The following is a 225481-nucleotide window of genomic DNA, read 5'->3' as shown; positions in this document are numbered from 1 at the left end:
ATCTCCAACTCGACCGACCGCTCGCGCTCGGGCTCCAACAATCTTGGCCTGCCGCAGCTTTTCGGCATCCCGCAGCGCATCAACCGCCGCTTGCCCGAAGGGGCGGGGCTGGACAATGCCGTGTCGGTCGACAGTTCGTCCTCGCATTCCGGCGACGGCTCGGTCAGCCGCAACGAACAGCTGACCCTGCGGGTCGCGGCGACGGTGGTCGACGTGCTGCCCAACGGGGTTCTGGCCATCGCCGGCAACCAGGAGGTGCGGGTGAATTTCGAGCTACGGGAGTTGCTGGTGTCAGGCTATGTCCGCCCCGAGGATATCTCGCGCCAGAACGAGATCACCTATGACAAGATCGCCTCGGCCCGGGTCAGCTATGGCGGCCGGGGTCAGATCTCTGACATGCAGCAACCGCGGATCGGCCAGCAACTGCTGGACCGACTGCTGCCGTTCTGAGGGGCGCCGATGAAGAAACTTCTGCCCATCCTGTTGATCGTTCTGGGAATCGGCGGCGGCGCCGGGGCCGGGCTGATGCTGCGTCCCGCACCCGAGATGCCGATGGCGCCGGTCGAAGGGGCCGAAGAGGGCGCGATGGAAGAGGCCAAGACGCCGGAAGACCCCGCAGAGGAAGAGCTGTCGGATCGGGAATATGTCAAGATGAACAACCAGTTCATCATCCCGGTCATCACCGAGGAAAAGATCGGCGCCCTGGTGGTGATGTCGATCAGCCTTGAGATGGAAGTGGGCGGGCAAGAGCTGGTCTACGCCCGCGAGCCGAAGCTACGCGACGCCTTTTTGCAGGTGATGTTCGACCATGCCAATGTGGGCGGCTTCGACGGGGCCTTCACCAATTCCAACAACCTCGACATCCTGCGCGCGGCGCTCTTCGGCGTAGCGCGGCGGGTCCTGGGCGAGACGGTGTCGGACGTGCTGATCACCGATATCGCCCGCCAGGACGCCTGATATTTGCTGCGTCTTTGGCTTTCCGGGCTGGCGTGAAAAGTGCCTGTCTCCTGCGCTGTGCAGGTCCGTCTCGGCAGGGGGACTTGCCTGACCGGGGATGCTGATGGCGAAAGCTCTGGTCCGAAGCACTCTTTTAAGACATTTGCTTTTGCGGGGGGCTGAAGCACCCACTCAAGAGGCTTGTGGCTCTTGTCCGCACCGGCGAAATTTGGAGCTGCATCGGCGCCTGGTGCCCGATGCGGAGTTTGGCGAGAGGGGCGCAGCAATGGGCGGCGATGCTGCGTCGCAGCGCAATGGATACTATAGCGTATGCTGCGCCGCAGCTTTGCCGCTCTGTGCGCAGCGAAAACGCGAGAGGGCATCGCCGGGCGCCGGGCTTTCCCCGCATCGACGATCTGACGAACAAGACACAGCGGCAGCCCGCCAGCGTGCTGGCGGGCCGCAGCGTCAGTTCGGGCGCTGTGTCGCCGCGCGGCCCTTCAGCATCACGGCGAGATCCTGAAGGGCCGCCAGCTCTCGCGCCAGAGCGGCGCGGCGGTCGGCGCTTTGGCTGGCGCCATGCAGACGTGCGGCGATGTCACGGCGACCCAGGGCGCGGGTCAGCTGGCCCATGCGCTCGCTTTTGTCGGCCAGCACCAGGGCCAGTTCCGCCTGAAGGTTGTTGCGCCGGGTCGAGACCCAGTCGCGCCAGACGCGATCCTGACCGTCGGCAAAGGTCAGATCCGTCCCCTCTGCCCCGTCGATCTGATCGAGGAAGCGGTCCGAGGCACGTTTGTCCAACGCCTCCAGCGACAGGCGCAGCTGGCGTTCGCGGGCGGCGATGCGGCGCAGCTGCATCAGTTCGGTCTCGAAGACCATCGAGGTTACCTCGGCCACCGGTTCTAGGGCCTTGGTCTTGCGGGAGAGAGACATCAGATCGTTCCTTTCGCTTTGCGCCGCATCTGGTCCGCGAAACGGATCGCGGCCGCGACGGCGCGGTAATCGGCGGGGGCAATCTGCGCCCCGACCTCGGTTTCGGCATGAAGACGGCGGGCGGTCGGCGGGTCGCTGTGGATCGGCACGCCCGCCTCGGTGGCGATCCGGCGGATGGTCAGGGCGACCTCGTCTACGCCCTTGGCGACGCAGACCGGGGCGCTGCCCGGGTGGCGATCCCAGGCCAGGGCGACGGCGTAGTGGCTGGGGTTGACGATGACCACATCGGCGCGCGGCACCTCGGCCATCATCTGCGCCCGGGCGATCTGTTGCCCGCGGGCGCGGCGCTGCTGCTTGATATAGGGGTCGCCCTCGGACTCCTTCACCTCATCGCGGATTTCCTTGTCGGTCATGCGGTTCTTGCGCAGATGCTCGGCCCGCTGCCACAGCAGGTCGATCCCGCCCAGCACCAGGGCGATGACGAAGACCAGGCTGAGGAATTCGACGCAAAGCCGGGCCAGCGTGGTGACTGCCAGGCCGGGGTCGAGGAGCAGGATCTGGGCCATTTCCGTCAGGTTGGCCGAGACGAAGAGGAAGAGGACCAGCGAGTAGATCAGCAGCTTGGTGAAGCTCTTGAAGAATTCGAAGAGGCCCGCCCGGCCGAACTTGTTGCCGGCGTTCTTCAGGATCGAGATACGAGAGAGTTTCGGGCGCAGTTTCTCGCCCGAGACGACGAAGGCCTGTTGCGCCAGGATGGTGGCCAGCGCCGCCCCGGCGGGCACCAGGAAGAAGGGCAGGATGGCCAGCAGCACGGCGCCGATCAGCCCGCCGGCAATGGTCGCGCCTGGCCCGTCGAAGACCAGCGGCGCCAGGGCCTCGGGTCGGTCGATCAGGGTCTGCATCACCGCGCCCAGCCGGGGCAGGGCCTCGGGGCCCAGGGCCAGGGCGGCGAGGCACAGCCCGCCATAGGCCGCCGCCGTGGTCAGGTCGGCCGAGCGCGCCACCTCGCCCTTTTCGCGGGCACGGTCCAGTTTGCGCTGTGTCGGCTCATGCGGTTTCTCGCCGCTTTGCTGTTCGGTTTCCGCCATCGCCGCCCCCTAGAACGGGGCCAGGAGGAAGCCGAAGACCCCCTCGGACCAGGTGGTCAGGATCTGCCCCGCCAGCAGAAACAGCAGGGCGATGCCGCCGAAGGTGATCACCGGGGCGCCGACGAAGGCGACCATCAACTGCGGCATGGCGCGGTTGATGACGCCGAGGGTCAGGTTGTAGATCACCGAGATCACGATGAAGGGTGCGGCCAGGGTGAAGGCCAGGCGGAAGACCTGCGCCACCAGGGCGATCCCCCATTGTGCCAGGTCCGCCGCGCCGGGCCAGCTGCCCGCCGGGATCGCCTCGTAAGAGATCAGCAGGTAGAGCACCGCGTGCACATGCAGCCCGAGGATCATTGCCAGGGCCAGGCCGCCGACCACCAGGATATTGCCGATGGCGGGCATGGGTTCGATGACGATCGGGCCCAGGATCTGGCTAAGCGAGGTGGCCTGCGCGATCATCGAGCCGGTGGTTTGCAGCGCCAGCAGGAACAGGCGCAGGCCCACCCCCAGGGCCAGGCCGGTGACGGTTTCGGTGCCCAGGAAATGGGCCAGCGCCCCCAGGCTGGGCTGGCTTGCAGGCAGCGCTGGTTGTGCCGCCAGGACGATGGCGGTCAGCGACAGCGCCACCACCATCTTGATCCGCATCGGCACCGATTGTTCGCCGAAGCCCGGCAGTAAAGAGGTGACGGCGGCGACCCGCAAAAAGACGATCAGCGCCGCCCAGCCTTCGGCGCGGATCACGGCCAGGAGCTGGGCGGCGGGTTCATTCATCGGCGGGCACCACGGAAATCAGCGCGGGCCGGGCCTCGACCCCGATTTCCTCGAAGGACAGAACGGGGTTGGGGATGCCGCGCGCGGTCAGCGCCATGCGCAGGAAACGCCGCCGCTGGGTCGAGGTGATCAGCGCCGCGTGAATCCCCTGTTCCGAGGCGGCGCTGAGGGCGGTGGAAATCGCGCCGACCAGGCGGTGGAAAATGTCGGGGGGCAGGGCCACGTCGACCACGCCGCGGTCGCGTTCCATCTGGTAGGTGGCAAAGATCTCTTCCCATTCCGGGGCCAGCTGGATCAGCGGCACGGTGCCATCCTCGCGCCGCAGCTCGGCGATCAGCTGGAACCCCAGGCGGTGGCGGACGTGTTCGCAGATCGCCTCGGGGGCCTGGGTGACCTGGCGCAGCTCGCCCACAGATTCCAGGATCAGCGGCAGGTTGCGGATCGACACCTGTTCGCCGACCAGCAGGCGCAGCACCTGGTGCAGCAGATCCAGCGGCACCTTGTCGGGGATCATCTCGTCCAGCAGTTTGCGGTTCGCCTCGGCCCGGCGGCTGTCGGTCAGGTTGGTCATTTCCTCCAGCAGGCGGCGCAGGGATTTCATCGTCAGCAGGCGGGGGAAATTGCGCTTGATGGTTTCCAGAAGATGGGTCGCCAGCACCTCGGTCGGGGTCACCAGGGTCAGCCCCGACAGGGCCGCGTCGTCCTGGGCCGACTGGTCGATCCAGCGGGCCGGGGCGCCATAGACCGGTTCCTTCACCTCTTCGCCCGGCGGGCCGCCGCGCCCGTCGGTCAGCGCCAGCACCCGCGAGGGGCGCAGGATGGCGCGGGCCTGTTCGACCCCCTGAATGCGAATGACATAGCTGCCCGAGGGCAGGGCCGGGTCGTCGGTCAGCCGGATCTCGGGCAGGATCAGCCCGTAGGTTTCGGCCACATGCAGGCGCATGTTTTCGATCCGGGCGTCCAGCCCGGTGCCCGGGTCAAGCACCATGTTGACCAGGTCGGGGGCGAATTCCACGTGGATATCGTCGAGGTCGAGCGTATCGCCCAGGGATTTGCTGCGCGGCTTGGGCGCGGCCTCCTCCGTGCCGTCCTCGGCCGCGTCGGCCCGGGCGCGGGCCTGGCGCACCGCCACCGCCGCCCCGGCCAGGACCAGCCCGCCGAAGACGAAGGGGACGAAGGGCAGGCCGGGGACGAAGCCGAAGAGCAGCATCAGCACCGCCACCGTGGCCAGGGCCGCCGGGTGGCGGCCCAGCTGGCCGACCAGCGCCATGTCGGTGGCGCCGATCGCCCCGCCGCGCGCCAGCAGCAGGGCCGAGGCGATCGAGATGATCACCGCCGGAATCTGCGTGACCAGCCCGTCGCCCACGGTCAGAATCGCATAGGTTTCAAAGGCATCACCTAGGGGCATGTCATGGACGATTACCCCCATCATCAGGCCGACGACCAGGTTCAGCAGGGTGATCAGCAGGCCTGCCACCGCATCGCCCTTGACGAATTTCGACGCCCCGTCGAGCGAGCCGAAGAAGGTCGTTTCCAGCTGCTCCCGCTCGCGCCGTTCCTTGGCCTGCATATGGTCGATGGCGCCCGCCGACATGTCGCTGTCGATGGCAAGTTGCTTACCCGGCATCCCGTCCAGGGCGAAGCGCGCGCCGACCTCGGCCATGCGGGCGGCGCCCTTGGTGATGACCATGAAGTTGACGATCAGCAGCACGCCGAAGACCACCAGGCCCAGGAAGACCGAGCCCGACATGACGAAATCGGCGAAGCCCTGGATCACGTCGCCCGCCGCATTCGTGCCCGTATGTCCTTCGCCGATGATCAGCTTGGTGGACGAGACGTTCAGCGACAGGCGCAGCATCAGAGAGGCCAGAAGCACCGTCGGGAAGGCCGAGAAATCCAGCGGCTTCTCGACAAAGAGGGTGACGGTGAAGATCAGGATCGCCAGGGCGAAACTGGCCGCCAGCCCGACATCCAGCACGAAGGCCGGGACGGGCAGGATCATCATCACGATGATCGCCATCAGCGCCAGGGCCAGCAGGATTGTTGGCTGGAACAGCGGGCGGGGCTGAGAGACGGCAGCGGTCATTCGGACCTGTTTCCTTCGGGGGCATCCCCCGGCCATTCTGGCAAGCGTTACAGGGTCCGTTATTCCGGGAAATGGTTGAGGCTTCGCAAAGATCCGAGGGGTTGGGGGCGCAGCTTGCCGCAAGGGGGATCAGGACTGCGCGCGGCGGCAGGAAATGCGGCGTGTCGCGCGTGCAGTGCATCGCGCGCGGCCCCCCTTTGGGGGTCACGCGGCCTCAGAAGTACGATGGCGTATGTATTCTACGGCTCGTTTTCCGGGGCGACCTGCATCGTCGACAGCAGATCGCGCAGCGCATCGCGGGTTGCGCCGCTTTGACCAAGTACCTCGCGGCTGGCGGCCAGGGTGGGCGGGCCAAGGGCGGGCAGATCGACCGGCGCCTGTTGCACCACCTCGGCCAGGCGAGCCTTTTCGGCGGCGGCCTCTGCCTCGGCCAGGCTTTGCCAGTCGCGGGCCAGCCAGGCGGCCTCGGCGGCAGCCTCGGGCGCGCCGGCGGCGGTGAACAGCGCGCTGGCCCCGGCGTAATCCTCGCGCGCCAGGCGGGCGTCGGCGCGCAGCCGGTCGGCCTCGGGGGTGGCGATCCCCTCCAGCTCGGCCTCGGCCTTGCGCGGCAGGTTCATCGCCAGGGCGGCGCGGGCGTGCAGCAGCTGCCGCGCCTCGGCCTCGGCGCCGCGGGCGGGGGCGGCGTCGGCCAGAAGCGCCTCGGCGGTTTCGGGCAGGCCCAGAGCGAGCAGCCGGTCGGCCAGACCGTTGACCGCCTGGGCGCTGGATTGCGCCGCCAGATCAGGGCCTTGGGTGAAATAGAGCCGGGTAAAGATCGTGTCGCTGGCCCCCTCGGCCAGGGCGCGGGTCAGGGCATCGCTCAGCTCGGCCTGGGTTTCGGGGGCGAAGCGGGCGCGCTCGGCCGCGTAAAGGGCAAAGGCCGCAGGGAAATTCGACGCGGCGGCATGGGCCAGCACCTCGGCCCGGGCCAGGTCGGTGGCCATGGGGCTGTTGCGGTACTGGCTGCGGTAGCCCTCCAGCAGGCCGATGATTTCCGCGTCGACCTGGCCACCATGGGCCAGGGTTTCGTTGGTGTAGTGCAGCAGGGCCTCGGGCGAGACCTCGTTGTTGCTGGCGATCAGCGCAGCGAAATCGGCCCGGTCGGGCGGACCGTCGGCATTGGCCAGCTTGGCGGCGGCCAGGGCCTGTCGGGGCGAGCTGTCCAGCAGGTTGCGTTCCACGATGCGCAGGATGTCACGGGCGAAATCTGCCTCTTTCGCGGCGGTGAAACGGTTCGCCAGCAGCGGCCCGATCACCGCCTTCAGCGCGTCGGGCATGGCCATCAGGCTGCGCTTGATCGCCGCGCCGTCATAGGCGCTGCCCGGCGGGATCGTGGCGGGGGCCAGCGCCGCCCAAAGTGCGGCGTCGGTGTCGCAGGTCAGGCGACCGGCAAAGGGGCTGTCCTCGGGGTCGTGGCCATATTCCAGGATGCGCGCGACCGAGAGCATTTCGGCGGTTTCCAGCGGCGGTTGTGGCACGGCGTCCAGCACGCGGGCGGCCTCGGCGCCGAAGCCATGGGCCAGGTAGAGCAGCGCCAGGGCGTGGTAGGCGGCGACATCGTCGCGGTCGAACTCGCCGGTCAGGGCGGCGCGCAGGCGGCCCAATTCGCGCAGGAAATCCAGATCCTCGACCGCGACCAGGGGGGGCATGTGCAGGGCGCAGGGGTTGCCCGACAGGATGATGCGATTGTCGCCGCGCGGATCGCCGGGGCCGAAAGTGCTGGGCGTAGCAGCCAGGCCCGGATCGGGACGGACGCCATCGGAAGGGGTGCCGCTGACCTGGCGCTGCGCCTCAGTCAGTTCGGCGGCCTGTCGGGCATCGGGGGCCAGCAGGCCCTCGGTCGCGGCGCTGCCGATGGCGGCCAGCAGGCTTTCCTCCAACTCGCGGGTCAGGCGGGCCTCTTGCTCGGTCAGGGTCGGTGGACCCGGCAGAGTCTCCAGCTGTTCGGTCATCTGATCGCGCAGGCCGGGGACGCCGGGCAGGGTCACGGGGGGCAGGGGCGGCAGGGCCTCGGACGCGGGCTTTGGCACCGTTGCCTCGGGCGCGTCGGCGGGGGGCGGCGGCAGGGCCATGCCGGGCACCCGGGCCGAGGCGACGCGCGGTGCTGCCGGGGCGGCCAGGGGCACCGGCCCGGGGGCCGTGGGATCCGCCGGGGGCAGACCGAAGCCCAGGGGCGGCGGGCCGGTGGGGGCCGGTGGCGTGTCGGTGGCGACGGGCGCGGGAGCCTCTGCGGCTGGCAAAGCGCCTAGAACGGGCCCGTCAAGGATGTCGAGGATCATCAGGTTGCCGGCGGTGACCGAGGTCTCGACCGGGCAGTCGCAGGCCAGCGAGAGGGTGAGCGAGGGTCCGTCGCCGACGCGGATGTCGGTCAGGCGCTGGCGGGTGATGCGGTCGAAGACGCGGCTAGCGTCGATGGCGGGCACCGGGCCATCGAAGCGCAGGGTGGCCGTGCCCGGCGCGGTGTCAAGCAGCGGTTCCGTGCCCGCGGGCAGGGGCAGGGTGAGCCGGGTGAAGTCGCTGTGATCGCCGGACCGCAGGATCGCCTGGGCCTGGGTGCCCCCGGGCACCAGGCAAAGCGCGATCAGCAGCGCCAGCAGGGGCACCAAGAACCCGCGTCCGAACCGCCGCGCGCCACGCCTTTGGGGGGCGATCCCGCCGGGGCCCGGGGGCGGAGGGGATCCTGCCTGTGCCCTCATGCGGCCCCGCTGCTTTTGACGTCCTTCAGCGCCTCTTCCAGTTCGGAGAAGCTGGGGCGGCAGTGCGAGGGCGTGTTCTGGCGCCCCACCTCGATGCAGATATTGGTGGCGTGATTGTGCAGGTTGGCCACCAGCACCTCGCGGATCAGCTGGTAGAAATGGCTGTCCTCGTCGATCACCGTCTTCAGCTTGCCGGCGAAGGGGCCGACGAAGCCATAGGCCAGGAAGACCCCGAGGAAGGTGCCCACCAGGGCGCCGCCGATCATGCCGCCCAGCACCTCGGGCGGCTGGTCGATGGCGGCCATGGTCTTGATCACCCCCAGCACCGCCGCGACGATGCCAAGGGCGGGCAGGGCGTCGGCCATGGCCTGAAGCGCGTGGCTGGAGTGCTGGGCGTGATGGGCGTTCGCCTCCATCCGCTTTTCCAGCACCTCTTCCACCTGGTGGGGATCGTCGTAGTTCATCGAGGCCGAGCGCATGGTGTCGCAGATCAGCGCGATCGCCTCCTTGTCGCTGAGAATGCGGGGGTATTTCGAGAAGATCGACGAATTCTCGGGGTCTTCGATATGTTCCTCGATCGCCACCGGGTTCTGCCGCGCCAGGCGGATCAGTTCGAAGAGCAGGCACAGCAGGTCACGGTAGTCGTCATGTTTCCACTTCGGACCCTTGAAGACCTTGCCGACATCCTTCAGCGTATGTTTCACCGCCGCCATGTCGTTGGAGATCAGGAAGGCGCCCACGGCGGCGCCGCCGATCATCATCATCTCGAAGGGAAGCGACTTGATGATGATGCCCATCTTGCCGCCGGCCAGGATGTAGCCGCCGAAAACCATCGCGAAGATGACACCGATGCCGACGAAACCGATCATATCTGCTGCCCCGAATCCACTAATCGGCCCTCACGCTAGGGCTCATTCCTTTGGAACAGATGAATTCCGCCCCGCCAGGATGACGCTGATCGCATAGGCGGTTTCCGAGGACAGGCCCGCCATCACCGCCGCCGCCGCCGCCGGTTGCATCCGCCCCAGGAACCCGGCCGAGAATTGCGGATCCATGGTTTCGAAGAGCGCGGCGGCCTGTTTCGGCTTCATGCTTTCATAGACGGCGGTCAGCTGGCCCAGATCGTTCTCGGCGGCGCTGTCGGCCAGGGCCAGCGTCTCCTTCAGCGCGGCCTCGGCGGCCTCGAGCTGGGCCAGCTTCTTCTCGATCTCTTCATCGGCCACGGCCAGGGCGGTCATCCGGTCGCGCAGCTGCGCCTCGCGCTGCTCCAGCCGGGCCTCGCGCGCGGCGAAGGCTTCGAGCATCGCCTCGACCTCGGGTGGTTGTTCGCAGCCCGCGGCGGCCACCGCCTCGCCATGGGTCGTCTCGGCGCCGGGGGCGCCCATGCCGGGGCCCTCCAGCGCCATCACCTCGCCGGAATGCAGGGCGACGCGGACCGCGGCAGAGCCGAGCAGCAGCCCCGCGATCAGCGCCAGCGTGCCGCGCCGGGGCCGGGCGCCACGCCGCCTGCGTGGGGCCAGCTTGCGCCCCTTGTCCTGCGCCGCCTTGCCGGCGGCCTGTTTGCGCGCTTTGGCCATGGCGCCCTCAATGGGTCTCGTTGTGGCGGGCGAAGACCGCCGGGGCCTCCTCTTGCGCCTGTTTCTGCGCCGCGACTTCCAGGTCGTGCATCGAGGCGACCAGTAGCTCCAGCCGCTTGGCCACCCCCTCGGCGCGTTCGGTCAGCTGCTGCAACGAGGCGCTGGACTCGCCCGCCGTGCCCTGGGCGGCCTGCAAGGTCTTCGACAGGTCGTCGACCTGCGCCGACAGCACCGCCACCGCACCGCCCATGCCGTTTTCCAGGTCGTTGAACCGCGACAGGCGGCGCGCCAGGATATAGCAGTAGAACCCCGCACCCAGGGCGCCCGCGACCAGCAGGATATCGGCGATCAGTTCCATTGCGTCAGCTCCATTCCCGTCCTCTTCTTGCACCGGCCCCGGGGGGCCGCCGTTCTGCGCCGGTCAGTTCAGCACGAATTCCACGATCAACAGGTCGCTGACCGCATCCGGCCCGGTGATCACCTGGATCCGCCGCAGCATCTGGGCGCGGATGCGCACCAGGGTCGCCGGATCCTCAAGGTCTTCCATCCGCAGGGCGCGCAGATAGCCGTTCAGCACGTCGATGATGCGCGGCAGAACCTTGGTCACATTGGCCTCCTGGTTGCTTGGCACCTCGATATTGGCGGTGAACCGCAGGTGCCGCCCGTCAGAGGCGCGGCCCAGCGAGATGGTCATCGGGTCCAGCGGGATGAAGGCCACATCGGGGGCCATGAACGGCTCGGGCGCCGGGGCGCCCCCCTCCATCGCGGCTTCATCCGGGCCCAGGATCATCCCGCTGTAGATGGCGAAGAAGGCCCCGCCGCCGCCCACAAGCGCCAGCACCAGCCCAAGGATCAGCGGCAGTTTCGACGCCTTCTTCGGCGCCTCTTCCTCGATCTCTGTTGCGGCCTCGGCCATGGGTCGCCACCCCCTCCGTGGGAAATCATCTCGGGGCCGTTTTAGCGCTCAGGCACTAACCGATTATTAAGCCCGTTCGGCCCATTAAGGGGGGACACCGGCAGAAAGTCGGTTGGACGGGAGAGAATGTTTGCAACAGCTTCTGACGCTTTGGAGCAACCTTGACATGCGACGCCGCGTGACGGCGGTGCTGGCGGCGCTGGCCATGTTCGCGGCTGTGCTGGGCCTGGCGAATCTGGCCTCCAAACCCTCGTTGTCGCTGCTCTACTCAGGCCTCGAAAACGGCCAGGCGGGCGAGATCGTGCGCGCCCTGGACCAGCGTGGGGTGATCTACGAGGTGCAGGGCGGTTCGATTTATGTCGAGGGCGCGCGGCGGGACGAGCTGCGCATGACACTGGCCTCGGAGGGGCTGCCGCGCAATTCCTCGCAGGGGTACGAACTGCTGGATAACCTGTCGGGATTCGGTACCACCAGTCAGATGTTCGACGCCGCCTATTGGCGCGCGAAAGAGGGGGAGCTGGCGCGCACCATCGCCGCCTCGCCGCAGATCTCGGCGGCGCGGGTGCATATCGCCCATCAGGGCGCTACGCCGTTTCAACGCGACCTGAAACCGACCGCCTCGGTGGCGCTGACCGCCTCGGGCGAAATCTCGGCGGCCCAGGCGCGGGCGCTGCGCTATCTGGTGGCCTCGGCGGTGGCCGGGCTGAACTCCGACGACGTGGCGGTAATCGACGATTCCGGCGAGTTGGTCGGGCTTGCGGATGAAAACACCGGCGCCAGCACCGCCCAGGACCGCGCCGAAGAGCTGAAACAGAAGGTGCAACGCCTGCTGGAGGCGCGGGTGGGTCTGGGAAACGCGGTGGTCGAGGTCGCGGTCGAGACCGACAACGAAAGCGAATCGATCCGCGAGCGGCGCTTTGACCCGCAGGAACGGGTGGCGATTTCGACCGAAACCGAAGAGGCCAGCAACTCGGCACAGAACTCGGGCAGCGGTGATGTGACCGTGGCCTCGAACCTGCCCGATGGCGACGGGGCGGGGGGCGGCAATTCCACCTCGCAGCAAAGCGAAACGCGCGAGCGGGTGAACTACGAGGTTTCCGAGGTCAACCGCGAGGTGGTGCGCGCCGCGGGGGCGATCCGCCGCCTGACCGTGGCGGTGCTGGTCAATGGCACCGAGGCCGAGGGGGCCGATGGCACGCCGGTCTTCGAGGACCGCCCCGAGGCCGAGCTGACCGCGCTGCGCGACCTGGTGGCCTCGGCCGTGGGGTTCGACGAGGCGCGCGGCGACGTGATCACCATCAAGTCGATGCAGTTCGAACCGGTGGCCGAGCTGGGCACCTTGGCCGCGCCGGGCTTTCTTGATCAGATCCATATCGACGTGATGTCGCTGATCCAGATGGCGGTTCTGGCGGTTGTGGCGCTGATCCTGGGGCTGTTCGTGGTGCGCCCTCTGCTGGCGGGCGGCGCCGAGGTACCGCTTCTGACCGCCGAGGGGGGCGGGGCCCTGGATGGCGAGATCGACGAGGATTACGACCTGCCGGACCTGCCGGGCCTGGGCGGCTTTGGCGGCGATGGTGACGGCGGCGGTTTCCCGATGATGGCCGATTTCGACGGTGGTGGCGGGGATGCGGACGATCCGGTGGCCAAGTTGCAGGCGCTGATCGAGGATCGCCGCGACGAGACGATGGAAATCCTGCGCTCCTGGCTGGAAGAGGATGAGGAGCGGGCATGAAACCCATCGTCCGCCTGCTTGAGGATTTCGGCCGGCCCGAGGCCGTCGCCGCCCCCGGCCTGTCGGAGGATGAGCTGGAGACGCTGCGGCTGGAGGCCTTCGAGAACGGCTACAAGGCCGGGTGGGACGATGCCGCCAAGGCGAGCCAAGAGGAACAGGCCCATATCGGTGCCGACCTGGCGCGCAACCTTCAGGATCTGTCCTTCACCTATCACGAGGCCCATTCGCACATGCTGTCTTCGGTGAAGACCCTGCTGGAAGAGATCGTGGGCAAGATCCTGCCCGAGACCGCGCGCGACACCCTGGGCCCAAGGGTCGCCGAACAGCTCGAGACGCTGGCGCGGCAACGCACGGCCCCGGCGGTGGAAATCTCGGTGGCGCCCAGCAATCGCGGCGTGATCGACGGGCTGGCCGAGCAGGACTTCGGCTTCCCCGTGCGGGTCGAAAGCGATGACACCCTGTCGGACGGTCAGGTCTTTTTGCGCTTCGGCGAGGAAGAGACCGAGATCGATCTGGGTGAGGTGACCGATGGGATCCGCGATGCCCTGGCCGGGTTCTTCGCGGAACAGGAAAGGATGGAAAGCCATGGATGACAGCGCCGACCCGCAAAGCCGGGGCAACCCCTTCACCGTGGTCCCGATCGAGATCACCATTTCCGTGGGCAAGGCCCGGCCGCTGATCCGCGACCTGCTGAAGCTGACCCGCGATTCCGTCCTGCCGCTGGACCGCCGGGTCGAGGATCCGGTCGAGCTTTATGTCGGCGACCGGCTGATCGCGCGGGGCGAGCTGGAAGAGATGGAGGGCGAGAACGCCGGGCAGCTGGCCGTGCGCCTGACTGAGGTGTCGGACCTGTCGGGGGAGCTTTAGGCCATGGCGCCGGGGCGCAGAAAGCGCCGCTTTCCCCCCCGCGCCGCGCCGGGGCGCCCGTCCGGTGGCGCTTTGCGGTCGCTGCCGGTCCCGGTGTCGTGGACACGGGCCTCGGGCGGGCAGGGGTTGTCCTGCCGCTTGCGGGACGTGGGTGGGGTGGTATCGCGCCCGGGCCGCCGCCCCTCGCTGCCCTGTGCATCGCTTTTCCTGCACCGAGGAGCGCCAGTGACCTGTCCCGGAGGCGCACGCCACAGGTTGCTGGCGCCCCTCCTCGCGGGGCTCTTTCTGCTGCTCGCGCTCCTGCTTCTGGCCGGCCCGGCCAGCGCGCAGGACCTGACGCTGGACCTGGGCGAGGGCAGCTCGCTTTCGGCGCGCGGGATCCAGATGATCCTGCTGATCACCGTGCTGAGCCTGGCGCCGGGGATCCTGATCACCGTCACCTGCTTTCCCTTCCTGGTGACCGTCCTGTCGATCCTGCGCCAGGCCCTGGGCCTGCAACAGGCACCGCCCAACATGCTGATCGTCTCGCTGGCGCTGTTCCTGACCTGGTTCATCATGGCCCCGGTGATGACCGAAAGCTGGGACAGCGGCATCTCGCCCCTGATCGAGGAAGAACTGACCGTGGAAGAGGCGCTGCCGCGCGCCATCGCCCCCTTCCGGGGCTTCATGGCCAACCGCATGGATGTGGAAACCTTCGAGGCGATGGCCGCCCTGCGCCCCGATGCGGCCGAGATCGAAACCGGCCCCGAGGCGCCGCTGTCGGTGCTGATCCCCTCTTTCATGCTGTCCGAGATCGCCCGCGCCTTCCAGATCGGCTTTCTGCTCTTCCTGCCCTTCCTGATCATCGACCTGGTGGTGGCGGCGGTGCTGATGTCGATGGGGATGATGATGGTGCCCCCGGCCATCGTGTCGCTGCCGTTCAAGCTGTCCTTCTTTGTCATCGCCGACGGCTGGACGCTGCTGGCCTCCAGTCTGGTGCGCAGCTACGGCTGAGGGGCGGTGGCTGCGTGCAAGGCAAGGGAAGACAGCTTTGTCTCTCGGAGCTTCTTTGGCCCGGGCTATCGGGGGTGCGGATTGTAAAGTGTGGGGCGCGGGGGGACAGGTACTGGAAGCCTGGCGCGCTACTTGCTCTGGGCCATGAGGGAATTGCGCCATTCAGTCAGTAGCGGCAGGAGTTTCTCCAGGGACAATGCCTCCACCGGTTGCAATTGAGACAGTACGTCCGCACATGGGTAAGATCCAGGCAGCGCCATTTTATCGAGGGCACGTAGCGTGATTGCGGATTGCCCCTTCGCGCGGGGATCGATTCCCTGTTGCTCTGCTTCATCCCAATCTGCGAAGTGCTTCCAATAGTTGGATATCGTATTGATCGCTTGCGCCACAGTGATCGGCGCCCGGAACAGCGGAGGATGTTCGTAGGCCTCCGCCTTGGACAGCCCGAAGTCAACTCGGGTCGCATTCAGGTATCGCTGTGCAGCGATAAAACCGCTCCCTATCAGAAACTCCCCTAAATCGCAGAGACCATCACTTTCCGGGTCGGGAGAGGAACGCATTGCGGTCGTGGTTCGAAGCAATTCCACATCTAGCAAGGCCAAAATACGCGTCAGAAGACCGAACTCATAGTCCGCACTCGAGCCGCCTGAATGAATTAAGACCATGTTCTATCGCACCCGGATCTAGGAGAGCAAAATATAGCACCCGACGAGCCTTGATGCACAGAAACGGCACGGTTTCAGGAGCAAGTCGATCCGCTTCAATCTCTGGTCCGGCATTAAGGTTGATCGCGACACAGGCGATCTGGGCGCACAAATGTGTGAAGGGGAGCGTCTGGAAGGTACCCCGGCAACGGTCGTCAGTCGTCCAGCTCGGTCAGGTGCTTCTCGCCGCGCGCCCTGGCCAGGGCGATCTGCTTTTGCCGCTCGCGGAACCGCGCCTTGTCGGCCTCGGTCGTCTCGTCGATGCACAGATGGCAGGACACGCCCTCTTCGTAGTCGGGGCGGGCGCGGTCCTCGGGCAGGATCGGGCGGCGGCAGGCATGGCACAGGATATGCGGCCCCTCGGTCAGCCCGTGGCCGACGGACACGCGCCGGTCGAAGACGAAACATTCGCCCTGCCAGGTGCTGTCCTCGGCGGGCACCTCTTCGAGGTATTTCAGGATGCCACCCTTCAGGTGATACACATCCTCAACCCCCTGACCCATAAGGAAATTCGTCGACTTCTCACAGCGGATGCCGCCGGTGCAGAACATGGCGATCCGCTTGTTGTGAAAGCGGTCCTTGTTGGCCTCCCACCAGGCGGGAAACTCGCGGAAACTGACGGTTTGCGGATCGACGGCGCCTTCGAAGGTGCCGATGGCCACCTCGTAATCGTTGCGGGTGTCGATCAGCGCCACATCGGGGCTGCGGATCAGGTCGTTCCAATCGGCGGGATCGACATAATGGCCCACGGCGGCCAGCGGATCGACATCCGGCTGGCCCATGGTGACGATCTCTTTCTTCAGGCGTACCTTCGTTCGGGCAAAGGGGCGCTCGCTGGCGGTGGACAGCTTCCACTCCAGATCGGCACAGCCGGGCAGGGCGCGGATATGGGCCAGCACCGCCTCGATCCCGGCGGCAGGGCCGGCGATGGTGCCATTGATCCCTTCCCGCGCCAGCAGCAGCGAGCCGCAGATCTTCTCGCGCTCGCAGAGCGCCAGCAGCGGGCCGCGGATCGCGGCTGGATCGTCGAAACGGGTGAAGTGGTAGAGGGCGCAAACGGTGAACATGAGGCGCGGAGTAGCGCCCCGGCGCCTGTCGGGCAAGGCCCGTCGGCGCCCTGCGGCAATAGCGCCCGTTTCGCGGGCAGCGCGGGGGGCGGGCGGTGGCCTGCCGCGCGTGTCGCGGGATCCGGGCGATTGACCCCCGGGCGCCGGGCGGCGAAGCTCGGCCCGACCGCGCGGAGCCCCCGCGCCCAGACCACGCCCCGAAGGAGACGACCCATGACCCAGGCCCTGATTGTGATCGACGTGCAAAAGGATTTCTGCCCGGGCGGCGCCCTGGCCGTGGCCGAGGGCGATCAGATCGTGCCCGGCATCAACGCGCTGATGGCCGACAGCTCGGTGGTGGTGCTGACCCAGGACTGGCACCCGGCGGGCCATTCCTCTTTCGCCTCGTCCCATCCCGGGGCCGCGGTGATGAGTGTGACGGAAATGCCCTATGGCCCGCAGGTGCTCTGGCCCGACCATTGCATCCAGGGCTCGGACGGGGCCGCCTTTCACCCCGACCTGACCACCGACCGCGCCGATCTGATTATCCGTAAGGGGTTCAACCCGGCGATCGACAGCTATTCGGCCTTTTTCGAGAATGACCACACCACCGCCACCGGGCTGGAGGGCTATCTGCGCACCCGTGGCATCACCGATCTGGTGATGGTCGGGCTGGCGACGGATTTCTGCGTCAATTACAGCGCGGTGGATGCGGCGAAACTGGGGTTCCGGGTCACCCTGCGGCGGGATCTGTGCCGCGGGATCGACTTGGACGGCTCGCTTGCCGCGGCCGAAACGACCATGGCAGAGGCAGGCGTCATCCTCGCCTGATCCCGCGGCTCCGCGCCACCCTCCCCGTTCGCACGGGGGTCCCAATAGGGCGGCCTGCGGGTCTCGGTGGGGCCGCCCGTCTAAAACCCGACAGGGCCGCCCGTGATGCGGGTCATGGCGCGGGCCAGTTCGATGCCCAGGCCGTTGTCCATCACATGCCAGATGGTCAGCGCCAGCAGCCAGGCGACGATCACCACGCCCAGGGCGCAGACCTTCTGAAGCGGGCTGAGATCCAGGAAACGGGACGCGGCGTGCAGCGGGCTGCGGCGCCAGTTGCCCCGGTGGCGGCGGCGCAGCCGGGCGCGGGCGCGCCGGGCCAGCATCTCGGGCGAGGCCAGTTCGGCCGACACATCGGGATCGGCGCCATCGTCGCGATCCCGGGCCAGCAGGCCCATGGGTTGCGGCAGCGCATCGGCATTCAGATAGCTGTTGGTGAAATCACTGATCGAGAAACCGCCCCAATTGGCCTTGCGCAGCCGCCCGCGCGAGGCGCGCAGGTTGGCGGCAAAGCGCGAGATCGCCTCGGTGCGGGCCTCTTCGTCGATGGCGCGGAATCGCCCCTGGGGCAGGTCGCTGACCCAGCTGGTCAGGCCAAAGCCGGATTCCAGGAACAACTCCTGCACCTCACGGTCCGCCGCGCGCAGGGCATCCGCCACCTTGGGGTCGCGGAAAAGGGCGATCTGTTGTCCCGACAGATCGCCCTTTCGGCCCTCGGAGCGGGCCTTCCTCTGCGCGGCCAGCGGCAGAACTGAATGCATGTCAAAGTCGTAATTCATCGGGTTGTCCCTCGGCCCCTGGCCGCTCCCGTTCCTGTCTAGAACCACCGACAATCATATCTGCTTAACTATGTTTCCCTTCTCGGGCCGAAATGCGGCAGGCCCGGGACGCGACCGGGGCCGGTGCGGGGCCGTTTGGCGGCCCTTCGGCGGCGTCTTTCGGGCGCGGCTGCGGCGGGCATCGGGCCGGTTGCGGGCCGGGGCCGGGCAGAAATCCGGCGGGAATGGGGCGGGTGTTGAAACGGTTGAATAAATTCGCCCGGGCAGAGGTCAGGCGGAGGGACGCGCGCCGCGCCGTTCGCGCCCCTGGCTGCCACAATGCGCGCCAAGGCCCGGGCCGGGATGCGCGCAGGGCGGTCGGTTCAGCGCAGATCCTGCCCGCGCGCCTCACGCGGGGCATGGCCAAAGAGGCGGCGAAAGTCGCGGCTGAACTGCGTCGGGCTTTCATAGCCGACGCGCAGGGCGGCCTGGGTCACGCCGCTGCCGGTCTCGCGCAGCAGGCGGCGCGCCTCGATCAGACGCAGGCGCTTTTGATATTGCAGCGGCGTGGTGCCGGTGATGGCGCGGAAATGGCGGTGAAAGCGGGTGGCGCTCATCCCGCTTTCCCGGGCCAGGGTCTCGATGCTGAGGGGGCGGGTGGCTTGGCCCCGGATCAGGCGCAGCGCCCGGGCTACCTGGGCCTCGGGGGCATCGGGCCGGGTCAGGCGGCGCAGCATGGCGCCCTCGGGGGCGGCCAGCAACAGCGCGTGCAGCTCGCGCAGGTACAATTCGGCCAGAACCTCGGTCGGGCCGTCGGCCTCCAGCAGGCCCAGCAGGCGGCCCATCACATCCACCACCGCCGGGGTCAGGGGCGCCGCGCTGAGCGCCCGGGCCGGTTCCTGCCCGCTGACCCGGGGCGCCAGGTCGCGCAACAGGCCCGGGTCCAGCGTCACCGCCGCTGCCAGATAGGGCGCCTGGGGCGTGGCCTCGACGACGCGGTTCACCCCGGGCAACTCGTGGCTGACGATCACCCCGTGACCGGCGCGGAACATCACCGCCTCGCGGTCGAAATGCACCGATTTGGCCCCCTGCACCACCATGCAGAAGATCGGGTCATAGACGCTGTGGGTGATCTCGCCGGGCTGCTGCGCCCGCATCAGGCCGAGGCCCGGCACCGACAGGGGCACCGGGGTTGCCCCCAGATCCATTTGCCGCGCCAGCCGGTCGGCCTGGGCCCTGACCTTGTCCAATTGTCTCATGGGATCAGCTTTCGCCTGCCCCGCTGCCCCTGGCAAGCCCGGGGCCGGGCCGCCGTGGCGATGCGGCAGGAACGGGCAGGCCTGCGGCAGGATCGGGCAGGCGCGCGGGCCGCGCCGCTGCCATCTGTGCCCTGTGACGGGGCGCCCCGCCCCGCCCCTGCAAAGCTGACCCGAAAGGATATCCCATGACGACCCCTGTCTTTCTCATCACCGGCGGCAACCGTGGCCTGGGCCGCGCCATGGCCACGCATCTGGCCCGGGGCGGCGCCGATGTGATCGTGACCACCCGCAGCGATGCCTCTGACGTGGTTGCGGCGCTGTCGACCCACGGCACCCGGATCCGCGCCCTGACCCTGGACACGACCGAGCACGCGGCTTTCCCCGCCTTCGCCGAAACCCTGGCCGCGACCCTGGCCGAGATGGGCCATGACGCCCTGACCGGGCTGGTCAACAACGCGGGCATCGGCCTTTACGGCCCCCTGGCCGAGACCGAGGCCGAGACCTACGACCGTCTCTATGCTCTGCATGTGAAGGGCCCCGCCCTGCTGACCGCCGCCCTGCTGCCGCAGCTCGCCGATGGCGGGCGGCTGCTGTTCCTGTCGTCGGGCCTGGCGCGGTTCTCGCTGCCGGGCTACGGCGCCTATGCGGCGATGAAGGGCGCGGTCGAGGTGCTGTCGCGCTACTGGGCGAAGGAACTTGGCCCTCGCGGCATCTCTTCCAACGTGCTGGCCCCAGGCGCGATCGAGACCGATTTCGGCGGCGGACGCACCCGCGACGACGCGGGCGTCAACGCCATGGTCGCCAGCCTCACCGCCATGGGGCGCGCGGGTCTGCCCGATGACGTGGGCGCGGCGGCGGCCTCGCTGCTGCTGTCGGATGGCAACTGGGTGACCGGCCAGCGGATCGAGGCCTCGGGCGGCATGTTCCTGTAACGGAGGTTGGTCTGGGGGCGGCGCGCCGCCCTCGGATCGCCCACCCCTTTCCCCCACAACCCTTGCATTCCCACCCCCTTAGCGGCTTTATCGCAACGATAAGTGAGGAGCCTGCCCCCATGGTCGACATCGCCACCCGTGTCCATAATCACAAATGGAAGATCGACCCGATCGTCCGCTCGCTGATCGACACGGATTTCTACAAGCTGCTGATGTGCCAGTCGGTCTTCCGCAACAAGCCCGACACCACGGTCACCTTCTCGCTGATCAACCGCTCGGCCCATGTGCCCCTGGCCAAGATGATCGACGAGGGCGAGCTGCGCGAACAGCTGGACCACGTCCGGTCCCTGTCGCTGACCCGCGGCGAAAGTACCTGGCTGCGCGGCAACACCTTCTACGGCAAGCGCCAGATGTTCCGCCCCGATTTCATGGAGTGGTTCGAGGGGCTGCGCCTGCCGCCCTACACCCTGGAACGGCGCGGCGACCAGTACGAGCTGACCTTCGAGGGCCGCTGGCACGAGGTCATGCTGTGGGAGATCCCGGCGCTCGCCATCCTGATGGAGCTGCGCGGCCGCGCCGTGCTGCACCAGATGGGCAAGTTCGAGCTGGAGGTTCTCTACGCCCGCGCCATGGCCAAGCTCTGGGAAAAGATCGAACGGCTGCGCGTCCTGCCCGACCTGAAGATCGCCGATTTCGGCACCCGTCGGCGGCACAGCTACCTCTGGCAGGACTGGTGCGTGCAGGCGATGACCGAAGGCCTGGGCGAGGCCTTCATCGGCACCTCCAACTGCCTGATCGCGATGAAGCGCGACCTTGAGGCCGTGGGCACCAACGCCCACGAGCTGCCCATGGTCTATTCGGCCCTCGCCCCCGATGACGCGGCGCTTGCCCGGGCCCCCTATGACGTGCTGGCCGACTGGCACGAAGAGCATTCGGGCAACCTGCGGATCATCCTGCCCGACACCTACGGAACGGCGGGTTTCCTGAAGAACGCCCCCGACTGGCTGGCCGGCTGGACCGGCATCCGCATCGACAGCGGCGACCCGGCGACGGGGGCCGAGACGGCCATCGACTGGTGGAAAAGCCGCGGCGAGGATCCGACCGAGAAGCTGGTCATCTTCTCAGACGGTCTGGACGTGGAGAAGATCGAAGAGCTGTCGCACCAGTTCCACGGCCGCGTGAAGGCCAGCTTCGGCTGGGGGACGCTGCTGACCAACGATTTCCGCGGGCTGGCCCAGGACGACGCCCTGGCGCCGTTTTCGTTGGTCTGCAAGGCGATTGCGGCGGACGGCCACCCGACGGTCAAGCTGTCGGACAATCCCGAGAAGGCCATGGGCCCGGAGAGCGAGATTGCCCGGTACAAGCGGGTGTTCGGGGTTGGGGAGCAGGAGCGGTTTGAGGTGGTGGTTTAGTCTATGCTTGAAGCGGCCAGCCGCAAGTTCCGAGCTCTCCGTATGTCCGAACTCGTCATGAGTTTCGAACGTTTGACGGCTTCTTCATAGGTGAATCGGGACTCGCAGTCATCAAGACCGAGCTTCAGCATCAACTGCTCAAGCTCTTCCTTGCTGAGTTGTGAACGCCCCTCCCGAATGCTCACGTCTGACATTTTGCCCACCTAACTAACCTTGTCGCGTGAAGTAGCGACTATTTATCTCTGCGTCGAAGTAGTGCTTTCTTCGGATCCAGACAAGGCCTTCGCTACGTGTGATGGCTGCGACATCGACTGGACCGCCGACAGTTTCCGAAGGTTTCGTGACTTTTTCCTTAAGCGACTGCAGGTTGATCAGAGTCTCTGCCAGTTCAGCCATTTCGTCAACAGGTAGCACGCCGAGTACCCTGCGAAGAGGTCCGTTGTGGTCATCTCTTGTGTAGTCGAACATCTTTGATGTGAAGCTATCGATGCGAGATCTCAGAAGAAGCCCGAGTTCGTCGTCATTCGGGAGCGCGGCTTTTCTATCTTGAAGCTCGCGAATAAGTAGGCCGAATTCTTCAGCGATAATTCGCTGTAAGCTCGCGAACACCTCAAAGCTAATGCCGAGTGTAAACGTGTCTACCATAGAGGTTTGTGCAAAGCCCTCGATGACGGCAGGAACCTCTCTGCTAACATTGATGTCTTCTTCTTCGGATACGAGAAACCTCTCGCCGACGATCCTGCATCGTTTAAGAGATGTCATCTCCGGAAAGACAGAGTGTTCGCCAAAGCCAGCGAACACGAACCCGGTGTAGTTATCATCAGCGCATTGAGTGTGCAGTGCGCCTCGAAAAATAAGATTGGCAAGACTATTCTTGTCGCACTCCCTTTTAAATCCTAAATTTGCGGTCCACTCCTCGATGAGATGCAGCACCATGTCTTCACTCCGCTGCCAGAGGTCGTCAAGGTAGTTGCGGTCGAGTGGAAGATTCTCATCGCTGGGGAGATCTGCAAAGTACTCATTGATCACGTCATCATCGATTGTGATCTCACCAACATCACCTTCTCTTAGCGAGACGAGGAGTGCGATAATCTGGTCGATGAGCGCCTCGTCAAAGGCCTTCTTGCGTTCATCTAGCGGAAAGAACGTTGTGCTGCCTTCCACAAAGCTTATGAACTCTTCGGCGTATTGCCTCACGGAATTGAAGGATCTATCCCCAAGGTCTTTTCTAAACTCCTTAACAATCACCTCCCAAGGGACCCTGAGAAGGCTTGCGGTGTTGTACAGCATGAGTCCAACGGGCTGATGCTTCGAAAGTTGAAAAATCTTATTTGCACCCTTGAAGTAGCGGCGCTCTTGTCCGTTCTTTCCGTTGTACTCAACTGTTGTCGCGCTATCGGCCGCTAGAACTACGGCTAGGCTGTTCATCAAGCAGATTTCAGAAGTCATAATTTTTCCAATGCGGACGTTTCTCTTATCCTAGTTGGTTCTCAGGAGATCGCAAAATGGAAATATTTCGGCGACCGATAGAATTCATTTTCCTTCCGGCGACCTTCGTATTCGGAGCTAAGTAAGATCGTGAGATCTGCATGGGGAATATCTTCGGTCCGCGTTCTGTTTGCCAAGCTCTCTGAATGAATGTGCTCAATTGTGCACCAAAGGCGGATTTCATCCACCCTACGCGCCACCTTGCCCTCACGAGGGGACAACCTACCTCTCCCACCCCCGCCCTTCCTTCACCTCGCTTCGCGCCTTCTTCGCCTCCACCCGCTTCCGCTTCTGGTTCTTCGACACCTTCGTCGGGATCCGCCGCTTCGGCGCCACTGTCGCTTTCCGCACCAGTTCCGCCAGCCGCTCCCGGGCCACCTCGCGGTTGCGGGCCTGGCTGCGCTCCTCCGAGACCTGCAACACCACCGCCCCGTCCTTGGTCCAGCGCCGTCCGGCCAGGCGCCGCAGTCGCCGCTTCACCGCCTCGGGCAGGTTGGGGGATCGCTCCGCCTCGAAGCGCAGCTCGACCGCAGAGGAGACCTTGTTCACGTTCTGCCCGCCAGGGCCCGAGGCGCGGATGAATTGCTCCACCAGCTCCCAGTCCTCGATCGCGATCTGATCCGTGATCCGCAGCATGGCCAAACCCCTTTCGCGCCCCGATGGCGCCCCGCTTTCATATGGCACGATCCGGCCAAAGCTCAAACCGGCGCCCCTCCCCATTCGATGGCCGAAAATACTCTGGGGGGAATTGGGCCGGCACGGCCCAAGGGGGGCAAGGCCCCCGACCGCCGCCCCCAAACCGCAACAGAAAAGGGCCGCTCCTTCGGCAGGAACGGCCCTCTCGAGATCAGGAGGTGGTTCGGTTAGGCGAACCAACCCGGAGTGTTGACGCCCAAGGGCTGCCTCAGACGGTCACCCTCCAGACTGTTCCGAATCCTTTCTCCAATACCTCAATAGACACTAGAGCACCTCCTTTCTGCTTGTTTCCGATGCCTTCAGGCTGGCACGGAAGTGTTTACGCGCAAAGAAGATTATGCAGGCCGCGCGGAAAATTTACCCGTCAGCGCCCGGAAAGGCAGCAGGGCGATCAGCGCCAGGGCCATCTTCACCCCCCAGTCCGCCACCGCCAGCGAGATCCACAGCGGCACGGCGGGACCGACCAGCATGAAGGGCACGGCCTCCCAGGCCCAGGAAATCTCGGCATCGGCATTTTCGCCAAAGAAAGCAATGAATTGCGCGAATCCGACGGTAAAGAAGATGGCCGTGTCCAGGGCCGATCCGACGATCGAGCTGACCAGGGGCGCGCGCCACCAGCGGCCCTGCCGCAGGCGGTCGAAAAGGGCCACATCGACCAGTTGCGCGACCAGAAAGGCCAGGGCCGAGCCCACGGCCACCCGCAGCGCCACGGCGGCATAGGTGAACCCGTCGCCTTGCAGCAGGATTTGCGTGCCGATCAGCGAACACAGGATCCCGGTCACGAACCCGGCGAAGATCACCCGCCGGGCGGGGCCGGGGCCATAGAGGCGGTTCATCACATCGGTGACGAGGAAGGCGAAAGGATAGGTGAAGGCGCCCCAGGTCAGGAGGCCGTCGAGGATCAGGAACTGAACCAGGATGTTAGAGGCCACCACAACGGCGGCCATGGCAAGAATGCCAGGAAGAAAGCGTATCATGTCGTTTTCCGTTTTTTAGACAAGGTCGCGGCGACTTGTTGCCCCGGGCGCGGGCGCGCTCCGGGATTGGCGGGCTTTAGCCCCTGTCCGGGACCTCGGCAAGGGAAAACTCCAGCAATTGCTGGCGCAGAAGGGGGGTGAAGTTGTCGTCCGACACCAGGGTCAGGCGCAGCGCCCCGGCGCTGTCGGTCCAGACCGACAGGCCCTCGTAATTGGCGCGCCGGTCGCGGGGCAGGGGGGCGACCAGCTCGGGCGCCCGGCCCGGGCGGGCCAGGTCCAGCCGCCGGATGCGCCCCGAAAAGCCCAGGCCGAAGGCGCGTTCCAGCACGTAAAGCTGGCCATCGGGGCCGACATCGGCGCCGACCGGCAGAAAGCCCGCCTCGCGCGGCCAGTCCGCCAGCCGCTGCCAGCCGTCGGCCTCCAGCCGCCAGACGGGGTGGCGCGGCCCGCCCCCGGCGGGGCGTTCGGGGATCACGATCAGCCGCCCCGAGGCATCCACCGCCGCCGCCTCATAGGCGGAGTTGCCGCCCAGAAGGGGCGCATCCGGTGGCGGGGTCAGGGGGACGGGGCGGGGCAGGGCGCGGCCCTGGTCTAGGCCCAGAGCGCCGTCATAGATCCAGGGGTCGGTGAAATGTTCGAAGGTGACCAGCAGGCGGCCCCCGGGCAGCAGGGCCAGCCCCTCGGGGTCGGTCTGCTTGACGGCCATCTGCGCGCCCTCGGGGTCCGTCAGCGGGTGGCGCGCGGTGATCCGGGCCCCGGTCAGCCGCCCGGCGGCGTCGCGGTCCAGCCGCCCTTCGACCAGCGCCCCGGCGTCGGACAGGGCGACGAACCACCGCCCGCCGTCGAGGATCTCGATCGCCGAGAGGCCGCCCAGGGCGGGGGCGTCGTTGCGCAAGGAAACAACTGTGGCAAGGGCCGGGGGCGGGGCCGCCTCGGGCTCTGCCCCGCAGGACAGCAGGGACAGCGCCAGAAGGGCGGCGCCTATCCCCCCTGCAAGACGGTGACGCATTGGCGGGGCAGGTCGGCCATGGTCAGCTGACGGCGCGGTTTCGGCGGTGGCGCATTGGGATCGGGCGGCGGCGGGTTCAGGATGTCATCGACCCAGTCCTGCGCCGCGTCACAGCCGTCGCCCGCGGGCGGCGGCGCCTGGTCGACACAGCCCTTCATGCCGCGCGGACAGGCCAGGCGGACGTGGAAATGGTAGTGATGCCCCCACCAGGGCCGGATCTTGCGCAGCCAGGCGCGGTTGCCCGTCTCCTGCTGGCACATCCAGACCTTGGCGCCGGGAAAGACAAAGATCCGCGCCACCCGGCGGTCCTGGGCGGCGGCCTTCAGCAGGGCCATGTGCTGCGGCGTCCAGGCGTCGTTCACATAGGCGCCCCCGGCGCGGCGCATCGAGATGGACGACAGGTTTTCGCGCGCCGTGCGCGACAGGCGCAGGTCCTGCGCGGGCAGCATCCAGATATCCGCGTCCAGGCCGATCTGATGGCTGGCATGGCCGCTGGTCATCGGGCCGCCGCGCGGTTGCGACATGTCGCCGATATAGATCCCGTCCCAACCGCGCAGGCGGGCGGCCTTCTTCGACAGGTCTTGCAGGAAATCGACCAGCTCGGGGGTGCCCCAGTTGCGGTTCCGGCTCAGCCGCATGGCCTGCCAGGTGGGGCCGGTCTCGGGCAGCTGGACGGCGCCGGCGACACAGCCCTTGGCGTAGGATCCGAAGGCATCGGCGCGATGCGGCGAGCCCGCCCTGGCCGCGCCGAACAGTGCCCGCGCCTCGACGCCTTGCATGTTCGCCGGAATTTCCTGCGCCGTCAGCGGGTTGGCCAGGGTGGCAAGGCAGGCGAACAGGGCAAGCAGGCGCATCAGGGGGTCGGATCTCCGTCGGGTTTGACCCAGCGTAGCAGCGCCGCGCCGACCAGGAAAAGGAAAACCAGCGGCAGGATCCCGATCTGCTGGGATCCGCTCAGGGTGGTGACCACGCCAATGGTGGTGGGCGCGATGAAAGAGGTCGCCTTGCCCGCCAGCGCGTAAAGGCCGAACCCCTCGGCCATGCGCCCGGGGCGGGCCTGGCGGACCATCATGGTGCGGCTGGCCGACTGGATCACGCCCCCCGCCGCGCCGATCACCGCGCCCAGGATGAAGAAGGCGATGTCGGGCAGGGCGCTGTCCGGCGTGACCGCCATGCCCAGGACAGAGCTGCGCGAGATCGACACCGCCACCAGCGTCACCGCCGTCAGGGCCAGGATGCAGGTGGTGATGACCGGCTTGGGCCCGAAACGCTCATCCGCACGGCCGCCGATCACCGCAAAGATCGCGCCCGAGATGATGGCGATGATGCCGAAGATCCCGATCTGGGTCACCGACCAGTCCAGCACCCCCGCCGCATAGATGCCGCCGAAGAAATAGATCCCGTTCAGCGCGTCGCGATAGCACAGCGACGAGACCAGATAGGCGAACAGCGACGGGGTGGCGCGCAGCCCGTGCACCGTCTGGCGCAGATTGCGCAGCGCGGCCCGGGCCGCGCCCTTGGGCGCGCGCGGCATCTTGGGGTCGCGCACATAAAGGAAGAAGGGCACCATGAAGACGGCATACCAGATCGCCGTCAGCGGCCCGACCGCCCGGGTGCCCTCGCGCGCCGTGGCGTCCAGCCCCAGGATCGGGTCCAGCCCGATCAGCGTCTTGCCGCTGTCGGCATTCTCGGCCAGCAGGGTCAGCATGATCACCAGCGACACCAGGCCACCGAGATAGCCGAAGGCCCAGCCGTTGCCGGAAATGCGCCCGATCTCTTCCTTGCTGCCCAGATCCGGCAGCATGGAGTTGGTGAAGATCGTCGCGAACTCCATCCCGATCATGCCGATGGCAAAGAAGAACAGCGTGGTCAGCAGGTTGAAATCGCCCGGCGCGGCGTACCACAGCATCCAGGCGCCCAGCACGTAAAGGAGGGAGAACCCCCAGATCCAGCGCAGCCGGTTGCCCGACACGTCCGAAATGGCCCCCAGGATCGGCGCCAGCAGGGCGATGATGATCCCCGCCGCCCCGATGCCGAAGCCCCAGGCCGATTGCGCGGCGGTGCCGTCGCCCATCAACTCTTTCACATAGGGGCCGAAGATGAAGGTGATCAGCAGGGTGTTGTAGGGCTGGCTGGCCCAGTCGAAGAAGAACCACCCCCAGATGCGCTTGCGCAATGTCGCCGTCATGCCCCGCCCTGTCCCCGTATGTTTGGCCCGTGTCATTGGCCCGTGCCTTTGGAATGGGGCGATATGATCCGCGCCGCGCAGGCAGGGCAAGCCAATCCTTCATGACAAATTGCCCGCAGGCCCAGAAAGGCGGCGCGCGTGTTCCCGCTGCGTCAGGTGCCCTGCACGTCAACCGGCCCTTGCGGGCCGCGCTGCCTACATCTCGGGCGGCCAGGGGCGCTCGTTCTCGGCGATGAAGAGCTTTGACGCCCAGTCGGGCAGGCTGGGCAGGGTCACGTCGGGGCCCATGGCGCGGGCCACCTCCTCGACGGGCACCAGGCGGCGGTCGCGGATGACCCCGGTGCGCAGGGTGGCGTGGTTGGCGCATTCGCCCCCCACCCACATGCTTTGCTCCATGTAGAGGAACCGCGCGTCGACCCCCATCAGGCGGGTGCGCATCTCGACCCGTGTAAAGGCGGTCAGCCGCTTGCGGTAACGGATCGCGGTTCCGGCCACGGTCAGGCCCCAGCCCTTGGCCTTCATCACCTCGAACAGCCCGCTGCGGGTCGCATAGGGGATGCGGCCCAGGTCAAAGATGGTCAGGGTGCGGCCGTTGTTCAGCTCCATCCAGGGGTCGATGTCCCAGGGCCAGATGATGTGATGCGACACATGCACCTCGCCCGGACGCAGCCGGGGCGCGCGGCGGAACTTCAGGTATTCCTTGGCAAGACGGATGTAGGGATACATGGGGAGGGCTCCTTCTTCGCGTCTTTGCTGCGGTGCCGCGAAGGGCGCGTCAACCGCGACCTCGCGTCTGAGCTTGTTCTTTGGGCCCGGTCTGCTTACCTGTGTGCGGTCCTGCAACCCGGAGAATGCCCATGCAATCCCTGCTGATGATCCTCGACCTCGTCCTGAGCGTCGTCTGGTTCTTCATCATCGCCCATGTCATCATGTCCTGGCTGATTTCCTTCCAGGTGCTGAACGTGCGCCAGCAATTCGTGGGCCAGGTCTGGTACGGGCTAAACCGCATCCTGGAGCCGATGTACGCGCCGATCCGCCGCATCCTGCCGCCCATGGGCGGCCTCGACCTGGCGCCGCTGGTGGCCCTTCTGGCGATCATGGCGATCCGCATCGTGGTGTCCAACAACATCGGGTATATGTACTGACCCCGACCGCCCCATCTGGCCCCTGATCCGGGCCGGATCGCGGGCCGCCGCCTTGTCCCCCCAGGGCGAATATGGGATGGTGTCCCTTGCTTTCACCAACGGGGACAGGACATGGCCGAGGCAGAGGCGCTGCTGCGCGAGGTATTCGGGTTCGACGCCTTCCGCCCCGGTCAGGGCGAGATCGTGGAGGCCGTGGCCTCGGGCCAGAACACCCTCGCCATCATGCCCACGGGCGGCGGCAAATCCCTGTGTTACCAGCTGCCCGCCCTGATCCGCCACGGGGTCACCCTGGTGATCTCGCCACTGATCGCCCTGATGCGCGACCAGGTCCGCGCCCTGCGCGAGGCCGGGGTCGAGGCGGGCGCGCTGACCTCCGGCAATACCGAGGAAGAGACAGAGGCCGTCTGGACCGCCCTGCAAGAGGGGCGGCTGAAGCTGCTCTACCTGGCGCCCGAACGCCTGGCCTCGGCGGGCGCGCGCGACATGCTGCACCGCATCAATGTCTCGCTGATCGCCGTGGATGAGGCCCATTGCGTCAGCCAGTGGGGCCATGACTTCCGCCCCGATTACCTGCGCATCGGCGAGCTGCGCCAGGCGCTGGATGTGCCCCTGGCCGCCTTCACCGCCACTGCGGATGAGGAAACCCGGGCCGAGATCGTCCGCCGCCTGTTCGACGGTCATCCGCCGCAGACCTTCCTGCGCGGCTTCGACCGCCCCAATATCCACCTGGCCTTCGCCGCCAAGAACTCGCCTCGCCGCCAGATCCTGGACTTCGCCACCGCCCGGCGCGGCCAGTCCGGCATCGTCTATTGTGGCACCCGCGCCCGCACCGAAAGCATCGCCGGTGCCCTGAGCGAGGCGGGCCTGTCGGCCATCCACTATCACGGCGGGATGGAGCCTGACGCCCGCCGCGCCGCCGAGTTGCAGTTCCAGCAGGAAGACGGGCTGATCGTCGTCGCCACGGTGGCCTTCGGCATGGGGGTCGACAAGCCCGACATCCGCTGGGTGGCCCATTCCGACCTGCCGAAGTCGATCGAGGCCTATTACCAGGAGATCGGCCGCGCCGGGCGCGACGGGGCGCCGGCCGAGACCCTGACCCTCTTCGGCGCCGATGACATCCGCCTGCGCCGCGCCCAGATCGACGAGGGCCTGGCGCCCCCGGAACGCCGCGCCGCCGATCATGCGCGCCTCAACGCCCTGCTGGGCCTGGCCGAGGCGCTGGAGTGCCGTCGCGCGACGCTGCTGAAATACTTCGGGGAAGAGTGCCAGCACTGCGGCAACTGCGACCTCTGCGATCGCCCGCCCGAGACCTTCGACGGCACCGAGGCGGTGCGCAAGGCGCTGTCGGCCATTCTGCGGACCGAGGAATGGTTCGGCGCGGGCCATCTGATCGACATCCTGACCGGCACGGAAACCGACAAGGTGCGCGAACGCGGCCATGACAGCCTGCCCACCTTCGGCGTGGGGACAGAGTTCAAGAAGGCCGAATGGCAGGCGATCTTCCGGCAGATGCAGGGCCATGACCTGATCCGCCCCAATGGTGAGCGCCACGGCGCGCTGTTCATGACCGAGGCGGCGCGCCCCATCCTGCGCGGCGAGGAAACGATCCGCCTGCGCCGCGACAGCATCGCCGCCGCCAAGGCCAACCGCCGCCCGGCGGCGAAAACCCTTGTTTCGGAAGAAGATGAGCCGCTTCTGTCGGCGCTGAAGGCCAAGCGCCGGGCGCTGGCCGAAGAGGCCCGCGTGCCCGCCTATGTCATCTTCAACGACCGCACCCTGATCGAGATGGCCGAAGCCAAACCCGCCACGCTGGACGACATGGCAGGCATCACCGGGGTCGGCGCGAAAAAGCTCTCGGCCTATGGCGCGACCTTCCTCGAGGTGATCACCGGCGCCGTCGAACAGCTGCATCCGCAGCGCGCCCGCCTGGCGGGCCGCACCTCGGGCGGGCTTTACGACCGGCTGATGCAGGTGCAGGCGGATCTGGCGCGCGGGGTGGACGGGACCGAGAAACCGCTCTCCTGCTCGGCCTCGTTGATCGCCAAGGTGGCCGAAACCCGCCCCCGCGACGCGGCCCAGCTGACGCGCCTTCTGGGCGAACGTCGGGCCGAACGTTTCGGCGCCGCCTTCCTCGACGCGCTGGCCGAAGAGGCCTGATCGCCGCAGGGGGCTGGACCTCGGCCCCGGATCGCTTATCTGGGACCGGCAGACAGAAGGGGAAGAATATGCTGATCGTCGTCTCACCGGCCAAGAAACTGGACTGGACCGCCCGCGCGGCGGAACTGACCCCGCTGCCCTTCCCCGACGACAGCGCCGAATTGATCGGCGTGATGCGCGAAAAGTCGGTGGGCGAGATCGCCAAGCTGATGCATCTGTCCGACAGCCTGGCCAAGCTGAACTACGACCGCTACCGCGACTATGCGACGGACCCCGCCCCCGAGGCCCTGCGCCCGGCGATCCATGCCTTCGCGGGCGACACCTACCAGGGGCTGGACGCCGCCTCGCTCGACCCCGAAGAGCTGGCCTTCGCCCAGGAACACCTGCGCATCCTGTCGGGCCTATACGGTGTGCTGCGCCCCTTCGACGGGATGCAGCCCTACCGGCTGGAAATGGGCACCCGGCTGAAGACCGAGCGGGGCACCAACCTCTATCAGTTCTGGGGCGACAAGATCGCCCGCGCGCTGAAGGACCAGGCCAGGACGCTGGGCACCGACACGCTGATCAACTGCGCCAGCCAGGAATATTTCGGCGCGGTGGATCTGGACGCCCTGGGGTTGACGGTCATCACGCCGACCTTCCTCGATGTGAAGAACGGCGCCGAAAAGGTGATCTCCTTCAACGCCAAACGGGCGCGCGGCGCCATGGCGCGCTTCGTCATCACCCGCCGCCTGACCGACCCCGCGGGCCTGACCGAGTTCGACAGCGGCGGCTATCTCTACCAGCCCGACCGCTCGACCCCGACCGCCCCGGTCTTCCTGCGCGACGCCGAAGCCCAGGCCGCCTGACCCCGCAGGCGCCCCCCGTTGACCTCCGTCTCAGCCGGGGCGCCACCGGGGCTTCGAGGTCCAAGGCCGCCCCCTCACCCGCCCCCCTCTCTTCTCATTGCCAAAAATATCCCGGGGGGAATTGAGCCCGTCAGGGCTCAAGGGGGGCAGAGCCTCCCTTTCTTTCTTCTATTTGTCGCCTTCCAGCGACCGGGGGGGGGGGGGCAGAGCCCCCACGTCCTGTCCATAAGTCGCCCTCCGGCGACGGGGGCCAGATCCCCCACCCGATCCCCTAACCCGCTTCCGAACTTTCCTCGGCCTCACGCCGTGTCCAGCTTTCGTCCTCCGCCTCCGGCAGAGGCGGTGCCCAGGGGGCCTCGCCCGGTCCCTCTGGGGTCGGTCCCGCCTCGGTCTGCGCCGGATCGGGCGGGGCGTGGAAGGGCGGGCGCAGCTCCGCCGGGGTCAGCTGCGCCAGCATGTCCAGCACATCAGCCTTGCGCAGCGGCTTCGACAGGTAGTGATCCAGCCCCTCGGCCAGGAAACGCGCCGCGTCGCCGTCCAGCGCATGGGCGGTCATGGCGACGATCGGCACCGGCGGGCTACCCGCCTTTGCCTCGGCGGCACGGATCTGCCGGGTGGCCTCGATCCCGTCCATCTGCGGCATGGAAATATCCATGAAGATCAGATCGGGGGCGAAGGTGGCATGAAGCGCCACCGCCTCGGCGCCGTTCTCGGCAAAGCGCAGCTCGATATCCGCCTGGGCCAGCAGTTTGCCAAAGACCAGGCGGTTGGTCTTGTTGTCCTCGGCCGCCAGCACCCGCGCCGCGCGCCGGGCGGGGCTGGGCCGGGGGGGCACAGGCAGAGCCGGGTCGCCGCCGGGCGCCTCGGCACTGTCGGGGGCGCCCGCGCCCGCGTCCCGGCCCAGCCCGCGCAGCACGGCGAAGAAATCGTCGCGCAGGCAGGGGCTTTGCAGCACGGCGTGCAGATGGCGCCGGGCCGGGTCCAGCTCGGCGAAATGCACGGCGGGGGTGAAGAGGATGATCGGCACCTGGGATCCCGCGTCGCGGATCGCCTCGGCCAGCTCCATCCCGTCCATCTCGGCCATGTTGTGATCGGTCACCACCAGATCGGCCCCCTCCAGCCGCGCCAGCGCCTCGGCCCCGCTGGTGCAGCTGACCACCTGAGCCCCCAGCACCGACAGCTGTTTCTCCAGGATGTCACGCTGCAACTCGTTGTCGTCCACCAGCAGGACCCGGCCCAGATCGGGCACCGGGGCGGGGCCCTCGCGCGCCGCCGTCCCCTCGGCCAGGGGCAGGGCGATACGGAACCCGAAGGCCGAGCCCTCGCCCAGGGCGCTGTCGACCCAGATCCGCCCGTCCATTAGCGTCACCAGCTTTTCCGAGATCGCCAGGCCCAGCCCCGTCCCCTCGAACTGGCGGGCGGTGTCGCTGTCGATCTGGTTGAACTCGCCAAAGATCATCCCCGCCTTCTCGGGGGCAATGCCGATGCCGGTATCCTCGACCGTGACGGTCACGTCGCAGCGCCCGTCGCCTGCGGGCAGGCCCACCACCCGGATCAGCACATGGCCATGGGCCGTGAACTTGACCGCATTGCCCACCAGATTGGTCAGCACCTGGCGGATCCGCCCGGGATCGCCGACAAAGCCCGTGGGGGTGAAAAGGTCGTAGTCGATGACCAGCGACAGCCCCTTTTCGCGCGCATGGGGCCGCATCAGCAGGGCCACCTCATGGATGCAGCGTTCCAGGTCGAAAGGTTCGGGATGCAGCACCAGCCGCTCGGCCTCGATCTTGGAATAATCCAGCACGTCGTTGATGATCACCAGCAGGGCCTCGCCGGAATTGCGGATCGTGTCGACGTAGAGGCGCTGTTCCTCGCTCAGCTCGGTATCGGCCAGCAGGTCGGCCATGCCGACGACGCCGTTCATCGGCGTCCGGATCTCGTGGGACATATTGGCCAGGAAGGTGGATTTGGCGCGATTGGCCGCCTCGGCGCGCTGACGCGCCTCGCGCAGGCGCCGTTCATAGCGCACGGTCGAGGTGATGTTCAGCGCCAGGGTCACCACGTCGCCTTCGTGCCCGCGCTGATCCAGCAGTTTGACGTATTGGCCGTTCCACAGCCGGATCACCCGCGGCTCCGGCGCCGGGGCCTGCCAGCGCATCATCATCTGGTGGCGCCAGTCCACCGGGGCGGTGTCGCCGATGTCGATCACCCCTTCCTCGGTGGCCAGTTGCAGGGTCCGCATATAGCTGATGCCCGGGGCCACCTCTTCCAGCCCGTCGAAGACCATGCACCAGGCGCGGTTGGCGGCGATCATCGTCCCTTCGGCATCCCAGAAGGCGAAGCCGTCGGGAATGGTCTCGATCGACAGCCACAGCCGCCGCTCGGCCACGGCAATGCGCTGATGCGCCACGTCGAGGTCGGATTGGACCTTCTGGTGGGCGCCCAGCACGGCCTCGACCTCGGCGCGTTTCTCGTGGATCTGGTCCGACAGCAGCTTGGCGTGTCGTCCCAGTTTGCGGTTGGCGGCATGAAGCTCTGCCTGCTTCAGCTCAAGCAGGCGTTCCGCCGCAAGGCGCGCGCGACGCTCCTCCGCCAGTTTGCTTGCTAGGCTCATTGCCGGTTCTCCGCTTGGGGTTGGGTCTCCGCTTGGGGCCGGTTCTGGAATTGGGCCGGGTCTCGGATCGGGGCCCTCTGGGGGCCTTGGCAGACTGCGACCGGGGTATGAAAAAACCGTTTAGCTTTGTCGGCATCGGCACAGAATCCTTGCCTGTGCGGGCCCGGAGGGGCAGGTTCGGGCCCATATTGGCAGGAGATTTTCGATGAAACGCGTTCTGGCCGCCCTGTTTACGGGCCTTACCCTTCTTGGTTCCGCCCAGGCACAAGAGGGGCCATTGCCGGACAAGCGGATGCTGGTCTTCGCGAATACCGATTTCGCGGGCCGCGACCTGGGGCAGCTCTTTGATACCACGGTGCAGGCCTGCCGCACCGCCTGCCTGGAGGATGACCAATGTACCGCCGTCACCTTCAACAGCCGCAACAATTCGTGCTTTCCCAAGGCCAGCGTTACCGGCCAGGCGCCCTATGACGGGGCCTATTCCGCCAAGGTGATCCCGGTCGAGGCCCGCGCCCAGGATCTGGGGCGGATGCGCGCCGCCGAGCTGCCCGAGATCGCCACCGAGGCCCGCCTGGCCGAGGCGCGCGACCTGGCGCTGCGGATCTCGTGGTTCCATACGGCGGGCGATCTGGACGCGGCCACGCTGCGCGACACCGCCAACAGCGCGGCGCGCGAGGGCGATTTCCTGCGCGCCCTGCGCTATGCGGGGGCGGCCGCGGCCAATAGTGACGCCAGCGCCGACTGGGCGCTTTATTCCGACATGCTGCGCCAGGTTGCGCTAGAGGATGCGGGGCAGACCCGCACCTATCACCGCCGCGCCGTCCCGGCGGCCCTGAACGCCTATCTGCGCGCCGGGCCCGACGCGGTGCGCGCCCAGGCGCTGTACCTGCTGGCCCAGGCGTTTGAGGAAACCGACACCGGCACCGCCATGGTGCCCGTGCTGCGCCTGGCCAGCCGCCTGTCGAACCGCAGCGACATCGCCGAGCTGCTGGAGCGCGCGGCCTCTCTCTATGGTTTCCGGGTCGAGGATTACGCGGTCGAGGCCGAGGCCGCCCTGCCGCGCGTCTGCATGAATTTCACCGATCCCCTGGCCAAGACCGGGGTCGATTATGCCGACTACGTGCAGCTGCCCGAGGCCACGATGGCGGTCGAGGTGGCGGGCCCGCGCCTGTGCATCATCGGCGGCGCCCATGGGCAAAGCTACAGCTACACCCTGCGCGCGGGCCTGCCGTCGCGCGCGGGCGAGGGGCTGGCCGCCGATGCCACCTTCCGCGTGGCCATCCCCGACCGCGACCCGGCGCTGCGCTTTCCGGGGCGGGGTTATGTCCTGGCCAGGGGGGCAGGGGCCGCGCTGCCCATCGACACGGTCAACCTCGACCGGGTGGATCTGCGCCTGTTCAAGGTCACCGACCGGGGCCTGATCCGCACCATCCAGGCCCAGCTGTTCAACCGCCAGATCGGCGAATGGGAGGTCGAGGAATTCGCCGAAGAGCTGGCGACCGAGATCTGGTCGGGCCAGGGCGAGGTGCGCAAGGCGCGCAACACCGATGTCACCACCCGCCTGCCGCTGGACACGGCGCTGGCGGGGCAGGCGCCCGGCGTCTATGCCCTGCGCGCCCGGGCGCCGGGGCGCGATGAATATGAAACCCCCGCCGCCACCCAGTGGTTCGTGCTGACCGATCTGGGCCTGACCAGCTGGACCGGGGCCGACGGGCTGCACGCGGTGGTGCGCGGCCTGGGCGATGCGGGGCCGAAACCCGAGGTCACCCTGACCCTGCTGTCCAACGCCAATGCGGTGCTGGGCGAGGCGGTGACTGATGCCCAGGGCGTGGCCCACTTTGCCCCCGGCCTTCTGCGCGGCACCGGCGGCGCGGCGCCCGCGCTTCTGCTGGCGCAGGCGGGCGAGGACGACATGTCCTTCCTGTCGCTGAAGGATCCGGCCTTTGACCTGACCGACCGGGGCGTGGCGGGCCGCGAACCGGCGGGCGCCATCGACGTCTTCCTGACCACCGACCGCGGCGCCTATCGCGCGGGCGAGACGATCCATGTCACCGCCCTGGCCCGCGACGGCACCGCCCGCGCCCTGGACGGGCTGCCGGTGACCGCCATCCTGACCCGCCCCGACGGGGTGGAATACGCCCGCCAGGCCCGGGCCGAGGGCCAGGCGGGGGGCTATGTCTTTGCCTTCCCGGTGGGTGCCACGGTGCCGCGCGGCAGCTGGACCCTGGCGCTGAAATCCGATCTAGAGGCCCCGGCCCTGGCCCAGACCCGCGTCCTGGTCGAGGATTTCCTGCCCGAACGCATCGACGCCACCCTGGCGCTGGCAGGCGAGGGGCCGATGCCCCTGGACGGCAGCCGCGACCTGTCGGTCGAGGCGCGCTATCTCTTCGGGGCGCCTGCCGCCGATCTGACCGTCTCGGGCAGCACCGTCCTGGCGACCAGTGACCGGCTAGAGGCCTTCCCCGGCTACCGCTTCGGCCGCCATGACGCCGAAACCCGGCGCGAGCGGTTCTATTTCGACAGCACCACCACCGATGCGGCGGGCCGCGCCACCCTGCCGGTGGCCTTCGACGGCTTCGAGGCGGAAACGCCCATGCCCGCCCAGGCCACGATCTATGCCACGGTCACCGAAGGCTCGGGCCGCCCGATCGAGCGCCGCCTGACCCAGCTGGTCCTGCCCGCCGAGCCCTTCCTGGGCATCCGCCCCGCCTTTGACGACACCCTGCCCGAGGGCACCGAGGCCGCCTTTGACCTGATCGCCCTGACCCAGGATCTGACCCCCGCGGGGATGGAGGTCACCTGGCGGCTGAACCGGGTCACCACCCGCTATCAGTGGTACAACCAGTACGGATCCTGGGAATGGGAAAGCTTCACCACCCGGACCGAGGTCACCTCGGGCAGTGCCACCCTGGGCGCCGATCCGGTCGAGGTGACCGCGCCGGTGGACTGGGGCCGTTACGAGCTGGTGGTGGAAAGTGCCGCCGACGACCGCACCGCCGCCTCGGTCGATTTCTACGCGGGCTGGTACGTGCCCGCCGACACCACCACCACGCCCGACACGCTGGAGCTGTCGCTGGACGCCGAAAGCTACGCCCCCGGCGAGGAGGCCCGGTTGCGGCTGGTGCCGCGTGACGCGGGCACGGCCCTTGTGGCGGTGATGGCCAACCGGCTGATCGACCTGAAGGTGGTCGAGGTCACGGCGGGCGAAAACCTGATCCCGCTGGCGGTGACCGAAGACTGGGGCGCGGGGGCCTATGTCACCGCCACCCTGCTGCGGCCCATGGAGGGCGGGCAGGGGCACAGCCCGGCCCGCGCCCTGGGCCTGGATTACGCCCCGGTGGCGCCGGGCGACAAGGCGCTGACCGTCCGCTTTATCTCGCCGCCCGAGGCCGACCCGCGCGGCCGCTATACCGCGCAGATGCAGGTGGCGGGCGTGGCGCCGGGCGATCAGGCCTATGTGACCCTGGCCGCCGTCGATCTGGGCATCCTCAACCTGACCGGCTTCGACAGCCCCGATCCGCAGGGCCATTACTTCGGCCAGCGCCGCCTGGGGATGGAGATCCGCGACCTTTACGGGCGGCTGATCGACCCCGGCCAGGGCGAGATGGGCCGTATCCGCTCGGGCGGGGACGCGGCGGGCGGCTCGCGCTTTGCCTCGCCGCCGCCGACCGAGGATCTGGTCACCTGGTTCTCGGGGCCGCTGGCCGTGGGGGCCGATGGCAGCGTCGAGGCCAGCTTCGACATTCCCGCCTTCAACGGCACCCTGCGGCTGATGGCCGTGGCCTGGTCGCAGGCGGGGGTGGGCGCGGCAGAGCAGGATCTGCTGGTGCGCGACCCGGTGGTGGTCACCACCTCGACCCCCAACTTCCTGGCGCCGGGCGATACCTCTTCGCTGCTGCTGGAGCTGGTCCATGCCACCGGCCCCACGGGGCAGATGGCCCTGTCGGTCGCCGCCGCCCCGGGTCTGGCCCTGGGGGCCGCGCCCGCCACGGTGACCCTGGGCACGGGCGAGAAACAGGCCTACCGCCTGCCGATCTCGGCGGCGGCCGAGGGCGACTATCCGATCACCGTCTCGCTGACCACGCCCGATGGGCGGCGGCTGGAGAAGACCCTGACCCTGCCGGTGCGGCGCAACACGCCCGAGGTCTCGCGCACGCAACGCTTTGCCCTGGCGCCGGGGGCGACCTTTACCCTGAACGCCGACGCCTTCGCGGGCTTCGACGTGGACACGGCCCATGCGGTGCTGTCCGCCGGGCCGCTGGCGCGGCTGGATGTGCCTGGGGTGCTGGCGCTGTTGGATCAATACCCCTACGGCTGCACCGAACAGGTGACGTCGAAGGCGCTACCGTTGCTGTCCCTGGCCCCGGTGGCCGACCTGCTGGGCCTGGCCACCCAGACCCGCGTTGACGAACGGATCTCGGGCGCCATCGACAGGGTCCTGTCGCGCCAGACCGGCAGCGGGTCGTTCCGCCTCTGGGCGGGGTCCGACGGCACCTCCTGGCTGGACGCCTATGTGACCGACTTCCTGTCGCGCGCCCGGCTGGCGGGCCATGCGGTGCCCGAGGCGGCCTTCGACCGGGCTCTGGCCAACCTGCGCAACCTGGTGAACTTCGCCCCCGATTTCGAGGCCGACACCAACGGCGGCGGCGAGGCGCTGGCCTATCAGCTGATGGTGCTGGCCCGCGAGGGCGAGGCGGCCATGGGCGATCTGCGCTATTACGCCGATGTGAAGGGGGCCGAGTTCGCCACGCCCCTGGCCGCCGCGCAACTGGGTGCGGCCCTGGCGATGTATGGCGACCAGCCCCGCGCCGATGCCATGTTCGCCCGCGCCCAGGCCAAGATCGCCCCGCGTGGCACGGCAGAGGTGATCCGCATCCGCAACGACTTTGGCACGCAGATGCGCGACATCTCGGGGCTGCTGACCCTGGCGGCCGAGGCAGGATCCCAGGTGGTGGACCGCCAGGCCCTGCTGGACCGGCTGGCGGCGGTCGAGGGGCCGCTGTCGACCCAGGAAAGCGCCTGGACCCTGATGGCGGCTTCGGCCCTCTTGGACGATCCGGCGGGGCCTGCCCTGTCGGTGGATGGCGCGCCGCTGTCGGGCCCGCTGGTGCGCAGACTGCCGGGCAGCGCGCCGGTGCCGGTGGCGATCCGCAACGAGGGGGCGGCGGCGACCGATCTGACCCTGACCACCCTGGGCGTGCCCGAGGGGCCGCTGGCGGCGGGCGGCTATGGCTACCGGATCGAGCGGGCCTACTACACGCCCGAAGGCGACCGGGTCTCGCCCGAGACCCTGGCCAGCGGCACCCGCCTGGTGGTGGTGCTGACGGTGACGCCCTTCGAGGATACGGGCGCCCGGCTGATGGTTAACGACCCGCTGCCCGCAGGCTTCGAGATCGACAACCCGCGCCTCTTGCGCTCGGGCGATATCGAGGCGCTGGAGTGGTTGCAGGTGGCCGGCACCGAGATGACCGAGTTCCGCTCGGATCGCTTCCTGGCGGCGCTGGACTGGCGCGGGGACAAGCCCTTTACCCTGGCCTATATGGTGCGCGCGGTCAGCCCGGGCGACTACCTGCTGCCCGCCGCCTCGGTCGAGGATATGTACCGCCCCCGCTACCGCGCCAATACCGGCGAGACGCGGATCACGGTCACCCCATGATCCGGGGCGACCGGTCCGCCGCTGCCGGGGGGCGGGAGAAATCCCGCCCCCGCCATCGCGCCCTGGCGCTGCTGGCCCTGGCGGGGCTGCTTTGGACCGGCGCCCTGGCCCGCGACCGGGCCGAGGCCTGGATCGAGGCGACCGAGCTTCCCACGCTCGCCCCCCAGCTCTCGGTCGAGATGCGCGCCGCCGGGGGCGATTTGCTGCGCGCCTATACGGTGGACGAGGGCCGCTGGCGCATGGGGTTGCGTCCCGATCAGGTGGATCCGCTCTACCTCGCCATGCTGCGCGCCTATGAGGACCGCCGGTTCGACCGCCACGCCGGGGTAGACCCCCGGGCGGTGCTGCGCGCCGCCTGGCAGGCGCTGCGGGCGGGGCAGGTGGTGTCGGGCGGCTCGACCCTGACCATGCAGGTGGCGCGGCTGCTGGAGCACTCGGGCACCGGGCACTGGGCGGGCAAGCTGCGCCAGGCGCGGCTGGCCCTGGCCCTGGAACGGCAGTTGTCAAAGGATCAGATCCTGTCGCTGTACCTCACCCTGGCGCCCATGGGCGGCAATCTGGAGGGGGTGCGCGCCGCCAGCCTGGCCTATTTCGGCAAGGAACCCACCCGGCTGACCCCGGCCCAGGCGGCGCTGCTGGTGGCGCTGCCCCAGGCCCCCGAGGCGCGCCGCCCCGACCGCGACCCCTGGGCGGCTGAGGCAGCCCGCGACCGGGTGCTGGCGCGGATGACCGCCGCGGGCGTGATCGACGCCGAGACAGAGCGCGCCGCGCAGGGCGATCCCATGCCCCGCACCCGCCAGCCCTTCCCGCAACTGGCCGCCCATCTGACCGACCGCGCCCGCGCCGCCCAGCCCGACCTGACCCGCCACGACCTGACGCTAGAGGTGCCCCTGCAAGCGGCACTGGAACGGCTGGCGGCCAGCGCCCTGCAAGGGATGCAACCCGACCTGTCGGTGGCCCTTCTGGTGGCCGATCACCGCGACGGGCGGATCCTGGCCTCGGTCGGCTCGCGTGGCTTCGCGGCGCAGGGGCAGGGCTTCGTCGACATGACCCGAGCCACACGCTCGCCCGGCTCGACCCTGAAACCGCTGATCTATGCCATGGCCTTTGACGCGGGGCTCGCCTATCCCGAAACCCTGATCGACGACGTGCCCACGGATTTCTCGGGCTACAGGCCGGTCAATTTCGACGGCGCCTTCCGCGGCCCGGTGCCGGTGCGCGAGGCGTTGCAACTGTCGCTGAACCTGCCGGTGGTGGCCCTGACCGAGGCCTTGGGCCCGGCCCGGGTGATGGCCGCGCTGCGCCGCGCGGGTGTGGCGGCGGAGCTGCCCGGCGGCGCGCCGGGGCTGGCCATCTCGCTGGGGGGGCTGGGGGTCTCGCTGGAGGATCTGGTGACGCTTTATGCCGGGTTGGCGGCGGGAGGCACGGCGCGCCCACTGCACTGGCGACAGGGCGAGGGCGAGGGGCCGGGGGCGCAGGTCACCTCGGCGGTGGCGGCCTGGCAGGTGGGCCATATCCTGGCAGACCTCCTCCCCCCTGACGGGGGGCCTCGGGGGCGGATCGCCTGGAAGACCGGCACGTCCTACGGGCACCGCGACGCCTGGGCGCTTGGCTGGGATGGGGCCCATGTGGTGGGGGTCTGGATCGGGCGGCCTGACGGCACGCCGGTGCCCGGGGCCTTCGGCGCCGACCTGGCCGCGCCGCTGCTGTTCCGCGCCTTCCAGCATCTGGCGCCCGAACCCACCGAGCTGGCCGCCCCGCCGCGCGGCACGCTGCTGTTGCCAAACGATGCCCTGCCGGTGCCGCTGCGCCACTTCCGCCGCCGGGGCGCGGCGGCCCCCGATGCCCAGGCCCCGCGCCTGGCCTTCCCGCCCGACGGCGCCACGCTGGACCTGGCGGGCGCCAGCCTGCCGGTGCGGGTCGAGCGCGGCACGCCGCCCTTCACCTGGCTGGTCAACGGAGCCCCGGTCCTGACCGGCCAGCGTCGGGCCGAGGCCTTCCTGCCCCGCCTGGGCACCGGCTTTGCCGATGTCACGGTGATCGACGCCACGGGCCGCTCGTCCCGCGCTTCGATTCGCCTCAACTGACCGCCATCCGCGCGGCCCACCTCGCCGCGCCGCGCCACACCCCTGCTTTCTCATTGCCGAAAATATACCGGGGGAGTCGCCCGCCGGGCGACGGGGGCAGCGCCCCCCTCAGGGCCGGGCCGCGCCCTCGTGGCGGGGCCCGGCGCTCCTCCCCCAGAGGCACAAACGAAAACCCCCCGGCCGTTTCCGACCGGGGGGCTCTCAACTCATCCTCAAGCGAGGGATCAGGCCTTGGCCTTCGCCTTGGCTTTCACCGGCTTCCAGATCCGCTTGTTGGTCAGGTACAGAAGCGAGCTCAGCAGCACCAGGAAGATCACCGCGACAAAGCCGGTGTGCTTGCGCGCCATCATCTTGGGCTCTGCGGTCCACATCAGGAAGGCCGCGACATCCTCGGCCTCGTGGTGCAGCGAGTTGGAGTGACCGTCATCGAATTCCACGTCCTCGCCGTAAAGCGGCGGGGCCATGGCGATCCAGCCGCCGTCGAAGGCGGTGTTCTCGTAATATGTCACGCCAGCCTGCACACGTTCCTCGCCGGTGTAGCCGGTCAGGATGTTGTAGATGTGCTCGGGGCCGCCGATGCCCTTGAAGAACTGGTTGATGCCGGTGCCCGCGGGGCCGTGGAACGCGGCGCGGGCCTTGGCCATCAGGCTCAGGTCCGGGGCGTTCTGGCTGTTGTTGGCCGGGAAGAAGTCGTTCTCGGTCAGCTGGCGGGCGGCGCCCTCGTCGTAGTCGTAGAGGTGCATGTTGGAGGCCTCGTCGGCCACCATGAACTCGGCCGCATAGGCGCGGACCTCGTCCTCGGGCATGTGCGGGCCACCTTCATCCGCCAGGGTGCGGATCGGCACGAACTTCAACCCGTGGCAGGACGAGCAGACCTGGGTGTAGATCTTCAACCCGCGTTGCAGCTGGTTCTCGTCGTATTTGCCGAAGGGCCCCTCGAAGGAGAAGGCGACATCTTCGTGATGCGCGCCACCTTCGGCTGCCAGGGCGGCGCTGCCCATGGCCCCGGCGCCGAGCGACAGGGCTGCCAGGGCAGAGATAGAGAGTTTCTTGAACATGGTCTCTGTCCTTTCGCTTACTCGGCCGGTTCTGCCGGTTTGCCGTAATGGGCGTCGAAGTCTTCCTCGATCGTGGCCGGCAGGTTCTTCGGTGCCGGTTCGATCACGCCCAGCAGGGGCAGGATGACGAAGAAGTAGGCGAACCAGTAGGTGGCCCCGATCAGCGAGATCGTGGAGTAGGGCGGTTCGGCGGGCATGGCGCCGGCCCACATCAGCACGATGAAGTCGATGCACAGTAGGGCGAACCACCACTTGAACATCGGACGGTAGCGGCCCGAGCGGACGCGGCTGGTGTCCAGCCAGGGCACCAGGGCCATGGCGATGATGGCGCCGAACATGGCCAGCACGCCGAAGAACTTGGCGTCGACGATGCCACCGGTGATCCAGCTGGCGAACATCACCACCCAGACGTCCGAGGTGAAGGCGCGCAGGATCGCGTAGAAGGGCAGGAAGTACCATTCCGGCACGATGTGCGCGGGCGTCGCCAGCGGGTTGGCCTCGATGTAGTTGTCGGGGTGACCCAGGTAGTTCGGCATGAAGCCGACGATGGCGAAGAACACCGCCAGGACGACGGCCAGGGCGAAGAAGTCCTTGATCACGAAGTAGGGCCAGAAGGGCAGGGTGTCCTTCTCGGCCTCGGCTTTCGAGGTCTTGCGGACGTCAACACCCGTGGGGTTGTTGTTGCCGGTGTTGTGGAAGGCCCAGATGTGCACGATGACCAGGCCCGCGATGACGAAGGGCAGCAGGTAGTGCAGCGAGAAGAAGCGGTTCAGCGTGGCATTGTCCACGGCCGGCCCGCCCAGAAGCCAGGTTTGTAGCGCCTCGCCCACGAAGGGGATCGCGCCGAACAGGCCGGTGATCACCGTTGCGCCCCAGAAGGACATCTGACCCCAAGGCAGCACGTAGCCCATGAAGCCGGTGGCCATCATCAGCAGGTAGATGATCATGCCGATGATCCAGGTGATCTCGCGCGGGGCCTTGTAGCTACCGTAGTAGAGGCCGCGGAAGATGTGCAGGTAGACGGCAAAGAAGAACAGCGATGCGCCGTTGGCGTGCAGATAGCGCAGCATGTAGCCGCCGTTCACGTCGCGCATGATGTGCTCGACCGAGCGGAAGGCCAGGTCGACATGCGGGGTGTAGTGCATCACCAGGACGATGCCGGTGACGATCTGAAGCGCCAGGCAGAAGGCCAGGACGATGCCCCAGATCCACATCCAGTTCAGGTTCTTGGGGGTGGGGATCATGATCGTGTCGTAGATCAGGCCCACGATCGGCAGACGAGAGTGAATCCACTTCTCGGCGCCGGTCTTCGGTTCGTAATGATCGTGCGGAATGCCGGACATGTGGTCTCCTCCCTCAGCCCAGAATGATCTCGGTCGGACCATCGAAGGTCGCGACGGGGACAGGCAGGTTCTCCGGGGCCGGGCCTTTGCGGATGCGGCCGGCGGTGTCGTAGTGCGAGCCGTGGCAGGGGCAGAACCAGCCGCCGAAATCGCCGGCCTCGCCCAGGGGCACACAGCCCAGGTGGGTGCAGACGCCCATCATCACCAGCCATTCCTCGGCGGCCTTGCCTTCGGCACCCTCGGGGGCCAGGGCACGGTTGCCGTCGGTGGCGGGGGCGTCGGCCTCCAGGTTGTTGTTGCGCGCCAGCGGGTCGGGCAGGCTTGCCGGATCCACCTCGTTGGCCTGGTCGATCTCATCCTGGGTGCGGCGCCGGATGAACACCGGCTTGCCGCGCCATTTCACGGTCAGCTGGGTGCCTTCCTCGACGCCGGAAATGTCGACGCGAATAGACGACAGGGCCTGAACATCGGCCGAGGGATTCATCTGGTTGACCAGCGGCCAGACGACCGCACCGGTGGCCACGACGGCCGCGCCGCCGGTGGCATAATAGAGGAAGTCCCTCCGGGTGCCTTCGTGATCTTCTGCGTGGGACACGAACTTAGCTCCATTCCTAGGCCCGCCTGGGCGGTGGCGATATGTGTCTGGGCCGTGCGTTACACACAACCGTTACCGTGCGGTTGTTTAGCCGCCGAAACTGCGCAGGTCCAGCATTCGTTCGAAGATGCGCGCACAGGGTGCGCATGTGTCGCGCTTGAGGCGCGGGCCTGCCGAGTCTATAGGAAAAGGGACTGTCTTACACCCTGCCGTCCGTATGCCGGACCGGAGATTGCCCATCATGACCCTGACCCCCGCCTCGCGCCGCCTGCGCCCCGCCCTGCTGCGTGCCTCCGTCTTCGCGCTGGCCGCCGCCCTTGCCACCCCCGCCGCCGCCGAGCTGGAGCTGAGCTTCTACGGCGGCTGGCAGACCTCGCCGCATTCGCGGGTGAAGGGGGAATACGGCTCGGGCACGAACCAGTCGTCGACCTTCGACGACCTGATCGGCTGGGACGGCAAGAGCTTTGCCATGCCGCCCTACTACGGCGTGCGGGCCACCTGGTGGCGCAACGAGGCCTGGGGCTTCGGCGTGGAATTCTCCCATGACAAGGCCTATGCCCCCGAGGGCGAGATGGCCGCGGCCGGCTTCGAACGGCTCGAGTTCACCGATGGCCACAACATCATCACCGCCAACGTCTCGCGCCGCTGGCTCGAAGCCTGGGGGTCGGCCACGCCCTATGTCTCGGCCGGTCTCGGCTTTGCCATGCCCCATGTGGACGTGACCCCGGTCGGCGGCGAGCATACCTATGGCTACCAGGTGACCGGCCCCGCCGCCCGCCTGACTGCCGGGGTAAACTATCCGCTGAACGACCGCTGGTCGGTCTTCACCGAATACCAGTTCACCTGGTCCGACAACTCCGCCGATCTCGACGGCGGCGGCTCGCTGGACACCACGCTTTATACCAACGCGCTGAACCTGGGTGTCGGCTTCAAGTTCTGAAGCACCCCCGCGCCGCAATCTGACAAGGCCCGCCCCAAGGCGGGCCTTTTGCTTGGCGGCCCGGGCGAAAGGGGGGCGCTGCCCCCCTCTGGGGCCTGCGGCCCCATTCTCCCCCCGGGATATTTTGGGCAATGAGAAAGGGCTGGTTGGGGCGGTCGAGGCCGCCCTCGCGCCCTTGGGTAGAAGGACCACGCGCAGGCAGGCCAAAGTGGGGCGCTCGGGGCGGGGCGCCGTCTCCCTCTCTTCTTCTATCAGTCGCCATCCGGCGACGGAGGGGGCAGAGCCCCCCGCTGCCGTCCGGTTCAGCCCGGCAGGGTGGCGGCGAAAGACGGGCGGGCGCTGATCTGGTCGTACCAGGCGGCGATCCGGGGGTGGCCCTCGCGCCAGGCGCGGGCGTCGTGGCGGAAGTCGAGATAGCCCAGCCCCGAGGCCAGGGCGATCTGCGCCGCGTCCAGCGGAGCGTTCAAGGCCTCTGTCCAATCCGCCTCGATGGCGTCCAGGGTGCGGGCGATCTTGGCCCATTGCGCGTCCAGCCACTTGTCGAAGACGATCTCTTCGGGACGCAGGCGCACCTCGTAGGCCATGTTCACCGCGCTATCGAGGATGCCTTCGGCCAGGGCCTCCAGCGTCAGCACCTGCCACAGCCGGTCGGCGGGGTAGAGGCCGGCGCCCGACAGATCGTCCAGGTAGCGGCAGATCACCCGGCTGTCGCAGATCAGCGGCCCGTCTTCGCGCAGCAGCGCCGGGATCCGGCCCAGCGGGTTCACCGCGGCCAGCTCGGCGTCGGTGTCAAAGGCGGTGGTGGCCACCACCTTCTCGGTCACCCGGTCCGTCAGCCCGGCCTCGGCGATCAGCACACGCACCTTGCGCACGTAGGGAGAGGTGGGCGAGGAAAAGAGGGTCAGTGTCATCGGGCAAGCTCCGCCTGGATCTGGGTTCGGGCCGAGCCTAGAGCCGCGCCGCGCCGACTGTCCAGCGCCGAGCCGGGCGGATCAGGCCGGAGGCTCGCGCATCCAGGCGGCCAGCTGTGCAAGGTCCGGCCCGGCGGGGGCGGCGGCCAGGCCATCGGCAGCGGCCAGGCGGGCCGCCTCGGGCTTGTTCTGGGCCAGTTTCCAGGTGCCCTCGATGGCCTCGATGCGCAGGCGGAAGGGCTGGATCATCCGCATCATCCGCGCCAGGGCCTCCTCGGGCATCTTGTCGGCGGTCCAGATGGGTTTCGGCGCCAGACGGGCCTCGAATTCCTCCGACAGCAGGTCCAGCACGGCGCGCATCTCGGTCTGGGGCAGCGGCTCCAGCGTGCCCAGCAGGTGGACCGAGACATAGTTCCAGGTCGGCACCTGGTCCTCCAGCCCGTACCAGTCGGGCGAGATATAGCCCTGCGGCCCGGCGACGATCAGCCGGGCGGGGCCGGGGGCGGCGCGGGCCACGGGGTTGGAGCGGACCATGTGCAGATAGACCACGCCGTCGCGGATCGCGAAGGGCACCTGGGCGGCCAGGGGCGCGCCGTCGGAGGACAGGGTCAGCAGGCCCGCGCCGATCTCGGCGGCCAGGGCGATGTTCTGGGCGTCTGTGGCCTTGCGGAAGGTGGGGTTGGGATGCATCGGCAATGATCTCCTGCGGTCGGGCGCAGGATGCGGCGGCGCGGCGGGAGGTGCAAGCGGTGGTGACGCGCAGGATCAGCCCAGACGCTAGGGTCAGCCCAGAAGCTGGTGCCCCTGCTGGCCCCGGATCACCGTCTCGACGATCTGGCCCTCGGGCTGGTCGGTCTCGAAGGTGACCTCGGTGAACTGTTCGGTCCGGCCCATGCGGGGGCTTTCCATCAGCACCTTGTGGGCGCGGCCCTGCTGGGCGGCGAGGTGGCGCGCCACCTGGGCGTCGCCCGCGGCGCGCAGCCGGGCGGCACGGTCCTTGATCACCGGGCCCGGCACCTGGGTCGGGATCTTCGCCGCCGGGGTGCCCTCGCGCTTGGAATAGGGGAAGACATGCAGCCAGGTCAGGTCGCAATCGGTGACCAGTTTCAGCGAATTGGCGAACATCTCTTCGGTTTCGGTGGGGAAACCGGCGATGATGTCGGCGCCGAAGGTCATGTCGGGGCGCAGCCGCCGCGCCTCTTCGCAGAATCGGATGGCGTCGTCGCGCAGGTGGCGGCGCTTCATCCGTTTCAGGATCAGGTCATCGCCCGCCTGAAGCGACAGGTGCAGATGCGGCATCAGCCGCGGCTCGGTGGCGATGGCCTGCATCAGCGCGTCATCCGCTTCGATCGAATCGATCGAGGAGATTCGCAGGCGCGGCACATCGGTCAGCCGCAGGATGCGCATCACCAGGTCACCCAGGCGCGGCGTGGCGGGCAGGTCGGCGCCCCAGCTGGTCAGGTCGACCCCGGTCAGCACCACCTCGTTATAGCCCTGCTGCACCAGCCGCTTGATCTGGTCCACGACCACCCCGGCGGGGACAGAGCGGGAATTGCCCCGGCCATAGGGGATGATGCAGAAGGTGCAGCGGTGATCGCAGCCGTTCTGCACCTGCACATAGGCGCGGCTACGCGTGCCGAAGCCGTCGATCAGATGGCCCGCCGTCTCGGTCACCGACATGATGTCGTCGACCTGTACCCGCTCGGTCTGGCCGATGAAATCGGGGCCCATGGCGGCCCAGGTCTCGGGCTGCATCTTTTCGGAATTGCCGATCACCAGATCGACCTCTTCCATGGCCGAGAAGGTGGCGGGTTCGGTCTGCGCCGCGCAGCCGGTGACGATCAGCTTTGCGCCCGGGTTCTCGCGCCGCAGGCGGCGGATGTCCTGGCGCGCCTTGCGCACCGCCTCGGCGGTCACCGCGCAGGTGTTCACGATCACCGCGTTTTCCACGCCGTGTTCGGCGGCCAGCGCCTTCATCGCCTCGGTCTCATAGGCGTTGAGGCGACAGCCCAGTGTCGCGAATTTCGGCGGTGCGGCGGTCATTTACCCCTCCACCCCGGCCAGGAAGGCAGGGCTGAGCGTGGCGGCAAAGACCAGGGCCGTCGGCCCGCCCATCCAGACGCCGTCCTCGCGCCAATCCAGGCTCAGCCAGCCGCCATCCAGCTCCATCCGCACGCGGCGGTCGGTGGCATCGCGCAGCACGCAGGCCACCAGCGTGGCACAGGCGCCAGAGCCGCAGGCCAGGGTGACCCCGGTGCCACGTTCCCAGACCCGCATCCGGATCTCGTCGCGGGCGCGCACTTCGGCGAATTCCACGTTGCAGCGTTCGGGGAACAGCGGGTCGTGTTCGATCTTCGGCCCGTCCACGGTCAGGGCCACGGCCTCGGCATCCTCGACCAGGAAGACGCAATGGGGATTGCCCATGCCCACGGCCACCGGATCGCCCGGCAGGGGCAGGGCGGTCACGTCCATCTCGCGGGCCAGGGGCACCTCGTCCCAGCTCAGCTGCGGCGGGCCCATGTTGACCCAGGTGACGCCCTCGACCCGGGCCGTCTGCAACAGCCCGCGCGCGGTGCGGATCGACAGGGCCTCGGCGCCGGTCTCGGCCATCACATGGGCGGCGACGCAGCGGGTGGCATTGCCGCAGGCCCCGGCGCGGCTGCCGTCACTGTTCCAGAAGTCGAGGCAAATGTCGCTGCCCTCGCCATCGCGGATCTCGGCCAGCTGATCGAATCCCACGCCCCGGTGCCGGTCGCCAAGGGCCCGCGCCAGGGCGGGCGTGGTGGCCGGGGACTTGCCGCGCGAATCGAGCACGACGAAGTCGTTTCCCAGCCCGTGCATCTTCAGGAAGGGCAGGCCGTCGGCGGCGGGGATATGGCGGGCGGGTTTGGTCATTGCCGCGATATAGACCTTGAACCCCTTGTTGAAAAGGCGCCGCGGCGGCCCGGGCCCTGCGGGTGCAACATTTCTGTTATGTTTTTTCGGATTCGCGCTTGACCATCCCCGCCCCCCCTTTTAGAGACGCGCCCACAGTGGGCCGTTAGCTCAGTTGGTAGAGCAACTGACTTTTAATCAGTGGGTCGAAGGTTCGAATCCTTCACGGCTCACCACTACCACCAGAAAATGCCTCGTTCTTTCAGTAAGCTGCTGAGAGAGCGGGGCATTTCTCGTTTCTGGGGTTTGTCCCCGGCGTGAAAGGCGGAAGCCGTGGGTGGGGAAGTTCAGGTGATGCTAATGCGCAACAGGCGCTGGCCGGATCTCTGCTTGGCGCCCCGCGCCGCTAGGACCACGCGCCGAGGCGTATAGGCTTTCTTCCTGCTGTGAGGCCTGGCCTTTAGGCCTGTGCACCGATTGGACGGGGGTGTCCTGCCGGGCTCAGCCCTCACAACTGGCGCTGGATGCCAAGTCTGCGAGGTGTTGCCCATGGAAAGCCTGCTGCCGATCCTTGTTTTAGCCCTGGTTGTGGCCGTCATCGCCGCCCTGGCGCGAAGCTGGCGCGCAAATTTCGACGCCGACAGGCGACCAAAGCCGCCCGTGTCGGAAGATGTGGTCGTGCCCCTGCGTCCGACCACCCCGTCCCGCGCGCCCTTCGACGCGGCCAGTGCAACGCCCACCCCCAGCAAGCCGACGCTGCGAGGCTCTGCCTATGTGGTCGACGGGGATACCATCGTGATCCAAAAGACCCAGGTGCGGCTGTTCGGTGTCGATGCGCCGGAAATGAACCATCCCTATGGGAAAAAGGCGAAGTGGGCACTGGTGCACCTCTGCAAGGGGCAGGCGGTGCGCGCCGAGGTCACCGACACGGACGACCATGGCCGCACCGTCGCCAAATGTTACCTGCCGGACGGGCGGGATCTGTCCGAGGAAATGGTGAAGCAGGGGCTCGCGATAGACTGGCCCAAGTTCTCAGGCGGCAAATACCGCCCCCTAGAAACCCCGGACGCCCGCAAGAAACTGTGGCTGGCCGATGCGCGCCAGAAGGGCCGTATGCACGTCTGGGAGGCCTATGAGGCAAAGAAACGCGCGCGCCGGGAAGGTGGGGTGAGCTGAGGGGAGCGAAGCGGTCGGGGCCGGTTCGGCGTTTCCCCAGGGGCGTTTGGGCGCCATGTTCCTTGCCGCCATGTGCCACAGTCCGAGTTGGATCTTGTGGCGGGGTTGCTTCGGGACCCCCCTTATCTTCCCTGGGTGTGTGACCGGGTGCCAACACGCTGAGAGACTTGCCACGCCAAACGCCGCAGCCTGGGGCTGCGGCGTTCAGCTGTCCCGGAAGCCGGGCCTATTCGGCGGCCAGGGTGTCTTCGGGTGTGGTCTCGGGCGGCAGGACGCCGTCGCCGAAGGCCTGCATCTGGTCCTCGGCCCAGAATCGGATGTCCTGCTTGGCCACCATGGCGCGGTTGGCGCGCATCCGGCCGCGGCGGTCGTCCGGGGCCATGTCCAGGGCAAACTGGATCGCGCTGTCCATCGACTTGTGCGAGAAGGGGTTGGTGGGCACGATCGCCCCCAGCTCGACCGCGGCGCCCGCGAACTCGGACAGCACCAGAACGCCGTCCTCGTCGGTGCGCGCGGCGCAGAATTCCTTGCAGACCAGGTTCATCCCGTCCGCCAGGGGCGTGATCCAGGCGACATCGGCGGCGCGGTAATAGGCCACCAGGTCGGTGAAGACGATGGGGCGCGAGATCAGCGCCACGGGTTGCCAGTCGAAGCTGCCGTAGCGCCCGTTGATCTTGCCCGCCAGCTGTTCCAGGTCGTGCTGGATCTCTTCATAGGCGGTCATATTGGCATTGGCGGCCACCGAGACATGCATCAGCCGCAGCTTGCCGCGCAGGTCGGGGCGGCTTTCCAGAAGCCGTTCGAAGCTTTGCAGCTGTTCGATGCCGCCCTTGGTGTAGTCGGTGCGCCCGACCGACAGGATCAGCCGGCCCTCGCCCAGCTCTTGCCGGATCTCTTCGACACGGCGGGCGGTTTCGGGGCGGGCGACCACCTCTTCGATGTAATCCACATCGACCCCCACGGGGCTGGCCTGAAGGTGGACGCGGCGGCCATCGTATTCCAGCTCGGTCACCACGGTCTGTTCCGACAGGGCCGAGGTCTCGGCCTTCATCTCGGGCTTCACCTTCTCGCGTTTCACCGTGTCCACCTCCAGCAGGGACCGGGCGGCGGAGACGAAGTTGTTCACGTAGCGCGGGATGTGGAAGCCCACCACGTCGCAGGCCAGCAGGCTTTCCAGGATCTCCTTGCGCCAGGGCAGCACGTTGAAGATGTCGGCATTGGGGAAGGGCGTGTGGTGGAAGAAGCTGATCTTCACGTCGGGGCGCAGGGTGCGCAGATAGCCCGGCACCAGCCACAGGTTGTAGTCATGCACCCAGACCACGGCACCGGGCGCGGCCTCGGCGGCGGCGGCCTCGGCAAAGGCCCAGTTCACCTCGCGGAAGGTCGGCCAGTCGACGGGGTCGTAGTTATAGCGTTCCTTGAACCCGTGCAGGATCGGCCAGAAGGCCTCTTTCGAGGAGACGTGGTAGAAGCTGGTGACCTGTTCGGCGGTCAGCGGCAGGCGCGATACGGTGTATTGGCCGTAATGATCGTCGATCTCGATCACCCGCTCGAAGTCGGGGTTGGCTGGATCCTCGGCCTGTTTCCAGGCGACCCAGGCGCCTTTCTCGAAACGCCCGAAGAAGCTTTTCAGGGTCGGCACGATGCCGTTCGGGCTCTTGTTCTCGCGGTATTCGATCTTGCCGTCCACCTCGACCTCTTCATAGGGCTGGCGGTGGTAGACGATGACCAGATTGGAAGGCATGTCAGGCAGTCTCCGGGATGTCGTGAAGGTTGAGGGCGGTGATCGCCTCCAGGATGCCCGCGGCGCCATGGGCCTGGGCGTGATGGACGCTGGAAAGGCCGTTCAGCCGGTCGGTCAGCGCGGTTTCGGAATTGCCGACGGCCACGGCGGGCAGGCCCGAGGCCAGCATCGACAGATCGTTCAGCGTGTCGCCCGCACAAAGCACCCGCGCCTCGGGGATGCCCAGATGCGCGATCAGGCGGCGGATCGACGGACCCTTCGAGACGCCGCGCGGCAGCACGTCGAAATAACGGTTGTCCGAGATCAGCCAGTCCAGCCCCATTTCCTCGATCAGGTCGCGGGCGCGGGGGTCGAAATCCGCCGGGCTCAGGTCATAGCTGACCCGGTAGCGGAAGGCAGTGGGTTGCAGGGTCAGGCCGGGGTGGCCGTCCAGGAGGGCGCGCACCGCCTCGCCCGCGTCGTTCCAGCGGGCGGCGATGTCTTCCTCCAGCGGGGCGATCGGGGCGATGGCGCCCGAGGGTTCGACCCGGGCAATGGTCGTGCCCACGTCGCCCACCACGTACTCTGGCCAGGGCAGGCCCCGCTCGCGGCACATCTGCATGATGAACTCGGGGTCGCGGCCGGTGACGAAGATCAGGCCCACGCTGTCGCGGTTGTCCTCGATCCATTGGTACAGGGTGGCGCGGTCGGCCTCGGACCCGCCAAGAAAGGTGCCGTCCAGGTCGGTGGCCAGGGTAAAGCGGCGCGCGGCGATGTCGGGGCGGGGGGCGGCATGAACGTTCATTGTTCGGTGGCTCCGAATTGCAGGGGAAGGTCGGGCGAGGGGTGGGCCAGGGACATGTCCAGCGCCTGGGGCTCGGCCTCGATGGGGCGCGCCCAGAGGGCGGTGAAGGCCTGTTGCAGGTCGGCGCCCTCGTGCAGGATGGCCTGCACCGTCTCGCAGATCGGCATGGGCACGTTGATACGTTTGGCCAGGTCGGTGACCGAGACGGCGTTGACCTCGCCCTCGACCACCACCGGGCGGCCTTCGAAACAGTTGGGGCGGGGGATGCCCTGGCCCAGCTGGAACCCCAGCGACATGTTGCGCGAGGTGGTCGAGGAACAGGTCAGGGTCAGATCGCCCGCCCCGGACAGGCCGGTGACCGTCTCGCGCCGCCCGCCCAGAGCCTGGGCGAGTTGCTTCATCTCGTCGATGCCCCGGGTGATCAGGGCCGCGCGGGTGTTCTCGGCAAAGCCCGCGCCCGACATCATCCCGCAGGCGATGGCGATCACGTTCTTCACCGCGCCGCCCACCTCGACGCCCACCAAGTCGTCCGAGACATAGGCGCGAAAGCCGCCGCCCGACAGTGACAGCGCCAGCCGCGCGGCGGGGCTGGTCTCCGGCGCCAGCCGGTCGGCGTAGGAAAAGGGGAAGGCCACGGTGGCGGCGGTGGGATGATCCAGCGCGGTCTCGCGCGCAAAGGTCGGACCCGAAACCGCGCCCACCACATGGCCGGGCAGCTCCTCGGCCACCACTTCCGACAAGAGGTAGCCCGAGCGCCGTTCCACGCCCTTGCAGGCCAGGGCAATGGGGATGCCTGCGGGCAGCACGGGGGCAATGGCCTGGCACATGGGCCTCAACGTCGCGGAGGGGGTGACCATCAGCACCGCCTCGGCGCCGTCGAGCGCCTGGCCCAGATCCGCCGTGGCGGTGATGCCGCGGGGCAGGGCGACATCGGGCAGGTAATCGGCGTTTTCAGCCGTTTCGTTGATCCGCTGCGCCAGGTCGGGGCGCCGCGCCCACAGGCGCACGTCGCGACCGTTGCGGGCCAGCACGCTGGCCAGGGCGGTGCCCCAGCTTCCGGCGCCCAGCACGGCGATGCGGCCATAGGGGCCTGACGCGGGCTGCGCGGGGGCAGGGTCGGGGGTGGATATAGAATCCTTGATGGCGAACTCCTTTCAGGTGTCCGTTCCGGGTCTCTTCGTTCTGATCAGGCGCGCTCCACCCGCCCAAAGGGCCGTGCGGCAAGGAGCAGGAACTGGCCGTCGGGCCGGTTACGCGCGAAGGGCGGGTCATCGTCACGACACCGCAGGGATCCGCCGCATGGATCCGTGGCAAACAACCTAGGGGCCAATGCTGCATTGGCAAGGAACTGCCGATGAAAAGCGGTAAAATACGGGGGAGTCAGGGAAGTTTTGCTCTGCAATGCAGCAGGGCGGGGTCTGGGCGGCCCCTTTGGCCCCAAGGGGGCAGGGCGCGCGGTCTAGCGCGGCGCGGCCCGGTCGCGCACCTGCGAGGGGCTTTGGCCGCACCATTTGCGGAAGGCGGTGGCGAAGGCCGAGGGGCTGTCATAGCCCGCGTCCCACGCGGCCCCGGCGACGCTGGCGCCATGGCGCAGCGCGTCGTGGGCGCGCGTCAGGCGCAGCTCGCGCAGCCGCGCCAGGATGCTTTGCCCATGCACCCGGTGAAACAGCCGCCGGGCCGATGACAGGCTCATCCCGCCGCTGCGGGCGATCTCGTCCAGGGGCGGCACCGGGCCGGGGGCGCAGCCCAGGTGTTCCATCCGGTTCAGCCGGTCGCGGTCGGCGGCATCCACACGCTCGCCCGCCTGCCACAGCTGTTCGAAGGCCCGCCCGACCAGCGCCGCCGAGCGCGCCTCGCGCAGCAGGCACTGGGGGCCGCCGGGGGCGGGGTGCATCAGCGCCTCGGCATCGGCGATGTCCTCGGGGCCCGCGCTCCACCTGGCATCGCGGCGCGGCGCGCCTTGCAGGATCTGCGCCCGGGGGATGCCGCGCCGCTCCAGCCAGTCCCAGCTGATCCGCAGGGTCAGCTTGCGCAGCGCCTCGCCGCGCCGCGACAGGCGGTGAAATTCCAGCGGCTCGGCCAGCGCGCTGAGGACCACCGGCACCGGCCCGCCGGGGCGTCGGGACAGTTCCATCGGTACGCCGCCCAGGCTGGCCTCGACCCGGCCCGCCAGCACCAGATGCAGCACCACGCCCGCAGGCCGCAGGGCGCGCACCTCGAAATCTTCCTGGGCCTGGGCGTCATGGGCGTTGATCGTCAGCCCCGAGGGCACCTCGACCGCGTCGCGGGTGCCACGCAGCACCACCCGCCCCTCGGGCAGGCTGGCGCGCAGCCGCTGGCCCACGCCCGCAGGCGCCCCGCGCGCGATCTCGGACAGGCGGATCAGATCCGCGCGGCCCGCCCCGAGCGGGCTGGGGTCGTGCGGGTTGGGATCGGACGGGGGCCGTAGGGACATGGGCGGCGCGGCCTCTCTGGCGGTTTCGCAAAGACATCTGGCTCTGGCGCGAAGATCCCCATCTGGCTGAAGCCCCTGTGATCCCCGTAATAACGACTAAAACACTCGGATATCAAGGAGCCCCTCATGACGCGCCCCCCTCTGCCGCGCCGCGCGCTGCATCTGGCCCTGCTGGCCAGCACCACATTGACCGCCCCGGCCCTGGTCACGCCCGCCCTGGCCCAGGACGTGATCGAGCTGGAACCGATCAGCGTCGAGGGGTCCAGCTATGAGACTGAAGGGACCAATTCCTACACCACCAACCTGATCTCGGTGGGCGAGAAGGCTGCGATGACCCCGCGCGAGGTGCCGCAATCGACCTCGGTCATCACCCGCAAGCAGATCGAGGATGGCGGCTATGGCGCGCTGGAAGAGGCGCTGTCGGATACGCCGGGCATCATGATCCTGAACAACGACGCGGGCCGCTCGTCGATCTTCTCGCGCGGGTACGAGTTCGACTATCTCTATTTCGACGGCCTGCCCGCCCCGGTCAGCTCGATCTACGGCACCCAGCCGGACCTGTCGATCGTCGACCACGTCGAGGTGCTGAAGGGGCCGGCGGGGCTGTTCATCGGCACCGGTGAACCGGCCGGGTCCATCAACATGCGCCTGAAACAGGCCAGTTCGGTGGACCCCAAGGGCTATGCCAGCCTGTCGCTGGATTCCAATGGCCGTACCCGGACCGAACTGGACTATGGCGGCGCTCTGAACGCCGAGGGCACCCTGCGCGCCCGGGCCGTGCTGGCCTATGCCGATGGCGACGGCTTCATCGACCGGCAGGAAAACGGGGTGCTGTCGGCCTATGGCACCCTGGCCTGGGACATCACGCCCGACACCACGCTGACCTTCTCGCTGGCCCATATGGAACGCGACATCGCCCCCTTCAACGGCCTGCCCACCTATGCCGACGGGTCGCTGATGTGGCTGGATGTCGAGACCTCGACCGGCGCCGACTGGAACCATTTTGACAACGCCACCACCGATGCGGTGCTGGCGCTGGAGCATCACTTCGCCAACGGTGTCCGCGCCAAGGCCTCGCTGCGCGCCTCGCACCAGGAGGCGGACTTCCTCTACGCCTATACCGGCTCGGCGGCGGATGCCGACAACGTGGTCTCGCGCATGTCCTGGCTGGGGCAGGACTGGGAGCAGGACAGCCTGGCGGTGGATGCCCATGTCGAGATCCCCTTCCAGATGGGCCTGATGGAAAGCAACCTGATCCTGGGCGCCGACTGGCAGAAACTGGACAGTTCCACCTACGGGCTGCGCGGCGCGGCCAATGGCAGCTGGGATCTGGACACCGACGACGTGGCCAGCCTGCCGCGTCCAGCGGAAAACTACACCACGCTGGAAGAGCGCGACATCACCTCGACCGGGCTTTACGCCCAGCTTCGGGTGAAACCCTCCGACCGGCTGACCCTGATCGGCGGCGCCCGCGTCAGCTGGTATGACGGCGATGTGCGCTCGGGCACCATCGGCACCGCCCGCGATCTGGACAGCACCGACATTGACGGCAAGGTCACCCCCTTCGCCGGCCTGACCTACGAGCTGTCCCCCGCCGCCACCCTCTACGCCAGCTATTCCGAGATCTTCATCCCGCAATACGAGCTGGACGTGAATGGCGATACGCTGGACCCGCTGGAAGGTCGCCAGTACGAGCTGGGCGTGAAGGGCGAGCTGGCCTACGGGCTGAACTACTCCGCCGCGCTCTTCGATCTGCGCCAGGTGAACCGCTCTGTCGCCGTGCGCGGCACGGACTATGCCGAACCCGAGGGCGACGTGCGTTCGCGCGGGTTCGAGACTGAGGTTTCGGGCGAGGTGATCCCGAACCTGCACCTGTCGGCGGGCTATACCTACACGGAAACCGAGTACCTGGAGGGGCCGAACTCCGGCGCCGTCTTCTCGACCTACACGCCCGAACACATGCTGAAGCTGACCGCGCTTTACGATGTGACCGAAGGGCCGTTGCAGGGCTGGAGCTTTGGCGGGCGGCTGACCTCGATGTCCGAGTTCTCGTCGCGCGGCATCACGGCGCCTGCCTATAACGTGGTCGACCTGATGGCGGCCAAGGATCTGGGCCAGGATACCGTGCTGCGTCTGGGCGTCGATAACGCCTTTGACGAGGATTACTATTCCCGCGTCGGCAGCAACGTGGTGTTCAACTTCCGTGGCGCGCCGCGCACCTTCAACATGTCGCTGACGAAGAAGTTCTGAGCTCAGCCCCTGGAAGGAGCCAGCGCGATGCCAGCCTCTTCGACCTGTCCCCCCGGGCCTGCGGGGGGCCAAAACGAACCCCCCGGCCCCGACGGGGCCGGGGGGAACCCGCCGGGCCTCGGCGCGGTGCGGCGCTTGGACCGGGTGACCGAGTTCGATCTGCCCTCACCCGGCGGCGGGCTGCGGGTCGTGGTCTGCCGCCCCGCCGCCGCGCCGCCGCCGGGCGGCTACGGGGTGATCTACGCCATGGATGCCGGGTGGAGCTTTGGCACGCTTTGCGATCTGGAGGCCCGGGCAGAGGGCGGCCCGGCGCAGGGCGCGCGCGTCCCGGCGGTGATCGTGGGGCTGGGCTGGCCCAGCCAGGCGCTGATCGACTGCGACCGGCGCGGCGCGGATCTGGTGGGGGCACAGGCGGCGGCGACGCTGGCCCTGCTGACCGGCCCCCTGCGGGCGCGGATCGAGGCGGCGTTGCCGGTGGATCCGGCGCGGCGGATGATCCTGGGTCATTCCTTCGGCGGCGCCTTCGCCCTTCAGGCGCGGGCGGCCCATCCCGCCCTCTTCTCCCATGTGGCGGCGGGCAGCCCCTCGATCTGGACCGACCCCGAGGGGCTGTTTGCCGCCGCGCCCCGCCCCGGCGGGCGGGTGCTGATCACCCTGGGCGCCCAGGAAGAGCCCGAGGCGGCCGCGGCGGCGGGCGCGCCGCCCGACCGCGTGGCGCGGCTGCGCGATCGCGACATGGCCGGGCGGGCGCGGCGCATGGCCGCCGAGATGGGCGCGCGGTTCGTCACCCTCGACGGGGTAGGCCATGGCGGCGCGATCCCGGGCTTTCTGGCCGCCGCCCATGCCTTCCTGAACGATTAGAGCGGCGCGCCCGGGCCTTCTTCCGCCGCGCCCTCTGCACGCAGCCAGTCGATCAGCAGCCGCAGGGCGGGTTTCGGCGTGCTGTGGCGCGGCCAGACCAGCGCATAGCGGTCCTCCAGCGCCAGCGGCGCAGGGTAGGCGCGGGCCAGGCGGCCCCGGGCCTCTTCGGCCTGGGCCAGATAGTCGGGCAAGAGGGCCAGGCCAAAGCCCGCCGCCGCCGCTTCGGCCATGGTGGTGAACTGGTCAAACAGCATCCCGCGCAGCTGCCCGGCCTCGATCCCGTGATGGGCGAACCAGTCCTCCCAGGCGCCGGGGCGGCTGTCGAGGTGCAACAGCGGCTCGGCCCGCAGCGCCTCGGGGGTCAGCGGCCCGCCCGCCAGACGCGCCGGGGCGGCCATGGGAATCACCCTCTCGCGGGTCAGCGGCAGGTAATGCACCCCGGGCCAGTCCTCGGGGCCGTAATGCACCGCCGCGTCGAACTTTTCCCGGGCGAAATCAAAGGGCGCGCTGCGGGTGCTTTGGTTCACCAGCAGATCGGGATGGGCGCGCAGGAAGGCGTGCAGGCGCGGCCCCATCCAGTAGAGGCCGAAACTGGGTGGCAGGGCCAGGCTGAGGCTGTCGCGCGGCCCGCTGGCGCGCAACCGCAGGCTGGCCTGGGCCAGATCAGCCAGGCAGTCTCGGACCGAGCGGGCATAGCTGGCCCCGGCGGGGGTCAGCGCCAGCCCCTTCCCCTCGCGCACCAGCAGGGTGACGCCCAATTGCCCCTCCAGCACCTTCAACTGGCGCGACACGGCGGAATGGGTCAGCGACAGTTCCTGCCCCGCGGCGGTGGCCGATCCCAGCCGGTCCACCGCCTCTAGCGCCAGCAGAGAGGGGATCGAGGGTAGAAAGCGGCGCGGGGCGATCATGTGAGGTTTTCTCCAAGCTTTGGGAATTTCTATCGCTTCTGGCAGGCTCTGTCAGCGGCTAGCCTGTCGCAAAGCGCCGATCACCCCGCCTGACCCGGCCCCGCGCCGGGGGTTTTGATCGGGGCCCTTCCCCAGATCCCGAAAGGACCGCCCCATGCCCGCGACCCATGCCGAGACCCTTGCCGCCGCCGGACTGACCCAGGCCCAACTGACCGGAGGCGACCTGTCGGTGCGCTCGCCCATCGACGGGACACAGGTGGCGCGCCTGGCCGAGACGCCCCTGGCCGAAATGCCCGCCGTGATCGCCCGCGCCCAGGCCGCCTTTGCCGCCTGGCGCCAGGTGCCCGCGCCGCGCCGGGGCGAGCTGGTGCGCCTGCTGGGCGAGGAACTGCGCGCCGCCAAGGCGGAGCTGGGCGCGGTGGTCACCCTGGAGGCGGGCAAGATCACCTCGGAAGGCCTGGGAGAGGTGCAAGAGATGATCGACATCTGTGATTTCGCCGTCGGCCTGTCGCGCCAGCTTTACGGTCTGACCATCGCCTCGGAACGCCCCGGCCACCGGATGAGCGAGACCTGGCACCCGATGGGCCCCTGTGGGGTGATCACCGCCTTCAACTTCCCCGTGGCGCCCTGGGCCTGGAACGCGGCGCTGGCGCTGGTCTGCGGCGATCCGGTGATCTGGAAGCCCTCGGAAAAGACGCCGCTCTGTGCCCTGGCGACCCAGGCGATCTTTGACCGGGCCGTGGCGCGGTTCGGCGAAGAGGCGCCCGAGGGGCTGTTGCAGGTGGTGGTGGGCGGTGCCGATCTGGGCGAGGCGCTGGTCGCCTCGCGCGATGTGCCGATCCTGTCGGCCACCGGATCCACCCGCATGGGGGCCGCCGTGGGGCCCAAGGTGGCGGCGCGCTTTGGCCGCTCGATCCTGGAACTGGGGGGCAATAACGCGATGATCGTCGCCCCCTCGGCCGATCTGGACATGGCGGTGCGGGCCATCGTCTTTTCCGCCGTGGGCACCGCCGGGCAGCGCTGTACCTCGCTGCGCCGCCTGATCGTGCATAGCTCGATCCGCGACGAACTGCTGGCGAAGCTGAAACAGGCCTATGGCTCGCTGACCATCGGCGACCCGCGTGCGGAGGGCACGCTGATCGGCCCGCTGATCGACCCCGAGGCCCTGACCGGGATGCAGGCGGCCCTGGCGGCGGCCCGCGCCCAGGGCGGCACCGTCCACGGCGGCACCCCGGTCGAAGGGGTCGGGAACGGCGCCTATGCCGCGCCCGCCCTGGTCGAGATGCCCGCCCAGACCGAGATCGTGCGGGCCGAGACCTTCGCCCCCATCCTTTACGTCATGAGCTATGAGACGCTTGACGAGGCCATCGCAATGCAGAACGACGTGCCCCAGGGGCTGTCGTCCTGCATCTTCACCCTGAACGTGCGCGAGGCGGAGACCTTTGTCTCGGCCAGCGGGTCGGATTGCGGTATCGCCAACGTCAACATCGGCCCCTCGGGGGCCGAGATCGGCGGCGCCTTCGGCGGCGAGAAGGACACCGGCGGCGGGCGCGAAAGCGGCTCGGACGCCTGGAAGGGCTATATGCGGCGGCAGACCTCGACGGTGAACTATTCGGCCGAGCTGCCGCTGGCCCAGGGGGTGAAGTTTGACATCTGACGGCAACCTGTGGCGCGCCAGCAGCGTCGAAGGCCTGGCCACCACGCCGCTGGCCGAGGATCTGCGCGCCGATCTGGTGGTGATCGGCGCGGGCTTTACCGGCGCCGCCTGCGCGCTGGAGGCGGCGAAACAGGGCGCCTCGGTCGTCCTGCTAGAGGCCAACACGATTGCCCATGGCGGGTCGGGCCGCAACGTGGGGCTGGTCAACGCGGGCCTCTGGCTGCCCCCGGACGAGGTGCTGGCCCAGATGGGCGAGGCCGACGGCGCCCGCCTGGTCGAGGCCCTGGGGCAGGGGCCGCAGATGGTCTTTGACCGGGTGGCCGAACATGGCATCGCCTGCGAGGCCACCCGCAATGGCACCCTGCATCTGGCCCATTCCCCCAAGGGCTTTGCCGAATTGCAGGACCGGTTCCGCCAGGGCAACCGTCACGGCGCGCCGCTGCAACTGCTGGACGCCGAGGAGACCGCCCGCCGCACCGGCAGCGCGGCCTTTCATGGCGCCCTGCTGGATCCGCGCGCGGGCACGGTGCAGCCGCTGGCCTATTGCACCGGCCTGGCCCGCGCCGCCCAGGGGCTGGGCGCAAGGGTGCATGAAAACTCGCCCGTCACCGCCATTGCCCATGGCGACGGCCTTTGGACAGTCACCGCCAATGGCCACAACGTCCGGGCGCCGAAACTGCTTCTGGCCACCAATGCCTATCACGAGGGGATCGCCGGGGCCTTCGCGCCGCAATTCGTCGTGGTGAACTACAGCCAGTTCGCCACCGCCCCCCTGCCCGAGGCGGCCCGCGCCAAGGTGCTGCCCGGGGCCGAGGGCTGCTGGGACACGGCGCTGGTCATGTCCTCGATCCGGCTGGACGCGGCGGGGCGGCTGATCGTCGGCGGCATGGGCAATGCCGAGGGGTTGGGGCGCGCGGTCCATGCCGGCTGGGCGCGGCGCAAGCTGCGCGCGCTCTACCCCGATCTGGGCGACCTGCCCTTCGAGCACCAGTGGCGCGGCAAGATCGCCATGACCCGCGACCATATCCCCAAGGTGGTGAACTTCGGCCCCTCGGCCTATGCGGTCTTCGGCTATTCGGGTCGTGGCATCTCGCCCGGGACGGTTTTTGGCACCGCCGCCGCCCAGGCCCTGCTGCGCGATGACCCGGCGGCCTTCCCGCTGCCGGTGATGAAGGGCTACAAGGAACATCTGCGCGGCCTGCACGAGGCCTATTACGAGTTCGGCGCCACCCTGACCCATGCCACGATGCGCCCGCGCTGATCCGGGCCAAGACCCGCGCGCCCGACGACCCGAGGAGGAGACCCCATGACCCATCTGCCCGCCGACGAGATCCGCACGCTGTTTTCCCAGGCCATGTCCGAGATGTACCGCCAGGAGGTGCCGCAATATGGCACCCTGATAGAGCTGGTGCGCGACGTGAACGCCGAGGTCATGGCCGCCGATCCGGCGCTGAAGGCCCGGCTGGAGGCCGCCGACGAGCTGTCGCGGCTGGACGTGGAACGCCACGGGGCGATTCGCTTAGGCACAGCGGAAGAACTCTACAACATCCGGCGCATGTTCGCGGTGCTGGGCATGTCGCCCGTGGGCTACTACGACCTGTCGGTCGCCGGGCTGCCGGTGCATTCCACCGCCTTCCGCCCCGTCACCACCGAGGCGCTGGCGCGCAATCCCTTCCGCGTCTTCACCTCGCTGATCCGGCTGGAGCTGCTGGAGGATCGCGCCCTGGCCGCCGAGGCCGCCGAGATCCTGTCGCGCCGCGCCATCGTCACCCCGCGCTGCCTCGAGCTGATCGCCCAGGCCGAGGCCGAGGGCGGGCTGGGGGCCGAGGATGCGGCCGACTTCGTGGCCGAGGCGCTGGAAACCTTCCGCTGGCATTCCGACGCCACGGTGACGGCGCAGACTTACGCGCGGCTGGCCGCCGAACACCGGCTGATCGCCGATGTGGTCTGTTTCCACGGGCCGCACATCAACCACCTGACGCCGCGCACCCTGGACATCGACTCGGTGCAGGCCGGGATGCCCGCGCGCGGCATCGCCCCCAAGGCGGTGATCGAGGGGCCGCCGCGCCGCGCCACCGACATCCTGTTGCGCCAGACCTCGTTCAAGGCGCTGGAAGAGCCGATCCTGTTCCCCGGCGAGGGCGGCGCCAATGGCGAAGAGGGCACCCATACCGCGCGCTTCGGCGAGATCGAACAGCGCGGCGTTGCCCTGACGCCCGCGGGCCGGGCGCTGTATGACCGCTGCCTGGCGGAGGCGCGCAGCCGTGCCGCCGTGGGCGCGGCGGGCGAGGGGGCGACGGATTACGTCACCGCCCTGACCGCCGCCTTCGCCGATTTCCCCGACGATGCCGATACGCTGCGCCGCGAGGGGCTGGCCTTCTTCCGCTACCGCGTCGCCGGGCCGCTGCCCGAGGGGGTGGAGCCCACGCCCGAGGCGGTCGAAGACCTGCTGGCGGCGGGCGCGCTGGTGGCCGATCCGCAAACCTACGAGGATTTCTTGCCGGTTTCGGCGGCGGGGATCTTTCAGTCGAACCTTGGCACCGACGCGCAGTCCAACTTCGACGAGACCGCCAGCCAGGACGCCTTCGAGGCGGCGCTGGGCTGTGCCGTCACGCCCGAGATGGAGCTCTATCGCGCGGTCGAGGAAGAAAGCCTGGCCCGGTCCCTGGCTGCACTGGCCGAGGGCGCGACCGCCTGAGGGCGGGCCGTGTCCAGGGGCCTCAGGCCGGGGCGGTGGCCGACAGGTCGCGCTCGGGCGGCAGGGCCGGGCGGGGGCACGCCACCAGCCTCTCGGCCTCTTTGGCGTCCAGCCCGGCCAGGCACAGCATCCGTGCTGCCGCCGTGGGGATGGTGACCGGGGCCACCTCGTGCCGCGAGATCGCCAGGGCAAAGCCGACGATGGCATGGGTGCTGAGTTTCCAGGCAAGATCGGCGTCGCCCGGGGTCAGCCGCCCGGCGGCCTCGGCCTTGGCCAGCAGGTCGATGGTGAAGGGGCCGATCCGGCGATACATCACATCCGCGACGATGCCCGACCGGTTCAAAAGCTGGCGCCAACGCTCGTCCTGGGTGGCCGTTTCCAGAACGGTCATCAGGGCGATTGCGTAAATATGCGCCGGGTCATCCAGCCCCGCCGTGGCGCTTTCAACCCGCAGGGCCAGGCCCTGCATGATCTCCTCCAGCACGGCGATGGCCAGATCGTCCTTTGATTTGAAGTAGTTATAGACCGTGCCCGCGCCCACATCGGCGCGATCGGCGATCTCCAGCATGGTGGCGGCGTCGATGCCCTTTTCGCTCATGACGGCACTGGCGGCGCGAATCAGGGCCTCTCGGTTGCGCCGCTGCCGCCGCGCCACACGCCCTTCCTTCATCGCCTTTTCCGTCGTGTCGGTCATCGTCTCGCCTCTCCTGAAGATGAACGTTATTCAACTCCGAAGCCGCTCGCAAGTGAGGCAATGCGAATGTCGGCGGGGCCTTGCCCTGCGGAAGGGCTTGCCTAATCGCTGTGCATGTGGGTAGGCTTCTGAACAAATCCCGTTGCGGCACGCCATTTTCCGGTCAAAACTGGGTAAATCGGTTTGTGACTTCGCATCGAAGATGAGTAGACACTGAACTTGAATGACGTTCATGGGTGAGAAAAAGGTAGTCGTGTCGCATGTCGCTGCGGAAGAATGCGGGGACAAGAGGGCCGTTCGATACGCCCGGTGTGATGCAGGGCCAGATGGTATCGGCCGCCTCTACCCAAGCCTAACGCGGGCCGCGCGTGCCTGCGAAGAAAAAACGAAACGGGGAGCCTGAATTGGCAGCTACATCCAACAGCGAGGCATTCGTCGCATTCGAACGTGTGCAAAAGAGCTACGACGGCGAAACGCTGGTCGTGAAGGATCTGAACCTGACCATGCCGAAGGGAGAGTTCCTGACCATGCTCGGCCCGTCGGGCTCGGGCAAGACCACCTGCCTGATGATGCTGGCAGGCTTCGAGACCGCCACCTATGGCGAGATCAAGCTGGACGGTCAGCCGATCAACAACATCCCGCCGCACAAGCGCGGCATCGGCATGGTGTTCCAGAACTACGCCCTGTTCCCCCACATGACTGTGGCCGAGAACCTGTCCTTCCCGCTGGAAGTGCGCAAGCTGGGCAAGTCGGAACGCGAAGCGAAGATCAAGCGGGCGCTGGACATGGTGCAGATGGGCGATTTCGCCGGTCGCCGTCCGGCGCAGCTGTCGGGCGGCCAGCAGCAGCGGATCGCCCTGGCGCGCGCGCTGGTCTTCGAACCGGAACTGGTGCTGATGGACGAACCGCTGGGCGCGCTGGACAAGCAGCTGCGTGAACACATGCAGTTCGAGATCACCCGCCTGGCCCATGACCTGGGCATCACCACGGTCTACGTGACCCACGACCAGACCGAAGCGCTGACCATGTCGGACCGCGTCGCCGTCTTCAACGATGGCCGCATCCAGCAGCTGGCGCCGCCGGATCAGCTCTATGAAGAGCCCGAAAACAGCTTCGTGGCCCAGTTCATCGGCGAGAACAACACGCTGGAAGGGGTCATCAAGGAGATCTCGGGCAATGTCTGCACCGTGCAGCTGGACGGTGGCGAGATCATTTCCGCCCGCCCGGTCAACGTGACCGAGGTCGGCCAGCGCACCAAGGTGTCGATCCGCCCCGAGCGCGTCGAGACCAACAAGGAACGCCTTCAGGACGGCGCGCATCTGCTGAAGGCGGAAGTGCTGGAGTTCATCTACATGGGCGACATCTTCCGCACCCGGCTGCGCGTCGCGGGCAATGACGACTTCGTTATGAAGACCCGGAACGCGCCGGACCAGGAGCGCCTGAAGAAAGGTCAGATGATCGAGATCGGCTGGTTGCCGGACGACTGCCGCGCGCTGGACGCCTGATCGCAAGAGACACCCGCAGCCGCCAACCCGCGGCTGTGGCCTGTTGAGATACCGCGCGTTTCACCCGTAACCGCGGATCCATGAATGAAACATAACGGGTTGAAAATGGGAGTTATGCAATGAAACTCACTCAATCCTTCCTGGCCGGGACGGCACTGGCCCTGGTGGCCGGCGCGGCCTCTGCGCAGGACCTGACCCTGGTGTCCTGGGGCGGCGCCTACCAGATGTCCCAGCAGAAGGCCTATGTTGAGCCCTACCTGGAAGCCAATCCCGACGTCTCCGTCACCTGGGACGAAAGCTCGAACGAAGCCGTGGCCAAGCTGCGCGCGATGAACGAAGCGGGCAACATCACCTGGGATCTGGTCGACGTCGTGGCCGCCGACGCCATCCGTCTGTGCGACGAAGGCCTGGCGATGGAATACGATGCCGACGACCTGCTCGCCCCCGGCGATGACGGTTCGGACGCTTCGGACGACTTCGGCGACATGATCGTTTCCGACTGCTTCATCCCGCAGATCGTCTATTCGACCACCGTCGGCTACCGCACCGACATGGTGCCGGAAGGCGTCGACGCGCCCACCGACATCTGCGCCATCTTCGACCTGGAAACCTACCCGGGCAAGCGCGCGCTGGAAAAGCGCCCGATCAACAACATGGAATGGGCCCTGTACTGTGACGGCGTGGCCAAGGACGAGATCTACGACGTCCTGGCAACCCCGGAAGGTCAGGACCAGGCCCTGGCCAAGCTGGACACCATCAAGGACGAGGTGATCTGGTGGTCCGCGGGCGCCGACACCCCGCAGCTGCTGGCTGACGGCGAAGTCTTCATGGGCTCGACCTACAACGGCCGTCTGTTCTCGGTGATCGAAGAGCAGGACCAGCCCGTGGGTATGCTGTGGGACATGCAGGTGTTCGACCTGGACGGCTGGATCATCCCCGCCGGTCTGAGCGAAGAGAAGCTCGCCGCGGTGAAAGAGTTCGTCTACTTCGCCACCGACACCAAGCGTCTGGCCGACCAGGCCAAGTACATCTCCTACGGTCCGGCCCGCCTGTCCTCGGCGCCGCTGGTTGGCCAGCACGCCGACCTGGGCATCGAGATGGCTCCGCATATGCCGACCGACCCGGCCAACGCGGCCAACACCCTGCTCTACAACTACGAGTTCTGGGCTGACTACCGCGACGACATCGACGCCAAGTACCAGGCGTGGCTGGCCAAGTAATCCGCCCCCGCGGAACGCTTGACCGGACCTGATGTCAGGATCCGAAGACCGGGGCGGGCCCGCTATGGCCCGCCCCACCCCCAAGGCCCCGCAAGCGGGCCATCCCAACAGAAAACAGGGACGATATGAGCGACACGACCCAGACCGGCCCCATGCTGGCCGCCGACGGCACGCCTCTGAAACGCAGCCTGAACCGCGCCCTTCGCCGCCAGAAGATGCGGGCGCTGATGCTGATCGCGCCGCTTCTGATCTTCGTCCTGGTGACCTTCATCGCGCCGATCGCGGACATGCTGTTCCGCTCGGTCGAGAACGAGATCGTCTCGGACACGATGCCCTCGACCACCCAGGTGCTGGCCGACTGGGACCATTCCTCCGGCGAGGCGCCGGGCGAAGAGGTCTATCAGGCGCTGTATTACGACCTGTTCCTGGCCGCCGAGGCGAAGGAACACACCAAGCTCGGCACCCGCCTGAACTATGAATATACCGGGGTCTCGTCGCTTTTCCGTTCGACCGGCCGGTCGCTGGACGATCTGGGCGACGATTACCTCGACGTGCTGGAAGATGCCGATCCCCTGTGGGACGAAGAGGCCTTCTGGTACGAGCTGATGTCCGGCACCGGCAGCAAGGCCGAGGATCTGGTTTCCGCGCATGTGAAGCGCGTCGAGACCATCTCGGGCGAGAAGCTGGCGGGCGACGTGGGCTTTGCCCCCTCGACCGAGATTGCAGCCCTGCTGCCGCTGACCACCGCCGCCTATACCGATTTCGCCGTCTATACGGCGCTGATCGACGGCGACGTGGTGGCCGAAGAGAAACCCTGGGAATCGGTGATCGCGGCCTTCGTGACCGACATGCAGACCGCTGATGTGGCAGGCTATGCCGGCCCGGGCGCCGAGACGCTGCAAGCGGCGGTGCCGGTGGTCGAGGGGATCGAGTACATCCCCTACAAGAGCTTCTTCGAATCCGAGGATGACAACTGGCTGAACCCCGACATCTGGGCGACGGTGCAGGTCTATTCGTCGAAATACACCTCGGGCTACTTCCTGAACGCGATCGACCTGCAACTGACCCCCGACGGGATCGAGGCGCGCCCCGAGAACCAGCAGATCTACATCATGCTGTTCAAGCGCACCCTGTTCATGTCGCTGGCCATCACCTTCTCCTGCATCGCCCTGGGCTATCCGGTGGCCTGGCTGCTGGCCAACCTGCCCAGCTCGAAGGCCAACCTGCTGATGATCCTGGTGCTGCTGCCCTTCTGGACCTCGCTGCTGGTGCGGACCTCGGCCTGGAAGGTGATGCTGCAACAACAGGGGGTGATCAATGACGTGCTGGTCTGGCTGGGCCTGGTCAGCGATACCGACCGCCTGGTGATGATCAACAACCAGTTCGGGACGATCGTGGCCATGACCCACATCCTGCTGCCCTTCATGATCCTGCCGCTCTATTCGGTGATGCAGGGCATTCCGCCGACCTATCTGCGCGCGGCCAAGTCGCTGGGCGCCACCAACTGGACGGCCTTCTGGCGGGTCTACTTCCCGCAATCGGTGCCGGGCATCGGCGCGGGCTCGATCCTCGTCTTCATCCTGGCCATCGGCTACTACATCACGCCGGAAATCGTGGGTGGTACGACGGGGACGTTTATCTCGAACCGGATCGCCTATCACATCTCCAGCTCGCTGAACTGGGGTCTGGGCGCGGCGCTTGGCGCCATCCTGCTGGCGGTGGTCCTGCTGCTGTACTGGGCCTACGACCGCATCGTCGGCATCGACAACGTGAAACTGGGCTGAGGAGGGCGAGACAATGGCACTGACAATCGCAAAACCCACATCCGCCGTCTTCGCCGCAGGGGTTGCGGCCCTCTTCGGCGCCTTCTTCGGGATCTTCGTCGGCACCGCCCAGGGCTCTGGCCTGATGGGGCTGGTCGCGGGCGCGGTGGTGATCTTCGTCCTGGCCTGGCTGCTGGCCAGCTTCCTGCGCGGGCAGGAAAAGGCGGCCCGCTGGGGCCTGGCCCTGCTGTTCATCGTCGCGGGCTACCTGGCCTCGGGCGTGCCCGGCGCGGTGACCGGCGCCATCTTCGGCACCTTCTTCGGCTGGCTGACCTATTTCGTCGCCTCGGGGCGCTATCGGGTGAACCTGCCGCCCTATGCCACGCCGCGTCAGGTGCTGTGGCATTACAGCTTCCTGACCATCGCGGGGTCGATCCTGGTCTTCCTGATCACCCCCATCCTGGTGGTGATGCCGCTGTCGTTCAACGCCGAGGACTTCTTTACCTTCACCCCGGAAATGCTGGCCTTCGACCCCGAGGGCTATTCGCTGAAGCATTACCGCGACTTCTTCACCAACTCCGACTGGCAGGGCGCGCTGTGGAACTCGGTGCGGATCGCTCCGGTGGCCACCATCCTGGCCGTGGGCTTTGGCACCCTGGCCGCCATCGGCCTGAGCCAGCCGCATGTGCCCTTCCGCCAGGCGATCATGGCGATCCTGATCTCGCCGATGATCGTTCCGCTGATCATCTCGGCGGCGGGGATGTACTTCTTCTACTCGCGGATCGGGCTGCAAGGGACCTATATCGGCGTGGTCCTGGCCCACGCGGCCCTGGGCATTCCCTTTGTCATCATCACCGTCACCGCCACGCTTGTGGGCTTTGACCGCTCGCTGACCCGCGCGGCGGCGAACATGGGCGCGGATCCGGTCACCACCTTCTTCCGGGTGCAGATGCCGCTGATCCTGCCTGGCGTGATCTCGGGCGGTCTCTTCGCCTTCATCACCTCCTTCGACGAGGTGGTGGTGGTGCTGTTTGTCGGCTCGGCCGGTCAGAAGACCCTGCCCTGGCAGATGTTCATCGGCCTGCGCGAACAGATCTCGCCCACCATCCTGGCGGTGGCCACCATCCTGGTGGGGATCTCGATCTGCCTGCTGGCGACGGTCGAGCTGCTGCGCCGCCGCTCCGAGCGGCTGCGGGGCATGTCGCCCAGCTGATCCGGGCCTTTGGGTTTATGAAAAAAGGGAGGGGGGCCGTCGGCCCCCTTCTTGCGTTGCAGGGCAACGCAATTCATCCCCCCGGAGTATTTTGGGCTGTCGGATAAGGGCGGGGTCAGGCGAAGGGGGCGATGGTGACGCCCTCAGCCTGAAGGCGGGCGCGCAGTTCCGTGGCCAGGGCCACGGCAGAGGGTTCGTCGCCGTGCACGCAGATGCTTTCGGCGGCCAGCGGGATCTCGGCGCCGGTGACGGTCTGCATCCGGCCGGTGTCCAGCAGGTGCAGGATGCGGTCTGCGGCGGCGCCCGCGTCGTGGATCATCGCGCCGGGCTGGCCACGGGGCACCAGCAACCCGTTTTCCTGATAGCCGCGGTCGGCGAAGATCTCGGCAATCGTGGGGATGCCTGCGGCGCGTGCGGCGGCCTCCAGCTCGGTGCCGGAGATCGCCAGCATCGCCAGGTTTGAGGCCTTCACCGCCACGGCGATGGCATCGGCCACGGCGCGGTCGGCAGAGGCGAGGTTGTTCAGCGCGCCATGCGGTTTGACGTAAGTGATCGGGCAATCGGCCAGGGTGGCCACCCCTTGCAGGGCGCCGATCTGGGCGGCCACCAGGCGGGTGATTTCGGGGCCGGTCATCGGGATCACCCGGCGCCCGAAGCCCTCGCGGTCGGCATAGCCGGGGTGGGCGCCTGCGGTGACACCTGCCTCGCGGCACAGCCGCAGGGTGCGGTACATGGTTTCGGGGTCCGAGGCATGGCCGCCACAGGCCACATTGGCCGAGCTGACCACGCCCATCATCGCCGCATCCTCGCCCATGGCCCAGGGGCCGTAGGCCTCGCCCAGGTCGGAATTGATGTCGATAGTGCGGGTCATGGGGGCCTCCGTCCGGTCAGAGCACCCGGATAACATCCTTGCCCACCGAAAGCACGTAGCCGCGCCGGGCGATGTTCTTGATCAACAGTTCGCTGACGATCTGGTTGCCCAGGGTGTCGCGCAGCCGCTTGATGCGGGTGGCACCGGCGGCCTCTTCGCAATCGGCCTCGGCGCGGCCCGAGATCATCGCCTCGATCTGGGCGCCGGTCAGCACGTCGTCGTCCATCCGCGCCTCGGCCAGCACCGAGAGCGTTTCGATCGCCGCATCGGTCAGCTTGAACCCGAGGTTGTTGAGATAGACCATCTTCTCGTCGCGCGAGATCATCAGGCTGTTGACCTCGATCCCGGCCCGTTCGATGGCCGCCATGCGCCGGTTCAGCGTGACCAGCATGACCAGCGACCCGAGCGCGGCCAGCAGCAGCGCCGCCGAGAAGATCAGCAGCACGAAGATCACCATCCGGTAGGAGGTCAGCGTTTCCGAGAAGGCCGTCCCCGACAGGGCAAGGATGTTCAGCAGCTGCACCTCGGCCTGGCTGGTCAGGTCGTTTTCCACGAAGATCCGCTCGACGCGATGGTTGAAGGCATTCGCGTCGGGCAGGGTCAGGAACAGGAAAACCGCGGCCAGCGCCAGGATCGCCACCACGGCGCCCAGGCCGATGGTCACGGTGCGGGTGCCTGATTTCCTCAGGTCAGAAGCGAAGATAGTAGGATCCTGCATTGGCTTTCCTGTCTGCCAGCCCGCTGTCGTCGAAGACGGAGACGACATTGAGCAGCACCCAGCCCGCCTGTGCAAGCCTTTGACGTGCTTCCTGGGTCGCGGTGGCCGTGTCGCAGGCGGAAACCTGCATCACGCCATAGTGCAATGCGTAGGGCTGGTCGCGCTTGGCCTTGTAATCGGCATAGCAGGCCGCCTGGGCCGTGGCGGGCAGGGCCAGGGTCAGGACAAGGGTGGCGAGCGCCAGCAGAAGGGGGGCGATGGATCGGGTCATGACGTCACTGTCGGCCATTCCCCGCCGCTATTCAATGTCAGAGGGGTGGCGCGACGCCGTTATCGGATAACCGCCTGATCCGGCGCGGCTTTCGCGGGCGTGTTATCCGATGACAGCCCCCTGTCACCCGCCGCTATCGGATAGCCCGGGGGTGATATTGCCCGGCAGGCGGGGCCGGGGCCAGGGTCACCTCATCGCTTCCGGGCCAGGGCCGCACCGCCCCCGTCCAGAGGTCAACGCAACCCGAACCAGACAGGTGGCCCCGCCGCCCGACATCAGATCCAGACCCGCCGAAAGGATACCCTCATGACCCGTTTCTTCCGTCTTTCCCGTAAGGCCCTGCTGACCACCCTGGCCGCCGCCGTCGCCGCCAGTTCCATCGGTGCCGCCCCGGCCCGTGCCGGCAATGACGACCTGGCCCGTGCGCTGATCGGTATCGGCGCCATCGCCATCATCGGCTCGGCCATCGCCAATGAATCGCGGGCCAATGATCGCGGCCATAACAACGGTGGCTGGAACAACGGTGGCCACAACAACGGTGGCCACAACAATGGCGGTTGGAACAATGGCGGCCATAACAACGGGGGCTGGGGCCAGCCGCCGCGTCCGCGCCCGGTGCGCAAGACCATCGCCTCGCGCTGCGAAGTGCGCACCTGGGTGAACGGCTACCGCGCCGTCGGCTACCGCGCCGCCTGCGCCGAGAAGACCGCCTCGCGCCCCAACCTGCTGCCCGATGCCTGCCGCCAGCGCACCGATATCCCGCGCGGTGGCCAGGGCCCCAAGGTGATCTACCGCCGGGCCTGCATGAAACAGCGCGGCTGGGTCACCAGCTGATCGCCCCAAGATCCCCCTCCAGAGGATAAATCGAGCAGCAAGAGCGCCCCGTCCCGGACCCCCGGGGCGGGGCTTTTGCCTGTGCTTCCCTTGCTCAGCGGGCCCTTGCCAAGCGGGCGCGGGCGCTGTTCAAGGGCAGGCATGACGACACACCCCGATTTCTCGCTGGAAGAAGAGCTGTTCGCCCGAGGTTTCCCCCGCGTGGCCGGGGTGGACGAGGTCGGGCGCGGCCCCCTGGCCGGGCCGGTGACCGCCGCCGCCGTGATCCTGGACCCCGCCGCGATTCCCCCCGGCATCAACGATTCCAAGAAGCTGACGGCAAAACGGCGCGAGGCCCTGCTGGCCGCGCTGCACGACAGTGCCCATGTGGCCGTGGCCCATGCCAGCGTGGAAGAGATCGACGAGATCAACATCCTTCAGGCCAGCCACCTGGCCATGTGCCGCGCCGTCGAGGCGCTGCCGGTGCGCCCCGACCATGTGCTGGTCGACGGCAACCGCCTGCCGCGCGCCCTGCGCCTGCCTGCCACGGCGGTGGTCAAGGGCGATGCGCGCTCGCTGTCCATCGCGGCGGCCTCGATCCTGGCGAAAATCGCCCGCGACGCCATCATGGTGGATTTGGCGCAACAGTTTCCCGGCTACGGCTGGGAATCGAATGCGGGCTACCCGACGAAGGTGCATCAGGCCGCGCTACAAAATCTCGGTGTGACCCCACATCATAGGCGTTCCTTCGGCCCTGTGCGCAATATCTTGTGTCGAGACGAAAACTAAACCCCTGATTCGAATAAATAAATTGACCTCGAATCGGCTTTGACTCATCATTTGTCCACAACATAGAGCGCGAAAATCGCGCCGTGCATTGAGGCAGTACATGATGAAAACCAAAGCAAAAGGGGCTTCCGAGCTCCCTCTCAATACCGTTTTGCCCGGCGATTGCGTGGAGGTGATGAACGCACTTCCCGAGAACTCGGTCGATCTGATCTTCGCCGATCCCCCCTACAACCTGCAACTGCGTGGCGATCTGCACCGGCCCGACAACTCGAAGGTCGATGCGGTGGATGACGCCTGGGACCAGTTCGCCAGCTTCGAGGCCTACGACCGCTTTACCCGCGACTGGCTGAAGGCCGCGCGCCGGGTGCTGAAGCCCAATGGCGCGATCTGGGTGATCGGCAGCTACCACAATATCTTCCGCGTGGGCTCGGCGCTTCAGGATGCGGGCTATTGGATCCTGAACGATGTGGTCTGGCGCAAGGCCAACCCGATGCCCAACTTCCGCGGCAAACGCTTTACCAACGCACACGAGACGATGATCTGGGCGTCGAAGTCGGAAAAGGCCAAGTACACCTTCAACTACGAGGCTCTGAAAGAGCTGAACGAAGGCGTGCAGATGCGCTCTGACTGGGTGCTGCCGATCTGCAATGGCGGCGAGCGGCTGAAGGATGCCAATGGCGACAAGGCCCACCCGACGCAAAAGCCGCAGTCGCTGCTGCACCGGGTGCTGGTCGGCTCGACCAACCCCGGTGACGTGGTGCTGGATCCGTTCTTTGGCACCGGCACCACCGGCGCCGTGGCCAAGATGCTGGGCCGCAACTTCATCGGGATCGAACGCGAAGAGACCTACATCAAGGTCGCCGAAGAGCGTCTGGGCCGGGTGCGCAAGTTCGACAACGAGGCGCTGGAAGTGACCCGCGCCAAACGCGCCGAGCCGCGCGTGCCCTTCGGCCAGCTGGTCGAACGCGGGATGCTGCGCCCGGGCGAAGAGCTGTATTCGCTGAACGGTCGCTACAAGGCCAAGGTGCGCGCCGACGGCACGCTGGCCCAGGATGACATCAAGGGCTCGATCCACCAGGTCGGCGCCCGGCTGGAGGGCGCGCCGTCCTGCAACGGCTGGACCTACTGGTGCATCAAGCGGGACGGCAAGCAGATCCCGATCGACGCCATGCGCCAGCAGATCCGCAGCGAAATGCGCTGAGCCCGCGCAACGAGACAAGGCGCCGCCAACCTCGCGGCGGTGTCAGACTGCCCCGTCGGGAAACCGGCGGGGTTTTTTGGTTTTCAGGGGGCCTGTCAGGCGGGGGTCAGCACCAGCCAGGTCCAGGTGACGCCGCTGGCGCGATTGCCCGGCTGGTGCGACCCGGCGCGCGTCGCGCGCAGGCAGGTCAGCCCGGCGGTGGCGGCCTGGGCGATCACCTCTGCGGCGTCGATGGGCAGGGCGGGGCGCCCCTCGGCCCCCGGCCCGTGGCGCAGCGACAGCACCACCCGCGCGCCGGGGGCGCAAAGCGGCGCGATCCGGGTCAGCACCCGGGCGCGGGCAGGGGCGGTCAGGTGGTGAAAGACGCCATTGGCCAGCACCAGGTCGAAGGGGCCATCGGCGGCGCTCAGGCTGGGCAGTTCGGGCATCCGGTCGTCGCGCCAGGTGATCGCGTCCCCGTGCCGCGCGCCCGCGGCCCGAAAGGCCGCCACGGGTTCCAGCGCCAGCACCGCAAAGCCCTGGGCGGCGAAATGGGCCGCGTCGCGCCCGGTGCCCGCGCCCAGGTCCAGCATCCGCCCCGGCCCGGCGGGCAGAAGATCGGCCACCGGCGCCAGCAGCGCCGGGGTTGCCACGGCGGTCTCGTAGGGATGGATCAGCGCGGCGGCCGCCCGGGCATAGCCCGCGAGGATCGTCTCGGGCGTGGGGGCGTCGTCCGCCGGGCTCATTCGCCCAGCTTGGCGTGCACCTCGTCCAGGTCGATCTCGCCCACGGGCATCTTGTTGGCGGGATTGGCGAAATCGTATTTGAACAGGTCGAAGTCGCGCTTGTAGATCTCGTAGACCAGATGCATCGACAGGTCGTCGAAATAGTCCTCGACCGGATGCGCCCGCTTCGGCCCGTGGCCTTCGCTTTCGTTGAAGCGCGGGATCGCGGCCAGATCGACCGCATGGGGCGTGTCGATGGCGTCCAGCACCTGCTGCATCCCGTCGTTGAACTGTTCCGTCCAGAAGATCTTGTCGTAGCGCCCGCCGTTGACGATGAAGGTCGACACATGCCCGGCCATGGCGGACCAGTGAATGTCGGGTTCCATCGGGCGGCGCCAGCGGATGGTGTCGCGGGCGAACAGCAGGAAGCGGCGGAAGCTGGCGATCTGGTCGAACTCGTCCTTGCCGTCCTCGCCGCCGACCTCGATCCCGTATTTCTGCACCAGCAGCGGCACCAGGTTGCCGCGATAGCGGCGCCCGTTGCGCTGAATGCCGCAGATCTTGTCGAAGAAGGAGGACAGGATGCGGGTATAGGGATTGCGGACGCAGGTGAAGGCATAGGACTTATGCCCCTGCACATTGGCCTCGATCAGCGGCTGGCTCTGCTCTTGCGACCATTTGTGCAGCCCCTCGGTCGAATCGTGGATGTCGCCATCGAAGAAGCGGCCATGGTCGGAATAGAACATGATCTGCCCGATGGTCGAGCAGGCGCATTTCGGCACCACGCGATAGACCACGCTTTCGCTTTCCGTCATCCAGGTGCCTGGAAACCCCATCCGCTCGTCCCTTTGTGCCGCGCCCGGCTGCGGGGGCGCCCGTTTTTGGCGCCGGTCCCCGGGGGCCGGCGCATGTCTTCCACAAAAAAGCAAAGAAACCCTGTTTTATCAATCCGCCTTGACGCGTATCACTGGGCAAACCCCGGGATGCTAAAGGGCTGGCCTGCCGCATATGGCGACGATCGCGTTCATATTGCTCTGTCACAAGGACCCGCAGGGGATCATTGACCAGGCCAACCGGCTGACCGCCGTGGGCGATTACATGGCGATCCATTTCGACGCCCGCGCCAACCCCGCCGATTACGAGATGATCCGCGCCGCGCTGAAGGACAATCCGCGCGTCACCTTCGCCCGCAAACGCTGCAAATGCGGCTGGGGGGAATGGTCGCTGGTCGAGGCCACGCTGAACGCGGTCGAGGCGGCGGTCGAGGCCTTCCCCCGCGCAACCCATTTCTACATGCTGTCGGGCGATTGCATGTCGATCAAGACGGCGGAATACGCCCATGACTTCCTTGATCGCGACGACGTGGATTACTGCGAAAGCTTCGACTTCTTCACCTCGGGCTGGATCAAGACCGGCATCAAGGAAGAGCGGCTGATCTACCGCCACTACCTGAACGAACGGTCGCACAAGGCCTGGTTCTACCGGCTGTTGCGCTGGCAGAAGGCCCTGGGGCTGAAGCGCGAGATTCCCGAGGATCTGCAAATCATGATCGGCAGCCAGTGGTGGTGCCTGCGCCGCCGCACGGTCGAGGCGATCCTGGAGTTCACCAAGACCCGCCGCGACGTGATGCGCTTCTTCCGCACCACCTGGATCCCGGACGAGACCTTCTTCCAGACCCTGGTGCGCCACCTGGTGCCGTCGAAGGAAATCCGCTCGCGTACCCTGACCTTCCTGATGTTCACCGACTACGGAATGCCGGTGACCTTCTACAACGATCACTACGACCTGCTGCTGGCACAGGATTTCCTCTTTGCGCGCAAGCTGTCGCCCGAGGCGCATGAGATCAAGCGCCGCCTGGGGCAGCTTTACGCGGCGCGCGGGGTCGAATTCCTAATCTCCAACGAGGGCCGCTCGCTTTACAAGTTCCTCACCGGGCGCGGCCGCATCGGTCGCCGTTTCGCCACGCGCTTCTGGGAAACCGAAAGCTCTCTGGGTCGCGAACGCGAGTTGATGATCGTGATCTGCAAGAAATGGCATGTGGCCAAGCGGCTGGTGGAACGCATCGTCGAGCAGACCGGCCTGAACGCCATCGAATACCTGTTCCACGAGGCCTCGACCCCGCTGCCCGACCTGGGCGGCATCCAGTCGACGCTGGAGAAACGCACCCGCCACCGCCGGGCGCTGATGCGGATGCTGTTTGATTACCACCAGACCGACCGGATGATCGTCTGCATGGACCCCTCGGGGCTGGACCTGTTGCAGGACTTCTGCGGCGACCGCTCGCGCACCCGCCTGCTGGAAATCGAATGCAACTTTACCGACGACTACCTCATCGGCCATGCCAAACGCGTCGGCCTGGCGGGGGAACAGACGGCGCAGGACACGCTGGAACGGCTGCTGCCGACGATCCGCCACGACATCGCCCATGAAAGCGACCGCATCCGCGACAGCGATTTCGAATATCTCAGCCGCATTCGCGAGGGGCAAAGCCCGGCGGTGAATGCCGCCGCCCTGGCCGAGTTCCTCTCGGTCGATCCCGACACGGCGGCAGAGATACTGTCGCTGCCCCATCTCTTCTCTGACTGACCGACCCACCGACAGAAAGGTGCGCCCCATGGCCTATGCCTATGACGACCAGAACATCTTCGCCAAGATCCTGCGCGGCGAGATCCCCAACAAGACCGTGGTCGAGACCGACCATACCCTCGCCTTCCAGGACATCTATCCCCAGGCGCCGGTGCATGTGCTGGTGATCCCCAAGGGCGCCTATGTCACCTACGACGATTTCGCCGCCCGCGCCTCCGAGGCCGAGATCGTCGATTTCCACCGGGTCCTGGCCAAGGTCGTGGCCGAGGCCGGAGTTGACGCCGCCAGCGGCGCCGGCTGCCGCTTCATCTCCAACGCGGGCGAACACGGCGTGCAGGAAGTGCCGCACTTCCACATGCATGTGCTGGGCGGCCGTCCCCTGGGCCGGATGCTGACCCCGGCGGGCTGATCGCCGCCAACCGCATGTAAACGCTGCGGCGCGGCGCGCCTTGCGCGCGCCCGCCCTTTCACGCTATTTCCCGATCAGGCAAACGCAGTCGCGAGGAACCCCATGTCGATCGAAGCCCCGGAAACCAAGATCGTGGACACCGCCAAGATCGCCTGCGACGGCGGCGAAGGCGCCTTGGGTCACCCCCGCGTCTGGCTGCACATTCCCGCCGAAGACGGCTTCGTGGAATGCCCCTATTGCGACGCTAAATACATCCTCAAGGGCGGCCCCGCCGACACCGGCGCCTAAGCCAGCACCCTATCGCCTGACCCGCGCCGCCTCGGCCCCTCCGCGCCCTGCCAGGCGCGGCTTGGCCCCGCCCGCGCAGGCCCCCTTGCCCTGCTCGCGACTCCGCACGGGCCCCTGTCCCGCGCCCCCCTCTTCTCATTGCCAAAAATATCCTGGGGGGAATTGCGCCCGCCCGGGCGCAAGGGGGGCAAAGCCCCCGCTCTCGACCTCGGCCCCGCCCCCGCCCGGCATACCCCCGCCCGGCCCGGCCCAAACCGCCTTTCCCCTCGCCCCGCTTCATGGCACATCTGAACCCCAGACGCATAAGCGGGGTTTTCTCATGAGTTTCGGCAAGGGCTGTCACCTTCACCTGATCGACGGATCGGCCTTCATCTTTCGCGCCTACCACGCGCTGCCGCCACTGACCCGGAAATCCGACGGGGCGCCCATCGGGGCGGTCTCGGGCTTCTGCAACATGCTACACCGCTATGTCGAAGGGAACACCGGCCCCGACGCCCCCACCCATGTGGCGGTGATCTTCGACAAGGGCAGCCATACCTTCCGCAACGACCTCTACGACCTCTACAAGGCCAACCGAGAGGCCATGCCCGAGGATCTGCGCCCGCAGATGCCGCTGACCCGCGAGGCGACGAAGGCCTTCAACATCGCCTGCGAAGAGATCGAGGGCTTCGAGGCCGACGACATCATCGCCACCCTGGCCTGCCAGGCGCGGGACGCGGGCGGGCGCGTCACCATCATCTCGTCGGACAAGGACCTGATGCAGCTGGTGGGCGGCGGCGTCGAGATGCTGGACGCGATGAAGAACATCCGCATCGGCGTCGAAGGGGTCGAGGCGAAATTCGGCGTCGGCCCCGACCGCGTGGTCGACGTGCAGGCGCTCGCGGGCGATTCGGTCGACAATGTGCCGGGTGCCCCGGGCATCGGCATCAAGACTGCGGCGCTGTTGATCAACGAATACGGCGATCTGGAAACCCTTCTGGACCGCGCTGAAGAGATCAAGCAGCCCAAGCGCCGCCAGACCCTGATCGAGAAACGCGAACAGATCGAACTGTCGAAGAAGTTGGTCACGCTGGATTGCAACACGCCGCTCGACTTCACGCTCGACGATCTCGAGGTGAAGGATCCCGACCCGGACGTCCTGCTGCCCTTCCTGGCCAAGATGGAATTCCGCACCCTGACCAAGCGGATCGCCGAGGGTCTGGGCGTCGCCGTGCCCGAGATCGACGACACCCCCCAGCCCGGCGCCGAGACGGCGGAAGAGGCCGCCCCCGAGGCGCCCGCCATCGACCCCGAGGCCTATGAGACCGTCACCGATGCTGAGGCGCTCAGCGCCTGGATCGACCGGATCCGCGAACGCGGCTATGTGGCCGTGGACACGGAAACCACCGGCCTGGACGAGATGGTGGTGGATCTGGTGGGGATCTGCCTCTGCGTCGATGCCGGCACCGCCTGCTACATCCCGCTGACCCACAAGGCCGAGGGGGAATCGGGTGGCCTCTTTGGCAATGACGACCTGGCCCCGGGGCAGATGCCCCTGGCCGAGGCGCTGGACCTGCTGAAACCGGTGCTGGAGGATCCCGCGATCCTCAAGATCGGTCAGAACATGAAATACGACGCCAAGATCCTGCGCCGCTACGGGATCAATGTGGCGCCCTTCGATGACACGATGCTGATCAGCTACGCCCTGAACGCGGGGCTGCACACCCATGGCATGGATGCCCTGTCGGAACGTTACCTCGGCCATACGCCCATCCCGATCAAAGAGCTTCTGGGCTCGGGCAAGTCGATGATCACCTTCGACCGGGTGCCGATCGACAAGGCCACCCGCTATGCCGCCGAAGATGCCGACATCACCCTGCGCCTCTGGCAGGTGCTGAAACCCCGTCTGCACCGCGAAAAGGTGGCGACGGTCTACGAGACCCTGGAACGCCCCCTGTCCCCGGTTCTGGCGAGCATGGAAATGCACGGCGTCCAGGTGGACCGCGATACGCTGTCGCGCATGTCCAACGCCTTTTCCCAGAAGATGGCGCAGCTGGAATCCGAGATCCACGAGCTGGCGGGCGAGAGCTTCAACGTGGGCAGCCCGAAACAGCTGGGCGAGATCCTCTTCGACAAGATGGGCCTGGAAGGCGGCAAGAAGGGCAAGACCGGCGCCTATGCCACCGGCGCCGATATCCTGGAGGATCTGGCCACCGAACATGACCTGCCCGCCCGGGTGCTGGACTGGCGCCAGCTGTCGAAGCTGAAATCGACCTATACCGACGCCCTGCAAGAGCACATCAACGCCGAAACGGGCCGGGTGCATACCTCCTACGTGCAGACCGGCGCCAACACCGGGCGTCTGGCCTCGACCGATCCGAACCTTCAGAACATTCCGGTGCGGACGGAAGAGGGCCGCCGCATCCGCGAGGCCTTCGTCGCGCCCGAGGGCAAGGTGCTGGTCTCGCTCGACTATTCCCAGATCGAGCTGCGCATCCTGGCCCATGTGGCAGAGATCGACGCGCTGAAGCAGGCCTTTCACGAGGGGCAGGACATTCACGCCGCCACCGCGTCGGAGGTCTTCGGCGTGCCGCTGGACGAGATGACGCCCGAGATCCGCCGCCAGGCCAAGGCGATCAACTTCGGCGTGATCTACGGCATTTCGGGCTTCGGTCTGGCGCGCAACCTGCGCATTCCCCGGGCCGAGGCCCAGGGCTTCATCGACCGCTATTTCGAGAAGTTCCCCGGCATCCGCGAATACATGGATCAGACGACCGCCTTTGCGAAGGAAAACCTCTTCGTGCAGACCCTGTTCGGGCGCAAGATCCATACGCCCGAGATCGCCGCCAAGGGCCCGCGCGCGGGCTTCGCCAAACGCGCGGCGATCAACGCGCCGATTCAGGGCACGGCGGCGGATATCATCCGCCGGGCCATGATCCGGATGCCCGAGGCCCTGGCGAAGATGCCCGACAGTGCCGCGGTGAAGATGCTGTTGCAGGTCCACGACGAATTGATCTTCGAGGTCACCGCCGAGGCGGCCGAGGATCTGATCGGCGTGGCCCGCGGCGTCATGGAAGGCGCCGCCGATCCGGCGGTGAAGCTGGACGTGCCGCTGGTGGTGGACGCGGGTCAGGGCGCCAACTGGGCCCAGGCACACTGATTCCTGCCGCGCAAAGGTGGATTGTCATCCACCCTACGGGCGCCCGGGGGCGGCACCTCGCGTAGGGTGGATGCAATCCACCTTGCCTCGGCGGCGCCTTAGCTGCCGAAGCCCGGGGCGACGCGCAGCTCGCCCGCCAGGATCCCCCGGCGCGAGCGGATCTCGGGGTTGCCCCATTTCTTCGCCATCGGGTGATCCGCCTCCAGCGCGCCGTATTTCACCAGCAGATGGGTGATCGCCGCCTCGCTGGCGCGGGAATTGCCGTCCAGCACCTTCAGCGCGATGCCCAGGCCCCGCTGCGGCAGGATCGCCACGAAAACCGCCTCGGCCCCGGTCTTCACCGCCGCGCGGCCCGCGCAGGCGCGCATCAGCTCGGTACAGGCGCGGGTCTCGCCCGCCACCATCTCGGGATGGGCCATCATCGCCTGCACCAGCCGCGCCTGGGCCCCGGCGCGCAGGCCCGTGCCCTCGCGCGCGGCGGCGAAACCGGCCATGGCGCGGGCCAGGCCCCGCAGGGAGGTGGCGAAATTGGGCGCCGAGCAACCGTCCACGCCCCAGCCCCGCACCGCCTCGCCCGTCACCTCCTCGAAGGCTGCACGCACGGCGGCCTGCACCGGGTGATCGACCTCGGTATAGTCCGCGCCGCCGCCCAGGTGCCGGTTCAGGGTCAGGAAGCCGCTGTGCTTGCCCGAGCAGTTGTTGTGGATCTGGCAGGGCGCCTCCTCGGCGCGGATCAGCGCGTTGCGCGCCGGGATGTCGTTGGGTTCCTGCGGGCCGCAGCGCAGGTCGGCCTCGCCCAGGCCCAGGTTGGCCAGCCAGGCGGTGACCGCCTCGGAATGGATCGCCGCGCCATTGTGCGAGGCGCAGGACAGGGCCAGCTGCCGCGCGCTTAGCCCGGCGGCATCGGCGGCGCCGCTTTCCAGCAGCGGCAGGGCCTGGATCATCTTGCAGGAGGAACGCGGATAGATCACCGCCTCCGGGTTACCCCAGGCCGCGACCACCTGACCGCCGGCATCGACCACCACCGCATGGCCCGCATGCAGGCTTTCGCAGATGCCGCCGCGCCACAGCTCGGCCATGGGCACCGCGCCCGCGTCTTGCGGGCCCAGCCCCGCCTCATGTGCCTCTGATCCCTGTGCTGCCGTCATCGTCGCTGTCCTTCCCCGTTCACGCATGTGCGAATTCCCGCCAATCGGCCTTTCGCATGTGGCAGCTTTTCGTCTATTGTTGCAATGTCGAGACGCAATGGCCCCGCCACAGACGCCGCACAGGCGCGGGGGGTCGGACAGAGGCAAGGACAGCTTGGAGGCTGGACAGATGAACTTCCGGGTATTCGCCGCCGCGGCCTGCGTGGCTTGCGCCGCAACCGGCGCGCTCGCGCAGCAGGACGTGAGCGAGAACCAGGTCAGCGCACAGACCGATTGGTCCGTGTTCGAAGACACCGACCCGCGCGAATGCTGGGCCGTGTCGATCCCCAAGGAAACCGTGAATACCCGCGACGGCGAGGTCGTGTCGGTGCGCCGCAGCGAGATCCAGCTGATGGCCTTCTACCGCCCCGGCGCCTCGGTCTCGGGGCAGCTGGCCTTTACCGGCGGCTATCCCTTCGCCGAGGGCTCGACCGTGACGCTGAACGTCGACGGCACGGAATACGAGCTTTACACCGAAGGCGAATGGGCCTGGCCCGCGACCACCAGCGACGACGCGCGGATCATGACCTCGCTGAAGGCCGGGTCCGAAGCGGTGCTGACCGGGCGGTCGGGCCGTGGCACGGTCACCCGCGACACCTTCTCGCTCATGGGCTTCACCGCCGCCGTCGAAGACAGCGAACGCCGCTGTCAGTGAGGCCCGTCTGGGAAACCGTCCGGGGGACGGTTTCAGGGCCGAACGGGCGGAGCCCAGCCGTCTTGGAAACGTTCCGGGGGAGCGTTTCAGCTGCGAACGGGCGGAGCCTAGCCGTTTAGGAAACGGCTACGCCGATCAGAAAGGCGCGTGAGCGGCTTTCCGGCTGAACGGCGCCCCTTCCCTCCTGGGACGGACGAAGCCTGCCCTCCGCGCCCGCCCCTCCCCTTCCGCAGAGCCTTTCGCCCCGCCTGCGGCGGCGCGAGCCTCCGGCGGGGATATTTTTGGCAATGAGAAAGGCGAGGGGGCGGTGCCCGAAAGCATCGAGCCGCCCCGGCTGCGACGTAGGCCAACCGGGGCGTGACGGTGCCGTGGCGCGCCCGTTGGCGGACTTTGCCACCCGGGCGCGCGGTCGCGGCTTTACCGTGCCCCGCCCCTCTCTTCTCATTGCCGGAAATATCCCGGGGGGAGTCGCGCGGTCCGCGCGGCGGGGGGCAGAGCCCCCCTTACCCCCTCTACGTGTCGCCCTCCGGCGACGGGGGCCAGAGCCCCCTTCCTTCCCTTGCGACCCTCGCCCCCCTCTACGTGTCGCGCGCCGCGCGGGCGACGGGGTACCCCTTGCACCACGGGTTTTCATGACCAGATGAATCCGCTATAGACCCGGCTTCCCTGCCTTCACCCTGTCGCCACGAGACCGTCATGAGCCAGCAGCCCGCCGCGCCGATCACCCAGGACGTCCTGACCATCCCCCGGAAACTGCCGGAGGGGGCCCGCAATCTTGTCGGCCTGACCCGCCCGAAGCTGCGCGAAGCGCTGATCGAGATCGGCACGCCCGAGAAACAGGCCAAGATGCGGGTCAACCAGCTGTGGCAGTGGATCTACCACTGGGGCGTGCGCGACTTTGCCCAGATGACCAACCTGGCCAAGGATTTCCGCGCCAAGCTGGCGGAGAATTTCACGATCGAGCTGCCCGAGATCGTGTCGAAGAACGTCTCGGCCGATGGCACGCGCAAGTACCTGGTGAAGATCGCGGGCGGCCATGAGGTCGAGGTGGTCTATATCCCCGAGACCGATCGCGGCACGCTGTGCATCTCGTCCCAGGTGGGCTGCACCCTGACCTGTTCCTTCTGCCACACCGGCACCCAGAAACTGGTGCGCAACCTGACGCCGGGCGAGATCGTGGGCCAGATCATGCTGGTGCGCGACGATCTGGGCGAATGGCCCGAGCCGGGCACCGGCACCGGCGAGAACGGGCCGCGCCTTCTGTCCAACATCGTCCTGATGGGCATGGGCGAGCCGCTGTACAATTTCGACAACGTCCGCGACGCGATGAAGATCGCCATGGACGGCGAGGGCATCGCCCTGTCGCGCCGTCGCATCACCCTGTCGACCAGCGGAGTGGTGCCCGAGATCGCCAAATGCGCCGAAGAGATCGGCTGCCTGCTGGCGGTCAGCTTCCACGCCACCACCGATGAGGTGCGCGACAAGCTGGTGCCGATCAACAAGCGTTGGAACATCGAGACCCTGCTGGGCGCCCTGCGCGACTACCCGCGCCTGTCGAACTCCGAGCGGATCACCTTCGAATATGTGATGCTGAAGGGCGTGAACGACACAGACGCCGACGCCCGCCGTCTGGTGCGGCTGATCAAGGGCATCCCGGCCAAGATCAACCTGATTCCCTTCAACGAATGGCCCGGCTCGCCCTATGAGCGCTCCGACTGGTCGAGGATCGAGGCCTTCGCTGATATCGTGCACAAGGCCGGCTATGCCTCGCCCATTCGCACCCCGCGCGGCGAAGACATCATGGCGGCCTGCGGGCAGCTGAAATCAGCCACCGAGCGCGCCCGCAAGTCGCGCGCCCAGATCGCCGCCGAAACCGGGCTGTGATCGGAAGGGGAGGGGGCCTTGCCCCCGTCGGCTGCGCCGACTCCCCCATAGTATTTCCGGCCATCGAATGGGAAGAAGTGCACACTTCCCCTATTCGATGGCCCAAAATACTCCCGCCGGAGGCTTCGGCCCGTCAGGGCCGAATCCAGTGTCACACCGAGGTACAGATGTATTTCATCTCGAGGAATTCCTCGATGCCGTGATGGCTGCCTTCGCGGCCCAGGCCCGATTGCTTCACTCCGCCGAAGGGCGCGACCTCGGTCGAGATCAGGCCAGTGTTGACGCCGACGATGCCGTATTCCAGCGCCTCCTGCACCTGGGTCACGCGGCTGAGGTCCTTGGCGTAGAAATAGCTGGCCAGGCCGAAGATCGTATCGTTGGCCAGCGCGATCACCTCCTCGACCGTGTCGAACTTGAACAGCGGCGCCAGGGGGCCGAAGGTCTCTTCGGTCGAGAACTTCATCTCGGTCGTGGCGCCGGTGACGATGGTCGGGTCGAAGAAGAGGCCCGCCTCGCCCTTCTGACCGCCCAGGATCACCTCGGCGCCCTTGGCGCGGGCGTCGGCGATGTGGTCCTCGACCTTCTCCACGGCCTCGGCGTTGATCAGCGGGCCCAGCTCGGCACCCTCGGCGAAGCCGTCGGCCACCTTCATGGCGCCGACGCGGGCCTTCAGTTTCTCGGCGAAGGCGTCATAGACGCCCGATTGCACGTAGATTCGGTTGGCGCAGACGCAGGTCTGGCCGTTGTTGCGGAACTTGCAGGTGATGGCGCCTTCGACCGCCGCGTCTAGATCGGCGTCGTCGAAGACGATGAAGGGGGCGTTGCCGCCCAGTTCCATCGAGCATTTCATCACCTGGTCGGCGGCCTGTTTCAGCAGGATCCGCCCCACCTCGGTGGAGCCGGTGAAGGTCAGCTTACGCACCTTGGGGTTCTCGCAAAACTCCTTGCCCGCCTCCGAGGACCGCGAGGAGGTGACCACGTTGAAGACCCCCTTGGGGATGCCTGCGCGGTCGGCCAGCACGCCCAGCACCAGCGCCGAGAGGGGCGTTTCCTTCGCGGGGCGGGCGACGAAGCTGCAGCCGGCGGCCAGGGCCGGGCCCGCCTTGCGGGTGATCATCGCATTGGGGAAGTTCCACGGCGTGATCGAGGCGGCCACGCCGATGGGTTGCTTGATCACCGTGATCCGCTTGTCGCGCTGGTGGCCGGGGATGGTCTCGCCATAGATCCGCTTGGCCTCTTCGCCGAAGAACTCGATGAAACCCGCGCCATAGGCGATCTCGCCCTTGGCCTCGGCCAGGGGCTTGCCCTGTTCGGCGGTCAGGATGGCGCCCAGGTCGTCCTGGTGTTCCATCATCAGGTCGAACCAGCGGCGCAGCACCTGGGCGCGTTCCTTGCCGGTCCATTGCGCCCAGTCCTTTTGCGCCGCATGGGCGGCGTCGATGGCCTGGGCGATCTGGGCGCGGGACAGGTCGGCCACCTGGGCGATCACATCGCCCCGAGCCGGGTTCACCACGTCGAAGCGGCCCTCGTCGCCCGCGATCCAGTCGCCGTTGACATAGGCCGCCTCGACCAGCAGCGAGGGGTCCTTCAGCAGGGATTTCAGGTCGGTCTTGGCGGCGTCCGGCATGGGGCTCTCCTTCGGGTCCGTGTCGGGCTGGAGAGTAGCGCAGATTGCCGCCAAGACCAGAGGGTCAGAGATCGGACCAGCAGGGGAAGGGGTTGCCGGGCAGGGGGCGGGCGGCCTGGACGCCGCGGGCGATGGCACGGGCCATGCAGATGGCGGCGGCGTGGCCCAGTTCCAGCAAGCCGGTCCCGCCGCCCAGGGGCTTGGCGCCGGTGGCGGCGGCAAAGATCAGGTCGCCGTCGTCGGGGGTATGGCTGGGCACCAGGGCGCGGGCGTAGCCGTCGTGCGCCGCGGTGGCCAGACGCTTGGCCTGGGCCTGGGTCAGATCCGCATCGGTGGCGACGATGCCGATCGTGGTATTGGCGCGCGGGTTGGCGGCCTGACGCGCCAGGCCGGCCTTGGTGACGGCGGCGTGGGGGTCGGGGAATTGCGACGGCAGGCCCAGCCCGCCGAACTCATCCCCCATTTCCCAGGGGGCAGCCCAGAAATGCCGCGTGCCGCCCACATGGGCCGCGCCAAGGGCGTTAACCGCCACCAGTGCGGCCACCACATGGCCCGAGGGCAGCCGGACCGAGGCGCTGCCCAGCCCGCCCATGATCCCTGCGGTGACGCAGCCGGTGCCCGCGCCTTCGCTGCCCAGGGCCACGTCCAACCCGCGCGCGGCATAGGCGGCGCGGCCAAGCGCCTTGTAGGGGTTCTCGTCCCACTCCTTGTCGCCGCCGTTGATCAGATCAAACAGGATCGCGCCGGGCACGATGGGCACCCGCACCGGCCCGGCCTGAAAGCCGCGCCCGTCGGCGCGCAGCGCATCGGCCACGCCGCCCGCCGCATCCAGACCAAAGGCCGAGCCGCCCGAAAGGACCAGCGCATCCACCTGTTGCACCGTCTTGTCGGGGGCCAGCAGGTCGGTTTCGCGGGTGCCGGGCGCGCCGCCCATGACGTGCACGGCGGCGGTGAAGGGGGCCTCGGCGGTCAGCACGGTCACCCCCGTCTTCACCGTCAGATCCTGGGCCTGGCCGACCAGCAGCCCCTCGACATCGGTGATCGCGTTGCGCATCGCCGCCACTCCTTCATTCCTGTGTTTGCGATGCGCACTAAATCCCGCCGGCGCGGGGGCCGCAACGGCCAAAGCCGCTTGTGTTGCCGCCGCCGAAGCCGCATGAAAAGAGAGAGCGAATTTCCAGCCGGGGGCAGACAGGCGGATGTAAATCCGATTAACTCGCCCCATATACTTGACGATATTTCCGACGGAGGACGCCATGTCGAGTTTCGAGGCCCAGCTTCAGCAGAGCCAGAAAGAGGTTGCCGAGGCGCAATCGAAGATTTCCGAGCTGACCGGCCGCATCGAGGCGGCGCGCGCCAAGATGGGCACCGGCGAGGATGTCTCGATCGAGATCGAGAACGCCACCCTGGACGATGTGCACGCCCATACCGAGACGATGAATGCCAATATCGCCGAGCTGATCATGGGCCTGGACGATGTGACGGCGCAGTTCTCGAAGGACTTCGACGAGATGCGCGGCAAGACCGGCTGGGAAAGCTTCGTCGGCATCTTCTCGAAGGCGAAGTCGGACAACATGCGCCAAGAGCGGATCCGCACCGCCAGCATCGACGACAAGCTGCAGGACCTGATCGCCAAGTCCGACACGATCACCAAGCTGCTGGAAGGCCAGCTGGCCGTGCTGGAAGAGCAGAAGGACAAGGTCGAGGCCAACCTGACCGCCACCCTGGACGAACGCGAGGCGACGGTGCAGGGACTGGAGGATGTGCGCTCGGAAATTACCGACATGGATCCGAAGATCATCGAGGTTGAGAACAAGATCGCGGTGGAACAGGACGCGGCGGCGCGCACCAAGCTGGAATCGGAACTGGCGGCGCTGAATACCCGCTATAACGAGCTGGTGCAGGACGAACAGGTGAAGATCGCCAAGTCGCAGACGCTGGAGCGCTATATCGAGAAGGGCAAGACCTGGGTCGATTCCTTGCAGAACCAGGCGGCCACGCAGATGGTGCTGATCAACAAGCTGAAGACCGACACCAATCAGCGGGTTGTGCTGTATGACGCGCTGACCAAGTCGCTGAAGACCGCGCAGCAGCAGGAAGTGGCGCACCGGATCAACGAGATCGGGGTCGAGACCGACAAGCAGGCGCAGCAGGCCATGGCGCAGATCGGCGCCGCGACCAACTCGCGCATGGCCGACATGATGGAGGCCCACGAGGGCCAGATGGTCTTTGCCCGCGACGTGCTGGCCGCCAAGGCCAAGGCCGACGAGCGTTTCGCCCGCCGCTTCCAGAAGATCGTCGAGAAACACGACAAGAACCTTTACGGCGCCTGAGGCGGGCCGGGCGGTGCGACGCGCGCTCCCCTGCGGGAGCGGCGCCCCGCCCGCCGTCCCTCTCGCCGCCGGGGCCTGAGCCCAGGGGCCGGGCCCAAAGGACGACCACCAAGGCCGGGGTGCCATGCAACAGGACCAAGGGAACGACCGCGTGGGGATCACAGACCCCCATGCCTCCCGCCGCTACTTCCGCAAGTTTGAGGCGATCATGGGCCACCTGGCCCATGTGGCCGGGGCCATGCGGGCCGAAAAGACCCTCAGCGAGGCCGAGACCGAGGTGCTGGCGCGCCATATCTCGGCGCTGACCTTCACCTTCCGCGCCCTGTCGATGAAATACCTGCTGGCGGGGCGCGACACGGGGCGTTTCTTCGGCTCGCTGACCATCGACAACCACGAAAGCGGCTTTCCCGCCGCGCAAGAGTTGATGGTGATGGCCAATGACGCGGGCCAGGCGGGGAAACACCTGGCTTCTATGCCCTCGGTCGCGGCGCTGAAGCGGCAGATGCTGGATCAGATCCTTTCGGATCATGCCCTGCCTACCAAGACCCAGTTCGCCCTGTCGCAGCGCCTCTATTACGAGGAACTGGCGCGCGGCGATCTGTTCTGGCCGCGCAACGACCCCGAGGCGCTGTGGCTGGAGAACCTGGGCGGCAAGGGCGGCGCGCGGCGGCGCTATCTGCTGCATTGGTCGGTCTACGACAGCGGCACCAACCTGCCGGTGATCTACCTGATGGAGGTCGAGGATACCGGCCGGACCGGCCTGCCCAAGGACCAGGGCCGCTGGCCCCAGGTCCAGGCCCATCTGGTGGCGCAAAGCCTGGGCGGGCTGAAACTGCTGACCATCGCCCAGGGGTTCGACACCGATTTCGCCGACCTGCACCCAAAGCGCCTGCGCCGGATCCACATCGGCCCGATGTATTCCCATGCCTTCACCCGCCAGTCCGGTCCCATCCGCGACGTGCTGGAGGGGGCGGGCGGCGCCGAGGGCGAGGATTGGGCCCTGGCCTGGACCTCGGAAGAGCTGCTCTCGGAACGGGTGAAGACGGAAAAAAGCGGCTGGTTCGGCCAGGTCGAGCGCGAGATCTTCGCCCTCGACCCCCTGTCGGGCGGGGCCGAAACCGGCGCCACCTCACAGGATCGGGCGCTGATCCTGCCCGCCCGGCCCTTCCAGGTGCTGTCCGAGATGAACCCGCCGGGCTTTGCCCGCATCCGCAAGTTCGTGGTCGGCGCGGGCGACCGCGTGCTGCGCTACTGAGGCGCCGGAATTTCAGACCTGCCCTCTGGGCGGGGATATTTTGACACGGAAAGAAGGGGGAGGGCCCAGATGAGCCTGACCGGAGACCAGATGGAGCTGCGCGAGGAGGAGATCCGCAGCCACTACCCCGCCGCCGAGGCGCTGCTAGAGGGGTTCGACCACGCCCCGCGCATCGCCCGGGCCCTGGCCAGCGCTGCGACGCCCGGTCGGGCGGAAGAACGCTCGCCCGGCATCGGGGCGACGCGCCGCCGCTTCCGCTCGACCACGCCGGGGCTGACCACGCGGCGCACCGGCCCGGCGGGCGGTGTGCATCTGCTGGAGACCATCGCGCTTTGTGACGGTGACGACCCGCTGACCTCGCCGCGCCAGGCCGCCGTGGCCCGCGCCATCCGCCGCGCCCTGGCCGTGGCCATGGCCCTGGGCGAGGGTTTCGCCGATGCCACGCCCCTGACCGAGCTGAAGGCGGCCAATCTGGGCGGCAGCCTGCCGCGCGACCGCATGGCCGAATTCTCGGAACTGCTGGCCGCCCAGGCGCTGTTGCAGCTGCATGTCACCGCCAATGCCCTGTCCTACCTGCTGTCGGCGCAGATGGGCGAGATCACCGTCGATCCCGGCGAGGCCGAAGAGATCCTGACCGACAACGCCCCCCTGGCCCTGCAAGGCCTGCTGTGGGAGCTGGACCAGAAGCTGACCGCCTTCGCTGCCGGTGACGAAGAGAAACTGGTGCCCACGGTCACCGCCTTCTGCGCCCTGGTGATGGAAAAGACCGCCCTGCGCGCCGACAGCCACCCCCATCTTGGCGCCTTCACCGCCGCCACCTGGCGGGTAGAGGCCGACGACCTGACGATCCGTGGCTTCACCCCCGCCGCGCATACGAAATCCACCCAGCTGGTGATGACCTTCAAGAAGCCGCATGAGGTGGTGGGCAACCATATTGCCAAGTATCAGGCCATGAAGCTGGCCAAGATGCTGATGGCCTATGATTTCGACCGCAAGCTGAACCCCTTCGCGGAACTGGGCGGCTTCATCTTCACCTTCATGGGCGACGGGATGCCGGGCACCGGCAAGACCACCCTGATCCAGATGATGGCAGGCCTGCTGAACGACTACTGCCAGACCGCCGGTTACCCCTTCCGCTATCGCAACCTCTCGACCGAGAACATCGACAGCTATCAGGGCAAGTCGGGGCAGAACGCCAAGGCCTTCATCACCGACATCCTGGACCCCGCCGTGATCGGTTTCGGCACCATCGACGACATCGACCAGATCGCGGGCAAGCGCGGTGACCGGCAGTCCTCGGCCGGGCAGCAAGAGATCACCGCCGTGCTGATGGAGAGCTTTGCCGGCGCCAATACCGTGGTGCGCGGCAATTGCACCTTCGGCATGTTCTCGAACTACCCCGAGAACGTCGACGACGCCCTGCGCCAGCGCGCCGGGGCCCGCTTCCTGGTCGATGGCCCGCAGACCCGCGACGATTACGTCGACATCCTGGCGCTGCTTCTGGGCAAGCGGCACGAGATCCCCCTGGGCGATCACGAGCTTTACGCCGCGCAGGAGATCAAGCGCGCCGTCGCCGAAAGCTTCGCCAGCCACGCGCGGCCCAAAGAGGCGCAGCTGATCGAGGTCTATGACGAGATCCAGCGCCGCACCGGCCCGCTGGACACGATCGCCAAGCTGGGCAGCTACCTGAAGGCGATCCAGGAGGCCGACCCGCGCTTCACCGGCCGGGCGATCAAGAACATCACCGATGCGGTGAAGGTCCGGGCGATGGATTTCGAACTGCCCGACGAATGGATGGAAGAGCCCGATCTGTTCCTCTTCCAGCCCTACGACACCAAACGCGCCATGATCGAAGAGCTGCGCCAGCCGATCACCGTCGAAATGGTGGTGCAAGAGATCAACCGCTACGCCGACAGCGAATTCCGCTATGCCGACAAGTCGGATGCGGCGGCCATCGACGCCATGGTGCGCGACATGGGCCGGACGGAAGAGGCCAAGCGGCGGTATTTGAAGGAGCGCGAGGGATGAGCGAGCCCCGCCCCCTGGTCGCCTATACCTTCGCCGAGGCCCTGCCCGGGCTGGCGGCGCTGGCGATCCTGCTGGGGGCGGGGGTCTGGGCCTGTGCCCGGCTCGCGCGGTTGCTGCCGGTGACCCCCGGCGGCCTGATGGCCAAGCGTGCGGGCGCCGGGGCGCTGGTGCTGGCCCTGTCGCTGGGCGCGGCGCTGCTCTCGCCCGCCCTGACCGGCTGGCTGATCGGTTTCGACCTGCCGCCCGCGCCCGAAACGGGGATCGAGGCGGCGGCCTCGGTCCTGTTCACCTTCTGGGTCTTCCTGCTGGCCGCCCTGGCCGAGCTGCTGTTCTACGCCTTCGTCGTGGGCGCGGCGGTGCTGGCGCTGATGACCACCGTGACGCTGCGCTGCTGGCAGAGCGTGGAAGGGGGCGCGGATGTCTGAGGGGTTGGGGTCGGTGGTGTGTGGGGGGGGCGAGGGAAGCCGCCGTCGCTTTCGGGCAGTCGGGGGCGGGGGCCATCGTTGGGTCAGTGCTGCACCCTACGTTGGTTGCGCCCGCCAAGATCCAGAGAGGCCGCCCATGACCCAACCGTCGACCCACAGAACTGAGGGCAGCGCCGGACCCGAGGGGGGGCGTGTAGCGCCCGCCCGTCGAACCGAAGGTTCGCCTGCGGCGAAACGGGGCGGGTCGGGCGCTGCCCGGCGGTGCCCGCCGGGCGGGACAAGTGGAGGGGGGAGAGGATGAAGCCCGAAACCAAAGACCCGGGGCAGAAGTTCACACCGATATGGTTTGGTATTCTCGGTAGCCTCGCGGTTCTCCTGTTTATTCTCTGGCTTGCTGTGCAGCCAGCGCCGGAAAACGCCGGCACAAGAGCCGCAGAGTTCTGGTCTCTGCCTCTGAATTCCATGGGAGACGCCCTCGCCGGACTCGCCGCCTCTCTCGCCTTCCTCTGGCTGATCGTCACGGCCTTCATTCAGAAGAATGAACTGAAGGAGCAGCGCGCTGAGTTGGAGCTCGCACGCGAGGTCCAAGACAAGCAACTGAATGCTATGAAGTCGCAGGCGGCTATTTTCGAGGAAGAGCAAAAGCAACGGCGCGAAGATCGGGCCGACAAGGAAATCGACGGTCGACTTGAGGAAGTTTTCTACTTCATGAACCGGATCGCTGGGGTTGCACGGCTTAACTGGAGAATCATGGCCGACAACGACAAAGGCGATCAAGAAGTGTCGGCGAAACTGCTCTCAGGAGATCATCGCACGAGCTACGCACAAGATGAAATGTGGACGCGCTTTCACAGCGTCGCTCGTAACTATGCGATTATTTACGAAGCGTTGACCTTCAGCAGACTGCGTGCCTGCCCTTCAGAGGGAGATAGGCGCCTTGCGCGGGAGCTTCTCGAAAAGCTCAATGCTATTCTAGAATTGGAACCGCAGGCCTCCGGCGCAATGCAAGCCTATCTCCGGCTGATTTGCATCCAAGAGGGCACGAGAGGTATCGAGAAAGCTGTGAACAACGACTCGCTTTGGGGCGAGTCAGGAGCGCAATAGACCATGAACCGCCTCATCCAAACCGGCCTGATGTTCGCCAACCTCACCCGCGTCGATACCCCCGCGCTGGTCGAGCGGTATAACCGTGCGCTCCACCATCTGACCGGCAAACGCACCGCGCTGACCGAGTTCGCCATCGACATCTCGGGCTATTCCCCCGAGGTGGCGGACGAACTGGGCGATCCGAATTACCTCAACCGCAACGGGGTGAACCGGCAGATCATCCTGCTCAGCACGCGGCAGAAATCGGCACCCCTGCTGAACGCGCGCTTTTCCTCCACCCGGACCCTGCTGCGCCAGTTCATCGACCGCAACGAGGCGCAGCTGTTTGCGCTGACCGCCCGCGACGCGGTGGCGGGCGAGATGGTGAACGGGGTCTTCGACGTCGACAGCGCGGCCAAGCTGATGGATCTGCGCCGCCTGACCATCGAGGCCGACACCACCACCGGCACCCTGCGCGATGCCGAGGCGCTGGCCGCGCGCGCCGAACGCTTCCTCGACGAAGAGGACGCCTGGTTCGATGACGCGCTGATCGACGAGATGATCGCCCTGGCGCGCAAGACCGGCGACGTGACGCGTAACCCGATCCGCCTGAAACACACCGCCTTCAGCCAGGACAATTTCTGGACCTCGCATCTGGGCGGCGTCTACCTGTTCTCCGATTGCGACAACCCGGCCCTGCTGGCCCGCGACCCGGGCGCCCTTGGCAAGCCGCCGCTGCCCCTGGTCGACATGACCGACCCGCGCGACGTGGCCGCCTGGCTGCACGGCAACGGGCTGGTGCAGCCGCTGGCCACGGCCCATGGGGTCGATGCGGCCCGGGTGCTGCGCCAGAAGATGGATTTCATCGTGGTCGATGCGGCCCAGGATGGCGGGCTGGACCTCGCGGGCGCCACCGCCCGCGACCTGCGCGCCCTGGCCCGCGACAATGCCGAGCGGCTGCCCGAGGAATACCACCAGATCCGCCGCGTCGTCGCCTGGCTGGAAGAGGGCGGCCGCCGCCCGCGCCACTCGCCCGACGACCCGGCCTATTTCTACCTGCTGCGCGCCGCCGACACGCCGGACCGCGACCTGGTGAACATGCTGCTGTCGGAACTGGCGCAAAAGGACGTGCGGCAGCTGTTCATCTGCCACAAGGAGCTGTTCTACAGCCTCTATCGCGGCTGGAGCGAGACCAAGAAAAGCTATGTGGCCGACTTTCTGGCGCGTGATTACCTGGCCGACAAGGCGGGCACGCGCGAGGCGCTCTTTGGCCATGACGACCCGCCGCCCGCGCCCACGCCCGCCGCCACGGCGCCCGCCCGGCGCACCGGACCCTGGTCGCGCAACACCTCCAGCCCGGCGCCCGATCCGATCCCCATCGTCGGCCCCTGGGGCGCCGTGATCCGCGAAAGGAAGTAAGCCGATGGTCTTTGCCTTTGTCCGCCTGGCCCTGGTCGCCTTCGTCGTGATGACCGTGGCCTATGTGGTGATCTCGATCTGGTCGCGGCAGGTGCGGCGGCGCAAGCTGATCCGCGACTGGGAGGAAGAGGGTCGCCCCGGCGAACGCTCGGACTATGTGGAACGGGGGCTGGACGATTACGACGATTCCCTGCGCCGCAAATTGATCCTGCTGATCTACATCCTGCCGGTGGTGATCGTGGGCTTCATCATCTATCTCGTGAACTTCATGTAAGGGAGATCGCCATGCGCTACGTGAAATGGGCCCTCTGGGCCGTCTTCTGGCTGCTGATCGCGGCCTTCTTCCACTACACCCTGCCGCAGCGCGACATCGTGCGGATCACTGACACCTTCGAACGGCGGGTCGATTTCGGCGAGAACTCGCTGTTCTGGGCCAAGGCCGATACCGGCAATGCCACCGGCACGGTGAACCGCGACGTCTTCTTCATCCAGACGATCCGCGAGAACGGCCGCCCGATGGTCTATCGCAACGAGGATACCGGCTGGGGCTGGCCGCCGTACTTCAAGTTCGACACCAACAACCTGCAAACCGAGGCCGCCGACCTGCGCTCGACCTCGGCCAATCCGCAATGGGTGGTGGTGACCCATTACGGCTGGCGGAACGAGTTCATCTCGATCTTCCCCAATGCCGTGGGCGTGCGCGGGGTCGACAGCCCCGATGTGACCCTGATCCCCTGGCTGAACATCATCATTCTGCTGGTCTTCGCCGCCATCTGCTGGGCCATCCGGGTGCGCTGGATCCGCTTCCGCGAACGCCGCATCGACCCGGTGGTCGAGAATGTCGAAGACAGCTGGGACGAGGGGCGCGGCCGCGTCTCTGGCTGGCTGTCAAGCTGGCGCAAGAAGAAATGACGGCTGTCCCGGGGTGCTCTCTGGCCCCGGGATCCCGCCCGCACCCCGGACGGGCGGATGAACCTTTTGCCCCCTGCCGCGTTGACCTGCCAGCAGATCCCGCAGCGACATCCGGACCGGAGGGCAAGGCTTGGCTCAGGCAATCGCAATCGACCCCGACCGGGCGGAAGCCCCCGATGCCTCGGCCCCGGCCCAGCCTGGCCAATCGCAGAACGGCCCCTTCCTGGTCATCGCCAACGAGGCCTCGGGCACCAATGCCCGCGACAGCGACGCCATCCGCCGCGCCCTGGCGGTGCTGGAGGAGGCCGGCGCCCGGCTGCGCCACTGGTCGCCCGGCGATGACCGGGCGCTGAACGCCATTCTGGAGGAAGAGATCGCCGCCGGTGTCCGCACCGTGGTGGCAGCAGGCGGCGACGGCACGGCCATGGCCCTGGCTGATGCCATGGCGGGTCGCGATGCGGCCCTGGCGGTGCTGCCCCTGGGCACCTTCAACTATTTCGCCCGGGGCCTCGGCCTGTCGGAAACCCCCGAAGAGGCCGCCCGCGCCCTGCTGGGCGCCGAACGTCGGGCCATCCGGGTGGGGGCGGTCAACGGTCAGATCTTTCTCAACAACGCCTCGCTGGGGATCTACCCCTCGATCCTGAAGGAACGCGAGGATGTCTATCGCCGCTTCGGGCGCCGCCGCCTGATGGCCCATTGGTCGGTGCTGCGCACCTTCTGGCGATTCCAGCGGCCGATGCAGCTGACCCTGACCCTGGCCGATGGCAGGCGGCGCAGCTATCGCACGCCGCTGCTTTTCGTGGCCCGGTCCGCCTACCAGCTGGAGCGGTTCCACCTGGCGGGGGCCGAGGCGATCCAGCGCGATCACCTGGCCCTGCTGATCGGGCGCGGGCACAGCCGCGCCGCGCTCTTCCGCCTGGCCTGGCGGCTGGTGACCCGGACCATGCAAGAGGGGCGCGATTATCACCTGGTCGAGGCCGAAAGGGTCCGGGTCGAAACCGCGCGCCGCCGTCCGCTTCTGGCCTTCGACGGCGAGAAGCGGCGCGACCGCAGCCCCTTTGACTTCGCCATGGCCGACCAGCCGCTGACGATCCTGCTGCCCGCCGCCCGGCGCGAGGCGGGCCTCCCCCCGGACAAGGCCGCCTGAGCCCGCCCGCCCCCTGCCGCCCGTCCCGCCGACCCTTTCGGAGAGCCCCAGATGAAACGCATCCTGCACCTGTCCGACCTGCATTTCGGCCGCGCCCGCCCGGATCTCGAGGCGCCGCTTCTGGCCGCCATCGCCCGCAACCGGCCCGACCTGTTGGTGGTCTCGGGCGATTTCACCCAGCGGGCGCGGCACGACCAGTTCCGCCGGGCCCAGGCCTTCCTGGCGCAGCTGTCGGTGCCGGTGCTGTCGGTGCCGGGCAACCACGACACGCCGCTGGACCGCCCGGTCGAGCGGCTGCTGGCGCCCTTCCGCCGCTATCGCCGCTATATCGACGCCGAGACAGAGCCGGTCTACAGCGACGGGCAAATGACGGTGGTGGGGGTGAATACGGTCAACCCGCTGGCCTGGCAGCAGGGGCGGTTCTCGTCCCGGGCGCGCGATCGGGTGGCGCGGCGCCTGGACGCGCACCCGGCGGCGCTGTCGGTGGTGGTGGTGCACCACCCGCTGGAACATGGGGCCAACGTGGACAAGCGCCTGACCCGGGGGGCGCGCGCGGCGCTGACCCAGCTGTCGGATTGCGGCGCCGACGTGGTGCTGTCGGGGCATCTGCACCGCGCCTCTTCGGCGCCCTTCCGTGCAGCCCCGGGCCTGCTTTTCGTGCAGGCGGGCACCGGGCTGTCCTCGCGCACCCGGGGCGAGGCGAACACCTTCAACCTGCTGGATTGGGAAGAGAGCGGCGCACTGCGCGTCACCACCTGGGGCGCGCGCGGTCAGGGGCCGGGGGCGGTCTTCGCGCCCGAGGCTTCCTCGCTCTTTCGTCGCGACGGTGCCGCCTGGGCCCGCCAGCCCGCCGCCCCCGGCGCCGCCGCCCTGTCCCGCCGCTGCGCCTGAGGGCGAGATGGAGAGGGGGCTCTGCCCCCCCTTGAGCCTGCGGCTCAATTCCCACCGGGATATTTCTGGCAATGAGAAGGATAAGGGGTGGCGCACGTGAAAGCCCAGGCCTCTCCCCGGCTGAAACGTCCGCCAACGGGTGCGCCGCGCCCGGTTGGCCTGGGTCACAGCCGGGGTGCCCTCGGGGCTTTCAGGCGCCGCCCCCCTTGCTCTTCTCATTGCCAAAAATATCTCCGCTAGGCAGGCATCGCCCGGCACGGGCGATAAAGGGGCGCGACAGCTACCCCTGCCACGCCGGTGATCACCAGACCCGCCCCCTCCGCGTCCGGTCCGCTTCGGGGCTGGTCCTTCCCCGGCGGGCTGCTAAGCTGATGCCAAGAGATCCGGAGAGAGCCATGACGCCCGACGACCGCGCCTTCCTGACCCGCCTGTTCGACGCCGCCGTGGCCGCCGCCGACCCGGGCCTGGCCCTGGCGGGCCATCTGCCCAAGGCGCCGCGCGGGCGCACCGTGGTCATCGGTGCGGGCAAGGGGGCGGCGCAGCTGGCTCAGGCCTTCGAGGCGGCCTGGGAGGCGGCGGGCAACCCGCCGCCCGAGGGGCTGATCGTCACCCGCTACGGCTATGCCGCCCCCTGCCGCCATCTGGAGGTGCTGGAGGCCGCCCATCCGGTGCCCGATGCCGCCGGTGCCGCCGCCACTGCGCGGCTTCTGGATCTGCTCTCGGGGCTGACCGAGGAGGATCTGGTGGTGGCGCTGATCACCGGCGGCGGCTCGGCCCTGCTGGCCGCGCCGCCCGCGGGCCTCAGCCTGGAGGATGAACAGGCGCTGAACACCGCGCTTTTGCACTCGGGCGCGCCGATCTCGGCGATGAATGCGATCCGCAAGCAGGTCTCGGCGGTGAAGGGCGGGCGGCTGGCCGCCGCCGCAGCACCTGCACGGGTGGTCTCGCTGATCGTGTCGGACGTGCCGGGCGATGACCCGGCGCAGGTGGCCTCGGGCCCTACGGTGCCCTGCGCCAAGGGCCGCGCCGAGGCTATGGCGGCGATCCGGACCCATAACATCCCCGTGCCGCAGCGGGTGCAGGACTTCCTCGACAGCGCCCCCGAGGATGCCCCCGACCCCGCCGACCCGGTCTTTGCCCGCAACGAGGTGCATGTGATCGCCTCGGCCGCCCGCTCGCTCGAGGCCGCTGCCGCCCTGGCCGAGGCCGAGGGGCTGCCCGCCGTCATCCTGTCGGACGCGATGGAGGGCGAGGCCCGCGAGGTGGCGCGTGTCCAGGCCGCCATCGCCCGCGAAGTGCGCCTGAAGGGGCGGCCCTTCCGCGCCCCGGTGCTGATCCTGTCGGGGGGCGAGACGACGGTGACCCTGCGCCACAAGGGGCGCGGCGGGCGCAACACCGAGTTCCTTCTGTCCCTGGCGCTGGAGATCGAGGGGATGGAGGGCCTGCTGGCCCTGGCCGCCGATACCGACGGCATCGACGGTTCCGAGGACAACGCGGGCGCCTTTGCCGATGGCGAGACCGCCGCCGCGATGCGAACCGCGGGCGTCGATCCGGCGGCGGCCCTGTCGGGCAATGATGCCTTCACCGCCTTCGAGGCGGCGGGCGCCATCTTTGCCCCCGGGCCGACCGGCACGAATGTCAATGATTTCAGGGCGATCTGGGTGAAGTGAGGCGGCGGGCCGCCCTCAGGTGGCCAGCATCCGCAGCCCATGGGTCACGTCAGAGCGCACCGCCAGGCGCAGCCCCGGCTCATCCCCGGCCTTCAGCGCGGCGATGATATGGCGGTGGAAATGCGGCGCCTCGCTGCGCCGCATCCGACCGTAGAGCTTGCACATGGTCGGCCCCAGTTGCAGCCAGACCGTTTCCGTCATCGCCAGCATCGCGGGCGCTTGGGCGCGCAGGTAAAGGGTGCGGTGAAACTCCAGATTGGTGCGGATATAGCCCACCGGGTCATGGGCGCGCACCGCATCGGCGATGGTGCCGTTGATCGTCTGCAACCGGTCGATCAGCGCCATATGGGCGCGGGGCAGGGCGCGCGAGGCCAGTTCGACCTCGATCAGGGCACGCAGCGCCGCCAGCTCTTCGATCCGCTCATTCGACAGATCCGGGGTCGACACCCGGCCCGAAGAGGACAAAAGCAGCGCGCCCTCGGCCACCAGCCGCCGCACCGCCTCGCGCGCGGGCGTCATCGACACGCCGTATTCCTTGCCGATGCCGCGCAGGGTTAGGGCCTGCCCGGGGGGGATCTCGCCATGCATGATGCGGGTGCGCAGCCCGCGATAGACGCGGTCATGGGCCGAAGGCGAGGGATCGGGGCGGGTCTGGATCAACATGGGGGATATGTGATCACAGGGGCGCCCGTCGTCAAGCGCCCAGGCGGCGCGAGGCCTTGTCTACGCCTCGAAACGGTAGCGGTGCAGCACGTTGCCCTCGGTCTTCAGCCAGCGCCGGGCGGGTTTGTGATCACCATAGAGCCGCGTGACCAGATCCCAGAAGGCACTGGAATGGTTCATCTCTTCCAGATGCGCCACCTCATGGGCCGCGACATAGTCCAGCACCGCGGGCGGCGCCATGATCAGGCGCCAGGAAAACATCAGCGCGCCATCGGCGGTGCAGCTGCCCCAGCGAGAGCGGGTGTCGCGCAGGGTCAGGCGGCTGTAGGGGCGGCCCAAGGCGCGGGCGTGGCGGTCGCAGGCCTCGGTCAGCCGGTCGCGGGCCAGTTCGCGCGCCCAGGCGGCCAGGCGGGTGGCGATGCGGTGGTCGGGCACCTCCAGCCGGTCGCCCGCCAGCCGCACCCGCCGCCCGCTGCCCATGCAGATCAGCCGCGGCACGCCTTCGATCGGCAGGCGGGTGCCCAGGTCGATCACCTCGGCGGGGGCATGGCGCGACAGGTTGCGGCGCAGCCAGGCCTCTTTCTCGGCGGCAAAGGCCAGGGCCTCGTCCTCGGGCACCCGGGCGGGCAGGGTCAGGGTGACCCGCCCGTCCAGCGACGAGACACGCAGCGATATTCGGCGCGCCCGGGCCGAGCGACGCAGAATCAGGGGGATGGGGGGGTTGCCCGGCAGCAGATGCTGGCCCATATGGCTCCTCGACAGGTGATGCGCCCGCGTGAGCGGCCGAAAGGTCTTGATAGATCGGGACCGTTATGGCAGGTGGCGCGGATCGTGGACAAGTGATGTCAGCCAAGAAGGAACCAGAAATGCCCAAGGAAGAATGGGGCACGAAGCGCGTCTGCCCGACCACCGGCAAGCGGTTCTATGACCTGAACCAGAACCCGATCGTCAGCCCCTACACCGGCGAGATCGTCGAGGTCGAGACCGGCAAGAGCCGGATGATCGCCGCCGATGCCGAGGATGCCGCGTCGAAGAAAGCCGCCGCGCGCGAGAATACCGACGATGGGGACGTCCTCGAAGAGGATGACGTCGATGTCGAACTGGATGATGATCTGCTGGACGACGATGACGATGACGATAACGTCTCGCTCGACGAACTGGCCGATGTCGCTGGCGACGACGACGAAAGCTGATCCTGCCCCCGTCGGTTCGATGATCTGACGGGGATTTGGGGGCCGGTCCGCAGGGCCAGAGGGGCCCCTTCAGAAAATCCTCCCCGCGGCGCGATTTTTCGCTTGATCCCGCCCCGGGCTTCCCATAGAGAACGCCGCACAAGGTCGAAACGGCCTTGCGGAACGGGGCCTTAGCTCAGCTGGGAGAGCGCTTGCATGGCATGCAAGAGGTCAGGGGTTCGATCCCCCTAGGCTCCACCAATCCCCCTATGTCAAAGTGATGTCCCTTCGGGGACGACGCCCCAGGGGCGATTTGATCTGCCGTCGCGGCGCCAGGCCCGGGGGCCGTTTGCCGTTGCGCGCGGGCCCTTTGCGCGCCGGGCTTGGCGGGCGGTGGCGGAGTGCCCCGCCCTGCGCTGGTTAACGACATCTTAACGAATCCGCCGGATCCTTCCGCCGCGTGGCGCGTCGGGATGCGCCGCCTCAGAGAGGACCTGGCCGGAAGGCCCGCCGCCCGCCGGTGCCGCCGCCGGGACGGCTGGCCTGCCGGGCGAGGGGCCGAGCCGAGATGAGGGTGGGATGCGACAGGGACAGCAAGGAACCGGGCGCCGGGGCGTGCCCCTGGCGGCGGGCGGGCCGGTGCAGGGCGCGCTTTCTGCCCCCGTGATGGCGCCGGTGATTGGCCCCTTGTATGGCCGCGTGATCGGTCCCGGGGCGCTGCGATGCGCCCGCTTTGCCCGCTCCAGTGGTCAGCGGTCCGCATCTTCGATCCCGAGGCCGCGTGTTTCTCAAACCCCCGACGCCCGTCCGGGGGCCTTAGGCCCGGGGCGCTGATGCCCTGGCGGGCGCTTCTGTCCGATCCGGGGGCCGACCCGGTCGGGGGCGGCGCCCGGGCGACCGCGCGCGCCCTGCGCGATCTGGCGCTTCTGGCGGAACAGCTGACCGAGGCCAGCGCCGTGGCGCTGTGCCTGGCGCCCGACTGGGCGCGGCAGCTGGACCTGACCGATTGCCTGATCGGCCCCGAAGAGGGGGTGGCGGCGCTGATGCCGCTGGCCGCCGATGTGCTGGCCGGTTTCTCCGCCCCCCCGGGGGCACGGACGCAGCCGCAAAGCTGTGCCCCGCTGGTCACCGACCGCCGGATCGGGCCGGGCAGCAGCGGGTTGGCTCGGGCGCTGTTCCTGTCCAACGGCGCTTGCGTCGGGGTGCTGGCGCTGTCGCTGCCGGCCACCACCGGCGCGGGGGTGAACGTGGCCGATGAAGACCGGACCGGCCAGGGCCTCGACCTGCTGGCGGCCACCGCCGAGACGCTGCTGAACGGCCGCCTGCGCCAGTTAGAGGTGCGCCAGGGCCTGGTGGCCTGCCGCACCGAGATGGAGACCCTGCGCCGGATCAGCGAACGCGACCCGCTGACCGGGCTGGCCAATATCGCCGCCTTCGAGACGCGCAGCCGCGCCCTGTTGCGCGACAGCACGCGGCCCGCGCTGCTGGTGCTGCTCGACATGGATCACTTCAAGGCGATCAACGATCTGTACGGCCATCAGTTCGGTGATCTCTGCCTGAAGACCGTCGCCGGCGCGGTGCGCGACGGGGCGCCCGAGGGGGCGGTGGTCGGTCGGCTGGGCGGGGATGAGTTCGGGGTGATGCTGCCGCTGCCCGCGCCGCTGGACAGGGCGGGCCAGCAAGAGATCCTGAGCGGGTTCACCAGCCGGATCCTGCGCGCCACCGCGCCGCTGGACAAGCCCGGGCTGGGCCGGGTCAGCATCGGTGCGGCCCATTTTCCCCATGACGCGGGGGAATACGGCCGCCTATACAGTCGGGCCGATCTGGCGCTTTACGCCTCGAAATCCCAGGGGCGCGGCGGCGCGACCCTCTATGACACCGAGGTGGGCGAGCGGTTCGACTATACCGAGCTGGCGAAGAATTTCCGCGATGCCTGCAGCAGCGGCCAGGTGGTGCCCTATTTCCAGCCGATGGTGGATCTGGAAACCGGTCAGCCGCAGATCTTCGAGGTGCTGTGCCGCTGGAACAACCCCCGCCACGGGCTGATGGCGCCCGAGACCTTCTCGTCGATCTTCACCGATCACGAGTTCGCCTCGCATCTGACCCGCCACATGGCGCGCTCCTCGCTGGCGGTCTTTGCCCGGGCCCGCGACGGCTTGCCCGAGGGGGCGAAACTGTCGCTGAACCTGACCTATTTCGACCTGATGGACCGCGAGTTCGTCTTCGACCTGCAACTGATGCTGGCCGAAAACGGTATCGCCTGGGGGGAACTGGTGGCCGAGGTGCAGGAAACCGTGGTCATGGATGACGAGAACGGCCAGATCTTCCGCACCCTCAGCGAGCTGCGCCGCCGCGGCGTCGAGATCGCGCTGGACGATTTCGGCACCGGCTATGGGGCGTTGAAACATCTGCGCAGCTGGCCGGTGGACATGCTGAAGATCGACCGCAGCTTCGTGGACGGGATCTGCACCTCGCGCCGGGACCGGGCCATCGTCGCCTCGATCCTGCAACTGTCGCAGGATCTGGGCTTCCGGGTGGTGGCCGAGGGGGTCGAGACGGCGGCCCAGGCGGCGCTCTTGCGCGAGATGGGCTGCGACCTGGGGCAGGGCTTTGGCCTGGGGCGCCCGGTGGGGCCGCAGGGGCTGATCGGCGGGGCATGTGCCGGGGGCGGCGATGCGGCGGGCGCAGCGGCGGATCTGGCGACCGAGCGCACCGGGAAGCACCCGTAAAGGTTGCATTTCTTCCGCCGCCGGGCCAAGCTGGGGCGGTAAAGGTGGCATTGGTATCCCTGTGATGGACTGTGTGGACGGCCAGAAGCGGCGCGGGCCTGTCCCGGTGATCGCGATCGGCGCCTCGGCGGGTGGGGTCGACCCTGTTGAACGCTTCGTCGAAGCGGCGCCGACAGATGCGGGGTGGTGCTGCGTTGTGCTGGCGCAGCGGGCTGACCGCGACGGCGGCGCGATGCGTCAGGCCCTGGCGCGACGCAGCGACATGCCGGTGCGCCTGATGGCCGATGGCATGGCCCCCCTGGCCGATACGATCCTGATCGTCCCCCCCGAGACCCGCGCAGAATGGCGCGACGGCCTGTTTCGCCTGACCGCCCTGGGGGCCGATCAGGCGGCGGGCTTTCCCCTGATCGACACCTTCCTGACCAGCCTGGCGCGCCCCGGCGCCGGACCTGCCGCGGCGGTGATCCTGTCGGGCAGTGGCCGGGATGGGCTGCGCGGGGCGCGGGCCTTGCGGGCCGCCGGGCGCCCGGTGCTGGTGCAGGATCCCCAAGAGGCGCTCTTCGCGGCGATGCCTCGCGCCGTGCTAGAGGCCGGGGCCGCCGATGCGGCGCTGCCGGTGGCCGCCCTGCCTGGCGCCCTCGGCGCCGCCTTGCAGGGTGGTCCCGGGGCAACTGACGGGGCGGACGCCGCGCCGCCCGTCGGGGCCGGGGCGCTGCTGGATCTGCTGGAGCGCCGTGCCGGGATCGACCTGGCCGCCTACCGGCTTTCCCCCCTGCGCAGCGCCCTGGCGCAGGCCGGTCAGCGCCAGGGGCACGGCGATGCCGAGGCCTGGCAGGCGGCGCTTGGCGCCGATCCCGAGGCACAGGATGCCCTGCTGGCAGAGCTTATGGCCCAGCCGGCCGAGGGCTTTGCCATTGCGCCGCCGGTCTTGCGGGTGCTGCGCCGGGCGGTGCTGGATCCGCTGGTGGCGCGGCGCGGCCCCCGGGCCACCCTGCGGGTCTGGGTGCCCGGTTGCGGCAGCGGGGCCGAGGCCTATCGCATCGCCATGGAACTGTCCGAGGCGCTGCGCCGGGCCGGGCTGCGGCGCAAGTTCCGGGTGATCGCCACCGATGTGCAGCCCGCCGCGATCGAGCGCGCTTCGGCCGGTCTTTTCGCCGCCTCCGAGGTGCAGGGCCTGCCGCAGCGCCTGCGCCAGCGCTACCTGCGCGCCGAGGCGGGGCAGTTCCTGATCGCGCCGGGGCTGCGCCAGTCGCTGATCTTCGCCGGTCACGATGTGCTGCGCGATCCGCCCTATCTAAACCTCGACCTGATTTCCTGCCGCCACCTGCTGGGCGGGCTGCGTCCGGCGGCGCAGGCGCGGGTGCTGTCGATGTTCCTTTACGGGCTGCGGCCCGGCGGCGCGCTGATGCTGGGGACGGGCGAAGCGGGCGGGGCGGACCGGGCGCCGGGCCTGCATCCGATTCGTCCGGGGTTGAGCCTTTATCGCGTGCCCCCCGCCGCGGCGGCGCTGACGCCTGGCCCGGGGGCCGGGGCGGGCGAAGACAGCGTGGGCGCGCGGCTGATCCGCTCTTACGAGGCGCTGATGCGCCGCTATGCGCCCTCGGCCCTGCTGTTGCGCAGCAATGGCGATGTGCTGGCCTGGTACGGCGAGGCCGCGGCGCTGGTGCGCGCCGGGGACCGGGCGCGGGGGCGGCCGCTGGAACAGGTCCTGCCCGCCGATCTGGCGCGCCACCTGCGCGAGGGGATCGCGCAGATGCGGCAAGAGGGGCAGGGCCTGGGGGCGCAGGACCTGCGCCTGGTGCTGGAGGTGGGCAAGGTGTCGCTGCGGCTGGAATGGCTGGCGACCGGATCGCCCGATCAGGCGCTGATCCTGGTCGCGGTCGGCGCGCGGCAGGGGGGGCAGACGGCGAAGCCGGAGGTGGCAGGCCGCGCCCCGGCCCCGGTGGCCTCTGCCACCCCCGCGGCCCGGGGGGGCGACGGGATGCTGGCGCTCAGCAAGGACACGCTGGGCCTGGTCCTGGGCCGGTTGGAGGTGCGCGGCATCGACCCGGCGCCCGCCAATGCGCCGCCAAGCCTGGCCCCCCTGGCCCCGGCCTCGCCGCCCCCGCCCGAGGGGAGCAGCCCGGAGGGCCGGACAAAGCCCCTTCAGATGATGCCGGTGGCGGCCCAATCCGCCGACAAGCTCGCGCTGCTGGCGGGGTTGGACGAGGATATGGAGAGGATCCTCGAGTTCATGCTGACCGGGGCGCTGGTGCTGGATGCCGGGCTGCGCGTGTTGCGCATCAGCGCCCTGATGCGCCGACGCTTCGGGCTGTCGGATCGCGTCCTGGGCTGCGCGCTGGCCGATCTGGGCCTTTGTCTGGACGGCGCCCCGGTCGAGGATCTGGCCCGCGCTGTACTGCGCCAGGGCCGTCCCCTGCGCAGCCTGGGCGCGGTGTCACGCGGCCCGGGCGCGACCCCGCTGCCGCCGCCGGGCGGGGGCGATCTGACAGAGCTGCGCGGCCAGTTGATCGGCCCCGAGGCCGGGCAGGGCGCCCCCCCGGACGCCGAGGCGGTGGCCCTGGTGCTGACCTTCGCCGGCATCGGCCCGGGCGCGCCGGGGCCCGGGGCCTGATCCCCCGGCCCCGGCCGCCGCGCCTAGTAGGTCATCAGGTCGAAAGAGAAATCCGCCGCGTCCAGATCGGCAAATTGCACCCCGGCCAGCAGCACCGAATTGCCCAGCCCGTCCGAGATCAGGACAGACCCGCCCAGGTCCTGCACATGGTTGGTCATCAGGTCGTTGTAGTCGCTGATCTGCGAGACGCGCGGGTCGAAGTTGATCTTCTCGAAATCGTTCAGCGCATCGAAATCGCCAATCGTGTCCTGCCCGTCCAGGGTTCTGAACCGGAACAGATCCGCGTTGAACCCGCCATAGAGCAGATCATCGCCCGCCCCGCCGGTCAGGCTGTCGAACCCCGCATTGCCATAAAGCGTGTCATTGCCCGAATCTCCGTTCAGACCGTCATTGCCGAGGCCGCCGAACAGCCGGTCATTCTCGGAATGACCGGACAGGGCGTCATCGCCGGATCCGCCGAACAGACCGTCGTTGCCGTCCCGGCCGAGCAGGCGGTCGCTGCCGGCCCCGCCAAAGAGCCGGTCCAGCCCCTCGCCGCCGTCCAGCATGTCGTTGCCGCTGTCGCCAAAGAGGTTGTCGGCCTGGCGCCCGCCGTACAGCCAGTCGTCGCCGCTGCCCCCCTCGAGCCGGTCGAAACCGCCTTCGCCATACAGAACGTCACGCTCTGATCCGCCGTACAGACGGTCTTCCTGGGTGCCGGCGCGCAGGGTGTCGGCCCCCGTGCCGCCATAGACATAGTCATTGCCGCCGTTGGCATAGAGAGAGTCGTTGCCCTCGCCGCCATAAAGGTTGTCGCTGCCCAGCTCGCCGATCAGCGTGTCGTGGCCCGCGTCGCCGTGCAGCTCGTCGGCATTGCTGCCGCCGTTCAGCAGATCCTGGCCCTCGCCGCCATAGATCGTGTCGAATCCCGCGTCGGTGGTGATCAGGTCGTTGCCCGCGTCGCCATGGGCCAGGTCGTCGCCGTAACTGCCGCTGAGGGTGTCTTCGCCCGATCCGCCATAAAGCGTATCGTCGCCCGACCCGGCATACAGCGTATCCTGCTGGCTGCCGCCGGACAGCATGTCGTCCCAGGTGCCGCCACGCAGCAGATCGCGCCCGGCATCGCCCAGCAGGTCATCCTCGCCCGCGCCGCCTTCCAGCGTGTCATCGCCGCTGCCGCCTTGCAGGTTGTCGTTGCCGCGTCCGGCCAGGATCAGGTTGTCGGCCCCGTTGCCCGCCAGGGTGTCGTTGCCGTCGCCTGCGGCGATATGTTCGATCTGGCCGTCGAACTCGGTCCACAGGGTGCCGTTCACCCGCAGGGTGGCGCTGTTGTCTTGCAGGCTGATCTGGGCGTGGCCGGTGACGGCGGCGGCGTTGATCCAGTCGGTGCCGCCGTTGCCGTCGCTGACCTGGCCGCGGGCGGCCTCTTCATCCTCCAGCTCGCGGAAATCGTCGGTGAAGGTGTAGATGTCGTCGCTGTCCAGGCGCTGGCCCTCGAACTCGATCCGCACGTTGTTCACCCGGCCCTGGTCATTGGTTTCCGTATCGCGCACCTCCAGCGTCCAGGTGCCGCCATCGGTCATGCCGCGCAGCGAACTGACGCCGAAGGTCCAGTCGCCCGTGTGGCTGCCGCCGCCCTCGTTCACCCGCAGCGGCACGCGGTAGCCGTCGGGCGAAACCAGGGTGAAGACCAGGTCGCTTTCCCAGTCGTGATCGTAGTCGATGGTGACATAGGCATGGTCGATCACCATCGTCGCGGCCCCGGTGTTCAGCGCCACCGAGGTGGTGGCATGATCGGTGATCGCCTGGCTGCCGCTGCTTTGCACCGTGCGCGCGGTCAGCGTGTCGGCGGTGTCGGGCTGCATCCGGCTCCAGACCTCGGCCATGCGCACGGCGGCGTGGGCATCGACCATGCCGTAGCCGTAGCTGCTGGCATAGCTCATGCCGCCGCCGTTCCAGGTGCTGGCGCCATTGGCGCCCCAGGCGTCCCGCTCGTAGCCGCTGGCATTGGCGCCATAGGTCGAGCCGGTCTGCGCCGCCGAGGCCGCCAGGATGTTCTGCACGTCGCGCCAGTGCAGATCCGGGTTGGCCTCGAGCATCAGGGCGGTGACCCCGGCGGTGACCGGCGTCGCCGCCGAGGTGCCGCCGAAACTGGTGGTGTAGGAGCCGCTGCTGTAGCCCGCGCCGCCGCTGCGGTCGGTGGTCACCGCCGCCGCGGGCGCCGCGATCAGCAGGCTGTGCCCCCAGTTGGAATAGGAGGTGACATAGCCAGAGGAGGTGGTGGCGGCCACGGTGATGATCTCATGCAGGTTGTTCAGCCCGTCGCCCGCGGCATTGCCCAGCATCCCCTGGGGCACGCCGCCGGAATCATTGGCATAGTTCCCCGCCGCCTTGAGAAAGATGGTGCCCAGCCCGTCGCGCCCCTGGGCGACGGCGGTTTCGATGGCGGCGCGTTCGCGACCCGCCTGCTGGCTGGGTTCGCCGATGTCGGTATATTCCTGATAGCTGGGCACGCTGCCCCAGGAATTGTTGATCACGTCATAGCGCGCCGCCTGTTCCAGCACCGCCAGGTAGTTGGTGTAGCTCAGGTCGAACGCGTCGTTCAGGTAGTCGACCCCCACCAGGGTGGCGCCATAGGCCACGCCCACGCCGCCGACGCCATTGTCCGCCGCGCCGATCAGCCCGGCCACCGCCGTGCCGTGGCCGTCGCTGCTGCTGTTGGGGGTGGCATCGACCAGCGACAGTTCCGCCCCGGCGTCGTAATTCGCCGCCAGGTCCGGGTGCCCGGCCTCGACCCCGTCGTCATAGACCGCCACGGTGACACCCCGGCCGGTATAATCCTCCCAGACGTCCTCGATGTCGCCGATCTGGCGGAAATGCCATTGCGAGCCGTAAAGCGGGTTGGACCCGTCGGGCATCGGCGCGGGTGGGATCAGCGGATCTTCCGAGGTCGTCGGGCGCTCTCCGTCCAGGCCGATATTGTCGGGGCCGGTATCGCGCGGGGCGTGGGGGGGCAGGGGGTGCGGCTGGATCTGCGGGGCAAGCAGGGGCATGGGATTCTCCGATGTCCGGGTCAGGGTGCTCTTGGGGATAGGCGCAGGCCGGTAAACGGGGTGGTTAATCCCGCCGCGCCCGATAGCTGGCCCTTTAGGCGCTTGGTTAAGGTTTCCGGAACTTTCTGCGGAATTTGAGCCGAACTCGGCCCAAGCGCCCAGATTTCGCCGCCTCTGCGCTGCGCTGCCGGGCGCATTCCCCGGGCAGACAGATCCCTGTGTGGGATCCTGTGTGTGATCGCGGCGGGCAGGCCGTTGGGTCGCCGCCCGGATGGGGTGAATGATGGGCCAATTGCAGTTTCAAAACAGCATCTTGCTGTCCGGTGCCGGGGCGAAGTTCGACTGGGGCATCACCGATCTGGTGGTCGATGAGACCAGCGAGGGCACCATGCTCTATTCCCTGACCCGGGCGGGGGGCGGCATCGCCAGCTACAGCCTGACGGGCAGCGGCGCCACGCTGCTGGAAACCGACGAAATCGCGGAAAATCGTCTGCAATTGACCCTGCCGGAACTGGAGATGATCGAGGTTGGCGGCAAGACCCTGGCCGGGGTGATCGGCCTGACGGGCAGCGCGATCGAGACCTGGCAGCGCCAGGAAAGCGGCAAGCTGACCTGGGGAACGGATATCGAGGGCGACGGGTTCTCGCTCGGTCGGCTGACCGAGTTGGAAGTGCGCGGCGATGGCGCGGGTGGCTCCTGGGGCTATGGGGCGCTGTCGGGGGGCGGGCTGGTGCGGCTGGACCTGACCACCGGCCATGCCACGGTGACCGAACTGGCGCGCAGCGGCGCCGGGGTGGGGCACGCCGAAAGCGACCTGTTGCTGACCTCGGCCGGGGGGAACGATTTTGTCGTTGCCACCTATGCCACCGGCGACGTCCTGAGCGTTTATCGGGTCGAGCCCGACGGCGGGCTGACCCGCACCGCCGATATCGGCGCCGAGAACGGCGTGTGGATCGACGCGCCCACGGCGGTGGCCGATCTGACGGTGGGCGGCGAAAGCTGGCTGGTGCTGGCCTCGGCGGGGTCGAACTCGCTGACCGTGATGCGCCTGGGGGCCGATGGCAGCGTCACCCCCACGGATCATGTGATCGACGACCTGTCGACCCGGTTTCAGAACGTTACCACCCTGGAGACGGTCGAGGTGGGCGGGCGCGCCTATGTGCTGGTCGGCGGCGCCGATGACGGGCTGACCCTGTTCGAACTTCTGCCCAATGGCGAGCTGTTCCACCATTGCACCATCGAGGATCGCACCACCCTAAGCCTGGCCAATGTCGGCGCCATCGCCACCGCCGTGTCAGGGGACGTGCTGACCATCTTTGCCGCGGGCGAGGGCAAGGCGGGCATCACCCGGACCGAGGTCGACCTGTCCAGCGCGGGCGAGGCGCTGGCCGGGGGCGCGGGCAACGACACGTTGCAGGGGGGCGCGCTGGATGATGCGCTGACCGGCGGGGCGGGCCACGACCTGCTGCGCGGCGGAGCCGGCGACGACATCCTGGTCGACGGCGCCGGGCGCGACACCCTTCAGGGGGACGCAGGCGCCGATGTCTTCGCCCTGTCGCTGGACGGCGAGGTTGATGTGATCGCCGATTTCGAACGCGGCACCGACCGGCTGGACCTCAGCCGGATCACCCATCACAGCGACCCCTCGCGCCTGATGTTCATCAGCCGCGACTGGGGGGGCGAGTTCCACATCGGCGACGAGGTGATCGAGGTGCACAGCGCCGATGGCAAGCCGCTGTCCTCCTCCGATTTCGGCGCCGACACCCTGTACCTGCTGTCGCGGCTGTCGCTGGAAACCTATGTGCCGGGCGAGGTGGGCCGCTTCCTGCAAGGCTCGGCCGCGGCGGATGTGCTGGAGGGGGCGGGGGCCGACGACACGATCCGCGGGCTGGCCGCCGCCGACCGCCTGTATGGCGGCGATGGCGACGACAAGGTCTATGGCGATGAGGGCGACGACCGGATCCACGCGGGCAACGGCAACGACCTGGCCGAGGGCGGCGCGGGGATGGATATTCTGACCGGCGACGCGGGCTTCGACACCCTTTATGGCGGCGATGGCGGCGATTTCATGAACGGCGGCGGCCAGGCCGACCGTCTTTATGGCGAAGATGGCGACGACCGGATGCTGGGCGAGACCGGGCAGGACAACCTTTATGGCGGGGCGGGCACCGACCGTCTGCTGGGGGGCGACCAGAACGACCGGCTGTACGGCGGCGCTGATGACGACCTGCTGCGCGGCGGCATCCACGAAGACCGCCTTTATGGCGACGCGGGGGAGGATCTGCTGTTTGGCGATGGCGGCTTCGACTACCTCGAAGGGGGATCCGGCGACGATGTCCTTTACGGTGGCAACCAGGCCGACAACCTCTACGGCGGGGTCGGCAATGACGAGCTGCACGGCGATCAGGGCTTCGACCGGCTGTTCACCGGGGCGGGCGACGATGTGGCCTATGGCGGCGAGGGGCCGGATGCGCTTTTCGGTGAACAGGGCAACGACCTGCTTTATAGCGGCACCGGCGGCGATCGCATCTGGGCCGGCGCGGGGGATGACACGCTTTACGGCGGCTCGGGCGATGATGAGCTGGCGGGCGGCTCGGGCTTTGACCGGATCGACGGGGGCGCGGGCGACGACCGCCTGTCGGGGAATTTCAACGCCGATATCTTCGTCTTCGCCGATGGCTTCGGCGATGACACGATCAGCGATTTCGACGCGACGAACGATCTTGAAAAGATCGACCTGTCAGGGGTTTCCGCCATTACAGACTTTGATGACTTGATCCAGAACCACGCCTTCGACGTGGGCGGCGCCGTTCTGATCGCCGGGGCCAATGGCGACCAGATCCTGTTGCAGGGCGTGTCCCTGTCGGATCTCGACGCCAATGACTTCCTGTTCTGACCGGCCCGGGCGGTGGCAGGGTCAGAGGGGCCAAGTCAGAGGCCGGGATCCTGGTAAACGAATCTACAGGTTTCGCCCCTAGACCAGCCTGATCTGACGATCAGGAGGTCATGACATGGGCGCAACGGACCGTCCGGCCCTTTTCGGGGATCTGTTCCTCAGCGCCGGGGCGATGAAGGCGGGGACGACCTGGCTGTTTTCCGTGCTGGAACAGCACCCGGATCTGCATTTCACCCCCGAGAAAGAGCTGCATTATTTCTACCACCGCTATGTGGACAGCCGCCAGCTGTCCGACCGCAACCGCCTGCGCCTGGCGAAAGAGCGCTATCTGGATCGGTTCGACCCCGAGCGTGCCAATCCCGACCGGGTGCGGCTGAACCTGCACTGGGTCGCGGCCTATCTGTCGCGCCCCGTGGATGACCTGTGGTATCGCGGCCTTTTCACCCGACCACGGGGCGAGACCTGGGCCTGCGATTTCTCCAACCTCTATGCGCACCTGCCCGCCGAGGCCTGGCCGCGCATCCGCGCCGATTGCGACCGGCTGCGGGTGATCTACACCCTGCGCGACCCGGTCAAACGGCTGTGGAGCCATGTGAAATTCCACCTTCAGGTGACCGGCCAGCTGGATCAGCTGGGGCAGTGGTCGCCCGCGCAGCTGAACCGCTTTCTGCGGCAGGATTTCATCTGGTCCAACGCGGAATACGGCGCGGCGCTGCGACGGATGCGGGCGGGCCTGCCCGAAGACAGTCTGATGCCGCTTTTCTACGAAGAGATGCGCGCCGCGCCGCGCGCCTGTCTGCGCCGGATCGAGGATTTCCTGGGCCTTGCCCCCATGGACTACCCCGAGGCGCTGATCGCGCGGCAGGTGAACGCCTCGGCCGCGCTGCCGATGCCCGATTTCTTCCGCGATCTGGTGGCCGAGGACGTGACCCGCATCGCCGCCGAGCTGCGCGCCGCGGGGCTGACCCTGCCCGACAGCTGGGGGCTGTAGCCTCCCCGGAGCGGAGCCAGCCCTAGTTTGCGCGCGTGGCGACGGGCGCGCCTCCTCGGTGCCCTCCTTGGACGCGCCGGGGGCGTCGCACGGGGCGGGTCCTTTCTTGCGAAATGGCGAGGCAGGCGCCCGCAAGCGGTGCGCTGTTCGGCATGGGGGCGGATGATCCGGTGGGTCGTGGGGCTGTTAGAAGCTGCCGGGTCGCGTTGTCCGGCTACGGACAGGGGGAGAGGGCAGGCAGAGGGGAGGCTTGCACGTCGGCCTGAGCGGACGTGCGTGGTGGCGTCCCGGCAGGACTGGGCCAGGCCCTTCGGGCCGGGCGCGCCTGCTTCGGTGCCCTCCTCGGGCGCGTCGGGGGCGTCGCGCGGGGCGGGGGCGTCGTGCGGGGGCCCTTTGTTGCGGGCGGCGAGGCTCTTTCCCGACATCGGCTCGCCTTGCGGCCTGGGGGCGGAGGGCCCGGTAGGGGGCAGGCGGCGGGAGCTGGAGCGCGTCGCCCTCATCTAAGCTCGGCGTAGAGGGCAAGCGTCGGCGCGGCCGGGAGGGTCGGCGCCGGTGGAACGCCCGTCGCGGCACCCCGCCGGTTACGGGTCAAGCCCTCTGCCTGGGGCGGGGTCAGGCCCGGCGGGCCGGGCGCGCGGCGGCGGGCGCGCCCTCCTCGGTGCTCTCCTCGGGCGCCAGGGCGGCGTCCTGCGGGGCGGGGGCGATGTGCGGGGCGGGGGCGTCGTGCTGGGCAGGCTGGGGCTGAGGCCAGGCGCCTCGGGGTTCGATCAGCGGGGCGGTGAGGGCGACGAAGGCCTGGGCCTGTTCGGCAAAGCCCGTGACAGGCACCGGCGCGCCGTGGCGGTCGGCCCGGTCCAGCGCATGGCGGATCTCGCGCCGCAGCGCCTCGGGCCCGGCGCCGAGGGGCAGCATCCGGCCCCGATCCGGCCCCGCATGTTCCACCGTGCCGCCACTGTCGGTCTGGATCACCCGCACCCCGCGGGCCAGGGCCTCGCGCAGGGTCAGGCCGAAGGTTTCCTTCCATTGCGAGGGGAAGAGCAGCACGTCGACCTCGGCCCAGAAGGCATCCATTCCGGCCTGATCGTAGCGCGGCACCACCTGGCAGGCGCCCGGCAGGGCGTCCAGCGCCACGCCGTCCCACCAGCTGCCCTCCAGCGCGCCATCGACCAGCATCAGGCGGAAATCCTCGCGCCCCAGCCCGGCCAGGGCGTCACGGATCAGCGGCCAGCCCTTCAGCTGCGACGGGCCGCCGCAAAAGGCGAAGGTCAGCCGCGGATCGCGGGCGCGGCGCCGCGCCTGGGCGGCGGCGAACCCGGGGCCCGGTAGGGTCACCCCGTTCTGCCAGATCGCATCCGGGGCCCCCGTCAGCCCTGAGGCGCGCGAAAGGTCGCGGGCGAAGGCCGAGGGGTAGGTGACCAGATCGGCCTCGGCCAGGGCGCGGGCCAGGTGGCGGGCGCGGCTGCGCGCGCGGTCATGGTCCAGCACGCAGCCCCGGCAGCCCTCGATCCGCACCGGCGCCTGGCCGCAATAGCGCCCGTCGGGGCGGACCATGAACTGCCGCTCGCAGAGCCACCAGAAATCATGCACCGAAACCACCACCGGCACCCCCGCCTCGCGCCCGGCATGGATCAGGCCGCTGCCCATCTCTTGCAGGCAGTGCAGGTGCAGAAGGTCCGGCGCCAGGCTGTCCAGCAGGCGGCTGACCACCTCGGTCACCTGGGGGTTGGTATACTGCGCCGCATAGCCGCGCCCGGGGGGCAGGTTGATCAGGTAGTTGGGCACCGGGCCTGCCTGGACCTTGCGCAGGGCATAGGGGGGCAGATCGGCGCGGCTGACGGCAGAGACGGCGCTGACCTGCCAGCCGTGATCGCGGGCCAGGTGCCGCGCCACCTCCTCGGCCACGATGGTGGCACCGCCGTAGGTATGGGGGGCGAAGAAAATATTGCCGACCAGCAGATGCGGCGCCCTCATGCCATCACCCAGCGGATCAGCTCGGGGTCGGTGACCGGCGCGTCCAGCCGCGCGGCCCAGCGGGTTTCCAGATCGGCGCGGGCCTGTGCGCCCATGTGGGCCAGGCGCGCGGGGTCGGCGGCCAGCGCTTCCAGCGCCTCGGCCCAGTCGCCGCCCTGGGGCACCACATGGCCGGTCTCGCCCTCGCGCACCATGGCGGCCATGTCCGACACCGGGCTCACCAGGCTGGGCAGGCCGACCGAGGCCGCGTCGATCACCCGCACCGCGCTTTTGCAGCGGTTGAACAGGTCGTCGGCCAGGGGCATCAGCGCCAGGTCGCAGCCCGCCAGGTGGCTGAGGTAACTGTGATAATCGGTGAAGGCGTGCTGTTCGATCTGCGGATGCAGATCGGGCGGCAGATGCGCCCGGTCGAAGTGGCCCAGGATTACCAGCCGCCGGGTGGGATCGCCCTGCAAGACCGCCTGCACCTGCGGCGCGATGGTGGCGAAATCCACCTCGTGCCCGTGCGAGCCGCTGGCAAAGCACAGGCGCAGCCCCCCTTCGCCCGGGGCGCGCGCGCTGCGGGGGGGGGCGGCCAGGGTGGCGCGGTCGGCAAAGTTGCGGCGCAGAAAGACCGGGCGGGGGGTGAAATCGCGCGCGTGGTCCTGCAAGCCGGGGGTCGAGACGCTGACCGCGTCGGCCAGGTTCATCACCTCGGCGATAAAGGGCGCCTCGGCCAGGAAGTGCTGTTGCAGATCGCGCGGCAGCGCCGTCATGTTCTGATAGCCCGCATAGGCGGGGACGGAAAACAGTGGATCGTCAATGTCATAGAGGATGGGCAGGCGCAGGCGCCGGGCCTCGTACAAATGCCGGGTGACCACGGGCTGGCTGCGCAGCCGGTAAAGGAACAGATGCGTGGCGTCTTGCAGGATATCCATGCAGCGCGGCAGGTCCTCGTAATGGGCATAGCTGTAGTCGGCCCCGGTCAGCGCCAGGATCTCGGCCAGCTGTTCGACCCGGTATTTGCGGCATTGCGGCAGGTTCAGATCGCCGATCATCGCCACCTTGCGGCGCTGGCGCAGCACCGGCGGGCTGGCCACGCGAAAGGCGCCGCGGGTGGCGCTGTCATGCCAGAAGGCCTGCACCTCGTCCGGGCCGCGCCGGGCGGTCCCGGCCCCGGCGGCCTGGCTGGGCGCCTGGTCATGCAGGGCGCGGCGCAGCCACAGCCGACTGCGGCGCCAGGCGCTGCGCAGCCCCTCTTCCGACAGGATCTGCACAAAGCGGCGCCCGAGGCGCAGGGACAGGGTGAGGGTCGTCAAATCGCGGTCCTTCTGGAGCTTTGCCACCCCTGATACGCGCTGGGCCGTGAAGGAACGGTTTATGGCGACGGATCGGCCGCGGGGCGCAGATCGGCGGCTGCACACCTCCTGTTAACGCCCCTCGGTCCAGGATTGCGCCAGAGGGCCGCCGGACGCGCGGCCCACCAAAGGAGAACGGCGGATGCTGATCCTGATGGGCCTGCTGAACGGGGCCCGCCATCTGGAGGCGCAGTTGACCAGCCTGCTGGCCAGCGGCTTGCCCACGTGGGAGCTGCGGGTCAGCGACGACGGCTCGACCGACGCCAGCCGCGCGGTGCTGGCGCGCTTTGCCGCCGGGTTGGAGGGCAGCGGGTTCCGTCTGCGTGTGGGCGACGGGCCGGGGCGCGGATTTGCCGCCAACTATCTGACGTTGTTGGCGGATCTTCCCGAGGTGCCTGGCTGCGTGGCCCTGGCCGATCAGGATGACATCTGGCTGCCCGGGCGGCTGGCGCGGGCGCGCGATCTGTTGGGCCGCGTGCCGGGCAGCCTGCCGGCTTTCACCTTTGCCCGACGCATCGACTGGTTTCCGCAAGCGGGGCGTTTTCGCCCCTCGGCGCCGTTGCGCCGCCGCCCGTCCTTCGCCAATGCCCTGGTCGAGAACGTGGCCTATGGCAATACCCTGGTGCTGAACCCGGCGGCGGCGCGGATCGCGCGCCGGGCCGCGCCCCTGGCCGAGGGGATTTATGCGCACGACTGGTTCCTCTACCAGTTGCTGACCGGCGCCGGGGCGCTGTGCCTGGCGGATCGGGCGCCGGCGCTGCTTTATCGTCAGCATGGGGGCAATGCCATCGGCGCGGCGCGCGGGCTGCGGGCCTGGGCTGGGCGCAAGGGGCAGGTTCTGCGCGGGGTCTATGCCGAGCGGATGACGGCGCAGATCGCCGCGCTAAGCCGCTGCGAGGATCTGCTCTTGGATGAAAACCGCGCCGTGCTGGGCCAGTTGCGCCGGGCGCGGGGCGCCGATCTGCCGGAACGGCTGCGCCAGCTGCACCGCGCGGGCCTTTACCGGCAAAGCTGGCAGGGCAATCTGGGCTTCTGGGGGGCGGCGGTTCTTGGTCGGGTCTGAGGGGCAGGAGGCGCGCCCGAAGGTGCTGTTGATCGGCGGCGACGGCGGCCGGTCCGGCGTGCCGCGCCATCTGGAGCATCTGTTGCGGGCCTGTGCCGGGCAGGCGCGATTCGTCGTCCTGTCGGAACGCGATCGCGGCGGCTATGCGGCCCTGCGCCAGGGGGCGGTGCGGCATATCTGCCTGGCGGGTCTGGCCTCGCGCGCCCGGCCCTGGCAGATGCTCCGCACCGGGCGCTGGCTGGCCCGGCTGATCCGGCGCGAGGCGCCCGATCTGGTCTGGGCCCATGCGCGAATGGCGGTGGTGTTGCTGCACCTGCTGGTGCTGGCGCAGGCCCTGCGGGGGCGGCTGTGGCGCCCCGGGGCCGAGGAGGGCCCGCGCCCTGCGCTGGCGATCACCTATCACGGGCTGCCCTTCGGTGTGGGCCACCCGGCGCCACTGTCCCGCGCCGCGCTGTGGCTGGAACGGCTGGCGTTGCGCCACGGCCCGCCGCGCTGCCTGATCTTCCTGTCGCCAGAGGCGCGGGCCGGGTTCCGCGCCGCCGTCGGGGCCGAGGTCTGCGCGCGCCACCGGCTGGAATGCCTGGCCAACAGCTCGACCGTCGGGCCCCTGCCAGAACGGGAGGCGCCGCAAGAGGGGGCCGCGGCCCTGCGCCAGGTCCTGGTCACCGGGCGGCTGTCGCGGCAGAAGAACCTGGCGCGCGCTCTGCGGATTTTCGCCGCCTTGCCCGGCAGTTACCGCATCCGTTTTTGTGGCGAGGGCACCGACAGTCACGCCTTTCGCCGTCTGGCGCGGCGGGTGCTGGGCGATGCCGCGCTGCGGCGGGTCGAGATGCTGGGCCCGGTCGAGGATCTGCGCCCGCTATATGCGGAGGCGGATGTTTTCCTGCTGGCCTCACGCTATGAGGGCCAGCCGATCGCGGCGCTGGAGGCCTTCGAGGCCGGGTTGCCCCTGGTGCTGCCGGACCTGCCGGAATGCCGTGCGATGGCGGCGGCCCATCCCCATGCGGCGCTCTTGACCGGCGCCATTGGCGCCGAAGACCCTGCCGAGGATGCCCTGCGCCTGGTACAGCTGGCCGAGGGGCAGGTGCGCGGGGGCGCCGCGCGGCGGGCGGCGATCCATGCGGCCTGGCGGCACCACGCGGGGTTTGCCCGATGGTCGCGGCAGATGGCGGCGCTTCTGGAGAGACTTCTGCCCTCCGCCGCCACCGACAGCGGCACGGCCCCGCCGCCGCCCCGGGCACCGGATCCGGGCCAGGTGCTGCCCTTCCCCCTGGGCCGCAAGCCACCGCAGGACGCGGCCCCGAAATCCGGCAGCTGAGGGGCAGAGCTGAGGCGCCAGGGCGGGGCAGGGGCCGGGCCGGGGGGCACGCCTGCTCCGGTGTCAGGCGGTGTGTTTCAAGAGACGGTGTCAGGCGGCAGACCCAAGGGGCCGGCTGCCGGAGGTCAGACTGGGCGGGTCATATCGTGGGGCCTGGGCACCGGGAGGGGCATGGGGGAGCTAGCGCCCGGCACAGAGGCTGGCGCCCGGATCAGGCGTGAGCGAGCCGGGGCCGGTGCTGCGACAGCGGCGCCGGGGTCAGCCGCCGAGGGCCGGGCCGTAGCGCAGCACCGGCAGGGTGACGGCAAAGCGGGTGCCGCGGCCCAGCTCGGACTCGACGCTCAGGTCGTGGTTCAGCAGGGTGCAGGCGCGTTCGACGATGGCCAGGCCCAGCCCCATCCCCTCTGACGCGCTGGCGGCGGAATCCAGACGCTGAAACTCGCGGAAGATGTCGCGCATCCGGTCTGGGGGGATGCCGGGGCCGGTGTCGATCACCTCGATGGTGACCCGCTGGCCGCGCCGCCGGGCACCCATCAATACGCTGCCCTCGCGGGTATAGCGCACCGCATTGGTCAGCAGGTTTTGCAGGATCCGGCGCAGATAGGTCGGGTCGCTGGCCACCACCGCGGAGGTTGGCACGACCCGCAGATCCAGCCCCTTGGCCCGCGCCTCGGGGGCCATCTCATCGGCCAGCTGGCGCATCAGCCGCGACAGCGAGACGCTGCCCACATGCACCTCGGTCCGCCCCGAATCGAGGCGCGAGATGTCGACCAGCGCATCCATCAGATGTTCCACGCTTTCCAGCGCCCGCCGCGCCTTGCCCAGGATCGGCGCCGCCTCGGCCGAGGCCTCGTCTTCGGCCGAGGACAGGAACAGCTTGGCCGCCGACAGCGGCTGCAACAGGTCGTGACTGGCCGCCGCGACAAAGCGCGACTTGGTCTCATTGGCCAGGGCCGCCTCTTCCAGCGCCGCCTCCAGCTCTTCGGTGCGTTCCGACACCCGCGCCTCCAGCGCCTCGTTGAGGAAGCTGAGCGCGCGCACGGCGGCGCGTTCGTTGGTGATGTCGGTGAAACTGATGACGAAGCCGCGGTCGGGCATTTCCTGGGCGAAGACCCCCAGGGTCAGGCTGCCGTCGCTTTCAATCTCGAAGCTGAGCGGCGGGCGCCCGTCCTCGCGCCGGGTCCAGGCGCGGACCATGTCGCCTTCGATGCCGTCGGTGAAGGTGAAGCTTTCGCTCATCCAGTCCACCAGCTTTTCGGCGTGGATGCCCATGTAGAACATGCGCAGCGGGAAGGCGAGCATCTCGCCCACCCGGCGGTTCCAGCCGACCAGCCGCGCCTGGCGGTCGAAGATGCAGACCCCCTGGTCGAGATGCTCCAGCGTGGCGCGGATCAGCCGGGCCTGATCGTCCAGCATCCGTTCGCGTTCCTGCCGTTCGATCCGCATGATGTCGGTGACATCGGTTTGCAGGATGACGATGCCGCCGTCGGGGGTGCGGTGTTCGCTGACCTGCACCCAGCGGTTCCAGTTCAGCCGCACGTTCAGCCGCAGGTTCTGGTCGCGGTGCCGCGACATGCGGCGGCGTTTCCACTCTTGCCGGGTCTCGCCCGGCGGCAGGGTCAGGTGGGGCGAGCGGCTGACCAGATCGATATATTCCTCGAAGGTCATCCCCGGGGTCAGGGCGGCGCGCAGGTCGGGCATGTGCATTCCGAAGCGCGAATTGCACAGGATCAGCTCTTCGTCGCGGCTGAACAGGGCAAAGCCCCCCTGCACCGCCTCGATGGCGTTGATCAGGTTGGTCTGCACCGCTTCTTTCTCGCGGTAGGAACTGGCCAGGCGCTCGTTCGAGGCGTTCAGCAGGTCCAGCGTCTCTTCCAGCTCGCGGGTGCGCGTATGCACCTCCTGTTCCAGCAGGCTGGTGCGTTGCAACTGGGCAAAGGTGGCCTCCGACAGGTCGGGCTGCTGTTCGACGCGGCGCATCAGCGCCTCGGCGATGCTGTGCAGTCGCGCGATCTGGACGTCGGTCGGTTCCGACGGGTCGATGAGGTCCGAGATCGGGGTCATGGGGCGGCCCCGTGGATGGGCGGATAGAGGGCCAGGCCGGTCAGGCTGTGGTTCAGGTGGCGCCCGCCCAGGTTCTCGGCCCGGCTGGACAGGCCGAAGACGCGGTGCTGCGCCAGGATCTGCGACAGCTGGGGCAGGGCGCCGCGCTGGGCTGCCTCGATCCGTCGCAGATGCGAATCGAAGGCCAGGATCGCCAGCGGCGCGGCGCCATCGGGCCCCTGCCGGGCCAGGCGGGTCAGGTCGCGGTCCAGGCTTTGGGCCATGTCCTCGGCCCGGGCCAGGGTCAGCACCATGCCCTCGCCCACGGCCGAGTGGAATTCCAGCCCGCCATGGGGCGTCGCGCGGCGGATGGTGCGCATGAAGTGCTCTTGCCCGACCCGCACCAGGGCCGGGTGGGCGATGAAATCCTCCAGGCCCATGTGCGCGGGATCAAGCCCCGCCAGCCGGGCGTATTCGTGCGCCGCCGGGGCGCCGTTGATGCCGCGCACCAGGCGGAAGGCCGGATCGGCCCCGGTGACGACCATGCGCCGCGCCGCCGGGATGAAGTGATCGCTGCGGAAGGGGCGGACCGGGCAACGCCCGCGCACCATCAGCAACAGGGCCGCGCAGCCTGGCCCGCCGGTGCCGCAGAACAGCCGCGGCGCGGCCGGATCTGCGGCGCTGTCGCCGGGGCCGTCGGTGGCGCCCAGGGTGGCGCCGATCATCGGGATCGGCCCCAGGGCCGAGGCGATGCGCGCGGCCACCGCCTCGTCCGGCAGGCGCTGCGCGTCGATCAGCAGCAGGGCGAAATCCTCGGTCCAGCCGGGCACCTCGCGTTGCAGGGCGCTGCGCGCGGCCAGGATGCGGCGCACCAGCGTTGCGGTGGCCTGGGCCTCGGTCTCGGTGAAGGCCAGGGTGCGGGCGCGGAAATGGCTGCGGGGCAGGCCCAGCCCCATCACCCCGCCTTCGGCATAGCCGCCGGGGCCGATCTCGCCCGCGCCGATGCAGCTGATGACCCGGCTGTCGCGAAAGGCGCTGCCCCGGGCGTGCAGCCGGGCCAGGCCCGCGGGCGAGGAGGTGAACAGCAGCGTGCAATCCAGATCTTCCGGGGCCAGGACCCGGGCCAGCTGCTGTGCCGCGTCGGGGGCCGAGGCCGCGACCGACGCGGAACGCAGGATGCGGGGCGGGTCGGTTTCGGGGCCGTGTGGGGCCTTCCGCGCCGGGGCGGGTCTGTGCCGCAGCGGGCTCGCCTGGGGGCCGGTGCCGGCATCGGGCGCGGCGGTATCGGGGGCGTCGCCGAGGTTCGCCAGCGCTCAGCCCTCCCGTTGCAGGACGTGGCTGAAGCTGGCCTCGCTGGCCAGCAGGGCCGCCTGGGTGCGGCTTTGCACCCCCAGCTTGCGCATGATCGCGGTGACATGGGCCTTGACCGTGGTCTCGGCGATCGACAGTTCGAAGGCGATCTGCTTGTTCAGCTTGCCCGCCTTGATCAGGTCCAGGATGCGCGCCTGCTGGTTGGTCAGCGTGGCCATGCGCGCCAGAGCCTCGTCGCGGTCCATGGCGCCGCTGTCGTCCGGGCTGTCACCGCTGCTCAGGTAATCCTCGGGCACGAAGGGCTCGCCCCGGCGCAGCTGGTCAAAGGCGGTGCGGAAGACCTCGCGGTCGCTGTGCTTGGGGATATAGCCCGCCGCCCCGGCGCGGATGGCCGAGGCGATCAGCCGGTCTTCGGCCATCGACGAGACCACCACCACCGGCACACTGGCGGCATTGCGCAGCCGCACCAGCCCGTCCAGCCCGGTGACGTCGGGCAGGTTCAGATCCAGGATCACGATGTCGGGCACGCCCTGGGTCTGCAACAGCTCCAGCGCCTCGCCCAGGGTGGCGGCCTGGCGAATGTCGCTGATCCCCGCCACGCTGCGCAGGGTCAGGGCCAGCGCGTCACAGAACAACGGGTGGTCATCGACGACCAGCGCGGTATCCATGCGGTTATGATCCATGGGCGTGTCCCTCCGCCTCGACTGATCTGATGCTACATGACGTCCGGCGTTCTGGCAAAGGCGCCCGTCCACATGGCAATCGATCCACAACCTATCGGTGACTCACAATAGCGTCTCTCCGCCACTACGACTTTAGTCGTATGGCCTCTGCCCCGATGGCGGGCCTAGCCTTCTTGCCAAGGCAGCTATGGCCGCGGCGGGAGGGCCGCGTGACCTTGCGCCACCTAGGGAGGAAAGAATGAAAGTCACCATGCGCGTCAATGGCCGGCCGGTCAGTGGCGAGGCCGAGGGGCGCACGCTCCTGTCGGCCTTCCTGCGAGAGGAGCTGGGTCTGACCGGCACCCATATCGGCTGTGACACTTCGCAATGCGGCGCCTGCACCGTTCATGTGGACGGCAAGCAGGTGAAAAGCTGCACCATGTTCGCCGCCGAGGCGGAGGGGGCCGAGGTCACCACGATCGAGGGGATGGCCAATGCCGATGGCTCGCTCTCGGTGATCCAGCAGGCCTTCCAGGATCATCACGGGCTGCAATGCGGCTTCTGCACCCCCGGCATGGTGATGGCCGCCGCGGCCCTGCTGGAGAAGATCCCGCAGCCCACCGAGGCGCAGATCCGCCACCACCTGGATGGCAACATCTGCCGCTGCACCGGCTACCACAACATCGTCAAGGCGATCCTGGCGGCCTCGGGCCAGCCGGTCGCGATGGCGGCCGAGTAACCCCCGGTCCCGCGCCCGGAGGAGGGGCGCGGCCCGTCAGGCGCATTGCGCGCCGCCACGGATCCCGTGGCACACCCAAGGGAGGAGAGACCATGCCCAAGGACGGCATCGGCGCCAGCGTGAAGCGGCGCGAAGATCTGCGTTTCCTGACCGGAACCGGACGTTACACCGACGACATCAACCTGCGCGGCCAGGCCTATGTGCATTTCCTGCGCGCCGATGTGGCCCATGCGAGGCTGAACGCCGTCGACACCAGCGCCGCCGCCGAAATGCCCGGCGTGCTGCGCATCTTCACCGCCAAGGATTTCGAGGGCGTCGGCGGCCTGCCCTGCGGCTGGCAGGTGACCGATAAGCACGGCCAACCCATGCAGGAGCCGAAGCACCCGATCCTGGCCGAAGGCAAGATCCGCCATGTGGGCGAGATTGTCGCCGCCGTGGTGGCCGAGACCCTGGACCAGGCCCGCGATGCCGCCGAGGCCATCGAGCTGGACATCGAGGATCTGCCCGCCGTCATCGACATGAAACAGGCCGTGGCCGAAGGCTCGCCCCTGGTGCATGACGACCTGACCTCGAACCTCTGCTACGACTGGGGCTTCGTCGAGGAAAACAAGGCGGCGGTGGAAGAGGCCTTTGCCAAGGCCGCCCATGTCACCACGCTGGAACTGGTCAACAACCGCCTGGTCGCCAATCCGATGGAGCCGCGCGTGGCCATCGGTGACTACGCCCTGCATGACGACAGCTCGACCCTCTACACCACTTCGCAGAACCCCCATGTGATCCGCCTGTTGATGGGGGCCTTCGTGCTGGGCATCCCGGAACACAAGCTGCGCGTCGTGGCGCCCGATGTGGGCGGCGGCTTCGGCACCAAGATCTTCCACTATGCCGAAGAGGCCTTCTGCACCTTTGCCGCCAAACAGCTGCGGCGGCCGGTGAAATGGACTTCGACCCGGTCCGAGGCCTTCATCTCGGATGCGCACGGGCGCGACCATGTGACCACGATCCAGCTGGCCCTGGACGCCGAGAACAACTTTACCGCCCTGCGCACCGACACCTACGCCAACATGGGGGCCTATCTGTCGACCTTCGCCCCCTCGGTGCCGACCTGGCTGCACGGGACGCTGATGGCGGGCAACTATCGCACCCCGTTGATCTACGTGAACGTGAAGGCGGTCTTTACCAACACCGTCCCGGTGGACGCCTATCGCGGCGCCGGGCGCCCCGAGGCGACCTTCCAGCTGGAACGGGTCGTGGACAAGGCGGCGCGCGAACTGGGCGTCGATCCGGCGGAACTGCGGCGGCAGAACTTCATCCGCAAGGACCAGTTCCCCTATGCCACCCCGGTGGCGGTGGAATACGACACCGGCGATTACGAGGCGACCCTGGACAAGGCCCTGGCCATGTCCGACTACGCGGGCTTCGAGGCACGGCGCGCCGCATCGGCGGCCCGGGGCAAGCTGCGCGGCATCGGGCTGTCGCATTACATCGAGGCCTGCGGCATCGCGCCCTCTAACCTGGTGGGCCAGCTGGGCGCCCGGGCGGGGCTTTACGAATCCGCCACGGTGCGGGTGAACGCCACCGGCGGCATCGTGGTCATGACCGGCAGCCATTCCCATGGCCAGGGGCATGAAACCTCCTTCCCGCAGGTGGTGGCCGACATGATCGGCATCGCGCCGGATCAGGTCGAGATCGTCCACGGCGACACCGCCAATACCCCCATGGGCATGGGCACCTACGGCTCACGTTCCATCGCGGTTGGCGGCTCGGCCATGGTGCGGGCGACGGAAAAGATCATCGCCAAGGCAAAGAAGATCGCCGCCCATCTGATGGAGGCCGCCGAGGCGGATATCGAGCTGAAGGACGGCGCCTTCAGCGTCGCGGGCACCGACAAATCCGTGGCCTGGGGCGACGTGACCCTGGCGGCCTATGTGCCGCACAACTACCCGCTGGATGACATCGAGCCGGGGCTGGAAGAGACGGCCTTTTACGATCCGGCGAACTTTACCTACCCCTCGGGCTGCTACATCTGCGAGGTCGAGGTGGACCCCGACACCGGCCGGGTCGAGGTGCAAAGCTTTGTCGCCGCAGACGATTTCGGCAATGTCATCAATCCGATGATTGTCGAGGGCCAGGTACAGGGCGGCGTTGGCCAGGGCATCGGCCAGGCCCTGTTGGAAAACTGCGTCTATGACGCGGACGGCCAGCTTTTGTCGGCCAGCTACATGGATTACGCCATGCCGCGCGCCTCGGACCTGCCGATGATCGAGGTCGATCATTCCTGCCAGACCCCCTGCACCCACAACCCCCTGGGGGTGAAGGGCTGTGGCGAGGCCGGGGCCATCGGCTCGCCGCCCGCGCTGGTCAATGCGGTGGTCGATGCGCTGCAACGGGACGGGAAAGCGGTGACGCATATTGACATGCCGCTGTCGCCCGCCAGAGTCTGGGCCGCGATGAACGGCTGAACCGAGAGGGAGGCTGTGGGGCCCGGTCCGGGCCCCGCGCCGCGATCTGAGGGAGAACACCCATGTATAATTTCGACTTCGTCCGCCCCTCTTCGGTTGAAGAGGCCGTCGCGGCCCTGACCGATGACGAGGCGCAGCCCCTGTCGGGCGGTCAGACCCTGATCCCGACGATGAAACAGCGCCTGAATGCGCCCGGCACGCTGGTCAGCCTGCTGGGAATCGAGGCGCTGAAGGGGGTCAGCAGCGAGGCGGGCCGTGTCACCATCGGCGCCGCCACCACCCATGCCAGTGTCGCCGCCGAGGTGGCGGGGATCTATCCGGCGCTGGCGGCCCTGGCGGGCGGCATCGGCGATCCGGCGGTGCGCAACCGTGGCACCATCGGCGGCAGCCTGGCCAATAACGACCCGGCGGCCTGCTATCCGGCCGCCGTCCTGGCCTCGGGGGCGACGGTGATCACCAATCGCCGCGAGATCCCGGCGGACGACTATTTCGAGGGCATGTTCGCCACCGCCCTGGAAGAGGGCGAGATCATCACCCGCGTCACCTTCCCGATCCCCGAGGCGGCGGCCTATGTGAAGTTCGAACAGCCCGCCTCGCGCTTTGCCCTGGCCGGGGTCTTCGTGGCGAAATTCGCGGATGGCGTGCGCGTGGCCATCACCGGGGCCTCGGAAGAGGGCGTGTTCCGCTGGTCCGAGGCCGAGGCGGCGCTGTCGTCGGACTTTGCCGCCGGGGCGATTTCGGGCCAGTCGCTGGACGCCGAGGGCATGATGTCGGACCTGCACGGCACCGGCGCGTACCGGGCGCATCTGGCCAAGGTGCTGACCGGGCGCGCGGTGACCGCGGCGGGCTAGGCGCGGCTGCCGGTTGGTGCATTGTCATGCACCCTACGCGGGGACGATCCTGCGGCACGGACAGATCAAAAGGGGTCGCCTGCGGGCGGCCCCTTTCACTTTGGCGCGGCCAGCCAGTCGGAGCCGAAGCGGACCCTTTCCAGCCCGGCAAAGCGCGCCACCCGCTCCAGCTCTGCCTCCAGCCGGGCGATGCGACCCTGGCCAAACCGGATGCCGCGCTCTGGCCACAGGCGGCTGACGGCCAGGGTGCCGCTGTCGCGTTCGGCCCGCATGTCGATCCGGCCCACCATGCGTTCCCCCTCTAGCAGGGGGAAGACGTAATAGCCGTAGACCCGTTTGGGCGCGGGCACGAAGATCTCGATCCGGTAGTGAAAGCCGAACAGCCGCTCGGCCCGCGCCCGGTCGCGCAGCGCCGGGTCGAAGGGGCTGAGCACCCGCAGGCGTGGCGGCGCCGGGGGCAGGGCGGCGGCCTCGGCCAGGGTGCCGGGGCGGGCGAGGCTGCGTCGGCGCTTGCCGTCCGTGCCCTCGACCTCGATTTCCTCGACCTGCCCGGCGGCCAGGGCGCGCCGGGCCCAGTCGCGGGCCTCGGCGGGGGTGGCGATGTCCCAGAAGGCGGCCAGCTCTCCGCTGGTGGCAAAGCCCAGCCGGTCCAGCGCGCCCGCCATCAGCCAGTCCAGCGTTTCGGCCTCGGGGGGCGGGTCGGGCCAGCCCAGAACCCGCTCGGTCAGGTCGTAGTACTTGCGGAACCCCTGGCGCCGCGAAATCGCCAGCTCGCCACTGCGCCAGAGGTATTCCAACGCCGCCTTCGACGGGTGCCAGTCCCACCAGCCGGTGGATTTCTCGGCCTCCGCCGCCTTCAGATCGGCAGAAGAGACCTCGCCATGTTCGGTGACATGGGCGCGCACCTGCTCCAGCTCGGCCAGGAAGGCCTCACCCTGCCAGCGCGGCCAGCGGCCCCGCAGCCGTTCCGCGTCGCGGGAAAAGCGCAGGCGCCAGTGGGGCAGATAGGCCGTGGGCACGACTGAGGCGTCATGGGTCCAGTGTTCAAACAGGCTGCGGTCGCACTGGATGGCCTGCGACAGATGCGCCGGGCGATAGGCCGGACGGCGCGTGTAAAGGATCATGTCATGGGCGCGGGCCAGGGTGTTGACCGAGTCGACCTGAACGAAGCCCAGCCGGCCGATCAGCGCCAGCAGATCGGCGCCCTTGCCCGGGCCCGCAGGCGCCTGACCCAGCTGGTGGCGATGCAGGAACAGCCGCCGCGCGGGGGCATTGGCCAGGACCGGGCGGGTCACCTAGCCCATCCGCAGGGTGTCGCCGAAGTTGATCTTCGGGCTCAGCTCGACCTTGCCCGAGGGGGGCGTGTCGGGGTTTTCCACCCGTTCCAGGATGATCTCGGCGGCGCGGCGGCCGATCTCTTCGCGGCAGGAATCCATCGTCGCCAGCTTTTTCGGCAGGCCCTTCAGCAGTTCCACATCGTTGAACCCGGCCATGCCGACGCGCCCGGGGATGTCATAGCCCTGTTCCAGCATCCACAGCAGGCCGCCCGCGCCGACAATGTCGTTGGAATAGTAGAGGCAATCCAGATCGGGGCGGCGGCCCATCATGGCGCGGGTCATCTCGCGCCCTTTGCCCAGGCCCGAGCCCTGGGAGTAGAACTCGGTATCGGCGATCTCGACCGCGCTTTTCGCCAGCGCCTCGGTGAAGCCTTCGAACCGTTTGCGGGCGCGGTGATCGCGGCCCAGCTTGGTCCCCATGAAGCCGATCTTGCGATAGCCCGCCCGCAGGATGGCGCGGGCCATTTCGCGGCCCGCCCGGCGGTGCGAAATGCCGACCGCGCTGTCGATCGGCGTGCCGTCGGTGTCCATGATCTCGACCACCGGGATCCCCGAGGCCTTGAGCATGGCGCGCGAGGCGTCGGAATGTTCCAGCCCGGCGATGATCACCCCCGAGGGGCGCCAGGACAGCATCTCGTAAAGGACGGTCTCTTCTTTCTCGGGCTGGTAATCGGTGATGCCGACCACCGGCTGCAAGGGCGAGGTTTCCAGCACGCGCGAGATGCCGGTCATCACCTCGGGGAAGACCATGTTCGACATCGAGGGGATGATCACCGCGACCAGGTTGACCCGCTGGCTGGCCAGGGCGCCGGCGATCTTGTTCGGCACGTATCCCATGCGCTTGGCCGCCAGCAGCACCTTTTGCCGGGTCGCCTCGCTGACGTCGCCGCGGTTGCGCAACACCCGGCTGACGGTCATTTCCGACACGCCCGACGCTTCGGACACATCGCGAAGGGTCAGCGGGCGGTTGGTCGGTCTGGTCAAGGGCGCGGTCCTGTCTGTGGCGCCGGAGCGGGCAGAGGCCGCGCAAGCGGCGGTCCGGCAGGGAGTTGCCCGATGCTATCCCGCCGGAGCGCGGTTCAGCAAGCAGGCAATCGCCCGGGGGCCGCCCCGGCAGGGGGCCACCGATGGGCGCGGACCTTGGGGGCGCCGATCCCTGGCCCTGGTCAGGGGCGGAGACCCGTCGTGCCGCGCCCCTTGTCGCGGCCATTGTAACGCTGTGTTTCCGGCGCTCGTTTTGGCAAGGCCACCTCGGTGTTCCGGCGCTGTCGTCCCGTGCCTTGCGGCCTGCTGACCCGCCCTGTGTTCCACCACCCCTGCTGCCGCCTGGCGTGGCGGCGCATTCGAGGGCGTCCGGTTGCGGGCCGGGGGCGCGCGCCCCTCCCTGGCGCCAGGCAACAGGGGCGCGTCCGGTTGGACACGCCCCTGCTCTTGCCTCTCCCTGGGGGAGGGATGGGAGAGGGAAGCCCTCAGAATTCGGACCATTCGTCGCCGCCCGAAGCCTCGGGCAGCGGGGCGGGGGCGTTGACCACGGCGCGGGTCTGGCTGGCCTGGGGCGCGGCCGCGCTGGCGCTGACCGCCCGGCGTACCTTGCTGTCGTCGCAGCGGAAGCTGGCCGAGATGCGGTTCAGCTTCGCCGCTTCGCTGACCATCAGCTTGCCGGTGCCATGCACCGAAGAGGCCACGGCGGCGTTTTTCTGCGTCACCTGGTCCAGCTGGTCGACGGCGGTGTTGATCTCTTCCAGGCCCACCGATTGCTCGCGCGCGGCGGTGGCGATGGAAGAGACCGAGGCCGAGACCTTGTCGAATTCGCCGATCAGGCTTTCGAAGCTTTTCCCGGCCTTTTCTACCAGTTCTACGCCGCCGGTCACGTTTTCGGCCGCTTCCTGGATCAGCTGGTTGATCTCCTTCGCCGCCTCGGAACTGCGCTGCGCCAGGGCCCGCACCTCGGAGGCGACCACGGCAAAGCCCCGGCCCGCCTCGCCCGCCCGCGCCGCCTCGACGCCCGCGTTCAGGGCCAGTAGGTTGGTCTGGAAGGCCAGATCCTCGATCACCGAGGTGACCTGGGTGATCTTCTGCGAAGAGGTGGCGATCTTGTCCATGGCGACCATGGCCTGGGTCACCACCTCGCCGCTGTGCTGGGCGCCCTGCTTGGCGCGGGTCATGATATTGTCCGCCTCGCCCGCGCTGTCGGCGGTGGATTTCACCGAGGCCGACAGCTGGGTGATCGCCGCGGCGGTCTCTTCCAGGTTGGCGGCCTGTTCGATGGCCCGCTGGCTGAGGTCGTTCGAGGCGTTCTCGACATCATGGGCGGAATTGTCGATCTCGCGGGCCGAGCTGACCAGTTCCGAGATCGAGCTGTTCAGTTTCAGCAGCGCGGCGTTGAAGCCGTTGCGCAGCCCTTCGTAATCCTCGGCGAATTCCTGCTGGATCACGCCGGTCAGGTTGCCCTCGGCCAGTTGCGCGATGGCGGCGGTCAGGTGTTCGACGACCGCATGTTGATTGCGCGCCTGCTGTTCCTGGCGTCGCCGCATATCGGCCGCCCCCGACAGCTTGCCGCGCAGGTTCTCCAGGTTGCTGGCCAGGGTGCCCACGTCGTCACGGCGCCCGGTCATCGGAATGGCCGAATTCAGGTCGCCATCGGCCACACCCTTGATCGCCTCGCCAATGCGCACGAAGGGTTTCGAGATCGACTGGCCGATCAGCAGCCCGAGGAGGGTCAGCACCACCATCAGCCCCAGCACCTGGGTCAGCAGCTGGTTCCGCAGGTCGAAGACCGGCTGATAGACCTCGTCCTGGGCCTGTTCGATCATCACGATCCAGGGGGTGTCGTGAAACTCGACCTCATGGCCCATCATCTCGACCGGGGTGCCACGCAGTCCCATGCCCGAGACGAAGGTTTCGGTCTCGCCCTCCAGGATAGAGCGCAGGGCCGGGCCGCTCGGCCCCGCCTGCAACATCTCGGCGCCGTCGTCGAAACGGGAATTGCTGCGCAGGCGCAGATCGGTGCCGATCAGATAGGCCTCGCCGGTTTCGCCCAGGCCATCGGCGCTGTTGAGGATCGTGTTGAAGCGGTCGGTCGGCATATTGTAGACCAGCACGCCCAGGGGGCTGCCGTCGCGGCCAAGCACGGCGCGGGCCAGGAAGCTGGCGGGTTCGCCCTGGGCGGCGGCATAGGCGGTGAAATCCTCGAAGACGGAATTGGTCCCCCCGGCCTCGATCGCCCGGGTGAAGGCCCGCGCCAGCGCGCTGTCGCGATAGGGGCCGGTCAACACGTTGGTGCCGAAATCATCTTCCTTTTCAACCGAGTAGACGACATTGCCGTCGCGCTCGATCAGATAGACGTCCTCCAGATCGCGGACCGAGGCGAACTGGTCGAGGAAGGGATGGTATTTGGCGTGGACGCGGTCGAATTGCGACCCGCTCGGCGCGCTCATCAGCAGGTCGCGGTCACCCCGGGGGTTGGGATTGTCGCGGATGTACAGCTGGCGCAGCGTCTCGCCCGGGGTGCCGTCCAGCGCGGTCCAGGCCAGCAGGAAGCTGTTCAGCGCGGCAATGACCGTGGGATCCTCGGTCTGGGCCCGCATCAGCCCCTCGGTCTCTTCCAGCGTGTCGGTGATCTGGGTGGCGCGGCTATGGGCGGCGATCAGGAACTTCCGCTCCAGCTCGGCCTCCAACAGGGCGCGGGCATTGGTATAGGAGGTCAGCGTCAGCACCGAGGCGACGATCAGGCCGAAGGCCGTCAGGATCAGCGGAAGCTTCACCGCCAGCCGCATGTTACTCAGCGGAGAGAAGGACGCGCCATCGCCGCCCTTTGCCCGGCCGAAGCCCTTGATCGCCGTCATGTCGTCAACCCTCTTGCACAGATGGCGGCATCCGCCCCGTGCCCGGCACGCCTGCGCGCGCCGACCCGGGTCGCCGTCCGAAAATCTGGGCCAGCTATGGCACCGCCACTTTAAGGACAGCTTAAACCGCGACGGTTCGGCCCCTGGAGAGGGCGATTTTTGTCTCGCATTGAAGGGATCGGCGCCGCGAAAGGCCCCATGACAAGCCCGGACAGAGGGGGTAAGACAGGCCCGCGGCCCCGTGGCTCAACTGGATAGAGCAGCCCCCTCCTAAGGGGCAGGTTGCAGGTTCGAATCCTGCCGGGGTCACCATTAAATCAATGACTTATGTGTTTTTGGGGGTTTTCTCTTTGGTTCGTTGAACCAAGGTTGGCCCGCCGAACTCAAGCGAACCAGCTGCGCGGCGCAGGTAGTCTGGCGAAAACTGGCTGTAGGTTGACCTGGTGATGTTCGGGTTGGAGTGGCCGAGGTACTGGGCGATTTCTTCAATCGGGACCCCCGCTTCCGCCATGAAACGCCCGGCGGTCCGCCTAAGGTCGTGTGGTGTGCAGTGGTCGATTCCTGCCCTCGCGACGGCGGCATTGAAGCCGGTCTTGATCGAACCAACCTGCTTACCGCCCCATTCGATAACGAAGTCAGAGCGCGCGGCCGCTTGTGCGGTCGTCAGGGCTGCCAGCAGCGTGTCGTTGATTGGAACTGTCGCTCGGCCTTTTCGGGGGCCGATGTCGTTGGTCGAGAGCTTGATGATGCGCCGCTCTAGGTCGACGCGCGACCAGGTGAGTTCCAGCAGGGCCCCGATGCGTCCAGCGGTGGTCAGCATGAGCAGCATGGCAAGCCGAACGTGAGGCTCGCCTGCGGCGGCGAGCAGCGCCTCGACTTCCTGCCTGGTAAGGTAGCGTTCTCTTGGCGGGGGCGTTTGCGGCAGCTCTATCGCGGGTGCCGAGGCGATGAGCTTGGATCTCTCCGCCCATTTTAGCGCGGTGCGCAGACATCCCAGTTCGGTCCGGATCGTGGCATCCTTGCGGCCACCGTTGCGGCGCTTGGCAATGTAGCGGCGGCAGTCGTCGATCGTAACCTGCGTCGCGGAAAGGTGGCCGAAGTCAGGGAGGACATTCTTGCCGGTCTGCGCCATCTTGGAGGCCTGTCTCCGACCTTCGACTTCCAGCTGGTAAGCCTCCCAAATCTGTTGAACGGTGGTGCCCTGCGCTGGAGCCGTCTTGCTGACAATCAGGTCGCGGGCTTCGCGCTCCGCTTCCTTGGCCGTGTGTGCGTCAAGACGAAAACGTCGCCGTTTGCCATCGGGCCCATTCCACATGACGACGAAGCGACCGTTGAGTCTTCCGATTCGGTATTCGCGCATTCGTGTTGCTCCACAACTTCTGGCCGGATCCGGTACATGCGACCGACTCGGAAGGCAGGCAGGCTTCCGTCCCGGATCATGCTGCGGACAGTTTCACCGCTGCAACCCCATCGTGCAGCGAGATCATCCGGAGAATATGGGCGGTTTTGATGGGTCATAGCAGCCCCCAGTGTTTAGGCGCGACGCCCGCGATGAGGCCCGCGATGAGCATCCGCCAGCACACTGCTACGATGAAAAGGCCCAAGCCGAATCCGATCCGAATTTCGGTCTTGAACGCCTTGCGCGCGTAGCTATCAGCCTGAGCTCTGGCTCTGTCCAGGTTGCCTCGCTTGGATTGCAAGGTCATGCCACTTCCTCCCTCTTCACCAACTGCCCACAGTTCGCCTTCACCACCGCAGCCGCCACAGGCGGGCAGACGGAGTTCCCCACGCAGCCGACCTGTGTGTCCTTGGTGAAGCTCTGCCAGTCCCAGGCGCCATCGCTGTCCTGCTCCCAGACGCCCTCGATGACGTAGTCGCGGGGGAAGCCCTGGGCGGTGAAGAGCTCGCGCGGGGTGAGCATCCGCAGGCCGATATCCGCGATGACGTAGCGGGTCCCTGCGATGTCGAGGGTGACCAGGTCGCCGCCGTCCCAGACGCCATGGGCGCGCAGGAAGGTGGCGACCTCGCGGGCGCGGGCCTCGTGGGCTTCGGTGAACGGCGGGGCCTGCAGGGCAGCCTGCATATGGGCCATGCGATCCTTCACGGTGATGGTGTGGCAGGGCGCATCGGTGCGAGCGCCATCCCCGGTGCCGTAGTACTTGGCAAAGAAGGCGGTGACGGGCGTCTGGTGACTGCCGCTGGCGGCGACGGTGGACAGCGGATCGCGCGCGTCATCGCCTGCGTGAGACCCCATGCGCGGCCCACCGTTCTGCTGGGCAAGGAAGGCGGCGCAGGCGGCGTGTTTCGCGCCACCGGCGACGATGGTTCCGAGCGGCCTGCCGAGGTCGAGGGCGCGCGGTGCCTGGCCGGGGCGCTCGCCGTAGCCGGTCTGGATCAGCGTGGGCAGCAGGACGGCGTTCTGGTCCTTGGTGCTGGCGCAAATCGTGTGCAGGGGCAGGGTGGGCGCCCGGTTGCTCCCGCCCTGCTGGGAGTAGGTCAGCACCGGCGAGACGACAGCGTGCTGGATGCCGCGCCCGGTGATGGTGCCCAGGGGATCGGTCAGAGGATATTCCCGGCGCCCGCCGCTGTCGCCATGGGCGAGGCTGGCGAGGCAAGGCGCCAGAAGGCCGAGCGGCGCCGCTCCCCCCGGGCGCTTGACCCAGCTGTTGGCGGTGATGGTCGGGGCGGGGCCGCGCAGGTCGGCGCCCGTGGCCCCGGTGTTGAAGCGGGTGAGGCTGGGGGCCACAACCGCCTTCTCGCCGCGGTGCGCGGCGGTGATGGTGCGCAGCGGCGCGGTGGCCGCCTCCACCCGCCCACCGTGGGTGAGGTTGACCAGGAAGGGCGCCTTGGCCTGCAGCACATAGCGGGCCATGCCGCGGGCGATGCGGGCCAGGGTCTTGTCGGCCAGGGGGCGCACGGCGCGCAGGCCGAGGCGTGCGCGGATCTCCTCGGCGCTGTCGAAGATGGACGGGCAGGGGATCGACCAGTCGATGCACTCGGCGGCGGTGCGCCAGGGCTTGAGGTCCCCCGCGATCACGCGGGGATCGTCCGGGGCGCCGTGGGTCGGCGCGGGCCAGACGATGGGCTGGCCGTCAAAGCGGATGATGACGAAGAGCCGCTTGCGGATCGTGGGCGCACCATAGTCGCAGGCCCGCAGCTCTCGGGTCTCCATCTTGCCGCCCAGCTTGCGGATGGCCTTGCGCCACTTGTCGAAGGTCTCGCCCCGGCGCTGCGGGCAGGGCATCGGCCCGCGCGGGGTCTCGATCAGCGGGCCCCAGGTCTTCCACTCCTCGACGTTCTCCATGATGACGACGTCCACCTGGCCGCCGCTCTTCTGGATGCGCTCGATCCAGCCGGGGATGACCCAGGCCAGATCGCGGATGTTGCGGGCCACGGGCGCGCCGCCCTTGGCCTTGGAGAAGTGGCGGCAATCGGGGCTGAACCACATCAGGCCGATATGGCGGCCCGCCAGGTGGTCGAGGGGATCGACGCGGTAGGCGTTCTCGCTGAGGTGCAGGGTGTCGGGGTGGTTGGCCGCGTGCAGGGCCAGCGCCTTCGGGTTGTGGTTGATGGCGATGTCGGGGCCTCGGCCCAGGGCCATCTCGATGCCGGTCGAGGCGCCGCCGCCGCCAGCGAAGCTGTCGACGATCAGCGGCGGGCCGAGGGGCGCCTCGCGGGTGTCACCGGCCAGTTCAAGGTCGAGAAGATGCGCTCCGTCCATCAGGAGGCCTCCGGGGTCGAGACAAGGGCGTGGTAGGCGGGCAGCAGGGCGAGGGTGGCCAGCCCGGTGCAGAGCACCAGGGTCGCCAGCGCGGGGCCGTCCTGGGCCTGGCCGAACAGCCAGCCCGCGCCCGGCGCGGCGCCGGGAAGGTAGGGGCCGCAGGGGGCGATCCGGCGCAGCAGGCGGGGCATCGCGGTGCCGTCCTGTGCCGTCCGGGCTGCGTCATAGGGGGCCAGGGTCATGGCGAGGACGAGCGCCAGCAGCACCAGGTTGCCACCCTGCGCCAGGGCGGCGGCCGCGAGGGCGGCAATGGTCGGGCAGGCGAGGACGGGGGCGCAGAGGATCCAGCGCATCAGCTCATCCCCAGGGCGTCTTTGTACATCTGTAGCACCGCCTCTTCCTCGGCGATGTCGTCGGGTGCGCGCTTGCGCAGGGCGATGAGGCGCCGCAGGACCTTCACGTCGTAGCCGCGCCCCCTGGCCTCGGCCATGACCGCCTTCTGCTGCTCGGCGATGTCCTTCTTCTGCGCCGCCAGCAGTTCGAAGCGTTCGGTGAAGCTGCGAAGCTCGCCTGCCGCCACGCGGAAGGCGCCGTCGCGGACCTCGCGATCGGCCTCGGTCTCTTTCAGGCCTGCATCCTCTTTGGACGCCTTCGGGAACCCCATGTCGGTCATCGCCCGGCTCCCTCAGTCGCGTAGCGGCATGAGAACCCAGAGCGCATCCGGATCCTCGGTGACGATGCGGGCGGGCTCGCCGCGCCCGGCAGAGGTCAGCGTGAAGGCGGGGGCGATGCGGGCGAACTCGGAGAGCTGGGCCAGGCTGTAGGTTGCCGTCATCCCATCCTGATCAGCGTGGCCCTGCAGCGCGATGCTGAGATCAACGCCATCGGGCATGGTGAGGGACATGCGGCCCGCGCCGGGATCCAGGCGCAGGGGCAGGCTGCGGCCGTAGCAGGTGGCGCTGGCGATGGTGCGCATCCGGGTGAGGGCACTGGCCGACAGATGGGCGGTGAAGGCGTCGGAGGCTGGAGGGATGACCCGGGTATAATCCGGATAGGTGCCGTCGATGCCCTGGATCCCCAGGCGCAGCCCGGGCGCGGTGACGATAAGGTGCCGCATACCGGCGTGGAAGGTCAGCGGGGCATTGCCCGCCTTGCGCGCGATAGCGATCAGCAGATCGACGGCCCGGACCGGGATGATGATCCCGTCGGGGCGGTCGGTCGCCTTGCTGCCGTCGGCGCGGGGCTCTTCGGAGAAGCGGGCCGGGGCGTCGCAGTCGATGATGGCCATGCGGTGGCCGTCGGTGGTGACGGCGCGCAGGGTGCCCGCGTCGGGCTTTGTCGTCAGGAAGGTGCCGTTGAGATAATAGCGGGTCTCTTCGTGGCTGACGCAGGACCGGCCCAGATCGAAGAGCCGCAGGGCCTGGGCCCCGGACAGGGAGATCTCGCCCGCGCCGCGCCGTCCCACGGGGTCCAGAGCCGTGACAGGCTGGGGGAAGTCCTCCGGGGGAATGCTCAGCCGCAGGGTCACCTGCACCTCGCCATCGGAGAGGCGGACACGGTCATGGTCGCCGCCGAGAAGGTGGGTGAGGGTCACCGGCCCCCGGGCGGCGCGCAGGAAGCCCGCCAGCGCCCGATGCGAAACAACCAGATCCGCAGGACCGGTGGTCTGGGCGTCGAGATCCAGGGCGAGGGTCATCGTTAGATCGGTGGCCTCCAGCGTAACCTGGTTGCTCTTGAACCGGATCCGCACGCAGCCCAGGGCCGGGATGGTGTTCCAGCGCTGGACGACGCGCGCGAGGCGATTGGCGGCCAGGCGGAGCTCGGCGAGGGCGACGGTGGCGCTGACGCCGTCTGAGCTCTCCGGGGCGGGCGCGGCGGCGCGGGGCATCTGGTGCAACATGGCGGGTCCTTTCCGGTGGTGGTGTCAGGAAGTCAGAGACAGGCGGGCAGGGCGCGCGCCTCGGCCAGGGTCTCGCGGGCACGGGTGATCCAGGCAGCGATGGCCTCGGCCTCGGAGGGGCCGCTGGCGGGGATCCGGTAGAGGGTGAGGACGGCCCGACCCGTGGGGGTGACGCGGAAGACGCCGCCGCCCTCCAGGGCGGCACAGACGACGGCCTCCTGCAGCACCGTGCCGCTGAGCGGGGCCAGGCGGTCGAGGAAGGCCGCAAGGCCGTGCAGGTCGAGAAGGCGCCCGGTCATGCGGGCCCCCCGGCGATCAGCACCAGGGCGGCGGTGGTCAGCAGCCAGCCGCAGAGGGCGAGGGGGAAGAGGCTCATGCGCCGTCCTCCTCGATCAGGGCGCCTTCGGGGACCTCCTCGCGGGCGGCCAGGTGCAGCAGGGCCTCTTGCGGGGCCAGATCCGCCGCCAGGGCCCGTCGCAGACAAGGCGCGTCCTCGGCCATCCCGCAGAGATCGGCCAGGGCGGTGCGCAGCCGGTCGGCCTCGCGCTGCGTGGCCTGGTGCGAGAGCAGCAGGATATAGGCGCGATCCCGGGTGTCGGAACCCGCCAGGGGCGTCCCGGCAAAGGCCGCCTCGGGCAGGGTGGTGGTCAGCTGCGCCAAGGCCTTCTGAAGGCTGACGTCGTGCATTGCGTGGGGGGTATGGGCGACAGGGGCGCTCATGCGGCGTCCTCCGGCCCCTGCCCGGCGGCGCGGCGGGCGATCAGGGCGCGGACCTTGCCGCGGCAGCACTCGGTGATGTCCAGGACCTCGGCCATCTCGGCAGAGAGCGGGGCCGGGCCGACCAGGTGGTGCGGGGTGAGGCGCGAGAGCCGCTCGGTCGGGATCGGGGTGCCGCGGGCGGCCTTCCGCGCGGCCCAGTCGGACCGCAGGCGCGCGCTTTCGTCAGGCGTCAGCATGAGAGCCTCCATCAAGGGGTGATGGGGGACGGTAGTCCGAAAAAATCAGACTGGTCAATCCTAAAGTCTGAAAAATTCAGACATACGGGTTTGGCTGGGGGTTGAGTGCGCGCACGGAAAGTGAGTACAAAAGGGGAACGATAGGGAATCGAACATGATACTGGCGCGCTTCGTTCGCGCGCTCCGGCTGCTCGGGGTGGACGTGAATTGGGTGTTTGACCCTGCTACTCGCTGGCTTTTTGGGCCGCGTCCGCCAGCTTCGCCTGCACGTTCGGGTGAAGGTGGGCAAAGTCGCCGTGGAAGAGGAAATTGAAGTCGATGCCGTGTGCGCGGTAAAAGTACCTTGCGACAGAGATAGATGGGGCGCCCCTTGTCTCCTGCGAGTGGTACGTCTGTTTCGCTAGGCCGACGGCGTCGGCGACCTCTTTTTGGGTGAGGCCGGTCGACAGTCTGGCGGCAATGAGGCGCAGGCGAAGGGCGTCGTTGGACGTATCGCCAAGCAGGAAGATCTTTTCGAGCTCTTCGTGTGTCATGGCGCCTGTATCTGGCTTGGTCCGAATTTTTGGAACCGATTTTCGTCGGACTATTGACAGTCTGAAAAATTCAGACCAAATCTCGCGTATGAGTTATGCATCCCGAGAACTGGTTCGAGATCTCGGTGGGTATCGCACCGTAGCGATCCGGCTGGGGATTTCGGCGAACACACTTCATAGCCACATGATGGCGCCTGCGCTGCCTGCGAAGTTCTTTGTCGCGCTTCGTGCCCTCGCTGTTGAGAAAGGGCTACCGGAACCGGCTCACGGGCTATTCTCTTTCGTCGATTTACGCCGTGAGAAGTTGCCGAGCGACGATCCAGGGGACGCCGCATGACGTGCTCATCCCTCTCTGGCTCCAAACCTTTCGCTGGCTTTCTCCATGCTCTGGTTATGCCGGTGTCTCTGTCTTTCTTCCAGAAAACGGGGTTTCGCGATGAGCGGTGAGATCGCGGTGTACCAGGGACCCGCGGTGCGGGCGCTGTTCAAGCAGCTGGTGCGGGACTTCGGCGGCGTGGATGCGGCGGCGGCCCTGCTGGGCTGTGCCAAGGGCACGATCTCGCGCGAGGTCAACGGCGGGCTGCCGGTCTCGATCGCCCACTTCTGCGGGCTGGAGGATGCGCTGGAGCGCTTCCCGATCACCTCGATGCTGGCCGACCGCCGGGCGGCCCGCCAGGTCCGCCAGGAGGTCAACGACCTGGTGCTGCGCGTGGTGGCCGAGAATGGCGACGTGTCCAACGCCGCCGTCGGCCTGCTCTGCGCGGGCGATGTCGAGGGCGTCATGAAGGAGCTGCGCGAGTCCATCGCGGCCTCGCAGCAGTTGCTGGCCCGCCTCGAGGACGAGGCCGCCGCATGAGCGCCCCTCTCGCATATCCATCCCGCCGACGGGCGGGGCATCGTCGCGGGGAGGGCGCCTTCGTAGGCGGCGCGCTCCCTGCGCCGATCCTCCTTCATACGAACCACTCACGGACCCCGGCACAGGCGCCGGGCCGTGCGGAGCGCCAGCTGTCGGGCAGGGCAGGGCGCTCCCTGGTGCGGAGGGCCCATGTCCTCCAGGCCCTCCGCGCCCCCTGTTTCCCCGGACCTTGTCTGGCCGCCCCGCGGGACCGCGCGGCCGTCCGGGGCGTCGTGGTCCCGCTTCTGTCCCCGACTGGGGGCGCGTCCCACCCGGCGCGCCCCGCTTTTCCAAAGGGGACAGCGACATGAGCTTTGCCGCCTCTACCGCTGTCATGCAGCGCCGGATCGAGGCGCCGGACAGTCTCGATGATTTTCCGACACCGCCCTGGGCCACGCGGGCCCTCTGCGAGGTGCTGACGGGCGAGGGCTATGACCTGGCGCAGATGTCGGCCTGGGAGCCCTGCTGCAACCGGGGCCACATGGCGCGGCCCCTGGCCGAGGCCTTCGGCTCGGTCTTCGCCTCCGATGTCATGAATTACGGCTGGCCGGGGCAGCAGGCTGTCGCGGATTTCCTGATCGACTGGGCGCAGGACGTGCCCGAGGTCGACTTTGTCATTACCAATCCGCCGTTCCGCCTGGCCGCCGAGGTCATCGCCCGGGGGCTGGAACGCGCGCGGCGCGGGGTGGCGGTCTTCGTCCGCACCGCCTTTGTCGAGGGCGTGAGCCGCTATGAGACCCTGTTCCGGGATCAGCCCGAGGCGCTGGTGCTGCCCTTCGTGGAGCGCGTGGTGCTGTGGCGCGGGGTGCTGCTCGACCCCGAGGTGCCGGTCTGGCGCGAGGGGCCGGACGGGACCGGGCGCGCGGAGCGGCCCACCAGTGCCACCTCCTATTGCTGGCTGGTCTGGCTGAAGGGCCGGGACGGCCCGACGGTGCTGCGGCGGATCCCGCCCTGCCGTCCGCGGCTGACCCGCCCCGGCGACTATCCGGCGCTGCCCGCACATCTGGCGCCGCCGCTGAGCGCGGCGCCCTCGCTGCCGCTGACCCTTGAAGACCAGAGCCCTAGGAGGCCCGCATGGACATCGTGACCGCAGAAGAGCGCCGTCTGATCGACGAGGCGCTGGAGCGTATTCCGGAGGAGAAGCGGCGCATCCCCACGGGGGTGAGCGGCATGGACCGGGACTATGTCTGGGATCCGAACACCAAGTCGCTCATCACCCGGAACGAGGCCTTCAAGGGCGGCTTCCGGACGATGCCGCGCCCGCAGGGGCCGACCCTGGCGGACCGGCTGAAGGATCGCGAGATCGCCCAGGACATCAAGGACGGGCTGAGCATCAGCGAGATCATGCTGCTGCGCCACACGGCACGTCAGCGCATCCAGCGGGTGGCGCGCGAGGATGGGCTGGAGATCGCCCGCCCGAAGCCGGTGCCGCTCCGGGGCGGGCGTGAGAAGTCCGTCTCGGGGGATGACGAAGAAATCACCCGGAAGATCCTGGCCCTGGTCGATGGCCAGCGGGGCCTGACGGAGATCGCCCGCCTGGCGGGCTGCCACAAGGACGCGGTGCGCCTGCGCCGGGATCGGCTCAAGCTCGATATCCCCGCAGCAAAGCGGAGGAAAGTCGCGTGAGGCAGGCGAGCTCGGGGTGTGCGACAATTGACCTGAATAGGGGGCGTGGTAGCCTTCCTCCTGTCCCGGCTGTCTCGGTTGGTCGGACCGTTGCCGCTGCACCTCCAGGCTGTGCGGTGACGGGGCGCGATGGTTCCACGAAAGCGGCAGCCATCGCGCCCGCCAGGGAGGCCGCAAGGGGCTCTGTCGTCGTCGCTGCCCGACGTGAAGGTGGGGGCGCACCATGCGTGCGGTGACCAGTGCCGGGTCGGTGCTGCGCGCCGTCGAGACCGACGATCTCGAGGAATACCCGCTGTCGGGCCAGGAGCGCCTCGACAGCCATTACTTCATCGCCTGGCATCACCGCCGCTGGCTGAACTCCGAGATGCGCCTGAAGGCCACGGAGGAGTGCCGGGCGCTCTACTTCGACCTGATCTGCATCGCCCAGGAACAGAACCCGATCGGCACACTGCCCGCGGACACCGAGCAGCTGGCCAAGCTCCTGGGCGTTGATCAGGGGCGGCTGCAGCGGCTTTGCGAGGGCAGCTTCGGTCCGCTGCACAAGTGGCGCCCCTGTCTCTGCGAGGGCGTGGTTCGCCTGTATCACCCGATGGTGCTGGAGGTCGTCACCGATGCCATCGCGCGCAAGCACGACAACCGGGCGCGCAACGAGGCGGGCAACGCGATGAAGCGCCGCCAGCGCCTGCGCAGCGCCATCGCGGGCTATCACGTCGATCTGGCGGCCAATGACGCGGCCATCCTGTGGATGGATGAATGGCTCACGGAGCAGGGCTGCGGCTATCGCGGCGCCTCCTGGATCGAGCGCGCCATCGGCGCCTGGTCCGATCATCAACTTCACATGCACACGCGGGGCGGCAGGCAACTGTCCTGAACTGTCCGGTGGACAGTGTCGGAAGTGTCCACCGGACAGTTCGGACAGTGTCCTGGACACTTTCAAACTGTCCGCTCCGATAGAGACATGGACAGAGACATCAGAAGACACAGGACGTTGCGCGGACAGTTCGAGCAGGATGCCTGTGGATAAGTCGGACCTTGGCTGAGAAAGGGCGAGAGGATGCGGATCGAGCAGGATCAGGATCACGAGACGAAGCGGGACCGGGTGCGCCGGTTGTTGCTGGGGCCGCTGGAGGGGATCGGATTCCGCTTCCCCAAGACGGTGGAGCCGGGCGAGGCGCAGAAGCGCCTCGACCGCCTGGCGGATGAGCTGGGCTACATGAGCGACGCCAACCTGCGGCGGCTCTTCGAGGCGATGCGCTCGAAGGGCGAGGGCCGGGCCCGGGACTTCTGGCCCAGCCATGCGGCCTTCGTCGCCCTGGCGCAGGTGGCGCAGCCGCGCCCGCTGGAAGAGATGCCCGGGCTGGCTTCCTGGTTCGGCAGCGCGGCGGGCCGCGCCGCTCTGGCCGAGGGGCGGCTGGTCGAGGAATACCGCTGGTGGCTGTCGAAGCACCGCCCGCCGTTGAACCCGCAGGAACGCCGGATCATCGCGGACCGGGCCGGGGCGGCGCAGTCGAAGGTCGCCCGCCTGCGCGAGCGCCTCGGCCTGCGGCTGCCGGTGGATGCGGCGGACCGCGAATGGCTCCACGCCTATGAGGCACACCAGGACGCGGCACGGGATCTCGTCCGCCGCGGCCAGCAAGCAGAGGGGCAGGCGGCATGACCATGGCGATCCGACACCGGCCCCGGGGCCTCAGCAGCGCGGCGCCGCGCGACGTCAGCATCCTGCAGCTTCTCGACTGGGCGTTCCAGAAGGAGAAGATCCGCATCGACTTCGACCAGGGCGCCACTGAACGACCGCAGGGCGCGCTCAAGGGCTATGGCATGGAACACATCCTGATGCGCCAGGCGGAGCTTGGCTGCCGTGTTCAGGGCGGCGGCACGTCTGAGCCGCATCCCGACGCGGACGCGGTGGCCGATGCCCTGGCGCAGCTGCCCGAGGGCGTGGGAGGTCGGCGCATGGCGCTGGTGATCGCGGATCTCTGCCGCGCGGGCGAAACCCTGGGCTGGGGCTCGGACCTCGCCCCGCAGGTGCAACCCGTGGACTGGCGGCAGACGAAGCACGGGCGCTTCGCGGTGACTGAGAGCTGCGGCAAGGCGCGCTACACCAGCCGCGGGAAGCTGCGCGAGGTGGATCTGCGCTGCTGCCCGGTCACGATCGAGAACCACCCCCGGGACCAGGCGCGGGCCCGGCGGGACTACCTGCTGTGGTGGGATGCGCTCATGACCCTGCGCGATCACTTCCGGATCTACGGCGGGCTGACCGCGCACCAGGTCACCGAGGCGCTGCCGCCGATGAAGCCTTGGGAAGGGGAGAGGGCCAGGCGGGCGGCCTGAGGGGATCTAGGTCGAAACTGTGAGGCGATAGGGCCGGGGCGGATGCCTCGGCTCTTCGCGTTCTCAAGTCAGATCGACAGCGCCTCCAGCTCCAAACCTGCGGCAAGCGCATCGTGAAGCCACTTGGGCTTGCGGCCCTTGCCGGTCCAGGTGAGCGAGGCATCCTCGGGGTGCTGGTACTTGGGGGGCAACTTGGCGCGTTGCTTGACGCTTTCGGAGGTAAGTTCGTCGAGGGTGTAACCCAGATCATGCGCCCGGGCCGCCAGGATCGCGCGGGCGTCGGCTATGCGGCGACCCTCGAAGGTGGAGATGGCCCTGGCGACCCGGCGTTCCAGTTTGCGCAGCTCTGCCAGCGAAAGGGAGCTGAGGTCGATATCGCGGTGTTGCGTCATGGGCTTCATCCTTAGGTGATGGACAAGGACGCTAAACATGCTGAGCCGAATGGCAATGGGAAGTTGGCTGGGGTCGAGGGGGCGAAGTTCAGCCTAACGGCTTTGCCAGAAAAGCAGACGTTGCCACGGCTAGGGTTGTGTGACCGCTTTGCGCAGGGAGCTGTCATTGCTGCCGGGCCCCCTGGGTGTCCGCTATGCCCAGGAAGCGGACATGGCACTCGACAGGGGCGCACCTGAAGCGGCTATCGCTATCGGCACTTTCCGGACACCTAGGCGCGGGCCCCATGCTGTATTGCAGTTTACAGAAGCGGCCAGTTGTGCATCACGAAGGGCATTCTTTTGGGTTGGTGGGCGGCGGCGTTGATGGGCGAATTCGACCTGAACTAAACCCGATCGAACTGCTAGATTCTCGGCATTGTCACATCCGCAGACCAGAAACCAGTATCCCTCGAGGCGGCGTTCAGCTAGATCGCCGTAGAAACATCACAACTTCTGTCAACAATGCACGGCATCAATTCCCAGACCGAGCTAGACTTAGATCGTGCCTTGGGGCTGAATGGTATCTAGCTGTGCCTTGTGCCAAGCAAGCGGAATGAAGGAGTTTGAAGTGTCCCGTTGGTCTGACGAATTTAACAAACACCCTATCCATCAACTTTTGGACGAAGCCGACGAGTGCATAGCCGTAGAAGTCGATGACACTGATGCTGAATTTGAGGGTGAACGGCGGCGGCTAAAGAACGTGCTGGGGACTTTGCGTGCTGTAGTGGCGGGGTTGGATCCAGATTTTTATCCCAAGCAGTCGTTGGATCAGATTCACCAGCACTTTAAGGGCCATGTGTTGAACCAATTGAAAGCGTTCTCGGAGCAAAAATCGATAGTCCAACTACGAACCGCGAACGATAACGCTACGAGTTACGCACCGCAGATTTTCAATATTGCAGCCATGTCGCGGCCTCAGGAGGCACAACAGGCTGTCGCAAACGCTCAAGATGCGTTCACATCATTTTCAGCCTCGATGGAGGCAGAGGCAAAAGAGACAAGCCAGCGGCTCTCGACGAATGAGGCAGAATTAGCTGCAGTCAGTGAAAAAGCTGCGGCCTTGGACCAGAAACTGAGCCGTCTGGATGCGTCAGCAATCGAGAAGCTTGCAGAGTGGCAAGATGAGTTTACTGAGAAGCAAACGACACGCGCAGAGGAGCATTCCGCCGCGCAGATTGAACGTGAGAAGAAATTCTCAGAGAACCTAAAGGCACAAATAGAGCTGTTTGAACAAGGTCGGCTCGATGCCATCGCCAAACAGATGGCGCTCTTCGACACCTCTTTTGAAGACTTTAAGAAGTCGGCGGAAATCGCAAGGCGTGAAATTAAAGGAAATCAAGTAGCGATTCGACAGCTACATGACTTGGTGACCGATGAAACAGTCACGGGGGGATATCACAAAAGCTCGAAAGACGAGGGGAGAGCCGCGAATTTTTGGCGGTTTGCGTCCATCGTATGCCTCCTGGCCACTGCAATTTGGCTTGCCTATAAAGTCAATCATGGGTTCGAGGCTTTAGAGAACGGTGGGGTAAATTGGCCCGACCTGATTACCGCATCGTCTCTTACAGCTATTTTCCTCTATGCCGCGGGCTATACGTCTCGCCAATCCAAGATGCACCGCGATAACGAGACGTTGCTGCGCTCTTATGCACTTGAAACACAAGCCTTAGACCCATTCATTGCAAGCCTGAGCTCGAAGGAACAACAGGCGATCAAAGCTGAGCTGGTCCGGCGCATGTTTGGACAGCAGAACGCGAATGGTAGCACCGAATCTGCTAAGTTAGACGACGGGACGTTAAAGACCTTGGTGGATAAGGTTTCGGACACCCTTAGTGAGGCGGTGAGCAAAGTCGTGGATAAAGGCTGATAGGTCGGGCCATCTTTATGTTGCTAGTGTCTTCAGTCAAATAATGCTCTTCGGGTGGATAGAGCGTAGATCGTCCGATTGAATAAAAGGGCCGGATTTTGCTTGGCCGAACGGACTGCAGCGAAACCTCGACTGCCCATTAACGGCTACTCTTAGCAACGGCGCAAGGTCTGCTCCATAATGAATTCTGATCCGACCCGACAGATTATTGTTCTCTATCACCAGACACGCTACCTTCGGCGGGCCAGTGATGCGGAGCTTGAGCAGCGGCTTGCGGACATCGTGAACAATACCGTGCGCGTCGGTGTTGACGCGCTGATTGTCCCGGTGAAGGGGCAGACGTTCGCTGAGTTGTGCCTTCGGTTGACAGAATGTACGGAAGAGCTTCGCATAAGGCATGGGATCTACTCGGCCAAATTCACGGGTAGGCCATTCAAGGAGATTCTGCCATTCGATGAACCACGCCGGGCAAGGATCAAACGAGCTGCACAGCCGTTCTCAGCCGCTCCCCCACGCTGCCTCCTTCGGTTCGGACGGCTCGACCACATGCAGGGCCTGTACAACGAAGGCGAGTTGATGATCCAACCGGCGAAACGGTTCATGGACTCAGATATCTTCGCCGTTCAGGACGATGAATGTTCGATAGAGGTCAAGGGCATCCTTTCCACTGAGGAAGTCCGTCGCGTGGTTGCCAACCCGCAAGACGTGCCAGACGAAGAGCGTGACCATGTTATTAACATACGATTGAACATTGACGGCTACGGTCTGTACTGCTTGGGGAAGACACCTGAGCTTCGGATGATTGCAGACTGGGGTGCGACAGGCGCGGTGATCATCAACCATCCTGCGGAGTTCGAGAAACGGTTGCTCTGCGCAGTTGGACAGCAGTTCCCCGGTGCGCGATCCTACTTCGCAGATGTGAACTATCTGGACCCATATTTCCCGCCCCCTGGTGTCCCTAACGTGGCCAAAACGAAGCACTTCCGGTACGCATATCAAGACGAGCGCCGACTTATAGTGCAGGGGGCTGATGTGGGGGGAGGGAAGCTCGTTCGCATGGGGCCACTGCACGACATTGCCACCATGGTTCATTTGGACATTTCCTGAGATGAGTTGAAGATGGTTCTGCGTTTTTTGCAGGCACCGCCGATTTCAAACACAGCTAATAGCCCCCTGCTCGACATCTCCGCAGTCGCGAGCAGGCGGCATATCCGCTTACGCAGTGTATAAAGGATGAGCTTGCGTCTGCCGCGAAAGTCGCCTTCCCGTCGGTAGTTCCGGCGCCTGCGGCCATGCTGCGCATGGCACTAATGTCGCGGAAGGGCTGGAAGCCGACATTCGCCGCACCTGGCAAGAACGACTGCTATGGGCTGCTGGCTGCCCTACCTGCACCACGATTGAGGGCGCGGCGGGCAACTAGTTCGACCGCAACGATACGCGACTGCCAAGCCTTCACGCATCAAGATTTTTCCAACATCCACGCCGTCCACTAGCAACGTCCCGCACTGCCGGCCGAAATTGCACTGATCGGTGCCTTCGGTGCCGGGCCTGCAAGAACAGGAAACTCGCCTAAACTCGATCGCCCCAGCACCCCGCACAAGCTGGACCAAACGCGCAGTCGCACGCTGCCCGGCTTTAAGCTCCGCATCGCACGACGGTCTCCAAGTTTCAGGCGCATTGAAACCGACAAGCCGGACGTTCGCATCTTGGCCTCTTATGTCGACTGTGTCGCCGTCTATTACACGTACATCACTGGCGCGAAGTATACGCCCTGCCGACGAGGATGAGGTCACGGCCGCGCCTTTCGAGGAAAGGAGCCTTGATGCCATCCAGCCAGTTCCAAGGCTAGATACTATTTGCGTCCAGCCGCCTTGCTGTCCAACTGCTCGCACCTGCGTGCCTTCTGTCAGGACGCCCATCACATCCGTAGATGTTGATGGCCCCACACGTTGATTGACCCGCGATCCTGTGACGTACAGGAGTTCGGCACTACTTGCCTGTGGTGTCGATGCTACCTTCGGACGATAGTTTGCAGGCCCTGTCGATCCTGATTCAAATAACGAAGCGACCAGCCCGAAAAGTCCCAACACCAAGACAATAGGCAACATGACTTGCCGTTGCGCACGCCGTATAGCCCGTCTTGGGGCCGTGGCTGCACGAGCAATAGACATCGGACGCGCCTTCGGTCGGGAAGGCCTTGGGGTTTTGGCCCAGCTATTGCGATCCGTCCGAGGTTTGGGCGACGTAGTTGGCCCCTCACGATCCAGCTTTAGTATCCTTTGCAACGTTTTGAACTGAGCAGCGCTCAAGCGCGTCTTGGTCCCATACCGATTGAACCGTCGAGCCATATTGTTGAGAAAAGACATTTCCCAATCATTCGACGGACCAGCAGCTAACCGTTCAGCTATGCGAGCCTTGATTAGCTCTGTACGTTCGGGCGAAAATGGCATTGAGGGATAAGACCGGAAACAAATTGCGCGACATCAAGAGACTAGCAAGAGTACCGCGTGGTGCAATCCCGCACCATTCGCTGGTGCTGAGTATCCGCTGTGTCATCGCGGTGACGAAGGAGTGTTAGACAGATTGCTCCACTAACTTCTACGCCGGTCTCAGGCCATATTTGTGTTGTTACAGCTTATGTGCCCGCCTTTAGAGCCAGTGCCTGGCGTCATGCTGCGTCTTGCGCGGATGTCGCGTTCGGGCTGGCTGCGGTCATTCGCTGCACGGTGCATGAACGTCCGCTCCAGCGCTCGCCCCCCCCCCCCGGGGGTACCCTGAAAATCAGGGCAAAATGCTCCTCACCGGTGGGCTAATGGGAACATTCGTGCGCGGCTAATTGGAGAAAAAAGCCCACCTTGTGACCTTGGCAAGGTCATGTCCTGATCACGCTTTGAGGCCGCGTGTGTCCATGAGACGCAACGGCAGGCTCTGTGTCGGGAAGAGGTCCAGCTTTCCCCTGTGCCGAGCTGCAGGTCGCCCCCAGCAGATCCGCTACGCCCGACAGCTCGTCCTTTCATAGGGTGATCCTATTGGCCTCGATGCGCGTCGTCAGCTGCACCGGGGCAAAGGCCGCCATGACTACGGTAGACAGCAAGGCGAAACTGGCCCGCTTTCTCGTCAATTTCATCTCTGCTGAACCCTGCGGTGTCGGCATTCGGACTCTTGGGGGGTCAGGCTGCGAAAGGAGTCAATTCGCCGCAGGATGACGTTCCGGAAAGCGATGACGCTCCCCATGCGGATAGGCACGGGGAGCGTCCTTAGTGCAGGTCTCGGGTCTCGCTTCGCTTACTCGGCTGCGAACTGGTTCATCGTGTTGGCCGCGCCGCCCGCTTTCAGCGCGCGTTCGCCCGACACCATTTCCTTGAAACTGTCGCCCAGGTCCGAACCGACCTCGTGCTGGTGCTTCACCGCCGAGATGCCGCGACGGATCTCTTCGCGCTGCACGGTGCCGACATAGGCCAGCATCTTGTCCTCGCCGAAGTAGCCGCGGCTCAGTTCGTCCATCGACTTGGCGGTCAGGTGGAAGGTGGGCAGGGTGATCAGGTTGTGGAACACGCCCGCCTGGGTCGAGATATCATGCTGGAAGCGGCGCAGCCGGTTGTCGGCTTCGATGCCCAGCTCGGTGGCGTCGAAATCGGCCTTCATCAGCTCGTTGCCTTCGGGGTAGTCGTCCGCGGCGATCTTGCCTTCGGTGATCCATTCGGACCGCACCTGTTTGCGCAGGTTCAGCGTCCAGTTGAAGGAGGGCGAGTTGTTGTAGGTCAGCTTGGCATTCGGCACGACCTGGCGGATCTCGTTCACCATCGAGGCGATTTCCTGCACGTTCGGCGTGTCCGTCTCGATCCACAGCAGGTCGGCCCCGCCTTCGGTCAGCGAAGCGACGCAATCCTCGATCACCCGTGCCCGGCCGGTGCCCGGCTGGAACGGGAATAGGCCGTTGGGAAGGCGGGCGGGCTTGACGAATTCACCGCCCTGATACAGCGCCAGTTCGCCCTCGTGGATTGGATTGGCCTCGGTGATCGGTTCGGTCTTCAGCCACTTGATATACTGCGACGCCAGATCGCCCGGAGCGGTGCTGACCGGGACCTTCTGGGTCAGACCTGCGCCCAGGCTGTCGGTGCGGGCCACGATCACGCCGTCGTCGACGCCCAGTTCCTCGAAGGCCAGGCGGCAGGCGCGCAGCTTCTCGATGAAATCCTCGCGCGGCACGGTGACCTTGCCGTCCTGATGGCCGCATTGCTTGGCATCCGACACCTGGTTCTCGATTTGCAGGCAGCAGGCCCCGGCCTTGATCAGTTCCTTGGCCAGCAGGTAGGTGGCGTGTTCGTTGCCGAAGCCTGCGTCGATATCGGCGATGATCGGCACGACGTGGGATTCGAAACCGTCGATGGCCTCGATCGCCCTGGTCTCGGCGGCGGCATCCCCGGCGGCGCGAGCGGCCTTCAGATCCTTGAAGAGGTCGTTCAGGGCCACTTCGTCGGCCTGGCGCAGCGAGACATAGATCTCTTCGATCAGGTCGGCCACGGCGGTCTTTTCATGCATCGACTGGTCGGGCAGATGGCCCCAGGTGTTGCGCAGACCGGCGACCATCCAACCCGAGAGGTAGACATAGGCGCGCTTGGTGGTGCCGCGCAGGCGCTTGACGCTCTTGATCATCTGCTGGGCGTGGAAGCCGGACCAGCAGCCCAGAGATTGGGTCGACAGGGTCGGGTCGGCATCATAGGCGGCCATGTCGGCACGCATCACCGTGGCCATGTCGCGGGCGACATCCAGGTGGGTGTTGTAGGTGTTCTGAAGTTTCAGCTGCACGATGTCGTCGATGCCGACGCCGCCTGCGGTGCGGCCCGAGGGGTAGCGCGCTTCGGCTTCGGCGCGCAGCTCGGCGTAGGGTTTGCGGTTTGCCATGTCATATCCTCTTTCAGACGTGGGAGCGAAGGGGACGCGCCGGGGCGCGCCGGTGTGGAAGTCTTCGGCAGGGTGGGGCCCACCGAAGGGCGACAGGATGCGGGGCAGGTCCATCATGCGGCCGGTCAGTCGAAGGCGTTCAGCACGTCATAGGCCGGGCCGGTGATGAATGCGGGCGGCTCTTCGGCGGTCACCGCCTCTTGCAGGATGCGGGCGGCCGAGGCGTAGTGACCGCGGTGGAACCCGGTGGCGCCCAGGCGATCGAGGGTGGCGCGGATCTCTTGCTGGAGCATCTCGCCGAACCAGGCGGCGGTGGCGGTGCGGGTCCCGCCCGCGTCCAGCGTCACCGCGACGCCATGGCGGATCCATTGCCAGAGCTGCATCCGGCTGATCTCTGCCGTGGCGGCATCTTCCATCAGGTTGTTGATCGGCACCGCGCCCCGACCGCAAAGCCATTGCGACAGGTAGTCCAGCGCCACTGAGAGGTTTTCACGCATCCCGGCCTCGGTCACCTGGCCGCTGTGCGGCACCAGCAGGTCATCGTTGGCTACGCGCGGATGCTGGCGCGGGATCTTGATCTGGTTGTCACCGGGCATGGTGGCGTCGAAAACCTCCATCGCCACCGGCACCAGATCCGGGTGGGCGACCCAGGTGCCATCGTGGCCCATGTCGACCTCGCGCTGTTTGTCGGCGCGCACCTTTGCAAAGGCAGCGGCATTGGCGGCCTCGTCGCCCTTGATCGGGATCTGCGCCGCCATGCCGCCCATGGCGTGGATGCCGCGCCGATGGCAGGTCTGGACCAGGCGCGCGGCATAGGCGGCGAGAAAGGCGCGATCCATCGTCACCTCGGCCCGGTCGGGCAGGACGTGGCCGGGGTGCGCGCGCAAGGTCTTGATGTAGCTGAAAATGTAGTCCCAGCGACCGCAGTTCAGCCCGGCGATGTGATCGCGCAGCTCCCAGATGATCTCGTCCATCTCGAAGGCGGCGCGCAGGGTCTCGATCAGCACGGTAGCCTTGATCGTGCCGGGGGCGAGGCCCAGGTGCTCTTGGGTGAAAAGGAAGATCTCGTTCCACAGCCGCGCCTCGCGGTGGTTCTCCAGCTTGGGCAGGTAGTAGAAGGGGCCGCGACCGCTTTCGGCCAGCGCCACGGCGTTGTGGAAGGCGTGCAGGCCGAAGTCGAACAGCGCGGCAGGCATCGCGGCGCCGCCGATCAGCACGTTGGCCTCTTCCAGGTGCAGCCCGCGCGGGCGGACGATCAGCACCGCGGTATCGGCGTTCAGGTGGTAGCTTTTGCCGCTGCGAGGGTCCTCGTGGGTCAGGGTGCCGTCGCGATAGTCGATCATGTTCACCTGACCGGCGATCATCGTGTCGAAACGCGGTGCCGAGGCATCCTCGAAGTCGGCCATGAAGACCCGTGCCCCGGAATTCAGCGCGTTGATCATCATCTTGCGATCGACGGGGCCCGTGATCTCGACCCGGCGGTCCTGGAGCGGGGCGGGTACCGGGGCGGCTTCCCAGTCACCGGCACGGATCTCGCGTGTCTCGGTCAGGGATTCGGGCAGCTGGCCCGCATCATAGGCGGCCTGGCGGATGCGTCGGGCGCCCAGAAGGGCCCGGATTTGCGGCGCAAAGGCGGCGTTCAGCGCGTGCAGGAAGGCCAGGGCCTCGGGCGTCAATACGCGGTCGGCGCCGGGCGCGTCGCGCAGCACCAGCGGCGCGGCCTCTGCGGAAGAGATGTGATCAAGTGACATTGGCTGAGCCCTCCGATGGTGGTGCGGGACGAAGCTGCCCGACACCCGGTTCGTAATGTCACCCTAGTAATGTCATCTTGCATGTGCATTATGTATCTGAAATTAAAGGGTAATCCTGTAAGTCTTGTCAGGATGCTCCGCCGCATTTTGTAAGGTTGTCACGATGGCGAAACGCACAGAGAAGCTGATCATCGGCCAGCGCCTGAAGGTCCTGCGCAAGTCGCTGGGGCTGACCCAGGCGCAGATGGCGGAAGAGTTGGGAGTTTCTGCCAGCTACATCACGCTGATCGAATCCGATCAGCGCCCGGCCTCGGCCAAGCTGCTGATGCGGCTGGCGCAGGTTTATGACCTGAACGTGGGCGAGCTGGCGCCGCAGGTGAATGCGCAGCTGGCCTCGGATTTCGATTCTGCGCTGAAGGATCCTGCGGTCGAGGCGGCGGGCGTCACGCGGGCCGAGGTCGAGGCGGTGCTGCAATCGGCGCCCGGTGTGGCCGCCGCGCTGGTGCGTCTGCACAACAAGCTGTCCGAATTGCAGATGAGCGCCCATGCGGAAGAGAACCCCCTGACCGACCGCAACAAGGTCGAGGTGCTGGGCCAGATCGCCCGCCCGGTCGAACGGGTGCGCGACTGGTTCTATGGTACTGGCAACTACATCGACGTGATTGACCGCCTGGCCGAGGTGCAGGCCGAAGAGATGGGCCTGACCCGGTCCGAGCCGCATGTCGCCTTGACCGAACGTCTGGCGCAACATGGCCTGCGGGTGCGCATCCTGCCCGGCGAAGTGATGGGTGGCGCCCTGCGGCGCTATGACCCGCACCGGCGCGAGCTGATGCTGTCGGAACTGCTGGGGCAGGCCAGTCGTCGCTTTCAGATGGGCGTTCTTCTGGCCCGGCTGGAGCACGAAGAGCTGATCCGCGCGACCCTGGCCGAGGCCGGTTTGACCGGCCCGGACGAAGAGGCCCTGGGCCGGGTCAGCCTGTTCAACTATTTCGCCGCTGCCCTGCTGATGCCCTACAGCCGCTTCCTGAAGGCCTGCGAGGCGGAACGCTATGACATCGAACTGCTGTCGCACCGCTTTGGCACCAGCTACGAACAGACCGCGCACCGGATGTCGAACCTGCAACGGCCCGAGGCGCGGGGCATTCCCTTCTTCTTTGTGCGGATCGACCGGGCGGGGAACGTGTCGAAACGCTTCAGCGCCGGGCGCTTTCCCTTCTCACGCTTCGGCGGCACCTGTCCGCTGTGGAACATTCATGGTGCGTTCGAACAGCCTGACCGCATTCATTGCCAGATGATCCGGATGCCCGAGGGCGCGCGGTACTTCTCGATCGCGCGCACGGTGACCCGCGTCGGCGGCACCTTCGGCGCCCCGGCGCAGAAGCTGGCCATCGGGTTGGGCTGCGACGTCGCCTATGCGCCGCGCCTGATCTATGCCGACGGGATCGACCCGGAGAAGGCCGAGCCGACCGATATCGGGCTGAACTGCTATCTCTGCGAAAAGCGGAACTGCGCCTCGCGCGCCCAGGCCCCGATCAACCGGCGCCTGGCGCTGAACGAGCGGGAACGCAGCGTCGCGCTCTTCCGCTTCGAGGGAGAGTGAGCCGGGGGCCGGGACAGGACCGGGCAGGGGACAGGGCGACCCTGGCGGGCCGCCCTGTGCGGATCTGATTTGCCCTGATCGGTAGCGCCCTATGGCGCGCGCCCCGGGCCTGCCCTCAGGCCACCCAGTCCGGCGCGACGGAGGCGGCGATGCTCTTGTCCAGCGCCTCGAAGCTGCCCAGGCCGATGGTATCGTAGAGCGCCTGGCGCGTCTGCATTCGGGGCAGCATCGCCGTGGTGGCGCCGTCGCGGGCCAGAGCCGCGTAAAGCTCTTCCTGGGCCTTGTTGGCGACGCGCAGCGAGGAGACCGGCCAGATCACCATGTCATAGCCCAGCTCTTGGAACTCCTGCGCGCTCAGTGCCGGGGTACGTCCGAACTCGGTCATGTTGGCCAGCAGCTTGACCCCCGGCAGGGCGGCGCGCATTTGGCGGAACATCTCGACAGAGGTCAGGGCCTCGGGGAAGATCGCATCCGCCCCGGCCTCGACATAGAGGCGGGCGCGGGCGATGGCGCCTTCCATTCCTTCCGATGCGGCCGCGTCGGTGCGGGCAATTACGACCATGTCGCGCGCGGCGCGGGTGGCGGCGGCGACCTTGGCGGCCATGTCGGCGGCGGGGGCCAGTTTCTTGTCGTTCAGGTGGCCGCATTTCTTCGGCAAGAGCTGGTCTTCCAGATGCACGGCCCCTGCGCCCGCCTCTTCGAAACTGCGCACCATGTGCATCACGTTCAGCGCCTCGCCATAGCCCGTGTCGCCGTCCACCAGCAGGGGCAGCCCCGAGGCCCGCGCGATCTGGCGGATAAAGAAACAGACCTCGTCGACGGTGATGATGCCCAGGTCCGGCAAGCCCATCGAGGCTGTCATCGCCGCCCCCGAAAGATAGAGCGTGTCGAACCCGGCGGCGCGGGCCTGCAACGCGGCCTGGCCGTTGTGGACGCCCGGCAGGCGCAGGATGCCGGGCCGGGCGAGGGCGGCGCGAAAGCGGCGGCCCGCGCTGACGTCGGGCAGGTCATTGGCAAGCAAATAGGTCATGGGGTCACTCCGCTGCGGCTGCCGAAAGCGACAGGCCACGGCTGCCGCGGGGAAGGAAGGGGCGGTTTTCGGGGCCCACGTAATTGGCCGAGGGTCGGATGATCTTGTTGTCCTCGCGCTGTTCGATCACATGCGCCCCCCAGCCTGCGGTGCGGGCGATGACGAAGATCGGCGTAAACATCGCCGTTGGCACCCCCAGCAGGTGGTAGGAGACGGCGGAATACCAGTCGAGGTTCGGGAACATCTTCTTGGTGTCCATCATCACCGTCTCGATCCGTTCGGCGATGGCGAACATCCTTGGCGCGCGGGCCTCTTCGGACAGGCGGCGGGCGACCGATTTGATCACCACGTTGCGCGGGTCCGAGACAGTGTAGACCGGGTGTCCGAAGCCGATGACGACCTCCTTCGCGGCGACCCGTTCGCGTATGTCCGCCTCTGCCTCGTAGGGGTCGGAGTAGCGTTTCTGGATCTCGAAGGCGACCTCGTTGGCGCCGCCGTGTTTCGGTCCGCGCAGGGCGCCGATGGCGCCGGTGACGGCGGAATAGACGTCCGACCCGGTTCCCGCGATGGAGCGCGCGGTGAAGGTCGAGGCGTTGAACTCATGCTCGGCATAGAGGTTCAGCGTGGTGTGCATGGCGCGCACCTCGGCCTCGGTCGCGGGTCTGCCGTGCAGCAGGTGCAGGAAGTGGCCCGCGACGCTGTCGTCTTCGGTCTCGACCTCGATGCGCCGACCGTTCTGGGCGTAGTGATACCAGTAGAGCAGCATGGACCCCTGGCAGGCCACCAGCCGGTCGATGATGTCGCGCGCGCCGGGGCTGTTGTGATCGGCGGCCTCGGGCAGGGCGCAGCCTAGGGCTGAGACGCCCGACCGCAGAACGTCCATAGGGTGGGCCGCTGCCGGGATCGCCTCTAGCGTTTCGCGCAGGGTGCGGGGCAGACCGCGAAGGGCCCGCAACTTGGCCCGGTAAGCGATCAGCTCGGCGTCGCTGGGCAGGCTGCCGTGGATCAGCAGATGTGCCACCTCCTCGAAATCGCAGGCCTCGGCCAGATCGAGGATGTCATAGCCGCGATAGTGCAGGTCGTTGCCGCTTTGCCCGACCGAGCAAAGCGCGGTGTTGCCAGCCGTGACGCCCGAAAGCGCCACGGATTTCTTCGGTTTCTTGACGGGACCACTCATGATCTTTCCTCCTCAGGACCAGTCGAAAATGCCGCGCGGGCGGGGCGCGCCGAGCTTGTCTGTCGCGACAGTGAAGGTCAGCTGGCCCAGCTCGCCCGCACCCAGATCGGCCAGCCCTTCGGCAGCGGCCAGGAAGCGGGCCTGTTCCTCGGGTGTCAGCACCCCTTCGGACAGGGTCAGGAACTTCTGCTTGTACTGCGCGCGGGCGAAGGGGCGGGCGCCGTCGGGATGGGCGTCGGCCAGGGCCAGTTCGTCCACGATGCGTGAGCCATCATCCAGGGTGATGGTCACACGCCCGCCGAAGGCTTTCTCTTTCGGGTCGCGCGCGTGATAGCGACGGGTCCACTCGGGATCCTCGGCTGTCTCGATCTTGTGCCAGAGCGCCACCGTCTCGGGGCGCTGCGCGCGTTCGGGCGTATAGCTTTTCTCGTGGTGCCACCCGCCGTCTTCCAGGGCCACGGCGAAGATATACATGATCGAATGATCCAGCGTCTCACGGCTGGCGGTCGGGTCCATCTTCTGCGGATCCCCCGCTCCGGTGCCGATGACGTAGTGGGTGTGGTGCGAGGTCTCGATCAGGATCGAGCGCACCTTGGACAAATCGCCGATCTTCGGCCCCATGCGACGGGCCAGGTCGATCAGCGCCTGGCTCTGGTATTCCGCCGAATGCTCCTTGGTGTAGGTGTCGAGGATCGCGCGCTTGGCCTCGCCCGCCTCGGGCAGGGGGACGTGATAGACCGCTTCCGGCCCGCCGAGCAGCCAGGCGATGAAGCCGTCCTCGCCCTCCCAGGCCGGGCTGGGCGCCCCTTCGCCGCGCATCACCCGGTCCACCGCCTCGATGGCCATCTTGCCTGCAAAGGCGGGCGCATAGGCTTTCCAGCTGGAAATCTCGCCCTTGCGCGATTGGCGCGTGGTCGTGGTGGTGTGCAGCGCCTGCTGCACCGCCTGGAAGATGGTCTCGGTGTCGAGGCCCAGCAGGGTGCCGATGCCCGCAGCGGCCGACGGGCCGAGGTGGGCGATGTGGTCGATCTTGTGTTCATGCAGGCAGATGCCCTTCACGAGGTCGACCTGGATCTCGTAACCGGTGGCCAAGCCGCGCAGCAGCGCCGCGCCCGACAGACCGCAATGCTGCGCCACCGCCAGGATCGGCGGGATGTTGTCGCCGGGGTGGGAGTATTCGGCGGCTAGGAAGGTGTCGTGGAAATCCAGCTCGCGCACGGCGGTGCCATTGGCCCAGGCGGCCCATTCCGGGCTGACGCGCGAGGTGGCGTCCAGACCGAAGACCGTGGCGCCCGGCGCATAGGGGTGGCACAGGGCCTGCGCCCGGGCCGACGCGACGGGGCGGCGCGCGACCGAGGCAGCCGCGACGGCGGCATTGTCGATCACCCGGTTGATGATCATCTCGGCGACCTCCGCCTCGACCGCGACGGGGTCGGCGGCGACTTCGGCGATCTTCCACGCCAGCTGGTTTTCACGCGGCAGGTGTTCGGCGGATTTGTAGCTCCGCACTTCATGCAGTTTCACGGCTGTGGTCCTTTGTCGTTAGATCCTGTGCGATGGCCCGGGGCCGTCCGGCCGCATCCACCGCCACCATTTCGAACTGCCCCCGCAGGGCCGCCCGGCGCGTGCCGGTCGACAGATCCTCGGCCTCGGCCTGGACCTCGACCGACATCGACGTGCGTCCGACGCGCAGGACCTGGGCCTGCAGGTTCAGAAGCTCGCCCACCTTGACCGGTGTGGTGAAATCAACCCGGTCAGAGCGCGCCATGACCACCGCACCCCGCGCATGGCGGGTGGCGGCCACGAAGGCGGCCCGCGCCATCAGCGACAGGGCGTTGCCGCCAAACAGCGTGCCGTAATGGTTGGCCTGGTCGGGAAAGACCATTTCGACCATGTGCAACGGTGGTGTGGCGGGGTCTTGCATGGCGGCGCCCTCAGGTGGTTCGCAAACTTGGCAAGATCACCTTTTCATGGTGCGGGCGGGTCTATAAACTACTGAAAAGGCGTAGTTTTGCGAAGGGTCCGCTGTGGGCTTGCGAAGGTTGCGAAGGAGGGGGATGTGAAGAAGGCTTTCATGGGGGTGCGCCTGCGCCGACTGCGCGAGGAGCGGGGGCTGACCCAGGCGGCCCTCGCCCGGTCGCTGGATCTCAGCCCCAGCTACCTCAACCAGCTCGAGCGCAATCAGCGCCCGCTGACCGTACCGGTCCTGCTGAAGCTGAACGCCGCCTTCGGTCTGGACGTGCAGGTGTTCTCGGAGGCGGAAGAGGCGCGTATGTTGCCCGACCTGCGCGCCGCGCTGGCCGATGAAGGGGTCGAGGCCTCTATGGCGGAGATGCGCGAACTGGCCTCGAACATGCCGCAGATCGCCCGTGCGATCCTGTCGATGCAGTCGCGGTTGCACGAGGCGCAGGAACAGGTCGACCTTCTCAGCGGTCGGATCACCGGCGAGGTCAGCCCCGGCCCCGCGCCCTTCGAAGCGGTGCGCGACTATTTCTACCGACAGCGCAACTACATCCCCAGCCTGGACGAAGCCGCCGAGGCCATCGGGCGCGGCTATCGCCCCGGCAAACTGGCCGAGGGTCTGTCGGAGCGGCTGGCCGGGCGGCACGGGGTGCGCGTGATGCTGGAAGAGACACCGGGCCTGAAGCGGCATTTCGATGCGCAGGCCAAACTGCTGCGCCTGTCCAGCCGCCTCAGTCCGGCGCAATCGGCCTTCCAGATCGCTACCCAGCTGGCCTTTCTTGAACAGGGCGGCGAGATCGACCGGCTGACCGGGGGCGCCGGTCTCGATAGCGATGATGCGCGCGCCCTGTTGCGGATCGGTCTGGCGAATTACTTCGCCGGGGCCGTGGTTTTGCCCTACGGCAGCTTTCTGGAGGCGGCGGAAGAGGTCCGCTACGATGTGGAACTGCTGGGGCGCCGGTTCGGTGTCGGTTTCGAGACCACCTGCCACCGCTTGTCGACCCTGCAACGTCCGCAGGCGCGCGGGGTGCCCTTCTTCTTCATCCGGGTCGACCGCGCGGGCAATATTTCCAAGCGCCAGTCGGCGACCGACTTCCACTTTTCCCGCATCGGCGGGTCCTGTCCGCTGTGGAACGTATACGAAGCCTTCGCCCGGCCCGGAGAGGTGTTGACCCAGGCGGCGCAGATGCCCGACGGGCGCCGCTATCTCTGGATCGCCCGCACCGTAACCCATGGGGGAGGCGGCTATGGTGAGCCGGTCAAGCGGTTCTCTGTCGCCCTGGGCTGTGATCTGGCCCATGCGGACCGGATTATCTATGGCCGCGATCTGGATCTGGGGCGTGCCGAAAGCGTCACGCCCATCGGGGCCGGCTGCAAGATCTGTGATCGGGCCAACTGCCTGCAACGGGCCTTCCCCCTGGTGGGACGCCCCCTCGACACTGACCCCGACAGCTCTCGTCGCGCGCCCTACTCGGGCTGAGACAGCCCCCGGGCGCGCGGTCTTGAAGGGGGCTGGCGCCGGTTTGCTTGTCATGGCGGTGCCCAGGCCGCCGCCAAGAAGCACGTTTGCCGCGCCATATATCACGCGCCCCGGAAGGCTTGACCGGGGCGGGCAAAGCCAGCAGAACGCAGCGAGCCCAGCGTTTCCATCGTGCCGCCTGTCATCCGGGCGGGCGCGCCAGGTCCTAAATGACGTGCCGACCGTGGCACCTGGACCCGGAGGCCCTTCATGTCAAAGCCCGCAAACAGGATCTTACGCGAGGCGTTCCTGGAAGATCGGCGACGGTTGCTGCGCCTGTCGCGCCGCTTTGCGGATCGCGACGAGGGCGAAGAGGCGGTGCAGGAACTCTGGCTTCGGATCATGACCGTCGAGGATGAGGTGCAGATCCGCAATCCTGGCGGATACCTCAGCCGGATGTTGATCAACCTGCTGCGCAGCGGGTTTCGAAAGACAGGCACCCGACGGGCGGTTCGCGCCAAGGTCGAGGCGATCCTCGAAGGCGAGGCGGGGATCTCGGCCGAAAGGGTACTCGGGGCGCGGCAGACCCTGTCTCTGGTGGCGCAGGAACTGGATGCCCTGCCAGAGCGCACGCGGCGCATCTTCTTGATGAACCGGGTCGAGGGGATGACCTATCGCCAGATCGCCGAGGCGCTGTCGATCAGCGAGCAGACGGTTCACTATCATATGCGACGGGCGATGGATCGTCTGTTGCCGCTGCGCAAGGAGTTGGACCATGGCGAAGCGTGAGCACGGCGGGCCGGGCAGGCCCCTGTCCTCTCAGGACGACTGGTGCCTGCGCGCGGAGGCGCGGGATTGGTTGACCCTTCTGGCGTCCGGCAAGGTGGATCTGGCAGTGCTGTCGCGGTTCCGGCAATGGCAATCCAGCAGTACCGATCATGCCCGGATCTTCGAGGAAGAGCGCGCATCGCTAAAGGCGGTCACCCGGCAGGCTGCGTGGCTGCATCCGCAGGCGACGCGGCGCCGTGGCCCGGATCGTCGGGCCGTTCTGGGCGGCGCGCTGGCCCTTGGCGCGGTTGGCGGGGCCGCCGTGGTCCTGCCGGATCTGTTGACCGGACTACGGGCTGACCATGTGACCGGGGCGAACGAACGGCTTTCACTCGATCTGCCGGATGGCACGCGGGCCGAATTGAACACCCGCACGGCAGTTGCTCTGACCTCTGGCGCGGAGGGGCGTGGTCTGCACCTGTTGGACGGCGAGGTCTTCCTGGATGTGGCCTCGGCCACGGGGCCCTTCCGACTGACGGTCGATGGGGCCGTTGCCCAGATGCAGGCCGGGGGCATGGCGCTGCGCAGCGGTGAGACCGGGCAGTCGTTTCTGGTGAGCGAAGGCGAGGCCGCCTTGCGGGCCGGACGCCAGCCGTCGCGAGATCTGGGGGCGGGCCAGGGCATCGACTGGCAGGCCGGGGATCCTCTGGGCGCGACGCGGAACATCGACCTGGCAACGCGTCTGGCCTGGCGGCAGGGGCGGGTCATTTACGACCAGACCCCCTTTGGCGAAGCGGCCCGGGATCTCGCCCGCTATCTGCCGCAACGGGTGGTTCTGCGGCCCGGGTTGGGCCCATTGGGCCGGGTCAGCGGGCAGTTCGAAACGCAGGATGCCCGCCCCGCGCTGGAAGCGCTGGCGCGCACTCAGGGCCTGCGAGTGCGCGAGCTGGCCGGAGTCATGCTTCTCATCGCATGATTTTTTCGGAAATCTCTATGGGTGAAATCCATCGGCGCGCGTCATCCCAATGATACCCGGGAAAACGGCAGCCGATCCGCCCCCTGCACCCGCTCCACACACTCAGGGGACATCGTATGAACTCTCACTCTTCCTTTCGCCGGGGCCGATCGCCGCGTCGCGCCGCGGTGCTGCGCGCCTTGATGTCGGCCACCGCCCTGGGCATGGCTACGGGGGCGCCTCTGCTGCTGGCGCCGCTTGCGGCCGTGGCGCAGCCCGCCATGGTCGAGATCGACCTGCCCGCGCTGCCGATGGCCGAGGCGCTCAGCCGTCTTTCACGCCTGACCGGTTTGCAGATTGCCTATGATTCCTCGGTAGTCTCGGGCCTGACCTCCCCGGCGGTTGCCGGGCGGATGGCGCCCAGCGATGCGCTGTATCGCGTCATCTCGGGCAGCGGGCTGGATGCCAGCTTCATCGGCGGCCGCACCGTGTCGATCACCCGCTTCGGGGCTGCGGGAACCGATAACGAAGGCGCGATTCTGCTGGATCCGATCCGGGTGCAGCGCGAGGTCGAGGGTTATTCCGAGGCAACCACCTTCGAGACGGCGGGATCGGTCACCTACTATTCCCCCGAAGAGATCGACCGCTTTCGCGGCACCTCGGTCGGAGACTTTCTGAAGGGCAACCCCGGCGTGTTGAACGGGGACAACCGCAACAGCGGCGCGCTGGACGTAAACGTGCGCGGGATGCAGGGGCAGGGTCGGGTGCCGGTGGTGATCGACGGTGCCTTTCAGGAAAGTACGGTCTATCGCGGCTATTCCGGCATCGCCGGGCGCACCTATCTGGACCCCGACCTGGTAGGCAGTGTTGCGATCGAGAAGGGGCCGAGCAGCGGCGCTGACGGGGCCGGGGCGACCGGCGGTGTCGTGCGCGTGTCGACCCTGAAGCCAGCCGACATCATTCCCGAGGGCCAGAACATCGGGGTGCGGCTGAAGTTCGGGCTGATCGGTAATACCAGCAAGGTCCCCGAGACCTTCACCGTTGGCGCGGGCAATGGCTCTTCCGAGCGTATGGATATGCCCGACGCGCTGGATTTCAGCGCCGGGCGCAGCGGTTCCATCGCCATTGCGCAGCGCTTTGGCAATTTCGAGTTCCTGGCCGCCTATGCGCGGCGCGACGTCGGCAACTACTTCGCTGGTAGCGAGGAAGGCGGGCCCGACAACACGGGGCTGAACCGCTATGGCCGAGGCGAGGAGGTGCTGAACACCTCGCAGGACAACACGTCCTACCTGCTGCGCGGCATTTACAGCTGGGGTGACGGCCAATCGGTCGACCTGGCTTTCTCGCGCTATGAAAGCGACTACGGCGAGCTGATGCCGTCGCAGATCATCCGCTTCAACTCTGGCTGGCAGTCGCCGCTGAGCCATGTAGACGTGGATACGCTAAGCGCGCGTTATCGCTGGAACCCCGAGGCTAATGACCTGATCGACCTGAAGGTCGATGTCTTCGGCACCTCCAACCTGACCAATATCGTCACCGGCTACGGCTTCAGCTTCGGGGGGATACCGCCCCAGGCCGCGCCGTTGCAGTTCGTCAGCGAGTCGAAGCAATGGGGTATCAGCCTGTCGAATACTTCTCGGCTGGATCTGTCGGGGCGACCGCTGACCCTGGATTACGGTTTGTCCTGGCGGCATGAATCGCTTCAGCCGCCGGATAACCTGGAGGCCTACCGTTACGATCACCCCAACACGATGTTCGATGTGGATGGGCGCGATGGCTGGCGCAACGCGGCCAGCGCCTATGTCTCGGCCCGTTTCGAGCCGTCGGACCGTCTGACCCTGGAAGGGTCCCTGCGCTATGTCTTCGCCGAGTCGCAGGACAACTCGGCCACGCCCGCCTATGTCGACAACGGCGCGGGCGGACAGGATCGGGTCAACCTCTACAACCACCAGAAGACCAGCGGCACGGCGCCGATCTTCTCGGCCCTCTACCAGTTGACCCCGGATCTTCAGATCTACGGCAAATATGCCGAGGCCTATCGGACCGCCAGCCTCTTCGAGACGACGAAGGGGTTCAGCGCGGCCCCCGACCCGCTGAGCGATCTGCGCCCCGAACATGCAAAGCTGAAAGAGGTCGGGGTGAACTACCAGCGCGCGGGTCTGATAACCGGCGATGACCTGTTCCAGGCCAAGCTTGCGGTGTTCGACAACCTGATCGAGGACTACATCACCCGGGGCACGCCGCCTGGTGCCAGCTTCGCCAATATCGAACACGCCCGACTGCGGGGGGCCGAGCTGTCGCTGCGCTACGACAGCGCGCGTGTCTTCGCCGAGCTGACGGCGACGCACTACAGCAGTACCGAATACTGCGATGACCAGGGGGTCTGCCTGTCGGGCGGCACGAAGCAAGGCTACGTCCAGTTGCATGTGCCGCCAGAAGACAGCGCGACCCTGACCCTGGGCGCGCGGTTCCTTCAGGAACGGCTCGAGCTGGGAACGCGTATCAGCTACATCGGTGACCGGGCTGCGACCACGGCCAGTTCCTCGACTGGGGGCTATACCACGATGGTCAACTGGGAGCCCTATACCCTCGTCGATGTCTTTGGCTCCTATCAGGTCAACGATCTCATGAGTGTCGATCTCGCGGTCGATAACGTGACGGACCAATACTACATGGACAGCCTGACGCTTGGCCTGATGCCGTCGCCTGGTCGCACCGTGCGGTTCGGTCTGACCGCGAATTTCTGATCCCTGCGGGCCCTAGTCGTCCTGAGTTGATCAGCCAGAACGAGGTCGATCAGCTCAGGCGCGCGCGCGTAAATCAGGGGTATGCTCTTAGGTTCGCTGAACCTGCAAATCTCGGCATAGCCTGCACAAACAGGGAACATTGGCCCTCTGGGGGCAGTGCTTTGGGGCAGTTTCCCTTAATCTGCGTGGGGAGGTGCCCCCTCCTAAGGGGCAGGTTGCAGGTTCGAATCCTGCCGGGGTCACCACCTTCTGTCGGCATCGTGGCGGTTTCGCAGGGCTTTGCCCCCCATGCGCGCCGGGATCGGGGCCTTGCTCGTCGAAAGGGAACCGGGGCCGTCCTCAGGGGGCGGGGGTGGCGGCCAGCTCTTGGGCGATGTCCTCGTCCAGCGGGGTGGCATAGGTCATCAGCAGATAACCCAGGACGGAATAGAACCCCACCGTGGCGATCAGGTCGATGACCGCGGGGCGGCCCAGGGCGTCGGCCAGCCGGGCCTCTTGCCCGGGCGCCAGGCAGCGGTCGTCCAGCAGGGCATCCACGGCGTTCAGGATCAGCAGGTCTTCGGCCTCGAGCCCCGGGGCCACCGCGCCGTCCGCCCCGACGGGCTGGTCGCGGATCGCGGCGATGCGGGCGTCGGTCATGCCCAGCTTGCGCGCCCGGCTGACGTGCTGCTGCCATTCGTAGCTGGATCCCAGCCGGACCCCGGTGCGCAGGATCACCACCTCGGAGCGGATCGGCCCCAGGGTGCTGTCCTTCACCACATGCTGGCGCAGGGGCGCCCAGGCGCGCAGCAGCGCCGGGTGATGGGCCATGGTGCGATAGACGTTCAACTGTCCGGCGAAACCGTCCCGCAGGTCGGCGATCTCGGCGGGCCAGCTGGCATCGGTCAGGGGCGGGCAGGGGCTTTGGGTCATCTCAGGTCTCGCCTTGGGCGCGGGCATAAAGGTCCGGGCGGCGGTCGGCCCAGATCCCGGTGAAACTGCGGTAGCGGGCCACCTCGGCCAGGTCGAGGGTGACGCGCAGCACCTCTTCGCGGTCGTGTTCGAGCCGGCCCAGCAGGCGGCCATCGGGCGCCACGGCGCAGGACCGGCCGAAGAACCGCTGGTCGCCATGAGTGCCGGCGCGGTTGCAGGACAGGAAGAACAACCCGTTCTCCACCGCCCGGGTATAGGCGCGGTGCAGGAACAGGCCCTCATCCGCCACCGGGGCGCCCTCGGCCCCGAAAGAGGCCCATACCGAAGTGATGACCTCGGCCCCCTGCACCGCCAGGGCGCGGGTCACCTCGGGAAAGCGGATGTCATAGCAGATCTGCATTCCAAGGGTGGTGCCGAGGGCCGGAAAGACCGGCAGGGCGTCCCCGGGGGTGAAGTAGAGTTTTTCAGTCTGCCACTGGTGGGTCTTGATGTAGATGCCCGCGACGCCGTCGGGGGTGATCAGCACCGAGGCGTTGTGGATCACCCCCGCCAGCCGCGCGTCGCGCAGGCCAAGGCCGGCGACAAGGGTGACCCCCAGCTCGGCCGCAAGGGCGGCCAGGGTGGCGATCTCTTCGCCCTCGGGATCGGCACAGGCGGCGCAAAGGGCCTCGCCATAGTGCGGCACCGCCGAGACGAAGGGGCCGCCGGGGACCAGGGGTTCCACATAGCCGGTGTTGGACAGTTCGGGAAAGACGATCAGATCGGCGCCCGCCGCCGCCTCGGCGCGGATGACATCGCCCATGCGGGCGAAGTTGCGGGCCGGGTCGAGGGGGGCGGCGTCGAACTGGACGAGATGGGCGGCGATCATGCGGGCTCCGTCACGCGGCGGCCTTTGGCGAAATCCCAGTCGCGACCGGGGGCGGCCTCCAGCAGGGCGCGGGTATAGGCGTGTTGCGGGTTGGACAGAACCTGCCCTGCCGGGCCGAATTCCACAACCTCGCCGCGCCGCATGACCATCACGTCGTCGCAGATCTGCGCCGCCACGCGCAGGTCATGGGTGATGAACAGAACCGCCAGGTTGCGCCGCGCCTGCACCTCGGCCAGCAGGTCCAGCACCTGGGCTTGAACCGAGACGTCCAGCGCCGAAACCGCCTCGTCCGCCACGATCACATCGGGCGACATCATCAGGGCCCGGGCGATGGCGATGCGTTGCCGCTGGCCGCCCGAGAACTGGTGCGGATAGCGGCCGAGGGCGTCGCGGGGCAGGCCCACCACCTCCAGCAACTCACCGGCCCGGGCCAGGGCCTCGGCGCGCGGCTCGCCCGCGTTGAGCGGCCCCTCGATCAGGCTGTCGCCGGTGGTCAGGCGGGGGTTCAGAGAGCGGTTCGGGTCCTGAAAGATCATCTGCACCGCGCGGCGGGCGGGGGCCAGGGCCATCTGCCCCTCCAGCGGGGCGATGTCGTGGCCGTTGACCAGGATCGCGCCCGAGGTCGGATCCTCCAGCCGCAGTACACAGCGCGCCACGGTGGATTTGCCGCTACCGCTTTCGCCGACGATGCCCAGGGTGCGCCCCCGGTCCAGCCGGAAGCTGACATCGCTGACCGCCTGCACCCGGTGGCCGGGGCGGCGCATCAGCTTGCTGAGGGCCGAGCGGAACTCGAAGACCTTGTTGACCTCGACCAGCTCCAGCACATGTTCGGGCGCCTCTTGCGGGCGCGCCGGGCGCGGGGTCAGGGCCGGCACGGCGGCCAGCAGGTCGCGGGTGTATTGCGCGCGGGGGGCGCTCAGCACCTCTTCGGTGGTGCCGGTCTCGACCACCTCGCCATGGCGCATGACGCAGACGCGGTCGGCGATGTCGACGACCACGCCCATGTCATGGGTGATGAACAGCACGGCGGTGTTCATCTCGTCCTGCAACTTGCGGATCAGTTCCAGGATCTGCTTCTGGGTGGTGACGTCCAGCGCCGTGGTGGGTTCATCCGCGATCAGCAACCTGGGTTTCAGCGCCAGGGCCATGGCGATCATCACCCGCTGGCGCTGCCCGCCCGACAGCTGGTGCGGATAGCTGTCGTAGATGCGCGGCGGGTCGGGCAGGTTGACGCTGTCGAAGGCCTCCAGCGCGGCGGTCTTGCGCTCTGGCCCGCGCATCTTGGTATGGGCGCGGTAGATCTCGTCCATCTGCAACCCGATGGTCAGCACCGGGTTCAGCGCCGTCATCGGTTCCTGGAAGATCATCGCCATTTCGGCGCCGCGCAGGGCCTTGGTGCGGGCGGGGGTGGCGGTGATGATATCCTCGCCGTTCAGGGCCGCGGTGCCTGCGGTCACCTGCAATTCGCCGCGCGGCAGCAGGTCCATGGTGACCAGCGAGGTGACGGATTTGCCCGACCCGCTTTCGCCCACCAGGCAGAGGGTTTCGCCGGGGGCGATGTCGAAAGAGATCCCCTTCAGGATCTCCGCCGGGCGGCGGCCCATGGTGGCGACGCGCAGGTCGCGGACCGACAGGACAGGCTGATCGGAGGGAGAAGCGGTCATCACGAACGGCCTTTCATCTTGGGGTCCAGCCGGTCGCGCAGCGCATCGCCCAGCAGGTTGATCGACAGGATGCACAGCGACAGCACGATGGCGGGCCAGTAGACAAGCCAGGGGTTCATCGCGAAGTAAAGGCGCCCCTCGGCCATGATGTTGCCCCAGGTGGGGGTCTCGGTGCCGATGCCGACGCCGAGGAAGGACAGCGCCGCCTCGGTCAGGATGGCAGAGGCGTAGATATAGGTGCCCTGCACGATCAGCGGCGCGATGGTCGAGGGCAACAGGTGGCGCCAGATCATCCGCATCGGTCGGGTGCCCAGCAGGACGGCGGCCTCGACGAAGGTTTCCGACCGGGTGGCCAGCACGCGAGAGCGGACCAGGCGCACCACCTGCGGGATCTCGGGCAGCATGATGGCGATGATCACCGTGGTCAGACCGGCCTTGGTCAGGGCGACAATGGCGATGGCCAGCAGGATGCCGGGGATCGCCATCAGCCCGTCCATGGCCCGCATCAGCACCGCATCCAGGCCCCGGAACCAGCCCGCCAGCAGGCCCAGGGGCAGGCCGATGACAATGGCGCCGATGGCCACGCCCGCGCCCACCATCAGCGACACCCGGGCGCCGTAGACCACGCGGGAATAGAGGTCGCGCCCGAAACTGTCGGTGCCCATCCAGTAGGTGCCATCGGCGGGTTTCAGGCGCATCATGGCGTTCAGCTCGGTCGGGGCGAAATTGGCCAGACGCGGTGCGAAGAGGGCAAGGGCGACGATGGCCAGCAGCACCGCCAGGGCCAGAAGGGTGGTCCAGTGCGGCGGCGTCTCCAGCAGGCGCTTGCGGGGGGCGTCGGGGGCGCTTTGGGTCTGGCTCATTGGTAGCGGATCCTCGGGTCAGTCAGCGCATAGGACAGGTCAATAGCCAGGTTGATCAGCACGTAGGTGCCTGCGGTCAGCAGGATGATGGCCTGGATCAGGGGATAGTCGCGGGCCAGCACGGCATCGACCACGAGACGGCCGAGGCCGGGGATGTTGAACACCGTTTCGGTGACCACCACGCCTGAGATCATCATGGCAAAGCCGGTGCCGATCACGGTCAGGATCGGGATCGCGGCGTTGCGCAGGGCATGGCGGAACAGCACGATCCCCTCGGGAAGGCCCTTGGCGCGGGCGGTGCGCACGTAATCCTCGCGCAGGACCTCCAGCATCGAGGCGCGGGTCATCCGCGAGATCAGCGCGATATAGATCGAGGCCAGCGCCAGGCCGGGCAGGAAGATGCGATGGGCAAAGGGGCCGATGCCATCGGCCAGGGCCTTGTAGCCCTGCACCGGGAACCAGCGCAGGTTCACGGCAAAGACCCCGATCAGCACGTAGCCGATGACGAAGATCGGCACCGAGAAACCGATGACCGAAACCGCCATGACCAGCCGGTCGGTCATGCCGCCATGGCGCCAGGCGGCCAGAACGCCCATGGGCAGGGCGATCATCAGGGTCATCGCCATGGCGACCAGCGCCAGCGCCACGGTGGGGCCAAGCCGCTGGCCGATCATCTCCAGCACGGGGCGGTCGGAAATCAGCGAGCGGCCGAAATCGCCCTGGGCCATCTGCCCGATCCAGGTGACGAATTGCACCGACAGCGGGTCGTTCAGCCCGAGGCTGTCGCGGATTGCCTCCAGCTGGTCAAGCGAGGCCTGATCCCCGGCGATGGCCTGGGCCGGGTCACCGGGCGTGAGGCGCAGCAGCAGGAAGACGAAGACCGCAACGAAGAACATCACGGGGATCGCCATCAGCAGCCGACGCAGGAAATAGCTGAGCATCGTGGCCTCCGGGAACGGGGCGGCGCGCGGTGGCGCGACGGGGCGGGGAAGGAAAAGGGGCGGGCAGCCCTGAAACAGGCCGCCCGCCCAGTCGGGGAGTGGGGGTTACTTGTCGACGCCCCAGAACAGGGTGATCGGCCCCGACTGGATGTCTTGCAGCTCGGTCCGCCAGGCGGCGACGGATTTGAACTCGCCCGCGTTGAAGTAGAAACTGTCGTCCCAGGCGATCTGCTGGATCTCCTCGGCGATGGTCTTCTGCTCGTCCAGGGTGCCCGCGGTCAGGTAGTCGGCGCGCAGCTCTTCCATGCGGGCGTTCACCGGCCAGCCGGCCCAGGTGTTGTCATCGCCCGAGCCGTTGATCAGCGAATGCACCAGCGGGTTCCAGATGCCCGCGACACCCCAGTAGGTGAAGAAGAAGTTCCAGCCGCCTTCGCTGACCGGCTGCCAGCCGTTCTTGCGCGATTGCAGGGTCGACCAGTCCATCGAGGCCACTTCGACGGTAAAGCCCGCTTCGCGCATCCGCTCGGCGGCGACGATGGGCTGGGTGGTCAGCACGGTCAGGTCGGTGGGCTGCATCATCAGCACCGGGGTGCCGTCGTAATCCGACGCCGCCAGCAGTTCCTGCGCCTTGGCCATCCGCTCGTCGGCGCTGCCTTCGAGGTATTCCGCGCCCACGTCAGAGGCCAGCGGCACCTCGCAGCCGTAGATCGAGGGGCACAGCTGGAAGTATTCGGAATTGCCGATCGCCGTCTGCATGATGGTTTCCTGATCCAGCGCGTACATCACGGCCTTGCGGATCTGCGGATCGTCGAAGGGGGGCAGGCGGTGGTTGAAGCGGCCCGTCACCTGGGCGCCCAGCGGGTTGAGGATGCCGGTCTCGACCTCGTCATTCATCGCCAGCAGCGGCAGCAGGTCGATGGTGACCTGTTCGATCAGGTCCACGTCGCCCGACTGAATGGCGTTGATCGAGGTCTGCATGTCGGGCATCGCCTGCCAGACCACGCGGTCCACGTTCACCACCTTGGCGCCGGCGGTCCAGCTGGCGGGCTCTTCGCGGGGGATGTAGTCCTCGTTCTTCACATAGACGGCCTGATCGCCGGGGCGGTATTCGTCGGCCACGAACTTGAACGGACCCGAGCCGATGATCTCGGGGATCTGCTCGCCCACGGGGGTCTCGGCCAGGCGTTTAGGCATCATGAAAGCGGGGATGGGCGAGGGTTTCGCCAGCAGTTCCAGCACCGGACCGAAGGGCGATTTCATGTGGATCACCAGCTCGCTGTCCGAGGTGGCCTCGATGCTGTCCACGTATTCCATCATCGTCTTGGCCGAGCCGTCGCGCTGCGACCAGCGCATCAGCGAGGCAACGCAATCCTCGGCGGTGACCGGGGTGCCGTCATGCCACATCAGCCCGTCGCGCAGGGTCAGGGTGTAGGTCAGCATGTCGTCAGAGACCACGTAGTCGGCCATCTGCGGTTGCGGCTGATAGTTCTCGTCCATGCCCAGCAGGGTCTCGAACACCATGAAGCCATGGGTGCGGACGATCTGCGCCGTGCTGAGATGCGGATCGAGCGAGCGCAGCGGCGCCTGCATGACGGCGGTCAGGGTGGTTTCGGCCCAGGCGGGCAGGGCCACGCTGCCCGCCATCAGGGCGGCCAGGCCGAGGGTCTTCAAGGAATGGAAAGTCATTGTCATTCTCCGTGTTGGGGGACAGTTTCTTGTTTTTATTCAGTTGGATGGGCCGGATCGGCACACCAGGGATAGACCCGGCTGGTGTCCAGCTGGGCATAGGGGATCAGCCGCACATCGGCGGGGCCCAGGTCGGGCGTGTCGGTGACCAGGATCGCCGCCGCCAGGGGCGTGTAGAAATCGCGGAAATGGGTCTTCGAGCGCAGAAGGATCACGTCGTACTCCTCGGGCCGCTCATCGAAGATGTAGAAGGGGTCGCCATCCACCGCGAAGGCGAAATGCGAGGTGATCGAGATCCGCACCGGCCCTGCCTCGACCAGGGCGGTCAGCCCCAGATCGACCGGCGCCCCCTGCTGGTAGCGACCCGAGACGGTAAAGCGTTTCTTGCCGGTCCAGAGGACGCGCACCGGCAGCGCCAGCGGGCCGCCGGTTTCCGGCGCGCTTTTGCCGCCCAGGTGCAGGGTGATCTCGGCCCCCGCCCCGGCCGCATGGGCGGCGGCGGCGCTTTCGGGATCCAGCAGGAAGGGCACCATGATGCGGCCAAGATCGGCGCCCAGAACGGCGCGCAGCCCGTGGGTGCTGTCGTTCATCCGGTCGGCATGTTCCAGGATCACCACCGGCGCGCCGCTGCCGCGCAGCCGGGCCGCCTCGGCGACGGCCTCGTCCATCTGCCAGATCGGCACCGCGTCGAAGAGAGCGGCGCGGGCCGCGTGGATCTTCTCGGCAAGGCGGGCCGCCTTCTCTTCTGCCGCCGCCTGGCCCTGCCAGTCCAGGCAGATGACCGACATGCCGGTATTGGCGCTGTCGGCATAGGCGAAACCCCCCATGACCGAGATGTCGCAATCGCCCGCCGCCTCTTCGGCCCGGGCCTGGGCGATGAGCGAGGCCAGCGGCTCCAGCGCGGTGGCCGACAGGATCGAGGGGATGACCACGTTCGGGCGGGCCACGGCCAGGCCGGGTGTCTTGCCGGTCTGGATCATCCGCAGCAGGGCCCTGGTGGCGCGTTCGCCGGTCTGGCCCATGTCGATATGGGGCGAATGGCGATAGGCCACGGCGATGTCGGCCCCGGCCAGGGTCGCGGCGTCGATATTGCCGTGATAATCCAGCGCAACCGCAAGGGGCAGATCCGGGCAGGCGGCGCGGGCGCGGGCGATCATGTGGCGTTCCACATCCGCGAAACCCGGCGCCCAGCAGGCCCCGTGCAGGTAGAGGACCAGCCCGTCCAGCGGTCCCGAGTTGGTCAGCCCCGAGACAAGCTCGTCCGCGAAGGCGGTGATGGCGTCATCCGCCGCCGGGCCCAGGGCGCCCAGCAGGCTGTGGAACAGCGGCACCATCTCGACCCCCGCCGCGTCCAGCACCCGCAGCGTGCCGCCCGCCACCGTGTTGGTGCCCCGGTACTGCGCCGGGATCTCGGCGCCGCGAAAGCAGACCCGTTCGAAATCCGCCCGGGTCGAGACCTGGGGCACGGCGGTCACGGATTCCAGGTTGAACCCGGCGAAGGCGATGCGACGATCCTGGGGGCGGCGCGTCATCGGCTCAGCCCTCCGTCACGCGGCGGATGGCGCGGGCGAGGCGGTCGGTGATCTGGTCGATCTCGGCCTCGGTGCAGACATAGGGCGGGGCCAGCAACACGTGATCGCCATGGATGCCGTCGATGGTGCCGCCCATGGGATAGCACAGCAGCCCCTCGGCCATGGCCTCGGCCTTGATCCGGGCGTGGATCTTGCGGGACGGGTCGAAGGGGGTCTTGCTGTCGCGGTCGGCCACGATCTCGATCCCACGGAAGAGGCCCCGGCCCCGGATGTCGCCCACATGGGGCGATTGGCCCAGGGCGGCGTCGAGGCCGGCCTGAAGGCGGTCGCCCAGGCGGTTGACCTGATCCATCAGCCCGGGGCGGGTGATGATCTCGACCACCTTGTTGGCGGCGGCGGCGGCGATGGGATGGCCGATATAGGTATGCCCGTGCTGGAACAGGCCGGACCCGTCGCGGAAGGCCTCGTAGATCTGCTGCGACAGAAGCACCCCGCCGACCGGCTGATAGCCGCCGCCCAGCCCCTTGGCGATGGTGACGATGTCGGGCACGACGCCTTCCTGTTCGAAGGCGAAAAGGCTGCCGGTGCGGCCCATGCCGCACATCACCTCGTCGAGGATCAGCAGGATCCCGTGGCGGTCGCAGATGGCGCGGATGCGTTGGAAGTAATCGGCCACGGGGGGCACCGCGCCCAGGGTGGCGCCGACGACGGGTTCCGCCACGAAGGCCATCACCTGGTCGCCGCCTAGCTCTTCGATCTTCTGTTCCAGCTCGGCCGCCAGCCGCGCCGCATAGGCCTCGGGCGTTTCCCCGGCGCCCTGGTCGCGGTAGGCATAGCAGGGCGAGACATGGTGGGTTTCGGGCAGGATCGGCTGGAACTGCACCCGGCGCATGGCATTGCCGCCTGCGGCCAGGGCGCCGATGGTATTGCCGTGATAGCTTTGTCGCCGGGCGATGATGTGGCGCCGCTGCGGCTGCCCGATCTCGACGTAATACTGCCGCGCCATCTTTAGCGCCGCCTCGACCGCCTCGGAGCCGCCCGAGACCAGGTAGAGCCAGTTCAGCGGATCGGGGGCCAGGCCGGTCAGCCGCTCGGCCAGCTCTTCCGCCGCATCGGTGGTGAAGAAAGAGGTATGGGCGTAGGAAATCCGGTCCATCTGCGCCTTCATCGCCGCCAGCACCTCGGGGTGGTCATGGCCAAGGCAGCTGACCGCCGCGCCGCCCGAGCCGTCGATATAGCGGCGCCCGGCGGCGTCAGCGATCGTGACGCCCTGGCCGGAAACGGCATGGGGCAGGGGGGCGCCGATCTTGCGGTGCAGAAGTCTGGTCATCGTCTTGTCCGTACTGCGTCCGGCCGGGGCCGGTGGGAATCGCGGATCATGCCGCGGCTGCCTCTTGGTTCGCAGGACTTCGCGATCATTGCAACAAATGTTTCAGAAAATAGTTGCGCGAAACGTCTGGTTCCTTGCTTCTGCATGTGAAACGTTCAAATCCTGGGCGTCTGGCGCGGGGCCGCGTCATTCCTCAGGAAAACATTGTGTTCTCAAGCCGTCAGGCGCAGAAACAGGGCTGGAGACGGACAGGGAGTGAAACGAATGTTGCAACAAGAGGCGCTGCGCGATCGCATCGTGGCCCGCTACGACGAGATGTCGCCGCAACTGCAACAGGCGGCCCGCTACATCCTGGAGAACACCCAGGAAGTGGCCCTGGTCTCGATGCGGGAACTGGCGCGCAACGCGGGCGTCCAGCCTGCGACGATGACCCGGCTGGCCAAGTTCCTGGACCTTGCGGGCTATGACGACATCCGCGCCCATTTCTCCGAGGCGCTGCGGCTGCGCGCCGATGGCTTTGCCGCCCGGGCCCGCGAACGCGAGGGCGAGGCGGGCCAGGCGGGCAGCGGGCTGGCCCATGACATGGTGCAGGGGCTGACGGCGCAGATCGCAAGGCTAAGCGAGCCCGAAACCCTGGCGCGGCTGGAAGGCGCGGCGGATCTGCTGGGCCGGGCGCGACGGGTCTATGTGCTGGGCCTGCGCTCCTGCCATTCGGTGGCCTGGCATTTCCACTATGTGATGACCCTGCTGGGCGAGCGCACGGTGCATCTGGACGGGCCGGCGGGTACCGGGGCCGACGGGTTGCTGCGCGCGGGCCCCGAGGATGTGCTGCTGGTGATCTCGATCAGCCCCTATGCGGTGCAGTCGCTGGAGCTGTCGGCCCTGGCCCGCGACAAGGGCCTGTCGGTGGTGGCGATCACCGACAGCGAGGTCTCGCCGCTGATCGCCATCTCGGACCAGGTGGTGCTGTGTTCCACCGAAAGCCGCACCTTCTTTCACACCCTGACCCCGGCGTTGGCGGTCTCCGAAGTGCTGTGCGGCCTGCTGGCGGCGCAGGACCGCGAGGCCTCGTTGAAGGCGCTACAGGCGGCGGACCAGCATCTGGCCTCGCTCGACATCTACGCCAATACGATCCCGCGCCGCCGGATCTGACCGAAGGACACTCCATGCCCCAGCCCCGCCGCATCGCCGTTGCCCGCCTTTGGCACGAGGCGAATTCCTTCAACCCGATTCCCACCCGGCTGGAGGATTTCCAGCGTCGGGAATGGACCCGGGGCCCCGAGGCCCTGGCGGGCGCGCGGGGCACCGCGACCGAGCTGGGCGGGCTGGTGCGCTTTCTTGACGATCATCCCCATTGGCAGGTGACGGTGTCGCGCTGCACCTCGGCCCCGCCCCTGGGCCCGGTCACCGCCGAGGCGCTGGCGGCGATCCGGGACGAGATCCTGGCGGATCTGGCGGGCCAGGACTGGGACGGGGTCTATCTGTCGCTGCACGGGGCCATGGTGGCCGAGGGCGACCTGTCGCCGGATTACAGCCTGATTGCCGCGGTGCGCGCCGCAATCGGCCCCGATCCGCTGCTGGCGGTCAGCCTCGACATGCACGCCTGCCTTGATCCCTCGCTGACGGCGGCGGTCGACATGCTGTCGGGCTATCACACCTATCCCCATGTCGACATGGACGCCACCGCGCTGCGGGCGCTGGCGATGATGGAACGGGCCCTGGAACAGGGCGTGCGCCCCGCCGTGGCGCTGCGCCAGCTGGATTTCGCGCCGCTGTCGCACGGGATGCGCACCGCCGCCGGACCGATGGCCGAACTGGTCGAGCTGGGCCGGCAGGCCTGCCAGGCCGAGGGGGTCGAGGATGTCTCTTTCTTCGGCGGCTTCACCTATGCCGACACCCCCAACACCCGCGCCGCCGTGGCGCTGACCCATGGGCCCGCTCTGGCCCCCGCGCCGCTGCTGGCCGAGCTGGGCGCCGCCTATGCCGACCGTCGCGAGGGATTCCGCGTCTCGCTGCCCGGGGCCGAGGCCGGGGTGGCCCAGGCGCTGCGGCAGGTTGACGAGGGCGCGCGCTGGCCGGTGACCCTGGTCGATGCCGCCGACAACCCGCTGTCGGGGGGGATCGGCGACACCACCGCGCTGTTCCGCGCCCTGATGGACAGCGGCTCGGACCTGCCGATGCTGTTCTGCTTCTTCTACGACCCGGATCTGGTGGCCCGGACCCATGACCTGGGCGAGGGGGCGCCGATCCGCTGCACCCTGGGGGGCCGCATCGCGCCCGACTTCGGGGCGCCGGTGCCCTTCGACGGGGTGGTCGAACGGCTGACCCAGGGCCGGTTCCGCAATCGCGGCCCCTTCGAATACGGGCGCGAGATCGACATGGGGCGCACCGCCGTGCTGCGCGCGGGCCAGATGCGCGTGGTGATCAGCGAGACCTGCCAAAGCGCCAACGACCCGGCCTGGTGCGACCTGCACGGGATCGACCTGGCCCAGGTCGCGATCTTCGGCATCAAGGCCAAGAACCACTTCCGCGCCGGGTTCGAACCCCTCTGCGGCCCGATACAGGAGGTCGACTGCCCCGGGGTGGCACCTGCGGATATGTCGCTGCTGCCCTACCGCCATCTGCCCCGGGCCTTCTACGCCTGACCGGGCGGCGGGCGGCCCTCAGTGCTGGTGGATATACTGCCCCGGCGCGGCGCCCAGCGAGGGCGCCATGTCGGGCGGGGCACCGGCGCCGGTGGAATGCTCCTCCAGCCAGCCTGCCCAGGCGGGCCACCAGCTGCCCTCTTGCGGCGCATGGGCCGCGAACCAGGCATCCGGCGCCTCGTATTGCGCGCCCGCCGGTCGGTGGCCCAGGCGGAAATGGGCGCGGGGGCGGCCCGGCGGGCTGACGATGCCGCCATTATGGCCGCCGCTGGCCAGGGCAAAGGTCAGGTCGGAACCGTTGAACAGCCGCATCTTGTAGACCGATTTCCAGGGCGCGATATGGTCCTTTTCGGTGCCCACCAGGAAGATCGGCACGGCAATGTCGCGCAGGGCGATCACCTCGCCCTCGACCGCGAAACGCCCCGCGCTGAGGCGGTTTTCCAGGAAGAGGCCGCGCAGGTATTCCGAATGCATCCGCGCCGGCATCCGCGTAGCGTCGCCGTTCCAGGTCGTCATGTCCGAGGTCATGTCCTCGCGCCCCAGGAAATAGCGCTGCACGGCGCGACTGTGGATCAGATCCTCGGCCCGCATGGCACGGAAGGTGCCCGCCATCTGGCTGCTGTCGAGATAGCCGCGCGCCCACATCATGTCCTCAAGGAAGGCCACCTGGCTTTCATCGACGAATAGCAGCAGCTCGCCCGCTTCCGAGAAATCCACCTGTGCGGCGAAGAGGGTCATCGAGGCCAGCCGGTCGTCGCCGTCCCGCGCCATGGTGGCGGCGGCAATGGACAGGATGGTGCCGCCCAGGCAATAGCCGGTGGCATGGACCTTCTGCCCCGGCACGATGCGGGTCACGGCATCCAGCGCCTCCATCACGCCGTGCTGGCGGTAATCCTCCAGCGACAGCTCGGCCTGATCGGCCCGGGGGTTGGCCCAGGAGATGGCGAAGACGGTGAAGCCCTGGCCCACCAGATAGCGGATCAGCGAATGCTCGGGCGTCAGGTCGAGGATGTAGTATTTCATGATCCAGGCGGGCACGATCAGCACCGGCTCGGCCTGCACCTTGTCGGTGGTGGGGCTGTACTGGATCAGCTCGAACAACTCGTTGCGATAGACCACCTCACCCGGGGTGCAGGCCAGGTCGCGACCCACTTCCAGCGGGCTCGCCTCGCCCTCGGCCCCGGTCAGGGCGTGCATCATGTCGCGGGCGAAGAACTCGGCCCCTTCCGCCAGGTTGGCCCCTTTCCGCGCGACGGTCTCGTCCAGGATCTCGGGGTTGGTGGCGGGAAAGTTCGACGGCGAGGCCATGTCCAGCACCTGCCGCATCATGAACCCGACGCGGTCGCTGTCGGCTTCGCTGACCCCGTGCAGATGGTCGGTGGCATGGTCCCACCAGTCTTGGCAGGCCAGAAAGCCCTGTTCCATCATCGCATAGGGCAGGCGGTTCCAGCCCGCGTAGGTAAAGCGGTGGTCATAGGCCTTCGGCTTGAAGGGGGCGGGGGCCGCGTCGTCGCCCGCCCCGCGGCGCAGGGCATAGTCGGCCAGGCTCAGGGCGTTGCGGGTGGCGGTCTCGGCCAGTTCGATCTGGCGGCCCGGCGCGGCGGCCAGGTTCATGGCCCAGTCGCCCCAGGCCTGAAGGGTGGAAAAGGGCGACATGCCGCCGGTCATTCCGGCCATGGTGGCGCGGGCCATGCGGTCAAGATGGGCGTAGGGGTGCGCCTCGGTCTCGGCGTCCTGGCCTGCGGTCGGGGCCGCCTGCGCGGCGGGCGCCGTCTTGGCCTCGGGCGTGGTGCGCGGGGCCTTGCCGGCCGCCTTGCGCGCGGGTGCCTCGGGGGCCGGGGTGGCCTCTGGGGCCTCCGACGCGGGCTTGTCCTGCTTCATCTTGATGACCTTGCGCTCTGCCATGCTGTCCTCCCGGATCCGTGGCGCCCGGCCCGGCACGGGGGCGGGCAACTGGACTTACCCGTACAGAACCGCCCCCAAAGCTTGCGGGCAAGCTCTTTTCCAAGACAGTTTTGCGAAACGCGGCGTCCCGCCACAGGGCCCTGGCCCGGGCGCCTGTCCGCTGCCCCGCCCGACAGCGCCTGGGGCGCAGACAAGGGCGCCCGGCGCGCCGCCCGCGCGCCACGTCCCTTGGCCCATTCTGATGGCTGAAAATACTCCGGGGGAGTCGCGGCCTGCCGCGACGGGGGCAGCGCCCCCTCTGCCGTCTGGCCTGCGCGCTCAGGCCGCCAGGCCGCGCGCGCCCATGTCCAGGAACTTGCGCCGCCGCGCGTCGATCAGCGCCTTGCGGTCCATGCCGTCCATCTCGGCCAGCATCGCCTCCAGGGCACGGCCGACGGAGGACATGGTGGCCGCGCGGTCGCGATGCGCGCCGCCGGTGGGTTCGGAAATCACCCGTTCGATCACGCCCAGGTAGTGCAGATCCTGGGCGGTCAGGCGCATGGCCTCGGCGGCCTCGCGCATCTTCTCGGCATTCTTCCACAGGATCGAGGCGCAGCCCTCGGGCGAGATCACCGAATAGATCGAATGCTCCAGCATCGCCACCTTGTTGGCCGCCGCGATGGCCACGGCGCCACCGGAGCCACCTTCGCCGATCACCACCGAGATCATCGGCACGCCGATTTGCAGGCATTTCTCGGTCGAGCGCGCGATGGCCTCGGACTGGCCGCGTTCCTCGGCGCCCTTGCCGGGATAGGCGCCCGCGGTATCGACCAGCGAGATGACCGGCAGGTTGAACTTGTCGGCCAGCTCCATCAGGCGGATCGCCTTGCGGTAGCCCTCGGGGCGGGCCATGCCGAAGTTGCGCTCGATCCGCGACTTGGTGTCATGGCCCTTCTCGTGGCCGATCACCACGACGGGGCGGTCGCCCAGGCGCGCCAGGCCGCCCATGATCGCCAGATCCTCGGCAAAGTTGCGGTCACCCGCCAGCGGCGTGAACTCGGTGAACAGCTCGGCGATGTAATCCTTGCAATGGGGCCGGTCGGGGTGGCGCGCCACCTGGCATTTCCGCCAGGGGGTCAGCTTGGAATAAAGGTCGACCAGCATGTCGCTGGCCTTCTTGTCCAGCGCGGCGGCCTCGGCCTCGATATCCATCTCTTCGCTCTGCCGCGCCATGGCGCGCAGCTCTTCGGCCTTGCCTTCGATCTCGGCAAGGGGACGTTCGAAATCGAGGTAATTCGTCATCTGGCGCTCCCGTCTCGGTTGGCCGTTATATGAAGGTCCGGGCGGCGAAGTGCAATAAGGCAAGATTTGCCGGGCGGGCCTGGGGCCTCCCGGTGGCGCCCCTGGGGCAGGAATGGACCGAGGATTGAGCGAGGGGCGCGCCGGGCGCCTGGCGGCGAACTGTCGTGCGGGCGCCGCGCCAGTCTATTCCCGCGTGGCCAGGGCAAGCATGGCCTGGCGCGGCGCGCTCAGCACCGGCAGGCCCAGATCCTCCAGCAGGGGCGCGGCGTCTGCCATGCTGGCCTGGGCCAGCACCACCACATCGGCGCCCCGAGCGGCCAGATCGGCGCGGATGGCCCCGGCGATATAGGCGTGAAACCGCGCGGTCTCGCCCGCCTCGAACAGCGGCCAGGCGCCGGGGATCGCCAGGGCGCGGATCTGGCTGCGTGCGTCGGTCAGGCTGCCGAGCAGATCCAGGCTTGGCCCCCGGGTACTGTCCAGCGCATGGGCCAGCAGGATCCGCCCGCCGATCCGCGCCGCCGCCTGCATCATCGGCCGGTCGATGCGCAGCCCGCCCTGCCGTTCCACCAGCGGCCCCAGGGTGGTGCAGCTGCACAGAAAGCTTTGCCCCGCCGCCTGCGCCTCCGTCGCCAGCTCCGCGATCCGGGCGTCCAGACCCTCGGTCTGCCCCTGCCGGGCCTCCGTCAGCCAGCCGGGCCGTACCACATGGCGCAGGGCCAGACCCGGCGCGATCTCGTCGCGCAGCCGGTCGAAGGTGGCCACATGGACCTGGGCGGTGTGCAGCAGAAGGGCGCTCATGCCCCTAGTGGTAGACCACCGGGATCAGCGAGGCCACCAGCAGCGCCGCCATGGTCCAGTTGAAGGCGCGCAACAGGCCCGGGCGGCGCAGCAGGCGGCGCAGCTCCTGCCCCAGCAGGATCCAGACCGAGTTCGCCGGGATGCAGACCAGCCCGAACATCACCGCGATCAGCAGCACCGCGCCCAGGTTGCGGTCGGGGGCGTAAAGGGTGATCGCGCTCATCCCCATGACCCAGGCCTTGGGGTTCACCCATTGAAAGGCCGCCGCCTGAAGAAAGGTCATTGGCCGCCCCGTGGCATCGCCGCCTTCGGGCGGGGCCGCATGGGCGATCTTCCAGGCCAGGTACAGAAGGTAGGTGCCGCAGGCCACCATCAGCCCCTGGCGCACGACGGGGTAAAGGTCGAAGACCTGCATCAGCCCCAGCCCCACAAGTGCCACCATCACCATGAACCCCGCGCCGATGCCCAGCATATGCGGCACCGTGCGCCGGTAGCCGAAGTTGGCGCCCGAGGCCATGACCATCAGGTTGTTCGGCCCCGGGGTGACCGAGGACACGAGGCAGAAGAGGAAGATCGCGGTCAGCATCTCCAGGGGAACGGCGGGCAGGAAAGGGGGCATGGTGTTGCTCATCAGCTGTCAGGATTGCAATCCTATGCTGGTCTGGGCGCTGTGGGGTTGCAAAATGGCGCGTGTTGGCGCCAAGATCGCAACAAATGGCGAAGCTTGATGACATCAACCGAAAGATATTGCGCGAACTGACCCGCGATGGCCGCATGTCGAATCTCGACCTGGCGGACCGTGTGGGCCTGTCGCCCTCGGCCTGCCTGCGCCGGGTGCAGGAGCTGGAGCGGTCGGGCGTGATCCGCGGCTACCGCGCGGTGATCGACCCCGAGGCCGTGGGGGCGGGCTTTGTCGCCTATGCCACGGTCGGGTTGTCGGAACATACCAAGGCGGCGCAAGAGGCCTTCGAGGCCGCCATGCGCCGGTCGCCGGAATGCCGCGAATGCCACAACATCACCGGGTCGCGGGAATTCCTGCTGCGGATCGAGGCGGAAAGCCTGGCCGCCTACAAGCGGTTTCATACCGAGGTGCTGGGCACGCTGCCCCATGTCTCGGCCCTGACCACCTATGTGGTCATGGGCTCGCCCAAGGACGATAGGGCGTAAGGCGGCGCGTCAGCGGCAGTAGCCGGCCTGTTCGCTGATCGCCTGGCCCGAGCCCGCCAGCGAGATCGGCAGGGCCTGGCCCTCGATCCGCAGCTCGGACCCGCGTTGCAGCGCCGCCAGGAAGCCGTCGCGCTCGGACGCGGAGGCAAAGAGCATCCGGTAGCCGTGAATGTCGCCTTGCGAGATCGCCGGGTCGGGCGTGGTGCCGGTATAGCCCAGGCGATAGGTCGTGGCCTGGCCGTCGATGATGAACTGCGCCTCGGCCTGGCCCCCGGCCAGCTGCGGGCGGGCGGTGCCGAAGCCCAGCCGGACCGAGCGGGCGCCCTCTTCGCAGCGGATCGACAGGTAGTCGCCGGTCAGGGCGCGCTGTTCGTCCAGATACATCAGCAGGCCGTTCTTGTCGGCCTCTTTGCTTTGCATCCAGCGTTGTTCAAAGATCTTCGCCGTGTCGGTTTCGATCACCGCCTGGGCGGCCACCGGGGCGGGGCTGGCCAGCAGGGCGGCGGCTGCGGCGGCCAGGGCCAGGGCGGGCACGGCCAGAACCGGGGCGGCGGGCAGGCGGTTTTTCAGAAGGCGGGCGGTGCGGAAGGCGCGCATCTCGTCTCTCTTTCGGCAATCGGCGTCGTTGCGGCGCAACCTATATCGGATTCGCGGAAAGCCAAGGGCAAGGGCGCGTCGCGGCATCACCTTTGGGTCAGGGGACCGGCGCAACTGACCGTGCCCGGAGTGCGCGGCGTGCGGGCGGATCCGTTGAAAAGGCAAGAAAACAAGGGTGCGGCGGGCTGTCGCAGGCAGGCTGGGGCCGCCGGGTCCGAAAACAAGAAAGCGCCCGCGAGTCCTCCTCACGCGGGCGCTTCGCCGGGCGAGCCGCAGGTTAGTCCCCGGCGGCGATCAGCTCGGCTTGTTTCACGATCACTTCTGCCTGCTTAATAGATGCAATGTCAACAAGTCTTCCTTTGTAGACCGTCGCCCCGGCGCCGGTCCGCTTGGCCTCGTCCATCGCGGCCAGGATTTCACGGGCCTCGGTCACCTTGGCCTCCGACGGGGTGAAGACCTCATTGGCCAGGGCGATCTGCTTGGGGTGGATGGCCCATTTGCCGACCATCCCGAGGGTGGCCGAGCGCAGCGCCTGGGCGCGGAAGCCGTCGTCGTCCGAGAAGTCGCCGAAGGGGCCATCGACGGGCAGCAGGCCATGGGTGCGGCAGGCGGCGACGATGGCGGTCTGGGCCCAGTGCCAGGGATCGGACCAGTATTTCTGGCCTTCGCGCAGCATGTAGTAATCTTCCTGGGTGCCGCCAATGCCGGTGGTCTGCATCCCCATCGAGGCGGCGAAATCCGCGGCGCCCAGGCTCATGGCCTGCATCCGCGGGCTGGCGGCGGCGATCTCTTCCACATGGGCGAGACCGGCGGCGCTTTCGATGATCACCTCGAAGCCGATCCGCTTCGCACGGCCCTTGGCGGTCTCGATGGCGCTGACCAGGGCATCCACCGCATAGATGTCACCAGCGCAGCCGACCTTGGGGATCATGATCTGATCCAGCCGGTCGCCGCATTGTTCCAGCAGGTCGACCACGTCGCGATACCACCAGGGGGTATCCAGGCCGTTGATTCGCACCGACAGGGTCTTGTTGCCCCAGTCGACATCCCCGATCGCCTCGATGACATTCTTGCGCGCCTGTTCCTTGTCGTCAGGGGCCACCGCGTCTTCGAGGTCGAGGTTGATCACATCGGCGGCCGAGGCGGCCATCTTGGCAAACAGCTTGGTGTTCGAGCCGGGGCCGAAAAGCTGGCAACGGTTGGGGCGGGCCGGGGGCTGAGGCTGGACGCGGAAGGACATGATCGGTCTCCGGGTAAGGAAATTACGTTTATTGCTGCTGGATGGTTAGGAAATTACCCGCCTATTGGCAAGGTGGATTTTGCAGCGCAGCATGATTCCGCGCCGTGGTGGGAGAATCTTCGAAGATTTGGCGCAAACCCGAAAGATCTGGGTGTTTTGCACGTGGGGCGCGCGCAATTTGCAAACACCTTGAGGGAGATTGCGCGCAGGATGCAGGAAACCCTCTTCAGGAGACCAGACATGATCGAGACCCCGTATCTTCTCTTCCTCGGTGACGCCCCCGACGCCCTGGCCGCGAAAGTGGCCCAGGGCATCAAGGACTGGCGCCCGGAGAATTGCGTGGGCCAGTACCGGATGGACGGCTGCAAGGCCGACATGAAACTGACCGACATGACCCTGGCCGAGGCCAAGGCCGCTGGCGCCAAGACGCTAGTGATCGGCGTGGCCAACCGGGGCGGCGTGATTTCCCAGGCCTGGAAGAAGGTCCTGATCGAAGCGCTGGAAGAAGGCTTTGACATCGCCTCGGGCCTGCACAACCTGCTGCGCAACGAACCCGACCTGAAGGCCGTCGCCGAGGCCACCGGCCGCACCCTGCACGACGTGCGCATTCCGTCCGTCCAGTACCCGATTGCCTCGGGCGTGAAGCGCAAGGGCAAGCGTTGCCTGGCCGTGGGCACCGATTGTTCGGTCGGCAAGATGTACACCGCGCTCTGCATGGACAAGGAAATGAAGAAACGCGGGCTGAAATCCAGCTTCCGCGCCACCGGCCAGACCGGGATCCTGATCACCGGCGACGGTGTGCCGCTGGACGCCGTCATCGCCGACTTCATGGCCGGGTCCATCGAATACCTGACGCCTGACAACGATGACGATCACTGGGACATGATCGAGGGCCAGGGCTCGCTGTTCCACGCCTCCTATTCCGGCGTGACCATGGCGCTGGTCCATGGCGGTCAGCCCGACGCGCTGGTGCTGTGCCACGAGCCGACCCGCGAACACATGCGCGGCCTGCCCGACTACAAGCTGCCCGAGCTATCGGACCTGCGCGATGTGGCGATGAAGCTTGCCTCCTGGGTGAACCCGGACGTCAAGGTCATCGGCGTGTCGGTGAACACCCAGCATATGAGCGAGGAAGACGCCCAGGCCTACCTGGCCAAGGTCGAGGCCGATCTGGGCCTGCCCGCCACCGACCCCTACCGCTATGGCGCGGACAAGCTGGTCGACGCGCTGATCGCCTGATCCCGAAACGGCCCGCCGCTCCCCCGGCGGGCCGACTTTTTCCGATCGCAGACATTGCAGAAAGGGACCGACGTGCAGATCGACGTGACCCGAGACATCTTCCCCCTGGCCCAGGTGTTCCGCATCAGCCGCGGCGCGCGGACCGAGGCCGAGGTGCTGACCGTCACCCTGACCGACGGCGACCACGTGGGGGTGGGCGAATGCGTGCCCTATGCCCGCTACAACGAGACCCTGGCCTCGGTCGAGGCCGAGATCCTGGCCCTGCCGCGCGACATCACCCGCAAGGGCCTGCAAGAGATCCTGCCCGCCGGTGCCGCGCGCAATGCCGTGGACTGCGCCCTGTGGGACCTCGAGGCCAAGAAGGCCGGCAAACGCGTCTGGGACCTGGCGGGCCTGCCCGCGCCCGGCCCCGAGATCACCGCCTATACCCTGTCGCTGGACGAACCGGCGGCGATGGAGGCCCAGGCGGCCAAGAACGCCTATCGCCCGCTGCTGAAGATCAAGCTGGGCACCCCCGACGACATGCCCCGGCTGGAGGCCGTGCGCCGGGGCGCCCCCGAGGCCCGGATCATCGTCGATGCCAACGAGGGCTGGTCGGCCGAGGTCTACGCCGATCTGGCGCCGCATCTGGTGCGCCTGGGCGTGGCGCTGGTGGAACAGCCGCTGCCCGCCGGTCTGGATGATGCGCTGATCGGCATGGAGCGCCCGGTGCCCGTCTGCGCCGATGAGAGCTGCCACGACCGCGCCTCGCTGCCCAAGCTGAAGGGCAAATATGACGTGGTGAACATCAAGCTGGACAAGACCGGCGGCCTGACCGAGGCCCTGCTCTTGCGCGAGGCCGCGCTGGCCGAGGGGTACAAGGTGATGGTGGGTTGCATGGTGGGCTCATCCCTGGCTATGGCGCCCGCGGTTCTGGTGGCCCAGGGCGCGATGGTCACCGACCTGGACGGCCCGCTGCTGCTGGCAAGCGACCGCGCGGCGGCGCTGCACTACGACGAGGTCGGGGTGCACCCGTCGACGCCCGCGCTTTGGGGGTGACGCCCGGTCCGCGCGGCAAGGCGTGGCAAAGGCTCCGGGGGAGGGTTTGAGGAGGTCACGGGCGGAGCCCCGGGCCAGACCTCGCGGAACGGTGGATTAGCCATCCACCCTCCGCACCCGCCGTAGGGTGGATGAAATCCACCGTCCCCGGCCGCCGCGTTGCGCGGACCGACGAACGAGACATGCCGGGCGCATTCCGCCAATTTGCCCGGCATCCCTGGCAGGTCGCTGAATTCCCTTCCGGCGGCCTGCCTGTCAAATCTCTGGCCTTCCGCCCCCGACGGGGTCTAGGAAGCGCCTGACAGGAAGCGGGCAGCGCCCGCGACAGACAGGAGAATGGCCCATGAGCCGCATCGTCTATGTGAATGGTGACTATCTGCCCGAGGAAGAGGCGACCGTGTCGATCTTCGACCGCGCCTTCCTGATGGGCGACGGTGTCTATGAGGTGACCAGCGTGCTGGATGGCAAGCTGATCGACTTCGACGGCCACGCCAAGCGCCTGTCGCGCTCGCTGTCCGAACTGGACATGGCCGAGCCCTGCACCATGGAAGAGCTGCTGGAGATCCACCGCGAACTGGTGGCCAAGAACGAGATCACCGACGGTCTGGTCTATCTTCAGGTCACCCGCGGCTCTGCCGGGGATCGCGATTTCGTCTTCCCCGATCCCGAGACGGTGAAACCGACCCTGGTTCTGTTCACCCAGAACAAACCCGGCCTGGCTGACGATCCCAAGGCCAAGAAGGGCTCCAAGGTCATCTCGGTGCCCGATATCCGCTGGCACCGCCGCGACATCAAGACGGTGCAGCTGCTCTACCCCTCCATGGCCAAGATGATGGCCAAGAAGGCCGGTTGCGATGACGCCTGGCTGGTCGAGGACGGCTTCGTCACCGAGGGCAGCTCGAACAACGCCTATATCGTCAAGGGCAACAAGATCATCACCCGCGAACTGTCCAACGACATCCTGCACGGCATCACCCGTGCCGCCGTGCTGCGCTTCGCCGCCGAGGCGCAATACGAGGTCGAAGAGCGCAACTTCACCATCGAAGAGGCACAGGCCGCCGATGAGGCCTTCACCACCTCCGCCTCGGCCTTCGTCATGCCCGTGGTCGAGATCGACGGCGTGGCCCTGGGCGACGGCACGCCCGGCACCGTGGCCCTGCGCCTGCGCGAGATCTACCTGGACGAGATGCGCAAGGCCGCCGTCTGACCTGGCGCGCGGCGGGGTGAGCCCCGCCCCACAAGACTCAAAGGCGCGGATCCCGGCGATCCGCGCCTTTTTGCCATCCGCCTAGGCGCTGCCCCGCGCGGGGCTTTGAAACGGGGGCGGTCCGCGCCATATGAGGGGCTGATCCGATGCGACGAGTCCCGCCCATGCGCCTGTCCCTTCCCCTGACTGCCTGCACCGCCCTGGCCCTGCTGGGGGCCGCCCTGCCTGCGCGGGCGGATTTGTGCAACTTCCGCCCCGAGAGGGTGGTGGGCGATGTGGCCGACAGCGCCCTGGGCGACGCGATCAAGGGCGGCGTGGGGTTCGACCTGTCCGACGTGGTCTCGGGCGCCAACCTTCTGAACCCGGAACGCGACCGCGACCGGCTGAAGGGGGTGACCGGCGTGGTGGCCGCGGCCTTCTCGGCGCCGGTCTCGGTGGCCGCCGGGGTGATCGGCATCACCGCCTTCGAAGGGGTCTGCACCCTGCATGAACGCCGCCGCACCGACAGCGACGCGGTCCTGGCCGTGCTGACGGACATGGCGGCCGAGGCCGACCCCGTCTATTTCGCCCTGATCGACGCGGACCAGGGCCCCGACAAGGCGGTGCTGCGCCTGGGCGACGGCCAGGGGGGCAGCGCGGACTACCCCGTGCGGCGGCTTGAGATCGTCGACGGCGAGCTGCGCCATATCTCTTTCGGCGCCAATACGGTGCTGGGCCGGGTGACCTATCGCATCCCTGCCGAAACCCTGCTGCGCCCGGACGAGGATCACGTGCTGGAACGCCCCGCGGGCCCCGCGCCCCTGCCCGAGGTTTCGGTGTCGGACCTGCCGGTGAAGCCCAGCAAGGCGCGCGGCGCGCCGAAAACTGGCGAGGGCGCCGAGGCGATGCAGGGCAAGTGACGCCCGCCTGATCTCGCCGCGCCTGTTTCCGACAGCACGACCGGACAGAAAAAAGGCCCGAAGCGCGCGCTTCGGGCCTTTTCTATGATCTTTTCGGGGTGCGCCGCTGCCGCGGCGCGGGTCTTTCCGGTAGGTGCGCCGCTGCTGCGGCGCGGGCCGGGGTCAGTGCACGGCGGGGGCCGCCAGCTCTTCCTCGTCCTCTTCCGCCTCGGGGGCGGGGTCGCGCGAGGCCATCTTCAGCACCGCGAAGCCCAGCACCGCCGAGATGGCAGAGCCCGTCAGCACACCCAGGCGCACCGAGTTCATCAGCGCCGGGTCGGCAAAGCTCAGCGTGCCGATGAACAGCGACATGGTGAAACCGATGCCCGCCAGGCAGGCGATGCCGTAGATATGCGCCCAGTTGGCGCCCGTGGGCATCCGCGCGAGGCCCGATTTGACCATCAGCCAGACGACGCCGAAGACGCCAACCTGCTTGCCGATCACCAGACCGCCCGCGATGCCCAGGGCCAGCGGATCCAGCAGGTCCGCGAAGGTCAGCCCGGTCAGGTTCACGCCCGCGTTGCCGAAGGCAAAGAGCGGCACGATGAAGAACAGCACATAGGGCGACAACCCGTGTTCGATCGAATGCAGCGGCGACTTGCCGTAGCGGTCCTTGATCGGGATGAAGAAGGCGGTCAGCACCCCCGCCAGGGTCGCATGGACACCCGACATCAGCACGAAGTACCACAGCAGCACGCCCAGAAGCAGGATCGGCGCGACCCGGTGGGTCTTGCGCTTCAGCAGGACGAACATGGCGGCCAGCGGGATCAGCGCCAGGAACAGATAGTCGATTTGCAGATCGGCGGTGTAGAACAGCGCGATGACCACGATGGCGCCCATGTCATCCAGGATCGCCAGGGTCAGCAGGAAGATCTTCAGCGAGGTCGGCACCTTGGGGCCGGCCAGGGCCAGAACGCCCAGGGCAAAGGCAATATCGGTCGCTGCCGGGATGGCCCAGCCCCCCAGGGTGTCCGGGTTGCCCATGTTCAGCGAGACATAGACGATCGCCGGGCAGGCCATGCCCGCGATGGCCGCCACGCCCGGCATCAACACGTCGCTGGGGTTCTTCAGCTTGCCTTCTAGCAGCTCGTATTTCAGTTCCAGACCGACCAGGAAGAAGAAGATCGCCATCAGACCGTCGTTGATCCAGTGCAGCAGCGAGTTCTTCAGCTCGGCCTCGCCGAACGAAATTTTCAGATAGGTATGCAGCCAGTCGTCATAGGCCGGGCCCAGGCTGGAGTTGGCGACGATCAGCGCCAGCACTGTTGCCAGGATCAGGAAGATTCCCCCCGATGCATCGCTCGAAAAGAACCTGTCCAATTCACGCCGTAGCCCCATCCCTGTCTCCTCTGTCAATCCGGGTTGCAAACATGCTTTTGGCCTCGGGGGCGGACCTCAAGGCATTGATGTTCCAGATGGGGCCTTGCCGCCCCGGCTCAAGAGGCGGGGCGGCAAAATATCGGCGTCAGATTTACTTTTCGGTCACATTTTCGCGGAAGGCGGTGTCGAAGGCCGCTTTCTGCTCGCCCGTGGCCTCGGTCTGGTACTCGGCGCGCCAGCTGTCGTAGGGCATCCCGTAGAAGGTTTCGCGGGCCTCGTCCTTCGACATCTCGATGCCGCGTTCGGCGGCGGCTTCCTGATACCAGCGGCTGAGGCAGTTGCGGCAGAACCCGGCCAGGTTCATCATGTCGATGTTCTGCACATCGGTCCGCTTGGTCATCAGGTGATCGCGCAGGGTGCGGAAGGCCGCAGCCTCCAGCTCGATCCGGGTCTGGTCGTCGATCTTGGTGCTCATGGCTGATCCTCCTGTGTCAGGTGTCAGATAGGCCGCTCCGCTTGCGGAAGGAAGAGCGGGGGATGCGCGCGGTTTCCACGCCCAGGGCGCAGCTGGCGGGCAGATGGGCCTCCAGCACGGCCAGGGCGGCATCGGCCAGCTCGACATGCTGGATCTCGGGGCGGCTGTCCATCAGGCGCAGGGTGACGTTGACGAAGGCCGTCTCGCCCGACAGCAGGTGAAAGGCCGTGGCCTCGTAGGCGCGCAGCTTGATCGCCGTTTCGGGCACCTCGGGGTGGGCGGCCATGGCGGCGGTCAGGGCCGGGATCAGCCCCTCGGGCAGGGTCAGGCCAGCGTATTCGACGACGATATGGGGCATGGGCGGTCCTTCTCGGGCTTTGAAATCGGGCGCGGCCTAGAAATCGGGAATTGCGATGCGGGTTCCGGCGGGCAGGGCCTGGGCCATTAGGGTGCACATCACCTGGGCCACGGCGATCTCTTCCGGGCCGGGGGCGCCCTCCAACCGGATATCCAGCCAGGGTTGGCCATCGGCGGGCATCGGGTGGGCCTCGGGCAGAAAGGCGAAGTCGTCGGCGTCTTCCAGATAGGGGGCCAGGGTGGTCAGCGCCTGGAAAAGGGCGCGTTTCGGCACCTCCAGCCCGTGGAAGTCAAGGATCAGCCGCGCGCCGCTCACAGCCCCGTCTCCGCCAGCGCCTGGGTCAGGATCGGCGCCAGGCGGCTGGCCCAGGCGCGTTGCTGGTCTTCGGTGGCGATCAGGTCGTTGCGCAATTCGATCAGCACATTGGGCAGACCCTGGGCAATGGCGTGGCGGTCCACCGCATCGCCGGGCAGGTGCCCGCCGTAGGGTTCGTTGGCGCCGACGCAGAGATCCGGCTCGGCCCGCAGACGCGCCAGCAGGGCCGCCGACAGACGCTCATCTGCCGCATAAAGCACCCCGATCTGCCAGGGCCGGGGCGGGCGGCCCTTCAGTTGTGGGGTGAAGGAATGGATCGACAGATAGACCCGGTCGGCGCGCGCGGCCACCAGCCCCGCCACCGCGCCGTGATAGGGGCGATAGCAGCGGTCCAGCCGGGCGGTCCGCTCGGCCGCGCCCGCATGGCGGTTGCCGGGAATGATGGTGCCGTCATACAGCTTCATCAGCAGGGTCGGGTCATCCTCGCCCCGGTTGGGGTCGATCACCAGGCGCGAGAAATTCGACAGCACGGCGGGCCCGTCCAACGCCTCGGCCAGGAAACGGGTCACCCCCGCCGCGCCCGGATCATAGGCAATGTGCCGGGCCATTTCGCTTTCCGGCAGGCCCAGGCTACCGCCGCCGACGAAATCCGGTACGGTGTTTGCAGCATGGTCGCAGGTGACAAGCCAGCGGGAGGGGCGGTCTGCACCAAGGATCTGGTAAGGCGCATATGTCATCCCGCTGTCACCTCACTTCGACATTCAGGCGCCATTGGCATTCGCAGCCGGGCGCCTTAGGGTAAATGTGAACGCTAACAATCCGGCCAGGGCCGGGCTGCGACAACGGGGATGACCTTTATGAAACGTCAGCGCAATACGAAAATCGTCGCCACGCTGGGGCCCAGCTCCTCCGACTACGAGACGATCCGCGCGCTTCACGAAGCCGGGGCGGATGTCTTCCGCCTGAACATGTCGCACGGCAGTCACGACGAGATCCGCGAGCGGCACCGCATCATCCGCCGGATCGAACGGGACATGGACAGCGTGATCGGCATCCTGGCCGACCTTCAGGGGCCGAAACTGCGCGTCGGCACCTTTGCCGCCGAGAGCGGGGAAGAGTTGAGCGAGGGGCAGGCCTTCCGCCTGGATCTGGATCAGGCGCCGGGCGACGCGACCCGGGTGAACCTGCCCCACCCCGAGATCTTCGCGGCGCTGGAACCCGGCGCCTCGCTGCTGGTCAATGACGGCAAGATCCGCCTGAAGGTGAAGGACTGCGGCCCCGATTTCGCCGATTGCGAAGTGACCGTGGGTGGCACCATCTCGAACCGCAAGGGGGTGAACGTGCCCGACGTGGTGCTGCCGCTGGCGGCCCTGTCGGAAAAGGACCGCAAGGATCTGGAGTTTGTCTGCCAACTGGGCGTCGACTGGATCGCGCTCAGCTTCGTGCAGCGCCCCGAGGACATGCACGAGGCCCGCGCCCTGGTCGATGGCCGCGCCGCCGTTCTGGCCAAGATCGAGAAACCCGCCGCGGTGCAGTGTTTCGACGATATTCTGGCGGTGTCGGACGGGATCATGGTGGCGCGCGGCGATCTGGGGGTGGAACTGCCCGTACACGCGGTGCCGCCGATCCAGAAGCGCCTGATCCGCCGCTGCCGGTCCGCCGCCAAGCCGGTGATCGTCGCCACCCAGATGCTGGAATCGATGATCGAAAGCCCGATGCCCACCCGGGCCGAGGTCTCGGACGTGGCCGCCGCCATCTACGAGGGCACCGATGCGGTGATGCTCTCGGCGGAATCGGCGGCCGGGCAGTATCCGGTCGAGGCGGTCAAGACGATGGACAACGTGGCCAAAGAGGTCGAGGGCGACACCCTCTATCGCGAGATCCTGGAGCAGCAGCGCCGCTCGGTCATCGGCATCGGGTCCGTGGCCGAGGGCATCGTGGCCGCCGCCCGCGAGATCGCCGAGACCACCGATATCTGCGCCGTCTGCTGCTTTACCCAGACCGGCAACACCGCGCTGCTGGTCAGCCGTGAAAAGCCCCGGGTGCCGATCCTGGCCATGTCCTCGCTGCGCGGCACGGCGCGGCGGCTGACCCTGTCCTGGGGGGTCATGTGCCTGGTTACGGGCGAGCTGTCGCGGTTCAAGCAGGCGGTGGTCAATGCCGCGCGCGGGGCGCGGGTGACCGGGCTGGCGACCGAGGAAGACAGTATCGTCGTCATCGCCGGCGTGCCCTTCAACACCTCGGGCACCACCAACATCCTGCGCGTCGCCCCCTGCGAGGAACGCCTGATCTTCGCCGCCGACCCCGAGTAAGGGGCAGCGGCGGCGCGGCGCCCCGGGGCGGGGGCGCCACATTAGCCTTTGGCGGGGGCGGCAAAGTCGGATAGAGGCATCGGGCATGAGCCTTGATGTGATCTTTGTCTGCGGCGCCCTGCTGTGCCTGCTGTCCATTCCCGCCCTGGTCTCGGCCTGGGCCGACAACCGCATCCCCTCGGTCTCGGTCTTCGCCCTGGTCTCGGGGGTCGGGCTGGCGGTCTATGCCTGGTATTCGGACCCGGTGCGCCTGGCGCCGACGAAGATGCCCGATGCCTTCATCCGGGTCTTTGCCGAGGTGCTGCGGGCGATCTGATCCGCGCAGGGTCGGTCCAGAGACGCGAGCCCGAGCAGGGGCCGAAGGGGCCGGACGAGGGCCCCGTGGCCTGTCTGATGGCCCGCCCGCCTGGCCCCGGGCCACTTCGCCCTTGTCAAACGGTGATTCCCCTCCTATACGCCCGATCTCGACCTGCGCGGCCGGCCGATGAGGCATGCCGAGTCGCGTGTAACTCTCAAAGAGGAGACGAAAATGCCCAAGATGAAGACGAAGTCGAGCGCCAAGAAGCGCTTCAAGGTGACCGGGACCGGCAAGATCCTGGCAGGTCAGGCCGGCAAGCGCCACGGCATGATCAAACGCACCACCAAGTTCATCCGTACCGCACGCGGCACGACCACCCTGTCGAAGGCCGATGAGCAAATCATCCGCCCGATGATGCCCTACGCCAAGAAGAAATAAGGAGGTCGCGATATGTCCCGTGTTAAAGGTGGTACCACGACCCACGCCCGTCACAAGAAGGTCATCAAGGCAGCCAAAGGTTACTACGGCCGCCGCAAGAGCACCTTCAAGGTTGCCCGTCAGGCCGTCGACAAGGCCAACCAATACGCAACCCGCGACCGCAAGAACCGCAAGCGCAATTTCCGCGCCCTGTGGATCCAGCGGATCAACGCCGGTGTGCGTGCCCATGACGAGGCCATGACCTATTCCCGCTTCATCAACGGCCTGACCCTGGCCGGGATCGAAGTGGACCGGAAAGTTCTGGCCGACCTGGCCGTCAACGAACCGGAAGCCTTTGCTGCCATCGTCGAGCAAGCCAAGGGCGCCCTGGCCGCCTGAGCGACCGCGCCTTTGCGAGACTAGCGAAACCCCGCTCCGCCCGGAGCGGGGTTTTTGCTGTCTGGGAGCGATAGGTGGATGGGGGCGGGGGCTCTGCCCCCCCCGTCGCCGGAGGGCGACAAATGGAAGGGACAAGGGGGGCTCTGCCCCCCTTGCGCCTGCGGCGCAATTCCCCCCGGGATATTTTTGGCAATGAGAAGAGAGGGGCGGGGCGCCTGGGGGCCATGGGGGGGCGTTGGAGGGGGGGCGGGCAGGGGGGGCTTGCCCCCCGTCTCGGTGGCCGAGACGCCCCCCGGAGTATTTTCGGCTGCCGGATGGGGTGAGGGGCTGGCGCCTTTGTCGGGCGTCGTGTGAGAGGGGGCGCCGGGGCCGCTAGGGTGGGGCGCTGGAGAGGGGGCGGGCGGGGGCGCGGACCCGCTATAGCTTGCAATCCCGCCCACCTGTGGTAACCCCGTCGCCGTCTGCGAACGGAGGCGGCGATGGACGATCTGAAGGCGAAATATCTGGACCTGATTTCCGGGGCGGGCAGTGAGGCCGCGCTGGAAGAGCTCCGTGTGCAGGCCGTGGGCAAGAAGGGCGAGATCAGCCTGAAGATGCGCGAGCTGGGCAAGATGAGCCCGGAAGAGCGCCAGGTGATGGGCCCGAAACTGAACGCCCTGAAGGACGAGATCAACTCGGCCCTGGCCGCCAAGAAGGCCGCCCTGGCCGATGCCGCGCTGGATGAACGCCTGAAGGCCGAATGGCTGGACGTGACCCTGCCGGTGCGGCCGCAGCGCCAGGGCACCATCCACCCGGTCAGCCAGGTCTGGGAAGAATGCACCGCCATCTTCGCCGACATGGGCTTTTCCGTCGCCGAAGGCCCGCAGGTGGAAACCGACTGGTACAACTTCGACGCGCTGAACATCCCCGGCCACCACCCCGCACGGGCCGAGATGGACACCTTCTACATGCACCGCGCCGAGGGCGACGAGCGCCCGCCCCATGTGCTGCGCACCCATACCTCGCCGGTGCAGATCCGCTCCATGGAGCTGGGCGGCGCGCCCACCCGGATCATTTGCCCGGGCCGCGTCTATCGCGCCGATTACGACCAGACCCATACGCCGATGTTCCATCAGGTCGAGGGCCTGGCGATTGACCGCGACATCTCGATGGCGAACCTGAAATGGGTGCTGGAAGAGTTCTTCTCGGCCTATTTCGGCACCAAGGTCAAAACCCGCTTCCGCGCCTCGCACTTCCCCTTCACCGAGCCCTCGGCCGAGGTCGATATCCAGTGTTCCTGGGAAAACGGCACCGTGAAGGTGGGCGAGGGCGACGGCTGGCTCGAGGTGCTGGGATCGGGCATGGTGCACCCGAAGGTGTTGCAGGCCGGTGGCATCGACCCGAACGAGTGGCAGGGCTTTGCCTTCGGGATGGGGATCGACCGGATTGCCATGCTGAAATACGGCATCCCGGATTTGCGGGCCTTCTTCGACAGCGATTTGCGCTGGCTGCGGCATTATGGGTTCAGCGCGTTGCAGGTGCCGACGATCCGGGGTGGGGTGTGAAATGCAGGAATTGCTTGCGAGTGCTTGGGACTCCCTAGGGGCCTTTCAAGAACTCGTAAAGGCAGTCTTAATTTCGGTCATTGCCGCCCTTGCTGTTGGCGCGCTACGTGCTCGAGTTAAAATAATCTGGGGTTCTACAAGTCTGAATCTCCACAGTTTTCGCCTTGGCGCAGATGGCGGAATTGCGAACATTGCGACCGAGAAATTCTTTTTCCAGAATGTTGGCCGACGGCCAGCGAGGGAACTCGAGGTAGTCTTCAGCACCACACCAACGAGTTACAATCTCTGGCCGCCCAGAGATCACGAGCCTCGCGCTCTTGAAAACGGAACTTTCGTTCTGAAGGTGCCTTCTGTCGCTCCGCGTGAACTGGTGATTGTTGATGTAATCGAGATAGAACGAAAGCGTGTAGACGTTCTTTCTGTAAATTGCCCTGACGTGCTGGCTACTGAAGTTAGATTCGCGCCAGTAAGGCAATTTGGCAAGGTCGTGAACGGACTTATCGGATACCTTATGTTCGCCGGGCTTGTGGGCACAATCTATTTAGCGCTTGGCATCCTCTTTGGATGAGTGTTCGTAGGAACTCTTGTCGCTTTTAGGCTCCCCCAAGGCCAGACCCCTACCGCGGGTGGGGGCGTAGCCCCCGCCCATGGGGGCGGTCGGGGGCTGGCCGGGCCGCTACGCGCCCCGGCTGGGGCGTAAGCCCGACGTTCCGCTCTTTCTTTGTCCTAGGCCCCGCTGCCTTGCCTCTGTCCGCCATGGGGTGAGGCCCGTTTCGGAAACCGTCCGGGGGACGGTTTCAGGGCCGAACGGGCGGAGCCCCGGGAAGCTCGTCCCGGCCCTCAGCCTCCCGGCTGGGGCAGGCTCCCCCCCCCCTCGCAATCCGGCAGGCCCAAGGGGCGCCCCCACCCCTTGACCCCTGCCCAGGATCCGCCAAGCTGACCGGCATCCCGCCCGGAGGTTCCCCCATGCCCCAGCACAGCCCCCAGACCTTCACCTTTGGCGACAGCCCGGCGCTTTGTGCCGAACTGCTGGCCCTGGTCCGCGCGGGCCGCAAGACCGCCACCTGCGAGGCCTGGCGGGTCTATGAGGCCGCGCCCGAGACCCTGCCGGTGGTCGGGCGGCGGGATATCGCGCTGAACTGGGATGGCAGCCCGGCGCTGGAGATCGAGACGCTGTCGCTGACCCGCTGCCGCTTCGACGAGGTGACCGAGGAGTTCGCCCTGGCCGAGGGCGAGACCGAGACGCTGGCCGAATGGCGCGCCGGGCATCAGGCCTATTTCGCCCGCAACGGCGGCTTTGCCCCCGACATGCTGCTGCTTTGCGAACGCTTCCGCCTGGTGCGCGACCTGTCCCCCGGGGGCTGACCGCCGCCGGAGGGATCCCGGGGCGCCCTTGCTGCGTTGCCTTTGCAAGGCAACCGGAGAGAGGGCATGTCGCTATTCCTGCACCAGAACCGCGAACGCAACGAGGACACGCGCCGGGTCTATGCGCTGTTCGAGATCGCCCATACCGCGGTCGATTTCCTGGCCGCGCTGGCCTTCATCGCGGGCTCGGTGCTGTTCTTCTACAAATCCCTGCAAGAGGCGGGCACCTGGCTGTTCCTGCTGGGCTCGATCCTCTTTGCGGTGAAACCCACCCTGCGGCTGGCGCGCGAGTTGAAACTCTACGCCATGGGGCGGCAGGAAGACCTGAAGGCGCGGCTGAAGGGCTGAGGCGCATCGGTAATCGCACCTAATTGCGAGACTCAGAGGCATCCGGTAGCGCAAACGGGACAAGCGGACGATGGGGGGCGTCATGGGTGAAGGTCTGACGGTTTTGCTGACACAGCCCGCGCGCGGGCGCACCCGGCGGGTGCCCGAGGGCCTGCGTGCCATGGGGCTGCGGCCGGTGCGCGGGCGGCTCAGTTCCTCGCAGGTGGCCGGGCATGACGTGGTGCTGCCGCTGGCCAATGCCGACGTGGTGACCCTGGGCCTGCATCTCCCGCACGAACGCGGGCGCAGGTATCTGGCGCCGACGCTGGAGGCCTTCCGCACCTGCGAGGACAAGGAGGTGCTGACCCGCCGCCTGGCCGCCGAGGGGTTCGCCCGCAACCTGCCCCTGCCGGTGCCGGGCGAGCGGCTGGTGCGCAAGCCGCGGGTCGGCGACAGCGGGGCGGATGTGTCGATCCGGCCCTGGGCACCGGTGCCGGAAGAGGATCCGGTCTGGACCTGGCAACGCGCGCTCGAGGCGCCGGTGGAATACACCGCCCATCTGCTGATCCGCGACCGGATCCTGATGAGCAAGGGCCTGGCCTATGATCGCGGCACGGGCGCGGTGCGCAGCGGCATCGCCAATATGGTGGGCCGGGTCTTCGACCTGCCCGAGGCCCATCTGGCGCTGTTCCGCGACATGCTGAACGCGATCGGCTTCGAGGGCTTCGCCTGCGTGAATTATTTTGTCGAAGACGGCTGCCCGCTGGTGATCGAGATCAACGGCCGCCTGGGGGCCTCGCTGCTGCAAGTGCCCGAATGGATCGCCTATGCCTATTGCGAGGCGCTTTATCCCGGCTGCTGCGGCGGGCGCGGCCAGCCGCGCTGGCCCGCGCAGATCCCCGAGCGCAGCCGGACGAAGGAGGCGTTGCGCGGTGTCGAACGCGGGCTGCGCCGCGCCCTGCGCCCGGGCTAGGCGCCCGGGGCGGATCGCCCGCGCCGCCTTATGGCCGGTGTGTCACACCTTAGTTAAAACATACGAATACGCAGGGGTCTGTGTGGCGCGGTCTGGCGTCTCATGGCAGGGCTAAGGGTAAGGCGCCCGGGGGGAACGGGCGAAGAAGAGGGGACGCAGAGGGTGCGAACAGGGCAGGCGGGGACCGGCGACAGGACGAATTCGGGCAATGCAGCGGCAGGCCAGGCGGTTGCGCCTGCGCCCATGCTGCAACGGGGGGCGCCGCTGAAGGTGCTGATCTCTGGTGCGCGCCGGTCGCGCGCGCGGGCGCTGCGCCGGGTCTTGACCCCCCTGGGGGCGGAGGTGCGGATTGACGGCTTCCGGTCGCATACCATGCTGGAGGCCGATGTGGTCCTGCCCTTCTCGGGCGAGGAAACCTGCTATCTGAACACGATCTACCCCGAGTATGCGGGGGTGAAATACCTGCTGCCGGACCTTGCCGCCTTCGCCCTGTGCGAGGACAAGGGCGCGCTTTACGCGCGGCTGGCGCGGGCCGGGTTCGGCGCCCATCTGGCGGCGCCGGTGCCCGGGCAGGCGGTGGTGCGCAAGCCGCGCATCGGCACCGCCGGGGTGGCCGCCTCGGTCCTGCCATACGAAACGATGAGCGACAGCCCCGCCTGGGTCTGGCAACGCCGCTTGAGTGATGCCCATGAATATGCGGGGCACTTCCTGATCGACGGGGCAGGGCGCATGGTGCTGGCCCGGGCCTGCCGCTATACGCGCCACGAGAACCAGATGCGTCACGACCTGCGCGACGGGGCGGGGGCGCTGGTCGACATTCCCCCGGATCATCGCGCGCTTTTCGCCGCCATGCTGGCGGAAATCGGGCTGCGCGGTTTCTGCTGTTTCGATTATTTCGTCACCCCCGAAGACGGGGTGCAGGTGCTGGAGATCAACGGCCGGGTCGGCGGATCCATGGTGCGGATGCCCGAGGTGATGGGCCCCGCCTATTGCCGGGCTGTGGCGCCCGAGCTGACGGCCCACTGGCCCGAGCCGGTCTGGCCCCAGGTGGTGCGCCACAAACGCGGCCTGGCCGGGCGTCTGCCCAGCCTGCGCCGTCCGCGCTTCGCCTAAGCGCCGGGGCGGCCCCCGCCCCCCTCGACAAATCCGCCCCGATGCGCAACAAGCCATGCGACGGTTTCCGGCCCATGGCCGCGCAAGGAACAAAGGGGATCCGCGATGAAATTCACCCTCTCCTGGCTCAAGGAGCATCTCGACACCCAGGCGACCCTGGACGAGATCCTGGAGGCGCTGACCGATCTCGGCCTCGAGGTCGAAGAGGTCACGGACCCGGCGGCGAAACTGAAGGGCTTCAAGCTGGTCAAGGTGCTGGAGGCCGAGCAGCATCCCGACGCCGACAAGCTGCGGGTCTGCAAGGTGCAGACCGACGAGGGCGAGACCCAGATCGTCTGCGGCGCGCCGAATGCGCGGGCGGGGATCACCGCCGTTCTGGCCAAGCCCGGCATGTATATCCCCGGCCTCGACATCACCATTTCCGTGGGCAAGATCCGCGGCGTGGAAAGCCACGGCATGATGGCCTCGGAACGTGAGCTGGAACTCAGCGACGAACATAACGGCATCATCGAGCTGGAGAACGGCGAAGTGGGCCAGGAATTCGCCGACTGGCTGGCGCAGAACGATCCGGTGAAGGTCGACCCGGTCATCGAGATCGCCATCACCCCAAACCGCCCCGATGCCCTGGGCGTGCACGGCGTGGCCCGCGACCTGGCCGCCCGTGGCCTCGGTACGCTGAAGCCGCTGCCCGACTACACCCTGAAGGCCACCGCAGGCCCCTGCCCGGTGAAGGTGACCATCGACGAGAGTGCGAAGGACGGCTGCCACGTCTTCGCCGGTCGCATCATCAAGGGCGTGAAGAACGGCCCCTCGCCCGCCTGGATGCAGGACAAGCTGCGCGCCATCGGTCTGCGTCCGATCTCGGCCCTGGTCGATGTGACCAACTATTTCACCTACGACATGAACCGCCCGCTGCACGTCTTCGATGCCGGCAGCATCAAGGGTGATCTGGTGATCCACCGCGCCAAGGGCGGTGAGGAACTGCTGGCGCTGGACGAAAAGACCTACCAGATCCCCGAGGGCGTTCTGGTGATCTCGGACGACAATGGCGTCGAAAGCATCGGCGGCATCATGGGCGGCGAGGCCTCGGGCTGTACCGACGACACCGTCGATGTCTTCGTCGAGGCAGCCTTCTGGGACTTCATCTCGATCGCCCATGGCGGGCGGGCGCTGAAGATCAACTCGGACGCGCGCTATCGCAACGAACGCGGCATCGACCCGGGCTTCAACATGGAGGCGCTGGATCGCGCCTGCGCCATGATCGTGGAACTGTGCGGCGGTGAGGTGACCGACGTGGTCGTCGCGGGCGAGGTGCCGGACGTCAGCCGCGCCTACAAGCTGGATACCGCGCGCTGTTCCTCGCTGGTCGGCATGGACATTCCCGCCGAGACGCAGCGCGCCACGCTGGAGGCGCTTGGCTTCGTCATGGACGGTGACATGGCCCAGGTGCCCAGCTGGCGCCCCGATGTGATGGGCGAGGCGGATCTGGTGGAAGAGGTGGCGCGGATCGCCTCGCTGACCAACCTCGAGCCCAAGCCCATGGCGCGGACCCAGCCCGGCGTGCCGCGCCCGGTGCTGACGCCGATGCAGAAACGTGAACAGGTGGCGCGGCGCACGGCGGCCGCGCTTGGCTACAACGAATGCGTCACCTACAGCTTCATCGACAAGGCCAGCGCGGAGCTGTTCCGCGGCGGTGACGATGCCACGATGCTGGCCAACCCGATCTCGTCGGAGATGTCGCATATGCGGCCCGGGCTGCTGCCGGGCCTCTTGCAGGCGGCCTCGCGCAACCAGGCGCGCGGCATGACCGACATGGCGCTCTTCGAGGCCGGTCCCGCCTGGCACGGTGGCGAGCCGGGCGAGCAGCATTTGCAGGTCTCGGGGATCCTGGTCGGCCAGACCGGGCCCAAGGACGTGCATGGCGCGGCGCGCGCGGTCGATGTCTTTGACGCCAAGGCCGACTGCGAGGCGATCCTGGCCGCCATCGGCGCGCCTGCCAAGGTGCAGATCCTGCGCGAGGCGGCGGAGTGGTGGCACCCGGGCCGCCACGGGCGCATCTGCCTGGGTCCGAAAAAGATGCTGGCGGTCTTTGGCGAGATCCACCCCAAGGTGCTGGCGGCGATGGATGTGAAGGGCCCCGTGGTGGGCTTTACCATCTGGCCCGAAGAGGTGCCCCTGCCGCGCAACACCGACGCCTCGCGCGGGGCGCTGGTGCTGAACGACCTGCAAGCGGTGGACCGCGATTTCGCCTTCGTGGTGGATGAGGGGGTCGAGGCGCTGACCCTGGTCAACGCGGCTGCGGGCGCCGACAAGGCGCTGATCGCCGATGTGCGGGTCTTCGACGAGTTCATCGGCGGGTCGCTGGGCGAGGGCAAGAAGAGCCTGGCGGTGACCGTGCGCCTGCAACCCACCGAGGCGACGCTGAAGGAGAAGGAGATCGAGGCGATCTCTGCCAAGATCGTCGAGAAGGTGCAGAAGGCCACGGGGGGCACCCTGCGCGGCTGACGGCGCTGGCTCCGCGTCGCGGAGCCTCGCCCCGCCCGCCGTCCCGCGGCGGATCGTCCCGAAGACCAAGACGGCGCGCCCCATCCCGGGCGCGCCGTTTGCCTTTCGGCAAGCGGTGGTCTATCGCCGGGGCAAGCCATGTGGCCCAGGCAACGGAGGGACCCGCCGATGAGCGATGATGACGAATATGTCTATGACGAGGTGTCGGGCGAATGGATGCCTGCCTCGGAACTGGCAGCGCGTAATGCGGTTCAGGTGGTGGATGCCCAGGGCACCCCGCTGGAAGACGGCGATTCGGTGGTGCTTGTGAAGGACCTGAAGGTGAAGGGTGCGGGGCAGACCCTGAAGCAAGGCACGGTGATCAAGACCATCCGCCTGACTGCCAACCCCGAAGAGATCGACTGCCGCCACCCCGAGATCCGCGGCCTGGTCCTGCGCACCGAGTTCGTGAAGAAGAGGTAAGCCATGCTCTCTGTCTACCTGTCCGGCGAGATCCACACCGACTGGCGCGAACGGATCACCGAAGGCGCCGCCGACCTGGCCATCCGCTTTTCCGCCCCGGTGACCGATCACGGCGCCTCGGACGATTGCGGCGTGGCGATCCTGGGCGCCGAGGACAACCCCTTCTGGCATGATCACAAGGGCGCCAAGGTCAACGCGATCCGCACCCGCATGGGGATCGAACAGGCCGATGTGGTCGTGGTGCGTTTCGGCGAGAAGTACAAGCAGTGGAACGCCGCCTTCGACGCGGGCTATGCCGCCGCCCTGGGCAAGTCGCTGATCGTGCTGCACGGCCCCGAACATCGCCACGCCCTGAAAGAGGTCGACGGCGCCGCCCTGGCCGTGGCCGAGACGCCCGAACAGGTGGTGCAGGTGCTGCGCTACGTGCTGACCGGCGCCCTGCCGGGCTGAGCGGGTCTTTTGGCCCCGTGCCGGGGCCAAAGCCTCCGGCGGGGATATTTTTGGCAATGAGAAGCATGGGGCGCCGCGCCCCGCGACCCGCGCGACCCCCCTTTTCCCATCCTGAAGGCTGAAAATACTCCGGGGGAGGCCGCCGCAGGCGGGCGGGGGCAGAGCCCCCTTCCTCCATGGCCGCAATGCAAAAGGGCGGCCCCGGGGCCGCCCTTTGTCTGTCTGCCGGGCCGCGCTTAGTCCCGCGCGGGGATGGTCATGCCCTTTTGCACCGCCGGGCGCGCCATGAAGCGGTCCACATAAGCCTGGAGGTTGGCGTAGCTTTGCCATTCCAGCACTTCGTTGGCGTCGTAGTAGCGCAGGGCGCCGTCCAACCAGGGCACGATGGCGATATCGGCGATGGAGAAGTCACCGGCGACCCAGTCGCGGCCCTCGAGCTGGCGATCCAGCACGCCCAAGAGGCGCTTGCCCTCGTTGATGTAGCGCTCGCGCGGGCGCGGATCCTCGATGTCCTTGCCGGCGAAGGCGTAGAAGAAGCCCAGCTGGCCCAACATCGGCCCCAGGCCGCCCATCTGCCACATCAGCCATTTGATCACCTCGTATTTGCCCGCGCCCTCGGTGGGCATCAGGCGGCCGGTCTTCTCGGCCAGGTAGATCAGGATGGCGCCGCTTTCGAACAGGCCGATCGGCGCGCCCTCGGGGCCCTTGGGGTCGATCAGCGCGGGGATCTTGTTGTTGGGGCTCAGCGACAGGAACTCGGGGCTTTTGACATCGGCATCGGCCAGGGTGACCTTATGCGCCTCATAGGGCAGGCCCAGCTCTTCCAGCGCGATCGAGATCTTCACCCCGTTGGGCGTGGGGAAGGAATAGAGCTGGATCACCTGCGGGTCGGTGGCGGGCCATTTGCTATTGATCGGGAAGCCTTCGGGGAACATTGATCTCTCCTGTGTCGGATTTCCCCGAATATAGGCCGGCGCGGGCGAAAAAGAACGTGGGCCTGCGGGCGTTTCGGGGCAAAGTCGGTGCATCGGCGCAGAGCGGACGCGCAGGGAAACACATCAAGGGGTGGATATCACCATGCTGAAAGACTTTCAGGCCTTCATCGCCAAGGGCAATGTCATGGACATGGCCGTGGGGATCATCATCGGCGCGGCCTTTACCGCGATCGTGCAATCCGTGGTCAAGGACCTGCTGAATCCGGTTCTGGGGCTGATCACCGGCGGGCTGGATTTCACCGACAAGTTCGCCGTGCTGTCGGGCGAAGGCCCCTATGACAGCCTGGTTGCCGCGCGCGAGGCGGGCGCCACGGTCTTTGCCTATGGCGCCTTCCTGTCGGCGGTCATCAACTTTCTGATCATCGCCTTCGTGGTCTTCCTGCTGGTGCGCTACGTGAACCGCGCGAAAGAGGCGATGATGCGCGAGGAAGAGCCGGGCACCCCCGCCGAGGAAAAGCCCGCCGGGCCGACCGAGCTGGATGTCCTGCTGGAGATCCGCGACGCGCTGAAGAAGGCGGGCTGAGCCTGTGCCAGGGGCGCGCCCGACCGGCGCGCGCCCCTGGCCGGCCGCCCCCGGGCGACCTGGAAGCGATCAGAACTTGTAGCCGACGCGCAGGGCCAGCGAGGTGGTGTCGACGGTGACGAAATCCTCGCCGTAGAGGTACTGGCCGTCCAGGTCACGGCGGGCATACTCCAGACCGGCGAACAATCCGCTGTCGAACAGATAGTCGACGCCGACGCCATAGATCTTGCCGTCGATGTCGCTGACCTCCCAGCCGTCATCCCAGCCCGAGCGGCTGTAGCCCAGGAAGCCGTAAAGCAGGGCGCGGCCGGTCACGTAGCCCGCGCGCAGCTTCAGGTCGAGGGCATCCGTCATCTGGTAGTAGGGCGTCAGCCCCTCGACCGGACCGGCGTCGGTATAGGCCAGTTCCGGCCCGAAGACGACGTTGCCATAGGTGAAGTTGTAGCCCAGGAAGACGCCCCATTCGGTGGTCTCTTCCAGGTCATAGGGCATGGTCATCGTCTGACCCTGGCCCACGTAGTTATAGCCGATCCGGTCGCCGGTGAAGGCCTCGGCCTTGACCCCGCCATAGACCCCACGCCAGGCCTCTGCCGCCGTGGGGGCCGTGGCCCGGGTCGAGGAGAAGCTGGGGGCCGGGGAGGCTGTGTCGGCCAGCGCCGGCAGCGGCGCCAGGGCGAGCGGGAGCAGGGCGAGGGCGGGCAGGATCGTCTGGGTCATGGGAGAGGGTCCGGGGTCTGTGGTCAGGAAGGCGCGTGGCGCGGCGGACCGGCGGACGGCCCGCAGGCTGTGCGCGGGTGGCGCCAACCTGCGTCACGGGGTCCGCAGGGGCCATCACCCGGATCAGGGGAAAAGCCGCGACCTTCGGCAGGGCCTGCGGCGGGCCCGGGCCGACGCGGGAGGGACCGGCAATTGCACTGGAAGCGGCGCCGGGTTTCTGCGACAAAACGGCCCAAACAGGCGAGGATCTTCGATGCTGGATCAGATGGACCGGTCCATCCTGCGGGTGCTGCAAAAAAGCGGGCGCATCTCCAATGCCGAACTGTCGGACAAGGTGGGCCTGTCGCAATCGGCCTGCCACCGGCGGGTGCAGCGGCTGGAGGCCGAGGGCTATATCCGCGACTACGTGGCCCTGCTGAACGCCCGCAAGATGCAGCTGTCGACCACCGTTTTTGTCGAGATCGGCCTGTCGGGCCAGGCGGATGAGCTGCTGGAGGCCTTCGAGACCGCCGTGGCCCGGGTGCCCGAGGTGCTGGAATGCCACCTGATGGCGGGCACGGCGGATTACATCCTGAAGGTCATCGCCGAAAGCTCTGAAGATTTCGCCCGGATCCACCGGCAAAGCCTGGCGCGGCTGCCCGGGGTGCAACGGATGCAAAGCTCTTTCGCGCTGCGCACCGTCTTCAAGACAACCGCCCTGCCGGTCTAGGCAGGGCAGGGGGCCGAAGAGGCCGCCCCCGCCGCGTCGCCACCCGAGCGACCCGAAAGGACAGGATATGAAACCACTCGTCATCCTCTACTGGGGCGGATCGCAGACGATCACGCTGACCGCCCGGGCCATTGCCGGGGGCGCCGCCGCCGCCGGGGCCGAACCCTATCTGGTGAATGCCGAAACCCTGGGCGAGGCCGACTGGGCGCTGCTGGCGCGCGCCGGGGCCATCGTCTTTGGCACGCCCACCTACATGGGCGGCATCGCCGGGGGCTACAAGGCGGTGCTGGACGAGACCGGCCACGAGATCTGGACCGAACGCGGCTGGCAGGACAAGCTGGCGGCGGGGTTCACCTGCGGTATCCAGCAGGCGGGGGACAAGCTGGCGACGCTGAAATCGCTGGCCATCTTCGCCGCCCAGCACGCCATGATCTGGGTGGGCCAAGAGGTGATCGGCGCCCCGGTCTTTCCCGAACGTGCGGGGCTGAATGCCTCGGGCACCTTCCTGGGGCTGACGGTGGAGCAGGCCGAGGACGGGGTTCTGAAACCCGGTTGCGAGGCCTCGGCGCGGCTGTTTGGCGCGCGGCTGGCCGCGGCGCTGGCGCGCTGGTCGGACTGAGCGCTGCCGGGGGGGGGCCGGCGCCCTGACAGGCCCCCAGAAGACCTGCCCCCCTGAAAACGACAAACCCCCGGGGCTGGGCCGCGGGGGTCGTCTTTTCGTGTCGGGTCTTCCGTGAGGAAGAAAAGGCTCCTTAGAGGAGACCTTCGCGTTGCGCCTTCTTGCGCGCCAGCTTGCGGGCGCGGCGGATCGCTTCGGCCTTCTCGCGCGCTTTCTTCTCGGACGGCTTCTCGAAATGTTGCTTGAGCTTCATTTCGCGGAAAACGCCTTCGCGCTGCAGCTTTTTCTTCAGGGCACGGAGCGCCTGATCGACATTGTTGTCGCGAACACTAACCTGCATGTGGTTGTCACCACCTTCCTAAGTTAAAGTTTCGATAGTGCAGGAAGTGGTCCTATAGCAAGGGTCGCCCTATTTGTCCAGCATGGCCCTCTTTCGCCCTGACGGGCGTCCTCGGGGGCAGATCCACCCCGTGCCGCGATCCGGCACCGAACGACGGAGCGCCTCATGACCGAGCAGCCTTCTGCCCATCCCGCCGAGCCGGACGCCGCCGCGCGCCTGCTGGAGGCGGCGCTGATCCATGTGCCCTTCGACGGCTGGAGCGACGCCACCCTGCGCGCCGCCGCCGCCGATGCCGACATCTCTGCCGATCTGGCCCGCGCCCTTTTCCCGCGCGGCGCCGTCGATCTGGCGCTGGCCTATCACCGCGCGGGTGACGCCGAAATGGCCCGCCTTTTCAAGGCCGAGGCCGACGCCGGGGCCCATGACGCCCTGCGCTATTCCGAGAAGGTGGCCCGTGCCATTCGCCTGAGGCTGGAGCTGGCCGACAAGGAGCTGGTGCGCCGGGGCGCGGCCCTCTTCGCCCTGCCGCAGCACAGCGCCGATGGCGCCCGCGCCGTCTGGGGCTCTGCCGATGCGATCTGGACGGTGCTGGGCGACACCTCGGACGATCTGAACTGGTATTCCAAGCGCGCCACCCTGTCGGGGGTCTATTCCTCGGTGGTGCTGTACTGGCTGGGCGATGACAGCCTGGACCATCAGGCGACCTGGGATTTCCTCGATCGCCGGATCGGCGACGTGATGCGATTCGAGAAGGTGAAGGGCCGGGTGCTGGCCTCGCCCCTGGGCCGCCTGATCGGCAAGGGCCCGCTGGGGGTCCTGTCGCGGGTGAAGGCGCCGGGGGCCGCGCGCGATCTGCCCGGACAGGCAGGGGCCGGACAGGCGGGAACATAAGCCCCGGCCAGGGGCTGGGCCCGCTGGGGCCAAGGCCTCCGGCGGGGATATTTTCGGCAAAAGAGAAGTGAAGAGGGGGGCGCGACAGATGCGCGTGATCGAGATTGCGAAACCGGGCGGGCCCGAGGTTCTGGTGCCGGGCGAAAGGGCCCTGCCCGAACCGGGGCCGGGCGAGGTGCGGATCCGGGTGGCCTGGGCCGGAGTGAACCGCCCCGATGCCTTGCAGCGGGCGGGCAACTACGCGCCCCCTCCCGGCGCCTCTGACTTGCCAGGGCTGGAGGCCTCGGGCGAGATCGTGGCCCTGGGCGAGGGCGTACCCGAGGCGGCCCTGGGCAGCCTTGTCTGCGCCCTGCTGCCCGGCGGCGGCTATGCCGAAGAGGTGGTGACCCCCTATGCCCATTGCCTGCCGGTGCCCGAGGGCATGGGGTTGCGCGAGGCCGCCTGCCTGCCCGAGACCTTCTTCACCGTCTGGGAAAACGTGTTCCGCCGGGGGCGTCTGACCGGCGGCGAGGTCTTTCTGGTACATGGCGGCAGTTCCGGCATCGGCACCACCGCCATCCAGCTGGCGAAAGCCTTTGGCGCGCGGGTCTTTGCCACCGCCGGATCGGCCGAGAAATGCGCCGCCTGCCTGGATCTGGGGGCCGAACGGGCGATCAACTACCGCGACGAGGATTTCGTCGAGGTGATGAAAGAGGTCGGCGGCGCCGATCTGATCCTCGACATGGTCGGCGGCAGCTATACCCCCCGCGACATCCGCGCGCTGAAGACCGAGGGGCGGCTGGTGATGATCGCCTTCCTCGGCGGCCCCAAGGCCGAGGTGAACTTTGCCCAGGTGATGATGAAGCGGCTGACCCTGACCGGATCCACCCTGCGCGCCCAGTCGGACCAGGTGAAGGCCGAGATCGCCGAGGGCCTGCGCGATCACGTCTGGCCCCTGCTGGCCGCAGGCCGCGTGGCGCCGGTGATGGACAGCACCTTCCCGCTGGACCAGGCCGCCGCCGCTCACGCCCGCATGGAAAGCTCGGACCATATCGGCAAGATCGTTCTGGAGGTGGCGGGCGGCTGAGCCCGCCCCTGGACGGGGACGGCGGGCCGCCCCGTCAGCCCCCGATCGCGTCGAAGAGCGCCGATCCGGCGCGGCAGTCGCGGCGCACGTCGGGGGCGCAATCGCGCGGCGCCAGATCCTTGGTCAGGCAGATGCGCACCTCGCGGATGCGGTTGTCGGGGCAGGTGACGGTGACGCCATCCGCCGAAAGCTGCGGATTGGCTTCCAGGAAGGCCTCTTCGATGACCCGGGCGGGCAGGCGCACGTCCGCGCGCAGCTGGCGCAGGATCTGGGGCCGTGTCACGCTGTCATAGGCCTGGCGCGACAGGGCGAAGTAGTCTTCGGAGCTGAGGCCCGAGCAGCGCCCGTGGGCTTGCCATTCGTGCCAGGCCAGGCCCGAGGTGGCCATGATGTCGGCCATGGCCGCCGTCTCGGCCCGGCTGGGGTTGCGCCGCGCGCTGCGGCAATCGCGGGGGTAGCCCTCTTCGTGCTGCGGCCAGAGCCCATGCAGGATCCAGCCAAAGCGCTTGTCCGGCGCGCATTGCACCGGATCGCCCTGGACCTCGCAGAAGGCGGGCGACCAGCTGAGCGCCAGCACGTAATAGGCGAAGTCCCCCGCCCGGTCGGCGGCCATCCCGCGCAGCGGCACCAGCAGCATGATCAACAGGGCAAGGGTGCGACGCATATCACTCTTCCATTTGTGGCCCGACCCGACTATATAGCGCCCGAGTTCCCCGACAACGGAAACCTGCATCGCCCCGGCGGTGCGCCCCGGCCCCCAGGCCAGGGCACGGGACAGACATATCTGACCGCAGGCTTCCAGCACGCCAGATGTTCAGGAGTTGAGACATGCAGGGCAAACCGATCATGGCCAAGGCCACCGCCGTCTGGCTGGTGGACAACACCACGATGAGCTTCAAGCAGATCGCCGATTTCACCGGGATGCACGAGCTGGAGATCCAGGGCATCGCCGATGGCGAAGTGGCCCAGGGCGTGAAGGGCTTCGACCCGATCGCCAACAACCAGCTGACCCAGGAAGAGATCGACAAGGCCGAGGCCGATCCGCTGCACAAGCTGAAGCTGAAGTTCAACGCCGCCGCCGTGGGCGAGGAAAAGCGCCGTGGCCCGCGCTATACCCCGCTGTCGAAACGCCAGGATCGTCCCAACTCGATCCTCTGGCTGGTGAAGTTCCACCCGGAACTGTCGGACGGCCAGATTTCCAAACTGGTGGGCACCACCAAGCCGACGATCCAGTCGATCCGCGAGCGCACCCACTGGAACATCGCCAACATGCAGCCCATCGACCCGGTGGCCCTGGGGCTGTGCAAGCAGACCGAGCTGGACGCCGCCGTGCAGAAGGCCGCCGCCGAACGCGCCAAGCGCGGCGAGGCGATCACCGATGACGAGCGCCGCAAGCTCTTGTCCACCGAGCAAAGCCTGGAGATGGACGCCGAGCCGCGCATCCCGACCGCCATCGAGGGTCTGGAAACCTTCTCGCTCAGCTCGGACGGCGACAGCGACGACCGCCGCGACGACGAGCTGCCCGATGCCGACAGCTTCTTCAACCTGCCGAGCGGCAACGACGACGACGACGAGGACGACGACAAGTAAGACCGCATGGGGGGCGCTTGCGCCGCCCGGTCCCTGTGATCCTGTCCAGCCCGCCGGAGCGCCTCTCCGGCGGGCTTTTTCGTGCCAGGCCCGGGAGTTGGGCGCGCGGGGCCTTGCATCCGCCGCCAGGGCTTGACCATCCTGCGCGCAGCCGGGCGCGCCCAGGGGGCCGTGCCGGCAGCAGGAAAGGACAGCCATGCATATCGCCGTGATCGGGGCCGGGATGATCGGTGCCGCCGCCGCCCGCCATCTTGTGGCCATGGGCCATCGGGTCACCCTGGTGGGCCCGGACGAACCGCCAGAGGCCGCCCGCTGGGAGGGGCCCTTCGGCTCGCATTACGACGCCGGGCGGATCACCCGCCAGCTCGATCCCTGGCTTTTCTGGTCGCGCGCCTCGCGCGCCTCGATCGCCCGCTACCGGCGGCTCGAGGCGGCCTCGGGGGTGCGGTTCTTCTCCGAGGTGGGCTCGCTGATGGCGGGGCCCGAGGGCTCGGTGCAGATGGACCGGCTGGAGGCGACGCGCGACCGCGACGCGGTGCCCTGCGAAACCCTGCGCGACGCCGAGCTGGCGGCGCGGTTTCCCTGGTTCGCCTTCGAGCCGGGCACCCTGGGCCTCTACGAGGGGACGATGGCGGGCGTGGTGGATCCGCGCGCCATGGTGCGCGCCCAGATCGCCGTGGCCGAGGCCGGGGGCGCGCAACGGGTCCGCGACCATGTGACGGGCCTCGACGAGGGGGCCGGGGGGGTGACCCTGCGCCTGGCGGCGGGCGAGACCCTGACGGCGGACCGCGCCCTGGTGGCCACGGGCGGTTTCACCCGGGCGCTTCTGGGCGAGGCCCTGCCCTTCAGCGTCTATGCCCGCACGGTGGTCTTCTTCGAGGTGTCCGAGGCCGAGGCGGCACGGCTGGCGGGAATGCCGACGCTGATCGCGCTTCTGCCCAATGGCGAGGATCCCTACATGCTGCCCCCGGTGCGCTATCCCGACGGCAAGCTGTACCTGAAGATGGGCGGCGACCGGGTGGACCGGGCCCTTGGGACGCCCCAGGAGTTGACCGACTGGTTCCGCTCACCCGGGGATGCCGAGGTGGCGGGCTATGTCGACGGGCTGATGCGGGCGCGGATCCCCTCGCTTCAGATCCTGTCGACCTCGACCGCGGCCTGCGTGACCACCTATACGCCGCGCAACATCCCCCATTTCACCGCCCTGTCCGACCGGATCTATACCGCCTTCGCCGCCGGGGGACGGGGGGCGAAGAACTCTGACGAGCTGGGCCGGCTGGGCGCGCTTCTGGCCTCGGGCGCGCCGCTGCCCGACTGGGCCTCGGAACCCGCCGTCGCCCCCTGACAGGCGCGACACGTAGACGGGGGGCGTAAGAGAAGGGGGGCTCTGCCCCCCTTGAGCCTTCGGCTCAATTCCCCCCGGGATATTTTCGGCAATGAGAAGAGAGGGGCGTGGCACGGAAAAGCCCGCGCGGGGCCCCGGCTGCAAAGTCCGCCAACGGGCGCGCAACGGCGCCGTCGCGCCCGGTTGACCTACATGGCAGCCGGGGCGCGCTCGATCCTTTCGGGTGCCATCCCCTTGCGCTTCTCATTGCCAGAAATATCCCCGCCGGAGGCATCGGCCCGGCACGGGCCGATAGGGGCCAGGCGCGGCGGTCAGAGTTCCTTGCGGGCGCGCAGGGCGGCGGTGATCGTGCCGTCGTCGAGATAATCGAGCTCGCCGCCGATGGGCACGCCCTGGGCCAGGGAGGTCAGGCGCACCGTGCCCTCCAGCTGGTCGGCGATGTAATGGGCGGTGGTCTGGCCGTCGACCGTGGCGTTCAGCGCCAGGATCACCTCGCGCACCCCTTCATCCTCGACCCGCTGCATCAGCGCCGGGATGCGCAGCTCGTCCGGGCCCACGGCATCCAGCGCCGAGAGGGTGCCGCCCAGAACGTGATAGCGCCCCCGGAAGGTGCCCGAGCGTTCCATGGCCCAGAGGTCGGCCACATCCTCGACCACGCACAGCTCGCCATTGGCGCGCTTGGCATCAAGGCAGATCGGGCAGACCGGCCCTTCGGAGATATTGCCGCAGCGTGAGCATTCGCGCACGTTCACCGCCACCGCGTGAAGCAGGTCGGCCAGCGGCATCAGCAGCAGCTCGCGCTTGCGCACCAGGTGCAGCACGGCGCGCCGCGCCGACCGGGGGCCGAGCCCCGGCAGCTTCGCCAACATCTCGATCAGCGCGTCGATATCGCGGCCGGCGGACATGGCCGATCAGAAGGGCATCTTGAAATCGGCCGGCAGACCCAGACCTTCGGTGATCTTGCCCATCTCTTCCTGGTGCTTCTCGGCGGCGCGCGCCTGGGCGTCCTTGATCGCCGCCAGGATCAGGTCCTCGACCACTTCCTTTTCGTTCGGGTCGAAGATCGAGGGGTCGATGTCCAGCGCCTTCAGTTCGCCCTTGGCGGTGGCCGTGGCCTTCACCAGGCCCGCGCCGCTTTCGCCCTGCACGGTCATCGTCTCCAGATCCTCCTGGAGCTGCTGCATCTTCGCCTGCATCTCCTTGGCGGTCTTCATCATTTTCGCCATGTCGCCCATCTGGCCAAGGCCCTTGAACATGCTCGCTCTCCTTCGTTGCGGCGCCCCGCGGGCGCGTCATCCGTTTGCTATCTACTGCGTCTTGCGGGCGGGATCACTCTTCGTCTTCGAAAGGATCCCATTCGTCCTCGACCTCGGGCAGGGCCTCGGCCTCGGCCTTGGCGGCCATTTCGGCGCGGGTGATGACCTTGGTCACCTCCGCCCGGGGGAAGGCCGCCAGCACCGCCTGCATCAGCGGATGGGCCGTGGCCTCTTCCTTCATGGCCTGGATCTTGGCGTCGCGTTTCTCGGTGATCGTGGCCTCGCCCTCGGCATTGCCGATGGTCACCACCCAGCGATTGCCGGTCCAGCGTTGCAGCGCCGTGCCCAGTTTCGAGGCCAGATCCGCCGAAGCGCCGGGGGCGGGGGCAAATTCGATCCGCCCGGGGCTGTAGGAGATCAGGCGCACGCCGCCCTCGACCTCGACCAGCAGCCGCACGTCGCGGTTCTGGCGGATCAGCTCGATCACATGCTCGAAGGTGGGATAGCGCGCCAGGGCCTGGTCGACCTGCTGGGCCAGCATCGTATGGCCTTGGACGCCGCCGCCACCGCCGGAGGGGCCGGGCGCGCCATAGGCCGGGGCGCCGCCGCCGCCGGGCCCGGCCGGGGCATAGCCGCCGCCACCGCCACCGGGGCCGCCCTGGGGCGGCTCGGGCGGGCGCGGCGCATCCTTCAGCCGTTTCAGCAGTTCCTCGGGCGAGGGCAGTTCGGACACATGGGTCAGGCGGATCACCGCCATTTCGGCGGCCATCATCGCATTGGGGGCCGCCGCCACCTCTTCCAGCGCCTTCAGCAGCATCTGCCACATCCGCGTCATGGCGCGCATCGGCAGCCGCTCGGCCAGGGACAGGCCGCGGGCGCGTTCGTCCGGGCCGATGGTCGGATCCTCGGCGGCGTCGGGGGTGATCTTCACCACCGAAATCCAGTGGGTGATCTCGGCCAGGTCGCGCAGCACCGCCAGCGGATCGGCGCCATCGGCATATTGCGCCGACAGTTCGGTCAGGGCGCCCGCCGCATCGCCGCGCATGATCATCTCGTAGAGATCCAGCACCCGGCCCCGGTCCGCCAGGCCCAGCATGGCGCGCACCTGATCGGCGCCGGTCTCGCCCGCGCCATGAGAAATCGCCTGATCCAGCAGCGAGGTGGCATCCCGGGCCGAGCCCTCGGCGGCACGGGTGATCAGGGCCAGGGCCTCGTCGGTGATCTCGGCCCCTTCGGCGCCCGCGATCTTGCGCATCAGGGCGATCATCACCTCGGGCTCGATCCGGCGCAGGTCGAAACGCTGGCAGCGCGACAGCACGGTGACGGGCACCTTGCGGATCTCGGTGGTGGCGAAGATGAACTTCACATGCGCCGGCGGTTCCTCCAGCGTCTTGAGCAGCGCGTTGAAGGCGCTGGTCGAGAGCATGTGGACCTCGTCGATGATGTAGATCTTGTAGCGGGCAGAGGCGGCCCGGTAGTTCACGCTGTCGATGATCTCGCGGATGTCGTTGACGGAGGTGTTGGACGCCGCGTCCATCTCCATCACGTCCACATGGCGGCCTTCCATGATCGCCTTGCAGTGCTCGCACTGGCCGCAGGGATCGGTGGTCGGCCCGCCCTGGCCGTCGGGGCCGATGCAGTTCATGCCCTTGGCGATGATCCGCGCGGTGGTGGTTTTGCCGGTGCCGCGGATGCCGGTCATGATGAAGGCCTGGGCGATGCGGTCCGCTTCGAAGGCGTTCTTCAGCGTGCGCACCATGGCGTCCTGGCCGACCAGATCGGCGAAGGTCTCGGGCCGGTATTTCCGGGCCAGGACCTGATAGGGACCCTTGGGGGCGGGGGCGCTGTCTTGCATCGGGGGGCCTTGGATTCGGGTGGTTCCGCACAAGAGTAAACGGGGGCGCCGGGGGCGTCCACCGCAAGGCGCCTTGGCGCTTGCCCTGGGCGGTCTGGCTTGGCATCACCTAGGCAGACAGCCGGGGGATTGGTCATGAAACTGAAGGGGCGGCGCGCCAGTCGCAATATCGAGGACCGTCGCAGCCAGCGCGGCACGCGCCGCGTCGGTGGCCCGGCGGGCGGTCTGGGGATCGGCGCGGTGCTGCTGATCCTGGCCTTCGGCTATTTCACCGGGGTCGATGTGACACCGCTGCTGACCGGCGATGCGGGCTATGAGACCAGCCAGGGCGGCCCGGTCGAGCTTTCGGCCGAGGAAGAGGCGGCAGGCCGCTTTGCCGCCCAGGTGCTGGGCACCACCGAAGAGGTCTGGGCGCAGGTCTTCGCCGAGCAGCTGGGCCGCGACTATACCCCGCCGGTGCTGGTGCTGTTCTCGGGGCGCACGGCCAGCCCCTGCGGCGGCGCCTCGGGGGCTACCGGGCCCTTCTACTGCCCGGCGGACCGCAAGGCCTATCTGGACACCGAATTTTTCGCCACCCTGTCGCGCCAGCTGGGCGCCGGGGGCGATTTCGCCGCCGCCTATGTGATCGCCCATGAGGTGGCCCACCATGTGCAGAACGAGCTGGGGATCCTGGGCCAGGTGAACAGCTATCGCCAGCAGGCCAGCCAGGTCGAGGCCAACGCGATGACCGTGCGGCTGGAGTTGCAGGCCGATTGCCTGTCGGGCGTCTGGGCCTCGCAGGTGGCGGGGCTGCTGGAGCCGGGCGACATCGAAGAGGCGGTGAACGCGGCGCGGATGATCGGCGACGACCACCTGCAACGCCAGGCCGGGCGGGTGCCACAGCCCCATACCTTCACCCATGGTACCTCGGCGCAGCGGGCAGGCTGGTTCACCACCGGGTATCGGTCGGGCCGGGTGGAGAGTTGCGATACGTTTTCGGGGTGACTGTGTGCGGCGCTCGCTCCCTATGGGAGCGTCGCCCCGCCCGCCGTCCCGTGGGGTAAGGTGCGCGGACGTGGAAAGGGTGTCTGTGCCTAGCTGCGGTGTTTTGGGGGTGTTGGGGGACCCCTCTCGCGCATGTCTGCGACATACGCTGCCGGGGTGCGCGCCTTCGCTTCGCGAAGACGCTTAGGTGAGAGATTGGACAACGACCCAAGCGGGACTCGTTACGGCTGCTTCCTTCCGGACCTGACCGGGTTGGCGAGGCGCCTGCCCGCGCCAACCTCTCAAGGCCGCATATAGGAAAGGGCGGCGGGTAATGCAAGCGCTGTGCTGTGCCGCCGGGGCGGTGACTGGCGCGGCGGGGCGGGACTGCTATGGTCCGCCGCGAAGCAGAACCGGAGACCCCCATGCGCCCCTACCGTGTTGTCGATGCCTTTTCCGCCGTGCCCTTTCGCGGCAATCCTGTTGCCGTCGTGTTGCAGGCCGACGGGCTGAGCGCCGCCCAGATGCAGGCCATCGCCGCCTGGACCAACCTGTCGGAAACCACCTTTCACCTGACGCCCACCGAGGCCGGGGCCGACTACCGGCTGCGCATCTTCACCCCCAACAGCGAGCTGCCCTTCGCCGGTCATCCGACCATCGGCAGTGCCCATGCGCTGATCGAGGCGGGGTTGATCACCCCGCAGGACGGGCTGGTGGTGCAGCAATGCGCCGCCGGGCTGATCCCGGTGCGCCAGGAGGGGGACCAGCTGACCCTGCGCCTGCCGGAACCGCGCTTTCGCGACCTGACGGCGTCCGAGGCGGCCGAGCTGGCCGACCTGCTGGGCGCGCCCCTGGCCCGGGGCAGCGCCCCGGCGGTGGTCGATGTGGGCCCGCTGTGGGTCGTGGCCGATCTGGGCAGCGCTGCGGCGGTGACGGCGCTGACCCCCGACCTGGCGCGCATGGCGCGGTTCGAGAGCGCGGTGGGCGCGGGCGGCGTCACCGTCTTCGGGCGCAAGCCCGAGGGCGGGATCGAGGTGCGCTCTTTCGTGCCCTCGGACGGGGTGGCCGAGGATCCGGTCTGCGGCAGCGGCAATGGCGCGGTGGCGGCGTTGCGGATGCGGGCGGGCGAGCTGGGCGAGGGCGCGCGCTATCTGGCGACCCAGGGGCGCTGCGTCGGGCGCGATGGCGAGATCGCGGTCAGCGTCGAGGGCGGGCGGATCTTCATCGGGGGCCGGGCGGTGACCACGGTGACCGGGCAGGTCGCGGTCTGAGCAGGGCACGTGAAACGGGCCGCCCGGGGGCGGCCCTTCCAAAGTACCATGCGCGGTGATCAGAGGGTGATACGGAAGAGCGCGAAGCCGCCCTCGCCTTCGCCCGCAGGGGCGATGGTCACCCCTTCGACGCTGTCGGCGTATTTCGCCGCGCCGGGGCCGGTTTCGAACAGCACCGTGGTGTCCGCCATGGGCGCGAAGGTCCAGTTGGCGTCGGCCTCGGGGTCGACGGTGCCCTGTTCGACCAGGTAGCGCACGATGATGTCGCGGTTGGTGTCGGGGCCTTCGAAGATGATGGTCGAGCCGTCGGCGCCGGGGAAATGGCCGCCGCCCGAGGCGCGGTAGTTGTTGGTGGCCACGACGAATTCCATCTCGTCAGTGACCGGCGCGCCGTCATACATCAGATCAACAATGCGGCTTTCGCCCGAGACCTCGTTGCCGTCGCTGTCGTAGCGGGCCGGTTTCGACAGGTCGATCTGATAGCTGACCCCGTCGATCACGTCGAAGTTGTAGCTGGGGAACGAGGGGTTCAGCAGCACCGCGTCGGTGGCGCCGGGTTCCACCTGGTTGAACATGCCGGCCGAGCGATCCAGCCAGCCGCGCAGCTGGGCGCCGGTGATCTTCACCGCGCGGATGGTGTTCGGGTAGAGGTAGAGATCGGAGACGTTCTTGATCGCGATCGGGCCGGTTTCGACCTCGGTGTAATACTCGGGCCCGCCACGCCCGCCCGCCTTGAAGGGCGCGCCCGCCGACAGCAGGGGCAGGGCGGCATAGTCGGTGCCTTGAAGCATCTGTTCGATGTACCAGCGCTGCGCATTGGTGACGATCTGGATCGAGGGATCGTCGGCCACCAGGGCGAAATAGCTTTGCAGAGGGGCCGAGGTGCGGCCGACCTCGGCGCGGACATAGGCCAGGGTGGCGTCATGTTCGGTCTGGGCGGCGGCCAGGACGGCGGGTGCGCTTTCCACCGTGGGGGTGATCGAGCGGTCTTCGCCGCGCTCGTAGATCGGGCGGGTGCTGACCTCGTGGGCGACGACACGCCAGCCGCTGCCGTCGGCCTCAAGCAGCAGGTCGATCAGGCCCATGTGGCTGCCCCAGTAGCCGCCCATCACGGCGGGTTTGCCGTTGATCGTGCCCTTGGCCACGTCGACCTGGGCGTAGCCCTCGTAGGTGGCCGAGGGGAAGACCAGGTGGCTGTGGCCGGTCATCACCGCGTCGATGCCCTCGATCCCCGCCAGCGGGACCGAGGCGTTCTCGGCCCCTTCCTCATGATCGGCGGCGCCGATGCCCGAGTGGGACAGGGCGATGATGATATCGGCACCCTCTTCCTTCATCTGCGGGATATAGGCGCGGGCGGTATCGACGATGTCGCGGGTCTGGACGTTGCCTTCCAGATGGGCGCGGTCCCACATCATGATCTGCGGCGGGACGAAGCCGATCAGGCCGATCTTGATCGGCTTGGTGGTGCCATCGCCCAGCTCGACCTGGCGATCGAGCAGGATGTAGGGGCGGATGAAGGTGGTGTCACCGGTGGGGTTCGCCGCCATCTCCTTGACCACATTGGCCGAGATGAAGGGGAAATCGGCGCCCGCGATGGCCTTTTCCAGGAAGGACAGGCCGTAGTTAAACTCGTGGTTGCCCAGGGTGGCGGCGTCGTAGCCCAGCGTGTTCATCGCGGCGATCACCGGGTGCACGTCGCCCTCGGCCAGGCCCTTTTCATAGGCCATGTAGTCGCCCATCGGGTTGCCCTGGATGATGTCGCCATTGTCGACCAGCATCGTATTGGTCGCCTCGTCGCGGATCGCCTGCATATGGGCGGCGGTGCGCGCCAGGCCCACCGTGTCGTCGGGGCGGTCGGCGTAGTAGTTGTAGGGGAAGACGTGAACGTGCAGATCCGTCGTTTCCATGATCCGCAGGTGCGCCTGTGCGGCGGCGGCCCGGGCCGAGAAGGGATGCAGGCTGAGCAAGGTGGCTCCGGCAATGGTGCCGCCCAGGAAATTGCGGCGGGACAGCGAGGTGGAATGTTTCAGTGACATGAGATTTCTCCGGAAAGGCACGTGACCGTCGATATGCCGATATTGCATGACGTTAGCATAACGGTGCGCCGCCGGGAGATCTGTTTCGCGCTGCGCCGAAACCCGCCGCTGCCGGGGGGCGGCGGAGCGCGGGGAATGCCGCCACCCGGGCCAGACCCCTGCGGTTGGGCATTGAGCTTGGGCGCCTGCCGGGGCAGGGTCGCCCGGCGAAATGCAGCAAGAGGGGTGGGCCCATGTGGCAGGATGAACGGGTGACCTTCGGGGGCACGGGGCTGGACCGGCTGGCGCAGCAGCGCGGCGACGGCGCCGCGCTGGCGGCGCTGGCGGCAGAGCCCGGCGCGGGCTGCCTGCTGCTGTGGCGCGGCAATGTCCTGATCGCCGGATCCGAGGGCGCCTGGGCCCTGGCCCGGCTGCCCCTGGATCACCCGGTGCTGGCCGAGGCGCAGGGCGCGGCGCCGGTCCTGCTGGGCCGCGCGGCGGATGGCGCGGTGATCTTCGCCCAGGACATCTCTGCCTGGCAACCGCCCGAGCTGGAGCAGCGCGACGCGCCCCTGGGCTGGCACGTGGGCGGCCTGCCCGCCCATCCGGCCCTCGCCCCCGATCAGGGGTTCAGCGACCTGCGCGCCATCATGGCCGACCTGACCCCGGAAGAGGCCGAACTGGCCGCCACCGCAAGGGCGCTTTATTCCTGGCACAGCTCGCACCGCTTCTGCGCCCGCTGCGGCCAGCCGTCGGAGATCGTCGAGGCGGGCTGGCAGCGGCGCTGCCCGACCTGCCAGGCGCAGCATTTCCCGCGCACCGATCCGGTGGTGATCATGTTGATCGCCCGCGGCGAGAATGTGCTTCTGGGCCGCTCCCATGGCTGGCCCGAGGGGATGTTCTCGGTGCCGGCGGGCTTTGTCGAGCCGGGCGAGACCATCGAGGCCGCCGTGCGCCGCGAGGTGCTGGAAGAGACCGCCGTGCGGGTCGGCGAGGTGCGCTATGTCTGCTGCCAGCCCTGGCCCTTCCCCAACTCGCTGATGTTCGGCTGCCAGGGCGTGGCCCTGAGCGAGGAGATCACCGTCGACCCGGTGGAACTGGAGGCCGCGATGTGGCTGTCGCGTGAAGAATTGGCACAGGTCTTCGCGGGCGAACATCCGGTGGTCAGGCGGCCCCGGCGCGGGGCGATTGCCGAGTTCCTGCTGCGCAATTGGCTTGCGGACACGCTGGATTGACGCGATGTTCAATATTGTGAAGGTCCGCGTCTCTCCCTGCTGCTCTACGGTTGGTAAATCATGAAAATCGTTGCGAAAAAAGATATCGAAGCCCCGATCGACGACGTCTTCGAACGGGTCACCGATTTTCGCAGCTTCGAACGTTCGGCGATTCGGCGCGGGGCCGAGGTGTCGCGACGGGACCGGCCGGCGGTGACGGGGGTCGGCGCGGCCTGGGACGTGCGCTTCGATCTGCGCGGCAAGCGGCGCGACATCGGCCTTGAGGTGACCGAGTTCGAGGCGCCGGAACGGGTGGTGATGAAACTGCGCTCGGACGGGATGAAGGGCGGGGTGCTGGTGGATCTGGTGGCCCTGTCACGCTCGCGCACCCGGGTCCGGATCGAGACCGAGATCAAGCCAAAGACCCTGTCGGCCCGGCTGCTGATCCAGTCGCTGCGCCTGGCGCGCGGCACGATCGAGAAACGGATGGACGACCGGATGAGCGAATTCGCCGCCTCGATCGAAGGCAAGCCGCGCAGCCCCGAATAAGGGCCCCGCGATGCGAACCCCGCGCGGCCCGGGCCTGCCCGGGGATCAGTCGCGTTGCGGATCGGCGGGGTAGACCCCCAGCACTTCCATCCGCGACGAGAAATAGTTCAGCTCGTCCAGCGCCAGTTTCACATGCGGATCGTTGGGGTGGCCCTCGATATCGGCATAGAACTGCGTCGCGGTGAAACTGCCGCCGACCATGTAGCTTTCCAGCTTGGTCATGTTGATGCCGTTGGTGGCGAAGCCGCCCATGGCCTTGTACAGCGCGGCCGGGATGTTGCGCACTTCGAACAGCAGGGTGGTGATCATCTTGCCGCCGCCGCGCCGCGAATGGTCGGGCTCTGTCGACATCACCAGGAAGCGGGTGGTGTTGTTCGACTGGTCCTCGATATGGCGCGCCAGCACGTCCAGCCCGTAGACCTCGGCGGCCAGTTCGCTGGCCAGCGCGCCGCGCGAGCGGTCGTCCTGCTGCGAGATCAGATGGGCCGAGCCCGCGGTATCGGCGCCGGTGATCCGGGCGATGCCATGTTCGCTCAGGAAGCCGCGGCACTGACCCAGCAACATGGAATGCGAGGTGGCCGAGGTGATGTCCTCAAGCTTCGTCCCCGGCAGGCCCATCAGGTTGATGTGCACCCGCACGAAGGCCTCGCCGATGATGTGCAGGCCCGAGCCGGGCATCAGGTAATGGATATCCGCGACCCGCCCGAAGGTGGAATTGTCCACCGGCAGCATGGCCTTTTCCGCCGCGCCCTCCTTGACCGCCGCAATCGCATCTTCGAAAGTGCGGCAGGGGAGGGGTTCCAGATCGGGGCAGGCTTGGACACAGGCCTGGTGCGAATAGGCACCCAGCTCTCCCTGGAAGGCAATTCGGCGAGTCATCTGGGGAATTCCGTGTTGTTTGCGTCAAAACGCCCCGAAAGGGCGATTGGTCGCGGTAACTACACCTTGCTTTGCGCGAGGGGAAGCGGATAGATACGCGCCGAACAACTAGCTACGGATTCATCAAAGGCGCAGCGCATATGTTTGACACGATGACGGGAACGAAGATCATTGGCGGTTTCTGCGGTACGCTGCTGGTTTTCCTGCTGGGCAGCTGGGCGGCGGACGTGCTGTATGACACCAGCGCCGGGGGCCACGGTGGCGAGGAACATGCGCGCGGCTATGTGATCGACACCGGCGCCGACGAAGGTGCGACCGCCGAGCCCGAAGAACAGCTGTCCTTCGAAGAGGTCTTCGCCTCGGCCGACGCCGGTCGCGGCGAGCGTGTCTTCAACAAGTGCAAGGCCTGCCACAAGGTCGACGGCACCAACGCCACCGGCCCGCATCTGGACGGCGTCGTGGGCCGTGCGGTCGGCACCGTGCCCGACTTCGGCTATTCCGGCGCGCTGGCGGCGAACTTCGACGTCTGGACCCCGGAAAATCTTCAGGCCTTCCTGGAAGACCCGCGCAGCACCGCTTCGGGCACCAAGATGTCCTTCGCCGGTCTCGACGACATCGAAGACCGCGCCAACGTCATTGCCTACCTGCAAAGCGTCAGCGAATAATCGCGCCCCGCTTTCCTGGCAAGGATACCAGCCGTCTGCGCAGCGATGCGCGGGCGGCTTTTTTCTTGCGCCATAAGGGCCTGTAAGACCTTGGTAACCTCTGCTCACGCATTCTCGTCTTGAATATGGTTAATCGTGGCGATTAGCCTAAGTCTCCGAAGGAGGCCGCGCGCGCGGCCCGCGGCCTGGCCGCGCCCCGTTCTGCAACCACCGTCGAGGAGCGTCTTATGAACCGTCCCGAACCCCGCGTCCTGGCCCTTGCCGCGTCCATGCCGCTGAGCCGCCGGGCGATGCTGTTGCTGTCGGGGCTGGGCCTTGCGACCGCGCTGGCCCTGACCGGCCCGGCCCGCGCCCAGGATGCCCCTGCCGACGGCACCGGGGACGACGGGGCCGAGATCATCACCAGCCACGGCTATTCCTTCTTCGGCGACCTGAAATACCCCGCCGATTTCGAGCACTTCGATTTCGTCAATCCCGACGCCCCCAAGGG

General features: G+C 67.7%; 201 protein-coding genes, 3 tRNA genes and 1 other RNA gene (2 of these 205 running past the window's edge). 104 read left to right on the top strand and 101 right to left on the bottom strand.

The window, feature by feature from the left end; translation table 11 throughout:
* Nucleotides 1-450 carry the 3' portion of a flagellar basal body L-ring protein FlgH gene (gene flgH, locus ACRARE_RS04940; protein WP_432655295.1) on the top strand. 282 nt of this gene lie to the left of the window's left edge, so 450 of the gene's 732 nt are visible here — the last part of the coding sequence; its start codon lies beyond the left edge, outside the window; the stop codon is at nucleotides 448-450.
* A 9-nt stretch (nucleotides 451-459) separates the two neighbouring features.
* Nucleotides 460-957, top strand: coding sequence for a flagellar basal body-associated FliL family protein (locus ACRARE_RS04935; protein WP_432655294.1), 498 nt, complete (start codon nucleotides 460-462; stop codon nucleotides 955-957).
* A 447-nt stretch (nucleotides 958-1404) separates the two neighbouring features.
* On the opposite strand, the gene ACRARE_RS04930 is transcribed toward ACRARE_RS04935, so the two are convergent.
* The 9 genes from ACRARE_RS04930 to ACRARE_RS04890 all read right to left on the bottom strand — a co-directional run bounded on the left by ACRARE_RS04930 (nucleotide 1405) and on the right by ACRARE_RS04890 (nucleotide 11045).
* Nucleotides 1405-1869, bottom strand: coding sequence for a hypothetical protein (locus ACRARE_RS04930; RefSeq protein WP_432655293.1), 465 nt, complete (start codon nucleotides 1867-1869; stop codon nucleotides 1405-1407).
* On the bottom strand, nucleotides 1869-2957 hold the full coding sequence (gene flhB / locus ACRARE_RS04925) for a flagellar type III secretion system protein FlhB (RefSeq protein ID WP_432655292.1): 1089 nt from the start codon (nucleotides 2955-2957) through the stop codon (nucleotides 1869-1871). Before flhB ends, ACRARE_RS04930 begins: the two co-directional genes overlap by 1 nt.
* Nucleotides 2958-2966: 9 nt before the next feature.
* Complete coding sequence (locus tag ACRARE_RS04920) at nucleotides 2967-3731, bottom strand: flagellar biosynthetic protein FliR (RefSeq protein ID WP_432655291.1); 765 nt, start codon at nucleotides 3729-3731, stop codon at nucleotides 2967-2969.
* Entirely contained in the window at nucleotides 3724-5817 is a 2094-nt protein-coding gene (gene flhA / locus ACRARE_RS04915; RefSeq protein WP_432655290.1) for a flagellar biosynthesis protein FlhA, read from the bottom strand. The genes ACRARE_RS04920 and flhA overlap by 8 nt, the downstream gene beginning before the upstream one ends.
* 239 nt (nucleotides 5818-6056) lie before the next feature.
* Nucleotides 6057-8462, bottom strand: coding sequence for a tetratricopeptide repeat protein (locus ACRARE_RS04910; RefSeq protein ID WP_432655289.1), 2406 nt, complete (start codon nucleotides 8460-8462; stop codon nucleotides 6057-6059).
* A gap of 86 nt (nucleotides 8463-8548) precedes the next feature.
* Nucleotides 8549-9421, bottom strand: coding sequence for a flagellar motor stator protein MotA (gene motA / locus ACRARE_RS04905; RefSeq protein WP_432655288.1), 873 nt, complete (start codon nucleotides 9419-9421; stop codon nucleotides 8549-8551).
* Nucleotides 9422-9463: 42 nt separating this feature from the next.
* Nucleotides 9464-10129 (bottom strand): MotE family protein, encoded by a 666-nt coding sequence (locus ACRARE_RS04900; RefSeq protein WP_432655287.1) that lies wholly within the window; start codon nucleotides 10127-10129, stop codon nucleotides 9464-9466.
* 7 nt (nucleotides 10130-10136) lie between these two features.
* A complete protein-coding gene (locus tag ACRARE_RS04895; RefSeq protein WP_432655286.1) occupies nucleotides 10137-10487 on the bottom strand; it encodes a hypothetical protein in 351 nt (116 codons plus the stop codon).
* Nucleotides 10488-10550: 63 nt separating this feature from the next.
* A complete protein-coding gene (locus ACRARE_RS04890; protein ID WP_432655285.1) occupies nucleotides 10551-11045 on the bottom strand; it encodes a flagellar basal body-associated FliL family protein in 495 nt (164 codons plus the stop codon).
* Between the two features lie 130 nt (nucleotides 11046-11175).
* Here ACRARE_RS04890 and fliF point away from each other — a divergent pair, with 130 nt between their 5' ends.
* The 4 genes from fliF to fliP all read left to right on the top strand — a co-directional run bounded on the left by fliF (nucleotide 11176) and on the right by fliP (nucleotide 14637).
* On the top strand, nucleotides 11176-12777 hold the full coding sequence (fliF, locus tag ACRARE_RS04885; protein WP_432655284.1) for a flagellar basal-body MS-ring/collar protein FliF: 1602 nt from the start codon (nucleotides 11176-11178) through the stop codon (nucleotides 12775-12777).
* Nucleotides 12774-13370: a FliH/SctL family protein gene (locus tag ACRARE_RS04880; RefSeq protein ID WP_432655283.1), complete on the top strand. Its 597-nt coding sequence runs from the start codon at nucleotides 12774-12776 to the stop codon at nucleotides 13368-13370. The genes fliF and ACRARE_RS04880 overlap by 4 nt, the downstream gene beginning before the upstream one ends.
* Complete coding sequence (locus tag ACRARE_RS04875; protein WP_432655282.1) at nucleotides 13363-13644, top strand: FliM/FliN family flagellar motor switch protein; 282 nt, start codon at nucleotides 13363-13365, stop codon at nucleotides 13642-13644. Before ACRARE_RS04880 ends, ACRARE_RS04875 begins: the two co-directional genes overlap by 8 nt.
* Nucleotides 13645-13902: 258 nt before the next feature.
* Nucleotides 13903-14637 (top strand): flagellar type III secretion system pore protein FliP, encoded by a 735-nt coding sequence (fliP, locus tag ACRARE_RS04870; protein WP_432655655.1) that lies wholly within the window; start codon nucleotides 13903-13905, stop codon nucleotides 14635-14637.
* Nucleotides 14638-14765: 128 nt separating this feature from the next.
* On the opposite strand, the gene ACRARE_RS04865 is transcribed toward fliP, so the two are convergent.
* Nucleotides 14766-15302 (bottom strand): hypothetical protein, encoded by a 537-nt coding sequence (locus tag ACRARE_RS04865; protein WP_432655281.1) that lies wholly within the window; start codon nucleotides 15300-15302, stop codon nucleotides 14766-14768.
* 194 nt (nucleotides 15303-15496) lie between these two features.
* Complete coding sequence (gene trhO / locus ACRARE_RS04860) at nucleotides 15497-16408, bottom strand: oxygen-dependent tRNA uridine(34) hydroxylase TrhO (protein ID WP_432655280.1); 912 nt, start codon at nucleotides 16406-16408, stop codon at nucleotides 15497-15499.
* A 213-nt stretch (nucleotides 16409-16621) separates the two neighbouring features.
* Here trhO and pncA point away from each other — a divergent pair, with 213 nt between their 5' ends.
* The gene (gene pncA, locus ACRARE_RS04855) at nucleotides 16622-17218 is read left to right on the top strand and encodes a bifunctional nicotinamidase/pyrazinamidase (protein ID WP_432655279.1); all 597 of its coding nucleotides are present in this window, start codon (nucleotides 16622-16624) and stop codon (nucleotides 17216-17218) included.
* 80 nt (nucleotides 17219-17298) lie between these two features.
* Here the strand turns inward: pncA and ACRARE_RS04850 are convergent, their stop codons facing one another.
* Both ACRARE_RS04850 and ACRARE_RS04845 read right to left on the bottom strand, forming a co-directional pair.
* On the bottom strand, nucleotides 17299-17994 hold the full coding sequence (locus tag ACRARE_RS04850) for a hypothetical protein (protein ID WP_432655278.1): 696 nt from the start codon (nucleotides 17992-17994) through the stop codon (nucleotides 17299-17301).
* A gap of 362 nt (nucleotides 17995-18356) precedes the next feature.
* Complete coding sequence (locus ACRARE_RS04845) at nucleotides 18357-19232, bottom strand: AraC family transcriptional regulator (protein ID WP_432655277.1); 876 nt, start codon at nucleotides 19230-19232, stop codon at nucleotides 18357-18359.
* A gap of 185 nt (nucleotides 19233-19417) precedes the next feature.
* Between ACRARE_RS04845 and ACRARE_RS04840 the strand changes: the two genes are divergently transcribed.
* Nucleotides 19418-20164, top strand: coding sequence for an SDR family NAD(P)-dependent oxidoreductase (locus tag ACRARE_RS04840; protein ID WP_432655276.1), 747 nt, complete (start codon nucleotides 19418-19420; stop codon nucleotides 20162-20164).
* A gap of 119 nt (nucleotides 20165-20283) precedes the next feature.
* The gene (gene pncB, locus ACRARE_RS04835) at nucleotides 20284-21576 is read left to right on the top strand and encodes a nicotinate phosphoribosyltransferase (RefSeq protein WP_432655275.1); all 1293 of its coding nucleotides are present in this window, start codon (nucleotides 20284-20286) and stop codon (nucleotides 21574-21576) included.
* 207 nt (nucleotides 21577-21783) lie between these two features.
* Here the strand turns inward: pncB and ACRARE_RS04830 are convergent, their stop codons facing one another.
* The 7 genes from ACRARE_RS04830 to ACRARE_RS04800 form a co-directional block, all read right to left on the bottom strand.
* Nucleotides 21784-23025, bottom strand: coding sequence for a hypothetical protein (locus ACRARE_RS04830; protein WP_432655274.1), 1242 nt, complete (start codon nucleotides 23023-23025; stop codon nucleotides 21784-21786).
* A gap of 261 nt (nucleotides 23026-23286) precedes the next feature.
* Complete coding sequence (arfB, locus tag ACRARE_RS04825; protein WP_432655273.1) at nucleotides 23287-23700, bottom strand: alternative ribosome rescue aminoacyl-tRNA hydrolase ArfB; 414 nt, start codon at nucleotides 23698-23700, stop codon at nucleotides 23287-23289.
* A 395-nt stretch (nucleotides 23701-24095) separates the two neighbouring features.
* Complete coding sequence (locus ACRARE_RS04820) at nucleotides 24096-24737, bottom strand: queuosine precursor transporter (RefSeq protein ID WP_432655272.1); 642 nt, start codon at nucleotides 24735-24737, stop codon at nucleotides 24096-24098.
* 76 nt (nucleotides 24738-24813) lie between these two features.
* Nucleotides 24814-25632, bottom strand: a complete 819-nt coding sequence (locus ACRARE_RS04815; protein WP_432655271.1) for an esterase-like activity of phytase family protein — start codon at nucleotides 25630-25632, stop codon at nucleotides 24814-24816.
* 86 nt (nucleotides 25633-25718) lie between these two features.
* A complete protein-coding gene (gene mepA / locus ACRARE_RS04810) occupies nucleotides 25719-26600 on the bottom strand; it encodes a penicillin-insensitive murein endopeptidase (protein WP_432655270.1) in 882 nt (293 codons plus the stop codon).
* A complete protein-coding gene (locus ACRARE_RS04805; RefSeq protein ID WP_432655269.1) occupies nucleotides 26600-27934 on the bottom strand; it encodes an MFS transporter in 1335 nt (444 codons plus the stop codon). The genes mepA and ACRARE_RS04805 overlap by 1 nt, the downstream gene beginning before the upstream one ends.
* Before the next feature lie 195 nt (nucleotides 27935-28129).
* A complete protein-coding gene (locus tag ACRARE_RS04800; protein WP_432655268.1) occupies nucleotides 28130-28660 on the bottom strand; it encodes an acyl-CoA thioesterase in 531 nt (176 codons plus the stop codon).
* A 131-nt stretch (nucleotides 28661-28791) separates the two neighbouring features.
* Between ACRARE_RS04800 and ACRARE_RS04795 the strand changes: the two genes are divergently transcribed.
* From ACRARE_RS04795 to yaaA, 3 genes are all read left to right on the top strand, one after another.
* Nucleotides 28792-29079, top strand: coding sequence for a YggT family protein (locus ACRARE_RS04795; protein WP_432655267.1), 288 nt, complete (start codon nucleotides 28792-28794; stop codon nucleotides 29077-29079).
* A gap of 111 nt (nucleotides 29080-29190) precedes the next feature.
* Nucleotides 29191-31236, top strand: a complete 2046-nt coding sequence (recQ, locus tag ACRARE_RS04790) for a DNA helicase RecQ (RefSeq protein ID WP_432655266.1) — start codon at nucleotides 29191-29193, stop codon at nucleotides 31234-31236.
* Between the two features lie 68 nt (nucleotides 31237-31304).
* Nucleotides 31305-32084: a peroxide stress protein YaaA gene (gene yaaA / locus ACRARE_RS04785; RefSeq protein WP_432655265.1), complete on the top strand. Its 780-nt coding sequence runs from the start codon at nucleotides 31305-31307 to the stop codon at nucleotides 32082-32084.
* Between the two features lie 271 nt (nucleotides 32085-32355).
* Here yaaA and ACRARE_RS04780 read toward each other — a convergent pair whose 3' ends face one another.
* Complete coding sequence (locus ACRARE_RS04780; RefSeq protein ID WP_432655264.1) at nucleotides 32356-34698, bottom strand: response regulator; 2343 nt, start codon at nucleotides 34696-34698, stop codon at nucleotides 32356-32358.
* 205 nt (nucleotides 34699-34903) lie between these two features.
* On the opposite strand from ACRARE_RS04780, the gene ACRARE_RS04775 reads away from it, so the two are divergent.
* Nucleotides 34904-40354: an alpha-2-macroglobulin family protein gene (locus ACRARE_RS04775; RefSeq protein WP_432655263.1), complete on the top strand. Its 5451-nt coding sequence runs from the start codon at nucleotides 34904-34906 to the stop codon at nucleotides 40352-40354.
* Nucleotides 40351-42441 (top strand): penicillin-binding protein 1C, encoded by a 2091-nt coding sequence (gene pbpC, locus ACRARE_RS04770; RefSeq protein WP_432655262.1) that lies wholly within the window; start codon nucleotides 40351-40353, stop codon nucleotides 42439-42441. The genes ACRARE_RS04775 and pbpC overlap by 4 nt, the downstream gene beginning before the upstream one ends.
* 224 nt (nucleotides 42442-42665) lie before the next feature.
* On the opposite strand, the gene ACRARE_RS04765 is transcribed toward pbpC, so the two are convergent.
* The 3 genes from ACRARE_RS04765 to petA are packed head-to-tail and all read right to left on the bottom strand — an operon-like array spanning nucleotide 42666 to nucleotide 45437.
* Entirely contained in the window at nucleotides 42666-43499 is an 834-nt protein-coding gene (locus ACRARE_RS04765; protein WP_432655261.1) for a cytochrome c1, read from the bottom strand.
* 17 nt (nucleotides 43500-43516) lie between these two features.
* A complete protein-coding gene (petB, locus tag ACRARE_RS04760) occupies nucleotides 43517-44842 on the bottom strand; it encodes a cytochrome b (RefSeq protein ID WP_432655260.1) in 1326 nt (441 codons plus the stop codon).
* A gap of 13 nt (nucleotides 44843-44855) precedes the next feature.
* Nucleotides 44856-45437: a ubiquinol-cytochrome c reductase iron-sulfur subunit gene (gene petA / locus ACRARE_RS04755; RefSeq protein WP_432655259.1), complete on the bottom strand. Its 582-nt coding sequence runs from the start codon at nucleotides 45435-45437 to the stop codon at nucleotides 44856-44858.
* A 241-nt stretch (nucleotides 45438-45678) separates the two neighbouring features.
* On the opposite strand from petA, the gene ACRARE_RS04750 reads away from it, so the two are divergent.
* Nucleotides 45679-46377, top strand: coding sequence for an outer membrane protein (locus tag ACRARE_RS04750; RefSeq protein ID WP_432655258.1), 699 nt, complete (start codon nucleotides 45679-45681; stop codon nucleotides 46375-46377).
* Between the two features lie 302 nt (nucleotides 46378-46679).
* Here the strand turns inward: ACRARE_RS04750 and ACRARE_RS04745 are convergent, their stop codons facing one another.
* The 4 genes from ACRARE_RS04745 to dapF form a co-directional block, all read right to left on the bottom strand.
* Nucleotides 46680-47288 carry a glutathione S-transferase gene (locus tag ACRARE_RS04745; protein ID WP_432655257.1) on the bottom strand — a complete coding sequence of 203 codons (609 nt, stop codon included), beginning with the start codon at nucleotides 47286-47288 and terminating at the stop codon, nucleotides 46680-46682.
* Between the two features lie 81 nt (nucleotides 47289-47369).
* Nucleotides 47370-47978: an FMN-binding negative transcriptional regulator gene (locus ACRARE_RS04740; RefSeq protein ID WP_432655256.1), complete on the bottom strand. Its 609-nt coding sequence runs from the start codon at nucleotides 47976-47978 to the stop codon at nucleotides 47370-47372.
* A gap of 93 nt (nucleotides 47979-48071) precedes the next feature.
* The gene (mtaB, locus tag ACRARE_RS04735; RefSeq protein WP_432655255.1) at nucleotides 48072-49331 is read right to left on the bottom strand and encodes a tRNA (N(6)-L-threonylcarbamoyladenosine(37)-C(2))-methylthiotransferase MtaB; all 1260 of its coding nucleotides are present in this window, start codon (nucleotides 49329-49331) and stop codon (nucleotides 48072-48074) included.
* Nucleotides 49332-50183 carry a diaminopimelate epimerase gene (gene dapF, locus ACRARE_RS04730; protein ID WP_432655254.1) on the bottom strand — a complete coding sequence of 284 codons (852 nt, stop codon included), beginning with the start codon at nucleotides 50181-50183 and terminating at the stop codon, nucleotides 49332-49334. It abuts the gene before it with no gap.
* A gap of 139 nt (nucleotides 50184-50322) precedes the next feature.
* On the opposite strand from dapF, the gene ACRARE_RS04725 reads away from it, so the two are divergent.
* Nucleotides 50323-50398, top strand: a tRNA-Lys gene (locus ACRARE_RS04725).
* A gap of 313 nt (nucleotides 50399-50711) precedes the next feature.
* Complete coding sequence (locus ACRARE_RS04720; RefSeq protein WP_432655253.1) at nucleotides 50712-51338, top strand: thermonuclease family protein; 627 nt, start codon at nucleotides 50712-50714, stop codon at nucleotides 51336-51338.
* Between the two features lie 226 nt (nucleotides 51339-51564).
* On the opposite strand, the gene ggpS is transcribed toward ACRARE_RS04720, so the two are convergent.
* The 4 genes from ggpS to ACRARE_RS04700 all read right to left on the bottom strand — a co-directional run bounded on the left by ggpS (nucleotide 51565) and on the right by ACRARE_RS04700 (nucleotide 56321).
* The gene (gene ggpS, locus ACRARE_RS04715) at nucleotides 51565-53082 is read right to left on the bottom strand and encodes a glucosylglycerol-phosphate synthase (protein ID WP_432655252.1); all 1518 of its coding nucleotides are present in this window, start codon (nucleotides 53080-53082) and stop codon (nucleotides 51565-51567) included.
* A gap of 1 nt (nucleotide 53083) precedes the next feature.
* Nucleotides 53084-53866, bottom strand: a complete 783-nt coding sequence (locus ACRARE_RS04710; protein WP_432655251.1) for an HAD-IIB family hydrolase — start codon at nucleotides 53864-53866, stop codon at nucleotides 53084-53086.
* Nucleotides 53863-54936: an NAD(P)H-dependent glycerol-3-phosphate dehydrogenase gene (locus ACRARE_RS04705; RefSeq protein ID WP_432655250.1), complete on the bottom strand. Its 1074-nt coding sequence runs from the start codon at nucleotides 54934-54936 to the stop codon at nucleotides 53863-53865. The genes ACRARE_RS04710 and ACRARE_RS04705 overlap by 4 nt, the downstream gene beginning before the upstream one ends.
* A gap of 389 nt (nucleotides 54937-55325) precedes the next feature.
* Nucleotides 55326-56321: a helix-turn-helix transcriptional regulator gene (locus ACRARE_RS04700; protein WP_432655249.1), complete on the bottom strand. Its 996-nt coding sequence runs from the start codon at nucleotides 56319-56321 to the stop codon at nucleotides 55326-55328.
* 126 nt (nucleotides 56322-56447) lie between these two features.
* Between ACRARE_RS04700 and ACRARE_RS04695 the strand changes: the two genes are divergently transcribed.
* Nucleotides 56448-58571 carry a TonB-dependent siderophore receptor gene (locus ACRARE_RS04695; protein WP_432655248.1) on the top strand — a complete coding sequence of 708 codons (2124 nt, stop codon included), beginning with the start codon at nucleotides 56448-56450 and terminating at the stop codon, nucleotides 58569-58571.
* A gap of 126 nt (nucleotides 58572-58697) precedes the next feature.
* On the top strand, nucleotides 58698-59432 hold the full coding sequence (locus tag ACRARE_RS04690; protein ID WP_432655247.1) for an alpha/beta hydrolase-fold protein: 735 nt from the start codon (nucleotides 58698-58700) through the stop codon (nucleotides 59430-59432).
* Here the strand turns inward: ACRARE_RS04690 and ACRARE_RS04685 are convergent.
* Nucleotides 59429-60340 carry a LysR substrate-binding domain-containing protein gene (locus tag ACRARE_RS04685; RefSeq protein ID WP_432655246.1) on the bottom strand — a complete coding sequence of 304 codons (912 nt, stop codon included), beginning with the start codon at nucleotides 60338-60340 and terminating at the stop codon, nucleotides 59429-59431. The genes ACRARE_RS04690 and ACRARE_RS04685 overlap by 4 nt on opposite strands.
* A 154-nt stretch (nucleotides 60341-60494) precedes the next feature.
* On the opposite strand from ACRARE_RS04685, the gene amaB reads away from it, so the two are divergent.
* Genes amaB through hglS form a run of 3 tightly spaced genes read left to right on the top strand, consistent with a single transcriptional unit; the run spans nucleotide 60495 to nucleotide 64695 of the window.
* The gene (gene amaB, locus ACRARE_RS04680) at nucleotides 60495-61997 is read left to right on the top strand and encodes an L-piperidine-6-carboxylate dehydrogenase (RefSeq protein ID WP_432655245.1); all 1503 of its coding nucleotides are present in this window, start codon (nucleotides 60495-60497) and stop codon (nucleotides 61995-61997) included.
* Nucleotides 61987-63258 carry an NAD(P)/FAD-dependent oxidoreductase gene (locus tag ACRARE_RS04675; protein WP_432655244.1) on the top strand — a complete coding sequence of 424 codons (1272 nt, stop codon included), beginning with the start codon at nucleotides 61987-61989 and terminating at the stop codon, nucleotides 63256-63258. The genes amaB and ACRARE_RS04675 overlap by 11 nt, the downstream gene beginning before the upstream one ends.
* Nucleotides 63259-63303: 45 nt before the next feature.
* Nucleotides 63304-64695, top strand: coding sequence for a 2-oxoadipate dioxygenase/decarboxylase HglS (gene hglS / locus ACRARE_RS04670; RefSeq protein ID WP_432655243.1), 1392 nt, complete (start codon nucleotides 63304-63306; stop codon nucleotides 64693-64695).
* Nucleotides 64696-64717: 22 nt separating this feature from the next.
* On the opposite strand, the gene ACRARE_RS04665 is transcribed toward hglS, so the two are convergent.
* The gene (locus ACRARE_RS04665; protein ID WP_432655242.1) at nucleotides 64718-65389 is read right to left on the bottom strand and encodes a TetR/AcrR family transcriptional regulator; all 672 of its coding nucleotides are present in this window, start codon (nucleotides 65387-65389) and stop codon (nucleotides 64718-64720) included.
* 404 nt (nucleotides 65390-65793) lie between these two features.
* Here ACRARE_RS04665 and ACRARE_RS04660 point away from each other — a divergent pair, with 404 nt between their 5' ends.
* The 4 genes from ACRARE_RS04660 to ACRARE_RS04645 all read left to right on the top strand — a co-directional run bounded on the left by ACRARE_RS04660 (nucleotide 65794) and on the right by ACRARE_RS04645 (nucleotide 71090).
* On the top strand, nucleotides 65794-66894 hold the full coding sequence (locus tag ACRARE_RS04660; RefSeq protein ID WP_432655241.1) for an ABC transporter ATP-binding protein: 1101 nt from the start codon (nucleotides 65794-65796) through the stop codon (nucleotides 66892-66894).
* 119 nt (nucleotides 66895-67013) lie between these two features.
* Nucleotides 67014-68114 carry an extracellular solute-binding protein gene (locus tag ACRARE_RS04655; protein ID WP_432655240.1) on the top strand — a complete coding sequence of 367 codons (1101 nt, stop codon included), beginning with the start codon at nucleotides 67014-67016 and terminating at the stop codon, nucleotides 68112-68114.
* A 125-nt stretch (nucleotides 68115-68239) separates the two neighbouring features.
* The gene (locus ACRARE_RS04650; RefSeq protein WP_432655239.1) at nucleotides 68240-69898 is read left to right on the top strand and encodes an ABC transporter permease; all 1659 of its coding nucleotides are present in this window, start codon (nucleotides 68240-68242) and stop codon (nucleotides 69896-69898) included.
* A gap of 13 nt (nucleotides 69899-69911) precedes the next feature.
* Nucleotides 69912-71090, top strand: a complete 1179-nt coding sequence (locus tag ACRARE_RS04645) for an ABC transporter permease (RefSeq protein WP_432655238.1) — start codon at nucleotides 69912-69914, stop codon at nucleotides 71088-71090.
* A 115-nt stretch (nucleotides 71091-71205) separates the two neighbouring features.
* Here the strand turns inward: ACRARE_RS04645 and ACRARE_RS04640 are convergent, their stop codons facing one another.
* Genes ACRARE_RS04640 through ACRARE_RS04630 form a run of 3 tightly spaced genes read right to left on the bottom strand, consistent with a single transcriptional unit; the run spans nucleotide 71206 to nucleotide 72968 of the window.
* A complete protein-coding gene (locus ACRARE_RS04640; RefSeq protein ID WP_432655237.1) occupies nucleotides 71206-71961 on the bottom strand; it encodes a LamB/YcsF family protein in 756 nt (251 codons plus the stop codon).
* A gap of 16 nt (nucleotides 71962-71977) precedes the next feature.
* Nucleotides 71978-72679, bottom strand: coding sequence for a winged helix-turn-helix domain-containing protein (locus ACRARE_RS04635; protein ID WP_432655236.1), 702 nt, complete (start codon nucleotides 72677-72679; stop codon nucleotides 71978-71980).
* A complete protein-coding gene (locus ACRARE_RS04630) occupies nucleotides 72651-72968 on the bottom strand; it encodes a hypothetical protein (RefSeq protein ID WP_432655235.1) in 318 nt (105 codons plus the stop codon). Before ACRARE_RS04630 ends, ACRARE_RS04635 begins: the two co-directional genes overlap by 29 nt.
* A 288-nt stretch (nucleotides 72969-73256) precedes the next feature.
* Here ACRARE_RS04630 and ACRARE_RS04625 point away from each other — a divergent pair, with 288 nt between their 5' ends.
* The 3 genes from ACRARE_RS04625 to ACRARE_RS04615 all read left to right on the top strand — a co-directional run bounded on the left by ACRARE_RS04625 (nucleotide 73257) and on the right by ACRARE_RS04615 (nucleotide 75753).
* A complete protein-coding gene (locus ACRARE_RS04625) occupies nucleotides 73257-73784 on the top strand; it encodes a hypothetical protein (protein WP_432655234.1) in 528 nt (175 codons plus the stop codon).
* A gap of 141 nt (nucleotides 73785-73925) precedes the next feature.
* Nucleotides 73926-74552 carry a ribonuclease HII gene (gene rnhB / locus ACRARE_RS04620; RefSeq protein WP_432655233.1) on the top strand — a complete coding sequence of 209 codons (627 nt, stop codon included), beginning with the start codon at nucleotides 73926-73928 and terminating at the stop codon, nucleotides 74550-74552.
* A gap of 100 nt (nucleotides 74553-74652) precedes the next feature.
* Nucleotides 74653-75753, top strand: a complete 1101-nt coding sequence (locus ACRARE_RS04615) for a site-specific DNA-methyltransferase (protein ID WP_432655232.1) — start codon at nucleotides 74653-74655, stop codon at nucleotides 75751-75753.
* Nucleotides 75754-75848: 95 nt separating this feature from the next.
* Here the strand turns inward: ACRARE_RS04615 and ACRARE_RS04610 are convergent, their stop codons facing one another.
* Together ACRARE_RS04610 and ACRARE_RS04605 are read right to left on the bottom strand one after the other, a co-directional pair.
* Nucleotides 75849-76478, bottom strand: a complete 630-nt coding sequence (locus ACRARE_RS04610; protein WP_432655231.1) for a class I SAM-dependent methyltransferase — start codon at nucleotides 76476-76478, stop codon at nucleotides 75849-75851.
* On the bottom strand, nucleotides 76475-77293 hold the full coding sequence (locus ACRARE_RS04605; protein WP_432655230.1) for a sulfotransferase family protein: 819 nt from the start codon (nucleotides 77291-77293) through the stop codon (nucleotides 76475-76477). Before ACRARE_RS04605 ends, ACRARE_RS04610 begins: the two co-directional genes overlap by 4 nt.
* 172 nt (nucleotides 77294-77465) lie before the next feature.
* On the opposite strand from ACRARE_RS04605, the gene ACRARE_RS04600 reads away from it, so the two are divergent.
* The 4 genes from ACRARE_RS04600 to polA all read left to right on the top strand — a co-directional run bounded on the left by ACRARE_RS04600 (nucleotide 77466) and on the right by polA (nucleotide 82879).
* A complete protein-coding gene (locus ACRARE_RS04600; RefSeq protein WP_432655229.1) occupies nucleotides 77466-79043 on the top strand; it encodes a DUF5928 domain-containing protein in 1578 nt (525 codons plus the stop codon).
* Nucleotides 79044-79071: 28 nt separating this feature from the next.
* A complete protein-coding gene (locus ACRARE_RS04595) occupies nucleotides 79072-79452 on the top strand; it encodes an HIT domain-containing protein (RefSeq protein WP_432655228.1) in 381 nt (126 codons plus the stop codon).
* Nucleotides 79453-79554: 102 nt separating this feature from the next.
* Nucleotides 79555-79740 carry a zinc-finger domain-containing protein gene (locus ACRARE_RS04590; protein ID WP_432655227.1) on the top strand — a complete coding sequence of 62 codons (186 nt, stop codon included), beginning with the start codon at nucleotides 79555-79557 and terminating at the stop codon, nucleotides 79738-79740.
* A 319-nt stretch (nucleotides 79741-80059) separates the two neighbouring features.
* Nucleotides 80060-82879: a DNA polymerase I gene (gene polA, locus ACRARE_RS04585; protein ID WP_432655226.1), complete on the top strand. Its 2820-nt coding sequence runs from the start codon at nucleotides 80060-80062 to the stop codon at nucleotides 82877-82879.
* 98 nt (nucleotides 82880-82977) lie between these two features.
* Here the strand turns inward: polA and ACRARE_RS04580 are convergent, their stop codons facing one another.
* Nucleotides 82978-83958, bottom strand: a complete 981-nt coding sequence (locus tag ACRARE_RS04580) for an asparaginase (RefSeq protein WP_432655654.1) — start codon at nucleotides 83956-83958, stop codon at nucleotides 82978-82980.
* A gap of 238 nt (nucleotides 83959-84196) precedes the next feature.
* On the opposite strand from ACRARE_RS04580, the gene ACRARE_RS04575 reads away from it, so the two are divergent.
* Both ACRARE_RS04575 and rlmN read left to right on the top strand, forming a co-directional pair.
* Complete coding sequence (locus ACRARE_RS04575) at nucleotides 84197-84721, top strand: invasion associated locus B family protein (protein WP_432655225.1); 525 nt, start codon at nucleotides 84197-84199, stop codon at nucleotides 84719-84721.
* A 696-nt stretch (nucleotides 84722-85417) separates the two neighbouring features.
* Nucleotides 85418-86605, top strand: a complete 1188-nt coding sequence (gene rlmN / locus ACRARE_RS04570) for a dual-specificity RNA methyltransferase RlmN (RefSeq protein WP_432655224.1) — start codon at nucleotides 85418-85420, stop codon at nucleotides 86603-86605.
* A gap of 151 nt (nucleotides 86606-86756) precedes the next feature.
* Here the strand turns inward: rlmN and ACRARE_RS04565 are convergent, their stop codons facing one another.
* Together ACRARE_RS04565 and ACRARE_RS04560 are read right to left on the bottom strand one after the other, a co-directional pair.
* The gene (locus ACRARE_RS04565) at nucleotides 86757-88232 is read right to left on the bottom strand and encodes an NAD-dependent succinate-semialdehyde dehydrogenase (protein WP_432655223.1); all 1476 of its coding nucleotides are present in this window, start codon (nucleotides 88230-88232) and stop codon (nucleotides 86757-86759) included.
* Between the two features lie 64 nt (nucleotides 88233-88296).
* Entirely contained in the window at nucleotides 88297-89286 is a 990-nt protein-coding gene (locus tag ACRARE_RS04560) for a P1 family peptidase (protein ID WP_432655222.1), read from the bottom strand.
* A 202-nt stretch (nucleotides 89287-89488) separates the two neighbouring features.
* Here ACRARE_RS04560 and ACRARE_RS04555 point away from each other — a divergent pair, with 202 nt between their 5' ends.
* The 11 genes from ACRARE_RS04555 to ACRARE_RS04505 all read left to right on the top strand — a co-directional run bounded on the left by ACRARE_RS04555 (nucleotide 89489) and on the right by ACRARE_RS04505 (nucleotide 101398).
* Nucleotides 89489-90565 carry a hypothetical protein gene (locus ACRARE_RS04555; RefSeq protein ID WP_432655221.1) on the top strand — a complete coding sequence of 359 codons (1077 nt, stop codon included), beginning with the start codon at nucleotides 89489-89491 and terminating at the stop codon, nucleotides 90563-90565.
* Nucleotides 90566-90689: 124 nt separating this feature from the next.
* Entirely contained in the window at nucleotides 90690-91820 is a 1131-nt protein-coding gene (locus ACRARE_RS04550; protein WP_432655220.1) for a hypothetical protein, read from the top strand.
* Nucleotides 91821-91889: 69 nt separating this feature from the next.
* Complete coding sequence (locus ACRARE_RS04545) at nucleotides 91890-93848, top strand: ATP-binding protein (protein WP_432655219.1); 1959 nt, start codon at nucleotides 91890-91892, stop codon at nucleotides 93846-93848.
* Entirely contained in the window at nucleotides 93845-94273 is a 429-nt protein-coding gene (locus tag ACRARE_RS04540; RefSeq protein WP_432655218.1) for a hypothetical protein, read from the top strand. The genes ACRARE_RS04545 and ACRARE_RS04540 overlap by 4 nt, the downstream gene beginning before the upstream one ends.
* A 297-nt stretch (nucleotides 94274-94570) precedes the next feature.
* The gene (locus ACRARE_RS04535) at nucleotides 94571-95377 is read left to right on the top strand and encodes a hypothetical protein (protein ID WP_432655217.1); all 807 of its coding nucleotides are present in this window, start codon (nucleotides 94571-94573) and stop codon (nucleotides 95375-95377) included.
* A gap of 3 nt (nucleotides 95378-95380) precedes the next feature.
* Nucleotides 95381-96778, top strand: a complete 1398-nt coding sequence (locus ACRARE_RS04530) for a DUF6638 family protein (protein ID WP_432655216.1) — start codon at nucleotides 95381-95383, stop codon at nucleotides 96776-96778.
* Between the two features lie 4 nt (nucleotides 96779-96782).
* A complete protein-coding gene (locus tag ACRARE_RS04525; protein ID WP_432655215.1) occupies nucleotides 96783-97052 on the top strand; it encodes a hypothetical protein in 270 nt (89 codons plus the stop codon).
* A gap of 11 nt (nucleotides 97053-97063) precedes the next feature.
* Nucleotides 97064-97690 carry a DUF1523 family protein gene (locus ACRARE_RS04520; RefSeq protein WP_432655214.1) on the top strand — a complete coding sequence of 209 codons (627 nt, stop codon included), beginning with the start codon at nucleotides 97064-97066 and terminating at the stop codon, nucleotides 97688-97690.
* A 130-nt stretch (nucleotides 97691-97820) separates the two neighbouring features.
* Nucleotides 97821-98837, top strand: a complete 1017-nt coding sequence (locus tag ACRARE_RS04515; protein WP_432655213.1) for a diacylglycerol/lipid kinase family protein — start codon at nucleotides 97821-97823, stop codon at nucleotides 98835-98837.
* Between the two features lie 51 nt (nucleotides 98838-98888).
* Nucleotides 98889-99728 (top strand): metallophosphoesterase family protein, encoded by an 840-nt coding sequence (locus tag ACRARE_RS04510; protein WP_432655212.1) that lies wholly within the window; start codon nucleotides 98889-98891, stop codon nucleotides 99726-99728.
* A 395-nt stretch (nucleotides 99729-100123) separates the two neighbouring features.
* Nucleotides 100124-101398 carry a glycerate kinase type-2 family protein gene (locus ACRARE_RS04505; protein ID WP_432655211.1) on the top strand — a complete coding sequence of 425 codons (1275 nt, stop codon included), beginning with the start codon at nucleotides 100124-100126 and terminating at the stop codon, nucleotides 101396-101398.
* A 15-nt stretch (nucleotides 101399-101413) separates the two neighbouring features.
* Here the strand turns inward: ACRARE_RS04505 and ACRARE_RS04500 are convergent, their stop codons facing one another.
* Nucleotides 101414-102061, bottom strand: a complete 648-nt coding sequence (locus tag ACRARE_RS04500) for a GntR family transcriptional regulator (protein ID WP_432655210.1) — start codon at nucleotides 102059-102061, stop codon at nucleotides 101414-101416.
* 60 nt (nucleotides 102062-102121) lie between these two features.
* The gene (locus ACRARE_RS04495) at nucleotides 102122-102808 is read right to left on the bottom strand and encodes a M48 family metallopeptidase (RefSeq protein ID WP_432655209.1); all 687 of its coding nucleotides are present in this window, start codon (nucleotides 102806-102808) and stop codon (nucleotides 102122-102124) included.
* 119 nt (nucleotides 102809-102927) lie between these two features.
* On the opposite strand from ACRARE_RS04495, the gene ACRARE_RS04490 reads away from it, so the two are divergent.
* The 4 genes from ACRARE_RS04490 to ACRARE_RS04475 all read left to right on the top strand — a co-directional run bounded on the left by ACRARE_RS04490 (nucleotide 102928) and on the right by ACRARE_RS04475 (nucleotide 108576).
* On the top strand, nucleotides 102928-103254 hold the full coding sequence (locus ACRARE_RS04490) for a TIGR02300 family protein (protein WP_432655208.1): 327 nt from the start codon (nucleotides 102928-102930) through the stop codon (nucleotides 103252-103254).
* 164 nt (nucleotides 103255-103418) lie between these two features.
* Nucleotides 103419-103494 (top strand) — tRNA-Ala (locus ACRARE_RS04485).
* A gap of 572 nt (nucleotides 103495-104066) precedes the next feature.
* Entirely contained in the window at nucleotides 104067-105962 is a 1896-nt protein-coding gene (locus tag ACRARE_RS04480; RefSeq protein WP_432655207.1) for a putative bifunctional diguanylate cyclase/phosphodiesterase, read from the top strand.
* Nucleotides 105963-106026: 64 nt separating this feature from the next.
* Nucleotides 106027-108576 carry a chemotaxis protein CheB gene (locus ACRARE_RS04475; protein ID WP_432655206.1) on the top strand — a complete coding sequence of 850 codons (2550 nt, stop codon included), beginning with the start codon at nucleotides 106027-106029 and terminating at the stop codon, nucleotides 108574-108576.
* 23 nt (nucleotides 108577-108599) lie between these two features.
* Here the strand turns inward: ACRARE_RS04475 and ACRARE_RS04470 are convergent, their stop codons facing one another.
* Nucleotides 108600-111608, bottom strand: coding sequence for a S8 family serine peptidase (locus tag ACRARE_RS04470; RefSeq protein ID WP_432655205.1), 3009 nt, complete (start codon nucleotides 111606-111608; stop codon nucleotides 108600-108602).
* A 280-nt stretch (nucleotides 111609-111888) separates the two neighbouring features.
* Here ACRARE_RS04470 and ACRARE_RS04465 point away from each other — a divergent pair, with 280 nt between their 5' ends.
* Nucleotides 111889-114504, top strand: coding sequence for a calcium-binding protein (locus tag ACRARE_RS04465; protein ID WP_432655204.1), 2616 nt, complete (start codon nucleotides 111889-111891; stop codon nucleotides 114502-114504).
* A 115-nt stretch (nucleotides 114505-114619) separates the two neighbouring features.
* Nucleotides 114620-115495 (top strand): sulfotransferase, encoded by an 876-nt coding sequence (locus tag ACRARE_RS04460; RefSeq protein ID WP_432655203.1) that lies wholly within the window; start codon nucleotides 114620-114622, stop codon nucleotides 115493-115495.
* 612 nt (nucleotides 115496-116107) lie between these two features.
* On the opposite strand, the gene ACRARE_RS04455 is transcribed toward ACRARE_RS04460, so the two are convergent.
* Together ACRARE_RS04455 and ACRARE_RS04450 are read right to left on the bottom strand one after the other, a co-directional pair.
* Nucleotides 116108-117466 (bottom strand): glycosyltransferase, encoded by a 1359-nt coding sequence (locus ACRARE_RS04455; protein ID WP_432655202.1) that lies wholly within the window; start codon nucleotides 117464-117466, stop codon nucleotides 116108-116110.
* Complete coding sequence (locus tag ACRARE_RS04450) at nucleotides 117463-118764, bottom strand: glycosyltransferase (protein ID WP_432655201.1); 1302 nt, start codon at nucleotides 118762-118764, stop codon at nucleotides 117463-117465. The genes ACRARE_RS04455 and ACRARE_RS04450 overlap by 4 nt, the downstream gene beginning before the upstream one ends.
* A 181-nt stretch (nucleotides 118765-118945) precedes the next feature.
* On the opposite strand from ACRARE_RS04450, the gene ACRARE_RS04445 reads away from it, so the two are divergent.
* Entirely contained in the window at nucleotides 118946-119866 is a 921-nt protein-coding gene (locus ACRARE_RS04445; protein ID WP_432655200.1) for a glycosyltransferase, read from the top strand.
* Between the two features lie 22 nt (nucleotides 119867-119888).
* A complete protein-coding gene (locus ACRARE_RS04440) occupies nucleotides 119889-121184 on the top strand; it encodes a glycosyltransferase (RefSeq protein WP_432655199.1) in 1296 nt (431 codons plus the stop codon).
* Nucleotides 121185-121442: 258 nt separating this feature from the next.
* Here ACRARE_RS04440 and ACRARE_RS04435 read toward each other — a convergent pair whose 3' ends face one another.
* From ACRARE_RS04435 to ACRARE_RS04425, 3 genes are all read right to left on the bottom strand, one after another.
* Complete coding sequence (locus ACRARE_RS04435; RefSeq protein WP_432655198.1) at nucleotides 121443-123248, bottom strand: sensor histidine kinase; 1806 nt, start codon at nucleotides 123246-123248, stop codon at nucleotides 121443-121445.
* Nucleotides 123245-124312, bottom strand: a complete 1068-nt coding sequence (locus ACRARE_RS04430) for an FIST signal transduction protein (protein ID WP_432655653.1) — start codon at nucleotides 124310-124312, stop codon at nucleotides 123245-123247. Before ACRARE_RS04430 ends, ACRARE_RS04435 begins: the two co-directional genes overlap by 4 nt.
* 228 nt (nucleotides 124313-124540) lie before the next feature.
* The gene (locus ACRARE_RS04425) at nucleotides 124541-125221 is read right to left on the bottom strand and encodes a response regulator (RefSeq protein WP_432655197.1); all 681 of its coding nucleotides are present in this window, start codon (nucleotides 125219-125221) and stop codon (nucleotides 124541-124543) included.
* A gap of 238 nt (nucleotides 125222-125459) precedes the next feature.
* Here ACRARE_RS04425 and ACRARE_RS04420 point away from each other — a divergent pair, with 238 nt between their 5' ends.
* From ACRARE_RS04420 to ACRARE_RS04410, 3 genes are all read left to right on the top strand, one after another.
* Nucleotides 125460-125939: a (2Fe-2S)-binding protein gene (locus tag ACRARE_RS04420; protein ID WP_432655196.1), complete on the top strand. Its 480-nt coding sequence runs from the start codon at nucleotides 125460-125462 to the stop codon at nucleotides 125937-125939.
* 92 nt (nucleotides 125940-126031) lie between these two features.
* A complete protein-coding gene (locus ACRARE_RS04415; RefSeq protein WP_432655195.1) occupies nucleotides 126032-128398 on the top strand; it encodes a xanthine dehydrogenase family protein molybdopterin-binding subunit in 2367 nt (788 codons plus the stop codon).
* 62 nt (nucleotides 128399-128460) lie between these two features.
* On the top strand, nucleotides 128461-129249 hold the full coding sequence (locus ACRARE_RS04410; protein WP_432655194.1) for an FAD binding domain-containing protein: 789 nt from the start codon (nucleotides 128461-128463) through the stop codon (nucleotides 129247-129249).
* Between the two features lie 95 nt (nucleotides 129250-129344).
* On the opposite strand, the gene ACRARE_RS04405 is transcribed toward ACRARE_RS04410, so the two are convergent.
* The 3 genes from ACRARE_RS04405 to ACRARE_RS04395 form a co-directional block, all read right to left on the bottom strand.
* The gene (locus tag ACRARE_RS04405; RefSeq protein ID WP_432655193.1) at nucleotides 129345-130544 is read right to left on the bottom strand and encodes a winged helix-turn-helix domain-containing protein; all 1200 of its coding nucleotides are present in this window, start codon (nucleotides 130542-130544) and stop codon (nucleotides 129345-129347) included.
* On the bottom strand, nucleotides 130545-131570 hold the full coding sequence (locus ACRARE_RS04400) for a LacI family DNA-binding transcriptional regulator (protein ID WP_432655192.1): 1026 nt from the start codon (nucleotides 131568-131570) through the stop codon (nucleotides 130545-130547). It abuts the gene before it with no gap.
* Nucleotides 131571-132055: 485 nt separating this feature from the next.
* Complete coding sequence (locus ACRARE_RS04395) at nucleotides 132056-134431, bottom strand: methyl-accepting chemotaxis protein (RefSeq protein ID WP_432655191.1); 2376 nt, start codon at nucleotides 134429-134431, stop codon at nucleotides 132056-132058.
* A gap of 235 nt (nucleotides 134432-134666) precedes the next feature.
* Here ACRARE_RS04395 and ACRARE_RS04390 point away from each other — a divergent pair.
* Nucleotides 134667-134743: transfer RNA gene (locus tag ACRARE_RS04390), tRNA-Arg, on the top strand.
* Between the two features lie 13 nt (nucleotides 134744-134756).
* On the opposite strand, the gene ACRARE_RS04385 is transcribed toward ACRARE_RS04390, so the two are convergent.
* The 11 genes from ACRARE_RS04385 to ACRARE_RS04335 all read right to left on the bottom strand — a co-directional run bounded on the left by ACRARE_RS04385 (nucleotide 134757) and on the right by ACRARE_RS04335 (nucleotide 141541).
* On the bottom strand, nucleotides 134757-135746 hold the full coding sequence (locus ACRARE_RS04385) for a tyrosine-type recombinase/integrase (RefSeq protein ID WP_432655652.1): 990 nt from the start codon (nucleotides 135744-135746) through the stop codon (nucleotides 134757-134759).
* Nucleotides 135659-135949 carry a helix-turn-helix domain-containing protein gene (locus tag ACRARE_RS04380; protein ID WP_432655190.1) on the bottom strand — a complete coding sequence of 97 codons (291 nt, stop codon included), beginning with the start codon at nucleotides 135947-135949 and terminating at the stop codon, nucleotides 135659-135661. Before ACRARE_RS04380 ends, ACRARE_RS04385 begins: the two co-directional genes overlap by 88 nt.
* Entirely contained in the window at nucleotides 135946-136137 is a 192-nt protein-coding gene (locus ACRARE_RS04375; protein ID WP_432655189.1) for a hypothetical protein, read from the bottom strand. Before ACRARE_RS04375 ends, ACRARE_RS04380 begins: the two co-directional genes overlap by 4 nt.
* Complete coding sequence (locus ACRARE_RS04370) at nucleotides 136134-138152, bottom strand: DNA cytosine methyltransferase (protein ID WP_432655188.1); 2019 nt, start codon at nucleotides 138150-138152, stop codon at nucleotides 136134-136136. The genes ACRARE_RS04375 and ACRARE_RS04370 overlap by 4 nt, the downstream gene beginning before the upstream one ends.
* Nucleotides 138152-138505, bottom strand: a complete 354-nt coding sequence (locus ACRARE_RS04365; RefSeq protein ID WP_432655187.1) for a hypothetical protein — start codon at nucleotides 138503-138505, stop codon at nucleotides 138152-138154. Before ACRARE_RS04365 ends, ACRARE_RS04370 begins: the two co-directional genes overlap by 1 nt.
* Nucleotides 138505-138816, bottom strand: a complete 312-nt coding sequence (locus tag ACRARE_RS04360; RefSeq protein ID WP_432655651.1) for a DUF2312 domain-containing protein — start codon at nucleotides 138814-138816, stop codon at nucleotides 138505-138507. Before ACRARE_RS04360 ends, ACRARE_RS04365 begins: the two co-directional genes overlap by 1 nt.
* Before the next feature lie 21 nt (nucleotides 138817-138837).
* The gene (locus ACRARE_RS04355) at nucleotides 138838-140052 is read right to left on the bottom strand and encodes a DNA polymerase III subunit beta family protein (protein WP_432655186.1); all 1215 of its coding nucleotides are present in this window, start codon (nucleotides 140050-140052) and stop codon (nucleotides 138838-138840) included.
* Nucleotides 140053-140084: 32 nt separating this feature from the next.
* Entirely contained in the window at nucleotides 140085-140351 is a 267-nt protein-coding gene (locus ACRARE_RS04350; RefSeq protein WP_432655185.1) for a hypothetical protein, read from the bottom strand.
* A 73-nt stretch (nucleotides 140352-140424) separates the two neighbouring features.
* Complete coding sequence (locus ACRARE_RS04345; protein WP_432655184.1) at nucleotides 140425-140772, bottom strand: hypothetical protein; 348 nt, start codon at nucleotides 140770-140772, stop codon at nucleotides 140425-140427.
* Nucleotides 140769-141008, bottom strand: coding sequence for a hypothetical protein (locus tag ACRARE_RS04340; protein ID WP_432655183.1), 240 nt, complete (start codon nucleotides 141006-141008; stop codon nucleotides 140769-140771). Before ACRARE_RS04340 ends, ACRARE_RS04345 begins: the two co-directional genes overlap by 4 nt.
* Before the next feature lie 224 nt (nucleotides 141009-141232).
* The gene (locus tag ACRARE_RS04335; RefSeq protein WP_432655182.1) at nucleotides 141233-141541 is read right to left on the bottom strand and encodes a helix-turn-helix transcriptional regulator; all 309 of its coding nucleotides are present in this window, start codon (nucleotides 141539-141541) and stop codon (nucleotides 141233-141235) included.
* A 436-nt stretch (nucleotides 141542-141977) separates the two neighbouring features.
* Here ACRARE_RS04335 and ACRARE_RS04330 point away from each other — a divergent pair, with 436 nt between their 5' ends.
* The 6 genes from ACRARE_RS04330 (at nucleotide 141978) to ACRARE_RS04305 (ending at nucleotide 146393) form a co-directional block, all read left to right on the top strand.
* Nucleotides 141978-142397 carry a hypothetical protein gene (locus ACRARE_RS04330; RefSeq protein WP_432655181.1) on the top strand — a complete coding sequence of 140 codons (420 nt, stop codon included), beginning with the start codon at nucleotides 141978-141980 and terminating at the stop codon, nucleotides 142395-142397.
* Nucleotides 142398-142743: 346 nt separating this feature from the next.
* Entirely contained in the window at nucleotides 142744-143523 is a 780-nt protein-coding gene (locus tag ACRARE_RS04325) for a hypothetical protein (protein ID WP_432655180.1), read from the top strand.
* Entirely contained in the window at nucleotides 143511-144062 is a 552-nt protein-coding gene (locus tag ACRARE_RS04320) for a hypothetical protein (protein WP_432655179.1), read from the top strand. Before ACRARE_RS04325 ends, ACRARE_RS04320 begins: the two co-directional genes overlap by 13 nt.
* Nucleotides 144063-144285: 223 nt before the next feature.
* Nucleotides 144286-144933 carry a hypothetical protein gene (locus ACRARE_RS04315; RefSeq protein ID WP_432655178.1) on the top strand — a complete coding sequence of 216 codons (648 nt, stop codon included), beginning with the start codon at nucleotides 144286-144288 and terminating at the stop codon, nucleotides 144931-144933.
* A gap of 183 nt (nucleotides 144934-145116) precedes the next feature.
* Nucleotides 145117-145719 (top strand): hypothetical protein, encoded by a 603-nt coding sequence (locus tag ACRARE_RS04310; RefSeq protein ID WP_432655177.1) that lies wholly within the window; start codon nucleotides 145117-145119, stop codon nucleotides 145717-145719.
* Nucleotides 145716-146393, top strand: coding sequence for a hypothetical protein (locus ACRARE_RS04305; RefSeq protein WP_432655176.1), 678 nt, complete (start codon nucleotides 145716-145718; stop codon nucleotides 146391-146393). Before ACRARE_RS04310 ends, ACRARE_RS04305 begins: the two co-directional genes overlap by 4 nt.
* Before the next feature lie 68 nt (nucleotides 146394-146461).
* Here ACRARE_RS04305 and ACRARE_RS04300 read toward each other — a convergent pair whose 3' ends face one another.
* Complete coding sequence (locus tag ACRARE_RS04300; protein ID WP_432655175.1) at nucleotides 146462-146785, bottom strand: H-NS histone family protein; 324 nt, start codon at nucleotides 146783-146785, stop codon at nucleotides 146462-146464.
* Between the two features lie 592 nt (nucleotides 146786-147377).
* Here ACRARE_RS04300 and ACRARE_RS04295 point away from each other — a divergent pair.
* Complete coding sequence (locus tag ACRARE_RS04295) at nucleotides 147378-148691, top strand: hypothetical protein (protein WP_432655174.1); 1314 nt, start codon at nucleotides 147378-147380, stop codon at nucleotides 148689-148691.
* A 180-nt stretch (nucleotides 148692-148871) separates the two neighbouring features.
* Nucleotides 148872-149798: a hypothetical protein gene (locus ACRARE_RS04290; protein ID WP_432655173.1), complete on the top strand. Its 927-nt coding sequence runs from the start codon at nucleotides 148872-148874 to the stop codon at nucleotides 149796-149798.
* 275 nt (nucleotides 149799-150073) lie between these two features.
* Here ACRARE_RS04290 and ACRARE_RS04285 read toward each other — a convergent pair whose 3' ends face one another.
* The 3 genes from ACRARE_RS04285 to aceB all read right to left on the bottom strand — a co-directional run bounded on the left by ACRARE_RS04285 (nucleotide 150074) and on the right by aceB (nucleotide 155347).
* A complete protein-coding gene (locus ACRARE_RS04285) occupies nucleotides 150074-150799 on the bottom strand; it encodes an SH3 domain-containing protein (RefSeq protein WP_432655172.1) in 726 nt (241 codons plus the stop codon).
* 1177 nt (nucleotides 150800-151976) lie between these two features.
* Nucleotides 151977-153596, bottom strand: a complete 1620-nt coding sequence (locus tag ACRARE_RS04280) for an isocitrate lyase (protein ID WP_432655171.1) — start codon at nucleotides 153594-153596, stop codon at nucleotides 151977-151979.
* A 125-nt stretch (nucleotides 153597-153721) separates the two neighbouring features.
* Entirely contained in the window at nucleotides 153722-155347 is a 1626-nt protein-coding gene (aceB, locus tag ACRARE_RS04275) for a malate synthase A (RefSeq protein ID WP_432655170.1), read from the bottom strand.
* A 163-nt stretch (nucleotides 155348-155510) separates the two neighbouring features.
* On the opposite strand from aceB, the gene ACRARE_RS04270 reads away from it, so the two are divergent.
* Nucleotides 155511-156947 (top strand): helix-turn-helix domain-containing protein, encoded by a 1437-nt coding sequence (locus tag ACRARE_RS04270; RefSeq protein ID WP_432655169.1) that lies wholly within the window; start codon nucleotides 155511-155513, stop codon nucleotides 156945-156947.
* Between the two features lie 115 nt (nucleotides 156948-157062).
* On the opposite strand, the gene prpB is transcribed toward ACRARE_RS04270, so the two are convergent.
* Genes prpB through ACRARE_RS04250 form a run of 4 tightly spaced genes read right to left on the bottom strand, consistent with a single transcriptional unit; the run spans nucleotide 157063 to nucleotide 161078 of the window.
* The gene (gene prpB / locus ACRARE_RS04265; protein ID WP_432655168.1) at nucleotides 157063-157977 is read right to left on the bottom strand and encodes a methylisocitrate lyase; all 915 of its coding nucleotides are present in this window, start codon (nucleotides 157975-157977) and stop codon (nucleotides 157063-157065) included.
* Between the two features lie 4 nt (nucleotides 157978-157981).
* Complete coding sequence (gene prpC / locus ACRARE_RS04260) at nucleotides 157982-159154, bottom strand: bifunctional 2-methylcitrate synthase/citrate synthase (RefSeq protein ID WP_432655167.1); 1173 nt, start codon at nucleotides 159152-159154, stop codon at nucleotides 157982-157984.
* Between the two features lie 12 nt (nucleotides 159155-159166).
* On the bottom strand, nucleotides 159167-160678 hold the full coding sequence (locus ACRARE_RS04255) for an MmgE/PrpD family protein (protein WP_432655166.1): 1512 nt from the start codon (nucleotides 160676-160678) through the stop codon (nucleotides 159167-159169).
* Entirely contained in the window at nucleotides 160665-161078 is a 414-nt protein-coding gene (locus tag ACRARE_RS04250) for an acyl-CoA thioesterase (protein WP_432655165.1), read from the bottom strand. Before ACRARE_RS04250 ends, ACRARE_RS04255 begins: the two co-directional genes overlap by 14 nt.
* A gap of 135 nt (nucleotides 161079-161213) precedes the next feature.
* Between ACRARE_RS04250 and ACRARE_RS04245 the strand changes: the two genes are divergently transcribed.
* The 4 genes from ACRARE_RS04245 (at nucleotide 161214) to ACRARE_RS04230 (ending at nucleotide 167045) form a co-directional block, all read left to right on the top strand.
* On the top strand, nucleotides 161214-162596 hold the full coding sequence (locus ACRARE_RS04245; protein WP_432655164.1) for a short-chain fatty acyl-CoA regulator family protein: 1383 nt from the start codon (nucleotides 161214-161216) through the stop codon (nucleotides 162594-162596).
* A gap of 249 nt (nucleotides 162597-162845) precedes the next feature.
* Entirely contained in the window at nucleotides 162846-163364 is a 519-nt protein-coding gene (locus ACRARE_RS04240) for an RNA polymerase sigma factor (RefSeq protein WP_432655163.1), read from the top strand.
* Nucleotides 163351-164319, top strand: a complete 969-nt coding sequence (locus ACRARE_RS04235; protein ID WP_432655162.1) for a FecR family protein — start codon at nucleotides 163351-163353, stop codon at nucleotides 164317-164319. The genes ACRARE_RS04240 and ACRARE_RS04235 overlap by 14 nt, the downstream gene beginning before the upstream one ends.
* A 116-nt stretch (nucleotides 164320-164435) precedes the next feature.
* On the top strand, nucleotides 164436-167045 hold the full coding sequence (locus ACRARE_RS04230; protein WP_432655161.1) for a TonB-dependent receptor: 2610 nt from the start codon (nucleotides 164436-164438) through the stop codon (nucleotides 167043-167045).
* Between the two features lie 339 nt (nucleotides 167046-167384).
* Here the strand turns inward: ACRARE_RS04230 and ACRARE_RS04225 are convergent, their stop codons facing one another.
* The 8 genes from ACRARE_RS04225 to ACRARE_RS04190 form a co-directional block, all read right to left on the bottom strand.
* Entirely contained in the window at nucleotides 167385-167957 is a 573-nt protein-coding gene (locus tag ACRARE_RS04225; RefSeq protein WP_432655160.1) for a carboxymuconolactone decarboxylase family protein, read from the bottom strand.
* 1 nt (nucleotide 167958) lies between these two features.
* Nucleotides 167959-168825, bottom strand: a complete 867-nt coding sequence (locus ACRARE_RS04220) for a carbon-nitrogen hydrolase family protein (protein ID WP_432655159.1) — start codon at nucleotides 168823-168825, stop codon at nucleotides 167959-167961.
* Nucleotides 168822-170489 (bottom strand): ABC transporter ATP-binding protein, encoded by a 1668-nt coding sequence (locus ACRARE_RS04215; protein WP_432655158.1) that lies wholly within the window; start codon nucleotides 170487-170489, stop codon nucleotides 168822-168824. The genes ACRARE_RS04220 and ACRARE_RS04215 overlap by 4 nt, the downstream gene beginning before the upstream one ends.
* Entirely contained in the window at nucleotides 170489-171352 is an 864-nt protein-coding gene (locus ACRARE_RS04210; RefSeq protein WP_432655157.1) for an ABC transporter permease, read from the bottom strand. The genes ACRARE_RS04215 and ACRARE_RS04210 overlap by 1 nt, the downstream gene beginning before the upstream one ends.
* Nucleotides 171349-172293, bottom strand: coding sequence for an ABC transporter permease (locus ACRARE_RS04205; RefSeq protein ID WP_432655156.1), 945 nt, complete (start codon nucleotides 172291-172293; stop codon nucleotides 171349-171351). Before ACRARE_RS04205 ends, ACRARE_RS04210 begins: the two co-directional genes overlap by 4 nt.
* A 105-nt stretch (nucleotides 172294-172398) precedes the next feature.
* The gene (locus ACRARE_RS04200; RefSeq protein WP_432655155.1) at nucleotides 172399-173979 is read right to left on the bottom strand and encodes an ABC transporter substrate-binding protein; all 1581 of its coding nucleotides are present in this window, start codon (nucleotides 173977-173979) and stop codon (nucleotides 172399-172401) included.
* Between the two features lie 35 nt (nucleotides 173980-174014).
* Nucleotides 174015-175511, bottom strand: a complete 1497-nt coding sequence (locus tag ACRARE_RS04195; protein WP_432655154.1) for a M81 family metallopeptidase — start codon at nucleotides 175509-175511, stop codon at nucleotides 174015-174017.
* A 4-nt stretch (nucleotides 175512-175515) separates the two neighbouring features.
* Nucleotides 175516-176841, bottom strand: a complete 1326-nt coding sequence (locus ACRARE_RS04190; RefSeq protein ID WP_432655153.1) for an aspartate aminotransferase family protein — start codon at nucleotides 176839-176841, stop codon at nucleotides 175516-175518.
* A gap of 264 nt (nucleotides 176842-177105) precedes the next feature.
* Between ACRARE_RS04190 and ACRARE_RS04185 the strand changes: the two genes are divergently transcribed.
* Both ACRARE_RS04185 and ACRARE_RS04180 read left to right on the top strand, forming a co-directional pair.
* Nucleotides 177106-177993, top strand: a complete 888-nt coding sequence (locus ACRARE_RS04185) for a MurR/RpiR family transcriptional regulator (protein ID WP_432655152.1) — start codon at nucleotides 177106-177108, stop codon at nucleotides 177991-177993.
* 14 nt (nucleotides 177994-178007) lie between these two features.
* Entirely contained in the window at nucleotides 178008-179486 is a 1479-nt protein-coding gene (locus ACRARE_RS04180; protein WP_432655151.1) for a M81 family metallopeptidase, read from the top strand.
* 18 nt (nucleotides 179487-179504) lie between these two features.
* Here ACRARE_RS04180 and ACRARE_RS04175 read toward each other — a convergent pair whose 3' ends face one another.
* The 4 genes from ACRARE_RS04175 to ACRARE_RS04160 form a co-directional block, all read right to left on the bottom strand.
* Nucleotides 179505-181391 carry a PHA/PHB synthase family protein gene (locus ACRARE_RS04175; RefSeq protein WP_432655150.1) on the bottom strand — a complete coding sequence of 629 codons (1887 nt, stop codon included), beginning with the start codon at nucleotides 181389-181391 and terminating at the stop codon, nucleotides 179505-179507.
* A gap of 318 nt (nucleotides 181392-181709) precedes the next feature.
* Nucleotides 181710-182672, bottom strand: a complete 963-nt coding sequence (locus ACRARE_RS04170; RefSeq protein ID WP_432655149.1) for an acetyl-CoA carboxylase carboxyltransferase subunit alpha — start codon at nucleotides 182670-182672, stop codon at nucleotides 181710-181712.
* 183 nt (nucleotides 182673-182855) lie between these two features.
* Entirely contained in the window at nucleotides 182856-183470 is a 615-nt protein-coding gene (locus ACRARE_RS04165) for a hypothetical protein (RefSeq protein WP_432655148.1), read from the bottom strand.
* A gap of 4 nt (nucleotides 183471-183474) precedes the next feature.
* Nucleotides 183475-184101, bottom strand: a complete 627-nt coding sequence (locus ACRARE_RS04160) for a LysE family translocator (RefSeq protein ID WP_432655147.1) — start codon at nucleotides 184099-184101, stop codon at nucleotides 183475-183477.
* 83 nt (nucleotides 184102-184184) lie between these two features.
* Between ACRARE_RS04160 and ACRARE_RS04155 the strand changes: the two genes are divergently transcribed.
* Nucleotides 184185-184637, top strand: coding sequence for an Lrp/AsnC family transcriptional regulator (locus ACRARE_RS04155; protein WP_432655146.1), 453 nt, complete (start codon nucleotides 184185-184187; stop codon nucleotides 184635-184637).
* Between the two features lie 9 nt (nucleotides 184638-184646).
* Here ACRARE_RS04155 and ACRARE_RS04150 read toward each other — a convergent pair whose 3' ends face one another.
* Both ACRARE_RS04150 and ACRARE_RS04145 read right to left on the bottom strand, forming a co-directional pair.
* On the bottom strand, nucleotides 184647-185234 hold the full coding sequence (locus ACRARE_RS04150; RefSeq protein ID WP_432655145.1) for a hypothetical protein: 588 nt from the start codon (nucleotides 185232-185234) through the stop codon (nucleotides 184647-184649).
* A 277-nt stretch (nucleotides 185235-185511) separates the two neighbouring features.
* Complete coding sequence (locus tag ACRARE_RS04145; RefSeq protein ID WP_432655144.1) at nucleotides 185512-186474, bottom strand: L-malyl-CoA/beta-methylmalyl-CoA lyase; 963 nt, start codon at nucleotides 186472-186474, stop codon at nucleotides 185512-185514.
* A gap of 240 nt (nucleotides 186475-186714) precedes the next feature.
* On the opposite strand from ACRARE_RS04145, the gene dgcN reads away from it, so the two are divergent.
* The 4 genes from dgcN (at nucleotide 186715) to ACRARE_RS04125 (ending at nucleotide 190857) form a co-directional block, all read left to right on the top strand.
* Nucleotides 186715-187713 (top strand): N-acetyltransferase DgcN, encoded by a 999-nt coding sequence (gene dgcN / locus ACRARE_RS04140; RefSeq protein WP_432655143.1) that lies wholly within the window; start codon nucleotides 186715-186717, stop codon nucleotides 187711-187713.
* A 72-nt stretch (nucleotides 187714-187785) separates the two neighbouring features.
* Nucleotides 187786-188751, top strand: coding sequence for an N-acetyl-D-Glu racemase DgcA (gene dgcA / locus ACRARE_RS04135; RefSeq protein ID WP_432655142.1), 966 nt, complete (start codon nucleotides 187786-187788; stop codon nucleotides 188749-188751).
* Nucleotides 188752-189094: 343 nt separating this feature from the next.
* Nucleotides 189095-189958, top strand: a complete 864-nt coding sequence (locus ACRARE_RS04130; RefSeq protein ID WP_432655141.1) for a D-amino-acid transaminase — start codon at nucleotides 189095-189097, stop codon at nucleotides 189956-189958.
* A gap of 164 nt (nucleotides 189959-190122) precedes the next feature.
* Nucleotides 190123-190857: a hypothetical protein gene (locus tag ACRARE_RS04125; RefSeq protein WP_432655140.1), complete on the top strand. Its 735-nt coding sequence runs from the start codon at nucleotides 190123-190125 to the stop codon at nucleotides 190855-190857.
* Nucleotides 190858-191019: 162 nt separating this feature from the next.
* On the opposite strand, the gene nhaA is transcribed toward ACRARE_RS04125, so the two are convergent.
* From nhaA to ACRARE_RS04100, 5 genes are all read right to left on the bottom strand, one after another.
* Nucleotides 191020-192234: a Na+/H+ antiporter NhaA gene (nhaA, locus tag ACRARE_RS04120; protein ID WP_432655139.1), complete on the bottom strand. Its 1215-nt coding sequence runs from the start codon at nucleotides 192232-192234 to the stop codon at nucleotides 191020-191022.
* Nucleotides 192235-192367: 133 nt separating this feature from the next.
* Nucleotides 192368-192691, bottom strand: a complete 324-nt coding sequence (locus ACRARE_RS04115; RefSeq protein ID WP_432655138.1) for a DUF1244 domain-containing protein — start codon at nucleotides 192689-192691, stop codon at nucleotides 192368-192370.
* 16 nt (nucleotides 192692-192707) lie between these two features.
* Entirely contained in the window at nucleotides 192708-193049 is a 342-nt protein-coding gene (locus ACRARE_RS04110) for a 5-carboxymethyl-2-hydroxymuconate Delta-isomerase (protein WP_432655137.1), read from the bottom strand.
* A 36-nt stretch (nucleotides 193050-193085) separates the two neighbouring features.
* Nucleotides 193086-193364: a hypothetical protein gene (locus ACRARE_RS04105; protein WP_432655136.1), complete on the bottom strand. Its 279-nt coding sequence runs from the start codon at nucleotides 193362-193364 to the stop codon at nucleotides 193086-193088.
* Nucleotides 193361-194101, bottom strand: coding sequence for an N-formylglutamate amidohydrolase (locus ACRARE_RS04100; RefSeq protein WP_432655135.1), 741 nt, complete (start codon nucleotides 194099-194101; stop codon nucleotides 193361-193363). Before ACRARE_RS04100 ends, ACRARE_RS04105 begins: the two co-directional genes overlap by 4 nt.
* 120 nt (nucleotides 194102-194221) lie before the next feature.
* On the opposite strand from ACRARE_RS04100, the gene pyk reads away from it, so the two are divergent.
* From pyk to ACRARE_RS04035, 13 genes are all read left to right on the top strand, one after another.
* Complete coding sequence (gene pyk / locus ACRARE_RS04095) at nucleotides 194222-195676, top strand: pyruvate kinase (protein WP_432655134.1); 1455 nt, start codon at nucleotides 194222-194224, stop codon at nucleotides 195674-195676.
* An 85-nt stretch (nucleotides 195677-195761) separates the two neighbouring features.
* Nucleotides 195762-195992 carry a hypothetical protein gene (locus ACRARE_RS04090; protein WP_432655133.1) on the top strand — a complete coding sequence of 77 codons (231 nt, stop codon included), beginning with the start codon at nucleotides 195762-195764 and terminating at the stop codon, nucleotides 195990-195992.
* Between the two features lie 213 nt (nucleotides 195993-196205).
* Nucleotides 196206-196412: a 50S ribosomal protein L35 gene (gene rpmI, locus ACRARE_RS04085; RefSeq protein ID WP_432655132.1), complete on the top strand. Its 207-nt coding sequence runs from the start codon at nucleotides 196206-196208 to the stop codon at nucleotides 196410-196412.
* Nucleotides 196413-196424: 12 nt separating this feature from the next.
* Nucleotides 196425-196790, top strand: coding sequence for a 50S ribosomal protein L20 (gene rplT, locus ACRARE_RS04080; RefSeq protein ID WP_432655131.1), 366 nt, complete (start codon nucleotides 196425-196427; stop codon nucleotides 196788-196790).
* Nucleotides 196791-197269: 479 nt separating this feature from the next.
* Complete coding sequence (gene pheS / locus ACRARE_RS04075; protein WP_432655130.1) at nucleotides 197270-198334, top strand: phenylalanine--tRNA ligase subunit alpha; 1065 nt, start codon at nucleotides 197270-197272, stop codon at nucleotides 198332-198334.
* Nucleotide 198335: 1 nt separating this feature from the next.
* Nucleotides 198336-198902 (top strand): hypothetical protein, encoded by a 567-nt coding sequence (locus ACRARE_RS04070; protein ID WP_432655129.1) that lies wholly within the window; start codon nucleotides 198336-198338, stop codon nucleotides 198900-198902.
* 398 nt (nucleotides 198903-199300) lie between these two features.
* On the top strand, nucleotides 199301-199699 hold the full coding sequence (locus ACRARE_RS04065; protein ID WP_432655128.1) for an ASCH domain-containing protein: 399 nt from the start codon (nucleotides 199301-199303) through the stop codon (nucleotides 199697-199699).
* A gap of 66 nt (nucleotides 199700-199765) precedes the next feature.
* On the top strand, nucleotides 199766-200047 hold the full coding sequence (locus tag ACRARE_RS04060; RefSeq protein ID WP_432655127.1) for a YrhK family protein: 282 nt from the start codon (nucleotides 199766-199768) through the stop codon (nucleotides 200045-200047).
* Between the two features lie 82 nt (nucleotides 200048-200129).
* A complete protein-coding gene (locus tag ACRARE_RS04055; protein WP_432655126.1) occupies nucleotides 200130-200999 on the top strand; it encodes an ATP-grasp domain-containing protein in 870 nt (289 codons plus the stop codon).
* Nucleotides 201000-201242: 243 nt separating this feature from the next.
* A complete protein-coding gene (locus ACRARE_RS04050; protein WP_432655125.1) occupies nucleotides 201243-202112 on the top strand; it encodes a hypothetical protein in 870 nt (289 codons plus the stop codon).
* 105 nt (nucleotides 202113-202217) lie between these two features.
* Nucleotides 202218-204617: a phenylalanine--tRNA ligase subunit beta gene (pheT, locus tag ACRARE_RS04045; protein WP_432655124.1), complete on the top strand. Its 2400-nt coding sequence runs from the start codon at nucleotides 202218-202220 to the stop codon at nucleotides 204615-204617.
* A gap of 168 nt (nucleotides 204618-204785) precedes the next feature.
* Nucleotides 204786-205079: an alkylphosphonate utilization protein gene (locus tag ACRARE_RS04040; RefSeq protein ID WP_432655123.1), complete on the top strand. Its 294-nt coding sequence runs from the start codon at nucleotides 204786-204788 to the stop codon at nucleotides 205077-205079.
* 3 nt (nucleotides 205080-205082) lie between these two features.
* Nucleotides 205083-205529, top strand: a complete 447-nt coding sequence (locus ACRARE_RS04035; protein ID WP_432655122.1) for a YtoQ family protein — start codon at nucleotides 205083-205085, stop codon at nucleotides 205527-205529.
* 236 nt (nucleotides 205530-205765) lie between these two features.
* Here the strand turns inward: ACRARE_RS04035 and ACRARE_RS04030 are convergent, their stop codons facing one another.
* Nucleotides 205766-206464, bottom strand: a complete 699-nt coding sequence (locus ACRARE_RS04030) for a glutathione S-transferase N-terminal domain-containing protein (protein ID WP_432655121.1) — start codon at nucleotides 206462-206464, stop codon at nucleotides 205766-205768.
* A gap of 142 nt (nucleotides 206465-206606) precedes the next feature.
* Here ACRARE_RS04030 and mscL point away from each other — a divergent pair, with 142 nt between their 5' ends.
* The gene (mscL, locus tag ACRARE_RS04025; RefSeq protein ID WP_432655120.1) at nucleotides 206607-207047 is read left to right on the top strand and encodes a large conductance mechanosensitive channel protein MscL; all 441 of its coding nucleotides are present in this window, start codon (nucleotides 206607-206609) and stop codon (nucleotides 207045-207047) included.
* 69 nt (nucleotides 207048-207116) lie between these two features.
* Here the strand turns inward: mscL and ACRARE_RS04020 are convergent, their stop codons facing one another.
* Nucleotides 207117-207764 (bottom strand): outer membrane protein, encoded by a 648-nt coding sequence (locus ACRARE_RS04020; RefSeq protein ID WP_432655119.1) that lies wholly within the window; start codon nucleotides 207762-207764, stop codon nucleotides 207117-207119.
* Between the two features lie 253 nt (nucleotides 207765-208017).
* Between ACRARE_RS04020 and ACRARE_RS04015 the strand changes: the two genes are divergently transcribed.
* Both ACRARE_RS04015 and ACRARE_RS04010 read left to right on the top strand, forming a co-directional pair.
* Nucleotides 208018-208473 (top strand): Lrp/AsnC family transcriptional regulator, encoded by a 456-nt coding sequence (locus ACRARE_RS04015; protein ID WP_432655118.1) that lies wholly within the window; start codon nucleotides 208018-208020, stop codon nucleotides 208471-208473.
* A gap of 67 nt (nucleotides 208474-208540) precedes the next feature.
* Nucleotides 208541-209092 (top strand): flavodoxin family protein, encoded by a 552-nt coding sequence (locus ACRARE_RS04010; RefSeq protein ID WP_432655117.1) that lies wholly within the window; start codon nucleotides 208541-208543, stop codon nucleotides 209090-209092.
* 133 nt (nucleotides 209093-209225) lie between these two features.
* Here the strand turns inward: ACRARE_RS04010 and rpsU are convergent, their stop codons facing one another.
* On the bottom strand, nucleotides 209226-209432 hold the full coding sequence (gene rpsU / locus ACRARE_RS04005) for a 30S ribosomal protein S21 (RefSeq protein WP_005614280.1): 207 nt from the start codon (nucleotides 209430-209432) through the stop codon (nucleotides 209226-209228).
* Between the two features lie 165 nt (nucleotides 209433-209597).
* On the opposite strand from rpsU, the gene ACRARE_RS04000 reads away from it, so the two are divergent.
* Together ACRARE_RS04000 and ACRARE_RS03995 are read left to right on the top strand one after the other, a co-directional pair.
* Entirely contained in the window at nucleotides 209598-210323 is a 726-nt protein-coding gene (locus ACRARE_RS04000; RefSeq protein WP_432655116.1) for a COQ9 family protein, read from the top strand.
* A gap of 88 nt (nucleotides 210324-210411) precedes the next feature.
* Nucleotides 210412-211389 (top strand): NAD(P)H-quinone oxidoreductase, encoded by a 978-nt coding sequence (locus ACRARE_RS03995; protein WP_432655115.1) that lies wholly within the window; start codon nucleotides 210412-210414, stop codon nucleotides 211387-211389.
* Between the two features lie 34 nt (nucleotides 211390-211423).
* Here the strand turns inward: ACRARE_RS03995 and ACRARE_RS03990 are convergent, their stop codons facing one another.
* Nucleotides 211424-212053: a ribonuclease T2 family protein gene (locus ACRARE_RS03990; RefSeq protein WP_432655114.1), complete on the bottom strand. Its 630-nt coding sequence runs from the start codon at nucleotides 212051-212053 to the stop codon at nucleotides 211424-211426.
* Nucleotides 212054-212217: 164 nt separating this feature from the next.
* Between ACRARE_RS03990 and ACRARE_RS03985 the strand changes: the two genes are divergently transcribed.
* Both ACRARE_RS03985 and ACRARE_RS03980 read left to right on the top strand, forming a co-directional pair.
* Nucleotides 212218-212979, top strand: coding sequence for a DUF1013 domain-containing protein (locus tag ACRARE_RS03985; protein WP_432655113.1), 762 nt, complete (start codon nucleotides 212218-212220; stop codon nucleotides 212977-212979).
* A 196-nt stretch (nucleotides 212980-213175) separates the two neighbouring features.
* A complete protein-coding gene (locus tag ACRARE_RS03980; RefSeq protein ID WP_432655112.1) occupies nucleotides 213176-214324 on the top strand; it encodes an FAD-dependent oxidoreductase in 1149 nt (382 codons plus the stop codon).
* A 311-nt stretch (nucleotides 214325-214635) separates the two neighbouring features.
* On the opposite strand, the gene recR is transcribed toward ACRARE_RS03980, so the two are convergent.
* The 3 genes from recR to ACRARE_RS03965 form a co-directional block, all read right to left on the bottom strand.
* A complete protein-coding gene (recR, locus tag ACRARE_RS03975; RefSeq protein ID WP_432655111.1) occupies nucleotides 214636-215229 on the bottom strand; it encodes a recombination mediator RecR in 594 nt (197 codons plus the stop codon).
* A 6-nt stretch (nucleotides 215230-215235) separates the two neighbouring features.
* The gene (locus ACRARE_RS03970) at nucleotides 215236-215580 is read right to left on the bottom strand and encodes a YbaB/EbfC family nucleoid-associated protein (protein ID WP_432655110.1); all 345 of its coding nucleotides are present in this window, start codon (nucleotides 215578-215580) and stop codon (nucleotides 215236-215238) included.
* A 73-nt stretch (nucleotides 215581-215653) separates the two neighbouring features.
* A complete protein-coding gene (locus tag ACRARE_RS03965; RefSeq protein ID WP_432655109.1) occupies nucleotides 215654-217435 on the bottom strand; it encodes a DNA polymerase III subunit gamma/tau in 1782 nt (593 codons plus the stop codon).
* Between the two features lie 135 nt (nucleotides 217436-217570).
* Here ACRARE_RS03965 and ypfJ point away from each other — a divergent pair, with 135 nt between their 5' ends.
* Nucleotides 217571-218419, top strand: coding sequence for a KPN_02809 family neutral zinc metallopeptidase (gene ypfJ / locus ACRARE_RS03960; protein ID WP_432655108.1), 849 nt, complete (start codon nucleotides 217571-217573; stop codon nucleotides 218417-218419).
* Nucleotides 218420-218604: 185 nt separating this feature from the next.
* Here ypfJ and ffs read toward each other — a convergent pair.
* Nucleotides 218605-218703: signal recognition particle sRNA small type (gene ffs, locus ACRARE_RS03955), an RNA gene on the bottom strand.
* A gap of 120 nt (nucleotides 218704-218823) precedes the next feature.
* Here ffs and ACRARE_RS03950 point away from each other — a divergent pair.
* Complete coding sequence (locus ACRARE_RS03950; protein WP_432655107.1) at nucleotides 218824-219669, top strand: PhzF family protein; 846 nt, start codon at nucleotides 218824-218826, stop codon at nucleotides 219667-219669.
* A gap of 59 nt (nucleotides 219670-219728) precedes the next feature.
* Here ACRARE_RS03950 and ACRARE_RS03945 read toward each other — a convergent pair whose 3' ends face one another.
* Entirely contained in the window at nucleotides 219729-221705 is a 1977-nt protein-coding gene (locus tag ACRARE_RS03945) for a bifunctional 2',3'-cyclic-nucleotide 2'-phosphodiesterase/3'-nucleotidase (RefSeq protein WP_432655106.1), read from the bottom strand.
* A 233-nt stretch (nucleotides 221706-221938) separates the two neighbouring features.
* Here ACRARE_RS03945 and nudC point away from each other — a divergent pair, with 233 nt between their 5' ends.
* Entirely contained in the window at nucleotides 221939-222919 is a 981-nt protein-coding gene (nudC, locus tag ACRARE_RS03940) for an NAD(+) diphosphatase (protein WP_432655105.1), read from the top strand.
* Nucleotides 222920-222979: 60 nt separating this feature from the next.
* Nucleotides 222980-223447 (top strand): SRPBCC family protein, encoded by a 468-nt coding sequence (locus ACRARE_RS03935; RefSeq protein WP_432655104.1) that lies wholly within the window; start codon nucleotides 222980-222982, stop codon nucleotides 223445-223447.
* A 45-nt stretch (nucleotides 223448-223492) separates the two neighbouring features.
* Here the strand turns inward: ACRARE_RS03935 and ACRARE_RS03930 are convergent, their stop codons facing one another.
* Entirely contained in the window at nucleotides 223493-224326 is an 834-nt protein-coding gene (locus tag ACRARE_RS03930; protein ID WP_432655103.1) for a prephenate dehydratase, read from the bottom strand.
* A gap of 140 nt (nucleotides 224327-224466) precedes the next feature.
* Here ACRARE_RS03930 and ACRARE_RS03925 point away from each other — a divergent pair, with 140 nt between their 5' ends.
* On the top strand, nucleotides 224467-224991 hold the full coding sequence (locus ACRARE_RS03925) for a c-type cytochrome (RefSeq protein WP_432655102.1): 525 nt from the start codon (nucleotides 224467-224469) through the stop codon (nucleotides 224989-224991).
* Nucleotides 224992-225218: 227 nt separating this feature from the next.
* A protein-coding gene (locus ACRARE_RS03920; RefSeq protein ID WP_432655101.1) for an extracellular solute-binding protein crosses the window boundary here: on the top strand, nucleotides 225219-225481 show its 5' portion. It continues 1687 nt past the right edge of the window; the window shows 263 of its 1950 coding nt (coding positions 1-263); its start codon is at nucleotides 225219-225221; its stop codon lies off the right edge, out of view.

Origin of the sequence: Pseudooceanicola aquaeponti (assembly GCF_050897975.1) — a bacterium.
GTDB lineage: Bacteria > Pseudomonadota > Alphaproteobacteria > Rhodobacterales > Rhodobacteraceae > Pseudooceanicola.
This window is presented reverse-complemented; position numbering and strand designations above follow the sequence as displayed.

Bases quoted from the DNA above. Each gene is read 5' to 3' on its own strand.
- ACRARE_RS04935 (WP_432655294.1), top strand. From the start codon at position 460: ATGAAGAAACTTCTGCCCATCCTGTTGATCGTTCTGGGAATCGGCGGC.
- ACRARE_RS04930 (WP_432655293.1), bottom strand. From the start codon at position 1,869: ATGTCTCTCTCCCGCAAGACCAAGGCCCTAGAACCGGTGGCCGAGGTA.
- flhB (WP_432655292.1), bottom strand. From the start codon at position 2,957: ATGGCGGAAACCGAACAGCAAAGCGGCGAGAAACCGCATGAGCCGACA.
- ACRARE_RS04920 (WP_432655291.1), bottom strand. From the start codon at position 3,731: ATGAATGAACCCGCCGCCCAGCTCCTGGCCGTGATCCGCGCCGAAGGC.
- flhA (WP_432655290.1), bottom strand. From the start codon at position 5,817: ATGACCGCTGCCGTCTCTCAGCCCCGCCCGCTGTTCCAGCCAACAATC.
- motA (WP_432655288.1), bottom strand. From the start codon at position 9,421: ATGATCGGTTTCGTCGGCATCGGTGTCATCTTCGCGATGGTTTTCGGC.
- ACRARE_RS04900 (WP_432655287.1), bottom strand. From the start codon at position 10,129: ATGGCCAAAGCGCGCAAACAGGCCGCCGGCAAGGCGGCGCAGGACAAG.
- ACRARE_RS04895 (WP_432655286.1), bottom strand. From the start codon at position 10,487: ATGGAACTGATCGCCGATATCCTGCTGGTCGCGGGCGCCCTGGGTGCG.
- ACRARE_RS04890 (WP_432655285.1), bottom strand. From the start codon at position 11,045: ATGGCCGAGGCCGCAACAGAGATCGAGGAAGAGGCGCCGAAGAAGGCG.
- ACRARE_RS04880 (WP_432655283.1), top strand. From the start codon at position 12,774: ATGAAACCCATCGTCCGCCTGCTTGAGGATTTCGGCCGGCCCGAGGCC.
- ACRARE_RS04875 (WP_432655282.1), top strand. From the start codon at position 13,363: ATGGATGACAGCGCCGACCCGCAAAGCCGGGGCAACCCCTTCACCGTG.
- ACRARE_RS04865 (WP_432655281.1), bottom strand. From the start codon at position 15,302: ATGGTCTTAATTCATTCAGGCGGCTCGAGTGCGGACTATGAGTTCGGT.
- trhO (WP_432655280.1), bottom strand. From the start codon at position 16,408: ATGTTCACCGTTTGCGCCCTCTACCACTTCACCCGTTTCGACGATCCA.
- pncA (WP_432655279.1), top strand. From the start codon at position 16,622: ATGACCCAGGCCCTGATTGTGATCGACGTGCAAAAGGATTTCTGCCCG.
- ACRARE_RS04850 (WP_432655278.1), bottom strand. From the start codon at position 17,994: ATGAATTACGACTTTGACATGCATTCAGTTCTGCCGCTGGCCGCGCAG.
- ACRARE_RS04845 (WP_432655277.1), bottom strand. From the start codon at position 19,232: ATGAGACAATTGGACAAGGTCAGGGCCCAGGCCGACCGGCTGGCGCGG.
- ACRARE_RS04840 (WP_432655276.1), top strand. From the start codon at position 19,418: ATGACGACCCCTGTCTTTCTCATCACCGGCGGCAACCGTGGCCTGGGC.
- pncB (WP_432655275.1), top strand. From the start codon at position 20,284: ATGGTCGACATCGCCACCCGTGTCCATAATCACAAATGGAAGATCGAC.
- ACRARE_RS04830 (WP_432655274.1), bottom strand. From the start codon at position 23,025: ATGACTTCTGAAATCTGCTTGATGAACAGCCTAGCCGTAGTTCTAGCG.
- arfB (WP_432655273.1), bottom strand. From the start codon at position 23,700: ATGCTGCGGATCACGGATCAGATCGCGATCGAGGACTGGGAGCTGGTG.
- ACRARE_RS04820 (WP_432655272.1), bottom strand. From the start codon at position 24,737: ATGATACGCTTTCTTCCTGGCATTCTTGCCATGGCCGCCGTTGTGGTG.
- mepA (WP_432655270.1), bottom strand. From the start codon at position 26,600: ATGCGCCTGCTTGCCCTGTTCGCCTGCCTTGCCACCCTGGCCAACCCG.
- ACRARE_RS04805 (WP_432655269.1), bottom strand. From the start codon at position 27,934: ATGACGGCGACATTGCGCAAGCGCATCTGGGGGTGGTTCTTCTTCGAC.
- ACRARE_RS04800 (WP_432655268.1), bottom strand. From the start codon at position 28,660: ATGTATCCCTACATCCGTCTTGCCAAGGAATACCTGAAGTTCCGCCGC.
- ACRARE_RS04795 (WP_432655267.1), top strand. From the start codon at position 28,792: ATGCAATCCCTGCTGATGATCCTCGACCTCGTCCTGAGCGTCGTCTGG.
- recQ (WP_432655266.1), top strand. From the start codon at position 29,191: ATGGCCGAGGCAGAGGCGCTGCTGCGCGAGGTATTCGGGTTCGACGCC.
- yaaA (WP_432655265.1), top strand. From the start codon at position 31,305: ATGCTGATCGTCGTCTCACCGGCCAAGAAACTGGACTGGACCGCCCGC.
- ACRARE_RS04780 (WP_432655264.1), bottom strand. From the start codon at position 34,698: ATGAGCCTAGCAAGCAAACTGGCGGAGGAGCGTCGCGCGCGCCTTGCG.
- ACRARE_RS04775 (WP_432655263.1), top strand. From the start codon at position 34,904: ATGAAACGCGTTCTGGCCGCCCTGTTTACGGGCCTTACCCTTCTTGGT.
- pbpC (WP_432655262.1), top strand. From the start codon at position 40,351: ATGATCCGGGGCGACCGGTCCGCCGCTGCCGGGGGGCGGGAGAAATCC.
- ACRARE_RS04765 (WP_432655261.1), bottom strand. From the start codon at position 43,499: ATGTTCAAGAAACTCTCTATCTCTGCCCTGGCAGCCCTGTCGCTCGGC.
- petB (WP_432655260.1), bottom strand. From the start codon at position 44,842: ATGTCCGGCATTCCGCACGATCATTACGAACCGAAGACCGGCGCCGAG.
- ACRARE_RS04750 (WP_432655258.1), top strand. From the start codon at position 45,679: ATGACCCTGACCCCCGCCTCGCGCCGCCTGCGCCCCGCCCTGCTGCGT.
- ACRARE_RS04745 (WP_432655257.1), bottom strand. From the start codon at position 47,288: ATGACACTGACCCTCTTTTCCTCGCCCACCTCTCCCTACGTGCGCAAG.
- ACRARE_RS04740 (WP_432655256.1), bottom strand. From the start codon at position 47,978: ATGCATCCCAACCCCACCTTCCGCAAGGCCACAGACGCCCAGAACATC.
- mtaB (WP_432655255.1), bottom strand. From the start codon at position 49,331: ATGACCGCCGCACCGCCGAAATTCGCGACACTGGGCTGTCGCCTCAAC.
- dapF (WP_432655254.1), bottom strand. From the start codon at position 50,183: ATGACCAAACCCGCCCGCCATATCCCCGCCGCCGACGGCCTGCCCTTC.
- ACRARE_RS04720 (WP_432655253.1), top strand. From the start codon at position 50,712: ATGGAAAGCCTGCTGCCGATCCTTGTTTTAGCCCTGGTTGTGGCCGTC.
- ggpS (WP_432655252.1), bottom strand. From the start codon at position 53,082: ATGCCTTCCAATCTGGTCATCGTCTACCACCGCCAGCCCTATGAAGAG.
- ACRARE_RS04710 (WP_432655251.1), bottom strand. From the start codon at position 53,866: ATGAACGTTCATGCCGCCCCCCGCCCCGACATCGCCGCGCGCCGCTTT.
- ACRARE_RS04700 (WP_432655249.1), bottom strand. From the start codon at position 56,321: ATGTCCCTACGGCCCCCGTCCGATCCCAACCCGCACGACCCCAGCCCG.
- ACRARE_RS04695 (WP_432655248.1), top strand. From the start codon at position 56,448: ATGACGCGCCCCCCTCTGCCGCGCCGCGCGCTGCATCTGGCCCTGCTG.
- ACRARE_RS04685 (WP_432655246.1), bottom strand. From the start codon at position 60,340: ATGATCGCCCCGCGCCGCTTTCTACCCTCGATCCCCTCTCTGCTGGCG.
- amaB (WP_432655245.1), top strand. From the start codon at position 60,495: ATGCCCGCGACCCATGCCGAGACCCTTGCCGCCGCCGGACTGACCCAG.
- hglS (WP_432655243.1), top strand. From the start codon at position 63,304: ATGACCCATCTGCCCGCCGACGAGATCCGCACGCTGTTTTCCCAGGCC.
- ACRARE_RS04665 (WP_432655242.1), bottom strand. From the start codon at position 65,389: ATGACCGACACGACGGAAAAGGCGATGAAGGAAGGGCGTGTGGCGCGG.
- ACRARE_RS04655 (WP_432655240.1), top strand. From the start codon at position 67,014: ATGAAACTCACTCAATCCTTCCTGGCCGGGACGGCACTGGCCCTGGTG.
- ACRARE_RS04650 (WP_432655239.1), top strand. From the start codon at position 68,240: ATGAGCGACACGACCCAGACCGGCCCCATGCTGGCCGCCGACGGCACG.
- ACRARE_RS04645 (WP_432655238.1), top strand. From the start codon at position 69,912: ATGGCACTGACAATCGCAAAACCCACATCCGCCGTCTTCGCCGCAGGG.
- ACRARE_RS04640 (WP_432655237.1), bottom strand. From the start codon at position 71,961: ATGACCCGCACTATCGACATCAATTCCGACCTGGGCGAGGCCTACGGC.
- ACRARE_RS04635 (WP_432655236.1), bottom strand. From the start codon at position 72,679: ATGCAGGATCCTACTATCTTCGCTTCTGACCTGAGGAAATCAGGCACC.
- ACRARE_RS04630 (WP_432655235.1), bottom strand. From the start codon at position 72,968: ATGGCCGACAGTGACGTCATGACCCGATCCATCGCCCCCCTTCTGCTG.
- ACRARE_RS04625 (WP_432655234.1), top strand. From the start codon at position 73,257: ATGACCCGTTTCTTCCGTCTTTCCCGTAAGGCCCTGCTGACCACCCTG.
- rnhB (WP_432655233.1), top strand. From the start codon at position 73,926: ATGACGACACACCCCGATTTCTCGCTGGAAGAAGAGCTGTTCGCCCGA.
- ACRARE_RS04615 (WP_432655232.1), top strand. From the start codon at position 74,653: ATGATGAAAACCAAAGCAAAAGGGGCTTCCGAGCTCCCTCTCAATACC.
- ACRARE_RS04610 (WP_432655231.1), bottom strand. From the start codon at position 76,478: ATGAGCCCGGCGGACGACGCCCCCACGCCCGAGACGATCCTCGCGGGC.
- ACRARE_RS04605 (WP_432655230.1), bottom strand. From the start codon at position 77,293: ATGGGGTTTCCAGGCACCTGGATGACGGAAAGCGAAAGCGTGGTCTAT.
- ACRARE_RS04600 (WP_432655229.1), top strand. From the start codon at position 77,466: ATGGCGACGATCGCGTTCATATTGCTCTGTCACAAGGACCCGCAGGGG.
- ACRARE_RS04595 (WP_432655228.1), top strand. From the start codon at position 79,072: ATGGCCTATGCCTATGACGACCAGAACATCTTCGCCAAGATCCTGCGC.
- ACRARE_RS04590 (WP_432655227.1), top strand. From the start codon at position 79,555: ATGTCGATCGAAGCCCCGGAAACCAAGATCGTGGACACCGCCAAGATC.
- polA (WP_432655226.1), top strand. From the start codon at position 80,060: ATGAGTTTCGGCAAGGGCTGTCACCTTCACCTGATCGACGGATCGGCC.
- ACRARE_RS04580 (WP_432655654.1), bottom strand. From the start codon at position 83,958: ATGGCCGAGCTGTGGCGCGGCGGCATCTGCGAAAGCCTGCATGCGGGC.
- ACRARE_RS04575 (WP_432655225.1), top strand. From the start codon at position 84,197: ATGAACTTCCGGGTATTCGCCGCCGCGGCCTGCGTGGCTTGCGCCGCA.
- rlmN (WP_432655224.1), top strand. From the start codon at position 85,418: ATGAGCCAGCAGCCCGCCGCGCCGATCACCCAGGACGTCCTGACCATC.
- ACRARE_RS04565 (WP_432655223.1), bottom strand. From the start codon at position 88,232: ATGCCGGACGCCGCCAAGACCGACCTGAAATCCCTGCTGAAGGACCCC.
- ACRARE_RS04560 (WP_432655222.1), bottom strand. From the start codon at position 89,286: ATGCGCAACGCGATCACCGATGTCGAGGGGCTGCTGGTCGGCCAGGCC.
- ACRARE_RS04555 (WP_432655221.1), top strand. From the start codon at position 89,489: ATGTCGAGTTTCGAGGCCCAGCTTCAGCAGAGCCAGAAAGAGGTTGCC.
- ACRARE_RS04550 (WP_432655220.1), top strand. From the start codon at position 90,690: ATGCAACAGGACCAAGGGAACGACCGCGTGGGGATCACAGACCCCCAT.
- ACRARE_RS04545 (WP_432655219.1), top strand. From the start codon at position 91,890: ATGAGCCTGACCGGAGACCAGATGGAGCTGCGCGAGGAGGAGATCCGC.
- ACRARE_RS04540 (WP_432655218.1), top strand. From the start codon at position 93,845: ATGAGCGAGCCCCGCCCCCTGGTCGCCTATACCTTCGCCGAGGCCCTG.
- ACRARE_RS04535 (WP_432655217.1), top strand. From the start codon at position 94,571: ATGAAGCCCGAAACCAAAGACCCGGGGCAGAAGTTCACACCGATATGG.
- ACRARE_RS04530 (WP_432655216.1), top strand. From the start codon at position 95,381: ATGAACCGCCTCATCCAAACCGGCCTGATGTTCGCCAACCTCACCCGC.
- ACRARE_RS04525 (WP_432655215.1), top strand. From the start codon at position 96,783: ATGGTCTTTGCCTTTGTCCGCCTGGCCCTGGTCGCCTTCGTCGTGATG.
- ACRARE_RS04520 (WP_432655214.1), top strand. From the start codon at position 97,064: ATGCGCTACGTGAAATGGGCCCTCTGGGCCGTCTTCTGGCTGCTGATC.
- ACRARE_RS04510 (WP_432655212.1), top strand. From the start codon at position 98,889: ATGAAACGCATCCTGCACCTGTCCGACCTGCATTTCGGCCGCGCCCGC.
- ACRARE_RS04505 (WP_432655211.1), top strand. From the start codon at position 100,124: ATGACGCCCGACGACCGCGCCTTCCTGACCCGCCTGTTCGACGCCGCC.
- ACRARE_RS04500 (WP_432655210.1), bottom strand. From the start codon at position 102,061: ATGTTGATCCAGACCCGCCCCGATCCCTCGCCTTCGGCCCATGACCGC.
- ACRARE_RS04495 (WP_432655209.1), bottom strand. From the start codon at position 102,808: ATGGGCCAGCATCTGCTGCCGGGCAACCCCCCCATCCCCCTGATTCTG.
- ACRARE_RS04490 (WP_432655208.1), top strand. From the start codon at position 102,928: ATGCCCAAGGAAGAATGGGGCACGAAGCGCGTCTGCCCGACCACCGGC.
- ACRARE_RS04480 (WP_432655207.1), top strand. From the start codon at position 104,067: ATGCCCTGGCGGGCGCTTCTGTCCGATCCGGGGGCCGACCCGGTCGGG.
- ACRARE_RS04475 (WP_432655206.1), top strand. From the start codon at position 106,027: ATGGACTGTGTGGACGGCCAGAAGCGGCGCGGGCCTGTCCCGGTGATC.
- ACRARE_RS04470 (WP_432655205.1), bottom strand. From the start codon at position 111,608: ATGCCCCTGCTTGCCCCGCAGATCCAGCCGCACCCCCTGCCCCCCCAC.
- ACRARE_RS04465 (WP_432655204.1), top strand. From the start codon at position 111,889: ATGATGGGCCAATTGCAGTTTCAAAACAGCATCTTGCTGTCCGGTGCC.
- ACRARE_RS04460 (WP_432655203.1), top strand. From the start codon at position 114,620: ATGGGCGCAACGGACCGTCCGGCCCTTTTCGGGGATCTGTTCCTCAGC.
- ACRARE_RS04455 (WP_432655202.1), bottom strand. From the start codon at position 117,466: ATGAGGGCGCCGCATCTGCTGGTCGGCAATATTTTCTTCGCCCCCCAT.
- ACRARE_RS04445 (WP_432655200.1), top strand. From the start codon at position 118,946: ATGCTGATCCTGATGGGCCTGCTGAACGGGGCCCGCCATCTGGAGGCG.
- ACRARE_RS04435 (WP_432655198.1), bottom strand. From the start codon at position 123,248: ATGACCCCGATCTCGGACCTCATCGACCCGTCGGAACCGACCGACGTC.
- ACRARE_RS04425 (WP_432655197.1), bottom strand. From the start codon at position 125,221: ATGGATCATAACCGCATGGATACCGCGCTGGTCGTCGATGACCACCCG.
- ACRARE_RS04420 (WP_432655196.1), top strand. From the start codon at position 125,460: ATGAAAGTCACCATGCGCGTCAATGGCCGGCCGGTCAGTGGCGAGGCC.
- ACRARE_RS04415 (WP_432655195.1), top strand. From the start codon at position 126,032: ATGCCCAAGGACGGCATCGGCGCCAGCGTGAAGCGGCGCGAAGATCTG.
- ACRARE_RS04410 (WP_432655194.1), top strand. From the start codon at position 128,461: ATGTATAATTTCGACTTCGTCCGCCCCTCTTCGGTTGAAGAGGCCGTC.
- ACRARE_RS04395 (WP_432655191.1), bottom strand. From the start codon at position 134,431: ATGACGGCGATCAAGGGCTTCGGCCGGGCAAAGGGCGGCGATGGCGCG.
- ACRARE_RS04385 (WP_432655652.1), bottom strand. From the start codon at position 135,746: ATGTGGAATGGGCCCGATGGCAAACGGCGACGTTTTCGTCTTGACGCA.
- ACRARE_RS04380 (WP_432655190.1), bottom strand. From the start codon at position 135,949: ATGACCCATCAAAACCGCCCATATTCTCCGGATGATCTCGCTGCACGA.
- ACRARE_RS04375 (WP_432655189.1), bottom strand. From the start codon at position 136,137: ATGACCTTGCAATCCAAGCGAGGCAACCTGGACAGAGCCAGAGCTCAG.
- ACRARE_RS04370 (WP_432655188.1), bottom strand. From the start codon at position 138,152: ATGGACGGAGCGCATCTTCTCGACCTTGAACTGGCCGGTGACACCCGC.
- ACRARE_RS04365 (WP_432655187.1), bottom strand. From the start codon at position 138,505: ATGCGCTGGATCCTCTGCGCCCCCGTCCTCGCCTGCCCGACCATTGCC.
- ACRARE_RS04360 (WP_432655651.1), bottom strand. From the start codon at position 138,816: ATGGGGTTCCCGAAGGCGTCCAAAGAGGATGCAGGCCTGAAAGAGACC.
- ACRARE_RS04355 (WP_432655186.1), bottom strand. From the start codon at position 140,052: ATGTTGCACCAGATGCCCCGCGCCGCCGCGCCCGCCCCGGAGAGCTCA.
- ACRARE_RS04350 (WP_432655185.1), bottom strand. From the start codon at position 140,351: ATGACCGGGCGCCTTCTCGACCTGCACGGCCTTGCGGCCTTCCTCGAC.
- ACRARE_RS04345 (WP_432655184.1), bottom strand. From the start codon at position 140,772: ATGAGCGCCCCTGTCGCCCATACCCCCCACGCAATGCACGACGTCAGC.
- ACRARE_RS04340 (WP_432655183.1), bottom strand. From the start codon at position 141,008: ATGCTGACGCCTGACGAAAGCGCGCGCCTGCGGTCCGACTGGGCCGCG.
- ACRARE_RS04335 (WP_432655182.1), bottom strand. From the start codon at position 141,541: ATGACACACGAAGAGCTCGAAAAGATCTTCCTGCTTGGCGATACGTCC.
- ACRARE_RS04330 (WP_432655181.1), top strand. From the start codon at position 141,978: ATGAGCGGTGAGATCGCGGTGTACCAGGGACCCGCGGTGCGGGCGCTG.
- ACRARE_RS04325 (WP_432655180.1), top strand. From the start codon at position 142,744: ATGAGCTTTGCCGCCTCTACCGCTGTCATGCAGCGCCGGATCGAGGCG.
- ACRARE_RS04320 (WP_432655179.1), top strand. From the start codon at position 143,511: ATGGACATCGTGACCGCAGAAGAGCGCCGTCTGATCGACGAGGCGCTG.
- ACRARE_RS04315 (WP_432655178.1), top strand. From the start codon at position 144,286: ATGCGTGCGGTGACCAGTGCCGGGTCGGTGCTGCGCGCCGTCGAGACC.
- ACRARE_RS04310 (WP_432655177.1), top strand. From the start codon at position 145,117: ATGCGGATCGAGCAGGATCAGGATCACGAGACGAAGCGGGACCGGGTG.
- ACRARE_RS04305 (WP_432655176.1), top strand. From the start codon at position 145,716: ATGACCATGGCGATCCGACACCGGCCCCGGGGCCTCAGCAGCGCGGCG.
- ACRARE_RS04300 (WP_432655175.1), bottom strand. From the start codon at position 146,785: ATGACGCAACACCGCGATATCGACCTCAGCTCCCTTTCGCTGGCAGAG.
- ACRARE_RS04295 (WP_432655174.1), top strand. From the start codon at position 147,378: ATGAAGGAGTTTGAAGTGTCCCGTTGGTCTGACGAATTTAACAAACAC.
- ACRARE_RS04290 (WP_432655173.1), top strand. From the start codon at position 148,872: ATGAATTCTGATCCGACCCGACAGATTATTGTTCTCTATCACCAGACA.
- ACRARE_RS04285 (WP_432655172.1), bottom strand. From the start codon at position 150,799: ATGTTGCCTATTGTCTTGGTGTTGGGACTTTTCGGGCTGGTCGCTTCG.
- ACRARE_RS04280 (WP_432655171.1), bottom strand. From the start codon at position 153,596: ATGGCAAACCGCAAACCCTACGCCGAGCTGCGCGCCGAAGCCGAAGCG.
- aceB (WP_432655170.1), bottom strand. From the start codon at position 155,347: ATGTCACTTGATCACATCTCTTCCGCAGAGGCCGCGCCGCTGGTGCTG.
- ACRARE_RS04270 (WP_432655169.1), top strand. From the start codon at position 155,511: ATGGCGAAACGCACAGAGAAGCTGATCATCGGCCAGCGCCTGAAGGTC.
- prpB (WP_432655168.1), bottom strand. From the start codon at position 157,977: ATGACCTATTTGCTTGCCAATGACCTGCCCGACGTCAGCGCGGGCCGC.
- prpC (WP_432655167.1), bottom strand. From the start codon at position 159,154: ATGAGTGGTCCCGTCAAGAAACCGAAGAAATCCGTGGCGCTTTCGGGC.
- ACRARE_RS04250 (WP_432655165.1), bottom strand. From the start codon at position 161,078: ATGCAAGACCCCGCCACACCACCGTTGCACATGGTCGAAATGGTCTTT.
- ACRARE_RS04240 (WP_432655163.1), top strand. From the start codon at position 162,846: ATGTCAAAGCCCGCAAACAGGATCTTACGCGAGGCGTTCCTGGAAGAT.
- ACRARE_RS04235 (WP_432655162.1), top strand. From the start codon at position 163,351: ATGGCGAAGCGTGAGCACGGCGGGCCGGGCAGGCCCCTGTCCTCTCAG.
- ACRARE_RS04230 (WP_432655161.1), top strand. From the start codon at position 164,436: ATGAACTCTCACTCTTCCTTTCGCCGGGGCCGATCGCCGCGTCGCGCC.
- ACRARE_RS04225 (WP_432655160.1), bottom strand. From the start codon at position 167,957: ATGACCCAAAGCCCCTGCCCGCCCCTGACCGATGCCAGCTGGCCCGCC.
- ACRARE_RS04220 (WP_432655159.1), bottom strand. From the start codon at position 168,825: ATGATCGCCGCCCATCTCGTCCAGTTCGACGCCGCCCCCCTCGACCCG.
- ACRARE_RS04215 (WP_432655158.1), bottom strand. From the start codon at position 170,489: ATGACCGCTTCTCCCTCCGATCAGCCTGTCCTGTCGGTCCGCGACCTG.
- ACRARE_RS04210 (WP_432655157.1), bottom strand. From the start codon at position 171,352: ATGAGCCAGACCCAAAGCGCCCCCGACGCCCCCCGCAAGCGCCTGCTG.
- ACRARE_RS04205 (WP_432655156.1), bottom strand. From the start codon at position 172,293: ATGCTCAGCTATTTCCTGCGTCGGCTGCTGATGGCGATCCCCGTGATG.
- ACRARE_RS04200 (WP_432655155.1), bottom strand. From the start codon at position 173,979: ATGACTTTCCATTCCTTGAAGACCCTCGGCCTGGCCGCCCTGATGGCG.
- ACRARE_RS04195 (WP_432655154.1), bottom strand. From the start codon at position 175,511: ATGACGCGCCGCCCCCAGGATCGTCGCATCGCCTTCGCCGGGTTCAAC.
- ACRARE_RS04190 (WP_432655153.1), bottom strand. From the start codon at position 176,841: ATGACCAGACTTCTGCACCGCAAGATCGGCGCCCCCCTGCCCCATGCC.
- ACRARE_RS04185 (WP_432655152.1), top strand. From the start codon at position 177,106: ATGTTGCAACAAGAGGCGCTGCGCGATCGCATCGTGGCCCGCTACGAC.
- ACRARE_RS04180 (WP_432655151.1), top strand. From the start codon at position 178,008: ATGCCCCAGCCCCGCCGCATCGCCGTTGCCCGCCTTTGGCACGAGGCG.
- ACRARE_RS04175 (WP_432655150.1), bottom strand. From the start codon at position 181,391: ATGGCAGAGCGCAAGGTCATCAAGATGAAGCAGGACAAGCCCGCGTCG.
- ACRARE_RS04170 (WP_432655149.1), bottom strand. From the start codon at position 182,672: ATGACGAATTACCTCGATTTCGAACGTCCCCTTGCCGAGATCGAAGGC.
- ACRARE_RS04165 (WP_432655148.1), bottom strand. From the start codon at position 183,470: ATGAGCGCCCTTCTGCTGCACACCGCCCAGGTCCATGTGGCCACCTTC.
- ACRARE_RS04160 (WP_432655147.1), bottom strand. From the start codon at position 184,101: ATGAGCAACACCATGCCCCCTTTCCTGCCCGCCGTTCCCCTGGAGATG.
- ACRARE_RS04155 (WP_432655146.1), top strand. From the start codon at position 184,185: ATGGCGAAGCTTGATGACATCAACCGAAAGATATTGCGCGAACTGACC.
- ACRARE_RS04150 (WP_432655145.1), bottom strand. From the start codon at position 185,234: ATGCGCGCCTTCCGCACCGCCCGCCTTCTGAAAAACCGCCTGCCCGCC.
- ACRARE_RS04145 (WP_432655144.1), bottom strand. From the start codon at position 186,474: ATGTCCTTCCGCGTCCAGCCTCAGCCCCCGGCCCGCCCCAACCGTTGC.
- dgcN (WP_432655143.1), top strand. From the start codon at position 186,715: ATGATCGAGACCCCGTATCTTCTCTTCCTCGGTGACGCCCCCGACGCC.
- ACRARE_RS04130 (WP_432655141.1), top strand. From the start codon at position 189,095: ATGAGCCGCATCGTCTATGTGAATGGTGACTATCTGCCCGAGGAAGAG.
- ACRARE_RS04125 (WP_432655140.1), top strand. From the start codon at position 190,123: ATGCGCCTGTCCCTTCCCCTGACTGCCTGCACCGCCCTGGCCCTGCTG.
- nhaA (WP_432655139.1), bottom strand. From the start codon at position 192,234: ATGGGGCTACGGCGTGAATTGGACAGGTTCTTTTCGAGCGATGCATCG.
- ACRARE_RS04115 (WP_432655138.1), bottom strand. From the start codon at position 192,691: ATGAGCACCAAGATCGACGACCAGACCCGGATCGAGCTGGAGGCTGCG.
- ACRARE_RS04110 (WP_432655137.1), bottom strand. From the start codon at position 193,049: ATGCCCCATATCGTCGTCGAATACGCTGGCCTGACCCTGCCCGAGGGG.
- ACRARE_RS04100 (WP_432655135.1), bottom strand. From the start codon at position 194,101: ATGACATATGCGCCTTACCAGATCCTTGGTGCAGACCGCCCCTCCCGC.
- pyk (WP_432655134.1), top strand. From the start codon at position 194,222: ATGAAACGTCAGCGCAATACGAAAATCGTCGCCACGCTGGGGCCCAGC.
- ACRARE_RS04090 (WP_432655133.1), top strand. From the start codon at position 195,762: ATGAGCCTTGATGTGATCTTTGTCTGCGGCGCCCTGCTGTGCCTGCTG.
- rpmI (WP_432655132.1), top strand. From the start codon at position 196,206: ATGCCCAAGATGAAGACGAAGTCGAGCGCCAAGAAGCGCTTCAAGGTG.
- rplT (WP_432655131.1), top strand. From the start codon at position 196,425: ATGTCCCGTGTTAAAGGTGGTACCACGACCCACGCCCGTCACAAGAAG.
- pheS (WP_432655130.1), top strand. From the start codon at position 197,270: ATGGACGATCTGAAGGCGAAATATCTGGACCTGATTTCCGGGGCGGGC.
- ACRARE_RS04070 (WP_432655129.1), top strand. From the start codon at position 198,336: ATGCAGGAATTGCTTGCGAGTGCTTGGGACTCCCTAGGGGCCTTTCAA.
- ACRARE_RS04065 (WP_432655128.1), top strand. From the start codon at position 199,301: ATGCCCCAGCACAGCCCCCAGACCTTCACCTTTGGCGACAGCCCGGCG.
- ACRARE_RS04060 (WP_432655127.1), top strand. From the start codon at position 199,766: ATGTCGCTATTCCTGCACCAGAACCGCGAACGCAACGAGGACACGCGC.
- ACRARE_RS04055 (WP_432655126.1), top strand. From the start codon at position 200,130: ATGGGTGAAGGTCTGACGGTTTTGCTGACACAGCCCGCGCGCGGGCGC.
- ACRARE_RS04050 (WP_432655125.1), top strand. From the start codon at position 201,243: ATGCTGCAACGGGGGGCGCCGCTGAAGGTGCTGATCTCTGGTGCGCGC.
- pheT (WP_432655124.1), top strand. From the start codon at position 202,218: ATGAAATTCACCCTCTCCTGGCTCAAGGAGCATCTCGACACCCAGGCG.
- ACRARE_RS04040 (WP_432655123.1), top strand. From the start codon at position 204,786: ATGAGCGATGATGACGAATATGTCTATGACGAGGTGTCGGGCGAATGG.
- ACRARE_RS04035 (WP_432655122.1), top strand. From the start codon at position 205,083: ATGCTCTCTGTCTACCTGTCCGGCGAGATCCACACCGACTGGCGCGAA.
- ACRARE_RS04030 (WP_432655121.1), bottom strand. From the start codon at position 206,464: ATGTTCCCCGAAGGCTTCCCGATCAATAGCAAATGGCCCGCCACCGAC.
- mscL (WP_432655120.1), top strand. From the start codon at position 206,607: ATGCTGAAAGACTTTCAGGCCTTCATCGCCAAGGGCAATGTCATGGAC.
- ACRARE_RS04020 (WP_432655119.1), bottom strand. From the start codon at position 207,764: ATGACCCAGACGATCCTGCCCGCCCTCGCCCTGCTCCCGCTCGCCCTG.
- ACRARE_RS04015 (WP_432655118.1), top strand. From the start codon at position 208,018: ATGCTGGATCAGATGGACCGGTCCATCCTGCGGGTGCTGCAAAAAAGC.
- ACRARE_RS04010 (WP_432655117.1), top strand. From the start codon at position 208,541: ATGAAACCACTCGTCATCCTCTACTGGGGCGGATCGCAGACGATCACG.
- rpsU (WP_005614280.1), bottom strand. From the start codon at position 209,432: ATGCAGGTTAGTGTTCGCGACAACAATGTCGATCAGGCGCTCCGTGCC.
- ACRARE_RS04000 (WP_432655116.1), top strand. From the start codon at position 209,598: ATGACCGAGCAGCCTTCTGCCCATCCCGCCGAGCCGGACGCCGCCGCG.
- ACRARE_RS03995 (WP_432655115.1), top strand. From the start codon at position 210,412: ATGCGCGTGATCGAGATTGCGAAACCGGGCGGGCCCGAGGTTCTGGTG.
- ACRARE_RS03990 (WP_432655114.1), bottom strand. From the start codon at position 212,053: ATGCGTCGCACCCTTGCCCTGTTGATCATGCTGCTGGTGCCGCTGCGC.
- ACRARE_RS03985 (WP_432655113.1), top strand. From the start codon at position 212,218: ATGCAGGGCAAACCGATCATGGCCAAGGCCACCGCCGTCTGGCTGGTG.
- ACRARE_RS03980 (WP_432655112.1), top strand. From the start codon at position 213,176: ATGCATATCGCCGTGATCGGGGCCGGGATGATCGGTGCCGCCGCCGCC.
- recR (WP_432655111.1), bottom strand. From the start codon at position 215,229: ATGTCCGCCGGCCGCGATATCGACGCGCTGATCGAGATGTTGGCGAAG.
- ACRARE_RS03970 (WP_432655110.1), bottom strand. From the start codon at position 215,580: ATGTTCAAGGGCCTTGGCCAGATGGGCGACATGGCGAAAATGATGAAG.
- ACRARE_RS03965 (WP_432655109.1), bottom strand. From the start codon at position 217,435: ATGCAAGACAGCGCCCCCGCCCCCAAGGGTCCCTATCAGGTCCTGGCC.
- ypfJ (WP_432655108.1), top strand. From the start codon at position 217,571: ATGAAACTGAAGGGGCGGCGCGCCAGTCGCAATATCGAGGACCGTCGC.
- ACRARE_RS03950 (WP_432655107.1), top strand. From the start codon at position 218,824: ATGCGCCCCTACCGTGTTGTCGATGCCTTTTCCGCCGTGCCCTTTCGC.
- ACRARE_RS03945 (WP_432655106.1), bottom strand. From the start codon at position 221,705: ATGTCACTGAAACATTCCACCTCGCTGTCCCGCCGCAATTTCCTGGGC.
- nudC (WP_432655105.1), top strand. From the start codon at position 221,939: ATGTGGCAGGATGAACGGGTGACCTTCGGGGGCACGGGGCTGGACCGG.
- ACRARE_RS03935 (WP_432655104.1), top strand. From the start codon at position 222,980: ATGAAAATCGTTGCGAAAAAAGATATCGAAGCCCCGATCGACGACGTC.
- ACRARE_RS03930 (WP_432655103.1), bottom strand. From the start codon at position 224,326: ATGACTCGCCGAATTGCCTTCCAGGGAGAGCTGGGTGCCTATTCGCAC.
- ACRARE_RS03925 (WP_432655102.1), top strand. From the start codon at position 224,467: ATGTTTGACACGATGACGGGAACGAAGATCATTGGCGGTTTCTGCGGT.